Annotated in this window: 140 protein-coding genes, 6 tRNA genes, 6 pseudogenes and 1 riboswitch (1 of these 153 only partly in view); of the genes and pseudogenes, 63 read left to right on the forward strand and 89 right to left on the reverse strand. The window is 43.3% G+C overall.

Translation table 11 applies throughout. The features are described from left to right. Positions 1–357 carry the 5' portion of a 3-isopropylmalate dehydratase small subunit gene (gene leuD, locus F895_RS13180; protein ID WP_005239913.1) on the reverse strand. Its footprint begins 294 nt before the window's first position, so the window shows 357 of its 651 coding nt (coding positions 1–357); its start codon is at positions 355–357; the stop codon falls past the left edge of the window. Between the two features lie 12 nt (positions 358–369). After that, positions 370–1788 carry a 3-isopropylmalate dehydratase large subunit gene (gene leuC, locus F895_RS13175; RefSeq protein ID WP_005239915.1) on the reverse strand — a complete coding sequence of 473 codons (1419 nt, stop codon included), beginning with the start codon at positions 1786–1788 and terminating at the stop codon, positions 370–372. Between the two features lie 338 nt (positions 1789–2126). Here leuC and F895_RS13170 point away from each other — a divergent pair, with 338 nt between their 5' ends. Both F895_RS13170 and F895_RS13165 read left to right on the forward strand, forming a co-directional pair. Then, positions 2127–2339, forward strand: coding sequence for a DUF2061 domain-containing protein (locus tag F895_RS13170; protein WP_227501348.1), 213 nt, complete (start codon positions 2127–2129; stop codon positions 2337–2339). Between the two features lie 53 nt (positions 2340–2392). Beyond that, complete coding sequence (locus tag F895_RS13165; protein WP_005239919.1) at positions 2393–3256, forward strand: LysR family transcriptional regulator; 864 nt, start codon at positions 2393–2395, stop codon at positions 3254–3256. On the opposite strand, the gene F895_RS13160 is transcribed toward F895_RS13165, so the two are convergent. The 3 genes from F895_RS13160 to F895_RS13150 form a co-directional block, all read right to left on the reverse strand. Next, complete coding sequence (locus F895_RS13160; RefSeq protein ID WP_005239927.1) at positions 3253–4038, reverse strand: glycine-rich domain-containing protein; 786 nt, start codon at positions 4036–4038, stop codon at positions 3253–3255. The genes F895_RS13165 and F895_RS13160 overlap by 4 nt on opposite strands. 98 nt (positions 4039–4136) lie before the next feature. Then, positions 4137–5567 (reverse strand): DUF2252 domain-containing protein, encoded by a 1431-nt coding sequence (locus F895_RS13155; RefSeq protein WP_005239929.1) that lies wholly within the window; start codon positions 5565–5567, stop codon positions 4137–4139. Between the two features lie 137 nt (positions 5568–5704). Then, positions 5705–6355 (reverse strand): HAD family hydrolase, encoded by a 651-nt coding sequence (locus tag F895_RS13150; RefSeq protein WP_005239932.1) that lies wholly within the window; start codon positions 6353–6355, stop codon positions 5705–5707. 184 nt (positions 6356–6539) lie between these two features. Here F895_RS13150 and F895_RS13145 point away from each other — a divergent pair, with 184 nt between their 5' ends. Continuing rightward, positions 6540–7016 (forward strand): RNA pyrophosphohydrolase, encoded by a 477-nt coding sequence (locus F895_RS13145; protein ID WP_004656060.1) that lies wholly within the window; start codon positions 6540–6542, stop codon positions 7014–7016. A gap of 93 nt (positions 7017–7109) precedes the next feature. Further along, positions 7110–9404, forward strand: a complete 2295-nt coding sequence (gene ptsP, locus F895_RS13140) for a phosphoenolpyruvate--protein phosphotransferase (protein WP_005239933.1) — start codon at positions 7110–7112, stop codon at positions 9402–9404. A gap of 72 nt (positions 9405–9476) precedes the next feature. Here ptsP and F895_RS13135 read toward each other — a convergent pair whose 3' ends face one another. Then, positions 9477–9926 (reverse strand): hypothetical protein, encoded by a 450-nt coding sequence (locus F895_RS13135; RefSeq protein WP_005239935.1) that lies wholly within the window; start codon positions 9924–9926, stop codon positions 9477–9479. A gap of 611 nt (positions 9927–10537) precedes the next feature. On the opposite strand from F895_RS13135, the gene F895_RS13130 reads away from it, so the two are divergent. From F895_RS13130 to F895_RS13120, 3 genes are all read left to right on the forward strand, one after another. After that, positions 10538–12058, forward strand: a complete 1521-nt coding sequence (locus F895_RS13130) for a catalase (RefSeq protein WP_005239937.1) — start codon at positions 10538–10540, stop codon at positions 12056–12058. A gap of 92 nt (positions 12059–12150) precedes the next feature. Further along, the gene (locus F895_RS13125; RefSeq protein ID WP_005239939.1) at positions 12151–12591 is read left to right on the forward strand and encodes a thiol-disulfide oxidoreductase DCC family protein; all 441 of its coding nucleotides are present in this window, start codon (positions 12151–12153) and stop codon (positions 12589–12591) included. Continuing rightward, entirely contained in the window at positions 12588–12995 is a 408-nt protein-coding gene (locus F895_RS13120) for a DoxX-like family protein (protein WP_005239941.1), read from the forward strand. The genes F895_RS13125 and F895_RS13120 overlap by 4 nt, the downstream gene beginning before the upstream one ends. Here F895_RS13120 and F895_RS13115 read toward each other — a convergent pair. Beyond that, positions 12982–14034: an MBL fold metallo-hydrolase gene (locus tag F895_RS13115; RefSeq protein WP_005239943.1), complete on the reverse strand. Its 1053-nt coding sequence runs from the start codon at positions 14032–14034 to the stop codon at positions 12982–12984. The genes F895_RS13120 and F895_RS13115 overlap by 14 nt on opposite strands. A gap of 391 nt (positions 14035–14425) precedes the next feature. Between F895_RS13115 and F895_RS13110 the strand changes: the two genes are divergently transcribed. After that, the gene (locus tag F895_RS13110) at positions 14426–15346 is read left to right on the forward strand and encodes a LysR substrate-binding domain-containing protein (protein WP_005239946.1); all 921 of its coding nucleotides are present in this window, start codon (positions 14426–14428) and stop codon (positions 15344–15346) included. A gap of 40 nt (positions 15347–15386) precedes the next feature. Here the strand turns inward: F895_RS13110 and F895_RS13105 are convergent, their stop codons facing one another. The 4 genes from F895_RS13105 to F895_RS13090 form a co-directional block, all read right to left on the reverse strand. After that, a complete protein-coding gene (locus tag F895_RS13105; protein WP_005239948.1) occupies positions 15387–15995 on the reverse strand; it encodes a glutathione S-transferase family protein in 609 nt (202 codons plus the stop codon). Positions 15996–16046: 51 nt separating this feature from the next. Further along, positions 16047–16745 (reverse strand): helix-turn-helix transcriptional regulator, encoded by a 699-nt coding sequence (locus F895_RS13100; RefSeq protein ID WP_005239951.1) that lies wholly within the window; start codon positions 16743–16745, stop codon positions 16047–16049. A 75-nt stretch (positions 16746–16820) separates the two neighbouring features. Beyond that, a complete protein-coding gene (locus tag F895_RS13095) occupies positions 16821–17495 on the reverse strand; it encodes an HAD-IA family hydrolase (RefSeq protein ID WP_005239953.1) in 675 nt (224 codons plus the stop codon). Then, on the reverse strand, positions 17492–18424 hold the full coding sequence (locus F895_RS13090; protein WP_005239955.1) for an RluA family pseudouridine synthase: 933 nt from the start codon (positions 18422–18424) through the stop codon (positions 17492–17494). The genes F895_RS13095 and F895_RS13090 overlap by 4 nt, the downstream gene beginning before the upstream one ends. 789 nt (positions 18425–19213) lie before the next feature. On the opposite strand from F895_RS13090, the gene F895_RS13085 reads away from it, so the two are divergent. The 4 genes from F895_RS13085 (at position 19214) to F895_RS13070 (ending at position 25041) form a co-directional block, all read left to right on the forward strand. Then, entirely contained in the window at positions 19214–22567 is a 3354-nt protein-coding gene (locus F895_RS13085; RefSeq protein WP_005239958.1) for an Rne/Rng family ribonuclease, read from the forward strand. 190 nt (positions 22568–22757) lie between these two features. Continuing rightward, positions 22758–24599 carry a long-chain-acyl-CoA synthetase gene (locus F895_RS13080; RefSeq protein WP_005239959.1) on the forward strand — a complete coding sequence of 614 codons (1842 nt, stop codon included), beginning with the start codon at positions 22758–22760 and terminating at the stop codon, positions 24597–24599. Between the two features lie 174 nt (positions 24600–24773). Continuing rightward, a tRNA-Lys gene (locus tag F895_RS13075) sits at positions 24774–24849 on the forward strand. 116 nt (positions 24850–24965) lie between these two features. After that, positions 24966–25041: transfer RNA gene (locus F895_RS13070), tRNA-Lys, on the forward strand. A gap of 125 nt (positions 25042–25166) precedes the next feature. Here F895_RS13070 and hemW read toward each other — a convergent pair. Beyond that, complete coding sequence (gene hemW / locus F895_RS13065) at positions 25167–26321, reverse strand: radical SAM family heme chaperone HemW (protein WP_005239961.1); 1155 nt, start codon at positions 26319–26321, stop codon at positions 25167–25169. A gap of 139 nt (positions 26322–26460) precedes the next feature. Between hemW and F895_RS13060 the strand changes: the two genes are divergently transcribed. The 4 genes from F895_RS13060 to F895_RS13045 all read left to right on the forward strand — a co-directional run bounded on the left by F895_RS13060 (position 26461) and on the right by F895_RS13045 (position 30263). Next, positions 26461–26922, forward strand: coding sequence for a DMT family transporter (locus F895_RS13060; RefSeq protein WP_005239963.1), 462 nt, complete (start codon positions 26461–26463; stop codon positions 26920–26922). A 27-nt stretch (positions 26923–26949) separates the two neighbouring features. Then, the gene (locus tag F895_RS13055) at positions 26950–28308 is read left to right on the forward strand and encodes an MATE family efflux transporter (RefSeq protein WP_005239965.1); all 1359 of its coding nucleotides are present in this window, start codon (positions 26950–26952) and stop codon (positions 28306–28308) included. Between the two features lie 197 nt (positions 28309–28505). After that, entirely contained in the window at positions 28506–29798 is a 1293-nt protein-coding gene (locus tag F895_RS13050; protein WP_005239967.1) for an ABC1 kinase family protein, read from the forward strand. Positions 29799–30008: 210 nt separating this feature from the next. After that, the gene (locus F895_RS13045) at positions 30009–30263 is read left to right on the forward strand and encodes a type B 50S ribosomal protein L31 (protein WP_005239968.1); all 255 of its coding nucleotides are present in this window, start codon (positions 30009–30011) and stop codon (positions 30261–30263) included. 91 nt (positions 30264–30354) lie between these two features. Here the strand turns inward: F895_RS13045 and F895_RS13040 are convergent, their stop codons facing one another. The 3 genes and pseudogenes from F895_RS13040 to F895_RS13030 form a co-directional block, all read right to left on the reverse strand. Further along, complete coding sequence (locus F895_RS13040; protein ID WP_005239969.1) at positions 30355–30684, reverse strand: DUF190 domain-containing protein; 330 nt, start codon at positions 30682–30684, stop codon at positions 30355–30357. Positions 30685–30700: 16 nt separating this feature from the next. Next, the gene (gene crcB, locus F895_RS13035; protein ID WP_004802433.1) at positions 30701–31081 is read right to left on the reverse strand and encodes a fluoride efflux transporter CrcB; all 381 of its coding nucleotides are present in this window, start codon (positions 31079–31081) and stop codon (positions 30701–30703) included. A 131-nt stretch (positions 31082–31212) separates the two neighbouring features. Further along, positions 31213–31279: riboswitch (Fluoride riboswitch) on the reverse strand. Positions 31280–31359: 80 nt separating this feature from the next. Then, positions 31360–32149: pseudogene (locus tag F895_RS13030) on the reverse strand (DUF2071 domain-containing protein). 140 nt (positions 32150–32289) lie between these two features. Between F895_RS13030 and F895_RS13025 the strand changes: the two are divergent. After that, positions 32290–32622, forward strand: coding sequence for a HopJ type III effector protein (locus F895_RS13025; protein ID WP_005239971.1), 333 nt, complete (start codon positions 32290–32292; stop codon positions 32620–32622). A gap of 48 nt (positions 32623–32670) precedes the next feature. Here F895_RS13025 and F895_RS13020 read toward each other — a convergent pair whose 3' ends face one another. From F895_RS13020 to F895_RS13000, 5 genes are all read right to left on the reverse strand, one after another. Continuing rightward, the gene (locus F895_RS13020) at positions 32671–33273 is read right to left on the reverse strand and encodes a flavin reductase family protein (protein ID WP_005239972.1); all 603 of its coding nucleotides are present in this window, start codon (positions 33271–33273) and stop codon (positions 32671–32673) included. A gap of 18 nt (positions 33274–33291) precedes the next feature. Beyond that, positions 33292–33705 (reverse strand): GFA family protein, encoded by a 414-nt coding sequence (locus tag F895_RS13015; protein WP_005239973.1) that lies wholly within the window; start codon positions 33703–33705, stop codon positions 33292–33294. A 134-nt stretch (positions 33706–33839) separates the two neighbouring features. After that, positions 33840–34499: a hypothetical protein gene (locus tag F895_RS13010; protein ID WP_005239974.1), complete on the reverse strand. Its 660-nt coding sequence runs from the start codon at positions 34497–34499 to the stop codon at positions 33840–33842. A gap of 80 nt (positions 34500–34579) precedes the next feature. Then, entirely contained in the window at positions 34580–35767 is a 1188-nt protein-coding gene (locus tag F895_RS13005; RefSeq protein ID WP_005239975.1) for a TIGR03862 family flavoprotein, read from the reverse strand. After that, complete coding sequence (locus F895_RS13000) at positions 35760–36404, reverse strand: class I SAM-dependent methyltransferase (protein ID WP_005239976.1); 645 nt, start codon at positions 36402–36404, stop codon at positions 35760–35762. Before F895_RS13000 ends, F895_RS13005 begins: the two co-directional genes overlap by 8 nt. Before the next feature lie 91 nt (positions 36405–36495). On the opposite strand from F895_RS13000, the gene F895_RS12995 reads away from it, so the two are divergent. Then, positions 36496–36687 (forward strand): DNA gyrase inhibitor YacG, encoded by a 192-nt coding sequence (locus F895_RS12995; protein WP_005239977.1) that lies wholly within the window; start codon positions 36496–36498, stop codon positions 36685–36687. Positions 36688–36705: 18 nt separating this feature from the next. On the opposite strand, the gene F895_RS12990 is transcribed toward F895_RS12995, so the two are convergent. From F895_RS12990 to F895_RS12945, 11 genes are all read right to left on the reverse strand, one after another. Further along, positions 36706–37767 (reverse strand): dipeptidase, encoded by a 1062-nt coding sequence (locus F895_RS12990; RefSeq protein WP_005239979.1) that lies wholly within the window; start codon positions 37765–37767, stop codon positions 36706–36708. Further along, complete coding sequence (gene pqqE / locus F895_RS12985; RefSeq protein ID WP_005239981.1) at positions 37764–38927, reverse strand: pyrroloquinoline quinone biosynthesis protein PqqE; 1164 nt, start codon at positions 38925–38927, stop codon at positions 37764–37766. The genes F895_RS12990 and pqqE overlap by 4 nt, the downstream gene beginning before the upstream one ends. Continuing rightward, a complete protein-coding gene (gene pqqD, locus F895_RS12980) occupies positions 38924–39208 on the reverse strand; it encodes a pyrroloquinoline quinone biosynthesis peptide chaperone PqqD (protein WP_005239983.1) in 285 nt (94 codons plus the stop codon). Before pqqD ends, pqqE begins: the two co-directional genes overlap by 4 nt. After that, a complete protein-coding gene (gene pqqC / locus F895_RS12975) occupies positions 39201–39959 on the reverse strand; it encodes a pyrroloquinoline-quinone synthase PqqC (RefSeq protein ID WP_005239985.1) in 759 nt (252 codons plus the stop codon). The genes pqqD and pqqC overlap by 8 nt, the downstream gene beginning before the upstream one ends. A gap of 10 nt (positions 39960–39969) precedes the next feature. Further along, positions 39970–40881: a pyrroloquinoline quinone biosynthesis protein PqqB gene (gene pqqB, locus F895_RS12970; protein ID WP_005239987.1), complete on the reverse strand. Its 912-nt coding sequence runs from the start codon at positions 40879–40881 to the stop codon at positions 39970–39972. A 74-nt stretch (positions 40882–40955) separates the two neighbouring features. Further along, positions 40956–41030: a pyrroloquinoline quinone precursor peptide PqqA gene (gene pqqA / locus F895_RS19375; RefSeq protein WP_009514286.1), complete on the reverse strand. Its 75-nt coding sequence runs from the start codon at positions 41028–41030 to the stop codon at positions 40956–40958. A gap of 356 nt (positions 41031–41386) precedes the next feature. Further along, complete coding sequence (locus F895_RS12965; RefSeq protein ID WP_005239989.1) at positions 41387–42031, reverse strand: MBL fold metallo-hydrolase; 645 nt, start codon at positions 42029–42031, stop codon at positions 41387–41389. Between the two features lie 29 nt (positions 42032–42060). Then, positions 42061–43077: a ferrochelatase gene (gene hemH / locus F895_RS12960; protein WP_005239991.1), complete on the reverse strand. Its 1017-nt coding sequence runs from the start codon at positions 43075–43077 to the stop codon at positions 42061–42063. Positions 43078–43147: 70 nt separating this feature from the next. Then, positions 43148–44176 (reverse strand): DUF4062 domain-containing protein, encoded by a 1029-nt coding sequence (locus F895_RS12955; RefSeq protein ID WP_005239993.1) that lies wholly within the window; start codon positions 44174–44176, stop codon positions 43148–43150. A gap of 94 nt (positions 44177–44270) precedes the next feature. Further along, positions 44271–45158, reverse strand: coding sequence for a glutamate racemase (gene murI, locus F895_RS12950; RefSeq protein ID WP_005239996.1), 888 nt, complete (start codon positions 45156–45158; stop codon positions 44271–44273). 43 nt (positions 45159–45201) lie between these two features. Then, positions 45202–45825, reverse strand: a complete 624-nt coding sequence (locus tag F895_RS12945; protein ID WP_005239997.1) for a DUF1285 domain-containing protein — start codon at positions 45823–45825, stop codon at positions 45202–45204. Positions 45826–46012: 187 nt separating this feature from the next. Here F895_RS12945 and F895_RS12940 point away from each other — a divergent pair, with 187 nt between their 5' ends. Continuing rightward, the gene (locus F895_RS12940) at positions 46013–47725 is read left to right on the forward strand and encodes an electron transfer flavoprotein-ubiquinone oxidoreductase (RefSeq protein ID WP_005239998.1); all 1713 of its coding nucleotides are present in this window, start codon (positions 46013–46015) and stop codon (positions 47723–47725) included. A 70-nt stretch (positions 47726–47795) separates the two neighbouring features. Here F895_RS12940 and tusA read toward each other — a convergent pair whose 3' ends face one another. Next, a complete protein-coding gene (gene tusA, locus F895_RS12935; RefSeq protein ID WP_005239999.1) occupies positions 47796–48053 on the reverse strand; it encodes a sulfurtransferase TusA in 258 nt (85 codons plus the stop codon). Positions 48054–48228: 175 nt separating this feature from the next. Here tusA and F895_RS12930 point away from each other — a divergent pair, with 175 nt between their 5' ends. Both F895_RS12930 and lnt read left to right on the forward strand, forming a co-directional pair. Continuing rightward, on the forward strand, positions 48229–49068 hold the full coding sequence (locus F895_RS12930) for an HlyC/CorC family transporter (protein WP_005240002.1): 840 nt from the start codon (positions 48229–48231) through the stop codon (positions 49066–49068). Further along, positions 49065–50624 carry an apolipoprotein N-acyltransferase gene (gene lnt, locus F895_RS12925; RefSeq protein ID WP_005240005.1) on the forward strand — a complete coding sequence of 520 codons (1560 nt, stop codon included), beginning with the start codon at positions 49065–49067 and terminating at the stop codon, positions 50622–50624. Before F895_RS12930 ends, lnt begins: the two co-directional genes overlap by 4 nt. Position 50625: 1 nt before the next feature. Here lnt and F895_RS12920 read toward each other — a convergent pair whose 3' ends face one another. From F895_RS12920 to gspF, 4 genes are all read right to left on the reverse strand, one after another. Further along, positions 50626–50964, reverse strand: a complete 339-nt coding sequence (locus tag F895_RS12920) for a tRNA-binding protein (RefSeq protein ID WP_005240007.1) — start codon at positions 50962–50964, stop codon at positions 50626–50628. A gap of 205 nt (positions 50965–51169) precedes the next feature. Continuing rightward, a complete protein-coding gene (locus tag F895_RS12915; RefSeq protein ID WP_005240008.1) occupies positions 51170–51514 on the reverse strand; it encodes a hypothetical protein in 345 nt (114 codons plus the stop codon). Between the two features lie 261 nt (positions 51515–51775). Beyond that, a complete protein-coding gene (gene gspG / locus F895_RS12910) occupies positions 51776–52318 on the reverse strand; it encodes a type II secretion system major pseudopilin GspG (protein WP_005240009.1) in 543 nt (180 codons plus the stop codon). Beyond that, positions 52318–53523: a type II secretion system inner membrane protein GspF gene (gene gspF / locus F895_RS12905; RefSeq protein ID WP_005240010.1), complete on the reverse strand. Its 1206-nt coding sequence runs from the start codon at positions 53521–53523 to the stop codon at positions 52318–52320. Before gspF ends, gspG begins: the two co-directional genes overlap by 1 nt. Before the next feature lie 212 nt (positions 53524–53735). Here gspF and F895_RS12900 point away from each other — a divergent pair, with 212 nt between their 5' ends. The 6 genes from F895_RS12900 to F895_RS12875 all read left to right on the forward strand — a co-directional run bounded on the left by F895_RS12900 (position 53736) and on the right by F895_RS12875 (position 61052). Beyond that, positions 53736–55961, forward strand: coding sequence for a primosomal protein N' (locus tag F895_RS12900; RefSeq protein WP_010589778.1), 2226 nt, complete (start codon positions 53736–53738; stop codon positions 55959–55961). Positions 55962–56081: 120 nt separating this feature from the next. Continuing rightward, positions 56082–57908 carry a cation:proton antiporter domain-containing protein gene (locus F895_RS12895; protein ID WP_005240015.1) on the forward strand — a complete coding sequence of 609 codons (1827 nt, stop codon included), beginning with the start codon at positions 56082–56084 and terminating at the stop codon, positions 57906–57908. Between the two features lie 117 nt (positions 57909–58025). Further along, complete coding sequence (locus tag F895_RS12890) at positions 58026–58901, forward strand: Hsp33 family molecular chaperone HslO (RefSeq protein ID WP_005240017.1); 876 nt, start codon at positions 58026–58028, stop codon at positions 58899–58901. Positions 58902–59016: 115 nt separating this feature from the next. Continuing rightward, a complete protein-coding gene (locus F895_RS12885; RefSeq protein ID WP_005240019.1) occupies positions 59017–59628 on the forward strand; it encodes a LysE family translocator in 612 nt (203 codons plus the stop codon). Between the two features lie 141 nt (positions 59629–59769). After that, positions 59770–60714, forward strand: coding sequence for a DnaJ C-terminal domain-containing protein (locus F895_RS12880; protein WP_005240021.1), 945 nt, complete (start codon positions 59770–59772; stop codon positions 60712–60714). A gap of 11 nt (positions 60715–60725) precedes the next feature. Then, positions 60726–61052, forward strand: a complete 327-nt coding sequence (locus F895_RS12875; protein ID WP_005240023.1) for a chaperone modulator CbpM — start codon at positions 60726–60728, stop codon at positions 61050–61052. Between the two features lie 27 nt (positions 61053–61079). Here the strand turns inward: F895_RS12875 and F895_RS12870 are convergent, their stop codons facing one another. From F895_RS12870 to rpsO, 4 genes are all read right to left on the reverse strand, one after another. Continuing rightward, positions 61080–62303: a magnesium transporter CorA family protein gene (locus F895_RS12870; protein ID WP_005240025.1), complete on the reverse strand. Its 1224-nt coding sequence runs from the start codon at positions 62301–62303 to the stop codon at positions 61080–61082. Between the two features lie 140 nt (positions 62304–62443). Then, positions 62444–63766 carry a dicarboxylate/amino acid:cation symporter gene (locus F895_RS12865; RefSeq protein ID WP_005240027.1) on the reverse strand — a complete coding sequence of 441 codons (1323 nt, stop codon included), beginning with the start codon at positions 63764–63766 and terminating at the stop codon, positions 62444–62446. 282 nt (positions 63767–64048) lie between these two features. Next, a complete protein-coding gene (pnp, locus tag F895_RS12860) occupies positions 64049–66136 on the reverse strand; it encodes a polyribonucleotide nucleotidyltransferase (RefSeq protein WP_171057831.1) in 2088 nt (695 codons plus the stop codon). Between the two features lie 256 nt (positions 66137–66392). Next, on the reverse strand, positions 66393–66662 hold the full coding sequence (gene rpsO / locus F895_RS12855; protein ID WP_004656162.1) for a 30S ribosomal protein S15: 270 nt from the start codon (positions 66660–66662) through the stop codon (positions 66393–66395). Positions 66663–66902: 240 nt separating this feature from the next. Between rpsO and F895_RS12850 the strand changes: the two genes are divergently transcribed. Next, complete coding sequence (locus F895_RS12850; RefSeq protein ID WP_005240030.1) at positions 66903–68201, forward strand: EstA family serine hydrolase; 1299 nt, start codon at positions 66903–66905, stop codon at positions 68199–68201. Positions 68202–68901: 700 nt separating this feature from the next. Here F895_RS12850 and recD read toward each other — a convergent pair. The 3 genes from recD to F895_RS12835 form a co-directional block, all read right to left on the reverse strand. Beyond that, positions 68902–70653: an exodeoxyribonuclease V subunit alpha gene (gene recD / locus F895_RS12845; protein ID WP_010589779.1), complete on the reverse strand. Its 1752-nt coding sequence runs from the start codon at positions 70651–70653 to the stop codon at positions 68902–68904. Positions 70654–70752: 99 nt separating this feature from the next. Then, positions 70753–74466 (reverse strand): UvrD-helicase domain-containing protein, encoded by a 3714-nt coding sequence (locus F895_RS12840; protein ID WP_005240032.1) that lies wholly within the window; start codon positions 74464–74466, stop codon positions 70753–70755. Between the two features lie 3 nt (positions 74467–74469). Next, complete coding sequence (locus F895_RS12835) at positions 74470–78093, reverse strand: exodeoxyribonuclease V subunit gamma (RefSeq protein WP_005240033.1); 3624 nt, start codon at positions 78091–78093, stop codon at positions 74470–74472. A gap of 189 nt (positions 78094–78282) precedes the next feature. Between F895_RS12835 and F895_RS12830 the strand changes: the two genes are divergently transcribed. After that, positions 78283–78789, forward strand: coding sequence for a hypothetical protein (locus F895_RS12830; protein ID WP_005240034.1), 507 nt, complete (start codon positions 78283–78285; stop codon positions 78787–78789). 260 nt (positions 78790–79049) lie between these two features. Continuing rightward, positions 79050–80342 (forward strand): MFS transporter, encoded by a 1293-nt coding sequence (locus tag F895_RS12825; RefSeq protein ID WP_005240036.1) that lies wholly within the window; start codon positions 79050–79052, stop codon positions 80340–80342. A 27-nt stretch (positions 80343–80369) separates the two neighbouring features. Here F895_RS12825 and F895_RS12820 read toward each other — a convergent pair whose 3' ends face one another. Further along, complete coding sequence (locus F895_RS12820; protein WP_005240038.1) at positions 80370–81788, reverse strand: polyphosphate:AMP phosphotransferase; 1419 nt, start codon at positions 81786–81788, stop codon at positions 80370–80372. A 211-nt stretch (positions 81789–81999) separates the two neighbouring features. Here F895_RS12820 and F895_RS12815 point away from each other — a divergent pair, with 211 nt between their 5' ends. The 7 genes from F895_RS12815 to F895_RS12785 all read left to right on the forward strand — a co-directional run bounded on the left by F895_RS12815 (position 82000) and on the right by F895_RS12785 (position 88879). Beyond that, complete coding sequence (locus F895_RS12815) at positions 82000–82707, forward strand: DUF8198 family protein (RefSeq protein WP_010590084.1); 708 nt, start codon at positions 82000–82002, stop codon at positions 82705–82707. 211 nt (positions 82708–82918) lie between these two features. Further along, on the forward strand, positions 82919–83860 hold the full coding sequence (gene ubiE / locus F895_RS12810) for a bifunctional demethylmenaquinone methyltransferase/2-methoxy-6-polyprenyl-1,4-benzoquinol methylase UbiE (RefSeq protein ID WP_005240043.1): 942 nt from the start codon (positions 82919–82921) through the stop codon (positions 83858–83860). 11 nt (positions 83861–83871) lie between these two features. Beyond that, the gene (locus tag F895_RS12805; RefSeq protein WP_005240045.1) at positions 83872–84549 is read left to right on the forward strand and encodes a ubiquinone biosynthesis accessory factor UbiJ; all 678 of its coding nucleotides are present in this window, start codon (positions 83872–83874) and stop codon (positions 84547–84549) included. A 12-nt stretch (positions 84550–84561) separates the two neighbouring features. Then, the gene (locus tag F895_RS12800) at positions 84562–86181 is read left to right on the forward strand and encodes an ABC1 kinase family protein (RefSeq protein ID WP_005240046.1); all 1620 of its coding nucleotides are present in this window, start codon (positions 84562–84564) and stop codon (positions 86179–86181) included. 247 nt (positions 86182–86428) lie between these two features. Then, entirely contained in the window at positions 86429–87028 is a 600-nt protein-coding gene (locus F895_RS12795) for a cytochrome b (protein ID WP_005240053.1), read from the forward strand. A gap of 135 nt (positions 87029–87163) precedes the next feature. After that, positions 87164–88480: an FAD-dependent oxidoreductase gene (locus F895_RS12790; protein WP_005240054.1), complete on the forward strand. Its 1317-nt coding sequence runs from the start codon at positions 87164–87166 to the stop codon at positions 88478–88480. Between the two features lie 12 nt (positions 88481–88492). Further along, positions 88493–88879 (forward strand): VOC family protein, encoded by a 387-nt coding sequence (locus F895_RS12785; protein WP_005240055.1) that lies wholly within the window; start codon positions 88493–88495, stop codon positions 88877–88879. A 1-nt stretch (position 88880) separates the two neighbouring features. Here the strand turns inward: F895_RS12785 and F895_RS12780 are convergent, their stop codons facing one another. After that, the gene (locus tag F895_RS12780) at positions 88881–89147 is read right to left on the reverse strand and encodes a hypothetical protein (protein WP_005240056.1); all 267 of its coding nucleotides are present in this window, start codon (positions 89145–89147) and stop codon (positions 88881–88883) included. A gap of 215 nt (positions 89148–89362) precedes the next feature. Here F895_RS12780 and hisIE point away from each other — a divergent pair, with 215 nt between their 5' ends. The 9 genes from hisIE (at position 89363) to F895_RS12735 (ending at position 99514) form a co-directional block, all read left to right on the forward strand. Next, complete coding sequence (gene hisIE, locus F895_RS12775; RefSeq protein ID WP_005240057.1) at positions 89363–90130, forward strand: bifunctional phosphoribosyl-AMP cyclohydrolase/phosphoribosyl-ATP diphosphatase HisIE; 768 nt, start codon at positions 89363–89365, stop codon at positions 90128–90130. A gap of 9 nt (positions 90131–90139) precedes the next feature. Then, positions 90140–91642 carry a UvrD-helicase domain-containing protein gene (locus tag F895_RS12770; RefSeq protein ID WP_005240058.1) on the forward strand — a complete coding sequence of 501 codons (1503 nt, stop codon included), beginning with the start codon at positions 90140–90142 and terminating at the stop codon, positions 91640–91642. Between the two features lie 24 nt (positions 91643–91666). After that, complete coding sequence (locus tag F895_RS12765) at positions 91667–93049, forward strand: AAA family ATPase (protein ID WP_005240061.1); 1383 nt, start codon at positions 91667–91669, stop codon at positions 93047–93049. Positions 93050–93304: 255 nt separating this feature from the next. Next, entirely contained in the window at positions 93305–96157 is a 2853-nt protein-coding gene (locus F895_RS12760) for a monovalent cation/H+ antiporter subunit A (protein WP_005240063.1), read from the forward strand. Continuing rightward, entirely contained in the window at positions 96150–96518 is a 369-nt protein-coding gene (locus F895_RS12755; RefSeq protein ID WP_005240065.1) for a Na+/H+ antiporter subunit C, read from the forward strand. The genes F895_RS12760 and F895_RS12755 overlap by 8 nt, the downstream gene beginning before the upstream one ends. Beyond that, the gene (locus tag F895_RS12750; RefSeq protein ID WP_005240067.1) at positions 96518–98329 is read left to right on the forward strand and encodes a monovalent cation/H+ antiporter subunit D; all 1812 of its coding nucleotides are present in this window, start codon (positions 96518–96520) and stop codon (positions 98327–98329) included. The genes F895_RS12755 and F895_RS12750 overlap by 1 nt, the downstream gene beginning before the upstream one ends. After that, the gene (locus F895_RS12745; protein ID WP_005240069.1) at positions 98329–98856 is read left to right on the forward strand and encodes a Na+/H+ antiporter subunit E; all 528 of its coding nucleotides are present in this window, start codon (positions 98329–98331) and stop codon (positions 98854–98856) included. Before F895_RS12750 ends, F895_RS12745 begins: the two co-directional genes overlap by 1 nt. After that, a complete protein-coding gene (locus tag F895_RS12740) occupies positions 98853–99128 on the forward strand; it encodes a monovalent cation/H+ antiporter subunit F (RefSeq protein WP_004656203.1) in 276 nt (91 codons plus the stop codon). Before F895_RS12745 ends, F895_RS12740 begins: the two co-directional genes overlap by 4 nt. Before the next feature lie 11 nt (positions 99129–99139). Beyond that, positions 99140–99514: a Na+/H+ antiporter subunit G gene (locus tag F895_RS12735; protein WP_005240071.1), complete on the forward strand. Its 375-nt coding sequence runs from the start codon at positions 99140–99142 to the stop codon at positions 99512–99514. 52 nt (positions 99515–99566) lie between these two features. On the opposite strand, the gene F895_RS12730 is transcribed toward F895_RS12735, so the two are convergent. From F895_RS12730 to tpiA, 9 genes are all read right to left on the reverse strand, one after another. Beyond that, the gene (locus tag F895_RS12730; RefSeq protein ID WP_005240073.1) at positions 99567–99968 is read right to left on the reverse strand and encodes a ribosome-binding factor A; all 402 of its coding nucleotides are present in this window, start codon (positions 99966–99968) and stop codon (positions 99567–99569) included. Further along, positions 99968–102682 carry a translation initiation factor IF-2 gene (gene infB, locus F895_RS12725; RefSeq protein WP_005240075.1) on the reverse strand — a complete coding sequence of 905 codons (2715 nt, stop codon included), beginning with the start codon at positions 102680–102682 and terminating at the stop codon, positions 99968–99970. Before infB ends, F895_RS12730 begins: the two co-directional genes overlap by 1 nt. Positions 102683–102692: 10 nt before the next feature. Then, positions 102693–104177 carry a transcription termination factor NusA gene (gene nusA, locus F895_RS12720; RefSeq protein ID WP_004656210.1) on the reverse strand — a complete coding sequence of 495 codons (1485 nt, stop codon included), beginning with the start codon at positions 104175–104177 and terminating at the stop codon, positions 102693–102695. A 37-nt stretch (positions 104178–104214) separates the two neighbouring features. After that, positions 104215–104739 (reverse strand): ribosome maturation factor RimP, encoded by a 525-nt coding sequence (rimP, locus tag F895_RS12715; protein ID WP_005240078.1) that lies wholly within the window; start codon positions 104737–104739, stop codon positions 104215–104217. Positions 104740–104937: 198 nt separating this feature from the next. Continuing rightward, positions 104938–105014, reverse strand: a tRNA-Met gene (locus F895_RS12710). An 88-nt stretch (positions 105015–105102) separates the two neighbouring features. Further along, positions 105103–105179: transfer RNA gene (locus F895_RS12705), tRNA-Met, on the reverse strand. A 45-nt stretch (positions 105180–105224) separates the two neighbouring features. After that, a tRNA-Leu gene (locus F895_RS12700) sits at positions 105225–105309 on the reverse strand. Positions 105310–105365: 56 nt separating this feature from the next. Further along, positions 105366–105695 carry a preprotein translocase subunit SecG gene (secG, locus tag F895_RS12695; RefSeq protein ID WP_004656213.1) on the reverse strand — a complete coding sequence of 110 codons (330 nt, stop codon included), beginning with the start codon at positions 105693–105695 and terminating at the stop codon, positions 105366–105368. Between the two features lie 12 nt (positions 105696–105707). Continuing rightward, on the reverse strand, positions 105708–106499 hold the full coding sequence (gene tpiA / locus F895_RS12690) for a triose-phosphate isomerase (protein WP_005240080.1): 792 nt from the start codon (positions 106497–106499) through the stop codon (positions 105708–105710). 372 nt (positions 106500–106871) lie between these two features. Between tpiA and pilB the strand changes: the two genes are divergently transcribed. Genes pilB through coaE form a run of 4 tightly spaced genes read left to right on the forward strand, consistent with a single transcriptional unit; the run spans position 106872 to position 111308 of the window. Continuing rightward, positions 106872–108584 carry a type IV-A pilus assembly ATPase PilB gene (gene pilB, locus F895_RS12685; RefSeq protein WP_005240082.1) on the forward strand — a complete coding sequence of 571 codons (1713 nt, stop codon included), beginning with the start codon at positions 106872–106874 and terminating at the stop codon, positions 108582–108584. A gap of 24 nt (positions 108585–108608) precedes the next feature. Then, entirely contained in the window at positions 108609–109835 is a 1227-nt protein-coding gene (locus F895_RS12680) for a type II secretion system F family protein (protein ID WP_005240085.1), read from the forward strand. Positions 109836–109840: 5 nt separating this feature from the next. Then, a complete protein-coding gene (locus F895_RS12675) occupies positions 109841–110701 on the forward strand; it encodes a prepilin peptidase (RefSeq protein ID WP_005240087.1) in 861 nt (286 codons plus the stop codon). Between the two features lies 1 nt (position 110702). Further along, positions 110703–111308 carry a dephospho-CoA kinase gene (gene coaE, locus F895_RS12670; protein WP_005240088.1) on the forward strand — a complete coding sequence of 202 codons (606 nt, stop codon included), beginning with the start codon at positions 110703–110705 and terminating at the stop codon, positions 111306–111308. Here coaE and F895_RS12665 read toward each other — a convergent pair. The 3 genes from F895_RS12665 to F895_RS12655 all read right to left on the reverse strand — a co-directional run bounded on the left by F895_RS12665 (position 111305) and on the right by F895_RS12655 (position 113521). After that, on the reverse strand, positions 111305–112216 hold the full coding sequence (locus F895_RS12665; protein WP_005240090.1) for a DMT family transporter: 912 nt from the start codon (positions 112214–112216) through the stop codon (positions 111305–111307). The genes coaE and F895_RS12665 overlap by 4 nt on opposite strands. Positions 112217–112246: 30 nt before the next feature. After that, positions 112247–112996, reverse strand: coding sequence for a 23S rRNA (guanosine(2251)-2'-O)-methyltransferase RlmB (rlmB, locus tag F895_RS12660; RefSeq protein ID WP_005240091.1), 750 nt, complete (start codon positions 112994–112996; stop codon positions 112247–112249). 198 nt (positions 112997–113194) lie between these two features. Then, complete coding sequence (locus F895_RS12655; protein ID WP_004637677.1) at positions 113195–113521, reverse strand: pyrimidine/purine nucleoside phosphorylase; 327 nt, start codon at positions 113519–113521, stop codon at positions 113195–113197. 530 nt (positions 113522–114051) lie between these two features. Here F895_RS12655 and recN point away from each other — a divergent pair. The 3 genes from recN to ruvX all read left to right on the forward strand — a co-directional run bounded on the left by recN (position 114052) and on the right by ruvX (position 116815). Beyond that, on the forward strand, positions 114052–115710 hold the full coding sequence (gene recN / locus F895_RS12650) for a DNA repair protein RecN (protein ID WP_005240093.1): 1659 nt from the start codon (positions 114052–114054) through the stop codon (positions 115708–115710). A gap of 114 nt (positions 115711–115824) precedes the next feature. Next, positions 115825–116379, forward strand: a complete 555-nt coding sequence (locus F895_RS12645; protein ID WP_005240094.1) for a YqgE/AlgH family protein — start codon at positions 115825–115827, stop codon at positions 116377–116379. Beyond that, positions 116372–116815 (forward strand): Holliday junction resolvase RuvX, encoded by a 444-nt coding sequence (gene ruvX / locus F895_RS12640; RefSeq protein WP_005240096.1) that lies wholly within the window; start codon positions 116372–116374, stop codon positions 116813–116815. The genes F895_RS12645 and ruvX overlap by 8 nt, the downstream gene beginning before the upstream one ends. Positions 116816–116929: 114 nt before the next feature. On the opposite strand, the gene F895_RS12635 is transcribed toward ruvX, so the two are convergent. The 3 genes from F895_RS12635 to F895_RS12625 are packed head-to-tail and all read right to left on the reverse strand — an operon-like array spanning position 116930 to position 120282. Then, entirely contained in the window at positions 116930–117931 is a 1002-nt protein-coding gene (locus F895_RS12635) for an HlyD family secretion protein (protein ID WP_005240098.1), read from the reverse strand. Between the two features lie 58 nt (positions 117932–117989). Then, positions 117990–118196 (reverse strand): DUF1656 domain-containing protein, encoded by a 207-nt coding sequence (locus F895_RS12630; RefSeq protein WP_004656235.1) that lies wholly within the window; start codon positions 118194–118196, stop codon positions 117990–117992. Then, on the reverse strand, positions 118189–120282 hold the full coding sequence (locus F895_RS12625; protein ID WP_005240101.1) for an FUSC family protein: 2094 nt from the start codon (positions 120280–120282) through the stop codon (positions 118189–118191). The genes F895_RS12630 and F895_RS12625 overlap by 8 nt, the downstream gene beginning before the upstream one ends. A 430-nt stretch (positions 120283–120712) precedes the next feature. Between F895_RS12625 and F895_RS12620 the strand changes: the two genes are divergently transcribed. Beyond that, positions 120713–121492, forward strand: a complete 780-nt coding sequence (locus F895_RS12620) for an IclR family transcriptional regulator (RefSeq protein ID WP_005240104.1) — start codon at positions 120713–120715, stop codon at positions 121490–121492. A gap of 207 nt (positions 121493–121699) precedes the next feature. Here the strand turns inward: F895_RS12620 and F895_RS12615 are convergent. The 8 genes and pseudogenes from F895_RS12615 to F895_RS12580 form a co-directional block, all read right to left on the reverse strand. Beyond that, positions 121700–122266 (reverse strand): annotated as a pseudogene (locus F895_RS12615) (hypothetical protein); the annotation flags it as partial. A gap of 54 nt (positions 122267–122320) precedes the next feature. Beyond that, entirely contained in the window at positions 122321–123253 is a 933-nt protein-coding gene (locus F895_RS12610) for an IS5 family transposase (RefSeq protein WP_000743262.1), read from the reverse strand. A 55-nt stretch (positions 123254–123308) separates the two neighbouring features. Next, positions 123309–123911: pseudogene (locus F895_RS12605) on the reverse strand (hypothetical protein); the annotation flags it as partial. Positions 123912–124025: 114 nt separating this feature from the next. Continuing rightward, positions 124026–124613, reverse strand: coding sequence for a CDP-diacylglycerol--glycerol-3-phosphate 3-phosphatidyltransferase (gene pgsA / locus F895_RS12600; protein WP_010590272.1), 588 nt, complete (start codon positions 124611–124613; stop codon positions 124026–124028). A 103-nt stretch (positions 124614–124716) separates the two neighbouring features. Further along, positions 124717–125514 carry a thioesterase family protein gene (locus tag F895_RS12595; RefSeq protein WP_005240111.1) on the reverse strand — a complete coding sequence of 266 codons (798 nt, stop codon included), beginning with the start codon at positions 125512–125514 and terminating at the stop codon, positions 124717–124719. Between the two features lie 103 nt (positions 125515–125617). Beyond that, entirely contained in the window at positions 125618–127417 is a 1800-nt protein-coding gene (gene uvrC / locus F895_RS12590; protein WP_026040239.1) for an excinuclease ABC subunit UvrC, read from the reverse strand. Positions 127418–127568: 151 nt separating this feature from the next. Further along, positions 127569–128510, reverse strand: coding sequence for a hypothetical protein (locus tag F895_RS12585; protein WP_005240115.1), 942 nt, complete (start codon positions 128508–128510; stop codon positions 127569–127571). A gap of 140 nt (positions 128511–128650) precedes the next feature. Next, positions 128651–128926, reverse strand: a pseudogene (locus F895_RS12580) (PH domain-containing protein); the annotation flags it as partial. A gap of 83 nt (positions 128927–129009) precedes the next feature. On the opposite strand from F895_RS12580, the gene F895_RS12575 reads away from it, so the two are divergent. Then, the gene (locus tag F895_RS12575; RefSeq protein WP_000669095.1) at positions 129010–129414 is read left to right on the forward strand and encodes a transposase family protein; all 405 of its coding nucleotides are present in this window, start codon (positions 129010–129012) and stop codon (positions 129412–129414) included. A 37-nt stretch (positions 129415–129451) separates the two neighbouring features. Next, positions 129452–129844, forward strand: a pseudogene (locus F895_RS19380) (transposase family protein); the annotation flags it as partial. 25 nt (positions 129845–129869) lie between these two features. On the opposite strand, the gene F895_RS19875 reads toward F895_RS19380, so the two are convergent. Together F895_RS19875 and lpxO are read right to left on the reverse strand one after the other, a co-directional pair. Next, positions 129870–130010: a hypothetical protein gene (locus F895_RS19875; RefSeq protein WP_155757824.1), complete on the reverse strand. Its 141-nt coding sequence runs from the start codon at positions 130008–130010 to the stop codon at positions 129870–129872. 92 nt (positions 130011–130102) lie between these two features. After that, positions 130103–131017 (reverse strand): lipid A hydroxylase LpxO, encoded by a 915-nt coding sequence (lpxO, locus tag F895_RS12565; RefSeq protein WP_005240120.1) that lies wholly within the window; start codon positions 131015–131017, stop codon positions 130103–130105. A gap of 394 nt (positions 131018–131411) precedes the next feature. On the opposite strand from lpxO, the gene fadB reads away from it, so the two are divergent. Beyond that, complete coding sequence (gene fadB, locus F895_RS12560) at positions 131412–133565, forward strand: fatty acid oxidation complex subunit alpha FadB (RefSeq protein WP_005240121.1); 2154 nt, start codon at positions 131412–131414, stop codon at positions 133563–133565. Between the two features lie 12 nt (positions 133566–133577). Beyond that, positions 133578–134750 carry an acetyl-CoA C-acyltransferase FadA gene (gene fadA, locus F895_RS12555; RefSeq protein ID WP_005240124.1) on the forward strand — a complete coding sequence of 391 codons (1173 nt, stop codon included), beginning with the start codon at positions 133578–133580 and terminating at the stop codon, positions 134748–134750. Positions 134751–134813: 63 nt separating this feature from the next. On the opposite strand, the gene F895_RS12550 is transcribed toward fadA, so the two are convergent. From F895_RS12550 to F895_RS12540, 3 genes are all read right to left on the reverse strand, one after another. Next, complete coding sequence (locus F895_RS12550) at positions 134814–135320, reverse strand: hypothetical protein (protein ID WP_005240126.1); 507 nt, start codon at positions 135318–135320, stop codon at positions 134814–134816. A gap of 315 nt (positions 135321–135635) precedes the next feature. After that, positions 135636–137441 carry an ABC transporter ATP-binding protein gene (locus tag F895_RS12545; RefSeq protein ID WP_005240127.1) on the reverse strand — a complete coding sequence of 602 codons (1806 nt, stop codon included), beginning with the start codon at positions 137439–137441 and terminating at the stop codon, positions 135636–135638. A 55-nt stretch (positions 137442–137496) separates the two neighbouring features. After that, a complete protein-coding gene (locus tag F895_RS12540) occupies positions 137497–138246 on the reverse strand; it encodes a hypothetical protein (RefSeq protein WP_005240129.1) in 750 nt (249 codons plus the stop codon). Positions 138247–138422: 176 nt separating this feature from the next. On the opposite strand from F895_RS12540, the gene F895_RS12535 reads away from it, so the two are divergent. The 4 genes from F895_RS12535 to F895_RS12520 all read left to right on the forward strand — a co-directional run bounded on the left by F895_RS12535 (position 138423) and on the right by F895_RS12520 (position 143505). Then, positions 138423–139118: a DsbA family oxidoreductase gene (locus F895_RS12535; protein ID WP_005240131.1), complete on the forward strand. Its 696-nt coding sequence runs from the start codon at positions 138423–138425 to the stop codon at positions 139116–139118. Between the two features lie 591 nt (positions 139119–139709). Next, complete coding sequence (locus F895_RS12530) at positions 139710–141128, forward strand: hypothetical protein (RefSeq protein ID WP_005240133.1); 1419 nt, start codon at positions 139710–139712, stop codon at positions 141126–141128. A 226-nt stretch (positions 141129–141354) separates the two neighbouring features. Further along, complete coding sequence (locus tag F895_RS12525; protein WP_005240134.1) at positions 141355–142476, forward strand: hypothetical protein; 1122 nt, start codon at positions 141355–141357, stop codon at positions 142474–142476. Positions 142477–142608: 132 nt separating this feature from the next. Then, positions 142609–143505, forward strand: coding sequence for a hypothetical protein (locus F895_RS12520; protein WP_005240136.1), 897 nt, complete (start codon positions 142609–142611; stop codon positions 143503–143505). Positions 143506–143595: 90 nt separating this feature from the next. Here the strand turns inward: F895_RS12520 and htpG are convergent, their stop codons facing one another. The 5 genes from htpG to F895_RS12495 form a co-directional block, all read right to left on the reverse strand. Further along, positions 143596–145515: a molecular chaperone HtpG gene (gene htpG / locus F895_RS12515; RefSeq protein ID WP_005240139.1), complete on the reverse strand. Its 1920-nt coding sequence runs from the start codon at positions 145513–145515 to the stop codon at positions 143596–143598. Positions 145516–145629: 114 nt separating this feature from the next. Next, the gene (locus F895_RS12510; protein ID WP_005240146.1) at positions 145630–145980 is read right to left on the reverse strand and encodes a lysozyme inhibitor LprI family protein; all 351 of its coding nucleotides are present in this window, start codon (positions 145978–145980) and stop codon (positions 145630–145632) included. A 137-nt stretch (positions 145981–146117) separates the two neighbouring features. After that, a complete protein-coding gene (locus F895_RS12505; protein ID WP_005240149.1) occupies positions 146118–146702 on the reverse strand; it encodes an OmpW/AlkL family protein in 585 nt (194 codons plus the stop codon). 406 nt (positions 146703–147108) lie between these two features. Beyond that, positions 147109–148530, reverse strand: coding sequence for a Na+/H+ antiporter family protein (locus F895_RS12500; protein ID WP_005240151.1), 1422 nt, complete (start codon positions 148528–148530; stop codon positions 147109–147111). Positions 148531–148651: 121 nt separating this feature from the next. Beyond that, positions 148652–149527, reverse strand: a complete 876-nt coding sequence (locus tag F895_RS12495; RefSeq protein WP_005240153.1) for an alpha/beta fold hydrolase — start codon at positions 149525–149527, stop codon at positions 148652–148654. A gap of 113 nt (positions 149528–149640) precedes the next feature. On the opposite strand from F895_RS12495, the gene F895_RS12490 reads away from it, so the two are divergent. After that, on the forward strand, positions 149641–150126 hold the full coding sequence (locus F895_RS12490) for a DUF4442 domain-containing protein (protein ID WP_005240155.1): 486 nt from the start codon (positions 149641–149643) through the stop codon (positions 150124–150126). Between the two features lie 63 nt (positions 150127–150189). On the opposite strand, the gene F895_RS0118845 is transcribed toward F895_RS12490, so the two are convergent. The 11 genes and pseudogenes from F895_RS0118845 to F895_RS19385 form a co-directional block, all read right to left on the reverse strand. After that, a complete protein-coding gene (locus tag F895_RS0118845) occupies positions 150190–150549 on the reverse strand; it encodes a YMGG-like glycine zipper-containing protein (RefSeq protein ID WP_010590123.1) in 360 nt (119 codons plus the stop codon). Between the two features lie 208 nt (positions 150550–150757). Next, complete coding sequence (gene rpoC / locus F895_RS12485) at positions 150758–154951, reverse strand: DNA-directed RNA polymerase subunit beta' (RefSeq protein WP_004656284.1); 4194 nt, start codon at positions 154949–154951, stop codon at positions 150758–150760. Between the two features lie 153 nt (positions 154952–155104). Continuing rightward, on the reverse strand, positions 155105–159193 hold the full coding sequence (gene rpoB, locus F895_RS12480) for a DNA-directed RNA polymerase subunit beta (protein ID WP_005240159.1): 4089 nt from the start codon (positions 159191–159193) through the stop codon (positions 155105–155107). A gap of 309 nt (positions 159194–159502) precedes the next feature. Next, positions 159503–159871, reverse strand: a complete 369-nt coding sequence (gene rplL, locus F895_RS12475; RefSeq protein ID WP_005240161.1) for a 50S ribosomal protein L7/L12 — start codon at positions 159869–159871, stop codon at positions 159503–159505. A gap of 48 nt (positions 159872–159919) precedes the next feature. Beyond that, positions 159920–160426 (reverse strand): 50S ribosomal protein L10, encoded by a 507-nt coding sequence (rplJ, locus tag F895_RS12470; protein WP_005240163.1) that lies wholly within the window; start codon positions 160424–160426, stop codon positions 159920–159922. A 293-nt stretch (positions 160427–160719) separates the two neighbouring features. Beyond that, positions 160720–161415: a 50S ribosomal protein L1 gene (gene rplA, locus F895_RS12465; RefSeq protein ID WP_004656290.1), complete on the reverse strand. Its 696-nt coding sequence runs from the start codon at positions 161413–161415 to the stop codon at positions 160720–160722. A gap of 3 nt (positions 161416–161418) precedes the next feature. Next, positions 161419–161847 carry a 50S ribosomal protein L11 gene (gene rplK, locus F895_RS12460; protein WP_004637639.1) on the reverse strand — a complete coding sequence of 143 codons (429 nt, stop codon included), beginning with the start codon at positions 161845–161847 and terminating at the stop codon, positions 161419–161421. A 112-nt stretch (positions 161848–161959) separates the two neighbouring features. Beyond that, positions 161960–162493, reverse strand: coding sequence for a transcription termination/antitermination protein NusG (nusG, locus tag F895_RS12455; RefSeq protein ID WP_004656291.1), 534 nt, complete (start codon positions 162491–162493; stop codon positions 161960–161962). A 7-nt stretch (positions 162494–162500) separates the two neighbouring features. Then, the gene (secE, locus tag F895_RS12450) at positions 162501–162941 is read right to left on the reverse strand and encodes a preprotein translocase subunit SecE (protein ID WP_005240165.1); all 441 of its coding nucleotides are present in this window, start codon (positions 162939–162941) and stop codon (positions 162501–162503) included. Positions 162942–163017: 76 nt separating this feature from the next. Continuing rightward, positions 163018–163093 (reverse strand) — tRNA-Trp (locus tag F895_RS12445). Between the two features lie 54 nt (positions 163094–163147). Then, positions 163148–163240 (reverse strand): annotated as a pseudogene (locus tag F895_RS19385) (elongation factor Tu); the annotation flags it as partial.

The following is a 163240-nucleotide window of genomic DNA, read 5'->3' on the forward strand; positions in this document are numbered from 1 at the left end:
GTTATTAAAGAAAATATCGGCAAAGCTAGGTGCAATCACCGTGCGGAAGCCATATTCATTCAACGCCCAAGGTGCATGCTCACGGCTTGAACCACAACCGAAATTGCTTCGTGCCAATAAAATACTTGAACCTTGGTAACGCGGTTTATTCAACACAAACTCAGGGTTTTTCGGGCGTTTGCTAATGTCTTGACCCAAATAGCCCTCATCCAAATAACGCAATTCATCAAATAAGTTATCGCCGAAACCTGTACGTTTAATCGATTTCAAAAACTGTTTTGGAATGATTAAGTCGGTATCGACATTGGCACGATCCAAAGGTGCGACAACGCCTTGTTCTATGGTATATTTTTTCATGCTTGTGCTCCCTTAGAATGAACGGACGTCAACAAAATGGCCCGCAATCGCTGCGGCAGCGGCCATGGCTGGGCTGACCAAATGTGTTCGCCCACCATTGCCTTGACGACCTTCAAAATTACGGTTCGAGGTCGATGCACAATGCTCACCTGGTTGTAATTTATCAGCATTCATGGCCAAGCACATTGAACAACCTGGTTCGCGCCATTCGAAACCTGCCTCCAAGAAAATTTGATCCAAACCTTCCTGTTCAGCCTGCTGTTTGACTAAACCAGAGCCCGGCACAATCATTGCCTGTTTAATACTCGACGCCACTTTACGGCCTTTTACCACATCCGCCGCAGCACGAATATCTTCAATCCGCGAGTTGGTGCATGAACCAATGAAAACACGGTCTAACTGAATATCTTCCAAAGCCTGCCCAGCAGTTAAACCCATATATTGATAAGCTCGAGTCCAGTCATTGCGTTGTACATCATCTTTGGCCTGCTCTAATGTTGGCACAGCCTGTGATACTGGAATCACCATTTCTGGAGAAGTTCCCCAAGATACTTGCGGTTCAATCTCTGCACCATTCAATACCACCACCGCATCAAAGACGGCATCTTGGTCTGAATGTAAGGTATTCCAATATTCGACGGCTTGATCCCACTGTTCGCCTTTTGGTGCATAGTTACGGTCTTTCACATAGGCAATGGTTTTATCATCGACCGCGACCATACCCACACGTGCACCCGCTTCAATTGCCATGTTACACACCGTCATACGCCCTTCAATCGACATATCACGGAATACTTGACCACCAAACTCAATGGCATAACCTGTACCACCCGCAGTACCAATTTTGCCAATAATCGCCAACACAACATCTTTAGAGGTTACGCCTTTGCCTAATACACCATCGACACGCACCAGCATGTTTTTCGATTTTTTCTGTACCAAGCACTGGGTTGCCAATACATGTTCAACTTCTGAAGTTCCAATGCCGTGGGCCAAACAACCAAAGGCACCATGCGTTGCGGTATGTGAATCACCACAGACCACCGTCATCCCCGGTAAAGTCAAACCTTGCTCTGGACCAACCACATGGGCAATGCCTTGACGGATATCATTAATCCCAAATTCAACAATATTAAAGCTTTTACAGTTGTCATCTAAAGTTTGGACCTGAATACGAGAAGTATCGTCTTCAATCCCAGCAATGCCCTGTTCGCGCTCTTTTTTAGAAGTTGGCACGTTATGGTCGGGGGTGGCTACATTGGCACTTAAGCGCCAAGGTTGACGGTCCGCAAGTTGTAGACCTTCAAATGCTTGAGGGCTGGTTACTTCATGTAATAAGTGGCGATCAATATAAATTAAGCTTGAACCATCATCACGTTGCTTGACTAAGTGGTCGTCCCATAATTTGTCATATAAGGTTTTGCCTGCCATGTCGTCGCCCTCCATCGTGCTTGCCATCGGACTGGGTATTTTTGATCTTAACTTGATTATAGCGATGCTTTTGCATAAATCTAATTTATCATTTTTATAAATTAACAAACTTTTTGGAATGATAAATTATGCTTTTTAATTACTCTTCCTTTATGAAATTAAAACGATGATAAATCAAGCTGTTCCACTCTATCCTTATTCTTGCATGTGGTTTTTTTAGCCAAATTTAATCAAATCCTCGACTCATTTATAAATTCAATCAGCATAAATCAAAATTTCTTTTTTACATTTTAAATGATAATGATTATTATTTAATTAAATAGCGATTCTGTAGGGTGATCCTCATGTCAAATATTCAACAATTTGTACTCAACAATAAACGGACTTTGAAAAAAACCTTGAGTTATTACATCATGCATATTAGTGTGGCGATGATGGTTGCCTACCTGATTACAGGCAACTGGCTTATGGCAGCCACCTTAAGTTTGATTGAACCCACGGTGCAAGCCTTTGCTTTTTTCTTCCATGAAAAAGTCTGGAATTACTTCTAATTCAAAAATACTGCATATAAAACTAATTTTAAAATCTCCTTGGACAAGCCTGTATGAACCTCGCTGCTTTTGAAGCATTTGTCAAAGTGATGGAAACTGGTTCAATTTCTATCGCGGCAGAACAATTATTTATTACCCAGCCTGCGGTCACCAAACGGATTCATAGCTTAGAAGACTATTTTGGGGTCAAACTGTTTGAATCCGCAGGGCGAGGTATTCAACCCACCCATGCAGCACATTCTCTATTGCCTAAAGTTCGTACATGGCTCAACGAGTTGGGGGAAATCCACCATACCTTGAGTCATGAGCAGGCTCAGGTTCAAGGTCGTTTAAAGATTGGTACCAGTCATCATATCGGCTTGCATCATTTGGCAGAGCCACTTAAAAACTTTGTGCAGCATTTTCCTCAAGTCATTTTAGATGTCCATTTTGTCGATTCAGAACAGGCTCATGAACAGGTCTTGGCGGGTGAACTGGAACTGGCTTTTTTAACCTTACCGCCAGCTGGAGATGACCGACTCAACTATGTCACGATCTGGAATGACCCACTGGTATTTGTGACTGCACCCTTCCACCCCTTAGCCCAGCAAAGCCAACTGAAACTCGAAGACTTAATTGCCTACCCAAGTTTATTACCTGCCGCACAAACCTACACCAGTCAGATTACACTCGCCGAATTTGAAAAAAACAATCTTAAACCCAAAATCACCATGAGTAATAATCCGCTAGAGTCAATCAGGATGCTGGTATCGATTGGCCTTGGCTGGTCAGTCCTGCCGAAAACCTTGGTCAATCGCGATTTAAAACAACTCGATTTAAAACTGAATATGCAGCGCCAGCTTGGTATGGTCTGGCATCCTGCCCGAATTCAGTCCAAAGCCGCTGAAGAACTTGTTCGCATGATGCAGGTGGGCTAATCCCCTCCTCCGCTGCCACAGCTGCTGCAACTACTACAGCTATTGCTGCTACTGCTACAACTCGAAGATGATGAAGATGGCTGAGCCTGCAGATAGTGCATATAATCTTTGGTCATCAATTCAAGATCAAAATACTGGCCATCTTGCCAATTTAAAACCTGATCAACCGCAAAAAGTCGTGGCAATAACAGGGTATTTCTAGGCGGATAAGCATGCAGACCACAACTGACTCGCCATGCCTCAAAAAATTGTTGGGTCTGCTGTTTTGAGGTTGAGCTACCGTCATTGGGCTGATGATGTAAAAATCGGCCTAAGGTTTGCTTACATAGGTCCTGATATTGTTTTGGAAATTCCAGCATGACGTGCCACAAGGCATCAACTGCATCTGAAGGCATGGCATAGGCTTGTTTTCGAATCACATGCAAAGCCAAATAGTCCTTAAAACCAGCCTCGAGCAATTGTTGTTGCTTGAGACTCACCTCTGGATAACGAAATCTAAATCTTTCCCAGAACACAGGATCAAATTTGAATTGATCAATCTTTTGTAATTTTTTAGATTTGGAGCGTGCAATCAAGGCAAGATTCAGCACAATCACTGTCCACATGAACGGCAAGATGACCCAAGCGCTAAAAAACTGTTGCTGCCAACTGTACATGAAGATCAACAGCAAGATCGGAACAGCAATCCATCTGGTTTTGATCATCGGCTGCTGCCGTTTTAACTGTAATAATCCGTCCAGCAAGCGAGCCGTCTGCACGTTCTGATTTATTGTTATTTGCATGCTTTAATCTTAAAAATGAAAGATGACCATCATATGACAAAAAGCGCCCTTTGCAGGGGCATCATTTGTTATCCCCACAGGCGGGTTTGCAGCGACACTTAAAGATCTTGAGCAAGCTGAATCTTGGCATCTGCAATTGCATTCATAAACTGCTGATAATCACTTAAATTACGCTCAGCAGACTGAGTTGCATAATCCTGCAAGATCTGGGTAATGGTATTCCCTTCCCCCAAATAGCCCTTCAATACATCGACGTTACCTGCTTTGGCATGCGCATGAGCCAGCGCAAGACCGCAGCTATCGGCATATTCATAGAAAAATGCTTCATCCATCCCAGAAAGATCAATCGAAATCTTCATATCTCGTAGTTGACGCACTAGATAATGCTGCTGTCCTTCTGTTGAAAAACCTAAGAAGATATCACTTGCCGCCTGCATCAGTTGCTGCCCCCGTACAACCCGCTCACCTTCATGCACAACAGGCTCTGGAAAAAGCGGACTCAAAATCGAAGGCGTCGATTCCTTCATTTGCAAAATCAGCGGATCTCGATCTGCATCTTCAAATAGTGCAATCGCTGCACGTGTCCCAACACTGCCTACACCCACCACCTTGAGTGCGACATCCGTCCGTTGGTAACGATCAAACAGCACTTGTCGATCGTATTTTAGCGAATCACGATATAACTGAAAAAAAGCATCTGCATGCTGACCAAATGGTTCATCCGCTTTGGGATGCCACAATAAGGGTTCATCATCAATAAAATGCCGGAATCCAGATTCACCCTCTTGCTGGGTCAATTTCGGTAATATCGAGGAACTATCACGAGAAGGTGCACTATTTACTTTCTTTTCTAGTTTTTTACGGACTTTTTGATTTTCCGTTTTTTCTAATAAGATCGTCGCATCAATGCGTTCATACCAGATTTGCACAGGAGATAAGGCAGTTTGTTGATCCAGATGCGAGATATAGGCGCTGATCATATTCTGAATGGCTTTCAAGCCTGAACTTTCCTGCAAACCAATCTCTTTCGCTGCAATCACCAGACTGGTCACCAGACGTTTTAAATCCCATTCAAATGGTGCAACCAAAGTTTCATCAAAATCATTAATACCGAATAACAGATTACGCTCTGGGCTGGCAAAACCACCAAAATTACTTAAATGGCAGTCACCACAAATTTGCTGGAATAAGCCAGAATTAGAGGGTTCCCATGCCTGATCGAATAGCATGAGTGCAGGCATTCCCCGATAAAAAGTAAAGGGCGAGACACTCATCCGTTTGGCACGAATCGGTTTAAGTTTCTCCAAACGTCCCTGATTACTCCATTCATAAATAGTCAGTGCCGTGATTGCTTTGGGGCGTTGCGACAGTTGTGCCAGTTGCTCTCTCGGAATTTTTTTACGTTGTGCTTTACCTAAGGCCAAGCCGTCACTCTTGGTCAGTAATTTACCTTGATAACGATGTCTGGTTAAATCGATGCTCTGTTCAGTCCAGAGTTGTTTTGGTAATTTAATGCGTTGTTCTGACATATCACGCTCTCAATCTATTCGTTAATATTTTCTATATTTTTCTAAAATATAATAGGTCATTCAATATTTTTTCTTGTTGTTGATAAATAGCCAAATATTCCCGTTACTCAGGTAATATTTGGCATCCATGCCTCAGCTTATATTGACCAGTCCTGAATCTCCCAAGCCTGCGCTTGTGCCAGTTTTTCCAGACGGTCATCCGGATTGACTGCGATCGCATGCGTCGCATATTCAAGCAGGAAGCGATCATTGATTGAATCCGAGTAAGCCCATGACTCGTTCACCGTTCGCCCAGCCAGCCATTGATCCAAACGTGCGAGCTTGCCCTTTTGATAGCAAGGAATACCTGCTACCTTTCCAGTATATTGCCCATCCTGCACTTCTGCATTGGTGGCAATAATCTCGGTAATACCAAATTCACGGAAAATTGGTGCAGTAATAAAATCACTGGTGGCGGTAATGCCCACAATCGCATGGCCAAGAGCCTGATGCTTTTTAATCGCATCGAAACCTTTGGGGCGCATTTGTGGCCGAATCACCTTCTGCATAAACAACTGATGTAACTCAGTTAAATAAGCATTATCGTGCTGGGTGAGAAATTCAAATACAAATTCATTATAGGCAATCGGGTCAAGCTGCCCAGCTTTATAATCTTCATAAAACTTGTCGTTCATTTGACGATGATGAACTGGATCAACCAAAGCTTCATTGACCAAAAACTCTCCCCATGAATGGTCAGAATCGGTATTTAACAGCGTGTGATCTAAATCAAACAAAGCCAATTGCATAGAATTTCTCGTTTAAACTGAAAATTAAGAAAAAAAATGTAAATCTATCTCCGCTAGTCGATAGAAATTCGTTAAGATCATAGCAATTTTTAAACATTTTACTTTGACCTTTTTCGAGTTGGACAAGAAGAGTGACTGTCCCCGAGATCAAAGTCAACGATATAGATAAAATTTAGGTAGCCAAATGATCGACTCAGAAGGTTTCCGACCCAACGTCGGGATCATTTTGGCAAACGATGACGGACAAGTTTTATGGGCAAAGCGCATTGGTCACAATGCTTGGCAATTTCCACAAGGAGGAATCCAATTTGGAGAAACCCCTGAACAGGCACTTTTTCGTGAACTGAGAGAAGAAGTCGGTTTATTGCCCGAACACGTCCAGATTATAGCGCAAACAAAAGGTTGGCTGCGTTATCGTTTGCCGCATCGGTACATTCGGTCAGATTCAGATCCGGTATGTATTGGACAAAAGCAAAAATGGTTTTTACTGAAGTTAACGGCATCGCCCCATCATATTCAGTTAAACCTGTCAGACCCACCCGAATTCGATGAATGGCAATGGGTGAGTTACTGGTACCCATTGGGTCAAGTGGTCAACTTCAAACGTGATGTTTACCGTAAAGCCATGATGGAATTATGTTTACAATTACCTCAGCGTTAATTGTTGAAAAATCATCATTTTAAGCAATGATTTTTAACAAGAGAGCTGTTATAACTAGGTCTATAACGATTCAATAAATTGGAGTAAACATCCATGTCAAACATGCAGCTCGACACCCTTAGACGCATTGTGCAAGAAATTAATGCGTCCGTCAGTTTGCATGAATCATTGGACATTATGGTCAATCATGTGGCCGATGCCATGCATGTGGATGTTTGTTCTATTTACCTGCTGGACGAACGGAATCGCCGTTATGTGCTGATGGCGTCCAAAGGTTTAAAACCAGAAGCGGTTGGTAATGTCGCCTTAAATGTCGGCGAGGGTCTCGTTGGTCTGGTAGGACAACGCGAAGAAATTGTTAACCTAGACAACGCGCCTAAACACGAACGCTTTGCCTATCTGCCTGAAACAGGCGAAGAGTTATTTAACTCATTCCTTGGCGTTCCTGTGATGTATCGCCGTAAGGTCATGGGCGTGCTCGTGGTACAGAACAAAGAACCTCAAGATTTTAGTGAGGCGGCTGAATCCTTTTTGGTCACACTCTGTGCGCAGCTTTCAGGTGTGATTGCCCATGCCCATGCAGTGGGTAATATCGATGTTTTCCGTAAACCAACGACTGGTTCAACTTATAAAACATTCCAAGGTGTTTCAGGTGCAGGTGGGATTGCTTTAGGCCGTGCTATTGTGCTCTATCCACCTGCTGATCTGACTGTCATTCCAGATCGCGAAGCAGAAGACATCAGTGAAGAATTAGATTTGCTTGATCAGGCGATTGCTGCTGTTCGTTTGGAGATTCAGTCTTTAGATGAAAAAATGCAAGACTCGCTGATGTCGGAAGAACGCGCTTTATTCAGTGTCTTCCTGCGTATGCTAGATGAGAATGCCCTGCCAAGTGAAATTAAAGATCATATTCGTGCCGGCAGTTGGGCTCAGGGTGCCGTACGCAAAGTGATCGACAAGCATGTGGTCCTGTTTGCACAAATGGAAGACGATTATCTGCGTGAACGTGTCTCTGATCTCAAAGACCTTGGTCGCCGAATTTTGGCTTGCTTGCAAGAAAACGATACCAGTCACCGTGAACTGAGCCCAGACAGTATTTTAATTGGTGAGGAAATCAGTACTGCGGCCTTGGTTGAATTGCCCGTGGATAATATTGCTGCGATTGTCACTTCTGAAGGCGCAGCCAACTCCCATATGGTCATTGTCGCGCGTGCGCTGGGGATTCCAACGGTGGTGGGGGTCACTGAATTACCCATCACAACACTGGATGATATCGAGATGATTGTGGATGCCTATCAGGGCCGTGTCTTTGTCAATCCACCACGCCGTTTACGCCAACGTTATAAAGAAGTGCAAAAAGAAGAAGAGCAAATCGCCAAAGATTTAAAGCAATACGAAACCAAAGATGCGATTACCCCAGATGGCGTATCCATTCCGCTATTCGTCAATACAGGTTTGATGATTGATGTGGTGCGTGGTGTACAACGTGGTGCCAAAGGTGTGGGACTCTATCGTAGTGAAATTCCTTTTATGCTACGTGAACGCTTCCCTGGTGAAGAAGAACAACGTGCCATTTACCGTCAACAGCTCAGCCATTTTGCCAACAAACCTGTGATTATGCGCACTCTGGATATTGGTGCGGATAAAGATTTGCCTTATTTCAGTATCGAAGAAGAAAACTCGGCCTTGGGTTGGCGTGGTTTACGCTTCACGCTGGATCATCCTGAAATTTTCTCTGCACAAATTCGCGCCATGCTCAAAGCCAGTATTGGCCTGAATAATTTGCATATCTTATTGCCGATGGTCACCAGCGTCAGTGAAGTTGAAGAAGTGCTGTATCTGCTGGAACGTGACTGGATTGCAGTACAGGAAGAAGAACAGGTTAAAATCACCAAACCGAAAATCGGCATCATGGTCGAAGTGCCTAGTGTGCTGTTACAGATCGATGAGTTTGCTGAATTGGTTGATTTTTTCTCGGTCGGCTCTAACGATTTAACCCAGTATTTACTGGCAGTGGATCGTAATAACCCGCATGTGGCCAACGTCTATTCGCATTTCCATCCATCCATTTTACGTGCGTTAAAACGCTTAGTAGAAGACTGCCACATTCATCAGAAACCCGTCAGTGTCTGTGGTGAAATGGCAGGTGATCCGTTATCAGCAATCTTGCTGATGGCCATGGGCTTTAATACTCTTTCCATGAGTTCGAGCAACATTCTCCGAGTCCGCAAGGCGATTTGTCATGTTCCAATGAGCGACGCCAAAAAACTATTGGATGATGTGCTACAGATGAATAACCCGCTGGTGATTAAAAGCTGGCTGGAACATTATTTCAAAACGCACGGTCTAGCAGATATGGTCAAATCCAACCGTTTGGTGAGTGCATAAAACATCAAGCTTTCAAATACCAAAAGAGCGATTATTTTTTAATAATCGCTCTTTTGGTATGGGGCTGATTTATTATTTTAAATAGATCTGCTGTTTGCTGCGACCTGGCGTGACGCTCGGGAATTTACGATCATAATCAATCACAATCGCATCTTTACCCGTCAAGTTTTTAGCATCCGATTCCCAGGTCACATAATAGCTAATTTCGGCATCATCACGTACAGGGGGCTGAATGCGCTGACGGTGATCTGCTGGAAGGGTAAATTCCACTGAAAATGGCACTTGCGACACTTGTACTTTCTTTTTCTCGATCAAGGTCGCCGGGACATCCGCCATCCGTTTTTCTACGGCGTATAAACTCACAGTACCCTGCTGTTGTGCCACCTGATGTGTACTTGGGCCAATAAACTCAACATTCAATGTTTGTGAAGCATGTACTTTGCTGTGATCGTTATGAGACATCGATGTACAACCTGCGAGAACTGTTAAGGATAACCCGAAGCCCAAAGCTAACTTTTTCATTGTTTTAATCTCTTCTCTAAAGATATACCCAAAATAGCATAACAAATGCTGAAATTCTGATGACTTACATATCTGCTACTGAGTATTATTTTTTTGAAAAAATAATTTAACTACAAATAATTGCATCTATTTGGCCACAGCACCCACCGCCATTCACCACACAGAAAAAACCATTAGAATTAGCTCTACGGGTCTTTTTACATAACTCCAACATGTAAAATAGACATCCTTCAAGAAAAGCATTGTTTTTATTTTACCGAATTCAATCGCCTCTTCAGGTCTAAGCAATACACTAAGTCTTTATTTTTTCATGATCTTTTATCTTTTCTTAACAATTTTCATATCCACAAACACCCAACTCATGTTTAAGATTTAGTCAGCTTCAATCGAATAAAGCATTTATGACATCAACTTTAATCCATTGGAAAAAAAGCTTTCATCAACCTAGAGTAAAAATACAAAGGATGTGAACTCAATCATTGTAAATCGCAACTTAGGCATCTGAAATTTCGATACCCAATTTACATATGAGCCAGTTAAACATTCATATCTTTGAACGGTCAAACAATTAAGGTGACCTAGCTCACAGGTCATCTTGACGGAGATAGAACATGAGCCAAGACGATAAAAAATGTCCTTATAGCCACTTAACTACTGATTTTGGAGCCCCTGTCGTGGATAACCAAAACAGTATGACAGCTGGCGCAAGAGGGCCCTTATTAGCCCAAGATTTATGGCTAAACGAAAAACTTGCTAATTTTGTCCGTGAGGTCATTCCAGAGCGTCGCATGCACGCCAAAGGTTCAGGTGCATTTGGCACGTTCACGGTCACTCATGATATTACTCAATATACCCGCGCTAAAATCTTTAGTGAGATCGGCAAAAAAACAGAAATGTTTGCACGTTTTACCACGGTTGCTGGTGAACGTGGAGCAGCAGATGCGGAACGTGATATCCGTGGTTTTGCTTTAAAATTCTATACTGAGGAAGGGAACTGGGATATGGTGGGAAATAACACCCCAGTATTCTTCTTGCGTGATCCGCGTAAATTCCCCGATTTAAACAAAGCGGTAAAACGCGATCCAAAAACCAATATGCGTAGCGCAACCAATAACTGGGATTTTTGGACTTTGCTACCAGAAGCATTACACCAAGTCACGATCGTGATGTCAGACCGCGGCATCCCTTCGAGCTACCGCCACATGCACGGCTTCAGTAGTCATACCTATAGTTTCATCAATGCAGCCAATGAGCGTTTCTGGGTCAAATTCCACTTCAGAACTCAGCAAGGCATTCAAAATCTGACTGATGCTGAAGCAGGCGAACTGGTTGGTCAAGATCGCGAAAGCCATCAACGTGATTTATTCGATGCAATTGAGCGTAAGGATTACCCAAAATGGACGCTTTATGTACAGGTCATGCCAGAGCAGGATGCAGAGAAAGTTCCATATCACCCATTTGATTTAACCAAAGTTTGGCCACATGGTGACTATCCATTGATCGAAGTTGGTGAATTTGAGTTAAACCGCAATCCTGAAAACTTCTTCCTTGATGTTGAGCAATCTGCTTTCGCACCAAGTAATCTGGTACCCGGCATCAGTGCTTCACCAGACCGTATGCTACAGGCGCGTCTGTTTAACTACTCCGATGCACAACGCTATCGTCTGGGTGTGAATTATCAACAAATCCCTGTTAATGCTGCACGCTGTCCTGTGCATAGCAACCACCGAGATGGTCAAGGTCGTATCGATGCCAACTATGGCGGCTTACCACATTATGAACCTAACAGCTTTGGCCAATGGCAAGAGCAGCCTCAATACAAAGAGCCTCCATTGAAAATCAATGGCGATGCAGATTTCTGGGATTATCGGGAAGATGACAACGATTACTTTAGCCAGCCACGTGCCCTGTTCGAGTTGATGACCCCTGAACAACAAGATGCGTTATTTGGCAATACTGCACGCGCCATGGGTGATGCTTTGGACTTCATCAAGTATCGTCATATCCGTAACTGCTATGCTTGCCACCCTGCTTATGGAGAAGGTGTTGCAAAAGCACTCGGTCTTACGGTTGCAGATGCACAAGCTGCTCGGGAAACCGATCCAGCCCGTCATTTGCCTAGCTTTTTGTAAGTCTTAAATATTGAAATCAAAAGCCATCCTCGGATGGCTTTTTTAATGCCGTTGGGTGACAATTTATTTAATCTCTTATTAGAAAAATAACCATGCAAAAACCATTACAGCAACTGATTCTAAGCCATAACATCATCCTGTTCGATGCAGTGTGCGTACTCTGTTCAGCTTGGGCAGATTTTATGATCAGGCATGATCAACACTACCAATTCAAATTGGTATCGGTACAATCCAGTTTAGGACAACAGCTCCTTGCCTATTGCCATCTTCCTACTGATCACTTTGAAACGATGGTTTTATTGGAAAATGGTCAATGCTATACCGAATCAACTGCTTTTCTCCGTATCATTCAGCGCCTCGATTTTCCGTATTCCAGTTTGAGACATGCCCGTCTTGTGCCTAAAACCATCCGAGATTTTGCTTATCGATGTGTCGCATTAAATCGTTATCGCCTTTTTGGTAAAACTAAACAATGTTATGTGGTGACTCCAGATATTCAGCAACATTTTCTCTTGGATGAGGTTGTCGCATGAATAGCGAAAAACAGACTATTCAACAGATCTTAACGTTTTGTCAGTGGGTGATTGGCAGCCTTTGGATTTATCAGGGATTAATGCCGAAGTTAATTTTTCAGGTGCCAGATGAACAATATCTTTGGCAACAACTCAATATCGCGCCATCTTATATGGCATGGATGATTTCACTTTCAGGTCTCGCCGAAATCATTGTTGGTAGTCTTTTTTTCTGGATCCAGCATAAATATTTGCACTTGCTCAGTATCATCAGCCTAATTGGCTTACTTATTTTGGTTTTACTGATTTATCCAGACAAGATTTATCAGGCGTTCAATCCTGTTGTCATGAATATTGCGTTGGCAAGTCTTTCGGTGATTTCACTTCACTGTATTCAAGCACTACAACATGCTAAGCCCGAATAAAGTGTCCTTCACGGATACAGTAAAAAGGACTCACCAGTTTGGAGGAAGATTTCATGGCCTGCTGCAGTTCATGCTCGGGGGCATCCCGATCTTCATCGGTCAACTGAAAGGTACGGTAATGAATTGCCAGTGAACGATGGGCATGCAAATCCAGATGAGCGTGAAATGCATCCTGCGGATTCATATGCACATAACGCATCAGCAACCTTGGCTCATAAGCCCCGATCGGCAATAAAGCCATTCTGGCATCGCCATAACGTTCATGAATGTGTTTAAAGTGTCCTGAATACCCGGTATCCCCTGCAAAGAAACAATGTCCTGTTTTGGCAAGTAAAGAAAATCCCCCCCACAAGGCGCGATTCTGATCTCGTACACCTCGCCCAGAAGTATGCTGTGCAGGTGTATAGGCAATCTTTAATTCATCATGAAACGGGATTTCCTGCCACCAATCCATTTCGATCACATGTAAATGCTTCGGCATGTAATACGCATTGCCCAGCCCCGTATAAATTGGCATTTCGAATTTTTGATGTAGCCAGTCTAAAGTCGCCAAATCCATATGATCATAATGATTATGGCTCAGCAATATGCCATGAATCGTTGGCAGATGTTCAAGCGCAATCCCTGCGGGGCAAACACGGCGCGGGCCATTGCCCTGTTTCGGGCTGACATATTCACACCAGACGGGATCGGTCAGGAAATTATAGGGGCCAATTTGAATCAGAACAGTTGCATGCCCAACAAACCAAATCTGCCAATCATTGAGATCCGCATGTGGACGGTTTTGTGGCAACTCCAGCATTTGATTACGCAGGTTGGACTCATGGTTATGATCTATCTTCCAGGTAGAAGACTGACGTGTCGCTAACCATTTTAATAAGCCTTTACGATCAAATGGGGTTAAAGGTTTTTCCAGATTATAAAAACGATCAATCCCACAGTGATCAGAAGCCTCATGCGGAAAAGGAGGTTTTGCCCAAGTATGGCTCAAGCAAGATTGTGTCGGCAATTGGTAGGTTAATGTCGGCTTATCTTTCATGTATTTCTTCTTTGCTGGAATCGTATTGCATGAGGTTGCTAAGGTTATTTCGCGTTTAAATCCTAGAGATATTTTGATGCGCGAGTCTTTAAAATCATGATGATTTTTCTACTATTATCGCCTCATTCCAGATTCCTGTAACTGGTCTCTGATCCTAACATAAGCTTATTAGTTATGCTGATTTTCTCCCACAGAGTCAACACAATTTTACCGAACTAATAAGGCTTGATGACAATTCGGTTCAAATTTAAAAAAATGAATACTCTATCTATTTTAATATTTTATAAAAAAGCATATTGTGTATAAAATCATCTTAGCCATAATGCGCCCATCGCATGATGTTCTATTCAGCATAACCAAAAGAACAATAAGACACTTCTGGACCCGTCTTATGGAATTACGTCATTTACGCTATTTCATTACCGTTGCTGAAGAACTGAGTTTTAGTAAAGCAGCACTGAAACTACACACAGCACAGCCCTCACTTAGTCAACAAATTAAAGATCTCGAAAATGATGTTGGTGTACAACTGTTGCACCGGACCAAACGAAAAGTTGAACTTACCGATGAGGGGCAAGTTTTTCTGGAACAGGCTCGTTTAACCCTGATTCAAGCGGAGAAAGCCATCGTCATGGCGCGCCAAGTTGCTGCTGCTAAAGCTCAATGTTTAAGCATTGGTTTTGTTCCCTCGGCAGAAATTCGTATTTTCCCTTATCTATTACCACGCTTGAGGTTCAAATTGCCGAAACTGCAGATTCGAACGCTCAACCTGAAAGAACGGGATCAGATCAGCAAACTCAAAAAAGGTGATTTGGATATTATTTTTATTAATCAAAAATTCGAAAATGAGACTTTTGCAAGCCAATTGGTTTTTAAAGAACCGTTGCTGTTCCTGCTTCCCAAACAGCACCCTTTGGCCCAATGTGTAAACATTGACCTCGCGCAACTGCACAACCTCCCCCTCACGATTTTGACCGCTAAGCTTTCCCCCGCTTTGGCGCAAAGCATTACCCAGTACATTAAGCAGCAACAGATTCATTTTCAATGTATAGATGAAGCCGCAACCATCGCTGAAGCGATTCAAATGGTACAATCAGGTCGACACTGTGCCATTTTGCCTGCCTATATCCAAGCCTTAGCCACCGAGCACGTTGTTATTGGTCATTTAAGTCATGCACTTCCATATCTGGAGGTCTATATGAGCTATCAAAGACATGAACCGAGTCTCGCAATAAAGCAATTACTGACCGAAATCAGCCGTATCTTTGCATTAGACAGCTCATCCACACGTAAACGGACTATTGTAAAATAAAAAAAGCCGAGTTCAGTCGGCTTTTTAGCGCTACACGGACTTAGACATTGCTAAAGAATGCAGCAAATTTTTGGTAGCTTGGACGCTGTTTAACATTATTTAGATAATGTTCAATCGCAGGATGAGATTGAACGTCACCCATTTTCAATTGCCAAAATAACATAGCAGCAACCGTGACATCGGCGGCCGTAAATTGCTGACCACATAAATAGGGATCAACCTCACTTAATCCTTGCAGCAAGGCATTATAGGCATCTTGATAATCGCCATATCCCACCGATACTTTCTGATCTGCTGCCACTTCAACACCCAACTTTTTATTGGTCGATGCTGCTTCCCACGGGCCAGAGATAAAGAACAACCAGCGATAATATATCCCACGTTTAGGGTCATCCAGTGCTGGTGCCAAACCTTTTTCGGCAAATTTATCGGCCAAATACGCACAAATTGCATCTAACTCATATACAACAATATCACCATCCACCAGTACAGGCACTTTGCCAAAGGGATTAATTTTTAGATATTCTGGAGCTTTCATTTCGGTTTGGAAAGCAACTTCAATACGTTCACATTCAATGCCCAATTCAATGAGCAACCAGTCAACCACGACGCCACGCGAAAAATTATTGGTATAAAGTTGAAGAGCCATTTTGATATTTCCTTGTTTGTTGGTCTTATTTCAATTTAATCGTGTTGTTTGTCAGTTTTTGTCAGTAGTCGAACGGCACACCTCCTGTGTCCACCATTGTTGAAAAAGATGTTGTTTGAATTGTGGATAGAGCTCTTGGCTCAAGGTTAATTGCTGTATACGATCAATCCTAAAATGACGAAACCCTTGGCGTAATTCACACCATGCTGCCAACACAATCCGATCATTAAAATAGCCCAGTGCGAAAGGCCATAAAGTACGGGAACTAATTCGTTGCTGCTCATCCGCATAATCGACAACGATTTTGACTTGCTGACGAATCGACAATCTGACTTGCTCCACCAAGGTTTCATTCACGGGTAACCAGACATTGATGGATCTTAAAGTGGTTTGTTGCAGTAAATGCTGACAATGTTGAGGCAAAACGGCATTCAGTTTGGCCAATACCGACGTTGAAGCCGACTTCAATGCCAGATCAGGAATGTCATTCAGCCAGTTTAAAGCCAAATAAATCGCTTCAATTTCAGTTTCATTCAGTGTCATTGGCGGTAACAAAAAATCTTGTTTGAGCTGAAAACCCAAACCCGCTGCCGCATCAATCCCAACCCCCTGTTCACGTAGGCTTTCGATATCACGATAGACACTACGCTGACTAATCTGCAAACGTTCTGCCAAGACCTGCGCAGTCACGGGATAACGGTATTCGCGGAGCAGCTGTAATAAATGAAGTAAACGGATTGAACGACTCATACGGTCCCTATTGTTATTATGTAGAAAGGGAAAGTAGACCTCCCCCTCCTTGTCCTTTCATCTGATTTGAAGCGCTTAACTTTCAGTTAAAGCCGCCACATTGAGCACACGCTGCAAATACACATGCAGATCTTGAACCGTATGCGCGACAGTTAAGGGCTGATATTGCTGCAAAGTCTCAATACTATGCACCCCATAACTGACCCCGATCCGTGGCATCTTCAGGTTTTGCGCCATTTCCAAGTCATAACTGGTATCACCCACCATAATCGCACGATCAGCTGCCACATCCAGTTCAGTCAAAATCTCCTGCAACATCAAGGGATCAGGCTTGGATTTGGTTTCACTGGCCGCTCGGGTAATATCAAACAGCGCAAGACTATTGGTTTGCACGAGCACACGATCTAAACCTTTACGACTTTTGCCTGTGGCAACTGCGAGTTTTAAACCTTGTTGCTTTAAATCAGCCAATAACTCGGCCACACCGTCAAACCAGACATCACTTTTCGAGTTTGCCACATAGTGATCGGCATAACACTGCAATATATCTTGGTGTAAATCTGGAACTTGTGGAAACAGAATTTGCATGACTTCAGGCAAACCCAAACCGATGATACTTTTGGCCGCCTCATCGGTCAGCGGTTGTTCAAACTGTTGCGCCGCATATTGCAAACTTGCCACAATTTGCCCAACCGAATCGAATAAAGTGCCGTCCCAATCAAAAATCACCAACTCGATATTTGGACTCATTTCTGTTTTCTCAACTGTTCAATCACCTGCTGCATATCCTCAGGCATTGGCGCTTCAATACTTGGATAATTGGGGATATCCAAACGCATGGCATGTAAGCACAAACGACGTGCTTCCGGACCTGTATAGGCCGTGTTATGACCATATTTATCATCTCCAACCAGAGGATGACCAATACTGAGACCATGCACACGAATCTGGTGAGTACGTCCCGAGAGTGGTGATGCATGGATCAAAGTTGCTGATTTAAAACGTTCAACGACTTTCCAGTCGGTTTTACTTGGCTTGCCTTCTTTGGTCACACGCACACGACGTTCGCCATTGGCCAATTCATAACGCAGTAAAGGCGCATCAATCATCTGCCGGTCTAAACTGACCTGTCCTTTCACAATTGCGGCATAGGTCTTTTGAATTTTATGTTCACGCAGTAAGTCCTGTAACAGTTTTAAGGTACTACGCTTTTTACTGATCATCACCAGCCCCGAGGTATCACGGTCAATACGATGGATCAGCTCTAGATACTTTTTGCCTGTGGCTGCACGTAGGGCCTCAATCAGACCATAGGCCACACCACTTCCCCCATGCACGGCAATGCCTGATGGCTTATTGACCACCAGTAAACCTTCATCCTCATACACCACACGGCTCAGTAAACTTTGCGCCACATCATCGCTCACGGGTGCAGCCGTTTCATCCTTTTGTTCATAGCGGATTGGGGCCACCCGAATCTGGTCACCAATATTCAAACGGGTTTCTGCTTTTATTCTTTTTTTGTTTACGCGTACTTGTCCTTCACGAATCAAACGATAGATTCGACTCTTCGGTACACCTTTTAATCGGGTGAATAAAAAATTGTCTATTCGCTGCCCGTCTTGATGCTCATCCACGTCAAACCAAGTGACACTTTGCCATTGTTGTGTAGAATTCATACGCTCGATTTATCCAAGATTTGCTAAATATGATTAAAAAATGATCATTTAGCTAAGTTATTTCACAAGAAACCTAAACTTAGCCCATAGGCAGATGCTGCAAGGTTTGATATATTCAGCGCACGGATACCGCCGTAAGTGAGCATCAAATCAGAAATTTTATTTAGATAAAATTTTAAATCGATGAGATATTCACCCACAACTCGGATAGGTCCTAAAGAATTATGCCGACGCCGAAGGCTTATTATATCGGCAAAATGGCAAACTGTTGCGTTTAATTGTGCATCAGCACATACAGTTTGTTCAGAAAAAATATGTCGCCAGCAATTTGCTGGTTATTAAACGTAAACTGATCCACATCAGACAATTTGCTCCCTGATGTCGCATTCAGGCTAAAGCGTTGATGCATTGGAACTGCCAAGCAGAGATACGATGATCATTCCGTATCAAGACTTCCAGATGGATCGACTTCAATGCTTAATGACAGTGAAAGTCACCATCCAATGCACCGCTCACCCGCCAGTGAAGCGTACAGGTAACTTTGATTATGTCGGATCTAGTGATATTTCTCAGATGTAAGACATGCCATGAAATATCAACAGATTCAAGATTGAAGCAATATTGCTGACATCGAAATAACCGAATCAAAACCCCAGCTGGATATTTACAGCCAGTGGTCTTAGAACTTCCTACACAAAGTTGCTTCTGAGTCTTGATCGCGCCAATTTGATGTTTGCTCAACAATATTGGGCTGATTGTTTGTGTGCATCACTATTAGGTGTCACACCCATGAAACGTATGTTGATTAATGCAACCCACGCCGAAGAAGTTCGCGTTGCACTTATCACTGGTAATCGTCTTTACGATTTTGATTTAGAAAATCGTACACGCGAACAAAAAAAATCAAATATTTATAAAGGTCATGTCACTCGCGTTGAGCCATCTCTAGAGGCGGTTTTCGTTGAGTACGGCGCACAGCGTCAAGGCTTTTTATCAATGCGAGAAATTGCAAACTCGTACTTCAAAGCTGACCCTCGTCAAACTTCAAACATCCGTGAACTCATTACTGAAGGTACTGAATTACTGGTTCAAGTTGAAAAAGAAGAACGTGGCAACAAAGGCGCTGCGCTTTCTACTTTCATTTCCCTTGCTGGTCGTTACTTGGTTCTCATGCCAAATAATCCGAAAGGTGGTGGTATTAGCCGTCAGATTTCAGGTTCAGTCCGCGAAGAACTGAAAGAAATTTTAGCATCTTTAAATGTACCGCGTGGCATGAGCGTAATCGTTCGTACCGCAGGGATTGGTCGTACTCAAGAAGAACTACAACTCGACTTGCAACACTTACTTGACCTTTGGGCACAAATCCAAGGTTCAGCAAGCTCTGGCCCATCGCCAATGTTGGTACATCAAGAAGCAGGTGTAGTGACACGTGCGATCCGTGATTATTTACGTGATGATGTGGCTGAAATCCTGATTGATAGCGAACAAGCCTATAACGAAGCGTACAATTTCGTAAAAGCCGTGATGCCGCGTCAACTGGACAAGTTAAAAACCTATACCTTGAATGAGCCTCTATTTGCTCACTTTGGGATTGAAAGCCAAATCCAGACCGCTTATGAACGTGAAGTTAAACTTCCATCTGGTGGTTCAATCGTGATCGACCAAACCGAAGCTTTGGTTTCAATCGATATTAACTCAGCGAAATCAACCCGTGGTCACGATGTTGAAGAAACTGCGTTAAACACCAACTTAGAAGCAGCCGAAGAAATCGCGCGTCAACTGCGTTTACGTGATATCGGCGGTTTGGTGGTGATCGATTTTATCGACATGACCAAAGACCGTAACCAACGTATGGTTGAAGCGAAATTACGTGAAGCGACACAAAGCGATCGCGCACGTATTCAGTTCGGCCAATTATCACGTTTTGGTTTGATGGAAATGAGCCGTCAACGTTTACGTCCTTCTTTAGAAGAAGCGACTGGTTACGTTTGCCCACGCTGTCATGGTACGGGTATGGTGCGTGACTTACGTTCGTTGTCACTTTCAATCATGCGTAAGGTTGAAGAAATTGCTTTACGTGAACGCCAAGGTGAAGTTCAAGTTGAAGTGCCTGTTGAAATCGCAGCGTTCTTATTGAATGAAAAGCGTCACAGCCTAGTGTACTTGGAGCAGACTTCAAATGTTCGTGTGACGGTATTACCGCATCCACACCTTGAAACACCACACTACCAAATCCAGTTCAATCCAGATGGTTTTGCACCTTCAAGTTATGAACGTACTGAAGCTACCCGCTCTAGCGAAAAAGAATTGGGTTATGAATCTTCAGACTGGCATTTGGAAGATGCAGAGCATCACCATGCACCTGCTGCGCAAAACCAAGCTGCTGCACCACAGAAGAAAGGCGCTGCTCAGCAACAGGCCGCTCAAGCAAAACAACCACAAGTAAGTACGCAAAAGTCAGCTAGCCCTTGCGCTTGGTTAGAGAACCTGTTTGTTCAAAAACAAGCACAAACCACTGATCAATCCCGTTCTGCACAAAATGCAGCGGCAGCGATTGAACAAATGGTGAATAACGGTGCAGTAAGCCGTGGCCAGTTTGGTCAGGTGAACGTACCTGTTGTTCCTGAAACTGCTGCACCAGCGGCAAACAATGCCTATATTTCACAGAATCCTGTGAAACAGGAAACGCGTGAGCAGTTAGAGAAAGACGAAAAACCACATCGTCCGAATCAAAACCAGAAGAAGCGTAAGCACAAAGAGCAACGTGAACAACACGCACATGCACATGCACATGAACAACAAAACCAAGTGCATGAAGAAGTGGTTCAGTTGTCACGTCAGGAACAGCGCCAAGAGCAACGTGAACTGAAACGTCAACAAAAACGTCATCAGTCGCAAGAGCCTCAAAACCAGCAACAGCATCATGATGCAGCTCAAGGCAATGAGAATGCGCCATTGCCACGTCGTGATCGTAATCAACAACGTCCAAATCGCCCAAATCGTCATCGCGATCAAAGCGTGTTAAACGAAGCTCCTGCTACCACTGAAGCACCAGCGAATCCACAACAAGTCAAAGTGGATGTGGTGGATGCACCTCGTGCAGAACCGATGAACACGGCATTAATCGTGAACATTGACCAAGGTCAAAGTGAGATTGTTGCACTGAATCCACAACAAGCTACTACACCTAAAGCAAAGGCTGAGGTTGCCCCTGCTGTTGTTGAAAAAGCTGAAACAAAACCTGTTGCACATGCAGAACCTGTCGTTGCGAAAGAAGCACCAGCTGCGGTCGCAGAAGACGCGGTTCAAGCACCCGTAAAACGTGCCAGCAATGATCCGCGTTCGCGTCGTCGTCAACGTGGTGCTCAAGCATCTCAGAAAGCCGCTGCACCAAAAGTTGCACCATCGCAAATTCCAGCGTTGGGTCAATACACATTAGGTAGCTTGATTCGTCATGTCTATGGTGAAGACTGTACCATCTTGATTGAGCAGTTTGGTTTAATCACGACGTTTAACCGTGCCCTACAAAAGTTTGCTGAGCAATATGCAAGCACTCTCGCTGTAGAAACAACGGTTGCAGAAGAAAAGCGTCCTGTAACACGTGATGCTGAACTTCCAAGCAAAAAAGTAACCGAAGAGGCTGAACCAGCGCCTGTGTTAGCATTAACACCGCCTGAAGCAGCAAGCATTCGTGTTGCCAATGACCCACGTGAACGTCGTCGCTTGGCAAAACTTGCCGCTGAACAAGCAAAAGAAGCTCACATTGCCTCGACTGCTGCTCCAGCAGCGGCTGAAAACACAGAACCGAAAGAAGAAGTGAAGAAAGTCGAAGCTGTCGTTGCAGAAGAAACTATCGCTGTAGCACCAGAACAACAGCCATTGGAACTGGCCAATACAGATGCTGCTCCAGCAGAAGTACCGCCAGTTGAAACGGTTGAACCTGCTGTGGTTGCTGAAGTTGAGCCTGTTGTCGAAGCAGCAACTGAAGCCGTTGAAACAGATCAAGCTGTAGAAAAAGCAGAATCTGTTGCAACCGAGGCAGATTCGGAAGATGAAGCAGCGAAAGCGGAAAAAGAGAAATCGAGCCGCCCTCGCCGTCCGCGTGGCCGTCCACCGAAAAAAGCAACAGCCAGCAATGAGTAATTTGCTAAATTGCACTCAATAAGGCTAAGCCTAGTCATTTCGGTGACTAGGCTTTTTTGTTATTTTGTCAAATTAGGTTGATTGCTCTAGGGACTTACCATTACAAAACAGCATCAACGACAATGGTGTGAATGGTTGTGTTCTTACGGATAGCCATTTTTGGATTGATCGAAAAATAAACAGGATTGATATGAGCCAGACTACGCAGACCGATATTATTACCCTTGGTGATGTCGCTACTCGACTTCCAAACTTCATCACTAAAGTACCTCATATCCTTAATGGTCTTAAACAGGCATATTTACGAACGCCATCTTCTCCCGCAGGTCTAGGGATTGCCTTTGAAAAAGCAGTCAAGCGCAACCCTCAAGGCATCGCACTGTTATTTGAAGATCAAAGTTACAGTTACCAGGCGCTAAATGAATGGGCAAACCAGATTGCACATTACTATTTGTCACTCGGTGCGAAAAAAGGTGATGTGATTGCGGTGATGGTTGAAAACCGTCCTGAACTGATCGCCAGCATTGTTGCTTTAGCAAAAATCGGGGTAACCATTGCCCTCGTCAATACTTCTCAGGTGGGTAAAGTTCTCGCACATAGCATAAACTTGGTCAATCCGATTGCTGTGATTGCCGGTGAAGAAGTGCGTGCCGCCATTGATGAAGCACGTCAAGATTTAAAAGTTGCCCAAGATCGTTTTCACTGGTTTGCCGATCAGGAAACCCGTAAAAATGCAGGTACAGCACCAGAAGGCTACGTCAATCTAGCGCTACAAATTGACCAGTTTCCGAAATTTAATCCATCGACCACACGTACCGTAACCGGTAAAGATGGCTTGTTCTATATCTACACCTCAGGCACCACGGGTTTGCCAAAAGCCGTGATTTTTACCCACAGTCGCTGGACACTTGCTTATGGCACCTATGGCCATATCCTGAACTTAGGTAAAGATGATGTGATGTACGTGACCCTACCGCTCTATCACGCAACTGGTGTGGTGGTGTGCTGGTGTGGTGTCATTGCCGGCAGTTCAACCCTGGCGGTACGTCGTAAATATTCAACCAGTGCGTTCTGGAAAGACGTACAGAAGTTTAATGCTTCTGCGATTGGTTATGTAGGTGAGCTCTGCCGTTACTTAATCGATGCACCAGCAACTGAACAAGATCGTGCCCATCGTGTCACCAAAATGATTGGTAATGGCATGCGTCCAAATATTTGGAGCAAGTTCAAAGAACGCTTTGGTGTCGAAGAAGTACTCGAACTGTATGCTTCAAGTGAAGGAAATATAGGCTTTAGCAATATCTTCAACTTTGACAATACGGTTGGCTTCTCTCCAACCCCGTATGCCATCGTTGAATTTGATAAAGAAAAGAATGAGCCAGTCCGTGACAAGAAAGGCTATTGCAAGAAAGTGAAAACCGGTGAAGTCGGCTTACTTATTGGTAAAATCACCAGCCGCTCTCCATTTGATGGCTATACCGACCCTGAGAAGAACAAATCTGTGATCTTGAAAGATGTCTTTACTCAAGGTGACTCATACTTCAACACTGGTGACTTGGTTCGCGACATCGGTTTCCGTCATGCCCAGTTTGTGGATCGCTTAGGTGATACCTTCCGCTGGAAAGGTGAAAACGTTTCGACCACCGAAGTTGAAAACATGGTCTGCGAATATGAAAAAATCGCTGAAGCCGTGGTCTACGGTGTTGAAATTCCAAATACCAATGGCCGTGCTGGTATGGCCGCGATTACCTTGGTCGACGGTGCAGAACTCAATGATGCGGATTTAAGCGAAATGGTCAACGTATTCAAGAAATGCTTGCCCTCTTACGCAATTCCAGTGTTCCTACGTGTTCAAGAAAAAGTCGAAACCACAGGTACATTTAAATATCAGAAAAATAAACTGAAAGAAGATTCGTTTAATCCAGACAAAACTTCTGAACGTTTGCTGGTTTTATTACCAGGTGCAAATCGCTATTCTGATGTAAATGCTGAGATATTTGACAATATTCAAAGCTATCAGTACCGTTTTTAGTTTATTTTTTAGCTAAACAAGAGGAAATCGTGCTTTTTATAAACAATCATGCAGATGTTTTTAAATTTCCTCTTGTGTTAGCTGAATAAGTTGCTAGAATACGCAACATCAAAACGAAGACGCATTTAGAACCAATTAGTTTCTGTTGCGTAGCATGTTTAAACACTTGCTTATGGGTCGTTAGCTCAGCTGGTAGAGCAGCGGACTTTTAATCCGTTGGTCCCGCGTTCGAATCGCGGACGACCCACCATCTTATGTTTTGATCTTCCTGAAAAGGATTGATAACCGAAAGTTATCAAGATTTGTAAGACTACGCGCTTTGCTTGTCTTGCAATAATTTTAGAGTGTTACTCTAAAATTCTTTCAGGGTCGTTAGCTCAGCTGGTAGAGCAGCGGACTTTTAATCCGTTGGTCCCGCGTTCGAATCGCGGACGACCCACCAAATTCTAAAAAGCCTCATCTTAGTTGATGAGGCTTTTTTATTGTCTACTTAATTTCTTTCAGAAAAATGACTATAGCATTTCAATCGCCTGAAGCATCCATGCTGCAAGCATCACGATAGTTTAATTATAGAAATTCTTCTAAAACCGAATTTAAAAAGATATGCCCCTGCTCAGTACAGGCGATCCGACTCGGATCAGCAAGCAATAATTTTTTCTGGCGTAATGGTTTAAGCCGTGCTTCCAACTCACTCAAATCCAATCCGGTACGCTGGGTATAAAGTTCAGCAGCAACGCCTTGATTTAAGCGCAATGCATTCATCATAAATTCAAAGGGCAATTCGTCTGTCTCGATACGCTTCATTTGCACATGTTCCGCAGGCACTTTGGCTAAATAATCCTTCGGCAAGCGGGTTTTCTGAAAACGATAAACGCCATCTGGTCGGGTAACTTTGCCATGAGCACCTGCACCAATCGCCAAATAATCTCCAAATTCCCAATAATTTACATTATGTGCTGATGGCTTTTCCTTACGCCACGCTGAAACTTCATAATTCACATAACCATTGGCTTTTAAATAGGTCTCACCTTGCGCCTGAATATGCTCCAAAATTTCATCTTGTGGCAATACAGGTTGAGTACGGAAAAAAACGGTATTCGGCTCAATGGTAAGTTGATACCAGCTAATATGCGTTGCACCCTGCTCCACAGCCAATCTAAGATCCGTTAACGCCTGTTGTTCCGTCTGTTGGGGCAAGCCATGCATGAGATCGACATTTACGCGCTCAAAGCCAGCCTGACGCGCCTGTTGAATGGCATCCAGTGCATTATTGGCTGAGTGGATACGACCGAGTCGCTGTAAATGTTCAGGATCAAAACTTTGCACCCCCAGTGATAAACGATTAATACCCACCGCCAGATAATCGGCAAATGGATCATGTTCCACCGTACCCGGATTGGCTTCCAAGGTAATTTCACAATCGGTTTCAAAGTCTAAACGAGCTTTAAGTTGATCAAACAGCCATTGATAACCTTGCGCAGAAATCAGTGACGGCGTCCCCCCACCAATAAATACACTATGAATGGCTCGACCTTGTGCCATTTCAATCTGCGTCTCAAAGTCAGCCACCAACGCAGCCAAATATTGCTGCTCCAGATCTATCGACAATTGTCCATCGGGAACAGCGTGCGAATTGAAGTCACAATAAGGACATTTACGTACGCACCATGGCATGTGGATATACAAGGACAGTGGGATATTTGCAGGATTTAACAGACTCAAGATACAAGCTCAATGAAAGAACTTGATCATTTTAACATGACTCGACTCGGCACGGTTGCAGCTTCAATATTGCATACGGCTTATCATCTCGGGTTTATTCAGTTAGACTGAAAGCATAAAGAACAATTAGACCGATAATATGATGAAAATTTCCAGCCAGTTGCTATTGATTCTGCCCCTTGCTTTAGGGATCGGGATTGCAATGGCTTTTCAGACGGCAATCAATGCACAACTTCGCGAATATCTGAATTCTCCGCTACAAGCCGCCTTACTTTCTTTTTTTATTGGCACCCTGATTCTGGCCCTTCTGGTTTATTTTCAAACTGCAAGCAAACCTAGTTTAACGGAACTTTCACAGATCCCCTGGTTTCTCTGGCTGGGTGGCTGCCTCGGGGTTTATGCAATCAGCATGAGCATTTATACTGCACCCAAACTCGGATTTTTAACCTTCTCGGGTTTGGTTATTTTTGGACAGTTGGTGATTTCCATGTTCATTGATCACTTTGGCTGGTTAGGTACTGAAAAAACACCGATTAACTGGCAACGCCTGTTGGGCAGTATTGTGATTTTTATTGGTGTTTTACTCACACTACAACGCTAATCCCCCATTTTAATAAGAGTATTTTTTGTGTCCCATGTCACAACCAAGCGCTTTGAACTGAAACAGCTGTTCCATTTGATGTTTCCAATCCTGATTACCCAGTTTGCCCAAGCTGGATTAGGTTTAATTGACACAATTATGGCGGGGCATTTGTCTGCCACTGATTTGGCTGCAATAGCCGTGGGTGTTGGTCTATGGATTCCCGTCATGTTGTTATTTGCAGGGATTATGTTAGCAACCACCCCTTTGGTAGCTGAAGCCCGTGGTGCAAGAACCCCTGAAAAAATTCCAACCATTGCCCGCCAGTCCTTATGGGTGGCTGTGATTCTCGGGATTGTAGCAATGTTGATTCTGCAAGGTATGCCCATGTTCCTGCCACTATTGGGCGTACCTGAAAGCTTAATCCCGAAAGCAAGCCTGTTCTTACATGCGATTGGCTTTGGTATGCCTGCCGTGATGATGTATGCGGCGCTACGCAGTTATTCTGAAGCATTGGGGCATCCCCGCCCCGTGACCGCAATTAGCTTGATTGCCTTATTGGTCTTGATTCCGCTGAACTTTATTTTTATGTATGGCTTTGGGCCAATCCCGGCATTGGGCAGCGCAGGCTGTGGTTTTGCAACAGCGATCTTGCAATGGCTGATGTTTATCACTTTGGCCACTTATATTTCCAAAGCCAAAGCCTATCAACAGGCACCGATCTTCACCAAATGGGAAAAACTTGATCCCGTTTGGATTAAACGCATTTTAAAACTGGGTTTACCAATTGGTCTGGCGGTATTTTTTGAGGTCAGCATTTTTAGTACTGGAGCGATTGTACTGGGTCCGCTCGGTGAAAATGCCATTGCAGCCCATCAGATTGCCATTTCAGTCACCTCACAACTGTTTATGATTCCGTTGTCCTTAGCGATTGCCTTGACGATTCGTGTTGGCATGTATTATGGCGAACAAAACTGGCATGCGATGCGTCAAGTACAAATTGTAGGACTGATCACTGCCACGATCTTTGCGGCCTTGACCATGACTCTAATTGCACTTGCGCGTCCCCATATCGTGGCGATCTATACCACGGATATCAACGTGATTCCTGTAGCGATGTACCTGCTCTGGTTCGCGATGGCGTATCAATTGATGGATGCATGGCAAGTCAGTGCAGCAGGTTGTTTACGTGGTATGCAAGACACTCAGGCCCCGATGTGGATTACCTTAATGGCCTACTGGGTCATTGCTTTCCCAATCGGCTTATATCTGGCGCGTTATACCATTTGGGGGGTGGCAGGCGTTTGGCTCGGCCTGATCCTTGGTTTAAGTATTGCCTGTGTATTACTGATCGGCCGTTTATATTTAAATAATAAACGTTTAGCACAACGTGCCCTCAATACATAAAAATTAACCTGCATTGAGCGTTACTGATTCAGGGCAGCATGGACGCTGCTCTTAAACTCATCCTCTCATTCAATACCTCCATTTCCCCCCTTCACAGCATACTTACATCACTTAACATTTTGGTATAGGCAATTTAAGTTTTGTCGCCTATGATCAAAGCATCACTTTGAAACTGGATCACCCGAGGTCAAGTCCATATGGCAAAACATGCAAGCTCTCCCAGTAAGCGTTTTTTCAAACTGGCTGGCATGACCGCAAGTATTGCCAGCAAAAGCGTTGCCAACTCCATCCGCAATCTCACCGCAGATGAAGAACAAAAAAATGCAGCGCGCAGCAAACTGTTTCAAGATATTGGTTTACAGATTGCAGACACCTTGGGTGAGATGAAAGGCGCAGTGATGAAAGTCGGGCAAATCGCCTCGCAATATAAGGATATCTTCCCACCAGAAGTGGCGAAGGCGATTGCTAAATTGCAACGCCAAGCCCCCGCCATGCCTTTTACAGCCATTCAGCAACAAATTGAAAAAGAGTTGGGCAAACCGTTAAACCAGATTTTTAGCTCTTTTGAAACAGAACCCTTTGCGGCGGCTTCAATTGGTCAGGTCCATCGCGCGGTGCTGCCGAATGGACAAGCTGTGGTGGTGAAAGTGCAATACCCCGGGGTGGATCAAGCCTGTGAAAGTGATTTAAAACAGGTCCGTCTGGCTTTACGCTTAATGGGTGTATTAAAGATTGATAAAAAGCTGCAAGATCAACTATTTCAGGAAATCCAAGACAGTTTATCTGCCGAACTGAATTATGAAATCGAAGCACAAAACTTAGAGGTCTTTAAAACCTTCCATGAAAAGCTAGATGATCAGATCATCATTCCGACTGTATATAAGGATTATTCATCACGTCGGGTGCTGACCCTGAGTCTTGAACAGGGTGAATCGATTGAAACCGCCAGCACATGGTCGGTGGAAACCCGTAATCAAATCGGTCGTCGCCTGATTCGGGCCCTAGGGCAGGAAATGTTTTTCTTGAAACGGTTCCATTGTGACCCACATCCAGGCAATTTTGCTTTCCGTGAAGATGGTAGCGTGATTATTTATGATTATGGCAGCGTTAAGACCCTTTCACCTGAAATCATTCAGCACTTTAAAGCACTGGTCAATGCCGCTCGCCAAGAGGATATTGCTCAACTGGAAGATTTACTGGTTGAACTGCATTCGATTGCCGAGAAACAAAAATTCCCGACTGAACTGTATACACAATGGATTGAAATCCTGTTACGCCCGTTAAGCACCCATTATGACTTTGCCGAGAACTCATCACATCACGATGGCATGCTGTTGGTGAAAAAATCGTTAAAATACTGGGATGTGTTTAAGCCTTCCCCAGATACCTTAATGGTCAACCGAACCATTTCAGGGCATTACTGGAACCTGATCCACCTCAAAGTACATGATAATCTCAATGATTTATTTGAAGAACTGGTTCCGAACTAAACGTCATAACAATGCCAATCAGATGATTGGCTTTTTTATTTCAGTTATATTCAATAACTTAATCAATTAATAGGCTTATACAAAGCTCCATTTTCCATACTTGCTGATTCATTTTTTACACATAAATTCCAAAAAAACTTGAAATGAATAAGATTGACGGCATGTATTGTTATGTTATAACATTTCTATAAACAATAGGAGTCCTTCAAAATGCGTAAAGATATCCACCCCGCTTATCAACAAGTCTTGTTTCACGATACCAATGCCGATGCTTATTTCTTGATTGGCAGTACGCTTCAGACCAAACAAACCAAAGAATATCAAGGTCAGGTCTATCCTTACGTTACCCTTGATATTTCCAGTGCTTCGCATCCGTTTTATACAGGTGAAGTTCGCCAAGCCAGTAATGAAGGCCGCGTCGCAAGCTTTAACAAACGCTTTGCGCGTTTCAACCGTAAAGGTTAATTTTCATTTAAGTTTCACACATTAGGCTGTAAGCATTAGAAGTCTAAGACTATCTCTCCTCCACTTAGACTTCTTTTTTTATGCCTCCCTTTCAAGAATCTGCCTTGGCCTGCCCCAGCACACCAAATTCAATCGGCGTTTTGACATAAAACAAAGAAATTTCTTTGTTATTTAAATAGTCCAATAATTCTGCCGCCTGTTGATTACTGACCGCAAACTGAATCTGTAAAGGACGATCAGCCAACTCAAAAAAACTGGCGGAATGCAATAAGCCTTGATGGTCAATTCCTTCTATGCCTGCCAGTACCGTGGCGCCACGTAAATTCATCTGCTTCGCCACAGCCAATAACCATTCACTCATCGGTTGTCCCTGATAAGTCCGATTTTGTGCCGTGTAAAAACTCAGTAAAAATCCATTCATGGTCATTACTCCAAAGTTATGCAGCACTGAGCCATTGATGCAAACTCATGCCTAAAATGGTAAACAGCAATGACCCAATCACATGAATCAGAATCGCTGCACAGGCATAGCCCAACTTACCACTTTGTAATAAGGCAATAATCTCGGCAGAAAAGGTCGAAAATGTGGTTAATGCACCGCAGAAGCCTGTAATCACAAACAGTTTGTAATTTGGACTCAGTGAGCTTTGAGAAAAGTAAGAAATTGCAAAACCAATAATAAAGCCACCGACAAAGTTAACTGTGACGGTTCCCAAGGGAATATTAGGAAAAATTGGATTCAGCTTTAGCCCCAAAAACCAGCGCAACCATGCGCCGAGTACCGAGCCTAAAGCAATAGAGAGTAAAGGATAGTACATGACTTACTCCAAATACAGCGTTGGAGCTAAAACAATATTCAGCATGGATTTATAGCTATTTTTTTGAGGATTATTCATTTGCGAACTCCAAAAGAGGAACAGAGCGCGCACAAACCTACGTCCCTGTTCAGGGTAACGTAGGCATCATTAGCCACAATGGCGGTTTGTAATAGGAGGAATGCCATCTCCTTTGTTTTAAAATAACATAATTTTTAGACAACTCAATCGCTGTTTTCGCACTTTAAAGGGTTGTGTATAAACATAAAGTTATCCACAACTTAGCTCTTCTGCGGCACAACTTGCTCGCCAATCACATAAAAATCCAGTTCTGGTACGACAAAAGCAAAGGCTTCCGCATCAAGGTCCACCCCAAATTGTTGTAACAATTGAGGGGCCTGTAATGAAGTAATTGCAGCAGCTTGTATCTGTTGAAACTGAACCGGCATCATCAACCAAGAATTGAACGGCTTCCTCCCATGTGGAAAATAGACACTGCCATGCAGCAGGTAACTGTTTTTCACCTTTGATTTGCACATCACTCTTCAAGGAATAATGATCATCAACACTCATTTCAGTATGAATCACTTGCTCATCCCGTTGATGCTGAAACGTCGATGCATATTGTGCTGGCATTACATCACTGGCCAATCGGCCACCCATCACATATAAGGCTTGATCAACGATCACCTGTTCAAAGATCACGGTCTTGGGCTGTGAGTCATCCAGATAAAAGCGCCAGTTACTTTGCAGAGGGGAAGGCATAAGCTGACGTAACTTGCCGAGGAAAGCAAAACCAAAATGCTGATGCTGATACGTCAAAATGGTAAAAATGGTTTTGCCGTCTTTTTCCCATAAAGTCACAGGGTCTGGATAACGCTGCCGAACCTGCTCGACATCGACCAACCAAGACAAGTAAACGATATTGCGCACCTGACTTTGTAGAGGCATAAACGGCAATATTCGCATGATCATACGGCGGAGTTGCAACAGCAAACCACAACTTAAAATAGGCGCTAAAATGCGAAGCACAGCGTTGGATATTGATAACTTTAAACGATGTCTATTCATTATTATTCAATAGATTAATGTTGTGTTTGAGCATAAACCGCTGAATCGACGACGTCTAGTTCAAATCGCTCCCAGCTTCTATTCTACAGTTTCAATGTTATGATACTTGCCATTGATTCACTCAACATGGAATTTTTGAAATGGCTCAAAGCTTATTGGCACACCTTAAAGATGGCACGGCAAAATTTGCAGACGTCTTGGCATTTATCGAAGCTCGTTATCAGCATACACCAACCGCTTTTCAAAATGGCGCACAAACGAATGCTGCGACTGAAAATCAAGGCAGCGCAAAAGTATTCAGCTTTGCTCAAATTGAAGGTCTCAATCAAGCGGAGACCTTAAGTTTATTTGCTGAGCATTATGCCTCTGTACTGGCAACACCTGAAGCCACCGACCATCAGAATATCCGCCAGTTTATGCAACATGGCTGGGATGGCATCAAATTTGAAGGCCAAGCTTTAGCTGCAAAATAAGAAAAAAGGAGGCTCAAGGCCTCCTTTTTTGCTTTAATGTTTTAAGCTTCAGGGGCGTGACAATTTTCGTAAGTCCGTGGTGAGGCTATAAAAATCTCCACCCATTTTGCCGACACTCTGAAGTTGTTGCTGATCAATCATTTGACCATTCCACAAACGGTCATCGACATAAATTGATTTCACATCCAGTAAGGCGACAGTTCCACCTAATGGAAGCGTACTCAGCTGAATGACTTCCCTTAACTGGCATTCGTAGCGAACAGGCGCATGCTTTACCGCTAACGCTGCAACTGCATGGCTGGGTTCAGACGCAATCTCAGCAAAATCAAATTCGCTTTGCCCTGGGGGCAATAAAGCACAGGATAAATTCATCTTTTCAAGCAAGTCAGTATGGGCAATATGCACCACACACTCTTTAGTCGCAATCAGATTTCTGATGGTGTCTTTATCCTGCCCATTTCTTGGATTGACTTGTGAATACCACAGAATAGGTGGATTGCAACTGGCAACATTAAAAAAGGAATAAGGCGCAATATTGGCCACCCCATCCACCGATAGCGTACTGATCCATGCAATCGGCCGAGGCGTAATCCCTCCGACCAAAAGTCGGTAGATCTCATTGGGCTCTAAATCAGCAGTTTCAAAAATCATCGCAAAAATAAATCCGATTTAAGGACGTTCAGCATATTGTGGTAAATCATCAGCGATACAATCCCATTCTGCTTTAGAAGCCGCAAAAATATGCATGCTTGGTTTTTGCTGTAATGGCGTATCTAAAGTCCCGATACGTAGACGATAATGCGCTGGTGTATCGGTCTTGATACTCATAATCGGCGAACCACATTCTGCACAGAAACAACGTTGTGTCGTTTCAGTCGACTGAAACTTTTTCAGTAAATGCTCACCTTGGGTAATCTTGAAATCACTAATTTTAATCGGTGCATTAGTTGCAAAAGCCGTGCCGTTTGCTTTACGGCAGCGCTGACAATGGCACTGTATGATCTCGCCGATTTCACCATGAATCTCATAATGAATTCCATCACATAAACAACTGCCACGATACACGGGTGAAGCTTGAGACATATCCCTATTCCTGATGAGTATTTACTCAAAACTAGCATTTTTAAACGCCGTATAACAAGGTAAATATGCTCAAGCAATGCAATGACATTTTCATGCGCTTTGCTCAAACTGAACGGGCTACCTTATCGCCTCACTCAACTGATCAAGGCAGAAAATACCCCAATGATCATCACGTAGAACAGGATCGGTAAGCCTAAAAACCAAAATTTTGCCCATCCATTGGTCTTAAACACCTGAGTCGCACCGCGATAGCTGACCCAACACGATAAGAATAAAAATGGAACCGGAATGAATCCTAAAAAAGTCGAGTAGTTATAGGCGTCCAAATAATTTGGATATAACACGGTTTGAATCGCCGTTGTAATCACAATCGGCAGTACAAAGACCAAGGATTGCAATACATACACATGTCGAGCAAGCTGCGGATCAGCCTCTTTTGCACCAGAAAACTGTAATCTTTTTTTATACCACCAACCTTGAATCAACCATGTAATCACGGCAGAAATAATTCCGATGCCCAACACCCATAACCAGTAACTCAACCATGATGCCGTAACCCAATGGATCAGTGGTCTAATCCCACCTGTTTCAGCACTCAATATTTTTTGATCAACCCGATCCATGACCCCAACGATACCAATCAAATAAGCTGCAAAAATGATGCTTTTATGATGGTAAATCGTAGACTGAGCAAAAAATTTCTGAGGTTGGAAAAACAGGCGGAATAAGTTGCTCAATTGAAATGGTTTGATGATCTCGTTGTTTTGTGTTCCCACCGTTGGTTCTATATTCATATACCCTCTCCATCATGTGATTTAGATTATTTTTATTAATGCGCTATGGCTCATCAACTATGAAAAAACATGGCATGATCTTATTCGATAAAAGCATGCACCCCTTCTGCTGCTGCACGTCCAGTGGCGAAACAGGCCGTCAGTAAGTAGCCTCCTGTCGGTGCATCCCAATCCAGCATTTCACCACAGCAAAAGACTGAAGGATTAGATTGCAATTGCAGTTGTGGAGATAAGACCGCTTGCTTTACCCCTCCCGCACAGCTAATCGCTTCTTCAATGGGACGAAACCCCTCTAAAGGAATACACAGCTGCTTGATCTGCTGAGCCATTTGCTTGGCATCCGACCATAGGTTTTTTGCCACGATTTCACGTAGCAAATTAATTTTCACCGTATCCAGACCTGCTTTACGCCATAGATTGGTTAAGGATTGCTTTCTATTGCCCTGTAATTTCTTTTCTAATTGCTCAAGACTCAGGTCTGGGAGTAAATCTAAATGGAGTTGCAGCGTTTGCTGTTGTGCTATCTGCGCTCTTAGCTCACGACCCAATTTATAAATCACACCACTTTCAAAACCATAATAGGTAATGATGATATCGCCATGTGTCTGCTGTTCAGGTCTGACCCATGCATTGACACGTTTTAAAGGTTGGCCAAAGCACTCCTGCATAAATGGCGACCATGTTTTCAGCACGCCTGCATTACTGGCTTGGAACGGCTCAATTTCATTTTTTGAGAGCCATGGCTGCCATGCCCCATCACTGCCTAACTGCGACCATGATACTGCGCCACAGGCCAAAATAATCGCATCATAAGTTACACTAAAGCGCTGAGTTTGGTTCTCAATCGTGAGTTGATTTTCAGATAAATCCACACAACGATGACGATAATGGAACTTCACCCCATCGGCCATTAAACGTTTCAGCCATGCACGTAGTAATGGGGCTGCTTTCATTTCAACTGGAAAAATCCGACCTGAACTGCCGACATAGGATTCAATGCCCAAGCCCTGCATCCAGTCCTGAATCCACGTTGCATCCCATTGCCTGACCCAAGGCGCTAACCATTGCGTCTGATCATAACGTTGTATAAACGCCTCAACAGGCTCAGCATGGGAAATGTTTAACCCCGTTTTGCCTGCCATTAGGAACTTACGTGCCGCCGAAGGTTTCTGTTCAAACACATCGATTTCATAATCATATTGACTGAGGACTTCAGCAGCCATCAGACCTGCTGGGCCAGCACCAATAATCGCAACACGTTTAGGCATCAGACTGCTCTTGTGCATTTTGTCCTTGCAACGGCGCAAAATCATCAAAGCGGGTGGTATAACCTTCTGGCTTGCGAATAATCAACTGTTGGCACAGTTCGTCTCGCTCCAGATATTTAATTTCAAAATGGGTTCGCGCAGAGTCTGCAGCAATTTTTTGCTTCTCATAGGGCAGTTTCCACAGTTCAAGTAACTGCTGCTCAGCTTCATCAATATATTCAGGAATATTACTTGCGAGTGTAATCGTGCCATTCGGCTGAAGGCGTGAAAGTAAAAATTCGAAGAATGGCATGTTTAACCAGCGCTGTGCGGGATTATGCGGCTCTGGATTCGGATACAGAATAAAGAACTGTTCCACTTGTGCAGGGAACAAGGCATGCACCACCCAAGGCAGTGCATCGGCATGAATCGGGTGCAGGTGCTCACGTGGTTCTAATTGATGCTGCTTCTGCATCGCCACAAATTTTTCTTTGGTTCGCTCAATTGCATACAACGTGTTATGTGGATTTTGCCCGATAAAGAGTAAGGCATGTTTACCTTTGCCCGCCCCAATTTCAACGCAAATTGGCGTATTGGGAATGGCAATAAAATCACGAGGGGCTTGCATACGTTGTGCTTGAAATTGACGAATCGACATAATCTCATCAAACTATCTAGAAATCGGCATAAGTCTAACAACTCACCTTACTTTTGCCTAATCTATTTATTTTATGTTTTAGGAATTTTCTATGCCACGTACATTTCCTTGCCCCCGTTGTGGTGAAGCCAGCACTTGGGAAGGTAACGAATTTCGTCCGTTTTGCTCAGAACGTTGCAAGTTGATTGATCTTGGTGCCTGGGCCAGCGATGAATACAAACTCCCAACTCAGGATGCACCCCAAGCAGATCTCAAACGCCATGAAGATGATTATGAAGATTAATCATCTTCTTCTCTGTAGCTAAGACCAGATTCGATTCAACACATTTAACCAGTTGTTCCAGCAGATTTTCTCAATCAGTGCAGCTGAATAATGACGCTGTTGCATGGCTGCAACCAGCAGAGGTAAACCTGCCACATCCTTCAACTCGTTACTGACCAGCGCCCCATCAAAATCTGAACCCAGCCCAATATGATCTTCTCCGAGACGATCCATCATATATTCCAGATGATCAAGGATTAACTCTAATGGCGTATCTGCATTTCGCTGTCCATCGGCACGCAAAAATGCCACATCAAAATTCACCCCAACCATACCTTGGCTGTCACGGATCGCGTTGAGTTGTCTATCAGTTAGATTGCGTGCCTGCGGGCAGAGTGCGTGCGCATTGGAATGCGTCGCGATCAGAGGTTGCTGTAAAATATCCACCGTGTCCCAGAATGCTCGTTCATTCATATGTGACACATCCACCAGCATTTTTTTCTCGGCGCAGCGTTTGATTAATGCTTTGCCTTCGGTCGTTAGTCCCTCACCGGTATCAGGTGAATGCGGAAAACGGGCATTTAAACCATGTCCAAACCGGCTGACCCTATTCCATAAAGGGCCAACACTGCGCAGACCTGCTTGGTAAAAGACATCGAGCAAGTCAGGGTTGTACTGTAAGGCTTCCGCACCTTCCATATGCAGCACCATGGCCAGTTTGCCTTGTATACGGCAATCCTGAATCTGTTGCACCGAAGTACACAGTTGAATCTGCGCCGAAGCCAGAACCATTTGTTGTGCCAGCCCGAGTTGTGCCAAGCAAATCTGCTCCATCTGCTGTTGGCTAAAATCATCGGCCTGAAGCTCAAATAACTTATCAGGATGATGTTGTTTGACATAGGCAAAAGGCGGTAGAAAAATCGCAAACATACCCCCGACAAAACCTGCTTGCTGGCAGCGCTTTAAATCAAGTTGTCCTGCCAACTGCGCATGCGTAAAAGCCTGCACAGGATCAGTTGCATCGCTGAGCCATAAGCGGGTCAGTAGATCATTATGCCCGTCAAAAACTGCAACCTTGTGGTGATTCAAGCCATACGTCATGACCCAGACCCATCGCTCAGACTGTGCACCGGAATTTTTTGTTGAGCTGATAATTGTTTTGAGTTTCTACTATTGCGGAATACCAGTTGAGCCAATGCGACATCTTGTTCACTTTCACGGCGTGCTTGCTCAATCAGATGATGGTACGCAGATTTACCACATACTGGATCGGCATTGGCAGCATCACCCGTCAGCATATAGGCCTGACAACGGCACCCCCCAAAGTCTTTCTGCTTGTCCGGGCAACTACGGCAGCTTTCTGGCATCCATGCATCACCACGGAAATGATTAAAGCCAAAGGACCGGTACCAAATCTCTGACAAGGTATGATCACGGACATTCGGAAAAGCAATCGGTAACTGCCGTGCTGCATGACAAGGCAGCGCCATACCGTCTGGTGCCACCGTAAAGAAGATTTTGCCCCAGCCGTTCATACAGGCTTTAGGCCGTTGTTCATAATAATCAGGAACCACAAAGATCAACTTACACGGATGATTTTGCTGACGAAGTTTGTCACGATAGGCATTGGTCACTTGCTCTGCACGTGTCAACTGCGCTTGTGTCGGTAACAGGCCTTGCCGATTTAAAAAAGCCCAGCCATAGAACTGGCAGATGGCCAGTTCAACCGTGTCGGCATTCAGTTCTAAGCACAATTCAATAATCTGTTCAATCTGATCGATATTATGCCGATGGATCACAAAGTTCAGTACCATCGGATAATCATATTGCTTGACCAGACGGCACATCTCATATTTTTGTGCAAAGGCATGCGTCGAACCTGCCAAAGCATCATTAACCACGGGATCACTGGCCTGAAAACTGATCTGGATATGGTCTAGACCAGCCTGTTTGAGTTGGGCGATACGTTGTTCTGTCAGTCCCATCCCAGACGTGATCAGATTGGTATAAAACCCTTTTTGGTGGGCATAGGCAACCAATTGCTCCAGATCTTGTCGAACCAAAGGTTCCCCCCCTGAAAAGCCCAGTTGAACTGCACCCATCTGGCGTGCCTGATCAAACACATCACACCATTGCTGCGTGGTCAGCTCATTTTTATGTTGGGCATAATCCAAAGGATTGGAGCAATAAGGACATTGCAACGGGCAACGATAGGTCAACTCGGCCAAAAGCCAGAGCGGTAAGCCAATGCCCTCGGTCATCGTAAATCGATCCAGTAATGTTGTTGGGCAACCTGCATATAATCGACCACATCCTGCTCGATTTCGGCAAGATCCCCAAATTGCTGTTTTAACTGCGTAATAATGGCAGAAACCGTTTGCTGTCCATCAATATGTTGTCCAATGGCGCCAGCACTGTCATTAAGCTTGATCATGCCTTCCGGATATAAAATGACAAAGGCATTTTGGGCAGGTTCAAACTGAAAACGGTAGCCTTGGCGCCAAGTCGGTATCTGATTTAAATCAAAAGCTGGATTAGTCACGAAATAGCCCCTTATGCCAAACAGGTTGTGATGTTACGGTGTGATACGGCGCTTGCTCATGCACATAGGCCAAAGTCAGTGCATCCAAAATACTCCACAGAATATCCAGCTTAAACTGCAAGATTTCCAACATACGCTGTTGTTGCTCATACGTTGTGAAGGACTCTAGGGTAATACTCAGCCCATGCTCCACATCACGACGTGCCTGACTTAAACGCGAGCGGAAATATTCATAGCCCTGATCATCAATCCACGGATAATGTTGTGGCCATGAATCAAGCCGTGACTGGTGGATTTGTGGTGCAAACAATTCGGTTAGGGAACTGCTGGCTGCTTCGCGCCATGACGCCCGGCGGGCAAAATTGACATAGGCATCCACAGCAAAACGCACCCCCGGCAAAACCAACTGTTCCGAAATGACCTGCTCACGGGTCAGACCTACGGCCTCTGCCAAACGCAACCATGCCTCACGACCGCCACCATCAGGATATTCACCATCCTGATCAAGCATACGTTGGATCCATTCCTGACGGACGCGCTGATCTGGGCAATTGGCCATAATCGCCGCGTCTTTCAGGGGAATATTAATTTGATAATAATAGCGATTGGCAACCCAAGCTTGAATTTGCTGCTGAGTCGCTTTGCCTTCATACATCATCACATGAAAAGGATGGTAGATATGATAATACTGACCTTTGTCCAAAATGGCCTGTTTAAACTGTTCTACACTTAAAACTGCTGTTGCTGGCATCAACATCCCCTTAAAGTTCGATCTGCATGCCATCATAGGCAACTTCAACAGCATTGGCCTTGAGTTCAGCCAATTCAGCCGAGTTTTCGTTTAAAATCGGATTGGTATTGTTGATATGAATCAGGACTTTGCGTGGTCGACTCAATTGCTTTAAATACGATAATGAGCCGCCTTCACCACTGATATATAAATGACCCATTTCGCGGCCGGTTTTGGTTCCCACGCCCGTTTGTTGCATTTCATCATCCGACCAGAGCGTACCATCAATCATGACACAATCAGACTGCTGCATAATCTGCATGATTGGCTCATCAATCTTTCCAAGCCCCGGCGCATAGAACAATTGTTTCTGTGTTTTATGATCCTTGATTATCAAGGCAATATTGTCACCTTCATGCGGATCATGACGATGTGGTGAATATGGAGGCGCTGCACTTTGAATCACCCAAGGTATAAACTCCAACGTCTCAAAACCAGCAATCTTAAATGCCTGTTGAGGGTCAATCTTCTGGTAGCGTAGTCCGCCATTCCAGTGCTTGAGCATATTAAAAACCGGAAAGCCTGTACTCAGGTCCTGATACACCATCTCGGTACACCAGACATTTATTGGGCAACCTTCCCTCAAGCTTAAAAGACCCGTGGTGTGATCCAGTTGGCTGTCCATCAAGATCACATCACGAATCCCGGTATCTCGTAATTTTCGGGCTGGCTGAGCGGCCTTAAAAGCAAATAATTGCTGACGAATATCTGGCGAAGCATTTAACAAGATCCAGTCTATGCCATTTTCAGAAAGGGCAATGGATGATTGTGTGCGTACTTTGGCTTGAATACGACCTGTACGAAGACCATGACAATTGGGGCAATTACAGTTCCATTGCGGAAAGCCTCCACCAGCAGCGGAACCTAAAATATAAATATACATAAAGATGATTTCTTATTAGAAAAAGATAAGCCCTAGACGTGACTAGGGCTTAGTATAAATTTTGTGATAAAGCATTAACGAACTTCGAAGTACATGGTCACTTCGAATCCAATACGAACATCGGTAAAAGCAGGTTTCGTCCATTGCATAAAATCGTCTCCAATCTGTTTTCATCGTATAAAAATAAACGACATGTTCAATTTGAATAAAACGTTCACGATTTGATTCTAATTAAAAAAGGTGAATTTGTAGACATTCCCAGTCAAAGATATTGTTCGATAATTGTGAGTTTTTTCTACGCTTCGGTATCTTTTCTTGTTATGCCTTCTGTTCATATTCAGTCATGCCAAGCAGTAGAAGATTTATTATGCGCACTGCACATGATTTATTGGTTTAGCAATAAAAACCGCTAAGCGTGCTTCATCGAAAAAATAGCACTATGCCTACCGCGAAAACAGACCTCTGTATAAAACAAACATTATACAGAGGAACATTACGACTAAACTTAACCAGCCTTGCTTGCCACAAAAGGATTGCATTGCTTTTCATAGCCAATGGTACTCATCGGTCCATGGCCTGAAATAAACTGGGTTTCATCGGGCAAGCTAAAGCATTCACGCTGGATTGAATCCAATAACTGCTGATGATTGCCTTTTGGGAAATCAGTACGACCAATCGACCCTTTAAACAGCACATCCCCCGTCCACAATAACCCATGCTTGGCATTATAGAACATGACATGGCCTGGGGTATGACCTGGCGCAAACCGCACCTCAAACTCATCCTCACCCAATGTTAATACTTCACCACCTTCGAGCCATTGATCCACTTTAACTGGCTGTGGAATGGGGAAACCATAACGCGCTGAGACTTCCTGAATCATGTCCAACCAGAACTGATCCTCTTTATGCGGGCCAATCACTGGGATTTTCCAAGTTTCAGCCAATTCGCCCACAGCTCCAGCATGATCAAGATGCCCATGGGTTAACCACAGTGCCTTGACCTTTAAACCCAAAGCCTCGACTTCTTTTTTCAGCACTGCTGCATCACCACCGGCATCAATTAAAACAGCGTCTTTACTGTCACTATCCCATAAGATTGAACAATTTTGGGCGAATGCAGTAACAGGGACAATTTTGACTTGCAGCATAGAAACCTCTGGCGAAATAAAGCGTCGATTTAACGATGGGCTAAGGTATGGGTCAGTGCGTCAAGATTAGCCTGAACCAGACTCGCAAGCAAATCTATATGTGCCTGATCCGTATTCAAAGCAGGAATATAGGCATAATCACCTCCACCTGCATGCTGGAAAATCTCTTTATTTTGCATCGCCAGCTCTTCCAGCGTTTCCAGACAGTCTGCGGAAAAGGCTGGACTAATCACCTGAACCGATTGTACTTTTTGTTCCCCCCATTGTTGCAATAGCTGATCGGTATAGGGTTTCACCCACTCTTGCTTACCAAAGCGGGACTGAAAGCTAATTGCCCATTCATCATCGCCCAAATGCAAAGCCTCAGCGACCAATCGTGCCGTCACACGACAACGATCTGCATAGGGATCGCCTTTATCGGCATAGGGCTGCGGAATCCCATGAAATGACATCAGTAGTTTTTCAGGCTTGCCGTGTTTCATTTGATAATTCAGCACACTATCAGCTAAGGCCTGAATGAACATCGGATGCTGATAATAATCTTTAATCAGGGTCATCCCGGGTAAATGACGTTGCTGTGGAATCCACTTGGCAAAGGCATCATATAACGGTGCCGTCGAAGTTGCCGAATACTGAGGGAAAAGCGGCAGTAGAATAACATGTTCTTGTGGGGTCTGCGCCAGTTGATCAAGCACCGCAGTAATCCCTGGTCGACCATAGGTCATGGCCGGAACAACAGTAAGATCAAACTGATGATTTTCTTGTTCTAAACGCTGTTTGATCAACACACTTTGTTGCAACACAATTTCACGCATCGGCGAGTCATTCGACCAGACCGAAGCATAGGCTTCAGCCACACGTTTTGGGCGGAAGGTCAGCACAAATAGATGCAGGATGATCCACCAAAGTAATTTGGGAATCTCAATGACACGTGTATCAGATAAAAACTGCTTTAGAAAGCGTCGTACAGCTGGCACAGTGGCTTCATCCGGTGTTCCTAGATTTGCCAGAATCACCGTCACTTTGGGTTTTTGTGTCGCTAACATAGACCGCATCCGCTTTTCATTGAATTCATTCAATTACTTTAGCAGTTTTGACGCTTTTTTCTAAATTGGATTAATGCATGGTCTTAAACTGAAAAACCCGATTGCTATCCAGCACATTACTTTCCAACAGCTTCTGCCCTTTCGCCGTCAATTGCCACAGCATACGTTGGCGATCATCTCGTCCCGTCGGCATAATCCATTCATTTTGGCGCATTTGCAACTTGATCTCATGCAAAGCACGAATATTGACTTGTGCACGAGATACTGCATGAGCTCTCGGCATTTCTTTACGTGCGTCCTCCAAGCCCGTCTCATTTAAATATTCATTTATTTTCTTTGAGAAGAATTCTTCAGGTGTCGGGATCACAAAGGCTGAACCCAAGACATTAAGCAATTGCGCCCATGTCATTTTACGATGTGGTTTAACTTCCTTAAAGTTCCCATCCTGATAGGCATGCATACGATATTCAAAGGAGTACAGCTCATGCATTGAAACTTTGGCGACACTGGTCAGCGGGTCTGCTTCACGATTGCCCAACTCAGTTTCCAGTTGTTTGACTTTGGCACGCAAGGCATCAATTTCATCACGCAATACTTGCGTGTTTTGTGGACGCACCCACCCCACCACAGGGTAGCGCTCCAACATCTGCGGCATGCTTGAACGGACAGCAAGTTCCAAGTCTCTTAACGTGCGATAACAAAAGACTTGATCCACTTCATGTTGTAACTGCTTTCTAAACTCTTTGAATTTTTCTTTGAGTTCAACTTTGGGATCATGCAACTTGGCATCCCGTGATTCTGGATCTTCATGCATGAACACAATCACAGGCTTCTGTTTGGTCATGGCATAAATATATTCCAGATGCATATAACCCACACCTGAAACCGACTGTTCACCGTACTGACTCCCCAACAGAATCACCACATAATCACAATCATCTATCTGGCGTCGTGCAATAGAAGTACTTAACGGCGTGCGCTGTTCCAAGCCCCAAGATAGGAACCCCATTCCCACCAGAGTTTGTGCCAAAACCGCTCGCTCTGGTTGCATTTCATTACCAGAGGTAGAAACAAAGACTTGATAACGAGTATCTTGCATAGGCGAAGCCCCAATTCATTTATCAATAATATCAAGTATGCATCTTGATTTTTATTAACAGCTAACCCCAACTCAATCTATAAAAATGGTCCGATTAGTGATTTTCCATCCCAATATCGTCCAAATTTTGAATCTTCCATGTTAATTGTTCTGAGATAAGGTGCTGTAAGACTGATTCCAACTCTACAGCATTGTTACCACTGACATAACATTCAATACGTGTAATATTATGACGTATTTTGTCACATAATAACCCATTTTTAATTAAAATATACGCGGTTTGTCGCGCAACTGCTTGTCCAGAATCAATTAATTTTAATTTTTCATCAAAAATCTGACGAATCGCATCTTTTAAGAAGGGATAATGAGTACAACCCAATACTAAAAAGTCGGCACCTTGCGCCACCACAGGCTGTAAAATCTGTTGCAACACGTCCAAACAAGCAGCACTCATCTGTTGTCCAGCTTCAACAAAAGGCACCAATTCCAGATTGGTCACCGTCAATACTTGAACCCCCGCAGGCTGTGCAAAGTTTGCCATCACATCTTTAATCAGTTGCCCACGGAAGGTTGCAGGCGTTGCCAATACCGCGACAACTTTCGATTGGGTTTGAATCACCGCAGGTTTTAAGGCTGGGACTAAACCCACAATCGGAAAACGCTCGCCATAGTGTTCACGTAAATAGTCCAGACTGAATGCAGACGCAGTATTACAAGCAACCACCGCAATTTTACAGCCTTGACGATACAGCCATTCAATTGCTTGGGCCGTCAGTTGGCGAATTTCCTGATCTGAACGTGCCCCATAAGGCACATGCGCTGTATCGGCATAATACAGAATGCGCTCATTGGGTAAATGGCGGGCAATTTCTTGTGCAACCGACAATCCACCAATTCCTGAATCAAAAACACCAATGGGCGCATCAGCCGATGCATGTGGCATTGGATTAAGTAAAAGAGGCAACGATTGGACAGCGGTCATACACACACAGGTACTAGTTTATTTGCTCTTTTAAGCTTAAACCTCAGGTGCTTAAATGCAAGACTAAATCACCACTTTTTAATGTTAAAACCGCCTCACCTTGCGCATTTTCTGACAAACTGCCGTAGTTGACGAGATGATAAAAACTCTGACGTTGAATCAAGGCATTGATGCCAAATCGAACGTGCACATAAGGTCGTAATTCACCCTGATATTCGCGCATAAAAACCGGATGCGCTTCATCGACAATCACCACATCCTGATTGCTGGTAGTCAGTTGCAAATAGGTCTTGCCTTCAATCTCGACCTGATCGGCCTGATTGATCAATAAAGGCTCATCTTCAACCTCAATTTCAATCTGTTCAACCGGGGTTTTGAGGTAGAATTTGCCATCTTCTTTCCAGAGCACCTTGGTGAACAGGTCGAGAAGCGCTTGGCGTTTGACCAATTGACCTTCGTGCCACCATTCGCCATTGGCTTTTACGCGTAAATCCATTTTGCCGCAATGCTTTGGGTGCCATTGCTCTAAAGGGGGAATTGACCTTTTGTGACTTTGCTGTACATCTTTTATGTATTGTGCAATGTCCATTAAGTTTTTATCATCAGAAAACACGATTTTTCCCTTATTTTGAAAAGAGCTTGGTGGAGAATCATTTTCATTTATCATAGTTTATGCCTTGCTGACGAGAAAATATGACCACTCAGCCAATTGGCGAGATCAAGGATTAAAACTATACTATCCCAAACGTTTGCAAGCACAATACTATCATTTGTGTTTGGCAATTCAGAACACTCATGGCAGCACCGAATCGCAATATTACGGTTGCCACCCCTAAAAATATGAGGAGTCCTACATGGAACACATCGAACGTGAAGCGATGGAGTTTGACGTAGTGATCGTAGGCGCAGGCCCTGCGGGTTTATCTGCTGCGATTAAAATTCGTCAATTAGCGATTGAAAACAACCTGCCTGATCTTTCTGTTTGTGTTGTTGAAAAAGGCTCTGAAGTAGGTGCACATATTCTTTCTGGTGCTGTACTTGAACCACGTGCCATGAATGAATTATTTCCGAACTGGAAAGAAGAAGGCGCACCACTAAACGTACCTGTGACAGGTGACGAAACATATTTCTTATTGTCTGATACCAAAGCACAAAAAATGCCATATTGGATGGTGCCAAAATCTATGCACAACGAAGGAAACTATGTAATTTCCTTAGGTAACGTTGTACGCTGGTTGGGCCAAAAAGCGGAAGAACTTGAAGTTTCAATCTTCCCAGGCTTTGCTGCTGCTGAAGTGCTTTATCATGAAGATGGCACAGTAAAAGGCATTCAAACAGGTGATATGGGCATTGGCAAAAATGGTGAGCCAACGCATAACTTCACGCCTGGTTATGAACTACATGCCAAGTACACTTTATTTGCTGAAGGCTGCCGTGGTCATCTCGGTAAACGTCTGATTGCAAAATATAATCTTGATAAAGATGCTGATCCACAGCACTACGGTATCGGGATTAAAGAACTTTGGGAAATCGATCCTGCAAAACATAAGCCAGGCTTGGTAATGCACGGCGCAGGTTGGCCTTTGTCTGAAACTGGTTCTTCTGGTGGCTGGTGGTTATATCATGCTGAAAACAACCAAGTGACTTTGGGTATGATCGTGGATTTATCCTATGAAAATCCACACATGTATCCATTCATGGAAATGCAACGTTGGAAAACACATCCAACCATCAAGCAATTCCTTGAAGGCGGCAAACGTATTTCTTACGGCGCACGTGCTGTGGTGAAAGGCGGCTTCAATGCATTGCCTAAACTCACCTTCCCGGGCGGTTGCTTGATTGGTGATGATGCTGGTTTCTTGAACTTCTCAAAAATCAAAGGCTCACACACGGCAATGAAATCAGGCATGTTATGTGGTGAGGCAGTATTCGAAGCAATTGCGGCGGGCGTGGCCAAAGGTGGTGATCTTGCGATTGCACGTGTGCTTGAAGGCGAAGACCACTTTGACAAAGAACTGACCGCTTATACTGATAAATATAACAACTCTTGGTTAAAAGAAGAGTTATATAGCTCGCGTAACTTTGGCCCAGCGATGCATAAATTTGGTCAATGGATTGGTGGTGCGTTTAACTTTATCGATCAAAACATCTTTAAAGTGACATTCACTTTGCACGATCTTAAACAAGACTTTGCAGTGCTTAAAACCGTGGATGCTTCTACGTTTAAGCCAAACTACCCAAAACCAGATGGCAAGTTGACTTTTGATCGTTTATCTTCTGTATTCGTATCTAATACCGTACATGAAGAAAATCAACCTGCTCATTTGAAGTTAACTGATCCTTCAATTCCAGTGAACGTGAACTTACCGAAATGGGATGAGCCAGCTCAACGCTACTGCCCTGCAGGGGTTTACGAAATCATGGAAAATGATGACGGTTCTAAACGCTTCCAGATCAACGCAGCCAACTGTGTTCACTGTAAGACCTGTGATATTAAAGATCCATCACAGAACATTACTTGGGTAACACCTGAAGGTGGCGGTGGTCCGAACTATCCGAATATGTAATTCAAAATGAAAAAATCCGAGTTTAGACTCGGATTTTTTATGCTTTCCTTTTATTTGGCTGAAACGACACTTAACCCTTCTGGACCAAATAACGATATTCCGTATTGCTGTTTTCATCCAGACTTTCTTCTTTTAATACCAACTCATGCCCAAGATGCATACAAAATTTTGGAATATCCCATGATGTAGACGGGTCTGTAGCCAATACCTCAACAATATCACCCGACTTGGCTTTGCGAATGGCTTGATGCAACATCATCACAGGTTCGGGGCAACGTAAACCTCGCGTATTGATTTGAACAGCAGGAAGTTTTGGTTGGTCAGACATCATAAAACTCAAATATTCGAATTTTCACATTTTAGCATAATCCGCTCATATAAAAATCATCTACTCTATTTTGGGAAACTGTACGTTTTTTACATAGTATTATTGGTGCATCTGCGCTTTATCTTCGGTATGATGAAAATCATCTAATTGATATAGAGAGTCTTTAGGAAAGATCATGGTCGAGGAATCCAGTCCGTCGTGGGGTATGCGTGGCTTAAGAAAATGGTTAGGTACCGCACCAGAAACCCGTGATGAATTACTCAAGTTAGTTCAAGACTCACGTCGCTTTTTAGAGCCAGATACTGTTGCTATGCTTGAGGGTGTTCTCGATCTGCCAGCAACCAAGATTCGAGAAGTCATGACACCGCGTACAGCAATCATCAGCTTGCAAGAAGACGATCAATTACTCGATATTCTGGATGTACTGATTGATTCTGCACATTCACGCTTCCCTGTATTTTCAGCAGATCAAAGCGATAATGTCGTGGGTATCTTATTAGCGAAAGATCTTTTGCCATTTTTAACCGAGCGTAATGTCAAAGTCGATATTCGTTCATTGATGCGTCAGCCTGTTTTCGTGCCGGAAAGTGCACGTTCAGACCAAGTGCTACGCATGTTAAAAAATACCCAAACCCATATTGCGATTGTGATTGATGAATATGGTTCAACCGCGGGTTTGGTCACTTTGGAAGATATTCTCGAAGAGATTGTGGGTGAAATTGAAGATGAGCACGATATTGCCGATGAAGAAGCACTCTATATCGTACCAGACAATGACCCAACCACAGCCAATACCTGGATTGTGCAGGCACTTACACCAATCGAACACTTCAACACTATTTTAGATGCAGATTTTTCTGACGATGAAGTTGAAACTATGGGCGGCTTACTGCTGCAAGAGATTGGTTTAGTGAGCGATTTACAAGGTCAAACCATTGAGCTTGGAGATTGGCAATTTACCATTATTGAAGCAGATGCACGCACCATTCATCTGATTCGAGCTGTCCGTCAATGAGAACCTATTTTGAGAAGCTGTTAAATTCATCTCAGACACAAACGCAGCTTCCTTTTATTTTTCCACTATTGATTGCACTCATTTCGGGTGCAATCTTTAGTTTAGCTCTGGCCCCTTATTATTTTTGGTGGCTTGCGATTTTATCGCCTGCATTACTGTATGCAGTATTGCGTCAACGTAGTCCACGCCAGGCTTTTGCACTAGGTTGGGCTTACGGTTTTGGTCTATGGTTTGTCGGCGCATTTTGGCTCTATACCTCGATCCATACCTATGGTGACACCAATGCCTTTTTAAGTGTGTTGATGATTGTCATTATGGCCGCCGCAATGGGCTTATTTACTGCCTTTCAAACGTGGTTGTATCGCCGCTTTTTCCCTGAAACACCACTGACCTTTGCCCCACTCTGGGTATTATTCGAATGGGCGAAAACCTGGGTCTTCACTGGTTTCCCGTGGTTGTTTGCAGGTTATGCTTTCACCGAACGTTTACTCGATGGTTATGCACCCCTCTTTGGTGTCTATGCCGTTTCATTCGTCGTGATCGTATTGGCCTGTGCTTTGGTCGAAATCCTCAATCGCCGCTGGTTTTGGGCCATTCCTTCGGCACTGCTGATTATAGGTGCTTGGGGAGCTGGATTTATTCAATTTGTGCAACCTAAAGCAGCCAAGCCGCTGAGTGTGTCTTTGATTCAAGGCAATATTCCGCAAGACCTGAAATGGTTGACCGAATACCAGATTAGAACCTTAGAAATCTACGCGACCCTCACCCGTGCTGAATGGGGCCGTGATCTGATTGTCTGGCCAGAATCATCGATTCCGATGTTCCAGAGTGATATTCCTGAGTTCCTGGATGGCATGGCGGCACAAGCCAAAAAAACCGATACTGCTTGGGTAACAGGTATTCCTTATTGGGATATGGCCAAATCACAGCAAGTCGGTGAACCGCTGTATTACAACAGTATTATGGCCTCAGGGAGTGACTCTTATGGCTTGTATAAGAAACAACGTTTAGTTCCTTTTGGTGAGTATATTCCATTGTCTGGTGCGCTGAAATGGGTACTGCCAGCTCTGCAAAATGATGTTAGCATGAGCGGGTTCTCACGTGGTGAATCCGATCAAAAACCTTTAATAGTAAAAGGCCATGCTCTTGCAGCGGCGATTTGTTATGAAGTGGCTTATCCCAACCTGACCCGTCGTAATGCATCTCACAGTGACTTTTTAATTACTGTTTCCAATGATGCTTGGTTTACGGGAACTGCAGGCCCTTGGCAACATCTGCAAATGGTACAAATGCGTGCCAAAGAAAATGGGCGTTGGTTTATTCGCGCCACCAATACAGGTGTAACTGCGTTTATTGACCAGAATGGTCATATCGTAAAACACGCTCCTATCGATCAAGAAGCAGTTCTCCGTGGCGAGTTACCGGCCATGCAAGGGCAAACATTGTATAATCGTTTAAGCGATTACCCAATCTTGCTTTTCTCTCTGCTGTTATTGATTGTTGGCTGGATCTATCGTCCACGTAAAGTCAATATTACTTTTAAATCACGTCGATAAATTACAGCAACTTTGTACCCAGAGGAACATCAAACTCTGGGACACAAAGTGCAACATCCCCTTCGGCATTATGAAAACCTGTGACCAGACATTCTGACTGAATTGGCCCAATTTGTTTTTTTGGAAAATTTACTACGGCGACCACCAGCTTTCCGATTAAATCATCAGGCTGATACAACTTGGTAATTTGCGCACTGGATTTTCGAATCCCCAGGTCCTCACCAAAATCCACTTGTAGAATATAAGCAGGTTTTCGGGCTTGTTTAAAGACCTCCGCTTGAATGATCCGTCCAACCCGTAGTTCAACTTTGCTAAAATCATTCCATTCGATCTGTTGCATCTCTTTTATTCTCTTTTGGTTAAGTTCCGTTTGCAGCATAGGCGATCTAGCATCTTTAATAAACAGGCTAAATTTTTATTTGAAGTTAGGACAATTTCTATACACAAGAGTGTGCCGAGCTCATTCCAATCGATTAAAGCGTGTCAAAAACAAGTCATAAAAAAACGTAGAACTTGGGTCTACGTTTTTATTCAATATCTCTGGCTTAGAAATTCATCGATAATTGCACCGATATATAGGCCACGAGACTCGATAAGAATAGCATCGGAATATATCTGTAGGCTTTAAATAAAAGCTGTTCATCGTTAGCAATCAGCTTATGATTGATCCAGACACTAGTTTTTAAAGCACTTAAAAAACACAACACAAACCATGCACTCAACAAGCTCATGGCAAAAAAGCCGATCATGATTTGACTGCTGCCTTCCGACGCTTGCCACACGCTTAAAGCACCTTCACTAAAAGGCAATAGGCTTAAGATGAGCAATACAGATTTAAGCATTGCCCAATGAAACTGATTCAGTTCATCTAACACAAAAAATGCTTTCATCTGATCTCCACAACTTATTTCAAGGGTCTGAATTTATTATGCAAAGCTTTGACCAGAAGAAAAAGCCTATTTTTCTGCATCACTTCTTTTTCTTGTAACTATTAAATATGGAAATAATTCTTATTATAACTCTCAAATCTTTAATATTTTATTTATTCTTTATTTTACAATAAGTTGATTAAATATTTATAATTAAGAAATATTATCACTTCACTCTCGATTTATTTAACTCAACAGTGAAGTAATATTTTTATTCAAACATTATGGCTGATAGTAAATATCGGCATCGTTACCTTCGCCACCTTCTTTACCATCTGCACCAAACGAATATAAATCATATGGACGACCTTCACGACCGGGAATGACGTACTGTAAATCATTGTCCCAACTGTCCTTTGGATAACCCCCTTTAACATACCCCCCTGGCAACCAATTTTTTGCAGAAGCAGGTTGATGGACCAACGCATCCAACCCGCCATCTTGCATTGATGGATAACGACCATTGTCCAACTTATATTGATCCAATGCTCCAGCAACACCTTTTAAGGTAATTTGCGTGGTATCGACTTTGGCTTTTTCACCACGGCCCATCACATTCGGAACAATCAGTGCAGCCAAAACACCTAAAATGACAATAACAACCATCACTTCAATAAGGGTAAATCCTGAGGCACGATTCATTCGAGCAACGCACGAACGTGCCGCAAGAGAAGAAGCTATGCTTTGAGTGCAAGTATTCAAGCTATGTCCAACATTTTGTTTATCCATTGAATTATTCATATTCATCTCTCTCATGTCACGCATCAAATCATATTGTTCATATTAATAATTGGCAACATTACCGCAATCACAATCACCAATACAATTGCTGCCATAAAAATCAGCATCAAGGGTTCAAGTAAAGCCAGCAAAGTTGAAATAAAGGTAGTCACTTCACGGTCCTGCATGGTGGATGCGCGATCGAGCATGCGATCCAGCTCACCTGACGCTTCACCACTTCGGATCATTTGTACCATCATTGGGGGGAAATAACCGCAACGCTCCAATTGTGTTGCCAAATTACCACCTTCTGTTACACGCTCCATTGCCACTTCGATGGCATCACGAATCACCCAGTTATTACTGACTTCCGCCCCAATCCGCAGAGCTTCAACCAGAGGCACACCAGAACGAGTCAGAATCGATAAGGTACTGGCAAAACGTGCCGCATTTATACCACGCGAAAGTTTACCAAATAGTGGCAATCTGAGCGTTAATCGGTCAAATGCATAATGCCCTGCAGTGGTTCGGAGGAAACGGGTAAATAAAATGACTGCAACAAAGGCAAGAATAAGCATGCCAATCCAGGTATGCCGGATAAAGGCACTGGCTTTCATCAAAGCAACCGTAATCCAGGGCAATGCTTCTTTGCTTTGCTCAAAGGTTTTGACGATTTCTGGTACCACATAGGTCATCAAACCCATCACAATTCCGAAAGACATCAGCATCAGGACAATCGGATAGATCATCGCGCCTTGAACTTTCTTCTGCATGGCAAAGCGGTTTTCAGTATAGTCGGATAACTGATCCAGAATCAGATCCAGATGGCCTGAGCGCTCCCCTGCAGCGACTGTTGCAATATACAACTCAGGAAAACGGCCTGATTGCTGCATACTTTTTGCCAATGAATGTCCTTCTAAAACCTTGGAACGCACGGCACTCAACAAGTTTTGAACATGTGATTTTTCACTTTGTTTACTGACCGCACGCAATGCTTCTTCGAGTGGAATCCCTGCCGCCACCAATACGGAAAGTTGACGGGTCATCAGAGCCAGATCATAGGCACTGAAGCTTTTTTTAAACCATGAACGCTGTTGTTGTTTGTCTTTTTGCTCAACCGCATCGACCGCAATCGGTGTCCATGCTTTATCACGTAACTGTTGGCGAATTTGGCGTGCGGAATCCCCTTCCAGCACACCTTTATGTTGCTTTCCAGAAGCATCAATAGCTGTAAATTGATAAGCAGGCATGGTTCTGTTCTAATTGTCCCAAAATAGTAGTCGTTAAGTTGCATCCGTGTATGGGATGAGGAACCTTGTTCCACAAGAAATTCATCGACATATTGCACAGCACTTTAGCATAATTCTATGAGATGCAGTCATGCCTTATTTAAGTTGTTTGAAGCGACCATACAACTCAAAGGCTACAAATATCAACCAACACTTTAATGAATGAAGCCGCTATGCCGATCCAGAATTCTAACGCAATCCTTTACCGTATCCGAGTTGCCATACCTGTCTACCTGTATGACACCTTTGACTATACGGTCAGTGCAGAGCAATATGCTCAAGCACAGGTGGGAGCACGCGTTGCCATTTCTTTTGGACGGCAAAACCTCGTGGGAATTATTACCGAAAAGGTTGATCCAAACCAAGCGTTTACAGGGCAGTTCAAACTTAAAGCCATTACCGAACTTCTCGATGAAGAAGCCATTTTAGACCAACAAGTTTTAACTTTGTTGACATGGTCAGCCCAATATTATCAATTTCCGATTGGGGAGGTGATGCAAAGTGCCTTACCGACCTTATTGAGACAGGGCCGTGCCTTAGATATCCTGTTTCATTTATGGAAGATCACTCCTCATGATGATCCCAATACCTTATTAAAGCGTTCCCAAAAACAATATGATGCTTATCAGGTTTTAAAACTTCATCCACATGGTGCCACTGAAAATGTGCTTAATCTCAGTGGTGTCGAAAGCTCAACTCTAAAAGCATTAGAAAAAAAGGGACTGGTTGAATGTTGTCTGGAACCGCATGATTTCACGCCGACCCCTGTGCAACTGGCACAAGTGCCTTTGACTGCGAACGAAGATCAAAAGAAAGCGATTCAACAGATCCTCAAAGCACAGCATCATTATCAGGCCTTCTTACTTGATGGCTTGACGGGTAGCGGTAAAACTGAAGTTTATCTGCAAGTCATGTACGAGGTACTCAAACAAGGTAAACAGGTTCTGGTTCTGGTGCCTGAAATTGGCCTCACCCCGCAAACGGTCGCGCGTTTTAAATCACGTTTTCATTGTGATGTAGCCTTACTACATTCGGGCTTAAATGATTCAAAACGTTTACAGGCATGGCAACATGCACAAACGGGCAAAGCCTCAATTATTATTGGCACTCGTTCTGCGATTTATACCCCACTGCCACATCTAGGCTTAATCATTCTGGATGAAGAGCATGATCTATCCTATAAGCAGCAAGAAGGTTTCCGTTACCATACCCGTGATGTGGCCTTATATCGTGGCTATTTGCAAAACTGTCCCGTGATCCTTGGTTCTGCCACCCCCAGTATCGATAGTTATCATTTAGTGGAGTCAGGCAAGTTACAGGTACTCGAACTGAATCAGCGTGCTGGCGTCGCGGTACTGCCCAAGATATATGTCGTCGACTTAAAAATTGCCAAAAAGCAGCATGGTCTGAGCCAGACTTTAATTGAACAGATCAAGCACACTCTAGAACGTAAAGAACAGGTACTGATCTTTTTAAATCGACGTGGTTATGCCCCCATCCTGATGTGTGAAAGCTGTGGCTGGCAAGCCAATTGCCCGCATTGTGATGCGCATTTTACCTTACATTCGCAGCCCTACCATTATTTGCATTGTCATCATTGCGGCACCATCAATCGTCTTCCCGACCATTGCCCTGCATGCCAGAAACAAAGTCTAAAAACCATCGGTGCAGGAACAGCAAAACTTGAAGAGCACTTACAAGAATTATTTCCTCACAATGACGTGATTCGTGTTGATCGTGACAGTACCAGCCGAGTCGGCAGCTGGCAGAAGATTTATGATCGCATTCAGCAAAATAAGCCGAGCATTTTGTTGGGCACGCAAATGCTGGCCAAAGGTCACCATTTCCCACATGTGACACTTGTTGCGATTCTGGATATAGATGCAGGTCTGCTCAGTGTCGACCCGCGTGCACCTGAACGGACTGCACAGCTGATTGTGCAGGTGGCAGGGCGCGCTGGACGTGGCGAGCATAAAGGCAGTGTCTATTTACAGAGTCTACGTCCTGATCATCCGATGTTGACCACCTTAATCGAGCATGACTACCGTACTGTGGCCAAACAAATGCTGACGGATCGTAAAATCGCCATGCTCCCCCCTTATCGCTATGCAGTTCTGGTTCGGGTCGAATCTAAAGATCGTGACTATAGCCAGCAGTTCCTTGCTGATATAGCCCAACAGTTAAGGGAAATGACAGGCGATTTGGTTGATATCTGGGGGCCAATCCCTGCCCCGATGGAACGCAAAGCAGGACGTTATCGCGCGCATATGGTGATTTTGTCTGCTGATCGAGCAAAGCTGCACTTTTATTTACGGCAATGGTGGCAACAAGTGGTACATTTACCTCGTCAGCACCAACTGAGACTTTCGATTGATGTTGATCCCCAAGAGTTTAGCTAAAAACCAGCTTTGAGCTAACTCAAATAAGCGCAGGTTTCTGGATATCATCTATTCAGATCATATTTTTAACCGCGACTCATTTGAGTTAGTCTAGACAGAATAGAAAAATTGAGGCATTCAATGTCTTTACTGCTCCCGATTATTTTTTTACTGGCCGCGACTTTAATTTTTGCGCCCTTGGCCAAACGCTATGCCTCGACCACTGTTTTGGGTTATCTCATTGCAGGGCTTTTGCTTGGTTCCAGTGTTTCTGGCCTGATTGATGATGCTCAACTGATCAGCCAACTACTGCATTTCGGCATGATGACTGTCATGTTCTTTATCGGTTTTGCTTTTCGCCCCTTACAACTCTGGGCAGAACGTCGGACTGTACTCAAAAACAGTGGCGTACAATTTGTCATCATTAGCCTACTAATCACCAGTATCTGTTTCCTCCTGTTCAATGAGGTGCTGCTCAGTCTGATTCTGGGAGGAGCTTTAGCCCTCTCTGCGCTGTTCCTCCCGCAACAACTTTTACAGCAAAAACAACAACTCAATAGCAACCTAGGTCAAGCAACTTTAGCCAGCTTACAGTTTCAAGCTTTGCTTACTGTGCTGCTGATTGCCCTGTTTCCGCTCTTGGAGGATACCTCCTCGACACAACATGGTATTGCCTACTTTGCGGCAATCATTGCCACCATTTCAGGATTATTCCTCGCCAGTCGTTATGTCGTTCGTCCCTCATTTCGTTTCTTGGCCCGTAAAAACAGTATCCATCTCATTCCTGTACTCAGCTTATTGATCCTGCTTACAGTGATCTTGATCATGGATATTCTCAACATTCATCTATTGATTGCTGCATTTTTAGCAGGATTATTACTCGCCGAAACTGAATTTAAAACTGAAGTTGAACGCATTCTCGAACCCTTTAAAGATGCTGCCATTGGATTGTTTTTTCTGGCGATTGGCTTAGGCCTATCCTTGAATCCCTTAAGCCAAACCCCACTGCTGATCTTGGCCTCAATTTTTGGTCTGGTTTTGATTAAGGCAGTGATCATTGGCGCAATCCGCTATTACCAACAACGTCTTGCCAAGCCGAGTATCCTGTTAGCCATCACGTTGGCACAAAGTGGTGAACTCAGTTTTATTCTGCTCAAGTTGGCAGAAAATGAAAAATTACTCAGCACAGCGTTATTAGAATCAACCTTTCTAATTATCTTGGGTTCGATGCTGCTCACCCCGTTGCTATATACATTATTTGATCGAAAAATTTTGCCAATGCTGCAACAGAATAAAGTCGCTGTAACTGATACCGCAGCCGATGTTCCACAACATCCAATTCTCATCATTGGATTTGGTCGTTTTGGACAAGTCATCGCGCGCGCCTTACATGCGCAGGGCAAACACTTTAGTGTGATCGATAGCAACCAACCTGATGCTGATTTTATTCAACAATACGGGCATCGTTTTATTGATGCCGATGTGACTCAAGTTGAGAACTTGCGTGCTGCGGGCATCGAATATTGCAAGTTACTGATTGTTGCGATTGATGATGTTGAAGACAGTATGAATCTGGCGCGACACCTGCGCTTGAATTATCCAGATTTGACCATTCTGGTTCGGGCTCGCGATCGGCATCATGCCCATTTACTGCATGGCTTAGGCATCTCACAAATCTGGCGTGAAACCTATGCCTCATCGTTAAATATGGCGCAGCAAGCCTTAATTGAAACAGGTCTGGATCATGACGAAGCACAAACCCAGATTGCCCAATTCAAACAGCAAGATGAACAACTGCTCACACAGCAACATTGGACTTACGACCAACAGACGCTGACTGAAAGTTATCCAAGTGCCATTGCTGAACTGGAGTATTTATTTGCCAATACTCAAACTTTGCTGACAGATCGCGTGAGCAATGAACAAAACACACAAAGTGATGCAAATTCCCCCAATGAACAAGCTTGAGTTTTTACGAACTGGCACCATTATTGACTGCATATATGCACCTTTTTTATAAAGCTCAAAGTGCTTTTCAAAGCAATAAATTGCTTTGTTTTCCCCTTGAGGGGGCTGGAGAAAAATATGTCTGATTTACGCCAACGCTTTTTTATCGAAGACTGTCCTGTTCGTGGTGAAGTGGTACATCTGGAAGAAGCACTACAAACCATTTTGGCGCAACGAGAATATATGCCTGCGGTTCAAAGCCTGTTGGGTGAAATGCTCAGTGCAACTGCACTATTGGCAAGTACGCTCAAGATTCATGGCCGTATTAGCTTACAGATTCAAGCCAGCGGTACATTTAAATGGGCAATGGCAGAGTGTAACCATTTAGGTGAAGTGCGCGCCTTGGCAGATTATGAAGAAGATCCTCGTTTTGTTGAAGGTACAGATAGCCGTACCGTATTGGCGGCTTTAACGAATCCCTTATTGTTCATTAATATTGAACCTGAGCACGGTGAACGCTATCAAGGCATCGTACCGCTTGATCAACCAACTTTAGCCGGTTGTTTGACACAATATTATGATTTGTCTGCACAGATCCCAACTCATATTGTTTTGGCAACCAATAACAAACGTTCAGGCGGTTTATTGATTCAGTTACTTCCGCGTAATGATGAAGAAGAGCAAAAGCTGGTTGATGAGGACTTATGGCCGCGTTTGACCATGCTCACTGAAACGCTTAAACCTGAAGAACTCACTGATCTTTCAGCCAATGAAATTCTGTATCGTTTATATAACGAAGAAGAAGTCCGTTTACCGGAAATTGAGCAGTTAAAGTTTGGTTGTACTTGCTCTAAAGAACGCTGTGCCAATGCCTTGATCCAGATTGGTGTTGACGCGGTACATGAAACTTTAGAAGTACAAAATCCAATCCAGATGGATTGCCAATTCTGTAATACACGCTATGAATTCACCGCAGAAGAAGCACTGGGGCTGTTCGGTGAGCATTTAAGTTAATGAAATAGCGAAAAATAAAAAAAGACGGGCTTCCGTCTTTTTTTATTTTGTATTAAGGTCTACGGGATAAAATAAGATCCAGATCTCCCAATAACATAGACCGTTATCCTGCCTTATGAACTATTTCGAATACCTGCTGTTTATTATTAGTGTTGTGGTACTGATTGCTACTCCTGGCCCTGTGATGATTCTCGTCGCCAGCGCAGGTCTCAAAGGTGGCTATAAAAAAGCCTTGCAAACCATTTTTGGCACTAATTTCGCCTCCTTAATCCTGATTTTTATTTCAGTGTTAATTCTCAAAGGCTTTCTGACGATTGATGAAAACTATCTCAAAGGTATCCGGGTATTGGGGTGCCTTTATATTGCCTACCTCGGTTATAGCATCATCAAAGAAGTGCTTCAGGCACCACATCCCGCAGCGATTCAAACGGTGTCCGCACAAAATGGCGGTTTTAAAAAAGGCTTTCTGGTGGGGATTTCCAACCCCAAAGATATTATTTTCTTTTCAGCTTTTTTCCCGCAATTTATTTCAATTTCACCGAATATCAATTTCAGTTTAAGTCTTCTGACCGTGACTTGGATTATCCTGGATTTCCTCACGCTGTCTTTGGTTTATTTGTTTTTCCGTCGCTTGTCACAAAGCAGTATTTATCCCAAGATTTTGGGGCTATGTGGTGTCCTACTGGTCTTGATTGCACTCTATGGTCTGGTTGAAACTTTTATTTAACACCGCCATAAAATAACCTCCAAGTTACAACCCAGCGGCTACGTTCAGCCAAGCAGAACAAGTCTTATACAATCGAATCCATTGAAATCTCTTGGATTCGTTTCATAATGAAACAAACATCTCATTATTATATTTAAGATCATGGCAAAAAATTATTATGAAGAGCTCGGTGTTTCCAGAGATGCCTCAGCAGATGAAATCAAAAAAGCCTACCGAAAATTGGCACGTAAATATCATCCTGACATTAGTAAAGAAGCAGATGCTGAAGCCAAAATGCAGGCGATCAATGTTGCTTATGACACTTTAAGTGATAGCAGCAAAAAAACCGAATACGATCAAATGCTGGATCATCCACAAGGGTTTTCTCATTTTGGACAAGGCAATCAAAGTGGCTTTGATGGTTCTCAGTTCTATCGGCAAAGTTCAGGTGAAGGAGCTGATTTTAGTGGCTTTGAGGACCTATTTGGTCGCTTTGGATCAGGCTTTGGTGGCGGACAACAGCGCTCTCAACGCCAGCAACGCAGCTATCGTGGTGAAGATCAGCATGCCAGTATTCAGGTCGACATAGATATTGCCTATCACGGTTCAACTCAACAGATTACACTGCAAATTCCAACCTATAATGTGTATGGTGAGCCTGAAGTCCAACGTAAAACTTTAGAGGTTAAAATTCCAAAAGGTATGAAAGAAGGCCAGCAAATCCGCCTCAATGGCCAAGGTCAAAGTGGTATCAACGGTGGTGAAAATGGCGACTTATACATCGAGATTCAATATAAAGACAGCGACCGCATTCGCGTTGAAGGCGCTGATGTTTATCAAACCATTGACGTTAGCCCTTGGGAAGCAGGCTTGGGTCAAAGCATTGAGCTAAATACCCCTGCTGGACAGCTCAAGGTCAACTTACCCAAAAATGCCAAAAATGGACAACAACTGCGTTTAAAAGATAAAGGGATTCCAAATAAAACGGCAGGACACTTATATCTGATTATTAATATTGTTTTACCGCCAGCGCACAGTGAACAAGAGCAGCAGGCTTATCAACAATTTGCCGATGCCTTTGCTGCATTCAAACCTCGTGCCTCATAAGGAGTAAGATCATGACAACTATTCAATACAAAGAAATTCAATATGACGGTCACAGCCAAGTTGAAATCATTGATGAACAATTGGCACTCGATCTTGAGCACTTCGCCGAAGCATGTGGTCAAAGTACCGATTGGGTGTTAAAACTGATTGATTATGATATTTTGCAGATCTCTGTTGAACCCCAGAACTATCAGTTCATTGGCGAAGATGTCAGTCGCGCCAGACGGGCCTACCGCCTGCAACGCGACTTTGATGCCAGTCTGTCTGCCGTAGCAGTGATGCTGGATTTAATTGATGAAGTGCAACAACTGCGCAAACAGCTTAAACATTTTCATTAAGCTATGATACAAATGACCAAGTTCGAACTATTTCAGCTTGGTCATTTTCTCGACTTCTTTCAGCGTTTGCTTAATCGGTTCATAATCAAGGAACCACAACAAATTAAAATTACGCTGCCGATGTTGCTGAGCCAGCAAATCAATCACACTGCGCTCACCACGTCCCACCAAATGCTGCTGATAAAAATAGTACAGTAATAACACGGTACTCATCAGCATCACACCCAGCATAATCCAGAAGCCCACAGGGGATTTCAATCCGGGAATAAACTCAAAGTTCATTCCATAGACCCCAGTCAGCAACGTTAAAGGCGCAAATACAGCCGTGATAATGGCCAAGATACGCATGTTTTCATTGGTTTGGTTGGCAATCGCAGAAAAGTGTAAATCGATGGCCGACTGAATCGCGCTCCTTAACCGCAAGGTATGCTTCTGTACCCGCTCAACATGGCTCATCAGGTCATTCAAACGCACCAACAGAATATCTTGTGCCTTGTGCTTATGCTCACCCACCACATGATGATAATTATCGACCAGTTCATCTCTAAACTCCTGCAAGGTCTCAATCTGTTCTTCGCATAAGTTTTCGATTTGTTGAAAGGCCATATCTTCATGGAACAATTGATGCCATTGTTTAAAACGGCGATTACCCTGTAATAACTGCTGCTGCCAATATTCAACACGACGTGTCAAAGGCGTACGCAAATTCAGATAACCATCAATCATGCTATTCAGTAGGCGCAGACATAAATCAGCAGATGTGCCCGCTAATTTACGCGGTTTATTTTGTTCAATGATCGGACGACCCATAATGGTCTGGATACGTTGAATATAACTTTCTACCGCTTTATTGCCCTGCTCACGGACACTCACCAGTATGTTGGGTGTCAAAATAAAACTCATCGGTGTCGTGGCCAATCCAAACACACTTTCATGGCTTTCTGAAGCATTCTCATTTGCCAAAATCTGGTCATCTGGGCTAATCAGTTTGCGGAACACCAACAGGTCATATTCCTCCACTGTATCAAATGCACAAGGGTGTTCAATATTGAGTAAGTCCCGCAAATGAAATTCATTCAGTACCAGTCCTGTATGCTCATAAATATTTTTCTGCCAAGCCTCGGTATGATTCACAAGATCTTGTCTAAGACTATCCACCCATAAAAATTCAAGCGTATGTTCTGTTTGTTGTTCCGCACTGATAAAAATCGTATTTTCACTGTTATGACGATAAAAATAATAAAGTTGCATAGGACAATAGAAATTAGAATGGCAAGAGAAATGCTGCCACGAAGCCAGATAAAAAGCTACGGCTATTACAGGACTGAAACGACATCCAATAAAAAAGCCTCACATGCAAGGCATAGAGGCTTTTTCTCATCTCAGCAAGATTACATTTCTGTTTTCTCAACCACACCATATTTAAGGGCTTGATCAAGTTGCTCTTTATCCAAGGCATTATCCCATTTTGCCACCACGATTGTGGCACAAGCATTCCCCACCAAATTGGTTAATGCACGGCATTCTGACATGAAACGGTCAATACCAAGGATCAATGCCATACCTGCGACTGGAATTGCAGGAACAACCGAAAGGGTTGCTGCCAAGGTAATAAAGCCTGCGCCAGTAATCCCCGCCGCGCCCTTAGAACTCAGCATCGCAACCAATAAAATCGTGATCTGCTGTGTCAGTGTCAATTCAATATTACAGGCCTGAGCAATAAACAAAGCTGCCAAGGTCATATAAATATTCGTCCCATCGAGGTTAAATGAATAACCTGTTGGAATCACCAGACCCACCACTGACTTTTCACAGCCAGCCTTTTCCATTTTCGCCATCAATGACGGTAATGCTGCTTCTGATGAACTTGTCCCAAGCACCAACCAGAGTTCGTCCTTAATATAACGAATCAGGTCAATAATCGAGAAGCCGTTATAACGCGCAACAGCACCCAAAATCACAATAACAAACAGTAAAGCGGTAATATAGAAGGTCGCAATCAATAACATCAAATTACCAATTGAACTGATCCCATAAGCACCAATGGTAAAAGCCATCGCACCGAATGCACCGATCGGCGCAAACTTCATCAGCATTCCAACCAAGGTAAATACTGGCGTGGTGAGCTGCTGTAGGAAATCAGTGACTGGACGACCTAAATCACCTGATTTTGCCAAAGCCAAACCAAATAACACAGCCACAAAAAGCACTTGAAGAATCTGACCTGATACAAATGGACTGACCAACGTATCTGGAATGATATTCATCAAGAAGCCGGTAATGGTTGACTCATGAGCTTTGGCGGCATATTCGTCTACTTTGGTGCTGTGCAAGGTACTTGGATCAATATTTAATCCATGCCCAGGCTCAATCACATTCCCGACAATCAGACCGACAATCAAAGCCAAGGTCGAGAAAGTCAGGAAGTAAATCATTGCCTTCCCGGTGACTCGTCCAACGCTGCCAATATTTTTCATCCCCGCAATCCCGGTCACAACCGTCAGGAAAATCACAGGGGCAATGATCATTTTCACCATTTTAATGAAGGCTTCGCCAAGCGGCTTTAAGCTTTCACCGAATTCAGGAAAAAAATGACCCAACAAGATCCCCGCGACAATGGCGAAGATCACTTGGACATAGAGAATTTGATAAAACTTTGGTTTCTTTGGAGGTTGTTGGTCATCTTGACCTGTGGCGACATGATCGACAAGCATGTGCAATATTCCTTCATATTGGGAGAAAAAATAGACTTCCGACTGTCTATCTAAAACCACATAAACGCAGGCAGGCACGGAAATTTGGGGAATTCTACGTTAATTGCAGCACAGACAATTGGCAGCTTAGACTAATGTCTAATATAAAAGACATTTATGTTCATAATTTCTACAATTTATAAACCAAATACTTAAAAATTATATTTCGAGTAATCATTGGGTTAATAAAAAAAGCGCATTGTTTACACAATGCGCTTTTTTAAAGCTAAAAGCTTACTCGCCTTAAGCTTGCTCGATATCTTTCATTGTCAACTTGATACGACCACGGTTATCAACATCGGCAACTTGTACTTTAACATCCTGACCTTCTTTCAATACGTCAGTCACATTGGCAATACGCTCATTTGAGATTTGCGAAATGTGAAGTAAACCATCAGTACCCGGCAAGATATTCACGAACGCACCAAATTCAACGATACGAATCACTTTACCCACATAGATGGTACCTGGTTCAACTTCTGCAGTGAGTGCCTGGATTTTTGCAATCGCAGCTTTCGCAGCAGCTTTAGTTTCACCAAACACACGTACTGTACCATTGTCTTCGATATCAATCGCAGCTTTGGTTTCTTCAGTAATCGCACGGATAGTTGCACCACCCTTACCAATCACGTCACGGATTTTGTCAGGGTTGATGTTGATCACTTCAAAGGTTGGTGCATGTGCATTGATTTCTGAACGCGCACGTGAAATGACTTTGTTCATTTCATTCAGGATGTGCATACGACCAGCAAATGCTTGGTTTAATGCAACTTCCATAATCTCTTCAGTAATTCCTTCGATCTTGATGTCCATTTGAAGTGCAGTAATACCGTTGGCAGAACCCGCGACTTTAAAGTCCATATCACCAAGATGATCTTCATCACCCAAGATGTCAGAAAGCACTGCGAAACGCTCGCCTTCTTTTACCAAGCCCATTGCGATACCCGCAACTGGTGCTTTCAATGGCACACCTGCATCCATCAGTGATAGTGAAGCACCACATACAGACGCCATAGACGATGAACCGTTAGATTCAGTAATATCAGATACGATACGAATCACATACGGGAAGCGGTCAGCAGCTGGAAGAACCGCCTGAACACCACGACGTGCCAAACGACCGTGACCAATTTCACGACGTTTAGGGCCAGATTCACGGCCTGTTTCACCCACAGAGTATGCAGGGAAGTTATAGTGCAACATGAAGTTGTCAGTTTTGGTACCCGCAAGCGTATCCACCATCAACGCATCACGGGTATTACCCAAAGTCGTTGTTACTAAGGCCTGAGTTTCACCACGGGTGAATAGCGCAGAACCGTGTGCACGGTCTAATACACCCACTTGTACGTCGATACCACGAACAGTTTTGGTATCACGGCCATCAATACGCGGCTTACCTGACAAGATGTTGTCACGTACAGTACGGTATTTCAGGTCTTCAAATAATTCGTTCACTTCATCCGCAATACCGGTTTCGTCATTTTCAGGAACGAACTGCGCTACTGCTTCTACATACAAAGCATCAAGTGCTGCATAACGGTCTTGTTTCACCGCAATGGTATATGCTTCAGAGATTTTCGCTTCGAAAGCCGTTTTTAATTGCTCAAGCAATGCTTCGTTTTTGCTTGGTGCAACCCAAGTCGATTCAACCGCGCCCGCAGCCGCAGCAAATTCTTTGATCGCTTGAATTGCAATTTGCATTTCGTCATGACCGAAAAGCACAGCACCGAGCATTTGGTCTTCTGAAAGCTCTTTCGCTTCAGATTCAACCATCAATACAGCTGATTCAGTCCCTGCAACCACAAGGTCAAGATCAGATTGTGCAAGTTGTTCAAAGTTCGGGTTAAGAACGTATTCGCCGTTGATCAAACCAACACGCGCGCCGCCGATTGGACCACGGAATGGCGTACCTGCAATTGACAATGCAGCAGATGTACCCAACATTGCAGCAATATCGGCATCCATGGTTTTGTCAGAAGAAACAACCGTTGCGGTTACCTGGATTTCGTTGAAATAGCCTTCTGGGAACAATGGACGAATTGGACGGTCAATCAAGCGTGAAATCAACGTTTCAGCTTCAGAGGCACGACCTTCACGCTTACCGTAACCCCCTGGGATACGACCAGCAGCATATTGTTTTTCTTGATAGTTTACAGTTAACGGGAAGAAATCCTGACCCGCTTTTGCTTTAGGCTGAGCCACAACAGCAACGAGAACAGTCACGCCACCCATGGTAACTAAAACTGTATTTGCTTGGCGTGCAACACGACCCGTTTCTAAAACAACTTGGTGTTGACCAAATTGAAATTCTTTACGAACGATATTAAACATTGACATGTATTATATTTTCCTAGTTTTATTCTAGTGAGACCCCTAAGGTTTGGCATTCAGACTACCACTACTGTGTAGATAAATGACAAAGCTTAGAAGCCATCGCACTAGATCAAAATTTTTAAATAAATTTAAACACAAAGAAGGAGCGAACAAGCGCCCCTTCTAAAGTCATCTAAGATAAATTAGATGAAACTCTCTTTTCAGCAATAAAGCATAACAACATGCGAAATAGCGAAAACAAAGTAAAATCGAATTAACGACGTAAACCTAATGCGCCGATCAAAGCAACATAACGACCGTGATCTTTACCGTTTAAGTAGTCAAGTAATTTACGACGTTGGTTAACCATACGGATCAAACCACGACGGCTGTGATGGTCATGTTTGTGTTCTTTAAAGTGACCTTGCAAATCATTGATTTGTGCAGTCAATAAAGCAACTTGTACTTCAGGTGAACCAGTGTCGTTTTCAGCACGAGCAAATTTAGCGATGATCTCTGCGCGATCAGTGTTAGTTAAAGCCATTCGATTTCTCCGAGATGCTTACAAAAATAAATGATATTGATCAGTTGGGAACCAACCGACTGCCGTGCATCACTACAGCAAGGCGGTTATTTTAAGTGATCTATCGCTATATTGCAAAATTGTTTTCGATGCGCGGGCAATTCGGCAGCTGACAGCGTTACACAAAATAGGCACACTAGCCTGATTCTGTTTTCAATTTATGACAGAGAAGAAAGAAAACGAAAATATTGCGAGGGAATCGTGAAAATTTTATCAACCAATACCTGTTATGTACCGCATGATCTGAGTCAAGTGATTCGCAGCAAAGATGAAGTCTCGGCTGAATTCGGGGGAATGACTGAAAAGCAGATTGAAAAAATATGGAACAGTGTTGAAAGCCTATATAAAACAGGAAACTACCCACTCATTACCTTATGTTTACGTCGTCAGGGACAAATTCTTCTCAATCGTAGCATTGGGTATGCACAAGGCAATTCAGCTGAGGGTCTAGCAACGGATGCCAAGATTGGCACCCCCGATACACCCGTCTGTCTGTTTTCAGCTTCCAAGATGGTCACAGCGATGTTGATCCATATGCTGGATGAACGAGGTGCTTTGAACCTGCTTGATCCGATTAGCTATTACATTCCTGAATATGGGGTCAATGGTAAACGTCGGGCCACCATTTTTCATTTGCTCTCCCATCGTGGCGGTATTCCGCGTATCGACACTGAAGTCACGCCTGAGCTTTTATTTAATCAAGCAGAGATATTAAAACTACTCTATGCTGCAAAGCCTGTGTCTCCATCAGGCACCCATCTTGCTTATCATGCCGTCACGGCGGGTTATATTCTGGGTGAGATTGTGCAACGGGTGACAGGCCAAAGTGTGCGTGAGTTTTTAGCTGAGCACGTTGAGAAGCCAATGGGATTAGACTATTTCAACTATGGTTTAAAACCTGAATATCGCGCTGATGTTGCGCTGAACTATGCCACAGGAATTCATCCAAGCTTGGGGACAGACCATTATCTCAATCATGTGCTGGGTGGTGGCCTACAACTCGCAGTCGATGTCACCAATGATCGTCGCTTTATGGACACCATTTGCCCTGCTGGAAATATTTATACCAGTGCCGAACAGGTTGGGCGTTTCTTTGAAATGCTGCTTAGTGGCGGTGCCTATAAAGACCAGCAGATTATGAGCGCCCAAACCGTTTTTAGATCCACCCTACCGACCTCGGGTGTCAGTCTGGATCGAACCTTATTGGCACCGATGCGTTATGCATTAGGTCCAATGCTGGGCAGTAATCCAGTCGGTTTATTTGGCCCAATGACTGGGCAAGCCTTTGGCCATATCGGCTTTTCCAATATTCTCTGTTGGGCTGATCCAGAACGCGATATCAGTGTATCTTTATTAACTACTGGAAAATCCGTTGTTGGCACCCACCTCCCTGCTTTAGCCAGAACGCTGTATCAAATTTCAGCCAACTGCCCGAAGATTGCCAAAAATCAACGCCGCTCGTTGTTTGCCACAGACCGTACCGAAGCAGATTTAGTTTAATTTCCGTCATTCAGCAGACATAAAAAAGCCCAAGTAAACTTGGGCTTTTGCGCTTAGGGTTTATTGTTATCGTTTTGTCATTTTTATTTTTTATTCTCTTTTTTCTTCATCATTCAAACCCTCTGAATGTAAATTACCCATCCTTTTCTTTATTCTTTTTACTTCATGTTCGCTTTCTCTATACCGACTATTCTGTCAGAATCAATTGTGGAGAAAAATAGCATTTTTCTTATCTCTGTGTAAGAAAAAACGTACAAGTCTGTATAACATTTAACTTAATAATAACAAAAAATTGTCAGACAAGCCGATTTATATTTCTTGCTTTTATTTGACAGCTTGAACTAAGCCAGGTCATGCATATTTTTAAAGGTGTAAATTTTCAGCTATGAGCAAGCAGGGTGGATTAAATATATGGATTACACTGATTTCTATAGTGAATTTTGATGTAAAAATAAAAAAGCCCTGTAGTCTCTCCCAAAACTACAAGGCTTAGCGGCTGTAAGTTTCCTCTCTTATCACTTACTTCACTGTAAGTTCGCTGTCATACGACGTTATTGTTATATTTTTGCGATTTACCTAGCTTTCCATGCTAGGCTCTTTGTGTGTACATAATCTCAAAAACCGTGTGCCTGCTCTAGCGACAATATCTCGAATCTTTGTAAGCTTTTACTTACAAAAGAGTGAATTCTGAAGCTTAAGTTCACAATCTGCTCAAATTGATCTTTTGCACTAAACCACTTCGGCGCACTGTCCGAATGGTCAGTGCCTGATGTAATGCCCCCCGATCCGCCAAAATACTCACAACTTTCTTGGCTCGGGTTACTGCAGTGTAAATTAACTCCTGACTCAATAATTTTTCTGCATGTGCATCCAATACGATTGCAGTATGGGTAAATTCAGAACCTTGTGATTTATGGATGGTTAACACAAAAGCAGTTTGCATGCTTCGTGGTAGCCGGTGAGCGGCGATCCACTTGTTCAAGCTCGGGAAAAACACTTCGAATTGCTGTGGCTGAGTGCGATGTTTAAAACAGATCCCAATATCCCCATTGGAAATCCCCAGTTGATAGTCGTTATAGGTCATCATCACGGGGCGGCCAACATACCAATCCCCGACTGCGATTTGCTTCAACTGCTGATTTAGCCACTGCTCAGCAAAACGATTAAGTTGTTCCAGACCCAATTGACCATGTCGCACTGCCGTCAAGATTCGATAATCATCGAAAGCATGTATAACTGGTTGAATCTGATCTTCAGGCTCATCGGCCTGTAGATAATGTTTTAAGGCAGCCACATAGCCTTGGAAACCATACATCAGTTTTTGCTGATAGGGTTCCATCTCGATCTGCTGCGACTCGGCTAAATATTCCAGCTGAATCAGATCTGGCATCTCTGGATTTAAGTGAATTGCGCCTAAAGGTGCGGCGTTGACAATCTCATGTTCTAGTTTCGAAAGCACTGAATCAGGTTCAGTTGCATCCTGTTGTGCCTGAATAAAACGTGCCAATTGACCAATTTTGGCATCACCTGCAAAACGACGGCTGGTCTGCAACTGTACTCTGTTTTCAGTCAAAGCGGGGACTTGCTGTAAATCAGCTAAAACCGATCCGACATCAACTGAAGCCAATTGATTGGCATCCCCCAACAAAATGATCCGGCATCCTTCAGGAATCGCTTCAAATAATGCCGTCGCCAGACTGAGATCCAGCATTGAGGCTTCATCAACGACAACGACATCATAGGGTAAAGGTTGCTTTTGATTAAAGCGCGGAATCTGCCGATTGCCCATCCCCAACAGTCGATGCAAGGTCTGAGTATTTTGATGACGCAACTCGTCCGTGATCAGACCTGATTGCAACAGTTTTGGATCATTGAATGAGTTTTGTAAGGCTTCTTGCATCCGTTGTGCCGCTTTCCCTGTGGGTGCAGCCATGGCAATACGAATATCTGGAATAATCTGGTTCAACGCCGCAATAATACGGGCCAAGGTATAGGTTTTCCCTGTCCCCGGCCCCCCAGTAATCAGGCTGAACCATTGCTGTAATACCATTTTAAGCGCAGCTTGCTGATGTGGATCACTGAGTAAATCCTGAAAATCTGATGTATTGATCTGTTGAATCGTTTGTCGCTTTAATCGACAAATCTGCTGTGCGAGGCGTTGCTCTAGATGCCAATATCGGTATAATGCCAAGCCCTGCTGATCATAGACACATGGGGCGACTTGCGTCGTTGCGATTTCGCTAGAAACGGCTAAATCACCCAAGGCTTCCAGCTGTGTCGGATCAAGCGCAATACAACTATCCCCTTGCAAACTGGCTTCAATCAGTTGCTGTAATATTTGTGCAGCGCTAACTGTTTGAGCAGACTGAGAAAATGGGGCTTGTGTGAGGTAGTTGCTCCACATATTCAACCAGGTTATTTGCTCTGGTTGTTGACCATTTAGCTTGTCCACAGAGTTATCCTCAAACTTACCCACACGCTTGTCCACAAGGTTATAAACACACTTATCCACATGATAAGCTTTTGTTTAATTTAAAATCACACACTTTATCTACACCATTTTCCCAGCTTTATCTTCAGAGAAATATCCCAGAATTGCATCCAAACGCAGGATAAATTCGTCCGCAGGTTTCCAATACAGGCAGCCTTGCTGTGGCTGTCCATTCATGCCTCTTAAATACAGATAGGAAGCGCCACCCAAATGTTGCTGCATATCATAATCCTGTAGCTTCACCCCAAGATAGCGATGCAAGGCCACCAAATATAAGGCCGCTTGCAGCCAATAACTGGATAGTGACATGCTCTCGGCAATCTGTGCTTGCTGATAATCACTTTGTGCTGTGCCCAAATAATTACTTTTATAATCGGCAATATGGTAACGCTGACCATCAAAGTAGACCAAATCAATTGAGCCATTCAAGTAGCGAGCCGATTTAGCTTCGAGTAATTCAGGCATCTCGATGCCATATTCCTCAAACAACTGCTGCACACGCTGCATTGCCAACACCCGATCAGATAAGGCCAAATAGAAAGGACATTCAGATAGATATTGGCCGCTGGTTAATTGCTTGAGTTGAAAGCCTTGATCCAGTGGTGTGATCAATACCTCAGCCAACCATTCAGCAATCCATTGATAGAGTTGCTGTTCTGCATTTTGTTGTTCAGGAAACTGCTGTTGATATTGCTCAAGCAACTCCAACCATAGACTTTGATAGGTGTTTTTAAAACGGCGACGGATTTCCTCAACCCATGTCTCAGCGCGTTGAAAATCAATCTGTTCAAAGATTTCATGCAGAAAATTTCCTGCCAAGGTTCCTTTAGGAAAATGCTGTTTAATCCAAGCAATCGGTTGCGCTGCGGATGCCGTTTCAACCGCAAGCAGATTTAACTCATCCTCTGCTTGTTCAAAATCAGAATTGATATTGGCCAGCCGATCGACACGATTGGCCTTGTGTTTTAAATGTTGTGCCAGATAACTAAAGCTGGTCTTGGCGCGTGCATAGAAACGTTGTTCAGGTAACTCCAGCGCTCGTAACTGCAGCTGCTGTGGATGCTGTTGCAGATGTTGCGCTTGAGGGCGTTCTAGTACAGGCAACTCATCTGCACTATAGGCATGATGGAAGCTTTCCCCCTGATTCTTCCAGAAGGCGAGGCCTGAAAGTTTATTCTTTTCCCCTTTCTCTGGTTCAAAGACCGCATAGACGCGATGACTGGCGCGGGTCAGCGCTACATACCATAAGCGGTTTTGCTCTGCTAAAGCACGCTGTTGATGTTGATCAATCTCGATTGGTTGCAAAAAGTTTTTATCTGCCACTGCAACAACACGCTGCATCCTGCTCTGTCCCGTCTCAGGATTTTGTACTTCTGTGGTGGAAAAGTTTAACGTCTTCTGCATTTCAGAAAAGGCTTTATTCGCTCCTAACAAAAATACGATTTTATATTCCAGCCCCTTGGACTGGTGGATGGTCATCAACTGCACCCCCGCTTCACTGGACAGCTTATGTTCAAGCTCCCACTCTCGATCACTCGGTGCATGTAGTTGTTTTAAATACCAGTGATACAAGTTTTGGATGCCCTGTACATGCTCGCTGTGCTGACTCAAAAGATCAGTCAGATGGCGTAAATTTACGACGGCCCGCTCATTGTCTTTACTTTGGGTTGCCACCAATTGCTGCCAGATCCCAAATTGATTCAGACAACGCTGCCATGCGGTCAAGAAACCTTGACTAAGCCACATTTCACGAATGTCATCAAATTGTTGAATGTAATGACTCAGACCTTCAGGACTCTGTTCCAGTGCCAGTAAACGGCTGAGATCATAGCCGAATAAACGACTGAGTAAAGCACGTTTGAGTTTGGCTTCATCATAAGGATGAAGGATCGCCGTGAATAAGGCTGCTACATCCTGCGCAATTGCTGAATCGAAAACACTACGTTTTGATGGACGATTAACCCGAATCCCCAAGCGCTCCAGCATATATTGCACTTCATCCAACTGGCGATGGCTACGGGAAAGTACCGCAATATCATCTTCACAAATGGCTTGGCGACGCTCACCGTCCAAATACAATTGCTGCAAAGCAGCCTGATTCAACAAGGTCTGAATTTTCCAAGCCACCTGAGTGGCTTGCTCATTACCGTCTTGCAGCTGTAACCAACGTAAAGGGGCAGGATTGAGCTGATCATTTTCAATCAAGGCAGGATGTGGACGTGAGCCTGCCTGAATCGGGTCATATCTGACCTGCTCGCCAAAATCGACTTGTCGCTGAAACAGAATATCGATGACTTCAACCAGTTCTTTTACCGAACGATGGTTATGGATCAATTTATACTCACGCCCCTGTTTCGCCATAATATCTTGATGGGCATTCAGGAAGGTCAGCATATCGCCGCCACGGAAACCATAAATCGCCTGTTTCCGATCTCCAACCATAATCATGCAACCTTTTTGATAGCGTTGCGGATGTCGCCAAATACTGGCCAACATATCATCTTGATCTTGGTTGGTATCCTGAAATTCATCGACCAAAATTAAGGGATAGCGCGCTTGTACAAATACTGCAAAACGTTGTCCCTGCTCACCTTTCAGTGCCTCAGACAACGTTTTTATTTGTTGGGCGAATGTGGTTTCGCCTTTTTGCTGCAACACTTGCGGCAGTCTTTTTTTAACCTCAGTACATAGATAAGCTTTGAGATAAACCTGCAGTTGCTCAAATTGCTGCTGGGTGTTTTGAAGCTCCTGAAACAGTGCGCTCAGTTGCAGCAGCATCGGATGTTGATAAAAGCCTTCACTAACTTCAACAGGGCATTTTTTAAAAATCTTTTGCTGCTCGAATTTATCTAAAAATTTAAAAACAGCTTCACGTGCATCGGCAAAATAGGCATCAAATACCTGACTGTTCTCTTGTTCTGCTAAAGCGTTCAAGAGCAAAGGAATCGATTCACAGAACAAGCGATTAAAGGCATTGTTACGAAAAGAAGTCCCATTAATAAAGGTGTAATAAGCCCCATCCAACTGAAAATAGTCTGCGAATTGCTCCAGTTCAATCTGTTGCGCTTGCTGCTGCCATTGTTGAGACTGAGCCAGCTCAATTTCAGGCATGGCCGGCAATTTAAACTGAGCCGAACTAAAGTTCAGCGAGCTTTCCACCATCGAGACAAAATGATCGACACTTTTCAGCCCCCCCACCAGATACAATGTATCAATCACGGCTTGCGGCTGTGACTGGATCCATTCACGTAACACATCATGAATCAGTTGGCGGGTATAGCTTTTGGCATCATCCGTGATTTGCGCCGCTTCAATTTTGCCGCTTTCGAAAGCAAATTCCCTTAATAGTTTCTGGCTAAAACTGTCTAGAGTCCCAACAAATAACTCATCTAACTGATCAATCACCAGTTTTAAACGTTCACAGGCATACGCAATACGAGGCGCAAAGCTGTGTAAAATCTGTTGTTTGAGTGGATCGGCTTCTTGCTCCGCCAGCGTATGAATATCTGTTTCCAAGACGCTGCGTAATGGTTCCAGAAACTGCTGAACCTCAACCAGACGTAAACGAATACGGCTTTTTAACTCGGCCGCAGCAGCACGGGTAAAGGTGGTTGCTATCACCTGATTGGGTAAATACTTTTCTAGAAAAATCCGTACCATCAAACTGGACAAGGTATAGGTTTTTCCTGTCCCTGCTGAGGCTTCAATCAGATGTAAACCTTCAAATTGAATATCACGAATCGGCTGATAAGACACTGGATGTGATGCGTTCATGTCTTACTCCACCCGTAAAAATTCAAAAATAGGTTGATACAGTGCATACGCATAATGATCGCAGGCATAGTGTAATAATGCTGCGGCATCTTGCTCTTGCAAAATAAACTGCCAATCCCGATGCAACTTACACGCTTCATTCTGGGTCATATCAAAGCCTGAAAAATCCCCCGTGTCATTCCAGTCCTTCAAGATTTGTATTTGACTCTCTTCAACCAGTATTTGCTTGGAATCCAGTTCCACCCATTCATGCTGTTTCGCTTTTTCCAGAGGCTTTAATAACAAAGCTGCTGGTAAGACCACTGGTTGCTGTTGGGCATCTTGCCAAAGCTGCAACCATGCCCGTAAATAAGTCTGTGCCTGCGCAGAACTTAGCCCTTCACAAATCACGGTATGATCACTAAACACCACAATACGGCGTTTTTCAGTTGCTGTCTCACTGTTCAATACAGCCAGCCACAATAAATATTCCAGCCAGACTTTGGCGAGACGCTTGGCGCGCGCGCTGGATGCATCCAGACTGACCCAGTCCTGAGCCAATTGTTTAGGCGTCACGCAAGCAATCTGTAACTGTTTCGACACGCGCCAAACCCGTTGCGTAGTTGCTGTCGGTGCAGCGGCGTATTGCTGTAAGCGCTCCATTAATCGTTGCTGTTCGAGACGGCTCTGTTGCCATGCACTATGTTGCACCTTGCCCACAGGCAACTGATCTTGCAAGACGCTTGGTGATATCTGTTCATCTTGTTGTTGTAAAAAGTGGCGAATGGCGTATTTACCTAATCCATCGAGTAATAAAGGCTCACTTTGATCCACCAACTCCGTGGCACTCAGATTTTCCACACCCAGTGTTTTTAAATACAACCGTGCAGGGAATGTCACATCCTGAATCCATTGCTGACTTTCCAGAATGGTCATTTCATCCTGCTCAATAGGATAAGCCCGATCCACCCATGCCTGTCGCTCCCCTTTGGGCTGCTGAATCTGCGATGCCACATGGAACCAGTGATTTTGGTAACGAATCGACTTGGATTCCGCCACGAAACCGAGTGGATCAAATGGCTGCAACGGATGCAGGTGATAAAGTGGGTACAGCTGTGCTGGCGCGATCTTCTGCATTTCTACATGATCCGCATATTGTATTTCTGCTGAAGTCCCCACAATAAGTGCCAAATGATCACGGAAATTTTGCAGCACGCTCGATGGTTCTCTCACCTCACCATCATTGATATCAAAACCATTATAGAACAGCCAGAGTTGTTCTTGCGCCAGCAGCACGGCATCTAGAAATGCACCTTGATCATCTTCCAGACGGGAACGATCCCCTAATTGTTGACGTAATACATCCATCAAATCAAAGGGAATATGACTGTCGCGATTTGGAAATTTACCTGTATCCAGATTCAACAAGACAATTAAACGATAAGGCAACGGCCGAATCTGACCAATCTGGCTAAAGGTAATTTGCCCAGTCGGTTCAACCTGTGCAGACTGGCTTTCCAAGGTGCGTTGAATTTCTTCAATAATATAGGGTAAAGGCAACGAAATCTGACGTAATTGGGTTTCTTCATCTTCGTAATAACTGGCCAAGGTTAGCATCCGTTCTTGTTTCTGGATGATTTCCCGAACCGTTTTTAATGCCACAATCTCGGCTTGTTCAAACTCTTGAACATCGGCCTTAATCCGCTTTAACCATGCTTCTACCGGCAAGCGCTGTCCTTGTTCATGGGCCCGCAGCCAGTGTCGCCGAGCCGATAAATCCTGATAGATTTGAATCAAGATGCCAATCAGCTCAAAATCACTTGGTTGTACCAAGGCATAACTTAAGGTCTGCTGTACCATCACATGTGCAGGTACGGCGACTCCCAAAGCCAAGCGATCCAAGGCGAACTTAAAGCTATAACGATAGTCCTGATCGTCAGCACTCAAGCCTTGTTTGAGATGTTGCTCGTCCAGACCACGCTTAAAGCCAGCCTCATTCAGTAAGCTCAGAATCCGCTGTGCCTGACTATAGTCCAGTCCGTAACGCTGTTGCGTTGCGGAAAGATTGAGCCAGTCGGCAAAGTCATCCTGAGTAAAGCGAGCTTGTGTCAATTGCATCCGTCCCAAAACGGAACGCCAGGCATTTAACGCATCTAACTGTGCCACGCCTGCAATTTTCACAGGCAAAAACACCTCATGATCATTGGCAACGGCAGGAAAAACGCTGCGAATCAGCGGTTCCAGTTCCGCCAGATTCGGCGTCAGAATCAAAATATCACTGGGGCGGCGTGGTGTGGTGTCTGATTGGGAAAGCCAGTGTAGCAATTGTTCTTTTAACACTTCCAACTGGCGCAAACTGGAATGACAGACATGAATCTGGATCGAGGCATCGTCTGCAGCCAAGGCATATTCTGCCGCAACTGGTTCCACAAGATAGAAAATATCCGACTGGATTTTGCCCAGTAAGGTCTCAGGAAAGTAGTCCTCAAAAGCATCGACCCATTTTCCTTCTTCGCCCGTTGCAAGCTGTGACAACAATGAGAAGTTATCACGTGCCTGTTTACCCAAACGGGTCAATAAAGGATGTCGAGATTCACGATTTAAAGCATTAAAGCCTAAACTAAAACTGTCAAAGAATGCGGCAATTTCTGCATCTGTTGCCTTGGGATTTTTAGCAATAAAACGCTCTTTTACCCCTAAGTCATATCGTTGCTTCCACAAGGGATCGACACTGTCGGCCCAGTATTCTTGTGAAGGGTTATAGTGCAAAATCACCACATCGAGATACTGCCCCAAGCGCCGTAAAAACTGTAACTGGCTCGGTGGCAAATCCAACAAGGTGAAGACAATCACTTGATTGGGAAGTTGTGCCAATGCCTGTGATCGGGTCTGGTCGTTGTCTAACAGATGCCAGAAATCTGCATCAATCCCTTGTATTTCAACAAAATCATCATGGAAATAGTTTTGCCATAACCAGCGCTGCCAGGCTTCCAGCTGTTCAGTTTGTTGCAACGTAAATGCCGAGGTTTGCTGGTCGGTCTGAGAGATTAAATTTTCGATATCGAGTGCTTTGTTTTGTCCCCATGCCGATAACCAGTTGCCTGCACACTGACATTGGCCTTGGCATGCCTTTTGACAGTGCCCCCGATAAACCATGTAATGATTAAACAATTGTGAAACCTGCTCGGCGACCCAGTACAGCATACTTTGCTTTTTAAGCTGTTTTTCTGTGCCTTGCTGTAATTGATCGGCACTGGCATAAATCCGCTGCACAATTGAATACAACGGATGATCGACTGGCAGGTTGATCTGATCTGCTCGAATAAAAGGCTGTAAGGCTTGATGGATACGCCATTTCAAAATCAAGCGCGGAATATTGGCTTTACGGACTTGTTCTTTATTTTCGAGGACTTGCTGATAGGCATACCATTGAAAGCCACGGATACGCTGGTGAAACTGATAATTCGCGGTCATGCCCTGCTGTTCAGCAATTTTCTGGGTCAGCCATTGTTCTTGTGCTGGACTCGGCACAATAAAATGCTGGGTTCTAAACACCTGAAAGGGTGAGTTACTGGGCTGGGTAATTGATGCCATCACACCTTGAACAAGCACATCAAGGCGTTGACTTTGAATAACATGAATACCCATGTATTAATATAACCTCATCAAAAAGCGATCATTTTTTGGTACAAAAACGTTCATAATAGTCACTATACAACATTCAGCTTCATATCACGAAGTCACGTTAAATACACAATCCAATAAAAAATTGTTTTGAAATTCACCATTCAATACGATTGAATGTACTATCAAGGGACAGAGCTTAGGTATAACTTTATGAAAATCGATAAAATTCCTGATTCCATTGATCCAAATTTAAACTTGGATCAGATTCGAGAAGAATGTTTAGAACTGTCTAAAAAGCGTGCCTACTGGTCAGCGGGTGCTGCAATTGTACCGATTCCATTTTTTGATGTTGTGGTCGATTTAGGCATGCTGACCCAGATTATTCCCTATATTAATGCCCGCTTCGGTCTCGCACCTGAACATATCAGTGTTTATGATCCTGAAACCAAGAAAATCCATTGGGATGAACTGCGTAAGCGTGGCTTTGAGTTCTCTGGCTTTGTGGTGGCACGTACTGCAATGAAGGCATCTTTTAATGGCTTTTTCACTAAAATTGCCACCAAACAGGTGACTAAATTTATTCCTTTAGGTGGGCAACTGGTCGCGGCCAGTCTAGGCTATTTCATGATGCGTAAAATTACTGAAGCGCATGTGCAAGATTGCTATAACCTGGCCAAACAGATTCAGCAAAAAAGCCGCAGTACCATTGTCGCTTAAGCACTAATGAAAGGTGTTTGTATGAAACACCTTTTCTTTTTTAATGATTGACTCGGAGCTTCAAGCGCATTTACCCGAGCCGTTTTCATGCCTAGAATCTCTGTCGCTATTTTTGATATAGATCCATGCTTACAGTGCAATAACAGATCAATAAAAAAACCACACAAATACGTTAAGATTCACTTAATTTTTTAAGCTTTCATAAAGATTGTATTTTTATTCTCCACATCTTGATGATCAATAGATGATGGAGCGTCATTGTGCCAAATAGCCAATCCCCTTCTCGGGTCCGTTCAATTTTTAACGTGACCAGCGGGAACTTCCTTGAACAATACGACTTCTTCTTATTCGGTCTCTATGCACAAGCCATAGGTGAAACCTTTTTCCATTCGGACAGCAGCTACGCAGCATTAATGAAAACCTTTCTCGTGTTCGCAGTCAGCTTTCTGATGCGCCCGATCGGAGCTTTGGTGCTTGGCCCTTATGTAGATCGGATTGGTCGTCGCCGTGGCCTGATGGTGACATTAAGTATCATGGCTTTCGGTTCGTTAATCATTGCCTTTACTCCAAGTTATGCCAGTATTGGCTTTGCCGCAACCGTGCTTATTTTCGTTGGACGCCTTGCACAAGGTTTTTCCGCGGGGGTCGAGCTGGGTGGCGTTTCAGTCTATTTAGCAGAAATAGCCGAACCGCATAACCGTGGCTTTATTACCAGTTGGCAATCTGCCAGTCAGCAAGTCGCCGTCATTTTTGCTGCAATCTTGGGTTATCTCGTCAGTGTGATTTTCACCAAAGCTCAGGTCGATGCATGGGCATGGCGGATTCCATTCTTTGTGGGCTGTGCCATTATCCCCTTCATTTTCTGGTTGCGTAAATCTTTGGCTGAAACCGAAGCCTTCGCTTCCCGTAAAGAGCATCCCAGCACACAGCAAATTCTTGCGACTTTAGCAGCAAACTGGAAAATTGTGTTGGCGGGTGTGTGTATGGTTGCGACCACCACCACCATGTTTTATTTCATTACCGTCTATACCCCAACCTACGGCAAAGAGGTCTTGAATCTAACCCGTGCAGAAAGTTTGATTGCCACAATTATGGTGGGTGTGAGTAACTTTATCCTGTTACCCCTGGGCGGACATCTTTCCGATAAATTCGGCCGAAAACCGCTTTTAATCATCACCACAGTCTTAATTTTTATCAGTGCCTATCCTCTGCTGACTTGGCTGACACATACCATTAGCTTGTCGCATATGCTGATGGTGTTGTTATGGTTCTCGCTACTTTATAGCTTCTATAACGGCGCACTGGTGGTTTCATTGGCAGAAATGATGCCGAGCTCAGTGCGAATTGCGGGCTTCTCTGTTGCCTATAGCTTTGCCACTTCCATTTTTGGTGGACTCACCCCGATGATTGCAACCTATCTGGTGCAGACTTCAGGCAATAAGAGCATGCCTGCTTTCTGGCTGATGTTCGCCGCAATCACCAGTTTAATCGCGACACTGATCGTATTCCGACAGCATCGCAGCTATAAAGCACAATTGGCGAATAACAATTAATTTAATTGAACTTAACGAGAAGGTGGATTAGTCCGCCTTCAACTGTTTTAAGATGGCCTTTAATACTTCAATCCGCGCTGAATACTTATCATCGGTCGCAATCACATACCACGGTGCATAATCGGTATCGGTCCGTTCAAACATATCCGCTGCTGCCTTGAGATAATCATCCCATTTCTCACGATTACGCCAGTCTTCCTCTGTGATTTTAAAACGTTTATGTGGTGTTTGTTCACGTGCCTTAAAGCGAAGTGCCTGCTCGTCTTTACTAATCGCCAGCCAAATTTTGACAAGCACCGTCTGACTATCCACCAGATTTTCTTCAAAACGGTTAATCTCATTATAGGCGCGTTGCCATTCTACAGTAGAGGCAAAACCCTCAATCCGTTCAACCAATACGCGTCCATACCACGTGCGGTCAAAAATGGTGATCTTGCCACTGTCAGTCAATTTGCTCCAGAAACGCCATAAATAAGGACGCCGTAATTCATAGCGCTCAGGTGCTGCAATGGTATGAATTTCGTATTCTCTTGGATCAAGCTTTTTCACGATCCGTTTAATCGCGCCGCCTTTTCCTGCCGCATCCATGCCTTCAAACGCGATCACCACTTTGCGCTCATCATAACGCAGCGTGTCTGCAACTTTCTTGGTCAGCTTACGCAACTCATCTTTATAATCCTCTTTTTCTAAACTGGCTTGCGCAGGTGCAAGTAATGCTTTGGGAATCGCAGCCTGCTGCCATTTCTGCGTCACTTTAGTTTGATGTTCAGGCAACTCTCGCAAGGTTTGCAGCAAATATTGAGCAAAAGATTGATCACGCAGCTTGCCATCTTCGCCATCAATCATAAACCAGTCATCGGTAAAGCGTTGGCTTAAGCCTTGCAAGCTATCGTATTGTTTTTTATTACGCCAATCCAGGCCATGGAGTTTATGCCAACGTTGTTCCGAAGCATCGATTTCATCCAAACGCTTTTGCAGAGACTTCCACGACAAATCAAACCAGACTTTGACTATATGAACATGATTATTTTGCAGATCATGCTCAAAAGCCCGCATCTGCTCCACATAGGCATCAAACAAGTTCTCATCCAATGGTTTGGAGACATGCATCGCCGTCGTGAGTAGGTCGCTATACCAATTACCAAACATCACCACGATTTGCCCTTCTGCGGGGATAAAACGGCTATAAGATTGCCAAAAGGTTTGATTGTTGGACAACAGCTGTGGTGCATCCGCTTTCACTCTTAAATAGCGTGGATCGAGCCATTCACGTAATTGCTTGACTGCTTCGCCTTTGCCCGCCAGTTCAATCCCACTGACCAAGACCAAAACACTTTTGGCATTTTTTTTATCGCGACTTTGTTTGAGTGCATATTGGGCTTCAATGAGTTCTAAAGACAGCTCATCCTCATCACGTAATTCAAATGTCGGTTGTTGTATACTCATGTTCTGCTCTAAATGATTCATTCTTAATATTTAAAATCAGTATAGTCAAAACTGCTGCCGATCAAAGGCCACCCCGTGTACAGTTTATGTAGAATGTCATCAGATGACTGCCGTAGTGACCGATGATTAAACATTTAGAGTTTATGCTGTCATGGTTCTCCGTTATGATGCAGCCTATGCTTTTATGGTTTTATTTTCTTTGAGTTCGAACATGTCAAAACTCGCTGCATTTGATCATCTTTTATTACAATATCAAACACTGAATTACCACCAGAATCCAGCGATTGCCCAGAGATTGCATGAAGTCCAAGCATGGATGAAAGTACGGATTGCACAGACACATGCAGCATTTTTTGCTGAACCCAAGAATCAGCTGATGTCGGCGTATTTCTTAAACCGTTTATACGGCGGTCCAGATTTTGATGCTATGGCGCAACAAATCGAACGGCTGCTCAAATACGCACACAAAGCGGAGAGCCTTCTGCCTGAAAATGCCATCAAGACAGGGACTAAATCGGTCAGTTTAGCTGTTCTGGCAACGCAACTGGACGAGCAAGTGGCCATACAACTGTTAGAAGATTATCCACTTGAAACCCCATTAACAGATGAGATCATGCGTCAAACCCTAATCAAGCTGGATCAAGGTGAGGCTCGGTATGAGCAACTTCAACTGCTGGATGAATTAGGTCTGACCCTTGATAAATATATGCGTTCCACCATGATGTATGCCGCATTTAAAATGTGTAAAGGGATTGCACATAAATATCAATTCGAACAAATGTATGAGTTTATTCAGGAAGGCTTTGCTGCCATGAAACCGTTGAAATCGGCAGCAACCTTTATCAGTACTTTCACCGAAAAAGAACGTGAAATTATTGAAAAGGTGCATAGTGGACATCCTCATCCTTTTCAAGACTAAACGGGATCTGGGCATGCTTCAGTCATGAGATCCATGGCTGAAGCAGAAAAATGAGACTTTTCAAATCTTAAGAAAAATTAAAACCCTTTTGAGAAAGTGACTTTCTGTATATTATTCATATCAATTACATGTGAAAGCCTGTAAAAAGATACAAAATCTGTCATCATGCTTGCTGATTCGTGCCGCTAGAGCGAAAGTTTAGGAGAAAACAATGTCTAACGAAAACCAACAGCCTACCCCAGAAGTTGAGCAAAATCCAAGTTCAGACAAAGTCAGTCCATTCTTAAGCTCACCGCTTCCTCAAGGCACGCCACAAGGTCAGCAGCAGTCTTTACAACAAGGCACCACAGCGACCTCAACCGCATCAATCCCCAAATACAATCTGCCGCGCGGAGCCAATACGGGTAATGTAGGCGAAACAACTCACTTTGGTTTTCAAACCGTAAACAGTGATGATAAAGCACAGAAAGTTGCAGAGGTTTTCCATTCAGTTGCCAGCAAATACGACATCATGAATGACTTGATGTCATTCGGTATTCATCGTCTATGGAAACGCTTTGCGATTAATATGTCTGGCGTACGTCGCGGACAACATGTGCTTGATATCGCGGGCGGTACTGGTGATTTGGCCAAAGTCTTTAGCCGTGAAGTTGGCCCTCAAGGTCATGTCGTATTGTCCGACATTAACGAATCTATGTTAAATGTGGGTCGTGATCGTCTAATCGATGCCGGCTGTACCAATGTGGATTTTGTGCTTGCCAATGCAGAAACGCTTGAGCCATTTGCCGATAATAGTTTTGATTTAGTGACGATCAGCTTTGGTTTGCGTAACGTGACCGATAAAGATGCGGCACTGCAAGCGATGTACCGTGTCTTGAAACCAGGTGGCCGTTTACTGATTCTCGAATTTTCTAAACCTGTATTTGAACCATTTTCAAAACTCTACGATCTTTACTCATTCACGGCATTGCCGATTATGGGTAAATTGGTGGCCAATGATTCGGAAAGCTATAAATACCTTGCCGAATCAATTCGCATGCACCCAGACCAACGTACCCTCAAAGGCATGATGGAAAATGCAGGCTTTCAAAGCTGCGACTACCATAACTTAACGGGTGGTATTGTTGCGGTTCACCGTGGATTCAAACTTTAAGGTTCTCAGATATGTGGTCGATTTTAGCACTCGGTGCAGTCGAACGTATCATTCATCATGTGATTGATCTGGATGCGATTACCCGCATTCAGCTCAACCAACTGCAAGGTCAATTATTACGGGTTGTGATCGATAGTCCTCAACTCTCGGTTGATGTGTTTTTTGATGAAAATAGAGTTCGCCTCGAACCGACCGTGACTGGACACAGTCACAGCCCGTCTATTTTTGAACAACGTCCCTTTGATCCCCAACATAAAGTAACGGATGCAACCGCAACCCTACATGTTGAAAATAGCGTTGAGCTGATTAAATTATTGCTCAGTGACATGGATCAGATTGGCAATATTCCCTTGCAAGGTGATTACCACCTCTTGCAGGAGATTCAAAAAATTATGCAGCAGGCCGAGCCTGATCTGGCAGCGCATTTATCCCCTTGGATTGGTCCACAGCTGGCCCATGAACTCGGTAAAATTCAGCTTGCACCACAACAACTGAAACGCTCACTACAAAGCCATTTATTTTTTGTTGAAGATGCCTTAAAAGAAGATAGCGGTTTATTTGCTCCACGCTGGCAAATGGATGATCTCAATCGCGAGACACGTCAACTGAACCAAGAAATTGACCGTTTGGCAGCCAAGCTGCAACAGCTCAATGCTCAATTCAATCCCTCAAAGCCCACACAAGACTAGGTAAGACTTTATATGATTCCGCATGTTACACGGTTACTCGAACTCTGGCGTATTGCTGCACACTATCGCCTTGATACCTTGTTCCCTGCGGAAGAATTGCCAGTAAAAGCACGTCATGCATTAAACATCATTAAAATGCATCCTGCGGCATGGTCAAGTCGTGAGAAGAAAAATCCGCTGAAGCTTAAGCAAGCCTTAGAGGATATGGGGCCATTGGCAATTAAGTTAGGACAATTGCTGTCTACACGCCGTGATTTGATTCCACCTGAAGTGCTATCCCAACTGGTGTTATTGCAAGACCGTGTCAAACCCTATGATACCCAACTGGCCAAGCAACGTATTCAAGAATCACTGAAAGCAGATGTCAGTACCCTGTTTTCTCGCTTTGATGAACAGCCACTTGCAGCCGCATCGATTGCTCAGGTCCACACCGCGGCTTTGCATGATGGCCGTGAAGTGGTGGTAAAAGTCACTCGCCCAGATATTCGTCATCAGATTTTACAAGACTTCGAAATTCTGACGTGGCTAGGCGACTGGCTGGAAAACCGTTTAGAAGCAGCGCGTGCCCTGCATCTCTCGGAAATTATCCAAGATTACCGCCACATCATTTTAAATGAACTGGATCTGAGCTTAGAAGCCGATAATACCCGTCGTATGCGCCACTACTTTACAGGTTCAAGCATGATGTATGTGCCTGAAGTGTATATGGACAGTAAAGATGTGATGGTGGCGGAACGCATTACTGGCGTTCCTATTTCAGATACGGCCACTTTTGATCGTTTAGGTATGGATCGTGCGGATCTGGCAGAAAAAGGCTTAACCATTTTCTTCACCCAAGTGTTCCGTGACAACTTTTTCCATGCCGATATGCATCCAGGAAATGTCTTTGTCGAGACCATTAATCCAAGCAATCCACGTTTTATCGCCTTAGACTGCGCCATTATGGGCGAACTGTCGAAGCATGATCAGATGACGGTTGCACGGATGCTACTCGCGGTGATGAACAGCAACTTTATGCAGTTGATTCAAATCGTGCATCAAGCTGGCTGGATTCCACCGGGTACTGATCAAGATGCCTTGTCACGCGAGATGCGCCGTACGGTTGGCCCAATGGTTTCCAAACCAATGGATCAACTGGATTTCGCCGGTATTTTGATTCAGGTGATGGATATTGCCCGCCGTTTCCATTTGGAAATTCCGCCGCAACTGATGCTGTTACTGAAAACACTGGTGCATGTTGAAGGCTTAGGTACCGACCTCTACCCACAACTGGATATCTGGAAACTGGCGAAACCGATTCTAACCGAATGGGTCAAGGCCAATATGAACCCAGTCAAAAACATGAAAGAACTGGGACAACAAATTCCGGACCTATTATTGGGTGCTCAAGATATTCCAAGCCTGTTAATTGACAGCTTAAATGGTTTGAAAAACCAATCTGCATGGCACGATAAACAGCTCCGTGAAATTCAGCAAATGCGTTTACAAATGCAACAGCAACAACGTCGTAGCTGGATGTTTGGCAGTACCCTGCTGATCTTGCTCACAATTGCCATTATCAGCCCATGGTTTATCTCGGTTATTCTGATTGTACTGAGTAGTTTGATTGCCCTGTGGCGTATTGCCAAATAAAACCTAGATCCCGAATCAAAGGCTGTATCGATTGATACGGCCTTTTTATTTGGCAGAACAATCCAATTGATCGACATATTCACCGCACCGACCTCATCTAAGAATCCCAGCCCAGTTGTCACACTTTAGGCAATATCTAAATCCAACTCAGGCCATTATTAGCTAAAAACTTTTCATCCTTGAGCAGATCGCTCATCATCGGCTAAGCATTGAAATGTATCCGCACAGCTTTTAAAGGAAGAACAGCATGAGTTTAAAAAATAGTAGGGATAACTATGGCTCGATTGCAAAATGGTTGCATTGGAGCACAGCACTGCTCTTTTTATGTGCCTATTGCAGTGTTTATTACCGACACTGGTTTACCGAAAAAGGTACACCCGAGAACTGGACGGCTTTGCAGCTGCATCTTTCTGTCGGTATCAGCATTGCCGTGATTATTAGTCTCCGAATCCTCTGGCGGCTAAGCAATCCGCAACCCAAATTAGAACCTGCCAGTCCGCTCGCAACATTTGCTGCACATGCAGCACATTTTGCCCTGTATGCCATCATGATCATTGCACCGCTTACAGGCTACTTGGGTACAGGCGTCAATACAGAGTTTTTCTTTTTGTTTGAGATTCCCAAATTTGAACAGACTGGATTGTTCCAGAGCTGGGTTACCCAAGGTTTAGGCTTAAGTTTTGAACAGTTCGAGAAGCCGATTGATTTTATTCACAAAGAAATTCTTGGGAAATGGCTGATCTGGATGCTGATTTTAGGGCATGCAGGTGCGGCCCTTTATCATCACGCGATCAAGAAAGATCGTACCCTGATCAAGATGACCACAGGCAAAGATCCTTCAAAATAATCCAGATTGAGCTTTTGCTAAAATTACAGACCCGTACCTTAGGCATTGAGCTAGAACAGATTTCATTTAAAAAAATCATCGGGATCAGTTAAGATCAAGGCTGACTGATCTAATAAACCTTTAAAAGAATAAACAATGAAAATACCTCATTTTGCCATTGTGGGTGCTGGAACTGCTGGACTAGCAACAGCGATTTTGCTGGCACGCGCAGGCAATCACGTCACTATTTTTGAACACGTGGATAAGCTTTCTCCTGTCGGCGCTGGTTTGTTGTTACAGCCCGCTGGCCTCGCCGTATTTGAACATCTGGGCGTGCTTGAGCATGCCCTAAAACTAGGCGCAAAAGTCACAGGATTAGAAGGTCAACTTCCCAATAAACGTCTGTTAGTCAATAGTCACTATCATCAAGCAGGCAGCAATCTGTATGGGCTCGGCATTCATCGCGCCAGCTTATGTCATGTGCTCACCCACAAACTGGCTGAATATGCCAGTCAGGTGACATGGCGAATGGGTCATAGTGTTGAACGTATTCAAGAACAGCAAAATGAAGTTCGACTGTTCGGCATTCAGCAGCAACAAACATTTGATGATGGCTTTGATGCCGTGTTGATTGCCAATGGTGCACGCAGCCAGTTACGCCCTTCTGCATGGGTGAAAGTCGATCAGGCTTATCCTTGGGGTGCGGCATGGAGTATCGTGCCTGAATGCCCAACACTTGATCCTGCCATTCTGCATCAGTTTTATGACCGCTCCAAAATCATGATGGGGGTATTGCCTACTGGTGCAATCCCAATCGCCCCTCAGCAACGATTGTCGAGTGTATTTTGGAGTTTGCCCAGCAAGCAACTGCACACATTCTTAGAGGATGAATCCGCAAAGCAACAATGGTTAAAACAAGTGTCTGACCGCTGGCCTGATGTGGCGGAATGGCTCAAACAGCTGTTGTCGAATCCACAACATCAACCACAATGGTTGTCTGCGCAATATCGCGATGTGGTGATGTCTCAATTTGGACAAGGACGAATTGGAGTGATCGGTGATGCAGCCCATGCCATGAGTCCACAGTTGGGACAAGGCGCGAATATGGCCTTGCTGGATGCTTGGGCCTTTTCGCAATCATTGCAAATAGCACAAAAACATCAGCAAATTGACTGGTCGATGCTCTGGCAACATTATCATCAACAACGGCGTTCTTCGACCCAATTCTATCAGTTCCTGAGCCGCCTACTCACGCCACTGTATCAATCAGATCATTGGTGGGCGGGTGCTATACGTGATCTGACCTTTCCGTGGATGTATCAGATCCCGTATTTCCGTAAAGAAATGGCGATCACCATTTCTGGTTTAAAAACAGGACTGTTTCAGCAACTCGATTATCAACAAGTGGCGCAATATACAGAAAGCGACAATAGCTTTAGTGTCAAACTTGAATCTCTACCTGAATATAAATAAGGGCTGTGATATATGAAAATTAGCCATTTAGATCACTTGGTTCTGACCGTTGCCGATATTGAAATCACTTGTCAGTTTTATCAATCTGCCCTGAATTTTGAAGTGATAAGCTTTGCTGAAAACCGCAAAGCACTGCAATTTGGCAAGCAGAAAATTAATCTTCATCAACTGGGCAAAGAGTTTGAGCCTAAAGCACTTCGCCCGACAGCAGGTTCAGCAGATTTATGTTTTATTGCAGAAACCCCATTAAATGAAGTGATGGCACACCTTCAAGCGCAGCATATTGATATCGTTGAAGGCCCAATCGAAAGAACTGGGGCAATGGGGAAAATTTTATCGCTCTATTTACGAGATCCTGATCAGAATTTGATTGAAATCTCGAACTACCAAAGTGTCTAAATTATTGATAATCCATTGGGATATTTTGTAATTGCGCATTAATATCCCAATGCTTCGGCTTATTCTTTAGTTCCCACCAATTTGCACCTGTATTTAACCATTTTGTACGCTGAACTTTTACGGATTCTTTTGTGCAATCCTCATAACCAAATTCTGTACCACAGCAAGCACAAATAATAAAGTTAGGTGTACTCCCATCCTCACCCCATGGGGCTTCAGATTGGATAAGTCCGCACACTCGACAAGCTAAATTTTCATTATTCTTCAATACTGAATACCTCTAAATTTGATTCACACCCTATTCATACCAGTTGAAAAAGTATTTAATTTAAATAAATGAGTTAACTACTATTTATAACGTTATAAACTTCTGTCTATTAATCTAATGCAAAAATCACATAACTTATTTTTTACCCCACAAGCATAGCCAACCCTAGTCACAAACGCTACACTAGCTGCTTTCCACTCAATGGATTTTCACTCATGTCAAACTGGTTAGATGAAGTTAAATTTGATTCCAATGGTCTTGTTCCTGCCATTGCACAACATCATCAAACTGGTCGAGTGTTAATGGTTGCGTGGATGAATCGTGAGGCCTTACAACTGACAGCTGAAAAAAATCAGGCGGTGTATTACTCACGCTCACGTCAAAAACTCTGGCATAAAGGCGAAGAGTCCGGACACTTTCAAACCGTGCATGAAATCCGTCTGGATTGCGATGCCGATGTGATTATTTTACAAATTGAACAGCATGGTGGCATTGCTTGCCATACCGGTCGTGAATCTTGCTTCTATCGCAAACTTACGCCACAAGGCTGGGAAATTGTAGATGCCCAACTCAAAGATCCGACGGCGATTTATGGCGCATCTGCCAAAGTTGCAGCACATGATCACGTTCAAAGTGAACAGGTTGATGTGCTTGCTTATCTCGGGCATTTGATGCAAGAACGCAAAAATGCCGAAGCAGATAACTCTTATGTTGCCAGCCTGTATAAAAAAGGCATTAATAAAATTTTAGAAAAAGTCGGTGAGGAAAGTGTCGAAAGCATTATCGCTGCCAAAGATTATGCCGTGCTTGCTTCGCTAGAAAATAAACACGACCTGATTTATGAAGTGGCCGATCTGTGGTTCCACAGTATTGTCATGTTGGGTTATTTCGACCTTGATCCGCAAGTGGTACTGGACGAGCTGGCACGTCGCCAAGGTCTATCGGGCTTAGTTGAAAAAGCCAACCGTAATCAAGAAGCGTAAGCAAAGCCTGTGTCAAATATAGAAAAACCTAAAGCCACTTATGAGCAAGCCATTGCCATCGACAACGCCCGTCTCGGTCAATCATTTAAAGTGATTGCCTATGCTGGCACAGGTAAAACCACCACCTTACAGATGATTAGTGATGCCATGCCCGAACGGCGTGGCATGTATTTGGCCTTTAACAAAGCCATCGCCTCAGAAGCCCAGAATAAGTTTCACAGTAATGTGAATTGTCGTACCTTCCACTCACTGGCCTTTCGTAGTGTTCCACGTGGAGTAACCGACAAATTACGTCTGCCCCGCCTGAGCCCAAGTTTTATTGCCAAAGAATATCGTCTCGAACCGATTACGCTACGTCGCCTCATGGGTGGGCGTTATGAAAAATATGTACTGATGCCAAGTCGTCTGGCGAGTTTGGTTGCCAATGCGGTCAGCTACTTCTGTTCAACCAGTTCACAATATCCTGCACCCCGTCATATTCAGGCGCCAAGTTGGTTACATCTGGATGATATTGAAGCTTTGCAACAGCATCTCTATCCCGCGGTAGAACGACGCTGGCTGGAATCGATTGACCCGAATCATCAGGCTGGCATCGGGCATGATATTTATCTAAAACTGTGGGCCCTATCTGAACCGAATATTCCTGCCGATTATGTGCTTTTTGATGAAGCACAAGATGCTGATCCGCTCATGCTGGGTATCTTACTGCGCCAGAAAAGCACGCAAGTAATTTATGTTGGGGATGCTCACCAGCAAATCTATGCATGGCGTGGTGCAATCAATGCCATGCAGCAAATGCCACTACCCGAAAGCCGTCTCACCACTTCTTTCCGTTTTGGTGAAGCGATTGCCGATGTTGCCAACAGTTTACTGGGGGCACTGAATGAAACGGTTCCCCTGCTGGGCAATCCCAACCAAAAATCCAGTGTGGTGAATAAACCGCATACCAAAATGCGTGATGCGATTTTATGTCGTACTAACGCACGAGCGATGGAATTGCTTTTGTCTGGTTTAGTGCATGGCGATAAAGTCAGTCTGCAGGCAGATCATCAAAAACTCAGTCGCTTTGTCGATGCCGCCAGTTTACTTAAACAAGGTAAACGTATCACCGATGTACCTGAACTGGCTTGGTTTAACTCTTGGCACGACGTACATGAATATTGTGAAACCAATGACGGCAGTGATATCAAACCCTTAGTAAAATTAGTGGATGATCATGGCACTGAACCACTAAAAAAAGCACTGGCAAAAATCACGCCGATTGAACAAGCAGATTATGTGATTTCTACTGCGCACAAAGCCAAAGGATTGGAGTGGGATCGTGTGCATATCGAAGACGATTACCAATTTAAAATAAATGGACTAGAACATAAAATTACAGATGAAGAATTAAGATTACTTTACGTGGCCTGTACGCGTGCTAAAGTAAGTTTAAACATTCATCATTTATACGACTTAATACAACAATTAAAACAGCGCGCGCCCTCAAGTCTTCGTCAGTCCGCAGGTTAAAGCGCCCATGATTGAGGTCAGCTTATGCAACTTGAATCGGTTCACTTTAAACATATTGGCATGTTTCGAGAGCTAGATCTCGAGTTTGATCCAGAGCAATACCCTATTACCCTGATTTTGGGCGATCAGGCGACAGGCAAAAGCACTATTCTAAAAAATATCTATCAAAGCCTGACCTGGTTTTCTGCACGCTATAAAGATATTCGTACTGCTGGCGTGGTGATTGCTGATCAAGATATTATGCTGAATCGCCTACAAGCAAAAATTGAAATTCAGGTTCACATGAGTCAGGAACTGGCTGGTAATCTGGTCGAGAGTAGCTCCGCCCAGCAATCAGACACCCACAGTTGCGCTTGGAAACTCTACAAAACCTTTAATAGTCAAAGTGTTGGTATTAGTCAGGTCGAAACTCAGCAACTCGATCAAATGGTTAGCCTGTACCAAAGAACAGGACAGCAAGACCCCTTATTTGGCTTGCCATTGATCGCTTATTACCCCGCAGAACGCTTTGTACAAGACATCAATCTACAGAGCAAAAATACATCGGGCATTTTACAGGAAATTTCGGCCTACGATTTAACAGCTGTCCCCTACACCACCTTTACTCGCTTTTTTGAATGGTTACGTGAGATCAGTGATGTTGAAAATGCCCATTCAGCACATATTGTTCGGCGGCTGATGGGGAATGATTTTAATCAGCACAATCAATCTGAGATTTTACAAGAATTACAACGGGAACTGATTAACCACCCCAAACAATTATCCGCTCCCAATCTCTATGCCTTAAAAAATAGCCTGCATACGGTTTTTCCTGAATTGGATGATATTTATATTCAGTATGTACCGAAGCTGCAATTGATGGTGCGCTATCAAGAGCAACTGGTTCCTTTTCAATACCTGTCCGCATCACTTAAAACCTGGATTGCTTTGGTTGGAGATATCAGCCGACGGCTTTGCCAATTGAATCAACATTGTTTTAACCCCTGCCTAGAGGGTGAAGGTATTCTCATGATAGATCAGGTTGATCATCAACTGGATCAAAGTCACTGTGCTGAAATTTTAGAACGTTTACATCAGGCTTTTCCTTGCCTACAAATTATTGTTACAGGCAATCGAGATGCATTGCTTGAACATGCCTTACATTATCAATGTTTAAAACTCGATCAAAAAGGAATCTACCAACTCAATCTGCAAGCATCACAACAACAGCTTTCGAATTTATATCAGACCTTATCACAAGCCGAAAGCACGGATTCTGTTCCAACCCACACCTTGCTACAAGCTGACCCTCCAACCAACAAAGTCGATGATTTATTTCAGCAAATTCAAGACCTAAACGAGCAAGAAAAGACCAACTTACTTCACTTACTTAAAATTGATGATACACCCCAAGAAAGCCCGTTATAAAGGTGTATCAAAAAGTGAAAATTGAAATGTTTTCAATGAAATGATGTTGTTAGTTTCATGTAATAACATTAAGTTTTTACAGTCTGTTTATAGTAAAATAAATCGCATTTTTTTATTTTCAAGTTGTGCAATACAACTTGCTGCCTCCGTTAACTTGATTGGGCTTCAAGATTTAAAGTTTTTGGTATTCTCTTTGAGTGCCTGTAAGTCTTGAAAGAAAATTCACCCCTTAGGTCTTCGACCTAAATCATCGACATGGATACCAGTGTGCTACCGATTATTATCTTATTACCGCTCATACTCGGCACCACCCTTGTCTCACAATTACAGCGTATTTCGCGTGGCGTGACGGCACTTGGGGCGATTGGGATCAGCCTTAGTTGTTTTATTTTACTTCTGACTCAGGCAGAAACGGTTCTACAGGGCAATCCCCTGCAACAAAGCTGGGACTGGCTTCCACAGCTTGGAATTAATCTGAGTTTTCGCCTAGATGCATTAGGTTTATTGTTTGGTCTGCTGATTAGCGGTATCGGCACGCTCATTTATATTTATGCCTATTATTATCTGAGTCCTAAAAACTCCCTGAGTAAACTGTACCAGTTATTGATGCTGTTCATGGCAGCCATGCTGGGCATTTCACTCTCGAACAACCTGATTATCTTGTTGGTATTTTGGGAACTGACCAGTATTTCTTCTTTCCTGCTTGTGGGTTACTGGAGTCAATACGAGGCAGCCCAACGTGGCGCACGTATGGCTTTAACCATCACCGGTATGGGGGGGCTGGCCATGCTGGGGGGATTTGTACTGATTGGACAAATCACCGGAACCTACCAAATTGATCAATTGGTGCTGATGAAAGATACCATTCAACAGCATGCGCTTTTTGTGCCCGCCTTACTGCTTATTCTGTTAGGTGCATTTACCAAAAGCGCTCAGTTCCCGTTCCATTTTTGGTTACCGAATGCAATGGCGGCACCTACCCCGGTGTCAGCCTATCTGCATTCTGCAACGATGGTCAAAGCTGGGATTTTCTTGTTGGCACGTTTAGCACCTATTTTTATTGGTGCTGCGTTATATCACAATATCGTGACTTTTGTCGGCCTGTTCACCTTGTGTATGGCCGCAGGTTTTGCCATCTTCAAGGAAGACCTGAAAGGTTTACTGGCTTATTCAACCATCAGCCATTTGGGTTTGATTGTCTGCTTACTCGGCATTGGTTCTCCACTTGCCGTTGCAGCTGCAATTTTCCATATCATTAACCATGCAACTTTTAAAGCTGCCTTGTTCATGATTGCAGGGATTATTGACCATGAAACTGGCACGCGTGATTTACGCAAGCTGAGTGGTATCTGGCAGCTCCTTCCTTTCACTGGAACCTTAACCATGATCACCGCTGCCTCAATGGCGGGTGTACCATTAACCAATGGTTTTATCTCGAAAGAGATGTTTTTTACCGAACTACTGGCCAACTTATCTGGTCCAGTGATGGTGATTTCAGCCATCGTCGCAACCTTAGCGGGTATTTTCGCAGTCAGTTATTCGATTCGTCTGGTACATGGTGTGTTCTTTGACGGGCCTATCGGCAAGCATGTTCCCAATAAAGATGCACACGAACCTCCTTTGGGTATGCGCTTACCCGCCATTATTCTGGCGAGCTTATGTATTTTAGTGGGTATCCTCCCTGCCCTATTTGCAGGCACTATGGTCAACAGCGTGACCCGTGCCAGTTTGGCACAGCCTGAATTTGAAGGCGTACACCTTGCGATTTGGCATGGGGTTAATGCACCACTCATCATGAGTCTGATTGCCTTAATTGGCGGATCAATTTTCTACTTTGCACTGGCAAAAGAGGGACGTATCCGCAAAATCGACCTCGATCCTTATCTTGGAAAATTCCAAGGCAAGATTCTGTTTGATTTGTTCCTTAAGCATTTATTGTTAACCAGTCGTAAAATCAAACAAAGCACTGAAAATGGCTCTCTACAAAGCTATCTGCTCTGGATTGTGCTGTTCAGCATCGTCATGGTCGGCTTACCACTCTTTAACCAAGGTCTAACTACAGGTACCCGTGAACTGACGCATGCGCCATGGATCGCCATTGTACTCTGGCTCACCTTGTTCTCTGCCTGCTGGATGATGCTGTGGTTCCACCATGAACGCATCAAAGCGGTACTGATCAGTGGTGCTGTCGGTCTGGTCGTGACCATGGTCTTTGTAACGCTGTCTGCACCAGACTTGGCATTGACCCAAATCACGGTTGATGTGGTGACAACCGTTTTACTGTTAATGAGTTTATCGCTTTTACCACAACTTACGCCTTATGAATCGAGTCGTTCACGTCGTTGGCGTGATGCCAGCCTTGCCATCGCAGGTGGCTTAGGAATTGGCTGGATTACCTGGTTGCTGTTAACCCGTGACCACAATTCAATCTCATGGTTCTTTTTACAGCAAGCGATTCCACTTGGCGGCGGTTCGAATGTCGTCAATGTGATCTTGGTTGACTTCCGTGGTTTCGATACCTTCGGTGAAATTAGCGTTCTCGGGATTGCAGCAATCGGTGCACTCTGTCTGATGGATGGCATGCGTGCGCATGGGACTACCATGACACAAGGCCTCACCTATCGCTTTAACCCGTCTCCACTGATGTTACGTATCACAGCTTCCTGGATATTGCCGCTCGCCTTAGTGGTGAGTGTTTATATCTTCATGCGTGGGCACAATCTTCCAGGAGGGGGCTTTATCGCAGGTCTAATCACCTCTATGGCGCTAGTCATTCAATATATCGTATTAGGGCAGGACCAAACCGAACAGATGCTCAAAGCAAAATCGGGGCGTCTCTATGAACTTTGGATTGGTTCAGGCTTAACCATTGCGGGCCTTACAGGCATTGCAGCCTGGTTCTGGGCACGTCCGTTCTTGACCAGTGCACATATTTATGTCGAGGCACCTTTGCTCGGAAAAATGCACCTCGCTTCCGCAGTTGCATTTGATACCGGGGTCTACATTACCGTTGTTGGTGCTGCGATGTTGTTAATTTCGGTCTTAGGTGATTCACGTCATTCCAGTATGTCAGGTCCAATCCCAAGTGGAGATAAACGAAATGATTAGTATTGAATTTTTACTCGCTTCCGGGATCGGCTTGTTGACCGCAACAGGTATTTATTTAATTTTACGTGCCAGAACATTTCCTGTGGTCCTCGGCTTGGCCATGATTGGTTATGCCGTGAATCTATTTTTGTTTGCCATGGGACGTTTGCAGATCAATGCACCTGCCGTATTGACGCAAACCACCAAGGTGACCGACCCACTCCCTCAAGCACTGGTATTAACGGCGATTGTGATTGGTTTCGCAACCACAGCCTTTATCGTGCAACTTGCATTACGCAGTCGTTATGAATCTGGGACAGACCATGTCGACTCTAAAGAAGAGCCTACTTTGACTTATGACCCACGTGAGGATGAGCCATAATGTTTGATTTTTATAGTTTCTGGCATGCTCATGCTCCAATTATCAGCATTTTAATTCCAGCATTCACCAGTTTTATTCTGGTGTTATTGGGCAATCCAGGTGCAGGTTCTTTAAAACAGGATTGGCGCCAACCTTGGCGTCGTGGCATCAGTCTCACCTCTGTGGTGCTCGGCTTAATTACAGCAATTAGCTATTTAAGTATTGCCAGTACAGGACAAATTACGGTTTATCAACTCAGTGAATGGTCTGCACCCTTTGGTATCGTGTTAGTCCTTGATCGCTTATCAGCCTTTATGCTGGTGCTTACCTATGTTCTTGCCGTCCCTGTGGTCTGGTATGCAAGTGAGAACTGGGACACCCGCGGTCGTTATTTCCATGCCATGGTGCATTTTCTACTCATGGGAATCACAGGGGCATTTCTCACAGGCGACTTGTTTAACTTATTCGTGTTTTTTGAAATCCTGCTGATGGCATCTTATGTGCTGTTATTGCACGGTCAAGGTCGTCCACGTTTTCAGCTTGGGATTCATTACGTCACCATTAACCTGTTGGCCTCTGCCCTGTTCCTGATTGGTTTAGGCATGATTTATGGCAGTGTGGGCAGTTTAAACATGACCGATGTGGGTCGTCTTGTTCCAACACTGGATGGTGACCAATACAAACTTGCTGTTGCGGGTGGATTACTGCTGTTTGTGGTATTCGGAATTAAAGCCGCAATGTTACCTGTCGGTTTCTGGTTACCCAAAACCTATGCGGTTGCCAGTACACCAGTAGCAGCACTGTTCACCATCATGACCAAAGTCGGAATTTATGCCATCTTACGTGTCAATGGCACCGTTTTCGATGAAGCCATGGCGCAAAGTATTTTCAAAAACTGCCTGTTAATTATTGGTTTAGTGACTTCGCTATATGGTGTAATTGGTGCCATTGGTGCAGAACGTTTACGTCGTTTTGTCGGTTTTATGGTGCTGTCCTCGATTGGCACACTGCTGATTGCCATTGCCATGTTTAATACCCACGCATGGGCAGCAGCACTGTATTATTTGGTTCACAGCACACTGATTGCTGCAGCATTCTATTTATTCTGTGGCTGGATGACGTCACAACGTGGTGCTTTTAAAGATCATTTAAAAGTTGCACCACGAATCAAACAGGAAAAAGCCGCTGCCTTTACTTACTTTACCATCGCCCTCATGATGGCAGGCCTGCCTCCATTTAGTGGCTTCTTAGGTAAAGTCTTTATCTTGCAGGCCACCGCCGAAACCCCTTATCAAGGCTGGATTATCGCGGTGATTCTGATTGTGAGCCTGCTCAGCATTATTGCCATGACACGGGTCGGTTTTATTCTGTTCTGGCGAGCGACACCGCCCGAAGAGGATCAAAAAGAAGCGGCTTATACAGAATATCAAGCCTTGCCTGAAGTTGCGCCGAAACGTAACGATACAGCAATTTATTTCCTGCTCGGCGCCTTAATGCTGTATGTGGTTTGTGCTGCACCGATTCAGAACTACACGCTTGCAACTGCACAGCAAATTCAGAATCATGCACTTTATAACCAAACCATTCTGAAACATGATGCACAAGGTCGTCCAATCAGCGTTCAACCGTATGATCCAAGCTACTTACCAGAAACCAAATATGGTGGTGAAGTTGAAGATGCCAATGCACTGTTGATCCCAGATATTATTTCTAAGCCAACATTGCAAGGTGGGCATATTTCTGAGTACAAGCAACGTCAAATTGCGGAACAAGTTCTACACGCACCGACCATTCCGAATAGCACACAGCTTAAACCAATGGAGGATCACTAATGCAAAAACCATCTTTGCTTGAGCGTTGGTTCCCCCATCCATTTGTGTCTGTTCTGATTTTTTTAAGCTGGTTGATGCTGGCGCATAGTCTGGATCTGACGGACATTTTAATGGCAGTGATTCTGGCGGTGCTGATTGCCCGTTTAGTCAGTCCATTTATTGCCAGAACGCCACATATTCACTGGCTTCCTGCCATTAAACTGGTCTTTGTCGTGCTGTGGGATATTGTGATATCTAATTTCCGTGTGGCCAAAATGGTGCTTGGCCCCATGGATCAACTACACCCCAAATGGTATCGCGTCCCCTTAGAAACTGAACATGAACAAGTCAACACCTTACTTGCAATGATTATCACCACCACACCCGGAACGGTTTCAGCCGGAATCGATCAGGAACGTGGTGATATTCTGGTACATGCACTCAGTTCCGATGATACTGAACTCGACATTCAAGAGATTAAAAAGCGCTACGAAGCACCTTTAATTGAAATCTTTGATGTCAAGACTGCAGAAGGAGCAACCAAATGACTATTTTACCTTATGCACTGGGTATCGGCTTAATTGCCATTACCATCTCTATGTTTCTGTGCTTGATTCGCTTGATTGCAGGCCCTTCAGTGATTGACCGTTTGCTGGCTTTAGACACGCTCTTTCTCAATGCGACCTGCCTGATTGTAGTCTTAGGTATCTATTGGGTCAGCACTAATTTATTTGAAGGTGCACTTTTGGTTGCCATGCTTGGCTTTGTCTCTACTGCTGCACTTGCCCGTTATTTCACAACGGGCCATGTGATCGATTAAGGAGCTTCACCATGCAACTCATCCTTGAAATTGTCGTTTCATTTTTTGTGGTATTTGGCGCATTCTTTATGCTGATCGGTTCGATCGGCATGATTCGCCTCCCCGACTTATTTATGCGCCTGCATGCCCCCACCAAATCGAGTACCTTGGGGCTCGGTAGCTTCCTCATTGCAGCCATGATATTTGCAGCAATGCATGGTCGTTTTGGTTTTGCTGAGTTGTTGATTACCTTGTTTGCCTTTATCACTGCACCCGTATCGGCAAATTTGATGGCGCAAGCTGCGATTCACCTCCGCTTACGCTCAACCAGTGGTGATGTACCAGAAGCACTCAATCGTCCTCTGCCTTGGCAACGCTATCGTCGCTACCCGCTGAAAAAAGACTAATTAAAGCCTCGCAATAAAAAAGCCACCCGAAGGTGGCTTTTTTTATATCTATTTACTTTTGTTCGTCTTGCTCTTGTTCAGGTAAATCCTTCACAGCTTCAGCAATCAGACCAAACATATAGTTGCCGTAGGCATTGGTTTTGTCATAGTGAAAACGTAAACGAGGCGTCACACGTGTTTTGATACGACGACTCAATTCATGGCGTAAGAAACCAGACGCTTTATTCAAGACATCTAGGGTTTCTTTATTCGCCGCCTCACTCTGATCATCACCGAGTTCACGTCCCATTACCGTGACATAAACTTCGGCATAACCCATATCTGCACTAACTTTCACGGCTGAGATGGTCACCAGACCACCCAGACGTGGATCTTTAAGCTCCTGACGGATCAGTTCAGACAACTCACGTTGTACTGAATCCGCCATGCGCTTTAAGCGTTGGCTACCCGCCATTAAAGACTCCGTTTAATCAATTGAACATCATACACTTCGATCTTATCTTGTGCTTTGATGTCTTTATAGCCTTTGACTGCAAGACCACATTCCATACCGGCACGAACTTCTTCAACCACTTCTTTATAGCGGCGAAGAGACTCAAGCTCACCTTGGAATACAACCACGTCATCACGTAATACGCGAATTGGCTTGTTACGGTGCAATACACCTTCAAGTACCATACAGCCCGCTGCAGCACCAAACTTACTTGAGTGGAATACTTCACGCACTTCCGCAACACCCAGAATAGTTTCACGGTGTTCAGGTGCAAGCTTACCGCTCATTGCAGCTTTTACATCATCAATCAATTGATAGATGATGCTGTAGTAACGAATATCGATACCATCTTGGTCAGCTTTCTGACGCGCAGTATTGTCTGCACGTACGTTGAAGCCTAACAATACTGCTTCTGAAGATTCAGCCAAAGTCACATCTGACTCAGTGATTGCACCTACGCCAGAACCGATGACGCGAACTTTAACTTCATCCGTCGCAAGTTCATCAAGCGCAACATGCAATGCTTCTAAAGTACCGCGTACATCAGTTTTGAGTACCACGTTAACGGTAGGAACATCTTTCTTGCCCATTGATGCCATGATGTTTTCAAGGCGCATTGAGCTCGCACGCTCAAGACGTTTTTGACGTTCGCGATCTGCACGAGCATCAGCAACTTCACGTGCTTTCTTCTCGTCATTGACCACAAGAACTTCATCACCCGCCATTGGCGCTTCTGGCAGACCTAAGATTTCAACAGGAATCGAAGGGCCTGCAGAGGTAATACGTTGACCATTTTCATCTGACATTGCACGAACACGACCATAAGATGAACCTGCAAGAACCAAGTCACCAATGTTCAAGGTACCGTTTTGTACCAGAATCGACGTTACCGCACCGCGACCTTTGTCGACACGTGCTTCAATCACCACACCTTGCGCCGCACCTTCTGCTGAAGCTTTAAGCTCCATCAATTCAGCTTGGATCAGGATGAGATCAAGCAAACCGTCGATACCCGCACCTGAGTGTGCTGATACTTTGGCAATTGGCACATCACCGCCCCACTCTTCAGGTACGATACCCTTGGTGGTCAATTCGTTTAAGACACGGTCTACATCAGCTGACTCTTTGTCCATTTTGTTGATGGCAACAATAATTGGCGTACCAGCTGCACGCGCATGGTCAATTGCTTCTGCTGTTTGTGGCATTACACCATCATCAGCCGCAACAACAAGTACCACGATATCAGTCGCTTTTGCACCACGCGCACGCATAGAGGTAAATGCTGCGTGTCCTGGTGTATCCAAGAAAGTGATAATTCCTTTCTCAGTTTCAACGTGATAAGCACCGATATGCTGGGTAATGCCACCCGCTTCACCCGCTGCCACTTTAGAGCGACGGATACGATCCAGTAATGACGTTTTACCATGGTCAACGTGACCCATGATCGTTACCACTGGTGGACGAGTGGTTTGCTCACCACGTGCTTCTTCAGCAGCAACCAATAAGTTGTCTTCTGCTTGCGTATCCGATACCAATACCGGATTGTGGCCTAACTCTTCAACCACAAGTACTGCTGTATCTTGATCAATGGCTTGGTTCTGAGTCACAAGCTCACCCATTTTCATGAGGGTCTTGATTACTTCACGAACTTTAACAGCCATTTTTTGTGCAAGATCAGCAACAATGATTTTTTCGCCAATCTCAACATCATAAACTTGCTTTTTAACAGGTTTTTCAAAACCATGTTTATTCGCCTGGCTGGTTTTCAAGCCGCGCTTATGATGGCTCTTGCTGAAACTTTGTTCAGACTGTGCATCACCACCGCGACCACCTTTCTTACCAGCACGCGGATTTGCAGTTGCACCACCACGCTTGATTTCACGGTCTTCTTTGTTAAAAGAATCTTCATACGCTTGACCAACAAGACCAGCGGCTAAAGGTGAATCATCGATTACGCGAATCGTTGCAGTTGCATCATCATTTGAATATTTTGATGCCATCTGACGCATTTGTTCAAGCGTACGTTGTTGTGCTTCTTCAGCCGCTTTACGACGTACCGCTTCCTCAGTTGCTTTCAACTGAGCAGTTTGCTCTTCACGCGCTTTCTTTTGTTCTGGTGTTTCAGTCGGTCGAACAACAGGGGCTTTAATAACCTTGTCGCTATTACGCTTTTTCACCACAACTGCGGTTTTTGCTGGCGCTTGACCTGAACTGTCAGAAGTATGCGCAGCACGCATCGCTTCTAAAGTTGCATTGGCTTTTTGTTCAGCGCTATGACGTGCTTTTTGATCTGCTTCGTCACGTACTTTTTGTTCAGCACGGACTTTTGCATCAGCTTCTACACGCGCTTTTGCTTCTGCAGCAAGTAACTCTGGATTTGGCTTCGCAAAAACTTGTTTTTTGCGAACTTCAACATTAATGCTTTTTGCCTTACCTGAAGTACTTGTTACTTTAGCAGTACTCGTTGTTTTACGTTTCAACGCAATCTTTCCTGTGTTACCACTTTCCTGACCATGTACTTTTTTCAAGTGATTGACCAAAGTATCTTGCTGTTCAGTGGTAATAATGTCATCTGCTTTACGCTGTGGTAGACCTGCTTCGCGAACCTGCTCTAGGAGTTTCTCTACAGGACGTTCTACGCTGAGCGCTAACTCTTGAATCGACTTGTCCGTCATCTATTATCTCCTAGTTAAACCATGATTCACGTGCTTTCATGATTAACTGACCCGCTTTGTCATGACCTAAACCTTCGATATCAGAGATATCATCAGTTGCCTGGTCTGCCAAATCATCAACAGTAACCACACCACGCGCCGCCAATGCATATGCAATCTCAGTCGTCATACCTTCCATACCGAGAAGTTCTGCACTTGGCTCTTGAATATTTTCTTGCTGTTTCAGTGCATCCGTCAAAGCAGCTTCTTTCGCACGGCTTTGCAGCAATTCAACTAAATCAGCCTCAAGCTCGATTTCGTCAAATGTTTCCGCTGGAACATACGCAATCTCTTCTAATGAAGTGAAGCCCATTTCAACTAAAGCCATTGCCAAATCTTCTTCAATATCAAGACGTGTAATAAACATATCTAAATATTGCTGTGCTTCATTTTGCTGACGAGCACGATACTCTTCTTCTAGCATCATGTCGAGTTTATAACCCGTCAATTCCGATGCTAAACGAACATTTTGCCCTTGCGAACCAATCGCGCGCGCCAATTGATCATTGGTTGCGAAGATGATATCGGCACTACGTGCATCTTCATCTAAAACAATACCAGACACATCTGCAGGCTCTAATGCGCTTGCAATATATTGCGCCGGATCATCAGACCACACCACCACATCAATACGCTCACCATTCAACTCTTGTTGTACAGCCTGGATACGTGTACCACGCATACCAATACATGCACCCACTGGGTCAATACGATGGTCATTGGTTTTCACTGCAATTTTAGCACGAACACCTGGCTGACGCGCTGCTGCTTTAATTTCAATGATTTCTTCAGAAATTTCTGGAATTTCTTTTTTCATTAAAGCAATCAACATCTCTGGACGTGCGCGAGACAATAATAATTGTGCACCACGACCTTCACGGTTAACGTTATATAAAATTGCATTGATACGCTGTTTAGGACGTAAAATTTCTTTGTGAATGGTTTCTTCACGCGCTAAATACGCTTCAGCGTTGTCACCCAGATCAATGATAAAGCCATCTTTGGTTTGCTTTTTCACTTCACCGTAAATCAACTCACCCACTTTAGACTCATAAGCATCGGCAACAAGTGCACGCTCTGCTTCACGAATCTTTTGCACGATCACTTGTTTTGCGATTTGCGCAGCGATACGACCAAACTCAATTGATTCGACTTCCAACTCGCGCACATCACCAATCGACCATTGTGATGGATCTACATCAGAAATTGCATCTTGGCATGCTGGCATTTCATGATCTTCATCCGCAACAACAGTCCATTGACGGAATGTACGGTAATCACCTGTTTTACGATCAATCTCAACACGAAGCTGAGCTTCTTCTGAACGCGTGCCTTCGTAAAACTTTTTCTTCGTTGCCGCAACCAGTGCTTGCTCTAACGCTTGGAAGATCGCTTCACGACTAACACCTTTTTCATTACTAACCGTTTCTGCAACGGTAAGAATTTCGCGGCCCATAAGTCACCTACCGATTTCTTATAAAATTAAGTTAATATTAGTCTTGATAGATTAAATTTGCTTTATCAATATTATTACTATCAATTTCAAGCACATGATTACCTTCAACTTCAACTTGAATCAACTCATTTTCTAAGTCAACAGAAAGTAATTTTGCCTGGAATTTACGACGGTTCTCGACAGCAGCAATTAATCGTAAAGCCACTTGTTGCCCGATATAGGCAGGTAGCTGATTAAGTTGGAAAAATGGACGATCCCAACCTGGTGATGATACTTCCAAAGCATACTCACCCGAAATTGGATCATGGACATCAAGCATTGCACCCACTTGTTGTGTGACTAACACACAATCTTGAACGCCAATACCACGCCCGAGTTCAACTTCACCATCTTCATTGAGGACAGGTTCTGCGTTTTCATCAACCGCTTTATCTATATAAATGCGTAATAAAGAACGTTTACCTTGTGGCAGGAATTCAATCCCCCACAGATCTACACCACATGCAGCCACAGCTGGTGCGATAAGATCATGCAATGCTTGAGACTTGTTTGATAATTTCATTTACTCTCGTCGCTCTTATACGAGCCAATCAATCTTAACCGTATAGTGAAGCACGACTATTTGACCAATTGATGTCGAACAACTACACGATAGCTAAACAACCAATAAAAAAGGGCGTAATCGCCCCTATGATACACAGAAAAGCATAGCCCACTGTGCAAAAAGGCCCACCTTATTGTGAGCCTCTTTTTAGAAACTTGGTAGCGGGAGCTGGATTTGAACCAACGACCTTCGGGTTATGAGCCCGACGAGCTACCAGACTGCTCCATCCCGCATCAACGTGCAAAAATTATATACAAATATAAAAAAAAGTCAATTTGAGTTTTCTCTACATTTGCTTGATTAAGTTGCACCTTAATCAAATGGTAGCGGGAGCTGGATTTGAACCAACGACCTTCGGGTTATGAGCCCGACGAGCTACCAGACTGCTCCATCCCGCATCAACACAAACACTGCATACACCGAACTTAACTGGTTATTAAGTTTGGTGCGGAAGGGGGGACTTGAACCCCCACGCCCGAAAGCACTACCACCTCAAGGTAGCGTGTCTACCAATTCCACCACCACCGCAGTTTGTGGGACGCATTCTAGCCCTTCAAGTACAAAAAGGAAAGAACTAATTCAACTTATTCAGTTGTTTTTGGTGCGTTTGATGAAGTTTCAGGCGATGTCGCTGGCGCAGATGTGGTTGTTTGAACAGTTTTCAAACTATAAGCATCCGTCGTTTGCTTTTTGGCAAATACAGCCAGAGTCAAACTGGTCACAAAAAACAATGCCGTAAAAATCGCGGTTAAACGAGTTAAAAAGTTGCCTGCACCTGAAGCACCAAATACGGTTGCAGCACCGCCACCACCAAATGATGCACCTGCTTCTGCACCTTTACCTTGTTGCACCAATACCAAAGCAATAATTAGAATTGCTAAAATGATATGTACAACGAGTATAAAACTATACATCTCTCTTCCTCGTTATTTGCTTTGCGCAAATGCTTTTGAGATTTGGTAGAACGATTGTGCATTTAAAGATGCACCACCAACCAAAGCACCATTAATATCTGGACATGCAGCCAACTCAACCGCATTCTCGGCTTTTACACTCCCCCCATAGAGGATTGCCATCTCTGCACCGAATGTTGTGATTTGCTTCAAGCCTTCACGAATTTTTGCATGCATCGCCTGAGCATCGGCAGGAGATGCTGTTTTTCCTGTTCCAATTGCCCAGATCGGTTCATACGCTATCACAATATTTTGCCATTGGTCAGCTTTTACCACTGCCGCAATATCACAAATTTGTTGCAATACCACTTGCTCTGCTGCGCCCTGCTCACGTTGTTCTAGACTTTCACCTACGCAATATATAATGGTCAGGCCAGCCGTTAAGGCATTTTGTAATTTAGCTTTTAAAATTTCAACATCGTCACCGAAGAGTTCACGGCGCTCAGAATGCCCAATTAAAACAAATTCAATTCCACTGTCCTTTAACAGTTCAGCACTCACTTCACCTGTATAGGCGCCTGTACCTGCGACACGTGATACATCTTGAGCCACGGTATAAACTGTTCTCGTAGCATCTTTAAATTGTATCTGAATGCCACTTAACGCGATTGCTGTTGGCGCAACACCAATATGACATTGCTCAGGTGCAATATTTTCCTGTTGTAATAACTGTTTAAATTCTTCTACTAATTGGAAAGCATTCGCATGCATTGGATTCATTTTCCAATTGCCAACAACCCAAGGAGTAATGCCCGAGTTCGACATACTTCGCCCGCCTACTGTTAATTTCTCAAAAATGCTGCATATTTTACACGGATTTTTATAAAATTCAGTTTTTTCTTTTATGTGTACATAAATTATGCAAAAACTTCAGAACCAATAAAAATTACCATCCCACCACCATGCTATGATGGCGATGAATTTAAAAATTAAAAGCCTACAAAGGTTTGAACTCATTTGATTCTAGATAAAACTGGCCAAAATTAATGAAAATTAATTGGCAAAAAACTCGATCAGTTCAAAGTTTTAACGAGGAATCAAGGCAAAAACAACACTTTCTGTAGTGGTATTTTTGCATAACAAAAGTATAATTTTTAAAATACATATTATAAACATTTATTGTCATAAGGCGGACAGATGTCAGGATTACATACGTCTCCAAAGTTTTCGGGGTTTATTCGGCGCTTAGTTGAAGATGGGCAACTGTCTGCAGCGACCATGCAAAGCGCAATTGATGCTGCTAAAAAAGCACAACAAGACATCGTCGCACATTTGATTGAGCAACATCGCTTATCACCACTCACAATTGCTGAAACCATTGCAGCCGAGTTTGGTGAGCCTCTTTTCGATTTGGCAGTCTACGATACAGCGCTATTACCTCGCGAGCTGGCAGATAATAAGCTCATTCAAAAGCATAAAGTTGCACCGCTATTGCAACGCGGACAAATTCTGTATGTTGCAACCAGTAATCCCACCAATATTGAAGCCTTGGATGCCATTCGTTTCAATACCAAGCTCAATATTGAACCGATTATTGTTGAACACACCAAACTCGAAAAACTGATCGAACAGCAGTTTGGTGATTCTGGCAGCTTTGATTTTGGCGAAAGCGAAGACTTTGACCTTGATATCGATGTTAGCCAAGCTCCCACCCAAGAGGAGGAGGATGCTCCTCAAGGTGACGAATCCCCTATTGTAAAATACATCAACAAACTGCTAATTGATGCGATTCGTATGGGTGCTTCTGATTTACATTTTGAACCCTATGAAAAAATGTATCGTGTCCGTTATCGCGTTGATGGGGTATTACGTCAGATTGCCAATCCACCACTACAAATGGCAACCCGATTGGCATCACGTTTAAAAGTGATGTCGCAAATGGACATTTCAGAAAAACGAATGCCTCAAGATGGCCGTATCAAACTCAAACTCTCCAAGACCAAAGCCATCGATTTCCGTGTTAACTCACTCCCGACACTATTTGGTGAGAAACTGGTGCTGCGTATTCTCGATCCGTCGAGCGCGATGCTCGGTATTGAAGCTTTGGGCTATGAAGATGAACAAAAAGCCTTGTTCATGGATGCTCTGGATAAACCTCAAGGCATGCTCCTCATCACAGGTCCAACCGGTTCAGGTAAAACCGTTTCCTTATATACAGGTTTAAATATCCTCAATACTGAGGATACCAACATTTCGACCGCCGAAGATCCGGTCGAAATCAACTTGGAAGGGATCAATCAGGTCAATGTGAATCCCAAAACTGGACTCACCTTCTCGGCTGCACTTAAAGCCTTTTTACGCCAAGATCCAGATGTGATTATGGTCGGGGAGATTCGTGACCTGGAAACAGCAGAAATTGCAATTAAGGCTGCTCAAACAGGCCATATGGTCATGTCGACGCTGCATACCAACAGCGCACCAGAAACCTTGACACGTTTACGCAATATGGGGGTTCCTTCTTTTAATATTGCAACGTCAGTCAATTTGGTAATTGCACAACGTTTGGCACGTCGCCTCTGTGGGCAATGCAAAGAAGTAATTGAAATTCCTAAACAAAGCTTACTAGAACTCGGCTTTACTGAACAAGATTTAAATGATCCTGAGTTTAAAATTTTTCAACCTGTGGGATGTTCTGAATGCCGTGAAGGCTACAAAGGCCGAGTCGGTATTTATGAAGTCATGAAAGTCACGCCAGAGATTTCTAAAATTATTATGGAAGATGGCAATGCCTTACAAATTGCGGCAGCATCAGAACAAGCAGGCTTTAATAATCTACGTCGTTCAGGTTTGAAAAAAGTCATGCAGGGAATTACCTCTTTGCAGGAAGTCAACCGAGTAACAAGTGAATAAAATCAATAAAAAGGATTAATAATCATGGCAGCTAAAAAAGCGCAAATGATGCCAACTTTTGCTTACGAAGGGGTCGATCGTAAAGGGGCAAAAATTAAAGGGGAATTACCTGCACGTAATATGGCCTTGGCTAAAGTTACGTTGCGTAAACAAGGGGTGACCATCAAGAACATTCGAGAAAAGCGTAAAAATATTCTTGAAGGCTTGATGAAGAAAAAAGTGACCACTTTGGATATCACCATTTTTACCCGTCAATTGGCGACAATGATGAAAGCGGGCGTTCCCTTGGTACAAGGCTTTGAAATCGTGGCTGAAGGCTTAGAAAACCCAGCCATGCGTGAAGTGGTCCTTGGGATTAAAAGTGAAGTCGAAGGGGGAAATACCTTCGCGGGTGCCCTGAAAAAATATCCGCAGTATTTTGATAATCTGTTTTGCTCGCTGGTTGAATCTGGTGAACAATCTGGTGCACTTGAAACCATGCTGGATCGAATTGCAATTTATAAAGAAAAGAGTGAATTACTCAAACAAAAAATCAAGAAAGCCATGAAATATCCAATTTCGGTGGTTGTGGTTGCAGTGATTGTGACCATTATTTTGATGGTGAAGGTTGTCCCTGTATTTCAGGATCTATTTAGCTCTTTTGGTGCAGATCTACCCGCTTTTACCAAAATGGTGGTCGAAATGTCCAAATGGATGCAAGAGTACTGGTTTATTCTGATTATCGTGATTGGCATAATTATTACCGCCTTTTTGGAAGCCAAGAAACGTAGTAAAAAGTTTCGCGACACCTTGGATAAAATGGCACTCAAAGCGCCGATTTTTGGGGATTTGGTCTATAAAGCCATTATTGCCCGTTATAGCCGTACTTTGGCAACAACTTTTGCAGCAGGTGTTCCACTAATTGATGCACTTGAGTCAACCGCTGGTGCAACCAATAATGTCGTGTATGAAGAAGCGGTGATGAAAATTCGTGAAGATGTCGCCACAGGCCAACAGCTACAGTTTGCCATGCGTGTTTCTAACCGTTTTCCATCAATGGCCATTCAAATGGTGGCAATTGGTGAAGAATCGGGGGCTTTAGACAGTATGCTCGACAAAGTTGCGACGCACTATGAAAATGAGGTGGATAATGCTGTCGATGGCTTGACCTCAATGATGGAACCATTAATCATGGCCATTCTAGGCGTGCTGGTCGGTGGCCTGGTTATCGCGATGTATCTTCCAATCTTCCAAATGGGCTCCGTGGTCTAAGTTTTATGCAAGATTTTTTTTCATATTTTATCGAAAATCCCACTGCACTTTATCTGGCGGTTGGGCTTTTTAGTTTATGCATTGGTAGCTTTCTAAATGTTGTCATTTTTCGCACGCCTCGAATGATGGAGCAGGAGTGGCAGCAAGAATGCCACATGCTCCTCCACCCTGAACAACCGATTATTGATCAAAGCAAGCTCAGTTTAAGCCAACCCGCCTCGACTTGCCCCAAATGCGACTCACCTATCCATTGGTACCATAATATCCCTGTGATCAGCTGGTTAGTACTTCGTGGTAAATGTGGGACTTGCCAAAACCCAATCAGTATCCGCTACCCTTTTATTGAGCTGCTCACCATGGTCTGCTCATTGGTTGTGGTTGCCGTATTTGGTGCAACAGTGCAAATGTTGTTTGGTCTGGTTCTGACTTGGGTATTAATTACATTAACCTTTATTGATTTTGATACACAATTATTACCTGATCGCTTTACCCTTCCCTTAGCAGCCTTAGGTTTAGGCATTAATAGTTATGCGATTTATACCACTGCCAGCCTAGCCATTTGGGGCTATTTAATCGGCTTCCTCTGCCTCTGGATTGTTTACTACATCTTTAAACTAATCACTGGTAAGGAAGGGATGGGCTATGGCGATTTCAAGCTACTCGCAGCGTTAGGTGCATGGATGGGACCAATGCTACTCCCCCTCATTGTGTTACTCTCTTCTATGATTGGTGCAGTGATTGGTATTATTCTGATGAAAATGCGGGGCGAAAATCAACCTTTTGCATTTGGTCCATATATCGCAATTGCGGGCTGGATCGCCTTCTTATGGGGTGATCAGATCATGAAAGTTTATTTAGGTGGCTAATATGCGTTTTATCTTGGGAATCACAGGTGGTATTGGCAGCGGCAAATCAGCGGCGACACAATGGTTTGAGTCTCAGGGTATTACGGTTATTGATGCTGATGTGGTGGCACGAGAAGTGGTCGAGCCAGGCCAACCCGCACTCAGAGCAATCCGGGACAACTTTGGCGATTGGGTATTATTGGCAGACGGCAATCTGGATCGACGGGCGCTGCGTGAGCATATTTTTCAATTTCCAGAGGCGCGTCAAACTTTAGAAAAAATCACCCATCCTGCCATTCGCCAGTCCATTATTCAGCAATTACAACAGGCTGAGAGTCCATATGTGATTTTGGTTTCGCCCCTGCTATTTGAAACCAATCAACATCAACTCACTCATCACACGCTACTGGTTGATGCTGATGAACAAACGCAATTACAGCGCGCGAGCCAACGCGACGGACAAAGTGAAGAACAGATTCGAAAGATCATTGCAGCACAAATGCCACGCTCTCAAAAACAGCAATTAGCCAATGATATTGTACTCAATGACGGTCTGTTAGAGCATCTTCACCAACAGCTGAAACCCTTGCATTTCAGCTATTTACAACGTGCAGAACGTTGTATCTAGCCTTGTTTCTGCTGCTCCAGCTGCGTGGTCAAACTGTCTTTGCGAAACCAACGCCAAGGTTGTAAAGCACCAATCCCCATTCCAACCAGACCACAGAGAATCGCGGCATTGAGCGGTTCATTTAATAATGGAACAGCCACAATCGCTGCAATAAATGGTGCCAGCGTTACAATACTACCCGTTTTAAATGCCCCTAAACGCTCAATTGCAGCCACATAACTTAAGGTCGCCACGATCACCACCAAAATGCCATGAAAAAGCCCCTGAATCACCAGATGAATCGGCTCTGCATCTTGAAAATGTTTTGGAATAAATAATAGATAAATCGGCAAATAGAGAATGGCAGACCAAATCACCACACCTACGGTCGAATGCCACGCTGATAATTTCCACTGTTTTAGCAGGACGGTGAAAAGCCCCCACCATGCCGCACTGATAAAAAGAAGCAGATCGCCCCACCCCAATGCGGCTGCCTGATCATGCAGTATTAAATAACTCATGAGCGCCAATGCACCCATCATAATCACCAAACTCAACCACGTGTTTTTATCAAAGGGCTGCTGAAACAACAAATAGGCTGCAACAGCCGTACACAGTGGAATACAGCCATTGAGAAAAATCGCCGCATGCGCTGCTGGAGCATGTAAGAAAGCGGTATACACCGTTAAGCAATAGGCCAAACCACCGATCAATGCCAAAATGACAGGACGAGGGTGCCATAAAAAGGCAAAATCTTTTTTATAGATTAATATAGGGATTAAAATCAGAGAGGCAATTGTAAAGCGCATTGCCATCAAATCCCACACACTGACGTGCCAATGTGCATTGAGACGGGAAAAAATGGTAAATCCCCCCCAAATACACATGGTGATAAAGACAAAGAAATAGCCTTGTGTGCGAGCAGTCATTTGAGCTTACATGAACAAGATTGGGTTAAATTATACACCAGCACGTTGGCGGCATGCCTCATAAAGTGCCATCCCAGTTGCCACACTCACATTCAAGCTTTGTAAATCGCCCAACATTGGAATATAAACCGTATGATCGCACTGTGACTGGGTAATCGGTCTTAAACCTGTATCCTCCGCACCCATCACAATCACCACAGGCCCGTTGAAATCACACTGATGAATCGGCAATGCCTTTTCATCCAGCATGGTCCCAATCACTCGGGTATGGGTGGTGTCTTTTAAGTGCGCAAGCGTTCGCGCAAGGTTGGTCACCTGAATAAACTTCACTTTTTCAGCTCCACCTGCAGCAACCTTACGTGCTGTCGGCGTTAAGCTCGCTGAACGATCACGCGGAACAATTACCGCCTGTACACCCATTGCCGCAGCCGTACGAATACACGCCCCCAGATTATGGGGGTCAGTCACTTGGTCAAGTGCCAGCAACAGGGCATCTGGTGATTGCTGTAGTAATTCGTCCAGATCTTTTTCATTCAAGGTCGGATGCGGGCGAACTGCTGCGACTACGCCTTGATGGAAAGGTAAACCTGCCAGTTTTTCCAGACCATCTCGACTGGCTTTTTGAACACTGATCCCAAAAGGTTCTGCAAGCTGCAAAATTTTTTGCAGACGCTGATCATCACGACCTTTTAGCGTAAATAAAGTTAAAACGCGTTCAGGCTCCAACTCCAACAATGACTCCACTGAATGAACGCCATAATAATATTCAGGTTTCGCCATGAACGACCTCTTGCAGTATTCCCTCTGATATAAAGAAGGATAATTAGGGGAGTTTTGAAAAAAATAAAAATCCTGCAAAGCAACTTTACAGGTGAGGAGCTGTTATAGCTCCGCAAGGGAACTTAATAAAAAATCCTGCAAAATGACTTTTACAGGATTTCCATTAAATCTAGTGTACTCGATTTAGACAGGAATAGGTTAACCTTCTAAATGACAGACATAATCGAGCACTTCATCTGCTTCGATATGGAACATACTGTTCCCAGGCACATAAAAGGACTGGCCTGCACGAAATAATTCACTCTCAGCACTATCTGCAATTTTTACACGGCATTCACCAGAAATAATTTCCATACGCTCTGGAACGTGTGTTTCAAAAGTCAAAGGCTGTTCAGTGGGTAAAATTACACCTAAAGTCTTTTTTGTACCATCTTCAAATTGTACTGTATGGCTAATACATGCCCCACCAAAATACACATTCGATTTCTTAATGACCGTTACATGATCAAATTGCACTGAACTCATGCGTACTCTCCAAATAATGCCGCATTTATATTAGGTTATGCTGGACGTAGTTTAATTGTGCCGTGACAACTAATCAATCCATTTTCTGGGCTAAACGTTGCAATTTTCATACCTGAGCCCAGATTAACAAAGCAACGCTTTGTCTGGGCGCAAGACGAACAGCTATGCTGTGAGTAAAGCGGAAAGCAACCCAACGCTTTACCCGAGCGCAAGACAAACAGCTATGCTGTGAGTAGCGAAGATAAATAACGCGAAACTTTACCAGAGCCTAAGACAAACAGCTTTGCTGTGAGTGGCGAAGATAAATAAAGTATGAGAAGCATCGCTTCGCAAGGTTCGAACACAAAACCTTGTACCATAGATGGTGCATCAGCGACGACTGGCGCACAAATACAAAGCGAAATCGTATCTTAAGCCCATAAACAATCAGTAATTCCTCAGTAAATCAGGAAAATCCAGTATTCCGCACTTGTCGTCACTTTAAAACTTCTCTATCTTTAAGCAAAAGATTCCGTGCATTGGATGCGTTTATGCTCACCCATTTAACTTTAATTAATTTTGCACTCGCTGACCATTTGGCTTTAGATATTGAACGAGGCTTCAATGTGCTGACTGGTGAAACTGGTGCAGGAAAATCATTATTGTTAGATGCACTTTCTGCGTGCTTAGGCGAACGTACCGATACCAATTATGTACGTTATGGTGCAGACAAAGCTGATGTCACTGCGATATTTAGTTATCAGCCTGAAAGCGCAGAAGCGCATTGGCTGACCGAACATGAACTGGATGATGATTCAGGTGAAATCCATTTAAGACGTGTGATTTTTGCCACAGGCCGCAGCAAGGCTTGGATCAATGGCCGCCCGAGCAGCTTGGCCGAACTCAAAGAGATTGGACGCTTGCTGGTTCAACTGTATAGCCAGCACAGCCAACAACAATTACTCGAACCACCTTATCCTAAACATTGGCTTGATCGTTATCATAATTTTGCCGAACCTTCGCAAGCAGTACGTGATGCCTATAGCACATGGCAACGAAATATTCGTCAACATCAAGCTGCCTTAGATGCGCAAGCAACACGTATTCAAAAAATACAAAGCTTAGAATTACAAATTGAAGAACTGGATGACGTTGTTCAAACCGATTATCGTGAAATCGAACAAGAGTTTGATCGTCTCAGCCATCATGAACATATCATGCAAGACTGTAGTTATAGTCTCAATGTACTGGATGAGGCCGAGCAGAATATTACCCAAGAAGTTGCATCGATCATTCGTCGTCTGGAATCTCATGCAGGTCGTAGCGAACAGCTCGCCAATATTTATAACTCCTTGTTAAATGCGCAAAGCGAAATAGACGATGCAACCGCAAGCTTACGTCAGTTTATTGACCGTCAAAGCTTTGATCCTGAACGCATGGAACAGTTGAATGCAACCCTCGAAGTGTTCCATCGTCTGGCACGTAAACACCGCACTCAACCCGAATTACTCAAACAAGACTATGAAACTTGGCAACAAGAATTAGCGCAACTGCATCAGCTGGAAGATCCAGAAACCTTGGCAGAACAAGTTGAGCTTTCCTATCAAGCCTTTATACAAGCGGCTCAACATCTGGATAACATTCGTCGCGCGGCCGCTGTTCCATTGGCAAAACAACTGACTGAACAGGTAAAGCCACTCGCACTTCCAGAAGCACATTTTGAGTTTAAATTTGAGCCACAGGAACCGAATGCCGAAGGACTCAGCTTTATTCAACTGTTATTCACCGCCAATAAAGGTATTCCGCCACAACCATTGGCACGCGTTGCCTCAGGCGGTGAGTTATCCCGTATTGCGCTGGTGATGCAAGTCATGAATGCAGAGAAAACCGAGTCCGAGGTACTGGTCTTTGACGAAATTGATGTTGGGATCAGTGGGGGTACTGCTGAAGTCGTGGGACGCCTATTGGCTGATCTGGCTCAACATGTGCAACTGCTCTGTATTACGCATCAAGCGCAAGTGGCAGCACAATCCGACCAGCATTTATTGGTGAAAAAACAACAAAGCGATCCAGCCAGCAGTACCATTCTCGAACTGGATGAAGATCAACGCATCTTAGAATTGGCACGTATGTCAGGGGGCGTTGAAATTAGCGAAACCACTTTGCAACATGCACGCCAGCTGCGCCAGCTCAAATTCCAATCTGCTTAATTGTGTATACAAAATATGAGAAAAAGATTGGCGAAATCCGATCAACTCTTGTATGTTGATAAAAAGAACCTATATAGATAGATCAGCATAATATATTGATGGAGAATCGCCTAGGTGACGAAACAATACTTAACTCACCGTTGTCTCATCGCTCCACCAGACATGGCAGATGACTTTTTTGCCAATACTGTCATCTATGTTGCGCGCCATGACGAAGACGGTGCTCAAGGCATCATTATCAATCGCCCTTCCGATCTACAAATCAAAGAATTACTTAATGATTTAGAGATTGATGCCGACAATGTCCATCCACATGCTGTTTTGCAAGGTGGCCCATTACGTCCAGAAGCAGGCTTTGTCTTGCATACCGGTCAGCCGACTTGGCATTCATCGATTGCGGTCGGTGAAAATGTCTGTATCACCACCAGTAAAGATATTTTAGATGCGATTGCACATAACGAAGGTGTGGGCCGCTATCAAATCGCCTTAGGCTATGCCAGCTGGAGCAAGAATCAACTTGAAGAAGAGATTGCACGTGGGGACTGGCTCATCTGTGAATCAGACATGGATCTGATTTTTAATCTGCCCTATCACGATCGCTGGGATGCCGCCTATAAAAAAATTGGAGTAGACCGTACCTGGTTTGCCTCTGAGATTGGTCATGCCTGAGATGCAGAGTTTCCAATCCATCATGGCATTTGATTTTGGCACCCAAAAAATGGGGATGGCGATGGGTCAATCCTCGATTGAAAGCAGCAATCCTCTGCCCTTATTCCCGATGAAAGATGGTATTCCAGACTGGGATAAATTACTAAAGATTGTCAAAGAATGGCAACCGAATCTATTTATCGTGGGTTTACCGCTGAATATGGATGACAGTGAATCTGAGCTCTCTGCTCGGGCACGTAAATTCGCGCGTCGTTTACGTCATCAAACCAATATTGAAACCTGGATGGTGGATGAACGTTTGACGACACGTGAAGCCAGAGAAGAGCTGGAGTCTTATCAAAGCAAAGGACAGGCAAAACGCTTATCTGCAGATAGCTTTGCAGCGGCATTATTGATTCAGAGTTGGTATCGCGATCCCGTAGGGATTACACCTTAAGGCTGAATTTCCCAAATATTTAATGGTCTCGTGCTATTAATACCGCGAGACCATTGTATAAAACATAAAACAACACTCTTAATCCCAAATAAAATCTTTAAGCCAAGCTCTGAGTTATTTCTCGATAATTCGAACCGTTGCCGTACGCCCTGAAACAAATGCCAGCGGATTTTGTGGTTGTTCATCCAAGACAATTTTCACAGGTACACGTTGTGCCAAACGCACCCAACTAAAGGTTGGATTTACATTGGCCAATAAATTCGAACTACCCGAACGTTCACGATCTTCAATCCCGGTTGCGATGCCTTGTACATGGCCTCGAATGCGTTGCTTATCTCCCATCAACTGGACAGTCGCAGCATCACCAACATGAATACGGTTTAATTTGGTCTCTTCAAAATACCCCACAACATAGAGCTGATGGCGGTCTAATAAAGCCGCAACGGCTTGCCCCACCTTCACATAATTGCCAACCCGCAAATCGAAATTCGATAAAGTCCCATCTGCAGGTGCGACCACTTCAGAGCGATTCAAATTCAGTTGCGCCAAATGTAAATTGCTATTGGCCACTTCAATCAAAGCTTGCTGCTGTTGAATCGCGGCATTGGCTTGTTCGATGCTCGCAGTTAATTGCTCACGCTCGGCTACGGCTTGATCGCGGGTTGCAAAAACTTGATCTTGTTCCTGTTTTGAAATTGCACCATCCATCAAGCTGGCATAACGTGCTGCATTTTTCTCTGCCAGTTTCATATTGGCTTCAGTTTTCACCAAACTCGCCTTTGAACCTGCCAGATTTGCATGCGCTTGCGCCAAACCGGCTTTGGCTTTGGCAAGGTCGGATCTCGCTTGCTCAACATCCAAGGCCTGACGTGCGACATCAATCTTGAACAGCACTTGCCCTTTCTTCACGGTTTGGTTGTCTTGCACCAACACTTCAGTGACCAAACCATTCACATCGGAAGCGACCTGAATCACATCTCCCCGTACACGTCCATCCCGTGTCCACGGTGCGGCATTGTAGTAATTCCATAAATGCACGATGGCGTAAACAGCAATCACAACTGCAACGAGCAACACCATAGGACGTATAACTTTGCGCACATCAAATGCATTCATGTTGATGACCTCTACTACATTTCTTGACATCATTAAATTTTAAAATCAGCATCTTGTCTCAGGCCCATAGCCAAACAAAGAGACAATGCACCAACAGCATCAGCCCCAAGTAAAAGCACAAGTTAAAAATGCTGGGCAACGCGATCCAGCCTTTGATGACCAAACGATCAATCAAGGGGCTGAGCAACTTAAACAGTACATAGGCAATAATGGCTTGTACCAGAAGGATTGGGATATAAATCCCGTAAAGATTCATTTCACCCATGAACTACCCCTAAACCAGATCTGTCCGAATCCATCTCTTGTATCGAGATATGACCAATACTTTCGCAAATATTATTCAGTGAAATGAGCAGTCGTTGCCGCAATTGCAGGTCTTCAATCTGCTGGGCAATCCCCTGTAAGCTTTCAATTTGCTGCACAATCTGCGTTGGAAAATGATGAATCGACAGTTGCTTTTCTTGTGCCTGAAAATAGTCTGCAAGCTGTTGCTGTAACTGCTTCAATTCATATTGTAGTTGCTGCAATTGCGGTAATTTTTGACTAATTTCCTGCAAACGAACTAAATCAACAATCGAACTGCTTTCAACCAATGCATTTTGAATCGCTGTTTTCACTTCAGGATTCTGCACCATTTTGCTATTCAATACCCCGACACGGTCTAACATACTGCGTAAGTGAATTTTAAAATCACTACCATAAGACAAATGCAAGGCTTGACGCATGGCTTGGTAATGCAAAGCTAAAATGCGTGTCGCACTGGTATCTGGTGAAACAGCACGTACCAAATCAATCACAATCAGAGACACCAAAACGCCTAACACCATGGCAAAGGAACTGTCCAGATAAGACACTGCATCCATGGTGTATTTGTTATGCAGATTTAAACCCATCATGGTATTAATTCCGAGTACCATCCCCACAGGCATCAGCATTTGATTAGCCATCATGGTCACGGCAACCAGAAATACCGGAAATAGCACCAATGCCAATTGCCAGAAATGTGTCACATGCGGAAAGATTCCAAAGGCATAGACAAATACCAAAACTGCCGAGACGATACTGCCCCAGATAAAGATACGTAACACTGGCACTGGATTATCCAAAGCCGTTAAGATACAAGCGGTAATCGCCCCCATCTGTGCCATCATAAAACCGGCTTTCCAACCTGACAGAATCCAGGCGGCAGTCACAATAAAGGTAATCAATACCGCGCTAATCCCCCCACGAATCGCAATGCCATGATCACGATGCAAACTTGGATATTTGGTGGTAATGGCGGTAATTTCAGAAGGAATCTCTTTGTTGCCCTGCTGAATCTGCTGCCAGATCAATTTCACCGCCAACATATTGGCAATGAAATGGCGAACATCCATCTTCAAGGCACCCAGTACAATTTGCTGTTCAGCCGTAGCTTGCGCAATCAGTTCGGCAAAATCCTGTTCAAATTTCATGGGTAAACTTTGCAAATCACTGGCTTTCACAATGCGCTCTTGCTTTAAAAAAGCCAATGTATCCTGACGTATGCGGTCTAAATGCGGTGCCAGATTACTCAGTTGCATCTGTTCCAGCTGTTTGACCCGTTGTGACAGAGCCACAAGATTGGCGACCACCAAAGACACCTGATGCAACATTTCCTGCAAAGTCTTGGTCATGCCTTTTAGCTCACCTTTTTCATAAGCCAAATGCACGGCCAAAGCATGAATATCTGCGGTATCACGGGTAATTACCGACAAGATTTGGGTATAGTTTTCCGGGCTGTCTTGAACGGTAATTAATTTTTCAAAGGTACTTTCCAGATCATTCAGGGTTTTATTGACCCGCTGTTTAATCATGGCTCCAACATGTACAGGAAAAAAAGTCGCTGACACCACGGCAGTGGCAATCACTCCGACAGAAATTTCTAGCACGCGTGCCAAAGCAATATCAAAAATATTATAGGTATCGATATAGGTAATGGCATTGTAAACGATCATTGCAGTGGAATAACCCGCCAACATAAAGACATAGCTTCTTGCCGTGCGGTCTAGCAATGAGACGTATAGGGCAAAACCCACCCACAATGACAAAATAAGGGTAAATAACCACGGTGTATTAATAAAATGAGGCGTCAGCAGCAAAGCAATGATTGCTCCTGCTACCGTTCCCACCAAGCGATAGACACACTTTGAAGACACCATACCCGAATAGGGACTGGCAATAATCAACACTGTACCAATCGACCACATCGGATTAATCAAATCCAGTTCAAACGAAATAAACAGTGCCAGCATGCCTGCGACGAATGTTTTGCACGCAAAGATCAGGTCAAGTCGACTCGGTCTAAAAGCCAACAACTGTTTAAATAGCATGAATATGTCTCTGTTCAGCGTCAGTTTGATCACTCATGGCATCACTAAAAAAGTGACAAGCTATCCTGACTGATTTGAAATCATTCAGACCAGGGCAATCAATGTGAGTAAAACTGGATATAGGGAGTGATACGCAATGTTGGCTATTTTCAGGAATTTCTGCCTAAAAATAATTATCCACATAAGACATTGCGTAGCTTATTTTTTCAAAATAGAGTAAATTAGTCAACATAAATTATCACCATTTGATAATTTTTAATTTTAATCTAAAATAATCGCGACAAAATTTGATGTTTTTCTCAACATCAGCGTTAATTTATTGATCTCGGATGATCAGGTTTAAAAGTACATACCCGATCTTTCGCTTTTCTGTTATAAAGCAATAAAAGTTCGGTTTTCACGTTATTTTGTAAGGAGTAGGCATCCCATCATGGCCATTTCGAGTTTTGGTAAAATTCTTACTGTACTGGATTTATTTTCAGTTTCACGTCCGATTATCAATGTCGATATCATTTGTGATGAGCTTGCGCTATCCAAACCTACCGCCTATCGTTATCTCAAAGAACTAGTCTCGACGGACATTTTAAAACGTATCAGCGGCACCTCGGGTGACTATACGCTCGGCTCCAAAATTGCCGTTTTAGATTATATTTCTCACAGCACTGACCCGTTGATTCAAATTAGTATTCCCTTTATGCGTGATATCGTGGAACGTACGGAATTGTGCTGTTTATTGACTTATTTAAATCATGATTATTGTATTGATCTACATCATGAAACCTTTAAAGATGCAGAATTACTTTCATTTGGCCGAGGTTGCCCACGCCCCGTCTATGTCGGCGCGTCACCCAAAATCGTGATTGCACACTTAACCAAACAACGCATTCAAGCCTACTATCAGCAGTTTTCGAAAGAATTAGCACAAGTCGGATTTGCACAGACGCAGGATGAGTTTACTCAACAGATGCGCAAAATCAAAAAACAAGGGTTCTACTTATCACAAGGTGAGATTGACCCTCAACTTTGCAGCTTGTCAGTTCCGATCCGTTTTTCAAACAAAGAAGCGCCGATCGCGCTCACCTTAGTGGCATCCAAGAATCGTTTTGACTTTATTAACATTCAAAAGCTAATTGAAATTTTGCAAAATAATGCGACTCAAATTGAACATAAATTTGCAACACTCTCAGAGAGCCAAGCCAACCCGATTTGAGAATTTTAAAAAACATTTACATTTTATACCGTTGTAAATATCAATAAATTCTCATATGATGATTATGTTCTTCAGCATACTCTCCCAAAAGAGCATGACTTTCCTCAGAGAACTAAGCTCATCGTTGTATGGGCTTTTTTCTTTTCTGTGCATTCATTAAAGAAGAAAAAGCCTTCTAAAAAGAAGGCCTGAATAATGGGATATGGATCAACAGATGATTTTTTGAATCAGTTTGGCTTCAACCAACATCTGTTCCGTCTGATCGGCAGTCATCAAGACCAAGTGTTTTCCATTCGAATACAAAACTGAACCTTCAATACCCAACAATGCATACCCCAGCACCCCCCGCTTGAGTACTTTTTGCTCTCCTGTTTTGGAACATTGAATCAGTTCCCAACTCCTTGGAATGACGCCTGCAAATTTTTCTCCAGCACTTTGATTCTGCTGCAAAGTCTTTTGTAGCTTAATTAAATTACCTTCCACAAAAAGTTCTTCTTCTGACTTTTGTCTCAACTTCGCAGGATTACTACCCGAGGTTGATTTCAATGACTCACCTGTATAACGTTGTGTAAAGAAATCCAACCAACCAAACACGGCGCGAATAATTTTAAAGGGTGCTAATACAATATCTTTCAGTGAGTTACCACTATAGTTCTTATTTTTATAAGGACGTTTAAGATAATATAACTGCCCAGCCGCATCAATCTGCGGTTTGTAGTAATCGTAACGCGGGTCAGCAATAATCGTTTCCAAATCACCTGTTTTCAGATTCAAATGGCTTTGTTGCACAAAGATTTGAAAGGCAAAGCGCCCCTAATTGAGCCAAATTTAAGGCGTAACTTGGGTAAGTGGTCGACCTAATTCCGTAAATCTGTTGAGGACTGCTACACGTGCATGAACCTCATTGACTTGGCTATCAAAGCTCCTTGCACTGAGTTTATCTCTTAATAATTTGATGCAGTGCATTTTAGTCTCAACCAAACTTCGGCGATGATAGCCTGACCATTTTTTCCATAGTGTCCTACCTAAACGTTTAATTGTTCGAAGTAATTCATTTCGCTCTAGCGAGCTACTCTTTGTATCTTTCCATGGTTTCGCATTTTTTCTAGGTGGAATCACCGCATGTGCTTGCCGATCTGCAATGACCTGACGGCATTGCTTGGTGTCATAAGCTCCATCGGTATAAACAGAGTCAATCTGCTCATCTTGTGGAATCTGATTAAGTAAATCACCAAGCACCTGTGAATCACAGACATTATTGGTTGTGAGCTGAATAGCGCGTATTTGTAGGGTTTTGGCATCTATACCAATATGTAGTTTACGCCATTGGCGACGATATTCAGCTCCATGTTTCTTGCGTTTCCATTCGCCCTCACCTAGAAACTTCATCCCTGTAGAGTCTACGAGTAGATGCAGCCCATCGCTACTTTTTTGGTAGCTGATTGCAATATCAATATGCTTTTGTCTTCTACAAAGCGTACTGTAATCTGGTGCGGTCCAATTTAATCCGCAAAGTTTAATCAGACTTTGCACAAAGCCAGTGACCATACGTAAAGATAGACGGAATAAGGATTTAATCATTAAGCAGCATTGGATGGCTGCGTCGGAGTAGGTTTGATTTCGCCCTTGTTTGCCTTTTGATGGAGCATACCATTGCGTAGCAGGATCAAACCAAAGGGCAATATTTCCGCGATTAATGAGTGCTCGGTTATATGCGGGCCAATTGGTTGTGCGGTAGATTTTGTGTGTAGGCTTCTTCATTTGAAAATTATATCGCTGAAAAAGCCTTTACAGATAGGTTTGTGCAACAAAGCCGATTCAAACGACAAATTTCTTTCGGACCAATGCTCATTCCTCCTTGTTGGTCATACGCAAAGCCGCAGCTGTCATAATAAATAAGATCTGGATTTTGCGGATCAAAACATGGATGCTGATCCTGACAATCACCTTCCGTAATATATTGAATCCGATTGGAATCTAAACCTAAAATGCACAGATGCTGCTCATAAGCATAGCCTTGACTGGCCGATAAAATCAGTCTTTTATGCTGCGTATCATAAGCCATATGATGAATAATGAACTCGTTATTTCTTAATACCAATGCCTCAGGTTGCTGTGGATCTAAGAGTGATTTGATGTAAATCGCACAACCATCCTGCAATTGCGCTGCATAAATCACATGCTGATCATCCGTTAAAACCGCATCGACAGGATAAACATTCCCCAACTCATCTTGCTCGTTATAATTCGCAACACCCATGAATTGTGCCCCCGTGCCTGAGGTTTTCCATTGCTTGCGCTGCTTGATTTCTTGTAAATTTTTCTTGTACTGACTCACCGCATGACAATCTATCGTTTGTGCTTTTTGGCCATGCAAATGATGTAAGACTTGGTCTGATAAATATAATACTGATGACATTGATGTGTGTTCCCAACTTATCATTTTCAGCACTCAGCTTAGTCCAATCAGACATCGTGAGTGCTGTTTTCTCTAATTTTTATTTAAATTTACGTCAACTGGTGGACTTGCCCTCTAAGGCTGTTTCAAATACGGCCAAGCGGCTTTCATATAAATAAACATCGACCATAGCGTTAGAATAACAGCGGCGTACAGTAAGGCATAGGCCCAAATTTCCAATGGTTTCCAGTTCAATAAGAACACACTAATCGCAATCATTTGAAAAGCGGTTTTATATTTACCAACGGTTGATACCGCAACACTGGTACGTGCTCCTAGTTCAGCCATCCACTCACGTAGTGCAGAAACCGTGATTTCACGGGAAATAATCACAATCGCAGCAAAAGCCATTGAAATGGTTGGTTGCCATTGCACCAATACAATCAGCGCAGCTGCGACCATCAATTTATCTGCAACTGGATCCAAAAAGCGCCCAAAGGCTGAGGTTTGATTCAATGTTCTTGCCAAATAGCCATCAAACCAATCGGTCACAGCTGCAAGCACAAAAATTGCAGTCAGTACCATATGGCGCATCATTCCCCCATGATGCTCGGCAATTCCAATTGCAGGTGGCCAATAAGCGATGGCCAAAAACACAGGAATAAGGGCGATACGTGCCAAAGTTAAAATATTGGGAATGTTCAGGATTTGCCCTGTACTCATAAACACCGCCATGTTGTTTGCACTAAATATGCATGTTGCACAAAGGATGTGCTGAGATTATCCATGTGTAAGCAACTTTATACGAAATGCACCGCAGTGTCGACTAGGCAAAAACGGCAACTGTCTGTCTAAGCACCGCAATTAAACGGTTTTCAACATCCCAAATATAGGCATATTCAGTGGAATACCCATGTTCTGCATATTCAGTAATGACTTTATATTTTAGCCAGTCTTGAATTTGACCGTTAACTGGTTGCAAGTAGGTAATTTGCCAAGTTAAGGAACTGGCAGGTGCGGGCGTCTTGAACATCGGTAGTACCCCAGGCGGCCAGACATCCATTAAAGCAAACAGATCGGCCAATTGCATCTCACGATTGGGATGCAAACTTGCTGCAAACCGTCCCCAGCCCCCAAAGTCAGGAACTTTACTGCCTGCCATTGGATAACTGCCTTCGGCCCAACACAATTCAAACTGTTGTAAACACTCAGGCATTAAGCCTTCGATATAAAAAGTTTTATCCAGTTGTTCAGCCGTTGGATAATCAGGCACTTGCGGTAAATTCTGGACATGAATACGCGATTCACGTTGTAGACCAAAACTGGCCACCAAAATGCTTTGTACCGCATCATCCTGCCAAAGTCGGACTTCCAGAGTCGTGACGGACTTTCCTTCTCTCAATACTTCGGCACTCAGTCTGGCTTGTCCTTGCTGTACAGGACCGACAAAGGTGACATTACAGCTTAACAATTGCTTTGCTGCATCGTGTACCGTACTCATCGCCTTTTGGATCATTAGTCCAGCAATCAGACCGCCAAATACGGTACGCCCCTGTAACCAACCTGATGGAATATCAATCCATTCATGTTGTTCAACCTGTTGATAGAGCGGAAGCAAGGCCATCATTTTTCCTTCGTCATCGAAATACCCTATCTTTGAACGTTTTAACGCATTTGTGAATGATCGTTTACGCGGCAATATGGGAAGATTATGTCAATTGGTCAAATTATTCATGCAAAATTTTATAAATGGTTCTGGCCAACACCTCACCCAGTCCCGGAACCAAGGTCAGTTCATTTTCCGATGCCTTTAACACCCCTTGTATACCACCAAAATGCGTTAATAAATCGCGACGACGTTTCGGCCCAAGGCCTGGAATAGCTTCCAGAACCGAACTACTACGGCGCTTGTCACGCTTGGCACGATGCTTGGTAATGGCAAAACGATGCGCTTCATCACGGACCTGTTGAATCAAATGCAAAGCTTTATGGTCCTCTGGCAACTGAATCTTGGTACCATCGGTAAAATGCAGCGTCTCTAATCCGGGTTTACGCCCTTCACCTTTAGAGACCCCAATCATAAAGGCATCCAGTTCAAGCTCCTGCATGACCTCCATTGCCATGTGTAATTGTCCTTTACCACCATCAATCAATAATAAATCTGGCAACATATTCTTTTTATAGCGACGAATTAAGGCTTGGCGCATGGCGGCGTAGTCATCACCACCCGTAATGTCCTGAATCGCAAATTGGCGATAATCACGTTTTCTTGCGCCGCCCTGATCAAACACAACACAGGAGGCGATCGGGGCTTCACCCATAGTATGGCTGATATCAAAACATTCAATTCGGTCGATCGGACGCCCCACCACCTGTTCAAGTTGATGAAAGCGTTCATTCAGTTCCAGATGATTACTGAGTTTACCTTTAATCGCATGTTGCACATTCATTTGTGCCAGCTCTAACCATTCGGCACGGGTCTCTCGTACTTTATGTTTAATCTGCACTTTTTTATTAAAGGTCTGCTGTAAGCCTTCTTCCAACTGCTGCTGATCTGGCACCGCAACATTGACAATGAGTTCTGTCGGTACTTCATCTGCCACTTGGAAATAAAAATTGGCCATGAAATCACTGAGCATTTGCCCCAAATCATCGCCCAACATATCTGGGAAATAGCTTTTCCCCCCTAGCATTCGCCCATTACGCACATACATAATTTGCACACAGGTTACCCCTGCCTGATAAGCAATTGCCAGAATATCGGCCTCACCCTTGATTTTAAACACTGCTTGCTGCGCCTGTACTTCACGTAACAAGGCGAGACGGTCACGATAGAACACTGCTTTCTCGAATTCCAGCGCTTCAGCTGCCTGTTCCATTTTCCCAATCAATTCTTGATTCAGCTCTTTGGTATCGCCTTGCAAAAAGCGGATGGAGTTATCGACATCTTCCTTATAGTCTTTTGGGCTAATCAAACCGACACAAGGTGCGGTACAACGTTTAATCTGATATTGTAGACACGGACGTTTGCGTTGTGAAAAATAGCTGTTTTCGCATTGACGCACATTAAACAGTTTCTGTAACACCAGTAAGGTATCCCGCGCACTATAAGCACTTGGGTACGGTCCAAAGAACTTGCCGATATGATGCTTGCCTTTACCCCGTCCACTGGCAATACGCGGATAGGGTTTATCTGATGAGACAAAGATATAAACGTAAGATTTATCGTCTCGCAACATGATGTTATAAGGCGGGCGATGCAGCTTAATCAGATTTTGTTCGAGTAATAAGGCTTCGGTTTCAGAACGCACCACCAAGCTTTCAATATCATAAATACGGGCGACCAAGGCCTGTGTTTTTGGATGCTCGATGGTTTTTACAAAATAGCTCGAGACACGGTTTTTCAGATTTTTGGCTTTACCGACATACAATAACTCCCCATCCTTCCCCAGCATTTTATAAACGCCAGGTAACTGAGTCATATGTGCCAGTATTTTTTCAATGTGTTCTCGAGCGTTTGGGTTCACAGACTACTTTTAACTTTGGATAATGACTAAATGATGTAGCTTAAGTATCCATTTTTCAAGGCTACAATTGACTCAATTTAGATATCGTCAAAGTTTATTTTGCTGATCTTCTATCTAGGAGCTTACCCATGAAATTATTTTTTAAGGGGTTCTATAAATAATGAGGCTCCCAAATTACCTCTCCATTAAGCTCTTTTAATAAAAAAAGTATATCTGATGAGAACATTGCCGCCTTAAAAGCTGTTTCATTCATATAATCACATGCCAAATTATCCATTTCGACTGCAAAGGTTTCACTTAATGGGTGATAAATCCCCCAATATTCTTTATCGTTAATATTTAGCTTTACATTTGCTCTTTCGGGTTCATCGCTATCCGTTTTAAATTGTACCCAAGTTATGTTATTCCACTGACCAGATCTCTGAATTTCAGAATCCTCATTAACATGACGGATGATCTTTTCTGAATAGAATTCAATATATTCCTGACTACTTTCGGCAACTTGTTTTTGCCAACACACTGATCCTTCAGGAAATTTATTCGAAGCGCCATAACCTATCCCTAGTATTGCTGCCATTGTTTCTGCTGTTGGGCTTTTACTTATTGAATGCATTGGATTATTTTTATCACTTTTTATGGGCAAGCCAGAAACATCAATTTTCTTATACTTCCACGATAAAGTTAGTGGTTTCAAACCAACATAATTACTTACCGTATAGTGTAGATTTTCCCCATCAAATTCAGCATTTTCTCCTATTAAAAATTGAGACTCATGCAATTGTGGTGGCATCGTTGTCGACATGCTATCTTCGGTGAGAAAACTTCTTAATTTTTCTGTTTTAAAAATAGGTTTACCACTATATTCTACAAAAAATTTTTTATTTAAATCAAAAGAATAAGTCTTATAATTCACATAAATTGCAGAATAAATTAAAAGCGAAATAATATCATACTCTCCGCTAAAACTATCTATAGCATATATTTTAGAGGGTCTTTGGTGATCATTTAGCTGAGCAACTGATGAACTCGGCCCCTCTCCACCACACGCAGTTAATCCAAGAATAGACAGGCCTATCAACAATCCTTTTTTCATTCTTTTTTCTCAAAAATTTATATTCATCATCATTTATCCAATTGATATAATATCAAAAAAAAACAAAGCGTAATAAATAAGCATAAATTTAAAATATAGTTTTTATCCAAGTTTCAAAAAATAGAATTAGGGATGCACCTCTAAATTACTTGTAATGCCTGACAAAAAGCTTGTTTATCTTTAGGTGAAACCAAAATATGGCTTGTAACTCCATTTTTTTGATAATCAATGCGTAAACGATCTAAAGATAAAGCAGGAGATGACATTAAATTATGACTCACAGAGATTTTGAGGATGTCTGACTTATTAATCTGCCATTTAAACAACATCGAACGGATAATTAAATGATGTTCGGTCACAATATAACGGGTATTCAATATCGGCCACCACAGACATGCAATCGTTAGAAAATAGACTTCCGTCATAAATCAAAAAACGTACAATTTATTTGATCTTAAATTAATCAGCAAAATTATTTAATTCAAGAGATAATCCTTGGATGAAATTCAAAGATATTCAAAAATTATCAAACGTTAAGTTTCGTAGGCTTACCGGTGTTAGTTGGGCTACATTTAACCTCATGTTGGCCGAGCTAAATAAGCATTTACCTCGTCATATTGGTAAAGGACGACCGCATAAATTACCGTTGGAAGATCGTTTGCTCTTATGTATAGAATATTGGAGAGAATATCGAACATTTTTCCATCTTGGTATGAGTTACGGTGTATCTGAAACGAGTGCAATTCGTATCACACGTGTTATTGAAGATACCTTAATCCGTTCTGGAAAATTCAACTTGCCAAAACAACTTCCTAATCGAGATGAAGTGGATTGGGAAGTTGTTGTGATTGATGCCACTGAAATATTAGTTCAACGTCCAAAAAAAACAGAAGAAATGGTATAGCGGTAAAAAAAAGCGACATACCTTTAAATTTCAGCTATCTATGCACTATATAACAGGTGAAATACTGAGTGTATGTGGAAGTCATGGAAGCATGCATGATTTTAAAATATTTAAAAAAAGCATGAGGAAATTAAAATTTAAGCCCTTTTTTATCGTTGATAAGGGTTATTTAGGGATAAAGAAATTGGGTTTTGGATGCCTCATGCCATCTAAAGCAAAGAAAACTGAAAAACTAGATTCTGAATTAAAAAAGTTAAATAAAGAGATTGGTCGTAGACGAATTCAAGTAGAGCATGTATTTGGAAGGATGAAATGTTTTAAGATTTTATCTTGTGTATATAGAAATCGTCGTAAAAGATTAAACCTGCGGTTTAATTTACTTGCTGGCATATACAATTTAGATTGGGTGAAAGATAAACAATTAAATTGATTGAAAAATGATTTATGAAGGAAGTCTAATGTACAACCGTATGCTCAGGATATTGCTGTAGCGTACCTTTAAGATACATCGTCCATAACAACTGCAATGACAAACCTGTTATTGCGATCACGATTCCCCACAGCCACCAATCAATTTTAGAACGAAATGTTTGCATAGATTTTTTCACAATCAATTGTGATGAATTAAAACTATTCTATGCCATATTTTATAAAAAAACGCCCTTACGGGCGTTGATTTTATCCAGACTTAAAAGACATAAGGACGAATAAAAATAAGGAAGAAGAGACCCAGCATAATGAACCATTTCAAGAAGTAGTATAGTGAGCGGTTCGATGCTTTTAATGCTTTTGCCTTGATCCGAATCTGATAGACATAACCAAAAGCTTTATTTAAACCACCTGTCTGGTCGCCTGCTTCATTGGGTGAACTTGCCGCAGTCATGACTTTTTTACCAAACCAGTGATTAAACTTTTCCATAAAACGGGTTTTTAATGGACGTTCAACATCGGCAAAGAAGATGATACGGTTTTGGTCAGTGGTATTTTCCGCATAGTGAATATAGGTTTCATCAAACACCACACTCTCACCATCACGCCAAGAATAACGCTCGCCATCAACATCAATAAAACAGCGATCATCATTCGGAGTGATTAAACCTAAGTGATAACGCAATGAACCTGCGTAAGGGTCACGGTGACGCACCAAACGGCTGTCTGGTGCCAGTTCCGTAAACATCGCAGCTTTGATCGTTGGTAAAGTCTTCAATAAAGCAGTCGTTTTTGGGCAAAGCTCAGCTGCAGATGGATGCGCAGAGTCATACCACTTCAAATAGAAACGTTTCCAGCCTGTTTTAAAGAAAGAGTTAAAGCCCAAGTCATCATAAGTACTTGAGGCCTTAATCCCCCCTTTATCATACAGCGCTTTGGCTTCATCACGAATCATTTCCCAGTTTTCATCCAGAACTTTTAAGTCCTGAAAATGCTGGGTGTCGATATACGGTTGATTCGGCACTTTGGAAAACATGTACATTAAAAAATTAATCGGTGCGAGAATCGTCGAATGGTCAAAAAACTGACGATAAAACGAATGCTTTACTTTACCACGGCGCTGAATATACAACGCAGATATGATAAAAATCGCTAATATGATCCACTTAATCATAGATTACTCTATCTTCTTAGCTGAAAACCAAATGCCAATTTGATAACCAAATGTCAAAATCGCACACAAAAATAAGCCTGCTATTCTAACAAACTTGTCGACTTAAATACCAATTTAGGTTACCTAAATCGGACAAAGCACCTTGCAAATTCCTGATCACAATCAAGGAGTAAACACTCTATTTCGCACAAAAAATTTATTTTTATTCATGATTTAGCAATTCAAATCCCAGCTTACAATAAATTGATGACCCTAGCGTCACGGCTTGATACAACTTGTTATGTCCTTTTTGGATATAGTTATCGTAAGATTAGCGAAGCATTTTTTGTGTGCATCACTGTACATACGCTTTATGACATCAACTCAGAATCCTCCACAACAAGGGAGATCAGGCATGATCCACGCTGGCAATGCCATTACCGTCCAAATGCTTGCGGACGGAATTGCAGAATTCCGCTTTGACTTACAAGGTGAGTCGGTCAATAAATTTAACCGCGCAACCATCGAAGACTTCCAAGCAGCAATTGCTGCAGTAAAAGCCAATAAAGAGATTAAAGGCTTAGTTGTTACCTCTGGCAAATCAACTTTTATCGTTGGTGCTGATATCACTGAGTTTGGCGATAACTTCGCTGCGGGTGAGCAAGCGATCGTTGATTGGCTTATGCCTGTACATGAAATCTTCAACAGTTTTGAAGACTTAGATCTACCTAAAGTTGCTGCAATCAATGGTACAGCGCTCGGTGGCGGTTTTGAAATGTGCTTGGTTTGTGACTACCGCGTGATGTCAGAACAAGCACAAGTCGGTTTACCAGAAATCAAATTGGGGATCTATCCTGGTTTTGGTGGTAGTGTACGTTTAAGCCGTTTAATCGGTATCGACAATGCCGTTGAATGGATGGCAATGGCGAACCCGAAAAAACCAGCTGCTGCGCTAAAAGACGGTGCTGTAGATGCGGTTGTTGCTGCTGACAAATTACTAGAAGCTGCTGTTGATCTGGTTAAACAAGCACTTGCTGGCCGTTTGAACTGGAAAGCCAAGCGTCAAGAAAAATTAGATGCAATCAAATTGAACCCGCTTGAACAAATGATGGCGTTCAATACGGCAAAAGGTGCGGTACTTGCAAAAGCAAATCCTGCGCAATACCCTGCCCCAAAACTATTGCTTGATTCATTACAAGCAGGTGCGAACTCAACTCGTGATGACGCATTAAAAGCTGAAGCTCAAGGTTTTGCCAAAGCAGCGATTACCCCACAAGCAGGCGCATTGATTGGTTTATTCATCAATGACCAAGTGGTGAAGAAAACTGCGAAAAAATATGAGAAAGGTGCTCACCCTGTTAACCAAGCGGCTGTATTAGGTGCGGGTATCATGGGTGGTGGTATTGCTTACCAAGCGGCAAGCAAAGGCACACCAATCATCATGAAAGACATTGGTAACCCGCAACTTGCACTCGGTATGCAAGAAGCAAATAACTTGCTGACCAAGCAAGTTGAGCGCAAGAAAATGAAACCTGCGCAAATGGGTGAAACACTGGCTCGCATTCGTCCGACTTTAAGCTATGACGAGTTTAAAGAAGTGGATATCGTGATCGAAGCTGTGACTGAAAATCCAAAAGTAAAAGAAATCGTACTTGCTGACACTGAAAAGCATGTTCGTGAAAATACGATCATTGCATCTAATACCTCTACGATTTCAATTACCCGTTTAGCGAAAGCATTACAACGTCCTGAAAACTTTGTAGGTATGCACTTCTTTAACCCAGTACACATGATGCCACTGGTTGAAGTGATTCGTGGTGAAAAGACGTCAGAAGAAGCAATCGCAACAACTGTAGTGCTCGCTCAAAAAATGGGTAAAACACCAATCGTTGTTAACGACTGCCCAGGCTTCTTGGTGAACCGTGTATTGTTCCCTTACTTTGGTGCATTCGACCTTCTTGTGAAAGATGGTGCGGATTTCCAACAAGTAGACAATGTGATGGCGAAATTCGGCTGGCCAATGGGCCCTGCATACTTGATCGACGTTGTGGGTATCGATACAGGTGTTCATGGCGCAGAAGTGATGGCAGAAGGTTTCCCTGACCGTATGAAGCCAGACTACAAAGGTTCGATCGAAGCAATGTATGAAGCCAAACGTCTGGGTCAAAAGAATGACGTTGGTTTCTACAAATACGTGTTAGACAAGAAAGGTAAGAAAACGAAAACTGTTGATCCAACAGCATACGAAATCATTGCACCTTTCGTGACTGGTGAAAAACGTGAGTTTGATAGCCAGGAAATCATTGACCGTATGATGCTGGCTTTCTGTAACGAAACCGTTCGTTGCTTGGAAGACAAGATCGTAGCAACTGCTGCAGAAGCAGATATGGCGATGATTATGGGTGTTGGTTTCCCTCCATTCCGCGGTGGTCCATGCCGTTACATCGACCAAACAGGTGTTGCTGAATACGTTGCGCTTTGCGACAAATATGCACACTTAGGTAAGGCTTATGAAGCGCCACAAATGTTGCGTGACATGGCTGCTAACAACACAAAATTCTACGGTTAAGGAGCGACGTGAATGGCTACTTTAAATCCACGTGACGTTGTGATTGTTGATGGCGTTCGTTCTGCCATGGGCAAATCACGTAACGGTATGTTCCGCAATGTACGTGCCGACAGTTTATCTGCTGAATTAGTACGTGCACTTGTTGCTCGTAACCCGTTTGATACCAATGAAGTTGAAGACGTAATCTGGGGCTGTGTCAACCAAACTTTAGAGCAAGGTATGAACATTGCTCGTAACATTGGTTTATTGGCTGATATTCCTAAAACTGCTGGTGGCCAAACGGTAAACCGTTTATGTGGTTCTTCTATGCAAGCCATCCACACGGCTGCTGCACAGATTGCGACCAATCAAGGTGATGTGTTCATCATCGGTGGTGTAGAGCACATGGGCCACGTAGGTATGATGCATGGCATCGACCTGAACCCAGAAGCATCTAAGCACTATGCCAAAGCATCGAACATGATGGGCTTAACCGCTGAAATGTTAGGTCGTATGAATGGCATTTCTCGTGAAGAGCAGGATGCATTCGGTGTTGAATCTCACCGTCGTGCGTGGGCTGCAACTCAAGAAGGTCGTTTCAAAAACGAAATCGTCGGTGTTGAAGGCCACGATGCCAATGGCTTCAAAATCCTTTGCGACATCGACGAAGTGATTCGTCCTGATGCTAACCTTGAAGCATTCAAAGCATTGAAACCAGTGTTTGATCCTAAAGGTGGTTCAGTCACAGCAGCAACGTCTTCTGCGCTTTCTGACGGCGCATCTGCAATGTTGCTTATGTCTGCTGAACGTGCTCAAGCATTGGGTTTAAAACCACGTGCCGTGATTCGTTCAATGGCCATTGCAGGTTGTGATGCGGCGATCATGGGTTATGGTCCAGTACCAGCAACTCAAAAAGCGCTGAAACGTGCTGGTTTAACGATGGCGGATATCCAGACTATCGAATTAAACGAAGCATTTGCTGCTCAAGGCTTATCAGTGATGAAAGGCTTAGGCGTTTATGACAAGCAAGACATCATCAACTTGAATGGTGGTGCGATTGCATTGGGTCACCCATTGGGCTGTTCAGGTGCACGTATCACAACAACCTTGTTGAACGTGATGGAACAACAAGATACACAAATTGGTCTTGCGACCATGTGTATCGGCCTTGGTCAAGGTATCGCGACTATTATCGAACGTGTTTAATCAACACTGAGATAGAAAAATCCCCGCTAAATGCGGGGATTTTTATTTATTCAATCAGCTAATTTAATAAGGCTGTTTAAAGCCTCTTAGCCCATCTTGAATTTGCTGTTGCAAGCGCAAAATATCATCGGTATTCAACTTAATCGTACCATTACGAATCCCATCAATATTATTTCGATTGATATTCAAAGGTTCCAGCATTTTAAAAACGCCATTAGTTGGGTCAGATGACTGTAAACCCGAAGCAACCGCTAAAATATATTGCTGCAAAATCGGAGAATATTGGGTCAGATCTGGCTGTGCTGCCACTGGCTGATAGTTGACAATCAGTGGACTTTCACTCACGCCTGCATTCTGCATATCATTATTGAGCTTATAAACATAATGCTGCAGTGACTGACGAACCTGCTTGTCTTCTTGAAAGGGAACAAACCCCACCTCTTCACGTAATTCAGATTCAGCCATGACCCGAATGGTCGGCAATGAGGCCACCTCATCATTGGCATGAACTACCGGCAAGCCCATAAAAACCAGTGCAGTTGTCAGCACAGATCGTTTTAGAAAATTCATCTCTTGCTCCAAACATCCCTCATCCATAAGAACATCATGAGTTAAATAAAAGCATCTATAGAATAGGCTACAGCAAACTTAAATTTGATTCAGTAGAGGTCGGATAAACGGTAAATATCACTCAACTTTATGTCCTATCTCAAGCAATCTTGTCTATAAAATTTTTTAAATCGTGAAAACACGGGTACTTAGAGAAAATCAAAAGCCTCTGAAATTCATAGGGATTCATATTGTTTTATTTCCAGTTTCCAAGCTGCTGACAAGATTTTTGCTCGGTCTTCAGTTCAACGTTAGGCCAAATAAGATGAAGCATTGCTAACTATGGGTTTCCTCTTCATCATCGCCTTCAAAGGTTTTAGAAATCTTTTCGATATTTAAGCTCTTGGCCATCGCGTCAAAGATATCCTTATAGACGCCTTGTTGCTGATACAGCTGATGATGCTCGCCATGTTCCACGATCCTGCCATCCTGCATCACATAGGTATAATCGGCATCAATAATCTGTGACAGGCTATGTGAAATAATAATCACCGTCCGCCCCTGCTTAATTTCATCCAGACTATGCTTGATCTGTTCAGTGGCAATCGCATCCAGACTAGCCGTAGGTTCATCCAGAAAAATAATCGGCGGATTTTTCAGGAACATGCGGGCAATCGCAATACGCTGTTGTTGCCCACCTGAGAGCAATAAGGCATCAGATTGATAGGCCTGCGGTAGTTTAAGAATCTGCTCGTGAATCGAAGCTTTTTTCGCAGCAAGGATAATCTCATCCTGTGTGGCATTCATCTTGCCATAACGGATATTTTCCTCAATCGTGCCCTGAAAAATATGATTTTTTTGTAGGACGAGGCCAATATGATCACGCAAATATTGAGTATCAATCTCTGTTAATGACGTTCCATTTAGTAGAATTTCTCCGGACTGCGGTAAATAGAATTTATCCAGTAGGCTAATCAACGTCGATTTACCTGCGCCAGATAAACCCACCAATGCTGTGATCTTATTCGGCTGAATGGTCAGGTTAATATCTTTCAATGCATGAAAACCATTGGGATAGAAAAAATTAAGCTCCTTTAATTCAAACTTGCCTGTCAATGGCTGTGGTTTAAGCTGGCCAGAAGTTTCTATTTCATCCTCTGCTTCCAGAATCTTGAAAAAGCTTTCTGCATAAATCATTGCATCATTGACTTCATCATAGATTCGATGCAGAGAGCGAATCGGGGCGGAAACATTATTAAAGAGCAAGATATGAAACATGATCATGCCAATGCTCATATCACCGACCAGAACAAAATAGGCCGTTAGAATGATAATAAACACCACGCCAATCTGTTCAATAAAGGTTTTGAGTCCATCAAACAGAAAACTCAGCTGACGCGTCCGCATCTGATCATCAGTCAGCTGTTTTTGTAAGGTCAGTTGCTTTTCAGCTTCAATTTGCTCTCGGTTAAATGACTTAATCACCGTAATCGACTGAATGATACTTAAAGTCCCCTGACTTTTACGCTCCCGGCCATCACGTAAATTACGGCGTGTACCACTGAGTTTCTGTGCCTGTTTAAAGGTAATCCAGAAATAAATCGGCACAATACTCAAAGCCACCAATCCTATCCAGAAGTTGGCATAGAACATCAGACACAGGGCAATAATGGCACTACTAAACAAAGGAAAAATATCGATAAAGAAGATTTGCACCAGTCGGGTAATCGAACCTATGCCGCGATCAATCCGGGTTTGTAATTTCCCTGCCTGATTGTCATCTTGGGTAAAGAAGGCCAGACGATATTGTAGAAACTTCACAATAATTGACTGTGCCACATCTTGTGAAATCAAAATGCGTAATTTCTCGCCAAAAAACTTTTGTCCGAACTGAATAAAAATATTCAGCACTTCTTTACTCAATAAAATCACGCTGATGGTGATCAAAATATGCAATCCAGCAGTCAAACCCTGTCCAGACTCAACCACAGCATTGATCTGATCTACCGCATATTGCAAGGTCAGCGCATTGACCTGTGCCGTTAAGGCGCCAATCAAGGTCAGCACTAATGTGACTGCAACCAGCCACTTATAAGGCAATACAAAAGGTCTAACTTTAAGAAACAATTGCCATAAATTCATATTTGAATCTTCTACCTGTGTTCTGAGTACACTCTGTGGACTTGGTCAATTGGTATTACAATTCTTCGTCTAATACCTCAGCATTATTTTGTTTAATTTTCTCCATCTTGGCATTCAGCTTTAACACATCTTGATAGAGCCCATTGAATTTTTTCACTTGAGCGGTCTCTCGGAACAAAATGGTTTTATCTTTTCTCTGCCACGGATATTGCTTCAACATATCAAACATGGCCTGTGCTTTTTCCATAATCTGCTGTTCAATCGGGAAGATATCATGAGCTTTGTCTGCCTTCAGGTTATGCTCCAGTTTGGCTTGCAGTGAGGCTCTCATTTCATTGTGAATCGCCAAACTTTTTGCTTGCTGCATTGAATGCATCTGAATCTGTTGTCGTGCTTGTTCATATTCAGCAGATGCTTTACGCACCGCCACAAACATTTGCTCAGTGTCTTTATAGCCCTGTTTGCGGTCTTGGTCTAAGCGTTCAACATCTAAAAAAGTATCCCAATGGGCGGCTTTCAGTTCACGTAAATAACGATTACGCGCTTCTACATTCTGCATCCAATAGTTCAACAGAAACTCAGACATCAATTTATAGTCGCCAGATAAACGCTTATCATGGATATCCAGTTGTACAGGCGTTGACCAGTCTTGCGCCTGATCATAAAGTTCGCGCATTTTCTCGGACATTACCACCTCAAACATCTGCTGATTATTGATGGCACGTTGTTTTAGGGTATGTTGATAAAAGAAGAATGAACCGATACCAAGCACGACAATTGTAAGAAAAATTAAAAAACGGCGCATACAGCCTCCAAGTTTCATTATATTTTTTATGTTGTTTAGCCAGTTTAATCCATAAAACACATGCAGTTATAGCCCTTTTTATTTCATTTCTCGTAACGGAGCATTACATATTCATCGCTTTAAATTCATGAGCTTCGCCCCTATTATCTGATTAAGTAAAATTGAAGAGAGCTGCTATGCGTGTAGATATTTGGTCAGATGTGGTCTGTCCATTTTGTTATATCGGTAAAAAACGTCTTGAACATGTTGCTGAAGAAGCTGGTATTGAGCTGGATATTCACTGGCATAGTTTTGAGTTAGATCCCAATGCGCCAGCAAAACATGAAACCTCAAACACTGAACGTTTAGCGCAGAAATACGGTCGTAGTTATGCCGAGATGGAAGAAATGGAGCGTAATGTTGCAGCCATGGCAGCCGCCGAAGGCATCGATTTCCAGTGGCAGAAAGCCAATTCAGGTAATAGTTTTAATGCACACCGTATTATTCATCTTGCCCAAAGCAAAGGCTTAGGCAATGAAGCAGAAGAAGCCTTCTTCCATGCGTATATGACTGAAGGACTCGCGATTGGTGAACGTGAAGTGGTTGAAGAAATTGCCTCACGTATTGGCTTAGACAATGCTGAAGTTGAGTATGTACTGGATTCGGATGAACTGGCAGATTTTGTACGCCATGATGAACAAATCGCCCATGAACAGCTAAAAGTCACTGGGGTTCCTTTCTTTGTCTTTGATCAAAAACTAGCACTCTCTGGTGCACAACCCCGCGAGATTTTCTTGCAAGCATTACAGCAGGCACAATCTGCGGCTACAGAAGAGATTGAACAAACAGATGCCCCACAATGCAACGATGATCAATGCGAAATTAAATCTTAATTTCAACTGATCACAAAAAACCGCTTCTATGTACATCTCGAAGCGGTTTTTTTAATACCTACAGTCTAAGATTTCTTTTTCTTTCAGTCGTTTATCTTTAAAAAAGCACCGTCTATCGGCTGTTATCAAGATTTCCCACAAAGTCGATTTTTATTTGCTGAGCTTTTCACCAATAGATATGTGAAAGTGATCACAACTCACCCAAAAATTTATAGATAAATTTCGATCTTATGATCTGCTAATCCGATTCATTCTTTTAAAATGTTTTTATTTTCAAAGACAAACCATGATGAATATCTCGATTTAGTATATGCAAAGGAAAATTTTGACTAACTTGACCGCTATAGATTTTGTCTCTTTTTCTTCTATAATCGTCATAAAGTGACAATCTTTTGTGATGAAAATACAAGCTTTAAATCCTGGATCTACTCTGATTATCAAACACCGAGAGCTATGGATTAGAGCAGTTTTCACACCCGTAAAACAGCATACTTTGCCCACTATAATTGATTACAAACGATTCCGATTGCTGTCACTTTTCCGTATTTATGATTTAAAACAGGCTCAAGCCTATCTCTAAGGAAACAATCGATGGACGTATTAGAGAAAGCACTCTTGGTTGATGAGCTCAAGACCCTCGTCGACGGGCTGAATGATGATAAAACATCACTTTTTGAAATTGCCAAATCAAAACAACGTATCAAAGATATCTGCGCATCTTGCGACGATCCAACCTTCCAGGATCAACTCAGCCCATTCAAAGAGTTTATTCTCAATGAAGAGTTTTCGGCTGACGACTTAGCTGAATATGGCTATGCCATGACCTATCGTGGTACCTATAATTTTATGGGTCGTGTAGAAAACGCCTTGTTTGCTTCAGCGGATATGGGCTGGGCGGCATTACGTCAAGGACAGCACTGGCAAGTCTGGGTCATTCGCCCTGCCTTGTCCTTCCTGAAAAGTCCTTGGTTGAGCAAGTCACAAGATGCGCTGCAATGGCTACAAAAACATGCCAGTGAATATGTGAAAACTGACCATGAATTGCAAAATCTGATTCCTGTTTTAGAGGCAGTTCAAGCAGAAGAGATTCAGCACTCAAATAAAGATAGCTTCTCCCTGATTAAACAGCAAAGCAAAAACTTTCAGTCACAGCTGGATGCGATTATTCAAGAAAAAATTCAGCCCGCAGCAGTGACACCATCGACGCAGCCGACACCCCGTGTAAAACCTGGATTTAGGCAAGGCACTCTTCCTTCAGCCAACTTGAATAAAGCCCAACCATTGGCTTTAAATGATTTTAGTCTGGATGGTTTACTATGCCGATTGGAACGCGTAGATGCGCGCACTTTCCCGTCACTGTATCGGGTCGATCTGCATAACGAGATTGATCAAAATATTAAAATCGACTGGCTCTATCTCAAAGCCGAAAATGAAGCACAGCCACTTTGGGGCTCAGCACAAATTTTTATTGCTGAGCAACTCTATGCACAGGGGCAATTTTCCCATTATGTTGTTTTAGTGGGCACGCACAGTGTTGAATATGCAACCACTGTTTTACAGGCTTATACCGATCAACGTCACACCAGAACCAGTTCAATTCACCAGACCGGTTGGACTAACTTTAAACGACACTATCACCAGCATGAAAGCTTATTTAATGAATGCATCATGAATGGCACTTTAGTTTGGCAACGTGATCAACGCGTGTATCCCTATATTCCTGCCTCGTTTATCAATACACAAAAATTTATTCCTTTTGAAGAAACCGCTGCAACCTTTTTCACGCCTGTGATTTTACTCAGAGAACGTCAAAAAATTCGCGTGATTCATGGCTTAGAACGGGTCAAGCTCTCTAACGAAGATCAAGCTTATCCCTATTTATTGTTAGATCGTGCCGATGGTTATACCTGGCAACTGATTCGGCAAGTCATCAGCCATTTGCCGCAACCGATTTCTGTCCATGATCTATATCAGGCCTTGGAAAATAGTACGGTCGCAAAATCACCTTAAATTAGGCATAGTCACTTCAGCGCTTTAATATTCAAGATTAAAGTCTGGCTCAAGGATGAGCAGATGCCTTCGATAAACCGAGTGATGTTCAATCTTATCTATTGGACTAAATGCTTATGATGTCTCGCATTTTGTAGGACTAAATTGCTGTTTTTTGTGTCTAATACTTGATTTTATTAACCTAATCATCAAAAGTTAATATAAGAACAATAGATAAGCCTTAATTATGAATAATTTACAGCAAATAGTACCATCGCGTATCTTTTTTGCTTTGCTGACACTATCGATCGGATCTTTAAGTGTTGCAAATGCAGAAACCCATTCTGAATCTCAAAACTTGCAACCAAGTAATGCAAAAAACTCAGAAAATGCATTGGACTATATCCCGCGCTGGGTAGACGCTACGCCAACCATATTTCCAGAGCAGTCAGACCAGCCTACAGTTCCTCCAACGGCTGAAACTGAAGACAAGACTTGGTTTGACAAAAAACAACGTCATATCCGTGAATGGGCAGACCATACCTCAATCAAGATTGATGATTGGTTCGGCGATGTAGATCCCGAAAATCCAGCCTCCGCCACCATTCGCGTCATGCTAGACAATTATTGGAATCAATACGATAACTATGAAATTAAACCCCGTATTCGCGGTAAAATTAAGTTACCGACTTTAGAAAAAAGATTCAGTGTCGTGTTTGGTGATGATTCTCTAGACGATGAGTTTAAAAACAATGTTGCCAATACCAATAATCAGCCGAATCAAGATCCAGGTAAAAAATTTGACTCTAAACAAACTCGGGACAGTAATGGCTCATTGGCATTACGTTGGTCGAATTTCTCGAAAAAGCTTCCCTTTGAGACCGATGCTGATATTGGTATCCGTTCAGGCAGCGATATTTATTTACGTTTAAGAGCAGAAAAACACTGGGATTTACGTAATGATTTTCGCTTTAATGCCGAACAGATTTATCGTTATGGCAGTCGAAGTGAAAACTATTTAAGAACTAATTTAGAGTTGATTCACGCACGTCCAAATCAGCCTTTTTTATCTAATCAGTTCAGCTTAACCTATGCAGATAAACAGGATGATGATCTGTTGTGGGATAACCGTCTTTTTCGTCAACACCAATTCTTTGCCCATAATAATTTTAATTATGGACTCTATACTGGCGGCTACTACAATAAAAACGAGTTACGCCTGAATAGCTGGGGGCCGTTTGTGTCTTGGCGGCAACCATTGTGGCGTGAATGGTTCTATGTACAGGGTGACCTTAATTATTTTAATGATCATCGTGAGGATCGTAGCCATTTTGTCAGTACCTTTGTGCGGCTTGAAACCTTATTTTAGTACTTGATCAACAAGTTTAACCAAGACCCAATCGTATCTGCGATTGGGTCTTTTCAAAAATATTGACTGTGTCAATAAATGGTTAAGCTTAAACTGCTATGCTTATTTTCTTTTATTTTTCTTCACCATAACATGTATCAACGATACGCTTTAGTAGTGTTTGTTTTGATTGTAGGCAATCTCTGTCTCGGTTATTTAATGACACCCCTATTTCCAATGTTATTCCCATGGAGCAGGCATATCACGCGCTTGCCCGTTTCGTTGTTACATCAACAAGCTTGGCACACTTCCAAGCAGCTTGTTCGCACCCATCCATTGATTTGTGAGACGCAAACTGAAACAAGCTCTGATCAAGACTATAATACCCAACTGAGTCATGAATTGATGGTAGTCTTTGGCGATGATTCCTTGGCACAGCGTGCGCAACAGCCGCAAGTCGTGAAAAAGCTTGGTAAAATGACTAAACATAAGGTACATCACAATATCATTCGCCCCAATCCACTCAGTGCCAGCTGGAGTACCATCTCAAGTTGGTTGCCCTTTAACAATGACCTTGATTTGGGTTCGAATTCCGATACCGATATTTATGTGCAATTCCTTGCCAAGAAGCAATGGGTTCTGCATTCAGGGCTCAATCTGGATACAGCACAAATCTTTCGTTACGGTTCCACCAGTAAGAATTATGCAGAAACCAATTTCAATCTAACTCAGAAATTACAACAACAAAGTCTACTCTCAACGCAATTCAACCTGTCTAAAACACAGGATGAGGACTATATCTGGCGCAACCGTACCTTTCAGAACTTACACTTTTTATCCAAAGACAATCTCAGCTATGGCATTGTGAGTGAAGGTGATTATGAAAAGAAAGAACTTCGGGTTAACCAATGGGGACCTTATTTTTCCTGGAAAAGACCGATTTGGCGTAATTGGCTCTATATGCAAAATGATCTGAATTATTTCAATGTGCCTGCGGATAAACAGGACAATCATTTCAGCTATCAAATGCGCTTTGAAGCGAACTTTTGAGGATAATATCAACAACACTGTGGATAACTTCCTAGTTATCCATACCCATAAAAAAACCTCTGCCGAAGCAGAGGTCCTTGAGCAAACTGCTTATTTCAATAACAAACTATTAATCCGTTTTACATATGCTGCAGGATCCTCGGGTAATCCCCCTTCAGCAATCACTGCCTGATCAAAGATCACATTAGCCAGATCATCAAACTGCGCTGAGTTTTCCAGTTTTTTCACCAACGGATGTTCAGGATTAATTTCTAATGTCGGTTTAATTTCTGGCACTGCTTGGCCTGCTTGTTTGAGCATGCGAATCAGCTGTGGAGAAAGCTCACCTTCACTGGTGACGAGACATGCTGGTGAATCTACCAGACGCGTAGTCACCCGTACCTCTTTGGTTTTGTCTTTCAATGAGCTACTTAAACGATCAACTACAGGTTTGAACTGTTCTGCGGCCTGTTCTAAAGCCTTTTTCTCTTCAGCATCTTGCAGATCGCCCAGATCAACTGCGCCTTTAGACACGTTCTGTAATGGCGTACCATCGAACTCAAACACAAAGTTCATAGCCCACTCATCCACACGGTCTGCCATGAGTAAGACTTCAATGCCTTTTTTCTTGAACACTTCCAGTTGTGGCGAGTTTTTCGCAGCGCTTAAACTATCTGCAGTTACATAATAGATGGCTTTCTGCCCTTCTTTCATACGTGCTTTATAGTCCGCAAAAGAAGTACTGATCTCATCATTATTCGAAGTCGCATAACGCAATAATTTGAGGATACGCTCACGGTTACCTGTGTCTTCACCCAAACCTTCTTTCAAGACTGAACCAAATTCGCTATAGAAGGTTTTGAATTTCGCTTGGTCTTTCTCATCTTCCGATTTAGCCAAACCATCAATTAAAGTCAATACACGGCGTGCATTGCCTTCACGAATGGTTTTCACATCACGGCTTTCCTGCAACAATTCTCGGCTCACATTCAGTGGTAAATCAGCACTATCCACTACACCTTGAACAAAACGTAAATAGTTTGGAATCAGATTATCCGCTTCATCCAAAATAAATACACGTTTCACGTACAGCTTAATGCCCGCCTTCGCTTCACGGGTAAACAAATCCTGTTTGGCCTGACTTGGAATATACAATAATTGCGTATATTCGGTGCTGCCCTCAACGCGGTTATGTGCCCAAGCCAACGGTTCTGCAAAATCATGACTCAAATTTTTATAGAACTCGATGTATTGTTCATCGGTGATTTCGCTCTTGCTGCGTGTCCAGAGTGCACTGGCAGAGTTAATGGCTTCCCAGTCATCGGTCTTGACCATTTGGCCGCTTTTAGGCTCTTCACCTTCAGCAACCTCTTCCTCTTGCCAGACTTCTTTTTGCATTTCGATAGGCAAGCTGATGTGGTCTGAATACTTGTTGATGATTTGTTTAACTTTCCAAGATTCTAAATAATCCAGTGCATCATCACGTAAATGCAGGATGATATCGGTACCACGCGTAGCTTTATCAATTTGCTGAACTTCGAATTCGCCAGTGCCACCACTGATCCAGCGTACACCATCGGCTACATCCAAACCTGCACGACGTGATTCAACTGTAATTTTATCGGCAACAATAAAACCTGAATAGAAACCGACCCCAAACTGACCGATTAACTGCGCATCTGATTTTTGGTCACCTGTCAGCTTAGACATGAAGTCTTTGGTCCCTGATTTTGCAATGGTACCCAAGTTATCAATCGCTTCTTGCTGGCTTAGACCAATCCCATTATCAGAAATGGTTAAGGTTTTATGCTCTTTATCTAGCATTACACGGACGCGTAAGTCCGGATTATTTTCATAATATTCAGGATGATTAATCCCCTCGAAACGCAGCTTATCGCAGGCATCTGAAGCATTGGAAATCAATTCACGTAAGAAAATTTCAGGGTTGGAATACAGTGAATGCGTCACTAAATGTAATAACTGAGCAACTTCAGCTTGGAAACTATAATTTTGAGCCACTTGTTCACTCATAAATCACTCCTTATACGGGCTTATATCTTTGGAATGATTTATGAATGGTGTATATCTTGGATTTTTCAATCCTTGATTGTTATTTTTCAGGTAAAAATCGCACAAAAAGCACAATTAGAAAGGTCCTTGGCTCAAGACCCGTGTTTGTAAAAGCTGATCAAGCTGCTGTTGTCTCTGTGCATAAGCACGACGAAGGCACGGTGCATTGGCACCACAGGAATTACGTTGTTTCAACCATCGCAACTGCTGATCTTTTTCTGCATCACGCCCACCCATTGGGAGGACACGCAATACAATTTGATAGGTAGTTGCCAATTTAACATCAGCATCATTTAAACCACGATCATTACAGATCTGTTGTTCAGCTTTTAATTTTGCTGCCTTACAGGAATAACTTGCTGCCTGCGCATGGGACACAAGTAGCAGCGGCAAGCACAGCAATATCGGTGTTACTAATCTTTTCATTATAAATGGCTCATTTCTATTTGTGATCATTTTTCAGCATACAAAACTCTCTGTGTAGCGCCTGTATCTGTTTTATATGGGAATTGCAAAAATCAAAAAGCCTCACTAGGTGAGGCTTTTAAAAACGCTACTTCAGCTTAGAACTTGTAGCTATAACCTAAGGTATACACAACTGGGTTAAGGTCCAGGTCAAATTTAGTTCCATCCACCAGTTTAACTTCCGGGCTTAAATCTGCATAACGCACATCCACATACACGCCCCAGTTTTTCGCATCGGCTGGCTGGAAATTAAAACCAAGCTGACCTGCAAAACCAAATGTTTCTTTTACGTCTTTTGCTACACCCTTTTCATTCCACGGAATGAAAGCCGTACCACCAATACCGATATAAGGGGTGAAACGTGTTGAGTTTTTAAAATTATACTTGGCCGTAATGGTAGGTGGTAATTGGCTAACACTTGCAACTTTCTCACCATTTAAGAGCACATCATGATGAATTGGATTTGCTAATAATAATTCAGCAGAAAATGGTGTATCAGCAAAGAAATATTCGATCGATGGTGTAAATGCAAACTCATGATCGCCTTTTACCGTTGCGCCAGGTGCAATTGTTGTATCCCCTGTCGGATCAATTAAACTTGCACCCACTTTAACTTGAAAGCCCCCTGCAAATGCAGTTGAAGATAACCCCAATAATGCAACAACCAATGCTTTCTTTAACATTAAAACAACCTCTTTAACAATTTATGTTCTTGTTCAACATAATAAACACGTGTTTTTACATTATGCAATAGTTATTAATTCCAACCATTTAAATCTATTTTGTAATGCATTGAATATTAATAAAATATAATTGTTAAAATATGTAATAATTATTAATACCGACTATTTAAGTCTACTTAAACCACTATAAAACCTAGTATTTTCATCAGATTTAAATAAAATAACATCACAATTAAAAAATAAATTTAGTAGGATTTAAAAATATATTTACATAAAACTTAATATTAAATCCACATTATAAAAATAGATTAAAAAAGAGACAAAAAATGTCATTTACTGATCTTTTTTAGATTTTAAAATTTAATTAAATTCAGCAAAAAAAATGGCTCTTAATGAGCCATTTTTATTATAAAACCATCGCAGCAATCCAACCAAAAATAAGCAATGGGATATTAAAGTGTATAAAAGTCGGCACAACAGTATCCCAAATGTGATCATGTTGACCATCTACACCTAAACCAGCCGTTGGCCCCAAAGTCGAATCTGATGCAGGTGAGCCTGCATCACCTAAAGCCGCAGCCGTTCCAATTAAAGCAATGGTCGCCAACGGTGAAAAACCAAACTGTACGCACAAAGGTACATAAATCACGGCCAGCACAGGTACACTTGAGAACGATGAACCAATGCCAATGGTGACAAATAAGCCAATAAACAGCATGAGAAATGCCGCCAAAGCATGGTTATCACCAATGATATGCACCACCCCATTGACCAGATGGGTAACATCGCCTGTATGCGTCATCACTGAAGCAAAACCTGCTGCAGAAATCATGATGAAGCCGACCAGAGCCATCATGCGCATCCCTTGTACAAACACATCATCCGCATCTTGCCATTTAAAAATACCGGATGCTGACAACACCGCAAAACCGACTAGGCCACCCAGAATCATTGAACCTGAGTACAACTGTGCGACCAAGGTTAAGCCAATTGCAAGCACAGCCATAAACATGGTTTTTTTGGAAATATACGGGACATTTTCAGCTTCTTGTTTAAGCTCTTCTGCATCCGCTTTTAGGTCATATTCTTGTTGTTCCGTTGCTCTGAGTGGTTTGTCCAGATCAATGCTTTTGACTGTGTTAATGGTACGATCTACATAAATACGAGGCTTACGATAACTCACAAACACAGCGACCAGCGTCCCAAGCACCATACCTAAAACAGGAATTGCCATGCCGATTGGCATCATGCCTCGCTCAACATGCAGACCATAGGCAGCCCCTATTTTATTGATATTGCCCATCAGAATCTGTTCAAGGAAAATTGCACCAAACCCCACAGGTAGGAAAATATAAGTTCCGACTAAACCCAGAGTCATGACACAGGCTGCCGCACGTCGATCCAGCTTTAAATGGTTCATCACTTTCAGTAAAGGGGGAACCAAGACTGGAATAAAGGCAATATGCACAGGAATCAAGTTCTGAGAGAAAATCGCAGCAATCAGCAAAATCGTTAATAATAGATATTTCACCTTTCTTTGCTGATTTTTACCTGCTTCCATCCCCAATAAACCAATCAGTTTATGCGCCAGTAAATCAGGTAAACCAGACTTGGACAGTGCCAAGGCAAATGCGCCTAACACGGCATAAGCCAAGGCAACTTCAGCGCCATCACCTAAGCCCGCATTAAATGCTTCTACGGTTTGGGAAAGACTTAGACCTGCGACCAAGCCGCCAATAATGGCTGAAATCACTAATGTGAGAACAACAGAAACGCGTGCCAGTGACAAAATAAACATCACGGCAATCGCAATTACGACAGCATTCATGAACAATTTTAGGAGCAAAGAAAAGGCGACATTCTAGCAGATTCATAATCATGAAGCTGAAAATATCGCCGAATTGTAACGCATCTCAAGTGATTTTTAGCTTAATTATTCTACGAAAGCCTTAAGCTGCTTGGCGTTGCACGAATTGATGGATCAGTTCAGCAATTTTTTCTGGTTGGCTCAGTACTGCCCAGTGATTGGCATCAAGCTCAACATATTCAAATTGTTCCACCCATTTTGGCATCGATTCGGTAATGTACTCTGGACTAACAAAGGCATCACGCTGTAATACAATCGCTTGTACAGGACATTGTGCATAACGTTGGCGAGGCTGAGTTAAAGAAGGAATAAAGTTGGCACGGTACAGATTAATGCCATATTTCCCATCTGCAACAATATTGGCATTCAATGGCAAATCTTTCTTCTTTTCCAATCCGCTTAAAATCTTGCCCCATTTCTCTGGACTGAAGAAGGTCCATACTGTTGGTGCAACCAAAGGCAGATGGAAAGCTCCGATATACCAAGATTTAGTCAGCATTTTCAATACATTGCTCGGTGCTGATTTAAATTTCTCACGTAGATATAAAGACGCATGATCCAAACAAGGGCCTGAAATCGTCGTATAAGACAACAAACGGCCTTTTAATTTTGGCTCAGTTGCCGATTCCCACGACTGTAGAGAACCCCAGTCATGCGCAGCCAAATGGAAATTTCGGTTGGGTAGGACTTGATCCACCACTTCTTGTAAATCCAAAGACAGGCGTGGCAAACGATAATCCTTAATCCGTTTTGGAATTGAGGAAAGCCCTGCCCCTCGGACATCGTAAGTCACCACATAATAATCATTTAGCAATTTCTCAATTATGGGTTCCCAAACTTCCTGATTGTCTGGATAGCCATGGACTAAAACCAAAGCTGTTTTTTTCTCATCACCCCATGTTTTCACACAAAGCGTTTGCTGATCCGAGGTCGTCACTGTTTTTACTTGTGCTTGCATAATTGTTTCCCATTTTGTTTTCTATCGGCTTGCTCATCAACAGCCATTGCCAGCGATGCAATAAAAATGATACTTATGGAGTATGAATAGAGTTGCAAGAAAAAAAATTGACCATGAAAGACTTTTTCAAAAAAATTCGAACCATTCCTGCGATTTCCAAATTTCTACTCAATCATTACTCCCCTTATCGTGGGGCAGGAATCCACATTGAAAATATTGATCTCGATGATTATCACATTCGCGTTAAGATGCCGCTCACCCGACGCAATCGAAATATCGTAGGAACACATTTTGGTGGCAGTCTTTACTCGATGGTTGATCCTTTTTATATGTTAATTCTGATCCATCATTTAGGGCATAAGTATATTGTTTGGGACAAGAGCGCTACTATTAATTTTATTGCTCCAGGCCGTAATACGGTTTATGCAGATATCCAGCTCAACGCTCAAGAAATTGCCGAAATTAAGCAACTGGCAGAAAATTACGCACCCGTTCTACGCCATTACACGTTAAATATTGTAGATGAGGCAGGTACCCGAATCGCGGAAGTCGAAAAAGTACTGTATATCCGCCGAAAAAAACCGAAAGCCAGCCCCTAATCCAAACCAAATAAAAAATGCCTGCAATTAATTGCAGGCATTTTTGAATCTGATTGGCAGAAATTATCTTTTCTTCTCTTGAATGGCTGCACCAGCTCCGCCACCAATGGCACCACCGATCGCAGCGCCAGAATCTCCACCAAAAATGGCTTTACCGACGACAGAACCAATACCAGCCCCGATTGCACTGCTTGTGGTCGAATTACTGCTTCCACCTTTCGTGTTTGCACCGACACCCGCACCCGCAGCTGCGCCTACACCCGCACCGAGACCACCACCAACATGATTACCTACACCGCCGCCCACAGCACCACCAAGCGCTGCTGCACCAATACGTTGGTCAGATGCACTCATGTTTTGACAGCCTGTGAACATCACCGCCGATAATGCCAAAGTAGAAACCAAACCTATTGTTTTTTTCATGACCATACTCACTTCTATACGTTCTATACAAAAGCATAATCCTCTTTTATGAGGAATTTGATCACATTGTGTTATCACAATGTCCCAATCGATTGATGTTTTGTAAACAAGTCCCTCTTTAAAAATAACCAATACAATCTCCTAAAAGGTTGTATTCTCATTCCCATAAAAAAAGGCACCCGAAGGTGCCTTTTTCATTCGTTAAGACTTAGAACTGGTCTGAGTTCAACGCTTGACTGAATGCTTGATCAACTTCACTAAAGTCATTGTGAAGTTCAAATTCAGCAGCTTCTGCTTCTTGACGACGACGCTCTAAATGATACGCAAGACCTGTACCTGCCGGGATCAAACGACCCACAACAACGTTTTCTTTCAAGCCACGTAAGTCATCTTCTTTACCTGTTACAGCCGCTTCAGTTAACACACGTGTGGTTTCCTGGAACGATGCAGCAGAGATGAACGAGTCAGTAGAAAGCGACGCTTTGGTAATACCCATCAATTGACGTTCAAACTTCGCAGGGAACTTGTTCTGAGCCAAGACTGCTTGGTTCTCTTGAACAACGCGGATGTAATCCACTTGCTCGCCCTTGATGAAGCTTGTATCACCGCCATCAGTGATATCAACTTTACGCAACATTTGACGTACAACAACTTCAATGTGCTTATCGTTGATTTTTACACCTTGGAGACGGTAAACGTCTTGAACTTCGTTCACGATATAATTGGTAAGTGCCACTTCGCCTTTCAAACGTAAGATGTCATGTGGGTTTTGCGGACCATCAGAAATGGTTTCACCACGGTTGACATGCTCACCTTCGAACACGTTGATTTGACGCCATTTTGGAATCAATTCTTCGTAGATTTCTGAACCGTCATCTGGAGTGATGACTAAACGGTTCTTACCTTTAGTCTCTTTACCGAAGCTTACAACACCTGATACTTCTGCAAGAATCGCATGTTCTTTCGGCTTACGTGCTTCGAACAAGTCAGCTACACGCGGAAGACCACCGGTAATATCACGCGTACGTGAAGTTTCTTGTGGTACACGACCAATGACGTCACCCACACCAATCGTTTCGCCATCACGGACAGTCACAATTGTGTTTTGTGGCAAGAAGTAGAACTGTTCGCCGCCATCGGTTGTATCTAACACGATTGCAGGACGTAAATCTTTACCAGAAGCAGGACGAGCTGTTACAGGCAAGATTTCAACAGTGGTCATACCCGTTGCATCATCAGTTTTCGATGTTGCAGTTACACCATCAGCGATTTGGCTGAAACGTGCTTTACCAGCAACTTCTGTTACCAATGGATGTGTATGCGGATCCCAAGTCGCTACGATACCGCCCGCTTCTACAGCCTCACCATCTTTCAACAAGATGCTTGCACCGTAAGGAAGTTTATAACGCTCGCGCTCACGACCTAAGTCATCGGCAATACCAATTTCACCTGAACGTGAAACAGAGACCAAGTGACCTTTGGCATGTTGTACAGTTTTCACGTTGTGGAAACGTACAGTACCTTTGTTACGTACTTGAACACTGTTTGCAGCAGAAGTTCGGCTCGCAGCACCACCCACGTGGAAGGTACGCATCGTTAACTGTGTACCTGGCTCACCAATTGATTGTGCAGCCATTACACCCACTGATTCACCTGGGTTCACCAAGTGACCACGTGCAAGGTCACGACCATAACAACGCGCACATACACCGAATGTTGATTCACAAGCGATAACTGAACGTACTTTAACCTCATCGACACCCGCTTCTTCAAGCTGAGCAGCAATTTTCTCGTCAATCAAGGTACCACGTGGAAGAACCACTTCATCATCAGATGCACGACGTACATCTTCAGCAGTTACACGACCCAATACGCGATCGCGTAATGGTTCAATAACGTCACCACCTTGAATGAATGGAGTCATCACCAAGCCACCGGCTGTACCACAGTCAGATTCAGTAATAACCAAATCTTGTGCTACGTCTACAAGACGACGTGTCAAGTAACCAGAGTTCGCAGTTTTCAATGCGGTATCGGCCAAACCTTTACGCGCACCGTGTGTCGAGATGAAGTACTGAAGTACCGTCAAACCTTCACGGAAGTTTGCTTTAATTGGGGTCTCAATGATCGAGCCATCTGGCTTCGCCATCAAACCACGCATACCGGCAAGCTGACGGATCTGCGCCGCACTACCACGGGCACCCGAGTCAGACATCATATAAATCGAGTTGAATGATTTCTGTTTCTCGTCTTCACCTTGTTTGTTTTTCACAAGGGTATAAGACAAGTTATCCATCATCGCTTTCGCAACTTGGTCGTTAGTACGCGCCCAAATATCGACAACTTTGTTATAACGCTCACCTGCAGTTACGAAACCTTGCTCAAACTGTTGTTCGATTTCACGAACTTCCGTTTCAGCTTTATCGATAATCGTATGCTTGGTTGGTGGAATCAACATGTCTTCCATACCAACAGATACACCTGAACGCGTCGCTTGACGGAAGCCCAAATACATCAATTGGTCAGCGAAGATAACCGTATCTTTCAAACCAAGTTTACGGTAGCAAGAGTTGATTAACTTCGAGATGTTTTTCTTGGTCATCTCAAGGTTGATCGATTCGAAGCTTAAACCTTGTGGAACAACTTCCCATAACAAGCAACGACCAGGTGTCGTATCAACAATGATGGTTTGCTTTTCACGGTTACCGTTTTCATCAATCACAGTTTGGTGTACACGTACTTTTACGCGCGCATGGATTGCAACTTTACCCGTCGCTAACGCACGGTTAACTTCGTGCGTATCCGCAAACACCATGCCTTCACCTTTGGCATTTACCGCATCACGTGTGATGTAGTAAAGACCCAAGACCACGTCCTGAGAAGGAACGATGATCGGCTCACCGTTTGCAGGTGACAAGATGTTGTTGGTCGACATCATCAACGCACGTGCTTCAAGCTGTGCTTCCAATGTCAATGGAACGTGTACCGCCATTTGGTCACCATCGAAGTCGGCGTTAAACGCAGCACAAACGAGTGGGTGAAGACGGATTGCCTTACCTTCGATCAGAATAGGTTCAAATGCTTGAAGACCTAGACGGTGAAGTGTTGGCGCACGGTTCAACATGACTGGATGTTGACGAATCACAGAAGCAAGAACGTCCCAAACTTCCGGTGTCTCGCGCTCAACCATTTTCTTCGCAGCTTTAATGGTTGTTGCTTGGCCAGATGCTTGTAGTTTTGCGAAAATGAATGGCTTGAACAATTCAAGTGCCATTTTCTTCGGAAGACCACATTGGTGAAGACGTAAAGTAGGACCTACGGTAATCACCGAACGACCAGAATAGTCAACACGCTTACCGAGCAAGTTTTGACGGAAACGACCTTGTTTACCTTTGATCATGTCTGCCAAAGATTTCAATGGACGTTTGTTCGAACCTGTAATCGCACGACCACGACGACCGTTATCAAGCAACGCATCAACAGACTCTTGTAACATACGTTTTTCGTTACGTACGATGATATCTGGCGCAGCAAGGTCAAGAAGACGCTTCAAACGGTTGTTACGGTTGATCACACGACGATATAAATCGTTCAAGTCTGAAGTCGCGAAACGACCACCTTCAAGTGGTACAAGCGGACGTAAGTCTGGTGGAAGTACTGGAAGTACGTTCATCACCATCCATTCAGGCTTGTTGTTCGAATCTTTGAAAGCTTCCATCAACTTCAAACGCTTAGACGCTTTTTTAAGTTTCGTCTCAGAGGTTGTTTGTGGAATTTCTTCACGTAAACGTGCAATCTCAGCTTCAAGATCGATATCTTTTAATAAATCCTGAACTGCTTCTGCACCCATTTTCGCAGTGAATTCATCACCGTGTTCTTCAAGTGCATTGTAGTATTCTTCGTCTGTTAAAAGTTGATACTTTTCAAACGGAGTCATACCAGGATCAGTAACTACATAAGATTCGAAATACAATACGCGCTCGATATCACGTAATGTCATATCAAGAAGTAAACCGATACGGCTCGGTAATGATTTCAAGAACCAGATGTGTGCAACTGGAGAAGCAAGCTCGATGTGACCCATACGTTCACGACGAACTTTCGCAGTCGTTACTTCAACGCCACATTTTTCACAAATGACGCCTTTGTATTTCATACGCTTGTATTTACCACACAAGCATTCGTAATCTTTTACTGGACCAAAGATTTTGGCACAGAACAAACCGTCACGTTCAGGTTTAAAAGTACGGTAGTTAATGGTTTCAGGCTTTTTAACTTCACCGTGAGACCATGACTTAATCATCTCTGGTGACGCAAGACCAATACGGATACGGTCAAATTCAACGGGTGCATGACCTTCTGAATCCGTTTTCTTACGCATGATATCGAGCAAGTCTTTCAATTTTTTTCTCCGTGTGTCGAGGAGCTAAGCTCACCCGACTGGGTCACAAATATTGTTTTTACTGAAATTTGGGAATATCTAATCCCCCTAAATCCCCCTTTATAAAGGGGGACTTTCTCCCCTCTTTCTCAAAGAGGGGTTGGGGGAGATTTTTTAGTCACCATTTTTCAGTTCAATGTTGATACCTAAAGAACGGATCTCTTTGGTCAATACGTTGAACGATTCAGGCATACCCGGATCCATATAATGGTTACCATCTACAATGTTCTTGTAGATGCGTGTACGGCCTTCGACGTCATCCGACTTCACAGTAAGCATTTCTTGGAGCGTATATGCAGCACCGTATGCTTCAAGTGCCCATACTTCCATCTCACCGAAACGCTGACCACCGAATTGTGCTTTACCACCAAGCGGCTGTTGAGTCACAAGTGAGTAAGAACCCGTTGAACGCGCATGCATCTTGTCATCAACCAAGTGGTTCAATTTGAGCATGTACATGTAACCTACAGTTACAGGACGGTCAAACTGTTCACCTGTACGTCCGTCAAACAATACCGTTTGACCAGTACGTGAGATATCAGCAAGTTCAAGTAGGTCTTTGATCTGGCTTTCTTCAGCACCATCAAATACAGGTGTTGCCAATGGAACACCAGCACGTAAGTTACCTGAAAGCGCCAAGATTTCTGCATCAGTCAAGCTATCAAGCTCTTCCTGCTCACCGCCAACCTTGTTATAAATCTTGTCTAAGAATTCACGCAGTTCAATCACTGTACGTTGTTCTTTCAACATTTTTTCGATTTTATCGCCAAGACCTTTCGCTGCCATACCCAAGTGAGTCTCAAGAATCTGACCCACGTTCATACGTGACGGTACACCCAGTGGGTTCAATACGATGTCGACTGGTACGCCATTCGCATCATGTGGCATGTCTTCAACCGGTAAGATGTTTGATACAACACCCTTGTTACCGTGACGACCCGCCATCTTATCACCAGGCTGGATACGACGTTTCACCGCAAGGTAAACCTTAACAACTTTCAATACGCCCGTTGTTAATTCATCACCTGTAGAAAGTTTACGCTTCTTCTCAGCAAACTTCTCGTCAATCTCGTAGCTCTTCTCTTTCAAGAACACTTGAATCTGAGTTAAACGTTCAGCAATTGCTTCATCATTTGGCTGGATTTCAAGTAAATCAACAAGCTCTAAGCCAGACAATACATCTTCTGAAAGTTTATCGCCGCGTTTGGTTGAACCGCCACCGTTAGATTCTTGACCTTTCAACAAACGAACAATACGTTCACGTGCTGCTTCTTCGAAGATTTTGTATTCTTCTTTCAAGTCTTTACGGTATGCATCAAGCTGAGCTTTTTCAATTGCTTGTGCACGTTCATCTTTCTCCAAGCCATCACGTGTGAAGACTTGAACGTCGATAACCGTACCTTTAGTACCAGACGGAACACGTAAAGATGAATCTTTTACGTCAGCCGCTTTTTCACCAAAGATTGCGCGCAGTAATTTTTCTTCAGGTGTCAACTGAGTTTCACCTTTAGGCGTTACCTTACCAACAAGGATGTCACCCGCAGTTACTTCAGCACCGATGTAAACAATACCAGACTCATCCAGTTTAGACAGTGCAGCTTCACCGACGTTAGGAATATCGGCAGTAATTTCTTCTGCGCCTAACTTGGTATCACGTGCTACACATGACAATTCCTGAATGTGAATCGAGGTTAAACGGTCTTCTTGAAGTACACGCTCAGAAAGTAAGATCGAGTCTTCATAGTTATAACCATTCCAGGTCATGAACGCGACGCGCATGTTTTGACCCAGCGCAAGTTCACCCATATCTGTCGATGGACCGTCAGCCAAGATATCACCACGAGCAACTTTGTCGCCCAAGTTCACGATGACATTCTGGTTAATACATGTATTCTGGTTTGAACGTGTATATTTGATCAGGTTATAGATATCTACACCTGCTTCACCCGCAATCATTTCATCTTCGTTGACACGAATAACGATACGAGATGCATCAACATATTCAATCGCACCACCACGGTTTGCGATCACACACACACCAGAGTCGCGTGCTACGTTTGCTTCCATACCTGTACCAACAAGCGGCTTGTCAGCACGTAAGGTAGGAACAGCCTGACGTTGCATGTTTGAACCCATCAATGCACGGTTCGCATCATCGTGTTCAAGGAATGGAATCAATGACGCTGCGACAGATACGACCTGTTGCGCAGAAACGTCCATATGGGTTACGCGCTCAGGCGACATACGAACGAAGTCACCTTGATGACGTACAGAAACCATCTCTTCAGTCAACATACCATCTTTATCAACTGCAGAATCGGCCTGTGCAATGACAGTACCTACTTCTTCAATTGCAGATAAGTATTCAACTTCATCAGTCACACGGCCATCAACAACTTTACGGTAAGGTGTTTCCAAGAAACCGAAGTCATTCGCTTTAGCATAGACAGAAAGCGAATTGATCAAACCAATGTTTGGACCTTCAGGTGTTTCAATTGGACAAACACGACCATAGTGAGTTTGATGTACGTCACGTACTTCGAAGCCCGCGCGTTCACGTGTTAAACCACCAGGACCAAGCGCAGATACGCGACGTTTGTGTGTAATCTCAGACAATGGGTTGTTTTGGTCCATGAACTGAGACAACTGGCTCGAGCCAAAGAACTCTTTGATTGCAGCAGCAACTGGTTTTGCATTGATCAAATCTTGTGGAGACAAGTTATCTGTTTCTGCTTGGCTTAAACGTTCTTTAACAGCACGTTCAACACGGACTAAACCAACACGGAATTGGTTTTCTGTCATTTCGCCTACAGAACGTACACGACGGTTACCCAAGTGATCGATATCATCGACTTCACCTTTACCGTTACGAATCTCAACCAATGTACGCAATACATCGATGATATCGTCGTGCGATAAAATACCTTCAACTTCACGTGACTTCTGATCAGTACCCACTTCGTAAGGACGACCCAAACGACGGTTGAACTTCATACGACCGACTGGAGACAGGTCATAACGCTCAGAAGAGAAGAACAAGTTATTGAATAAGTTTTCAGCAGCTTCTTTCGTTGGTGGCTCACCTGGACGCATCACTTTATAGATTTCGACAAGCGCTTCTTCGCGGCCTGTCGTTGTATCTGCGCGCAAGGTATCTGCAACGAAAGAACCACGATCGATGTCATTGGTGAACAGGATGTTAAACTGCTTCACACCACCTTCAGCCAACTTCACCATAATTTCATGGCTAAGTACGGTATTGGCAGGAATCACATCACCACTTTTCAAGGTAATGTCTTCAGCCGTAATACGCTCATACAAGTACTCATCAGGTACAGAAAGCTTGGCTAAGTTAGCCGCTTCCATTTGACGTACGTGACGTGCATTAATACGTTTACCTTGTTCAACGATTGTTTTGCCATCGTTATCCAAGATATCAAATTGCGCCATCTCGCCACGTAAGCGATCTGGAACCAGGTCAATTTGATAGCTACCCATATCAAGATATACAGGTACTTTTTCATAGAACAAATTCAAGATTTGTTCATTGCTATAATTCAAGGCACGTAAAATCACCGTTGCAAGCAACTTACGACGACGGTCAATACGTACAAAGACTAAATCTTTGGCATCAAATTCAAAGTCTAACCATGAACCACGGTAAGGAATAATACGTGCTGAATACAACACTTTACCGCTTGAGTGGGTTTTACCCTTGTCATGGTCAAAGAATACGCCTGGTGAACGGTGTAATTGAGATACGATTACACGCTCAGTACCGTTAATAACGAATGTACCGTTATCGGTCATGAGTGGCATTTCACCCATGTAAACTTCTTGTTCACGAACGTCTTTAATTGATTTCGTTTCACGATCTTTGATGATCAAACGAATTTTTACGCGCATTGGTGCCGCATAAGTTGAACCACGTAAAATACATTCACGTACGTCAAACTCAGGCTTACCAAGGCTATACTCAACAAATTCTAAAGCAGCATTGCCAGAATAACTTTCAATAGGAAAAACTGAACGAAATGCGGCTTGGAGACCGATATCTTCGCGATTTTTTGGTGTTTTACCGCCTTGTAAGAATGTACGGTACGAATCGACCTGAATCGAAAGTAAGTACGGTGCTTCCATTACGTGGGGCAATTTACCAAAATTCTTACGGATCCGTTTCTTTTCGGTATATGAGTATGCCATCTGGAGTCCTCGGAAAGTAAACTAAGCCCGCCTGCAGAACGGGCTTAGAAGGAATTACGCAGGCCGATATGGCCACCACTGTTTACAAATGCTGCAATTTTTAGTGGTATTAAAACGCTTAACAATATTTTTATAAGCAAAAAAATATTGGTAAGCGTTTGATTTTGCTAAATTTGCTCAAATAACACGCGTATTATATGCAAAACTAACAAAAAACGAGCCGATTATTGTAACGCAAAAAGGCTGATGACCCAAGAGCCATCAGCCATTTTTTGGAGCCGATTTTGAAAAAATCGACTCCCTACAGAATTACTTAAGTGTAACTGTAGCACCAGCTTCTTCAAGCTTCTTCTTAAGTTCTTCGCCTTCTTCTTTAGAAACGCCTTCTTTAAGAACTGCAGGAGCGCCTTCAACAAGATCTTTAGCTTCTTTAAGACCAAGACCAGTAGCTTCACGAACTGCTTTAATTACAGCAACTTTGTTAGCACCGAAAGAAGTCAACTCAACGTTGAATTCAGTTTGTTCTTCAGCAGCAGCGCCAGCGCCTGGAGCAGCAGCAACAGCTACAGCAGCAGCAGATACGTTAAATTTTTCTTCGAAAGCAGAAATTAATTCAACAAGTTCAAGAACTGTTTTTTCAGCAACTGCGTTTAAGATTTCTTCGTTAGTTAAAGCCATGAGAGTAACTCCAAATGGGTATTGAATGGTGTGAAAGTAGATTTAAGCTTAAGCAGCTTCTGATCCGTTTTTCTCTTGAAGCGCTGTAAGTAAGCGACCCAATTTCGAAATCGGAGCTTGAAGAACAGAGGCAAGCATAGTAAGCGCTTTTTCTTGGTTCGGAAGGTTTGCAATAACGCTAACGTCAGCACCTTGATAAAGTTTGCCTTCAAATGCAGCAGCCTTTAATTCAAATGCTTTGTTAGTTTTCGCAAATTCTTCGAACAAGCGTGCAGCTGCACCCATGTCATCTTCAGAAGTTGAGAATGCTAAGATTGTTGGACCAACAAGGTCATCATTCAAGATCGCGAATGGCGTATCTTGAAGCGCACGTTTAGCCAAAGTATTACGTACAACACGTGTAGCAACACCTAACTTACGAGCTTCAACGCGAAGAGCAGTTAATTGCTCAACTGTTAAACCTTGGTAGTCAGCAACAACGGCAGCGAACGCAGTAGAAGCAACTTCAGTTACTTCTGCAACGATCTGTTTTTTGTCTTCGATAAGAAGAGCCATCGTAAAACCTCCTAACGGTGATTTATGCACTCTTACGAGTGCACTCCCAATTCGTAAGTCGTATTCGGACTTACACGCGGAGGAGGAACAAATCACACCACCGCGTCTACTCAGGCTGGTCAATTAAGAAAAACATCCGAAAATGTTTCTCGCCTGAGGTCTTTGACGCTGATAAATATTCATTTATCAATTCAAAGTTTGCCTAAGTTTGCAAGTCGTCCGAAACCGGTTTTCTTGCGTAATATTTGAAGCAATGCTTCAAATATTACTCAGGGCTTTAAAATTCTGTCTAATTACTTAGATACGTTACTTACGTCAACGATCAAACCAGGACCCATAGTTGAGCTCAAAGTGATCTTTTTAACGTATACACCTTTAGAAGTTGCAGGTTTCAACTTTTTCAAGTCTGCAATTAAAGTTTCAACGTTTTGACGTACAGCTTCTTCGCTAAAGCCAAGTTGGCCAATCGCAGCGTGGATGATACCCGCTTTGTCTACACGGTAACGTGCTTGACCAGATTTAGCATTCTTAACCGCGTTAGCAACGTCAGGCGTTACTGTACCCACTTTAGGGTTTGGCATTAAGCCACGTGGACCAAGAATTGTACCAAGCTTACCAACAACGCGCATTGCATCAGGAGCAGCAATAACAACGTCGAAATCAAGGTTTCCACCTTGAATGCTTTCAGCAAGGTCGTCAAAACCAACGATATCAGCACCAGCAGCTTTCGCAGCTTCTGCAGCAGCACCTTGAGCAAATACAGCTACACGTACAGTTTTACCAGTACCTGCAGGTAAAGTCGTCGCGCCACGAACAACCTGATCAGATTTACGTGGATCTACGCCAAGGTTTACAGCGATATCTAAAGATTCTTTGAACTTTGCAGCTGGAAGGCTGTTAAGAACTTGAACTGCTTCTTCCAAAGTGTAAACTTTGTTTGCTTCAACAGCAGCAGCAATGGCTTTTTGACGTTTAGTTAACTTTGCCATGTCTTATAGCTCCACTTCCAAGCCCATAGAACGTGCAGAACCAGCGATGGTACGTACACGAGCGTCTAAATCAGCACCAGTTAAGTCTGGTTCTTTAGTAGTCGCAATTTCTTCTAATTGAGCACGAGTCAACTTACCAACTTTAGTTTTGTTAGGTACAGAAGAACCCTTTTGAATACCAGCAGCCTTCTTAAGAAGAATAGATGCAGGTGGAGTTTTCATGATAAAAGTGAACGACTTATCGTTGTACACTGTGATCACGACAGGAATTGGCAAACCAACTTCAAGTTTTTGTGTAGCAGCATTGAATTCTTTACAGAATGCCATGATGTTTACACCACGTTGACCTAAAGCAGGACCAATTGGTGGAGATGGATTTGCTTTACCAGCTGGAACTTGCAGCTTGATATAGCCGTCAATCTTCTTAGCCATTGAAAATTACCTCTGGGTACAGACGCCGTTAGGCTCCCCAAAAAATTAAACAACACCGAAGTGTTAGAACAACAATGCCCGATCAGATCGGGCGCTTATCAACCTAGACAGGTTAAATCGTTTTTTCGACTTGGCGAAACTCGAGTTCAACCTGAGTTGGTCGATTAAATACATTAATCGTCAACGTTAAACGTGACTTATCGTACTGAACTTCCTCCACGACTCCTTTAAAGTCAGTGAACGGACCGTCAATCACGAGCAATTCTTCACCAGGCTCAAACATCGTCTTAGGACGAGGTGCTTCACCTGTATTACGTACACGTGCAAGAATCGCATCAGCTTCACGTTGTGAAATCGGTGCTGGTTTTTCTGGTGTACCACCGATAAAACCAAGAACCTTTGGACACTCTTTCACGATATGCCAAGTATCATCATTCATTTCCATCTCGACTAATACATAGCCAGGAAAGAATTTACGTTCAGACTTACGCTTCTTACCATCCTTCATTTCCACCACTTCTTCAGTAGGGACGAGGACTTCACCAAAACTATCAGCAACAGTGCTGCGCTGGATTCGGTCATTAAGTGAACGCATCACTTGTTTTTCAAAACCTGAATAGGCATGAATAATATACCAACGTTTCATCGCACTCTTACCCGATAATTAACTTAATAAACCAACCTAACCCGTAATCAAAACACCATAAAACCAATGATGCAATGAGTACAACCAAAAGCACTTGCCACGATGTCGTGATCGTCTCTTGTTTTGTTGGCCAGGTCACTCGACGCAGTTCAATTCGCGCATCTTGCAACAAACGCACAAAGCCTTTGCCTTGATGGGTGGCGTATAATAAACCTAAAGCGACAACGACACAAGCCAAAATTACCCCAACGCGCACCCAAACATCATTTGCAGGTGCCCAATAGGCCGGTAAATGCTGATTTACCAATGCGGCGCCGACCAATAAAACGATAGCAATCAACCACATGACCAGATCAAGTGGGGAGCCAGAGTTTACAACTTCAGCGGCATTATTTCTTTGAGGGATTGGCGCGTCGCTTAATGCGTCACGCGATTTATCATTCGACATTTTTTTACTCGTCGTAGAATTCGCGACTTATTATATGACAACTCAGCCAGAATTAAGCTTTTTTATAAAAAAAAAGTGGCAGGCCAGGAGGGACTCGAACCCCCAACATTCGGTTTTGGAGACCGACGCTCTACCAATTGAACTACTAGCCTATTATGCAAATCGAAAGCCGAAGCTTCCGATTTGAGTGTAACACAGTCTTGGGCTTATGCAGTTACTTTAGCAACAACACCAGCGCCTACAGTACGACCACCTTCACGGATCGCAAAACGTAGACCTGGGTCCATTGCGATCGGGTG

The sequence above is a fragment of the Acinetobacter sp. CIP 64.2 genome (assembly GCF_000369645.1).
Classification (GTDB): domain Bacteria; phylum Pseudomonadota; class Gammaproteobacteria; order Pseudomonadales; family Moraxellaceae; genus Acinetobacter.

Coding starts and splice junctions, on each gene's coding strand:
- leuC (WP_005239915.1), bottom strand. CDS start 1,788: ATGGCAGGCAAAACCTTATATGACAAATTATGGGACGACCACTTAGTC.
- F895_RS12750 (WP_005240067.1), top strand. CDS start 96,518: ATGTTTGATTTTTATAGTTTCTGGCATGCTCATGCTCCAATTATCAGC.
- F895_RS12965 (WP_005239989.1), bottom strand. CDS start 42,031: ATGCTGCAAGTCAAAATTGTCCCTGTTACTGCATTCGCCCAAAATTGT.
- F895_RS13100 (WP_005239951.1), bottom strand. CDS start 16,745: ATGAGTCGTTCAATCCGTTTACTTCATTTATTACAGCTGCTCCGCGAA.
- tusA (WP_005239999.1), bottom strand. CDS start 48,053: ATGTCTGACCAACCAAAACTTCCTGCTGTTCAAATCAATACGCGAGGT.
- F895_RS12820 (WP_005240038.1), bottom strand. CDS start 81,788: ATGAGTATACAACAACCGACATTTGAATTACGTGATGAGGATGAGCTG.
- nusA (WP_004656210.1), bottom strand. CDS start 104,177: ATGGGCCGCGAAATTCTTACCGTTGCAGAAACGGTTAGTAATGAAAAA.
- F895_RS12525 (WP_005240134.1), top strand. CDS start 141,355: ATGAATAATTTACAGCAAATAGTACCATCGCGTATCTTTTTTGCTTTG.
- F895_RS12895 (WP_005240015.1), top strand. CDS start 56,082: ATGTCTTTACTGCTCCCGATTATTTTTTTACTGGCCGCGACTTTAATT.
- F895_RS13005 (WP_005239975.1), bottom strand. CDS start 35,767: ATGCCTAAACGTGTTGCGATTATTGGTGCTGGCCCAGCAGGTCTGATG.
- F895_RS12680 (WP_005240085.1), top strand. CDS start 108,609: ATGGCAGCTAAAAAAGCGCAAATGATGCCAACTTTTGCTTACGAAGGG.
- F895_RS12900 (WP_010589778.1), top strand. CDS start 53,736: ATGCCGATCCAGAATTCTAACGCAATCCTTTACCGTATCCGAGTTGCC.
- pqqC (WP_005239985.1), bottom strand. CDS start 39,959: ATGCCAGCAACAGCAGTTTTAAGTGTAGAACAGTTTAAACAGGCCATT.
- F895_RS13000 (WP_005239976.1), bottom strand. CDS start 36,404: ATGTCGATTCGTCAATTTCAAGCACAACGTATGCAAGCCCCTCGTGAT.
- F895_RS12790 (WP_005240054.1), top strand. CDS start 87,164: ATGAAAATACCTCATTTTGCCATTGTGGGTGCTGGAACTGCTGGACTA.
- F895_RS13045 (WP_005239968.1), top strand. CDS start 30,009: ATGCGTAAAGATATCCACCCCGCTTATCAACAAGTCTTGTTTCACGAT.
- F895_RS12805 (WP_005240045.1), top strand. CDS start 83,872: ATGTGGTCGATTTTAGCACTCGGTGCAGTCGAACGTATCATTCATCAT.
- F895_RS12945 (WP_005239997.1), bottom strand. CDS start 45,825: ATGATAAATGAAAATGATTCTCCACCAAGCTCTTTTCAAAATAAGGGA.
- gspG (WP_005240009.1), bottom strand. CDS start 52,318: ATGCGTGACATGAGAGAGATGAATATGAATAATTCAATGGATAAACAA.
- F895_RS19875 (WP_155757824.1), bottom strand. CDS start 130,010: ATGCAAACATTTCGTTCTAAAATTGATTGGTGGCTGTGGGGAATCGTG.
- F895_RS13020 (WP_005239972.1), bottom strand. CDS start 33,273: ATGATTTTTGAAACTGCTGATTTAGAGCCCAATGAGATCTACCGACTT.
- F895_RS13130 (WP_005239937.1), top strand. CDS start 10,538: ATGAGCCAAGACGATAAAAAATGTCCTTATAGCCACTTAACTACTGAT.
- F895_RS12890 (WP_005240017.1), top strand. CDS start 58,026: ATGTCTGATTTACGCCAACGCTTTTTTATCGAAGACTGTCCTGTTCGT.
- pgsA (WP_010590272.1), bottom strand. CDS start 124,613: ATGAGTACAGGGCAAATCCTGAACATTCCCAATATTTTAACTTTGGCA.
- F895_RS13040 (WP_005239969.1), bottom strand. CDS start 30,684: ATGAATGGATTTTTACTGAGTTTTTACACGGCACAAAATCGGACTTAT.
- F895_RS12795 (WP_005240053.1), top strand. CDS start 86,429: ATGAGTTTAAAAAATAGTAGGGATAACTATGGCTCGATTGCAAAATGG.
- F895_RS12835 (WP_005240033.1), bottom strand. CDS start 78,093: ATGGGTATTCATGTTATTCAAAGTCAACGCCTTGATGTGCTTGTTCAA.
- rplA (WP_004656290.1), bottom strand. CDS start 161,415: ATGGCAAAGTTAACTAAACGTCAAAAAGCCATTGCTGCTGCTGTTGAA.
- coaE (WP_005240088.1), top strand. CDS start 110,703: ATGCGTTTTATCTTGGGAATCACAGGTGGTATTGGCAGCGGCAAATCA.
- ubiE (WP_005240043.1), top strand. CDS start 82,919: ATGTCTAACGAAAACCAACAGCCTACCCCAGAAGTTGAGCAAAATCCA.
- gspF (WP_005240010.1), bottom strand. CDS start 53,523: ATGCCTGCTTATCAATTTACAGCTATTGATGCTTCTGGAAAGCAACAT.
- F895_RS12535 (WP_005240131.1), top strand. CDS start 138,423: ATGCGTGTAGATATTTGGTCAGATGTGGTCTGTCCATTTTGTTATATC.
- infB (WP_005240075.1), bottom strand. CDS start 102,682: ATGACGGACAAGTCGATTCAAGAGTTAGCGCTCAGCGTAGAACGTCCT.
- F895_RS12765 (WP_005240061.1), top strand. CDS start 91,667: ATGCAACTTGAATCGGTTCACTTTAAACATATTGGCATGTTTCGAGAG.
- F895_RS12995 (WP_005239977.1), top strand. CDS start 36,496: ATGCCACGTACATTTCCTTGCCCCCGTTGTGGTGAAGCCAGCACTTGG.
- F895_RS12930 (WP_005240002.1), top strand. CDS start 48,229: ATGGTCGAGGAATCCAGTCCGTCGTGGGGTATGCGTGGCTTAAGAAAA.
- tpiA (WP_005240080.1), bottom strand. CDS start 106,499: ATGTCGAACTCGGGCATTACTCCTTGGGTTGTTGGCAATTGGAAAATG.
- F895_RS12920 (WP_005240007.1), bottom strand. CDS start 50,964: ATGCAACAGATCGAATGGAATGATTTTAGCAAAGTTGAACTACGGGTT.
- F895_RS13090 (WP_005239955.1), bottom strand. CDS start 18,424: ATGAATTCTACACAACAATGGCAAAGTGTCACTTGGTTTGACGTGGAT.
- F895_RS12505 (WP_005240149.1), bottom strand. CDS start 146,702: ATGTTAAAGAAAGCATTGGTTGTTGCATTATTGGGGTTATCTTCAACT.
- pqqE (WP_005239981.1), bottom strand. CDS start 38,927: ATGACCGAGGGCATTGGCTTACCGCTCTGGCTTTTGGCCGAGTTGACC.
- F895_RS12840 (WP_005240032.1), bottom strand. CDS start 74,466: ATGAACGCATCACATCCAGTGTCTTATCAGCCGATTCGTGATATTCAA.
- F895_RS12675 (WP_005240087.1), top strand. CDS start 109,841: ATGCAAGATTTTTTTTCATATTTTATCGAAAATCCCACTGCACTTTAT.
- F895_RS13025 (WP_005239971.1), top strand. CDS start 32,290: ATGGCTCAAAGCTTATTGGCACACCTTAAAGATGGCACGGCAAAATTT.
- F895_RS12625 (WP_005240101.1), bottom strand. CDS start 120,282: ATGCTATTTAAACAGTTGTTGGCTTTTAGACCGAGTCGACTTGACCTG.
- F895_RS13165 (WP_005239919.1), top strand. CDS start 2,393: ATGAACCTCGCTGCTTTTGAAGCATTTGTCAAAGTGATGGAAACTGGT.
- F895_RS12610 (WP_000743262.1), bottom strand. CDS start 123,253: ATGAAGAAGCCTACACACAAAATCTACCGCACAACCAATTGGCCCGCA.
- F895_RS12510 (WP_005240146.1), bottom strand. CDS start 145,980: ATGAAAAGATTAGTAACACCGATATTGCTGTGCTTGCCGCTGCTACTT.
- F895_RS12815 (WP_010590084.1), top strand. CDS start 82,000: ATGTCAAAACTCGCTGCATTTGATCATCTTTTATTACAATATCAAACA.
- F895_RS12745 (WP_005240069.1), top strand. CDS start 98,329: ATGCAAAAACCATCTTTGCTTGAGCGTTGGTTCCCCCATCCATTTGTG.
- F895_RS12545 (WP_005240127.1), bottom strand. CDS start 137,441: ATGAATTTATGGCAATTGTTTCTTAAAGTTAGACCTTTTGTATTGCCT.
- F895_RS12735 (WP_005240071.1), top strand. CDS start 99,140: ATGCAACTCATCCTTGAAATTGTCGTTTCATTTTTTGTGGTATTTGGC.
- rplK (WP_004637639.1), bottom strand. CDS start 161,847: ATGGCTAAGAAGATTGACGGCTATATCAAGCTGCAAGTTCCAGCTGGT.
- lpxO (WP_005240120.1), bottom strand. CDS start 131,017: ATGATTAAGTGGATCATATTAGCGATTTTTATCATATCTGCGTTGTAT.
- lnt (WP_005240005.1), top strand. CDS start 49,065: ATGAGAACCTATTTTGAGAAGCTGTTAAATTCATCTCAGACACAAACG.
- pnp (WP_171057831.1), bottom strand. CDS start 66,136: ATGTTTAATATCGTTCGTAAAGAATTTCAATTTGGTCAACACCAAGTT.
- rplL (WP_005240161.1), bottom strand. CDS start 159,871: ATGGCTTTAACTAACGAAGAAATCTTAAACGCAGTTGCTGAAAAAACA.
- F895_RS12740 (WP_004656203.1), top strand. CDS start 98,853: ATGACTATTTTACCTTATGCACTGGGTATCGGCTTAATTGCCATTACC.
- F895_RS12490 (WP_005240155.1), top strand. CDS start 149,641: ATGAAAGACTTTTTCAAAAAAATTCGAACCATTCCTGCGATTTCCAAA.
- F895_RS13120 (WP_005239941.1), top strand. CDS start 12,588: ATGAATAGCGAAAAACAGACTATTCAACAGATCTTAACGTTTTGTCAG.
- F895_RS12585 (WP_005240115.1), bottom strand. CDS start 128,510: ATGAAAAAAGGATTGTTGATAGGCCTGTCTATTCTTGGATTAACTGCG.
- F895_RS13110 (WP_005239946.1), top strand. CDS start 14,426: ATGGAATTACGTCATTTACGCTATTTCATTACCGTTGCTGAAGAACTG.
- F895_RS12575 (WP_000669095.1), top strand. CDS start 129,010: ATGAAATTCAAAGATATTCAAAAATTATCAAACGTTAAGTTTCGTAGG.
- F895_RS12655 (WP_004637677.1), bottom strand. CDS start 113,521: ATGAGTTCAGTGCAATTTGATCATGTAACGGTCATTAAGAAATCGAAT.
- hisIE (WP_005240057.1), top strand. CDS start 89,363: ATGTCAAACTGGTTAGATGAAGTTAAATTTGATTCCAATGGTCTTGTT.
- F895_RS12955 (WP_005239993.1), bottom strand. CDS start 44,176: ATGCAAGATACTCGTTATCAAGTCTTTGTTTCTACCTCTGGTAATGAA.
- F895_RS12595 (WP_005240111.1), bottom strand. CDS start 125,514: ATGGCCTTGCTTCCGCTCTATCAACAGGTTGAACAACATGAATGGATT.
- hemH (WP_005239991.1), bottom strand. CDS start 43,077: ATGTTAGCGACACAAAAACCCAAAGTGACGGTGATTCTGGCAAATCTA.
- rpoB (WP_005240159.1), bottom strand. CDS start 159,193: ATGGCATACTCATATACCGAAAAGAAACGGATCCGTAAGAATTTTGGT.
- F895_RS12990 (WP_005239979.1), bottom strand. CDS start 37,767: ATGACGTATGGCTTGAATCACCACAAGGTTGCAGTTTTTGACGGGCAT.
- F895_RS0118845 (WP_010590123.1), bottom strand. CDS start 150,549: ATGAAAAAAACAATAGGTTTGGTTTCTACTTTGGCATTATCGGCGGTG.
- F895_RS13115 (WP_005239943.1), bottom strand. CDS start 14,034: ATGAAAGATAAGCCGACATTAACCTACCAATTGCCGACACAATCTTGC.
- nusG (WP_004656291.1), bottom strand. CDS start 162,493: ATGAAACGTTGGTATATTATTCATGCCTATTCAGGTTTTGAAAAACAA.
- F895_RS12530 (WP_005240133.1), top strand. CDS start 139,710: ATGGACGTATTAGAGAAAGCACTCTTGGTTGATGAGCTCAAGACCCTC.
- secG (WP_004656213.1), bottom strand. CDS start 105,695: ATGTATAGTTTTATACTCGTTGTACATATCATTTTAGCAATTCTAATT.
- ruvX (WP_005240096.1), top strand. CDS start 116,372: ATGCCTGAGATGCAGAGTTTCCAATCCATCATGGCATTTGATTTTGGC.
- F895_RS12665 (WP_005240090.1), bottom strand. CDS start 112,216: ATGACTGCTCGCACACAAGGCTATTTCTTTGTCTTTATCACCATGTGT.
- F895_RS13125 (WP_005239939.1), top strand. CDS start 12,151: ATGCAAAAACCATTACAGCAACTGATTCTAAGCCATAACATCATCCTG.
- F895_RS13135 (WP_005239935.1), bottom strand. CDS start 9,926: ATGAAAAAGTTAGCTTTGGGCTTCGGGTTATCCTTAACAGTTCTCGCA.
- F895_RS12785 (WP_005240055.1), top strand. CDS start 88,493: ATGAAAATTAGCCATTTAGATCACTTGGTTCTGACCGTTGCCGATATT.
- F895_RS12495 (WP_005240153.1), bottom strand. CDS start 149,527: ATGCAAGCACAAGTAAAAACAGTGACGACCTCGGATCAGCAAACGCTT.
- F895_RS12880 (WP_005240021.1), top strand. CDS start 59,770: ATGGCAAAAAATTATTATGAAGAGCTCGGTGTTTCCAGAGATGCCTCA.
- F895_RS12500 (WP_005240151.1), bottom strand. CDS start 148,530: ATGAATGCTGTCGTAATTGCGATTGCCGTGATGTTTATTTTGTCACTG.
- F895_RS13155 (WP_005239929.1), bottom strand. CDS start 5,567: ATGTCAGAACAACGCATTAAATTACCAAAACAACTCTGGACTGAACAG.
- F895_RS13095 (WP_005239953.1), bottom strand. CDS start 17,495: ATGAGTCCAAATATCGAGTTGGTGATTTTTGATTGGGACGGCACTTTA.
- F895_RS12870 (WP_005240025.1), bottom strand. CDS start 62,303: ATGCAACTTTATTATTTTTATCGTCATAACAGTGAAAATACGATTTTT.
- murI (WP_005239996.1), bottom strand. CDS start 45,158: ATGACCGCTGTCCAATCGTTGCCTCTTTTACTTAATCCAATGCCACAT.
- F895_RS12630 (WP_004656235.1), bottom strand. CDS start 118,196: ATGGGTGAAATGAATCTTTACGGGATTTATATCCCAATCCTTCTGGTA.
- fadA (WP_005240124.1), top strand. CDS start 133,578: ATGGCTACTTTAAATCCACGTGACGTTGTGATTGTTGATGGCGTTCGT.
- F895_RS12755 (WP_005240065.1), top strand. CDS start 96,150: ATGATTAGTATTGAATTTTTACTCGCTTCCGGGATCGGCTTGTTGACC.
- F895_RS13050 (WP_005239967.1), top strand. CDS start 28,506: ATGGCAAAACATGCAAGCTCTCCCAGTAAGCGTTTTTTCAAACTGGCT.
- rpsO (WP_004656162.1), bottom strand. CDS start 66,662: ATGGCTTTAACTAACACTGATCGCGCAGAGATCATCGCTAAATTTGCT.
- pqqB (WP_005239987.1), bottom strand. CDS start 40,881: ATGTATATTTATATTTTAGGTTCCGCTGCTGGTGGAGGCTTTCCGCAA.
- F895_RS12885 (WP_005240019.1), top strand. CDS start 59,017: ATGAACTATTTCGAATACCTGCTGTTTATTATTAGTGTTGTGGTACTG.
- F895_RS12540 (WP_005240129.1), bottom strand. CDS start 138,246: ATGCGCCGTTTTTTAATTTTTCTTACAATTGTCGTGCTTGGTATCGGT.
- fadB (WP_005240121.1), top strand. CDS start 131,412: ATGATCCACGCTGGCAATGCCATTACCGTCCAAATGCTTGCGGACGGA.
- F895_RS12865 (WP_005240027.1), bottom strand. CDS start 63,766: ATGCTTGTCGATCATGTCGCCACAGGTCAAGATGACCAACAACCTCCA.
- F895_RS13145 (WP_004656060.1), top strand. CDS start 6,540: ATGATCGACTCAGAAGGTTTCCGACCCAACGTCGGGATCATTTTGGCA.
- F895_RS12635 (WP_005240098.1), bottom strand. CDS start 117,931: ATGAATGCATTTGATGTGCGCAAAGTTATACGTCCTATGGTGTTGCTC.
- F895_RS12520 (WP_005240136.1), top strand. CDS start 142,609: ATGTATCAACGATACGCTTTAGTAGTGTTTGTTTTGATTGTAGGCAAT.
- F895_RS12730 (WP_005240073.1), bottom strand. CDS start 99,968: ATGGCGGGTAGCCAACGCTTAAAGCGCATGGCGGATTCAGTACAACGT.
- F895_RS12620 (WP_005240104.1), top strand. CDS start 120,713: ATGGCCATTTCGAGTTTTGGTAAAATTCTTACTGTACTGGATTTATTT.
- ptsP (WP_005239933.1), top strand. CDS start 7,110: ATGTCAAACATGCAGCTCGACACCCTTAGACGCATTGTGCAAGAAATT.
- secE (WP_005240165.1), bottom strand. CDS start 162,941: ATGTCGAATGATAAATCGCGTGACGCATTAAGCGACGCGCCAATCCCT.
- recN (WP_005240093.1), top strand. CDS start 114,052: ATGCTCACCCATTTAACTTTAATTAATTTTGCACTCGCTGACCATTTG.
- F895_RS13015 (WP_005239973.1), bottom strand. CDS start 33,705: ATGTCTCAAGCTTCACCCGTGTATCGTGGCAGTTGTTTATGTGATGGA.
- F895_RS12830 (WP_005240034.1), top strand. CDS start 78,283: ATGAAAATCGATAAAATTCCTGATTCCATTGATCCAAATTTAAACTTG.
- F895_RS13010 (WP_005239974.1), bottom strand. CDS start 34,499: ATGAATATAGAACCAACGGTGGGAACACAAAACAACGAGATCATCAAA.
- rplJ (WP_005240163.1), bottom strand. CDS start 160,426: ATGGCTCTTCTTATCGAAGACAAAAAACAGATCGTTGCAGAAGTAACT.
- htpG (WP_005240139.1), bottom strand. CDS start 145,515: ATGAGTGAACAAGTGGCTCAAAATTATAGTTTCCAAGCTGAAGTTGCT.
- F895_RS12800 (WP_005240046.1), top strand. CDS start 84,562: ATGATTCCGCATGTTACACGGTTACTCGAACTCTGGCGTATTGCTGCA.
- F895_RS13150 (WP_005239932.1), bottom strand. CDS start 6,355: ATGCAATTGGCTTTGTTTGATTTAGATCACACGCTGTTAAATACCGAT.
- F895_RS12760 (WP_005240063.1), top strand. CDS start 93,305: ATGGATACCAGTGTGCTACCGATTATTATCTTATTACCGCTCATACTC.
- F895_RS13085 (WP_005239958.1), top strand. CDS start 19,214: ATGAAACGTATGTTGATTAATGCAACCCACGCCGAAGAAGTTCGCGTT.
- F895_RS12940 (WP_005239998.1), top strand. CDS start 46,013: ATGGAACACATCGAACGTGAAGCGATGGAGTTTGACGTAGTGATCGTA.
- F895_RS12875 (WP_005240023.1), top strand. CDS start 60,726: ATGACAACTATTCAATACAAAGAAATTCAATATGACGGTCACAGCCAA.
- F895_RS13080 (WP_005239959.1), top strand. CDS start 22,758: ATGAGCCAGACTACGCAGACCGATATTATTACCCTTGGTGATGTCGCT.
- F895_RS12550 (WP_005240126.1), bottom strand. CDS start 135,320: ATGAATTTTCTAAAACGATCTGTGCTGACAACTGCACTGGTTTTTATG.
- F895_RS13105 (WP_005239948.1), bottom strand. CDS start 15,995: ATGGCTCTTCAACTTTATACCAATAATTTTTCGCGTGGCGTCGTGGTT.
- pilB (WP_005240082.1), top strand. CDS start 106,872: ATGTCAGGATTACATACGTCTCCAAAGTTTTCGGGGTTTATTCGGCGC.
- rimP (WP_005240078.1), bottom strand. CDS start 104,739: ATGAAATTATCAAACAAGTCTCAAGCATTGCATGATCTTATCGCACCA.
- crcB (WP_004802433.1), bottom strand. CDS start 31,081: ATGTACTATCCTTTACTCTCTATTGCTTTAGGCTCGGTACTCGGCGCA.
- F895_RS13060 (WP_005239963.1), top strand. CDS start 26,461: ATGATGAAAATTTCCAGCCAGTTGCTATTGATTCTGCCCCTTGCTTTA.
- F895_RS13160 (WP_005239927.1), bottom strand. CDS start 4,038: ATGCAAATAACAATAAATCAGAACGTGCAGACGGCTCGCTTGCTGGAC.
- rlmB (WP_005240091.1), bottom strand. CDS start 112,996: ATGGCGAAACCTGAATATTATTATGGCGTTCATTCAGTGGAGTCATTG.
- F895_RS12915 (WP_005240008.1), bottom strand. CDS start 51,514: ATGAAAGCATTTTTTGTGTTAGATGAACTGAATCAGTTTCATTGGGCA.